159 protein-coding genes, 2 rRNA genes and 1 other RNA gene (2 of these 162 cut by a window edge) are annotated in these 173161 nt (G+C 59.2%); 93 read left to right on the forward strand and 69 right to left on the reverse strand.

The genetic code is table 11. From position 1 onward, the window contains the following. Positions 1-1181: the 5' portion of a TonB-dependent receptor gene (locus FGZ14_RS12060; protein ID WP_139924507.1), read on the reverse strand. It extends 1927 nt beyond the left edge of the window; 1181 of the gene's 3108 nt are visible here — the first part of the coding sequence; its start codon is at positions 1179-1181; its stop codon lies off the left edge, out of view. 461 nt (positions 1182-1642) lie between these two features. On the opposite strand from FGZ14_RS12060, the gene galK reads away from it, so the two are divergent. The 4 genes from galK (at position 1643) to FGZ14_RS12080 (ending at position 5297) form a co-directional block, all read left to right on the forward strand. Then, a complete protein-coding gene (gene galK, locus FGZ14_RS12065) occupies positions 1643-2809 on the forward strand; it encodes a galactokinase (RefSeq protein ID WP_139924508.1) in 1167 nt (388 codons plus the stop codon). Between the two features lie 161 nt (positions 2810-2970). Continuing rightward, positions 2971-4014, forward strand: a complete 1044-nt coding sequence (locus FGZ14_RS12070; protein WP_139924509.1) for a UDP-glucose--hexose-1-phosphate uridylyltransferase — start codon at positions 2971-2973, stop codon at positions 4012-4014. Positions 4015-4116: 102 nt separating this feature from the next. Further along, on the forward strand, positions 4117-4419 hold the full coding sequence (locus FGZ14_RS12075) for a transposase (RefSeq protein WP_139924510.1): 303 nt from the start codon (positions 4117-4119) through the stop codon (positions 4417-4419). Then, positions 4416-5297, forward strand: a complete 882-nt coding sequence (locus FGZ14_RS12080; protein ID WP_139924511.1) for an IS3 family transposase — start codon at positions 4416-4418, stop codon at positions 5295-5297. The genes FGZ14_RS12075 and FGZ14_RS12080 overlap by 4 nt, the downstream gene beginning before the upstream one ends. A 138-nt stretch (positions 5298-5435) precedes the next feature. Here the strand turns inward: FGZ14_RS12080 and FGZ14_RS12085 are convergent, their stop codons facing one another. Next, positions 5436-6530: a 1,4-beta-xylanase gene (locus FGZ14_RS12085; protein ID WP_139924512.1), complete on the reverse strand. Its 1095-nt coding sequence runs from the start codon at positions 6528-6530 to the stop codon at positions 5436-5438. A gap of 237 nt (positions 6531-6767) precedes the next feature. On the opposite strand from FGZ14_RS12085, the gene FGZ14_RS12090 reads away from it, so the two are divergent. Together FGZ14_RS12090 and FGZ14_RS12095 are read left to right on the forward strand one after the other, a co-directional pair. Beyond that, positions 6768-7838 (forward strand): glycoside hydrolase family 43 protein, encoded by a 1071-nt coding sequence (locus tag FGZ14_RS12090; protein WP_139924513.1) that lies wholly within the window; start codon positions 6768-6770, stop codon positions 7836-7838. A gap of 162 nt (positions 7839-8000) precedes the next feature. After that, the gene (locus FGZ14_RS12095; protein ID WP_139924514.1) at positions 8001-9023 is read left to right on the forward strand and encodes a LacI family DNA-binding transcriptional regulator; all 1023 of its coding nucleotides are present in this window, start codon (positions 8001-8003) and stop codon (positions 9021-9023) included. Between the two features lie 114 nt (positions 9024-9137). On the opposite strand, the gene ssrA is transcribed toward FGZ14_RS12095, so the two are convergent. Beyond that, positions 9138-9508: a transfer-messenger RNA gene (gene ssrA, locus FGZ14_RS12100) on the reverse strand. 217 nt (positions 9509-9725) lie between these two features. Then, the gene (locus FGZ14_RS12105; protein WP_139924515.1) at positions 9726-11900 is read right to left on the reverse strand and encodes a prolyl oligopeptidase family serine peptidase; all 2175 of its coding nucleotides are present in this window, start codon (positions 11898-11900) and stop codon (positions 9726-9728) included. Positions 11901-12088: 188 nt separating this feature from the next. Between FGZ14_RS12105 and FGZ14_RS12110 the strand changes: the two genes are divergently transcribed. The 5 genes from FGZ14_RS12110 to FGZ14_RS12130 all read left to right on the forward strand — a co-directional run bounded on the left by FGZ14_RS12110 (position 12089) and on the right by FGZ14_RS12130 (position 20434). Next, positions 12089-12847, forward strand: a complete 759-nt coding sequence (locus FGZ14_RS12110; RefSeq protein WP_139924516.1) for a LuxR C-terminal-related transcriptional regulator — start codon at positions 12089-12091, stop codon at positions 12845-12847. A gap of 59 nt (positions 12848-12906) precedes the next feature. Beyond that, positions 12907-15063, forward strand: coding sequence for a DNA polymerase III subunit gamma/tau (gene dnaX / locus FGZ14_RS12115; RefSeq protein ID WP_139924517.1), 2157 nt, complete (start codon positions 12907-12909; stop codon positions 15061-15063). 280 nt (positions 15064-15343) lie between these two features. Next, on the forward strand, positions 15344-18382 hold the full coding sequence (locus FGZ14_RS12120) for a pitrilysin family protein (protein WP_257883218.1): 3039 nt from the start codon (positions 15344-15346) through the stop codon (positions 18380-18382). Positions 18383-18551: 169 nt separating this feature from the next. Next, a complete protein-coding gene (gene icd / locus FGZ14_RS12125; RefSeq protein WP_139924518.1) occupies positions 18552-19814 on the forward strand; it encodes an NADP-dependent isocitrate dehydrogenase in 1263 nt (420 codons plus the stop codon). 143 nt (positions 19815-19957) lie between these two features. After that, positions 19958-20434 (forward strand): hypothetical protein, encoded by a 477-nt coding sequence (locus FGZ14_RS12130; RefSeq protein ID WP_139924519.1) that lies wholly within the window; start codon positions 19958-19960, stop codon positions 20432-20434. 294 nt (positions 20435-20728) lie between these two features. Here FGZ14_RS12130 and msrB read toward each other — a convergent pair whose 3' ends face one another. After that, positions 20729-21322 (reverse strand): peptide-methionine (R)-S-oxide reductase MsrB, encoded by a 594-nt coding sequence (gene msrB, locus FGZ14_RS12135; RefSeq protein ID WP_139924520.1) that lies wholly within the window; start codon positions 21320-21322, stop codon positions 20729-20731. A 146-nt stretch (positions 21323-21468) separates the two neighbouring features. Between msrB and FGZ14_RS12140 the strand changes: the two genes are divergently transcribed. After that, on the forward strand, positions 21469-21807 hold the full coding sequence (locus tag FGZ14_RS12140; RefSeq protein ID WP_139924521.1) for a hypothetical protein: 339 nt from the start codon (positions 21469-21471) through the stop codon (positions 21805-21807). Between the two features lie 163 nt (positions 21808-21970). On the opposite strand, the gene FGZ14_RS12145 is transcribed toward FGZ14_RS12140, so the two are convergent. Further along, positions 21971-23464, reverse strand: a complete 1494-nt coding sequence (locus FGZ14_RS12145) for a serine hydrolase (RefSeq protein ID WP_139924522.1) — start codon at positions 23462-23464, stop codon at positions 21971-21973. Between the two features lie 254 nt (positions 23465-23718). On the opposite strand from FGZ14_RS12145, the gene FGZ14_RS12150 reads away from it, so the two are divergent. Then, positions 23719-24018 carry a DUF3817 domain-containing protein gene (locus tag FGZ14_RS12150; protein ID WP_139924523.1) on the forward strand — a complete coding sequence of 100 codons (300 nt, stop codon included), beginning with the start codon at positions 23719-23721 and terminating at the stop codon, positions 24016-24018. A 159-nt stretch (positions 24019-24177) separates the two neighbouring features. Then, positions 24178-24522, forward strand: coding sequence for a hypothetical protein (locus tag FGZ14_RS12155; RefSeq protein WP_139924524.1), 345 nt, complete (start codon positions 24178-24180; stop codon positions 24520-24522). A gap of 74 nt (positions 24523-24596) precedes the next feature. Here the strand turns inward: FGZ14_RS12155 and FGZ14_RS12160 are convergent, their stop codons facing one another. Then, the gene (locus FGZ14_RS12160; RefSeq protein ID WP_139924525.1) at positions 24597-25460 is read right to left on the reverse strand and encodes an SDR family oxidoreductase; all 864 of its coding nucleotides are present in this window, start codon (positions 25458-25460) and stop codon (positions 24597-24599) included. A gap of 132 nt (positions 25461-25592) precedes the next feature. Beyond that, positions 25593-26123 (reverse strand): DinB family protein, encoded by a 531-nt coding sequence (locus FGZ14_RS12165; RefSeq protein ID WP_139924526.1) that lies wholly within the window; start codon positions 26121-26123, stop codon positions 25593-25595. A 169-nt stretch (positions 26124-26292) separates the two neighbouring features. On the opposite strand from FGZ14_RS12165, the gene FGZ14_RS12170 reads away from it, so the two are divergent. Both FGZ14_RS12170 and FGZ14_RS12175 read left to right on the forward strand, forming a co-directional pair. Then, the gene (locus FGZ14_RS12170; protein WP_139924527.1) at positions 26293-27489 is read left to right on the forward strand and encodes a pyridoxal phosphate-dependent aminotransferase; all 1197 of its coding nucleotides are present in this window, start codon (positions 26293-26295) and stop codon (positions 27487-27489) included. A gap of 198 nt (positions 27490-27687) precedes the next feature. After that, positions 27688-28179 (forward strand): hypothetical protein, encoded by a 492-nt coding sequence (locus FGZ14_RS12175; protein WP_139924528.1) that lies wholly within the window; start codon positions 27688-27690, stop codon positions 28177-28179. Between the two features lie 243 nt (positions 28180-28422). On the opposite strand, the gene FGZ14_RS12180 is transcribed toward FGZ14_RS12175, so the two are convergent. After that, positions 28423-29463 carry an NAD(P)-dependent alcohol dehydrogenase gene (locus FGZ14_RS12180; RefSeq protein ID WP_139924529.1) on the reverse strand — a complete coding sequence of 347 codons (1041 nt, stop codon included), beginning with the start codon at positions 29461-29463 and terminating at the stop codon, positions 28423-28425. 177 nt (positions 29464-29640) lie between these two features. Here FGZ14_RS12180 and FGZ14_RS12185 point away from each other — a divergent pair, with 177 nt between their 5' ends. Both FGZ14_RS12185 and FGZ14_RS12190 read left to right on the forward strand, forming a co-directional pair. Then, a complete protein-coding gene (locus tag FGZ14_RS12185) occupies positions 29641-30297 on the forward strand; it encodes a cytochrome b/b6 domain-containing protein (protein WP_139924530.1) in 657 nt (218 codons plus the stop codon). A 180-nt stretch (positions 30298-30477) separates the two neighbouring features. After that, positions 30478-31353: a multidrug resistance efflux transporter family protein gene (locus FGZ14_RS12190; RefSeq protein ID WP_180754339.1), complete on the forward strand. Its 876-nt coding sequence runs from the start codon at positions 30478-30480 to the stop codon at positions 31351-31353. 17 nt (positions 31354-31370) lie between these two features. Here the strand turns inward: FGZ14_RS12190 and FGZ14_RS12195 are convergent, their stop codons facing one another. Together FGZ14_RS12195 and FGZ14_RS12200 are read right to left on the reverse strand one after the other, a co-directional pair. After that, positions 31371-32093, reverse strand: coding sequence for a DUF1990 domain-containing protein (locus tag FGZ14_RS12195; protein WP_139924532.1), 723 nt, complete (start codon positions 32091-32093; stop codon positions 31371-31373). After that, the gene (locus FGZ14_RS12200; RefSeq protein WP_139924533.1) at positions 32086-32655 is read right to left on the reverse strand and encodes a hypothetical protein; all 570 of its coding nucleotides are present in this window, start codon (positions 32653-32655) and stop codon (positions 32086-32088) included. Before FGZ14_RS12200 ends, FGZ14_RS12195 begins: the two co-directional genes overlap by 8 nt. Before the next feature lie 137 nt (positions 32656-32792). Between FGZ14_RS12200 and nfi the strand changes: the two genes are divergently transcribed. From nfi to FGZ14_RS12215, 3 genes are all read left to right on the forward strand, one after another. Then, entirely contained in the window at positions 32793-33479 is a 687-nt protein-coding gene (nfi, locus tag FGZ14_RS12205; protein WP_139924534.1) for a deoxyribonuclease V, read from the forward strand. Positions 33480-33823: 344 nt separating this feature from the next. Further along, complete coding sequence (locus FGZ14_RS12210; RefSeq protein WP_139924535.1) at positions 33824-37051, forward strand: TonB-dependent receptor; 3228 nt, start codon at positions 33824-33826, stop codon at positions 37049-37051. 15 nt (positions 37052-37066) lie between these two features. Beyond that, positions 37067-38539 carry a RagB/SusD family nutrient uptake outer membrane protein gene (locus FGZ14_RS12215; RefSeq protein ID WP_139924536.1) on the forward strand — a complete coding sequence of 491 codons (1473 nt, stop codon included), beginning with the start codon at positions 37067-37069 and terminating at the stop codon, positions 38537-38539. A 51-nt stretch (positions 38540-38590) separates the two neighbouring features. Here FGZ14_RS12215 and FGZ14_RS12220 read toward each other — a convergent pair whose 3' ends face one another. After that, the gene (locus FGZ14_RS12220) at positions 38591-39505 is read right to left on the reverse strand and encodes a glutamate--tRNA ligase family protein (protein ID WP_139924537.1); all 915 of its coding nucleotides are present in this window, start codon (positions 39503-39505) and stop codon (positions 38591-38593) included. A gap of 434 nt (positions 39506-39939) precedes the next feature. Between FGZ14_RS12220 and FGZ14_RS12225 the strand changes: the two genes are divergently transcribed. The 7 genes from FGZ14_RS12225 to FGZ14_RS12255 all read left to right on the forward strand — a co-directional run bounded on the left by FGZ14_RS12225 (position 39940) and on the right by FGZ14_RS12255 (position 47095). Next, complete coding sequence (locus FGZ14_RS12225; RefSeq protein ID WP_139924538.1) at positions 39940-40653, forward strand: pirin family protein; 714 nt, start codon at positions 39940-39942, stop codon at positions 40651-40653. Between the two features lie 176 nt (positions 40654-40829). Continuing rightward, the gene (locus tag FGZ14_RS12230) at positions 40830-41408 is read left to right on the forward strand and encodes a nitroreductase family protein (protein ID WP_139924539.1); all 579 of its coding nucleotides are present in this window, start codon (positions 40830-40832) and stop codon (positions 41406-41408) included. Positions 41409-41411: 3 nt separating this feature from the next. After that, on the forward strand, positions 41412-42122 hold the full coding sequence (locus FGZ14_RS12235; RefSeq protein ID WP_139924540.1) for a pirin family protein: 711 nt from the start codon (positions 41412-41414) through the stop codon (positions 42120-42122). 185 nt (positions 42123-42307) lie between these two features. Next, positions 42308-44734 carry a prolyl oligopeptidase family serine peptidase gene (locus FGZ14_RS12240; protein WP_139924541.1) on the forward strand — a complete coding sequence of 809 codons (2427 nt, stop codon included), beginning with the start codon at positions 42308-42310 and terminating at the stop codon, positions 44732-44734. 207 nt (positions 44735-44941) lie between these two features. Next, the gene (locus FGZ14_RS12245; RefSeq protein ID WP_180754340.1) at positions 44942-45235 is read left to right on the forward strand and encodes a glycine zipper domain-containing protein; all 294 of its coding nucleotides are present in this window, start codon (positions 44942-44944) and stop codon (positions 45233-45235) included. A 267-nt stretch (positions 45236-45502) separates the two neighbouring features. Then, positions 45503-46444: a D-2-hydroxyacid dehydrogenase gene (locus FGZ14_RS12250; protein WP_308217145.1), complete on the forward strand. Its 942-nt coding sequence runs from the start codon at positions 45503-45505 to the stop codon at positions 46442-46444. A gap of 81 nt (positions 46445-46525) precedes the next feature. Then, complete coding sequence (locus FGZ14_RS12255; RefSeq protein ID WP_139924542.1) at positions 46526-47095, forward strand: hypothetical protein; 570 nt, start codon at positions 46526-46528, stop codon at positions 47093-47095. A 99-nt stretch (positions 47096-47194) separates the two neighbouring features. On the opposite strand, the gene FGZ14_RS21755 is transcribed toward FGZ14_RS12255, so the two are convergent. Next, a complete protein-coding gene (locus FGZ14_RS21755) occupies positions 47195-47335 on the reverse strand; it encodes a hypothetical protein (protein ID WP_180754341.1) in 141 nt (46 codons plus the stop codon). 175 nt (positions 47336-47510) lie between these two features. Here FGZ14_RS21755 and FGZ14_RS12260 point away from each other — a divergent pair, with 175 nt between their 5' ends. Beyond that, entirely contained in the window at positions 47511-48095 is a 585-nt protein-coding gene (locus FGZ14_RS12260) for an HPP family protein (protein WP_139924543.1), read from the forward strand. A 7-nt stretch (positions 48096-48102) separates the two neighbouring features. On the opposite strand, the gene FGZ14_RS12265 is transcribed toward FGZ14_RS12260, so the two are convergent. The 5 genes from FGZ14_RS12265 to FGZ14_RS12285 form a co-directional block, all read right to left on the reverse strand. Continuing rightward, positions 48103-48867 carry a DUF72 domain-containing protein gene (locus FGZ14_RS12265; RefSeq protein WP_139924544.1) on the reverse strand — a complete coding sequence of 255 codons (765 nt, stop codon included), beginning with the start codon at positions 48865-48867 and terminating at the stop codon, positions 48103-48105. A 3-nt stretch (positions 48868-48870) separates the two neighbouring features. Then, positions 48871-49374 (reverse strand): DUF2243 domain-containing protein, encoded by a 504-nt coding sequence (locus FGZ14_RS12270; RefSeq protein ID WP_139924545.1) that lies wholly within the window; start codon positions 49372-49374, stop codon positions 48871-48873. Further along, complete coding sequence (locus FGZ14_RS12275) at positions 49371-49604, reverse strand: hypothetical protein (protein ID WP_139924546.1); 234 nt, start codon at positions 49602-49604, stop codon at positions 49371-49373. Before FGZ14_RS12275 ends, FGZ14_RS12270 begins: the two co-directional genes overlap by 4 nt. 286 nt (positions 49605-49890) lie before the next feature. Beyond that, a complete protein-coding gene (locus tag FGZ14_RS12280; protein WP_139924547.1) occupies positions 49891-50634 on the reverse strand; it encodes a DUF72 domain-containing protein in 744 nt (247 codons plus the stop codon). Positions 50635-50806: 172 nt separating this feature from the next. Beyond that, positions 50807-51556, reverse strand: a complete 750-nt coding sequence (locus FGZ14_RS12285; protein WP_139924548.1) for a hypothetical protein — start codon at positions 51554-51556, stop codon at positions 50807-50809. 189 nt (positions 51557-51745) lie between these two features. On the opposite strand from FGZ14_RS12285, the gene FGZ14_RS12290 reads away from it, so the two are divergent. From FGZ14_RS12290 to FGZ14_RS22070, 6 genes are all read left to right on the forward strand, one after another. After that, entirely contained in the window at positions 51746-53875 is a 2130-nt protein-coding gene (locus FGZ14_RS12290) for a prolyl oligopeptidase family protein (protein WP_139924549.1), read from the forward strand. 291 nt (positions 53876-54166) lie between these two features. Then, positions 54167-54871, forward strand: a complete 705-nt coding sequence (locus tag FGZ14_RS12295) for a hypothetical protein (RefSeq protein ID WP_139924550.1) — start codon at positions 54167-54169, stop codon at positions 54869-54871. A gap of 6 nt (positions 54872-54877) precedes the next feature. Then, positions 54878-55348 (forward strand): hypothetical protein, encoded by a 471-nt coding sequence (locus tag FGZ14_RS12300; RefSeq protein WP_139924551.1) that lies wholly within the window; start codon positions 54878-54880, stop codon positions 55346-55348. Positions 55349-55902: 554 nt separating this feature from the next. Further along, a complete protein-coding gene (locus FGZ14_RS12305) occupies positions 55903-56340 on the forward strand; it encodes a hypothetical protein (RefSeq protein WP_139924552.1) in 438 nt (145 codons plus the stop codon). A gap of 53 nt (positions 56341-56393) precedes the next feature. Continuing rightward, entirely contained in the window at positions 56394-56624 is a 231-nt protein-coding gene (locus tag FGZ14_RS22065; RefSeq protein WP_257883219.1) for an NUDIX domain-containing protein, read from the forward strand. A gap of 15 nt (positions 56625-56639) precedes the next feature. After that, positions 56640-56795 carry a hypothetical protein gene (locus FGZ14_RS22070; RefSeq protein WP_257883220.1) on the forward strand — a complete coding sequence of 52 codons (156 nt, stop codon included), beginning with the start codon at positions 56640-56642 and terminating at the stop codon, positions 56793-56795. Positions 56796-56949: 154 nt separating this feature from the next. On the opposite strand, the gene FGZ14_RS12315 is transcribed toward FGZ14_RS22070, so the two are convergent. Together FGZ14_RS12315 and FGZ14_RS12320 are read right to left on the reverse strand one after the other, a co-directional pair. Further along, complete coding sequence (locus FGZ14_RS12315) at positions 56950-57336, reverse strand: DUF3037 domain-containing protein (protein WP_139924553.1); 387 nt, start codon at positions 57334-57336, stop codon at positions 56950-56952. After that, entirely contained in the window at positions 57314-58108 is a 795-nt protein-coding gene (locus FGZ14_RS12320) for a HipA family kinase (RefSeq protein WP_139924554.1), read from the reverse strand. The genes FGZ14_RS12315 and FGZ14_RS12320 overlap by 23 nt, the downstream gene beginning before the upstream one ends. A gap of 211 nt (positions 58109-58319) precedes the next feature. Between FGZ14_RS12320 and FGZ14_RS12325 the strand changes: the two genes are divergently transcribed. Beyond that, on the forward strand, positions 58320-59273 hold the full coding sequence (locus FGZ14_RS12325) for a 1-phosphofructokinase family hexose kinase (RefSeq protein WP_139924555.1): 954 nt from the start codon (positions 58320-58322) through the stop codon (positions 59271-59273). Between the two features lie 265 nt (positions 59274-59538). Here FGZ14_RS12325 and FGZ14_RS12330 read toward each other — a convergent pair whose 3' ends face one another. After that, positions 59539-60222, reverse strand: a complete 684-nt coding sequence (locus FGZ14_RS12330; RefSeq protein WP_139924556.1) for a hypothetical protein — start codon at positions 60220-60222, stop codon at positions 59539-59541. A gap of 412 nt (positions 60223-60634) precedes the next feature. Here FGZ14_RS12330 and FGZ14_RS12335 point away from each other — a divergent pair, with 412 nt between their 5' ends. The 7 genes from FGZ14_RS12335 (at position 60635) to clpB (ending at position 68298) form a co-directional block, all read left to right on the forward strand. Beyond that, positions 60635-62224 (forward strand): ABC-F family ATP-binding cassette domain-containing protein, encoded by a 1590-nt coding sequence (locus FGZ14_RS12335; RefSeq protein ID WP_139924557.1) that lies wholly within the window; start codon positions 60635-60637, stop codon positions 62222-62224. A gap of 281 nt (positions 62225-62505) precedes the next feature. Then, positions 62506-63081, forward strand: a complete 576-nt coding sequence (locus FGZ14_RS12340) for a hypothetical protein (protein ID WP_139924558.1) — start codon at positions 62506-62508, stop codon at positions 63079-63081. Between the two features lie 49 nt (positions 63082-63130). Beyond that, positions 63131-63595, forward strand: a complete 465-nt coding sequence (locus FGZ14_RS12345) for a hypothetical protein (protein WP_139924559.1) — start codon at positions 63131-63133, stop codon at positions 63593-63595. An 89-nt stretch (positions 63596-63684) separates the two neighbouring features. Then, positions 63685-63909 carry a hypothetical protein gene (locus FGZ14_RS12350; protein ID WP_139924560.1) on the forward strand — a complete coding sequence of 75 codons (225 nt, stop codon included), beginning with the start codon at positions 63685-63687 and terminating at the stop codon, positions 63907-63909. Further along, complete coding sequence (locus FGZ14_RS12355; protein ID WP_219601021.1) at positions 63902-64666, forward strand: zeta toxin family protein; 765 nt, start codon at positions 63902-63904, stop codon at positions 64664-64666. Before FGZ14_RS12350 ends, FGZ14_RS12355 begins: the two co-directional genes overlap by 8 nt. A gap of 370 nt (positions 64667-65036) precedes the next feature. Then, positions 65037-65492 carry a hypothetical protein gene (locus FGZ14_RS12360; protein WP_139924561.1) on the forward strand — a complete coding sequence of 152 codons (456 nt, stop codon included), beginning with the start codon at positions 65037-65039 and terminating at the stop codon, positions 65490-65492. A 184-nt stretch (positions 65493-65676) separates the two neighbouring features. Further along, positions 65677-68298 carry an ATP-dependent chaperone ClpB gene (gene clpB, locus FGZ14_RS12365; RefSeq protein WP_139924562.1) on the forward strand — a complete coding sequence of 874 codons (2622 nt, stop codon included), beginning with the start codon at positions 65677-65679 and terminating at the stop codon, positions 68296-68298. Positions 68299-68374: 76 nt separating this feature from the next. Here clpB and FGZ14_RS12370 read toward each other — a convergent pair whose 3' ends face one another. Next, positions 68375-68755 (reverse strand): hypothetical protein, encoded by a 381-nt coding sequence (locus FGZ14_RS12370; protein WP_139924563.1) that lies wholly within the window; start codon positions 68753-68755, stop codon positions 68375-68377. Between the two features lie 277 nt (positions 68756-69032). Here FGZ14_RS12370 and FGZ14_RS12375 point away from each other — a divergent pair, with 277 nt between their 5' ends. The 3 genes from FGZ14_RS12375 (at position 69033) to FGZ14_RS12385 (ending at position 73314) form a co-directional block, all read left to right on the forward strand. Then, positions 69033-70043 carry an SMP-30/gluconolactonase/LRE family protein gene (locus FGZ14_RS12375; protein WP_139924564.1) on the forward strand — a complete coding sequence of 337 codons (1011 nt, stop codon included), beginning with the start codon at positions 69033-69035 and terminating at the stop codon, positions 70041-70043. 98 nt (positions 70044-70141) lie between these two features. Next, positions 70142-70747 (forward strand): HupE/UreJ family protein, encoded by a 606-nt coding sequence (locus FGZ14_RS12380; RefSeq protein WP_139924565.1) that lies wholly within the window; start codon positions 70142-70144, stop codon positions 70745-70747. Between the two features lie 203 nt (positions 70748-70950). After that, positions 70951-73314, forward strand: a complete 2364-nt coding sequence (locus FGZ14_RS12385; RefSeq protein ID WP_139924566.1) for a M1 family metallopeptidase — start codon at positions 70951-70953, stop codon at positions 73312-73314. 405 nt (positions 73315-73719) lie between these two features. On the opposite strand, the gene FGZ14_RS12390 is transcribed toward FGZ14_RS12385, so the two are convergent. From FGZ14_RS12390 to FGZ14_RS12400, 3 genes are all read right to left on the reverse strand, one after another. Further along, a complete protein-coding gene (locus tag FGZ14_RS12390; protein WP_139920978.1) occupies positions 73720-74622 on the reverse strand; it encodes an IS3 family transposase in 903 nt (300 codons plus the stop codon). Beyond that, a complete protein-coding gene (locus FGZ14_RS12395) occupies positions 74619-74900 on the reverse strand; it encodes a transposase (RefSeq protein ID WP_139920976.1) in 282 nt (93 codons plus the stop codon). Before FGZ14_RS12395 ends, FGZ14_RS12390 begins: the two co-directional genes overlap by 4 nt. A 324-nt stretch (positions 74901-75224) precedes the next feature. After that, positions 75225-75476, reverse strand: coding sequence for a hypothetical protein (locus FGZ14_RS12400; RefSeq protein ID WP_139924567.1), 252 nt, complete (start codon positions 75474-75476; stop codon positions 75225-75227). 190 nt (positions 75477-75666) lie between these two features. Between FGZ14_RS12400 and FGZ14_RS12405 the strand changes: the two genes are divergently transcribed. Together FGZ14_RS12405 and FGZ14_RS12410 are read left to right on the forward strand one after the other, a co-directional pair. Then, positions 75667-76041 (forward strand): PH domain-containing protein, encoded by a 375-nt coding sequence (locus tag FGZ14_RS12405; protein WP_139924568.1) that lies wholly within the window; start codon positions 75667-75669, stop codon positions 76039-76041. 82 nt (positions 76042-76123) lie between these two features. Then, positions 76124-76507, forward strand: coding sequence for a hypothetical protein (locus FGZ14_RS12410; RefSeq protein ID WP_139924569.1), 384 nt, complete (start codon positions 76124-76126; stop codon positions 76505-76507). Between the two features lie 76 nt (positions 76508-76583). Here FGZ14_RS12410 and FGZ14_RS12415 read toward each other — a convergent pair whose 3' ends face one another. From FGZ14_RS12415 to FGZ14_RS12425, 3 genes are all read right to left on the reverse strand, one after another. Continuing rightward, positions 76584-78623, reverse strand: a complete 2040-nt coding sequence (locus tag FGZ14_RS12415) for a S9 family peptidase (protein WP_139924570.1) — start codon at positions 78621-78623, stop codon at positions 76584-76586. 252 nt (positions 78624-78875) lie between these two features. Continuing rightward, the gene (locus FGZ14_RS12420) at positions 78876-80258 is read right to left on the reverse strand and encodes an NAD(P)/FAD-dependent oxidoreductase (protein WP_139924571.1); all 1383 of its coding nucleotides are present in this window, start codon (positions 80256-80258) and stop codon (positions 78876-78878) included. A 332-nt stretch (positions 80259-80590) separates the two neighbouring features. Next, positions 80591-81283, reverse strand: a complete 693-nt coding sequence (locus tag FGZ14_RS12425; RefSeq protein ID WP_180754342.1) for a carboxypeptidase-like regulatory domain-containing protein — start codon at positions 81281-81283, stop codon at positions 80591-80593. Between the two features lie 116 nt (positions 81284-81399). On the opposite strand from FGZ14_RS12425, the gene FGZ14_RS12430 reads away from it, so the two are divergent. The 3 genes from FGZ14_RS12430 (at position 81400) to FGZ14_RS12440 (ending at position 83036) form a co-directional block, all read left to right on the forward strand. Further along, complete coding sequence (locus FGZ14_RS12430; RefSeq protein ID WP_139924573.1) at positions 81400-81798, forward strand: metalloregulator ArsR/SmtB family transcription factor; 399 nt, start codon at positions 81400-81402, stop codon at positions 81796-81798. 41 nt (positions 81799-81839) lie between these two features. Beyond that, positions 81840-82166 (forward strand): ferredoxin, encoded by a 327-nt coding sequence (locus FGZ14_RS12435; protein ID WP_139924574.1) that lies wholly within the window; start codon positions 81840-81842, stop codon positions 82164-82166. A 174-nt stretch (positions 82167-82340) separates the two neighbouring features. Continuing rightward, on the forward strand, positions 82341-83036 hold the full coding sequence (locus tag FGZ14_RS12440; protein ID WP_139924575.1) for a YjjG family noncanonical pyrimidine nucleotidase: 696 nt from the start codon (positions 82341-82343) through the stop codon (positions 83034-83036). 6 nt (positions 83037-83042) lie between these two features. On the opposite strand, the gene FGZ14_RS12445 is transcribed toward FGZ14_RS12440, so the two are convergent. Further along, the gene (locus tag FGZ14_RS12445; protein WP_139924576.1) at positions 83043-83753 is read right to left on the reverse strand and encodes an SIMPL domain-containing protein; all 711 of its coding nucleotides are present in this window, start codon (positions 83751-83753) and stop codon (positions 83043-83045) included. Positions 83754-83842: 89 nt separating this feature from the next. On the opposite strand from FGZ14_RS12445, the gene FGZ14_RS12450 reads away from it, so the two are divergent. Further along, on the forward strand, positions 83843-84391 hold the full coding sequence (locus FGZ14_RS12450; protein WP_139924577.1) for a hypothetical protein: 549 nt from the start codon (positions 83843-83845) through the stop codon (positions 84389-84391). A 26-nt stretch (positions 84392-84417) separates the two neighbouring features. Further along, the gene (locus tag FGZ14_RS12455; RefSeq protein WP_139924578.1) at positions 84418-84744 is read left to right on the forward strand and encodes a hypothetical protein; all 327 of its coding nucleotides are present in this window, start codon (positions 84418-84420) and stop codon (positions 84742-84744) included. A gap of 24 nt (positions 84745-84768) precedes the next feature. Here FGZ14_RS12455 and FGZ14_RS12460 read toward each other — a convergent pair whose 3' ends face one another. Then, the gene (locus tag FGZ14_RS12460; RefSeq protein WP_139924579.1) at positions 84769-85767 is read right to left on the reverse strand and encodes a glycoside hydrolase family 43 protein; all 999 of its coding nucleotides are present in this window, start codon (positions 85765-85767) and stop codon (positions 84769-84771) included. 294 nt (positions 85768-86061) lie between these two features. Here FGZ14_RS12460 and pruA point away from each other — a divergent pair, with 294 nt between their 5' ends. Continuing rightward, positions 86062-87732 (forward strand): L-glutamate gamma-semialdehyde dehydrogenase, encoded by a 1671-nt coding sequence (gene pruA, locus FGZ14_RS12465; RefSeq protein WP_139924580.1) that lies wholly within the window; start codon positions 86062-86064, stop codon positions 87730-87732. A gap of 63 nt (positions 87733-87795) precedes the next feature. Here the strand turns inward: pruA and FGZ14_RS12470 are convergent, their stop codons facing one another. Then, entirely contained in the window at positions 87796-88392 is a 597-nt protein-coding gene (locus FGZ14_RS12470; RefSeq protein WP_139924581.1) for a Uma2 family endonuclease, read from the reverse strand. A gap of 134 nt (positions 88393-88526) precedes the next feature. Between FGZ14_RS12470 and FGZ14_RS12475 the strand changes: the two genes are divergently transcribed. The 11 genes from FGZ14_RS12475 (at position 88527) to FGZ14_RS12525 (ending at position 99084) form a co-directional block, all read left to right on the forward strand. Beyond that, on the forward strand, positions 88527-88919 hold the full coding sequence (locus tag FGZ14_RS12475) for an NADH-quinone oxidoreductase subunit A (protein WP_139924582.1): 393 nt from the start codon (positions 88527-88529) through the stop codon (positions 88917-88919). Positions 88920-88988: 69 nt separating this feature from the next. Beyond that, entirely contained in the window at positions 88989-89543 is a 555-nt protein-coding gene (locus FGZ14_RS12480; RefSeq protein ID WP_110978641.1) for an NADH-quinone oxidoreductase subunit B, read from the forward strand. Between the two features lie 68 nt (positions 89544-89611). Beyond that, a complete protein-coding gene (locus FGZ14_RS12485; RefSeq protein WP_139924583.1) occupies positions 89612-90175 on the forward strand; it encodes an NADH-quinone oxidoreductase subunit C in 564 nt (187 codons plus the stop codon). Positions 90176-90193: 18 nt separating this feature from the next. Continuing rightward, a complete protein-coding gene (locus FGZ14_RS12490; protein ID WP_139924584.1) occupies positions 90194-91462 on the forward strand; it encodes an NADH-quinone oxidoreductase subunit D in 1269 nt (422 codons plus the stop codon). A gap of 22 nt (positions 91463-91484) precedes the next feature. Continuing rightward, positions 91485-92054, forward strand: a complete 570-nt coding sequence (gene nuoE / locus FGZ14_RS12495) for an NAD(P)H-dependent oxidoreductase subunit E (RefSeq protein WP_110978644.1) — start codon at positions 91485-91487, stop codon at positions 92052-92054. Positions 92055-92074: 20 nt separating this feature from the next. Continuing rightward, the gene (gene nuoF / locus FGZ14_RS12500; RefSeq protein WP_139924585.1) at positions 92075-93415 is read left to right on the forward strand and encodes an NADH-quinone oxidoreductase subunit NuoF; all 1341 of its coding nucleotides are present in this window, start codon (positions 92075-92077) and stop codon (positions 93413-93415) included. Between the two features lie 45 nt (positions 93416-93460). Beyond that, positions 93461-94462: a 2Fe-2S iron-sulfur cluster-binding protein gene (locus FGZ14_RS12505; RefSeq protein WP_139924586.1), complete on the forward strand. Its 1002-nt coding sequence runs from the start codon at positions 93461-93463 to the stop codon at positions 94460-94462. A 149-nt stretch (positions 94463-94611) separates the two neighbouring features. After that, complete coding sequence (gene nuoH / locus FGZ14_RS12510; RefSeq protein ID WP_139924587.1) at positions 94612-95694, forward strand: NADH-quinone oxidoreductase subunit NuoH; 1083 nt, start codon at positions 94612-94614, stop codon at positions 95692-95694. Between the two features lie 65 nt (positions 95695-95759). After that, on the forward strand, positions 95760-96335 hold the full coding sequence (locus tag FGZ14_RS12515; protein WP_139924588.1) for an NADH-quinone oxidoreductase subunit I: 576 nt from the start codon (positions 95760-95762) through the stop codon (positions 96333-96335). Positions 96336-96447: 112 nt separating this feature from the next. Continuing rightward, entirely contained in the window at positions 96448-96960 is a 513-nt protein-coding gene (locus FGZ14_RS12520; protein ID WP_139924589.1) for an NADH-quinone oxidoreductase subunit J, read from the forward strand. A 375-nt stretch (positions 96961-97335) separates the two neighbouring features. Continuing rightward, positions 97336-99084 (forward strand): serine hydrolase, encoded by a 1749-nt coding sequence (locus FGZ14_RS12525; RefSeq protein ID WP_139924590.1) that lies wholly within the window; start codon positions 97336-97338, stop codon positions 99082-99084. Positions 99085-99136: 52 nt separating this feature from the next. Here FGZ14_RS12525 and FGZ14_RS12530 read toward each other — a convergent pair whose 3' ends face one another. The 3 genes from FGZ14_RS12530 to FGZ14_RS12540 form a co-directional block, all read right to left on the reverse strand. Next, complete coding sequence (locus tag FGZ14_RS12530) at positions 99137-99511, reverse strand: hypothetical protein (protein WP_139924591.1); 375 nt, start codon at positions 99509-99511, stop codon at positions 99137-99139. Between the two features lie 76 nt (positions 99512-99587). Continuing rightward, positions 99588-100190, reverse strand: coding sequence for an RNA polymerase sigma factor (locus FGZ14_RS12535; protein WP_257883221.1), 603 nt, complete (start codon positions 100188-100190; stop codon positions 99588-99590). Between the two features lie 105 nt (positions 100191-100295). Beyond that, the gene (locus FGZ14_RS12540; protein WP_139924592.1) at positions 100296-100757 is read right to left on the reverse strand and encodes a MaoC family dehydratase; all 462 of its coding nucleotides are present in this window, start codon (positions 100755-100757) and stop codon (positions 100296-100298) included. Positions 100758-101048: 291 nt separating this feature from the next. Between FGZ14_RS12540 and nuoK the strand changes: the two genes are divergently transcribed. From nuoK to FGZ14_RS12565, 5 genes are all read left to right on the forward strand, one after another. Beyond that, positions 101049-101381, forward strand: coding sequence for an NADH-quinone oxidoreductase subunit NuoK (gene nuoK, locus FGZ14_RS12545; protein WP_139924593.1), 333 nt, complete (start codon positions 101049-101051; stop codon positions 101379-101381). A gap of 101 nt (positions 101382-101482) precedes the next feature. Then, entirely contained in the window at positions 101483-103438 is a 1956-nt protein-coding gene (nuoL, locus tag FGZ14_RS12550) for an NADH-quinone oxidoreductase subunit L (RefSeq protein ID WP_139924594.1), read from the forward strand. A gap of 4 nt (positions 103439-103442) precedes the next feature. Next, positions 103443-103712, forward strand: coding sequence for a superinfection immunity protein (locus FGZ14_RS12555; RefSeq protein ID WP_139924595.1), 270 nt, complete (start codon positions 103443-103445; stop codon positions 103710-103712). Then, on the forward strand, positions 103712-105181 hold the full coding sequence (locus FGZ14_RS12560) for a NuoM family protein (protein WP_139924596.1): 1470 nt from the start codon (positions 103712-103714) through the stop codon (positions 105179-105181). The genes FGZ14_RS12555 and FGZ14_RS12560 overlap by 1 nt, the downstream gene beginning before the upstream one ends. A gap of 126 nt (positions 105182-105307) precedes the next feature. Then, a complete protein-coding gene (locus FGZ14_RS12565; RefSeq protein ID WP_139924597.1) occupies positions 105308-106723 on the forward strand; it encodes an NADH-quinone oxidoreductase subunit N in 1416 nt (471 codons plus the stop codon). Between the two features lie 82 nt (positions 106724-106805). Here the strand turns inward: FGZ14_RS12565 and FGZ14_RS12570 are convergent, their stop codons facing one another. From FGZ14_RS12570 to aspS, 3 genes are all read right to left on the reverse strand, one after another. Then, positions 106806-108155 carry an OmpA family protein gene (locus FGZ14_RS12570; protein WP_139924598.1) on the reverse strand — a complete coding sequence of 450 codons (1350 nt, stop codon included), beginning with the start codon at positions 108153-108155 and terminating at the stop codon, positions 106806-106808. Between the two features lie 234 nt (positions 108156-108389). Continuing rightward, positions 108390-109178, reverse strand: a complete 789-nt coding sequence (locus FGZ14_RS12575; RefSeq protein ID WP_219601022.1) for a 3'-5' exonuclease — start codon at positions 109176-109178, stop codon at positions 108390-108392. 548 nt (positions 109179-109726) lie between these two features. Continuing rightward, positions 109727-111490: an aspartate--tRNA ligase gene (gene aspS, locus FGZ14_RS12580; protein ID WP_139924599.1), complete on the reverse strand. Its 1764-nt coding sequence runs from the start codon at positions 111488-111490 to the stop codon at positions 109727-109729. Between the two features lie 308 nt (positions 111491-111798). Between aspS and FGZ14_RS12585 the strand changes: the two genes are divergently transcribed. The 4 genes from FGZ14_RS12585 to FGZ14_RS12600 all read left to right on the forward strand — a co-directional run bounded on the left by FGZ14_RS12585 (position 111799) and on the right by FGZ14_RS12600 (position 114233). Next, positions 111799-112251, forward strand: coding sequence for a hypothetical protein (locus tag FGZ14_RS12585; protein WP_139924600.1), 453 nt, complete (start codon positions 111799-111801; stop codon positions 112249-112251). A gap of 160 nt (positions 112252-112411) precedes the next feature. After that, positions 112412-112975 carry a hypothetical protein gene (locus FGZ14_RS12590; RefSeq protein WP_219601023.1) on the forward strand — a complete coding sequence of 188 codons (564 nt, stop codon included), beginning with the start codon at positions 112412-112414 and terminating at the stop codon, positions 112973-112975. A gap of 94 nt (positions 112976-113069) precedes the next feature. Next, complete coding sequence (locus tag FGZ14_RS12595) at positions 113070-113516, forward strand: nucleoside deaminase (RefSeq protein ID WP_139924602.1); 447 nt, start codon at positions 113070-113072, stop codon at positions 113514-113516. Positions 113517-113624: 108 nt separating this feature from the next. Next, entirely contained in the window at positions 113625-114233 is a 609-nt protein-coding gene (locus FGZ14_RS12600; protein ID WP_139924603.1) for a superoxide dismutase, read from the forward strand. Between the two features lie 89 nt (positions 114234-114322). Here FGZ14_RS12600 and FGZ14_RS12605 read toward each other — a convergent pair whose 3' ends face one another. After that, entirely contained in the window at positions 114323-114535 is a 213-nt protein-coding gene (locus FGZ14_RS12605; RefSeq protein ID WP_139924604.1) for a hypothetical protein, read from the reverse strand. A 257-nt stretch (positions 114536-114792) separates the two neighbouring features. On the opposite strand from FGZ14_RS12605, the gene FGZ14_RS12610 reads away from it, so the two are divergent. Beyond that, on the forward strand, positions 114793-116082 hold the full coding sequence (locus FGZ14_RS12610; RefSeq protein ID WP_139924605.1) for a nucleoside permease: 1290 nt from the start codon (positions 114793-114795) through the stop codon (positions 116080-116082). A 171-nt stretch (positions 116083-116253) separates the two neighbouring features. On the opposite strand, the gene FGZ14_RS12615 is transcribed toward FGZ14_RS12610, so the two are convergent. Further along, positions 116254-116673 carry a nucleoside-diphosphate kinase gene (locus FGZ14_RS12615; protein ID WP_110978668.1) on the reverse strand — a complete coding sequence of 140 codons (420 nt, stop codon included), beginning with the start codon at positions 116671-116673 and terminating at the stop codon, positions 116254-116256. Between the two features lie 267 nt (positions 116674-116940). Here FGZ14_RS12615 and FGZ14_RS12620 point away from each other — a divergent pair, with 267 nt between their 5' ends. From FGZ14_RS12620 to FGZ14_RS12645, 6 genes are all read left to right on the forward strand, one after another. Further along, positions 116941-117984 (forward strand): bifunctional oligoribonuclease/PAP phosphatase NrnA, encoded by a 1044-nt coding sequence (locus FGZ14_RS12620; protein WP_139924606.1) that lies wholly within the window; start codon positions 116941-116943, stop codon positions 117982-117984. Positions 117985-118031: 47 nt separating this feature from the next. After that, on the forward strand, positions 118032-119087 hold the full coding sequence (locus FGZ14_RS12625; RefSeq protein WP_139924607.1) for an FKBP-type peptidyl-prolyl cis-trans isomerase: 1056 nt from the start codon (positions 118032-118034) through the stop codon (positions 119085-119087). Between the two features lie 96 nt (positions 119088-119183). Further along, positions 119184-120086, forward strand: a complete 903-nt coding sequence (locus FGZ14_RS12630; RefSeq protein ID WP_139924608.1) for an FKBP-type peptidyl-prolyl cis-trans isomerase — start codon at positions 119184-119186, stop codon at positions 120084-120086. A gap of 61 nt (positions 120087-120147) precedes the next feature. Continuing rightward, a complete protein-coding gene (locus FGZ14_RS12635; RefSeq protein WP_139924609.1) occupies positions 120148-120696 on the forward strand; it encodes an FKBP-type peptidyl-prolyl cis-trans isomerase in 549 nt (182 codons plus the stop codon). After that, the gene (locus FGZ14_RS12640) at positions 120686-121183 is read left to right on the forward strand and encodes an FKBP-type peptidyl-prolyl cis-trans isomerase (protein WP_139924610.1); all 498 of its coding nucleotides are present in this window, start codon (positions 120686-120688) and stop codon (positions 121181-121183) included. Before FGZ14_RS12635 ends, FGZ14_RS12640 begins: the two co-directional genes overlap by 11 nt. 139 nt (positions 121184-121322) lie before the next feature. Next, positions 121323-122294, forward strand: a complete 972-nt coding sequence (locus FGZ14_RS12645) for an FKBP-type peptidyl-prolyl cis-trans isomerase (RefSeq protein ID WP_139924611.1) — start codon at positions 121323-121325, stop codon at positions 122292-122294. A gap of 125 nt (positions 122295-122419) precedes the next feature. Here FGZ14_RS12645 and recO read toward each other — a convergent pair whose 3' ends face one another. The 4 genes from recO to FGZ14_RS12665 form a co-directional block, all read right to left on the reverse strand. Then, positions 122420-123142 carry a DNA repair protein RecO gene (recO, locus tag FGZ14_RS12650; protein WP_139924612.1) on the reverse strand — a complete coding sequence of 241 codons (723 nt, stop codon included), beginning with the start codon at positions 123140-123142 and terminating at the stop codon, positions 122420-122422. A gap of 160 nt (positions 123143-123302) precedes the next feature. Further along, positions 123303-125666, reverse strand: coding sequence for a two-component regulator propeller domain-containing protein (locus FGZ14_RS12655; RefSeq protein ID WP_139924613.1), 2364 nt, complete (start codon positions 125664-125666; stop codon positions 123303-123305). Positions 125667-125758: 92 nt separating this feature from the next. Beyond that, complete coding sequence (locus FGZ14_RS12660) at positions 125759-126382, reverse strand: thymidine kinase (protein WP_139924614.1); 624 nt, start codon at positions 126380-126382, stop codon at positions 125759-125761. Positions 126383-126610: 228 nt separating this feature from the next. Continuing rightward, the gene (locus FGZ14_RS12665; protein ID WP_139924615.1) at positions 126611-126934 is read right to left on the reverse strand and encodes a 2Fe-2S iron-sulfur cluster-binding protein; all 324 of its coding nucleotides are present in this window, start codon (positions 126932-126934) and stop codon (positions 126611-126613) included. A 34-nt stretch (positions 126935-126968) separates the two neighbouring features. Between FGZ14_RS12665 and FGZ14_RS21760 the strand changes: the two genes are divergently transcribed. Both FGZ14_RS21760 and FGZ14_RS12675 read left to right on the forward strand, forming a co-directional pair. After that, a complete protein-coding gene (locus tag FGZ14_RS21760; RefSeq protein WP_180754345.1) occupies positions 126969-128201 on the forward strand; it encodes a hypothetical protein in 1233 nt (410 codons plus the stop codon). Between the two features lie 178 nt (positions 128202-128379). Beyond that, positions 128380-129462 (forward strand): hypothetical protein, encoded by a 1083-nt coding sequence (locus FGZ14_RS12675; protein WP_139924616.1) that lies wholly within the window; start codon positions 128380-128382, stop codon positions 129460-129462. On the opposite strand, the gene FGZ14_RS12680 is transcribed toward FGZ14_RS12675, so the two are convergent. The 7 genes from FGZ14_RS12680 to FGZ14_RS12710 all read right to left on the reverse strand — a co-directional run bounded on the left by FGZ14_RS12680 (position 129371) and on the right by FGZ14_RS12710 (position 137217). Then, positions 129371-130780 (reverse strand): hypothetical protein, encoded by a 1410-nt coding sequence (locus FGZ14_RS12680; RefSeq protein WP_139924617.1) that lies wholly within the window; start codon positions 130778-130780, stop codon positions 129371-129373. The two genes, FGZ14_RS12675 and FGZ14_RS12680, sit on opposite strands and share 92 nt — an antisense overlap. A gap of 44 nt (positions 130781-130824) precedes the next feature. Further along, entirely contained in the window at positions 130825-132123 is a 1299-nt protein-coding gene (gene rodA, locus FGZ14_RS12685; protein ID WP_139924618.1) for a rod shape-determining protein RodA, read from the reverse strand. A 21-nt stretch (positions 132124-132144) separates the two neighbouring features. Beyond that, positions 132145-132525 carry a four helix bundle protein gene (locus FGZ14_RS12690; RefSeq protein ID WP_308217146.1) on the reverse strand — a complete coding sequence of 127 codons (381 nt, stop codon included), beginning with the start codon at positions 132523-132525 and terminating at the stop codon, positions 132145-132147. Between the two features lie 25 nt (positions 132526-132550). Beyond that, the gene (gene mrdA / locus FGZ14_RS12695; RefSeq protein ID WP_139924619.1) at positions 132551-134389 is read right to left on the reverse strand and encodes a penicillin-binding protein 2; all 1839 of its coding nucleotides are present in this window, start codon (positions 134387-134389) and stop codon (positions 132551-132553) included. A gap of 225 nt (positions 134390-134614) precedes the next feature. Next, positions 134615-135151, reverse strand: a complete 537-nt coding sequence (locus FGZ14_RS12700; protein ID WP_139924620.1) for a hypothetical protein — start codon at positions 135149-135151, stop codon at positions 134615-134617. Continuing rightward, positions 135148-136074 (reverse strand): rod shape-determining protein MreC, encoded by a 927-nt coding sequence (mreC, locus tag FGZ14_RS12705; RefSeq protein WP_139924621.1) that lies wholly within the window; start codon positions 136072-136074, stop codon positions 135148-135150. The genes FGZ14_RS12700 and mreC overlap by 4 nt, the downstream gene beginning before the upstream one ends. A gap of 117 nt (positions 136075-136191) precedes the next feature. Continuing rightward, positions 136192-137217: a rod shape-determining protein gene (locus FGZ14_RS12710; protein WP_139924622.1), complete on the reverse strand. Its 1026-nt coding sequence runs from the start codon at positions 137215-137217 to the stop codon at positions 136192-136194. 352 nt (positions 137218-137569) lie between these two features. On the opposite strand from FGZ14_RS12710, the gene FGZ14_RS12715 reads away from it, so the two are divergent. Then, on the forward strand, positions 137570-138829 hold the full coding sequence (locus FGZ14_RS12715) for a PAS domain S-box protein (RefSeq protein ID WP_139924623.1): 1260 nt from the start codon (positions 137570-137572) through the stop codon (positions 138827-138829). A gap of 110 nt (positions 138830-138939) precedes the next feature. On the opposite strand, the gene purH is transcribed toward FGZ14_RS12715, so the two are convergent. After that, on the reverse strand, positions 138940-140475 hold the full coding sequence (gene purH / locus FGZ14_RS12720) for a bifunctional phosphoribosylaminoimidazolecarboxamide formyltransferase/IMP cyclohydrolase (protein WP_139924624.1): 1536 nt from the start codon (positions 140473-140475) through the stop codon (positions 138940-138942). A 178-nt stretch (positions 140476-140653) separates the two neighbouring features. Between purH and FGZ14_RS12725 the strand changes: the two genes are divergently transcribed. From FGZ14_RS12725 to FGZ14_RS12735, 3 genes are read left to right on the forward strand one after another with little or no spacing between them, the layout of a single operon-like run. Beyond that, a complete protein-coding gene (locus FGZ14_RS12725) occupies positions 140654-141832 on the forward strand; it encodes an acyl-CoA dehydrogenase family protein (RefSeq protein ID WP_139924625.1) in 1179 nt (392 codons plus the stop codon). Between the two features lie 44 nt (positions 141833-141876). Beyond that, entirely contained in the window at positions 141877-142662 is a 786-nt protein-coding gene (locus FGZ14_RS12730) for a PIG-L deacetylase family protein (RefSeq protein WP_139924626.1), read from the forward strand. Next, positions 142646-143254, forward strand: a complete 609-nt coding sequence (locus FGZ14_RS12735; RefSeq protein ID WP_139924627.1) for a class I SAM-dependent methyltransferase — start codon at positions 142646-142648, stop codon at positions 143252-143254. The genes FGZ14_RS12730 and FGZ14_RS12735 overlap by 17 nt, the downstream gene beginning before the upstream one ends. Here the strand turns inward: FGZ14_RS12735 and FGZ14_RS12740 are convergent. The 8 genes from FGZ14_RS12740 to FGZ14_RS12775 all read right to left on the reverse strand — a co-directional run bounded on the left by FGZ14_RS12740 (position 143192) and on the right by FGZ14_RS12775 (position 149599). After that, a complete protein-coding gene (locus tag FGZ14_RS12740) occupies positions 143192-144484 on the reverse strand; it encodes a glycosyltransferase family 2 protein (protein WP_139924628.1) in 1293 nt (430 codons plus the stop codon). The genes FGZ14_RS12735 and FGZ14_RS12740 overlap by 63 nt on opposite strands. A gap of 181 nt (positions 144485-144665) precedes the next feature. Continuing rightward, entirely contained in the window at positions 144666-145934 is a 1269-nt protein-coding gene (locus tag FGZ14_RS12745) for a BamA/TamA family outer membrane protein (protein WP_139924629.1), read from the reverse strand. Positions 145935-146108: 174 nt separating this feature from the next. After that, a complete protein-coding gene (locus FGZ14_RS12750) occupies positions 146109-147035 on the reverse strand; it encodes a geranylgeranylglycerol-phosphate geranylgeranyltransferase (protein ID WP_139924630.1) in 927 nt (308 codons plus the stop codon). A gap of 127 nt (positions 147036-147162) precedes the next feature. Beyond that, a complete protein-coding gene (locus FGZ14_RS12755) occupies positions 147163-147357 on the reverse strand; it encodes a cold-shock protein (protein WP_110978692.1) in 195 nt (64 codons plus the stop codon). A gap of 151 nt (positions 147358-147508) precedes the next feature. Next, the gene (locus FGZ14_RS12760; RefSeq protein ID WP_139924631.1) at positions 147509-148012 is read right to left on the reverse strand and encodes an HAD family hydrolase; all 504 of its coding nucleotides are present in this window, start codon (positions 148010-148012) and stop codon (positions 147509-147511) included. A gap of 61 nt (positions 148013-148073) precedes the next feature. Beyond that, positions 148074-148310, reverse strand: a complete 237-nt coding sequence (gene iscX / locus FGZ14_RS12765; protein WP_110978694.1) for a Fe-S cluster assembly protein IscX — start codon at positions 148308-148310, stop codon at positions 148074-148076. Between the two features lie 80 nt (positions 148311-148390). Beyond that, positions 148391-148720: a 2Fe-2S iron-sulfur cluster-binding protein gene (locus FGZ14_RS12770; protein WP_139924632.1), complete on the reverse strand. Its 330-nt coding sequence runs from the start codon at positions 148718-148720 to the stop codon at positions 148391-148393. Between the two features lie 69 nt (positions 148721-148789). Then, a complete protein-coding gene (locus FGZ14_RS12775) occupies positions 148790-149599 on the reverse strand; it encodes a Rossmann-like and DUF2520 domain-containing protein (protein ID WP_180754346.1) in 810 nt (269 codons plus the stop codon). A gap of 374 nt (positions 149600-149973) precedes the next feature. Between FGZ14_RS12775 and FGZ14_RS12780 the strand changes: the two genes are divergently transcribed. After that, positions 149974-152721 carry a T9SS type A sorting domain-containing protein gene (locus FGZ14_RS12780; protein ID WP_139924634.1) on the forward strand — a complete coding sequence of 916 codons (2748 nt, stop codon included), beginning with the start codon at positions 149974-149976 and terminating at the stop codon, positions 152719-152721. A gap of 437 nt (positions 152722-153158) precedes the next feature. On the opposite strand, the gene ccsA is transcribed toward FGZ14_RS12780, so the two are convergent. The 8 genes from ccsA to FGZ14_RS12820 all read right to left on the reverse strand — a co-directional run bounded on the left by ccsA (position 153159) and on the right by FGZ14_RS12820 (position 163853). Further along, on the reverse strand, positions 153159-155762 hold the full coding sequence (gene ccsA / locus FGZ14_RS12785) for a cytochrome c biogenesis protein CcsA (protein WP_139924635.1): 2604 nt from the start codon (positions 155760-155762) through the stop codon (positions 153159-153161). Positions 155763-155834: 72 nt separating this feature from the next. After that, complete coding sequence (locus FGZ14_RS12790; RefSeq protein WP_139924636.1) at positions 155835-156743, reverse strand: hypothetical protein; 909 nt, start codon at positions 156741-156743, stop codon at positions 155835-155837. A gap of 90 nt (positions 156744-156833) precedes the next feature. After that, positions 156834-157262: a cytochrome c maturation protein CcmE gene (locus FGZ14_RS12795; RefSeq protein WP_139926109.1), complete on the reverse strand. Its 429-nt coding sequence runs from the start codon at positions 157260-157262 to the stop codon at positions 156834-156836. Positions 157263-157408: 146 nt separating this feature from the next. Continuing rightward, positions 157409-157654, reverse strand: coding sequence for a CcmD family protein (locus tag FGZ14_RS12800; protein ID WP_139924637.1), 246 nt, complete (start codon positions 157652-157654; stop codon positions 157409-157411). Further along, positions 157635-158309 carry a cytochrome c biogenesis protein gene (locus FGZ14_RS12805; protein WP_139924638.1) on the reverse strand — a complete coding sequence of 225 codons (675 nt, stop codon included), beginning with the start codon at positions 158307-158309 and terminating at the stop codon, positions 157635-157637. The genes FGZ14_RS12800 and FGZ14_RS12805 overlap by 20 nt, the downstream gene beginning before the upstream one ends. Before the next feature lie 157 nt (positions 158310-158466). After that, positions 158467-159108 carry a heme exporter protein CcmB gene (locus tag FGZ14_RS12810; protein ID WP_139926110.1) on the reverse strand — a complete coding sequence of 214 codons (642 nt, stop codon included), beginning with the start codon at positions 159106-159108 and terminating at the stop codon, positions 158467-158469. Positions 159109-159332: 224 nt separating this feature from the next. Beyond that, positions 159333-162731: a PD40 domain-containing protein gene (locus tag FGZ14_RS12815; protein ID WP_139924639.1), complete on the reverse strand. Its 3399-nt coding sequence runs from the start codon at positions 162729-162731 to the stop codon at positions 159333-159335. A gap of 9 nt (positions 162732-162740) precedes the next feature. After that, positions 162741-163853 carry an FAD-binding oxidoreductase gene (locus FGZ14_RS12820; RefSeq protein WP_139924640.1) on the reverse strand — a complete coding sequence of 371 codons (1113 nt, stop codon included), beginning with the start codon at positions 163851-163853 and terminating at the stop codon, positions 162741-162743. 176 nt (positions 163854-164029) lie between these two features. Between FGZ14_RS12820 and FGZ14_RS12825 the strand changes: the two genes are divergently transcribed. From FGZ14_RS12825 to FGZ14_RS12845, 5 genes are all read left to right on the forward strand, one after another. Further along, positions 164030-164665, forward strand: coding sequence for an MBL fold metallo-hydrolase (locus FGZ14_RS12825; RefSeq protein WP_139924641.1), 636 nt, complete (start codon positions 164030-164032; stop codon positions 164663-164665). 60 nt (positions 164666-164725) lie between these two features. Beyond that, positions 164726-165427 (forward strand): CDP-diacylglycerol--serine O-phosphatidyltransferase, encoded by a 702-nt coding sequence (gene pssA, locus FGZ14_RS12830; protein WP_139924642.1) that lies wholly within the window; start codon positions 164726-164728, stop codon positions 165425-165427. A gap of 185 nt (positions 165428-165612) precedes the next feature. Then, positions 165613-169524, forward strand: coding sequence for a type IX secretion system sortase PorU (porU, locus tag FGZ14_RS12835; RefSeq protein ID WP_180754347.1), 3912 nt, complete (start codon positions 165613-165615; stop codon positions 169522-169524). Between the two features lie 51 nt (positions 169525-169575). Then, on the forward strand, positions 169576-170775 hold the full coding sequence (gene porV / locus FGZ14_RS12840; RefSeq protein WP_139924644.1) for a type IX secretion system outer membrane channel protein PorV: 1200 nt from the start codon (positions 169576-169578) through the stop codon (positions 170773-170775). Between the two features lie 12 nt (positions 170776-170787). Further along, on the forward strand, positions 170788-172071 hold the full coding sequence (locus tag FGZ14_RS12845; RefSeq protein ID WP_180754348.1) for a pitrilysin family protein: 1284 nt from the start codon (positions 170788-170790) through the stop codon (positions 172069-172071). A gap of 456 nt (positions 172072-172527) precedes the next feature. Here the strand turns inward: FGZ14_RS12845 and rrf are convergent. Both rrf and FGZ14_RS12855 read right to left on the reverse strand, forming a co-directional pair. Next, a 5S ribosomal RNA gene (gene rrf / locus FGZ14_RS12850) occupies positions 172528-172639 on the reverse strand. Between the two features lie 89 nt (positions 172640-172728). After that, positions 172729-173161: ribosomal RNA gene (locus FGZ14_RS12855) — 23S ribosomal RNA — on the reverse strand (it continues 2473 nt past the right edge of the window).

Raw genomic sequence — 173161 nt, forward strand, 5'->3', positions numbered from 1 at the left:
CCGTTGAGGCGGGTTTGGTTGGCGCGCACCAGCTGCAGGTTCTGGCCCACGCGCAGGCGGCCCCGGTTGAAGCCTGTGTTTACCCGCACGCTGTAGCGCTCAAACTTAGGGCCCTGCACCGTACCGTTCTGCTTGAAATACCCGCCCGATACGTTGAAGTTCGAGTTGGGTCCGCCGCCCGAGAAGCCCAGGTTATAGTCCTGCACCGAGCCCTGCTTGAAAAACTCATCCTGCCAGTCGGTGTCAATGCCGGCGGGCGGGTTAGCGGCGAAGGGCAGCGGCGCGAGACCGGCGTTCTGGTAGGCTTGCCGGTTGATGGCGGCCCACTGCGAGGCACCGGCTAGGTCCAGACGGTTTACCAGATTCTGCACGCCCCCGTTGGCATTGAAGGTGATGGAGGGTATGCCCTGCTTGCCTTTCTTGGTGGTAATAATAATCACGCCGTTGGCGCCTGATACCCCGTAAGGAGCCAGCGCCGACGCGTCCTTCAGCACCTGCACCGACTCGATATCGGCCGGGTTGATGTCGCGCTGGGCGCTGCTGGTGGGCTCAATCCAGAGGCCATCCACAATATAGAGCGGCGAGCTGGCCGCCCCACCCAGCGTACCCAGGCCCCGGATGTTGACCACCGGCGCTTGTCCCGGAGCCCCAGAGTTGGCTACCTGCACCCCGGCCAGGCGGCCCTGAATGGCTTCGCCTACCGAGGCCACCGGCGCGCGGCGTACCTCCTGGGCGCCCACGCTGGCTACCGAGCCGGTTACGTTCTGGCGCTCCTGCGTGAGGTAGCCCACCACCACTACCTCGTTCAGGGCCTTGGAGTCGGGCGCCAGATTGATATCAACGGTAGTGCGCCCGCTCACTGCCACCTCCTGCGTGAGGTAGCCCACAAAGGAGAACGTGAGGGTGGCGTTGTCGGCTACGGTCAGGGTGTAGCGGCCATCGGAGTCGGTTGTTACCCCGTTGGAGGTGCCTTTTTCCAGCACCGTCACGCCGGGCAGGCCCTGGCCTTTTTCATCAACGACCCGGCCGCTGATGCTTTGCGCGGGTGCCGGCACCCGGACGTATTCCGGCGAGGCCATTTCGGCGGCTGCGGCTTCCGTGGCTGCCAGCGGCACCAGGGGTAGAAAGCAGAGCAGCGCCGGCACAGCAGGCCGTCGCAATCTGAGGTAGGAATGGTTCATGGGAATGTGGATGTGGGAATTAAAGAAAGGCTCCTTGCAATCGTTTGCATCACTAAAGCAAAATCAAGCGCTTGCAAGCAGGGAAAGTCAGGGAACAGAGGAGGTTAAAAGGAATAAGAACCACCCGAAGGGCACTCTCATCCGGGCCAAGGGTAAACAAAGCCATATTCGCTCAACAAGGCGAATGTTCGCAACTATAAGCACTATTTCAGGAATAGTCAAGAATTTACCGATGCTTGAGCTATATCATATGGCCATTAAGAACAAAATTATATCTGATTATTTATATAAATAGCCTACCAAACGATAGTACAGCGCAGATCACTCTCCTTTGCATACAATATTCAGTTACCAAGGAAATTTATTACAAGAACCTGCAAACGTTTGCACTGATTACACTAATTCTTCATCTTTAGCCCCCCGGGGCGCTTGCCCTCCTCGTTTCCCTTTGCTTTTTGCGTATGCTCTCTGCTTCTATTCTGGCTGCTTTTCAGCACCAATTCCACTACTCCCCCCTGCTGGTACGCGCACCGGGTCGCGTCAACCTGATTGGGGAGCACACCGACTATAACGAAGGCTTCGTGCTGCCGGCCGCCATCGACAAAGAAATCTGCTTTGCCGTGGGCCTGAACCAGACCGACACCATCCGGCTGTACTCCTTTGATAAGCAGGAGCTGTACACCACGGCGGCAGCCCAGGTACAGCGCGGCAATACCCTATGGGCCAACTACCTGTTGGGGGTAGTGGCGCAATTTCAGAAGCGGGGCATAACAGTACCGGGCTTCGACTGCGTGTTTGGGGGCAATGTACCCATGGGAGCGGGCCTGTCGTCGTCGGCGGCGGTGGAATGCGGATTGGCTTTTGCCCTAGACCACCTGCTGGGCACGCAGCTCGACCGCATGACCCTGGCCCACATGGCCCAGAAAGCCGAGCACGAGTTTGCCCTGGTACAGTGCGGCCTCATGGACCAGTTTGCCAGCCTCTTCGGCCGCCAAGGTCAGGTAGTGCGCCTGGATTGCCGCTCTTTGGAGTACGAGTACTTTCCCTTCGACACGAGCCGCTGCCACATTGTGCTCTGCAACTCCGGCGTGAAACACTCCCTGGCCAGCTCCGAGTACAACACCCGCCGCCAGGAGTGCGAGCAGGGCGTGGCCGTGCTGCGCCAGCACTACCCCCAGATCGGGAGCCTACGCGACGTAACCCTGGCCCAACTGCAGCAGCACGCGGCCGAGCTTGATGCGGTGGTACTACGCCGCTGCCGCTACGTGGTAGAAGAAAACCTGCGCGTAGAAGCCGCCTGCCAAGAACTGGCCGCGGGCAATCTGCCGGCCTTCGGGCAGCAAATGTATGCCTCCCACGCCGGCCTGCGCGACGATTACGAGGTAAGCTGCCCCGAGCTGGACACGCTGGTAGAGCTGGCCCGCCCCTTGCCGGGCGTGTACGGAGCCCGCATGATGGGCGGTGGCTTCGGGGGCTGCACCATTAACCTGGTGGAAGTGGACCACGTGGAAGAGTTTACGCGCCGCATGCAACAGCTGTACCAGCAGGCAACGGGCATTCCGCTGGAAACCTACCAGACCACCATCGTGGCCGGCGTTTCGGAGCTTCCAACGGTGGCCCTCACCTGACTGGCAGGTCAGCCGCCGTTAGGGCCGGTCATTTGAAGTACCCGCCCTAATAGTTTCTGACCTGCTTTGGCTAAAAACCGTTAGAGGGGGTAGGGGTCCCGCCTGGGGCGGGACCCCTACCCCATTTCGGCTTCCTGGTTTCTCACTTCTTACCTTCTCGCATGGCATCCTTCGACCTTGCCCAGCAACCTCACCGTCGTTTCAACCCGCTTACCGGCGAGTGGCTGCTCGTGTCGCCGCACCGGGCGCTGCGCCCCTGGCAGGGCCAGCAGGAAGCCCCCGACCGGAGCCAGCGCCCCGCCTACGACCCTACCTGCTACCTCTGCCCCGGCAACACCCGCGCCAACGGCGCCGTGAATCCCGCCTACGAAGGCACCTTTGTGTTTGATAACGACTTTGCCGCCCTCACGCCCGATGCTCCTACCGGCTCGGTGGAGGTAGGCGGGTTGCTGCGGGCCGAGGCTGAATCGGGCGTGGGCCGGGTTATCTGCTTTTCGCCCCGCCACGACCTGACCTTGCCCGAAATGGACGTTGCCGCCATCAGGGGGGTAGTGGATGTATGGGCCGCGGAGTTTGAGGCCCTTGGTAGCCGGCCCGATATCAACTACGTGCAGATTTTCGAGAACAAGGGTCAGGTAATGGGCTGCTCCAATCCCCACCCCCACGGTCAGATCTGGGCCCAGCGCACCGTGCCCGGCGACCCGGCCAAGGAAACCGTGCAGCAGCAGGCTTACTACCAGCAGCACGGCCGCACCCTGCTCACCGACTACCTCGAAATTGAGTTGAAAGAGCAGCAACGGGTAGTGCTGGAAAACGAGCACTTTGTGGTGCTGGTCCCCTTCTGGGCAGCCTGGCCCTTCGAGACGCTGGTGGTGCCGCGCCGCGCCGTACAGGATGTAACCCAGCTCAGCAGTGAGGAGCGCGACGCCTTCGCCGATGCTATCCGCCGCCTCACTATCCGTTACGACAACCTGTTCCAGACTTCCTTCCCCTACTCCGCCGGCCTGCACCAGCGCCCCACCGATGGGCAGGAGTACCCGGAGTGGCACCTGCACATGCACTTCTACCCCCCTCTGCTCCGCTCAGCCACGGTGCGCAAGTTCATGGTGGGCTACGAGCTGCTGGCTAACCCCCAGCGCGACATCACCCCGGAATACGCCGCCCAACGCCTGAGGGAGCTTTCGGAAGTGCATTATAAGGGGTAAGGGATTGATGGATGAGGGATTGATGGATTAATGGATTAACGGATAAGGGATTGAGGTGGTCTAAGCAAGGTGGACAGAAGAAGGACGTATCTTTCTTCTGTTATGGCAGCAAAACCCAGCGGGGCGTCGCCCGACAAACGGCGTAAATACGACGAGGCGTTTAAGGCCGAGGCGCTGCGTCTGGCCAGCGAAAGCCGCAGCACGCAGGCGGCGGCGCGGCAGCTGGGCATCAGTCCCAAACTGCTCTACCGCTGGCAGCAGGCGCAGCTCGTGGCCGAAGTGGGCAGTGAGGAAGTGGCCCGTGACCCGGAGGTCCGCGCCCTGCGCGCCCGGCTGAAGCGGGCGGAGCAGGAGCTCGACATTTTAAAAAAAGCCTTGGTCATCTTCGGCCAGCCGACCCGGTGAGCACCTACGAGCACATCGCCCAGCGTGCCGCCCACGTGCCCGTGCGCCAGCTCTGCCAGGTGCTGCACGTGGCCCCGGCCGCCTATTACGCCTGGCAGCGCCGCCGGCAGCAGCCAGTGGTCGAGCCGGCCTGGCAAGTGGCCGTGCGTGAAGCGTTTGCCTACCACAGCCAGCGCTACGGCACGCGTCGGCTGCGCGCCGAAGTGCAGGCCCAGGGCCATGCCGTCGGCCGCTGGCGCATCCGCCGCGTGCTCCACGCCCACGGCCTGCGGGCCCAGCAGCCGCGCTCGTTCGTGCCGCGCACCACCGACTCGGACCCGGCCGTGCGGGCCGCACCCAACCGCTTGCTCGGCCAGCCAGCCCCCACGGCCCCGAATCGGGTCTGGGTGGGCGACATCACGTATTTGCCCCGCCAGGGCGGGGGCTGGCTCTACCTGGCCGTGTGGCTCGACCGCTGCTCGCGCAAAATCGTCGGCTGGGACGTGCGCGACACCATGCCCGAAGACCTGGTCAGCGAAGCCCTGCGCCGGGCCCTGGTGGTGCGCCGCCCCCCGGCCGGGCTTATCGTGCACTCGGACCAGGGCAGCCAGTACACAGCCACCCGCTTCAAAAGCCTGGTCGCCAAACACGGCGCCCAGCAAAGCATGAGCCGGCGGGGCAACTGCTACGATAACGCCCACGCCGAATCGTTTTGGAGCCGCTTCAAGGCCGAACTGCTCGACGGCGGCAGCTTCCCCGGTCTGGCCGAAGCCAAGCTCGAAATCAGCCACCACATCGCCTATTACAATGCCGAACGACGACATTCCGCCCTCGGCTACCTCTCGCCCAACCACTTCGAAACCTATCTTCAAACAACGTCCCAATTGTGTCCGGCTTAGCTAGACCACCTCAGGATTGATGGATAAAGGACAACGTGGTGGCGGAGGCAGAGCTGCTTTATCCTACATCCTTGTCCTTTATCCATTAATCCATCATCCATCAATCCCTCATCCATTAATCCCTTATCCAACTACCTCCTACTTGCTGTTCAGCTTTTTAATCAGGTCGGCTTCATCCTGGTGGTAGGGCGTACCGTCGCGGCGGAACACTTCGTGAAACCATTCGGTTGGCTCGCCGCCGTCGGCAATGGGTACGTCCCACTGGTACTTGGTGTTGGTTTTGCCATCCACGAGACCCCAGTTGATGGCGCCCACATTGTACTTTTTGAGCAGGGGCAGAATATTCACGAAGCGTGAGTTGCGGGGGCGGGCCATATACTCGGTGCAGATGAGTGGACGGCCGTGGGTCGTGAGCAACTCAATAATGCGCTGGTGAAGCGGTGCCTCGTCGTAGCAGTGGTAGGTAATGACGTCGGAGTGAAGGGCCTGGTAGCGGTTCAGGGCTTCGAAGTCCCAGTTCCAGAGGCCTATGCTTAGCGGCTGCTCGGGATTTACCTCGCGGGCCCAGCTGAACACGTTGCGCACCAGCGGCAACGACGACGTGAGCTTGCCGCTGTTGCCGGGCTCGTTGTATAGGTCCCAGAGCAGGATGCGCTTATCGTGAGCGAAGTGACGCAGCACGTCCTGCACGTAAGGCTTGAGCTTCACGAAGGCCACCGAGTCGCGGGAGGTGGGCTCGCCGGGGTCCTGGAGCCAGCCCGAGTTGTGAATACCGGGCTTGGGGGCAGGCTGTAGCCCAATTTTGGCTTCTTTGTTCCAGCAGTCATCGAAAAACACCAGAATCGTCTGGATATGGTGCTTGTCGGCCAGGCCCAGGTAGGTGTTCACGCGCTGCTTAAAGCCCTGCGGATCTTGCTGCCAGGCCAGAGAGTGCAGGAACACGCGCATGGTATTGAACCCAATGCTTTCGGCCCAGCCTAGCTCCCGGTCGATGGTGGTGGGGTCGAAGGTGTCGGCCTGCCACATTTCCAGCTGGTTGATGGCCGTGCTGGGCGTAAAGTTGGCTCCCGTCATCCAGCGGTGCTCCTTATACCACGCGTTGGCTTTCTCAGCCGACCAGCGCCGGTCCTGCGCTACGGCTAAGGCGGCGGGGCCTTTTGTCTTGATCTTGGTTTTTTGGGCAAACGAGCCGGTAGAAACCAGCAGCAGCAAGAAGAAAAGCAGTTTTTCCATAGAAGCAGGCAAGGTGGGAATGGAAGGCGGAATGTGTTAAGTCGTCAAGATATGCAAACGATTGCATAATTATCTGCATATTGAATTGTGTTGTAGCTTTTCCATGAGCTTACCTCAGCGTGCCCAGCCTTCAAAGCGGCGTCCATCATCCCAGCTCTGTTAAGCCAGCTTCACCTCGCTACCTGCTTTCATTTCCTTTCACCTCTTCCGCTTACCGCCTACCCCAACCGTTTGCTTATGCCCTGCCGCCGTCACTTTTTACAGCAGGCTACTGCCGGCCTGGCTTCTTTGGCCCTGCTAAACCAAGCCACTGCCCGTGCCGCCCGCACCTACACCAACCCCGTGTATGCCGGCCAGTTTCCCGACCCCTTTGTGCTACGCCACCAGGGCCGCTACTACGCCTTCGGCACCACGGGCACCGGCCGCACGTCTGATGGCCGCATCTTCACCCTGCTGACTTCCACGAACCTTGTGGACTGGAAGCCGGCCGGCGGGGCCCTTACGCCCCCTGCCGGGGCTGAGGGCGCCGACTTCTGGGCTCCGGAAGTCATTTATCATAAGGGCACCTTCTATATGTATTACTCCATGGGCGGCGGAGCCATTGGCGCTACGGTGGGCCACCGCCTGCATGTGGCTACCAGCAAAACGCCTCAGGGCCCCTACCAGCAAGTAGCCTTACTGGATGTACCCGACAGCAAGTTCACCATCGATGCCCACCCCTTTCAGGATACCGACGGGCAGTGGTACCTGTTCTACGCCCGCGACTTCATTGACTCCGCGGATGGCTACCGCCCCGGCACGGGCCTGGTAGTGGACCGCCTGCTGGACATGACCCGCCTGGCCGGGGAGAGCCGCACCGTAATGCGCGCCCGCCACGACTGGACCGTGTTCGAGAAAAACCGCACCATGCCGCTCTACGGGGGCCAGACCTTTCCGGAGTGGCACACTCTGGAGGGCCCGTTTATGCGCAAGCAGGGCAACAAATACTATTGCTTTTACAGTGGCGCCAACTTCCTGACTTCCCGCTACGGAGTAGATTATTGCGTGGCCGACTCTATTATGGGCCCCTACTCCGATGCCGGGGCCGAGGGCGGCGCCCGGGTGCTGCATGCCGTGGAGGGCCACGTCCGCGGCCCGGGACACCACTCCCACGTTTTCGGGCCCGATGGCAAAACCGAATACCTGGTGTACCACGCCTGGAACGCGCAGATGACGGAGCGCCAGCTCTGCATTGATAAGCTGCTCTGGACTCCGCAGGGGCCGCGCTGCCAGGGACCAACCTACACCCCCCAGCCCTTACCCCGCTAACCGCCCCCAACCCATCGAGGTTCTTGCTACGGTTCTGCTTCCGGCAGTGGCTGTAATCTGGCAACGAAATACCTGAATGTGCTATGTTTGAGTAGTTTTTGCGCAATTCGTTGCGCAAAAACTACTCTGTTTTTCCTTGTTCATTTCAACCGCCCTACCCCCTTGGCCCGCGCAAAAGCTTCCATTTCAGATCTGGCAAAACAGCTGGGCATATCGGTTTCCACGGTTTCGCGGGCCCTAAGCAACCACCCGAGCATCAGCGACGCCACCAAGAAAAAGGTCTGGAAGCTGGCCAAGGAGTTGCACTACCAACCCAACCACCTGGCGGCCGGTTTGCGCAAAGGCCGCAGCAACCTGCTGGGCGTAATCGTGCCCCACATTGATGGGCACTTTTTCACGCTGGTAGTCAAAGGCATTGAAACGGTTGCCACTAAGGCGGGCTTCAACGTGCTCATCTGCCAGTCGAATGAGGACGTAGCGCACGAGCGTAAAAACATCGAAACCCTGCTCAGCGCCCAGGTAGAAGGCATTCTGGTGTCATTGGCCCGCACCACCCGCGACTTCCGGCACTTCGAGAAGGTAGAGAAGCAAGGCATTCCGCTGGTGTTCTTCGACCGGGTGCTGGATGGGCTGAACGTGAGTGCCGTGGTGCTCGACGACCGGGAGGGGGGCTACCAGTCCACCAAGCACCTCATTGCCCAGGGCTGCCGCCGCATTGCACACTTTGGGGGGCCGCTGCACCTGAACATCTACAAAAACCGCCGTCTGGGCTACCTCGACGCTCTGCACGAACACGGCCTGCCCGTAGAGGAAGAGCTGATTTTTCACTGCGACATGACCGTGGAAGATGGCGTGCGGGGCATGCAGCAGTTCCTGGCCCTGCCTCACCCCCCGGATGCTGTGTTTTCGGCCAGCGACTTTTCGGTGGTAGGGGCCCTGCAGGAGTTGAAGCGCCAGAAGCTGCGCGTACCCCAGGATGTAGCCCTGGCCGGCTTCAGCAACGAAACCTTCACCTCCCTCACCGAGCCCATGCTTACCTCCGTGGACCAGCACTGCGAGCAGATGGGGCAGTCGGCAGTGCGCCTGTTTCTGGAAATGCGCGAGGAGCGTGACCAGAACTTCGCGCCCCGCCGCATTGTGCTCCCACCGGATCTGCTGGTCCGTGATTCGTCGGTGCGGGGCTGAGTGGCTCCGGGCGCCGCGCTGTTGGCCGGCACAGCCGCCAAGTAGCCCCGAATGAGGGAATAAGACTGGCAGCAAAAAACAAAAAAGCCCTTCCTGTTGCCAGGAAGGGCTTTTCAGTGGAGCTGCAGGGATTCGAACCCTGGTCCAGACAAGGAAGCCGTCGAGCTTTCTACGTGTGTATCTATGCTTGAATTTTCGAGACATTCCAGGCGCACATCAGGCCCTTGGTTTGTCCTTATCTGCTGTGGTTTCGCCTTGGAGTCGCAGCGCCCCCAAGACTATCCTAATACTTACGACGCCCCGAACTCACCCGTGAAAAGGAAGACGGATGCGGGACGATGGCAATTACCTAATACCTAGATTAGGCAGCCATGGCGTAGCTATACTCGCCGGTTGTTGTTTGGACGACTTTTTAACGGGAGATTCATCCAACTCCCGACACGCTTACTCGCGACCTGCACAAGCTGTCAATTCCGGTCAGCCCCAATTTTAAAAGAACGAGCCCGCCACAAGTAGCGGGGTGCGAATGTACGCACATCAGCCAGAAAACGTTGCTGCAGGGCAAAATTGTTCCCGCCAAGCCTTGCTTTCCAGTGATAAGCAAGCGGTTCAAACGGCCTAAAACGGCACGAAGCAACAACACGAAAAAACGGTCATGTCTCGGCAAGCTCGACATGACCGTTTTGAGGTGCTACCTGTCGGCTACTTCACGGCTATTTTATTGGGCTGGAAGCCGGAGTGACCGGTTTGCCAGAGGCCGAAAGCCAGCAAATCAGCCATGGTTTCAAACTGCTTCTGCTTCGAGTCACCGATGCCGTGGCCGGCTTCGTAGTCGGTGAAGAGCAGGACAGGTTTGCCGGAGCTGGTGCTGGCTTGCAGACGGGCGGCAAACTTCGCGGGCTGCCAGGCAATGACGCGCGGGTCGTTCATGCCGGCCGTTACGAGGGTAGCGGGGTACTTGGTGCCAGGCACGAGGTGGTGGTAGGCATCCATTTCCAGAAGGGCCTTGCATTCGTCTTCCTTCTGCACGGTGCCAAACTCCGGCACGTTGGCGGGGCCGTTGGGCGAGTTTTCCATGCGCACGGCGTTCAGGCAGCCGACTTCCGGAATAGCAGCGGCAAACAAATCGGGTCGCTCCGTCATGGCCCTTCCAATGAGGATGCCGCCGGCACTCCCCCCATTGATGGCAATTTTGCCCAGACCGGTGTACTGCTGCTTCACCAGGTAGTCGGCGCAGGCAATGAGGTCCTTCCAGGTGTTGGGCTTGGTGGTTTTATGGCCGGCTTTGTGCCACTCTTCGCCCAACTCGCCCCCACCCCGCACGTGGGGCACGGCCAGCACGCCGCCTTGCTGGGTCCAGAGGAGGTAGGGCGGGTAAAAGAATGGGCCCGTGGACTTGGAGTAGGCACCATAGCCCACCATCAGGGCCGGGGCCGAGCCGTTGCGGGGCATTCCTTTCCGGTAAATCAACGACAAGGGTACCTGCACCCCATCGTGCGAGGGCACCATTACTTCCTCCACTGTGAGGTCGGCAAACTCCGGGTACTGTGCCTCCGACGACAAGGGCTCAGGGGTGAACTGCCGGGCAGCCGCCGAGTAGCGGTAGCGCGTGCGGTCGGTTATCCAGCCCACGGCATTGATCCACAGGTCCGGGGACTGCGCGTTTTTGTTCTGCAGACTAAGCGTACCCACCGGCTGCGGCAGCTTGATTTCCTGCACCGTTTTGCTACCCCTAGCCACGAAGTAAAGTTTAGCCTCTACGCCGTTGCGGGTGCGCACAAAGTACAGCCCGTCTTTGGTGGTCTTGAGCTCGTTGTCGTTGATGGCCTCGTTGGGGCTTTCGGGAACCAGCACCTCGGCCGTAGCCACGTTGGGGCGGGCGGCGGGCATGCGCATGATTTTCTCGCGCGGCGTATTCTTGGAGGTCGTGAAGTAGATGTACTGCTCGTCCGTCACGAAGTTGGTTACTTCCTGCTCGGGCTTGAAAAGGGGCTGCCAGGGAATGTTGGGCTTGGTCAGGGCCACGGCCGGCGCATAGTACACGTAGAGGTAGCGGTCCACGGTGTAGAGCAGACCGTAGGCCAGTTTCGTGTCCCTGTCGATGCCGGCGTAGGGATATTCGGCGGGCTTAATCTGCAGTTTAGGGTAGAGCCGGGCCGAAAAAACAGGCTGGTCTTGGCTTTGGGGCGTGCCCAGGCGGTGCAGATAGGCCTGGGTGTTGAGGCGGGCAGCAGGGTCCTTCTCGTCGGTGCTGTTCAGGGGCGTGTAGGTGAAGCTCTGGTTGTCGGGCAGCCACTGGATACCGCCCCAGGAGCGGTTCAAACGCTCGGGATAAAGCTTCTGCGCCTTCACCTCCAGAATGAGCTCCTGCCCTATCTCACTGCCCTTTTCACTAAGCGAGAAAGACACCTTGTTGCCGTCATAAGCGGGCGCAAACTCGTTGATGGTGTACACCTTGCCCGGCACGAAAGCCTCGGGGTCGAAGAGCAGCTTTTCGGAGCCCTGGTAGCCGTCGCGATAGTAGAGTTTGGGCTGTTCGTCCTGAGGGCGGGCTTTGAGGTAGAAATACCGGTCGTTATCAGCCACGAACACATTGCGGCCTACCACGGAGGCTTTGCGGGCGTCAAACTCCTTCATCTTATCAATCAACCCCTGCCGGCCCGGAATGGCATCCAGCGTCTGGCGGGCGTAGGCGGCCTGGGTTTTCATCCAGGTTTGCACGGCGGGGTCGGTGAGGTTTTCGAGGTTGCGGTAGGGGTCCGTCACCTTCACCCCGAAGTAGGTATCAGTCGCGGGCACTGAGGGGGCCGTAGGCTGGCCCAGCGCGGCCGTTGCCGCCAGCCCAAGCGCCGGCAGGAAGCAGAGAAGTTTAAGCATAAGGTTGTGGGAATAGTAAGTGGAACAAACCAGAGCCAGCCGCGGAGTAGCACCGCTGTTTACGGCCGGGGCCCACCAGATAAGCCCCGATTCCCCAAAGCTAAGCGCTGCTATCTTCCAGAAAATGAGTAATATTACCTATACCCTATTCTTTCTGAAATGTATCTGGCTGCCTTGTCCGCTTTGCCATGCTCCGTCTCCGCACCACCGATTTTTTGCGTCTGAACCGGGCCATTGCGCTCATCTACGCCGAGCTGGAACCCGACACGATTTTCGACCGGCTTTCGGAAGCGGCGGCGCTGGCTATCCGGGCCGAAACGGCGTGCTTCGATGGGCTGGACCCGAGTGGGCGCATCGGGCACCTGGGCGCCTACCCCGAGGCCATGTTTTCGGTGCTGAATTTTCCTGATCTGGCCGCCCACTTGCCGCTGCATCCGCTCTTTCCGGCCATTATAGAGCAAGGCTGGGCCCAGCCCCTGCGCACCTCCGATGTGGTGCCGCTCAGCCGGTTTCTGGCCACGGCCCTGCACGCTGAGTTTTACCGGCCGCTGGCCATTACGCACCAGCTGGTGGTGGGCCTGCACCTAGCGCCTTACGGCCAGGTTACCTGCGCCGTCAACCGCTCCCGCCGCGACTTTACCGCCGCCGATCAGGCCGTACTACAGCTGCTGGTGCCACACTTTCAGGCGGCGGTGCGCCTCAGCCAAACCGTGCGGGAGCTGCGGCAACAGGCGCCGCCGGCCGCCAAACCTGCCCCACGGGAGCTTACCCCGCGCGAAACCGTGATTCTGGGCCACCTCATGCGCGGCCTCCCCGATAAGGAAATCAGCCGGGTGTGCAACATCAGCCCGCGCACCGTGCAAAACCATTTGCAGAATATCTACGCCAAGCTGGAGGTGGATAACCGTACGGCGGCCCTGTGCCGGGCCCTGGGCGTAGCCGGATAACTAGCCGGGTTCTGGCTTCCAAACCCCGGCTTTTCGGGGTATCTTTGTAGCCACGACTTATGGAGAATTTCGTTGTTTCGGCCCGGAAATACCGTCCCGCTACGTTTCGCAGCGTAGTTGGGCAGCAGCACGTTACCACCACCCTGCAGAACGCCATTGCCTCCCAGCATTTGGCGCAGGCGTTCCTGTTCTGCGGACCGCGGGGGGTAGGCAAAACCACCTGCGCCCGCATTCTGGCCAAAACCATCAACTGCGAGTTCGTGGAGGAGCACGTGCGCAAGGGCCGGCCGGTTTCGGAGCTGCTGCAAGCGCAGCCCGACATCGTGCCCGACGCCCTGCAAACGGCCCCGGACCCCGACAACACACCCTTCGAGCTGGAAGCCTGCGGCAAGTGCTCCTCGTGCCGGGCTTTTCAGGAGAATGCCTCGTTCAACGTGCACGAGCTGGATGCGGCCTCAAATAACTCCGTAGAAGACATCCGGAGCCTGGTGGAGCAGGTGCGCTACGCTCCGCAGCAGGGCCGCTTCAAGGTGTACATCATCGACGAGGTGCACATGCTCTCGAATGCGGCCTTCAACGCCTTCCTGAAAACCCTGGAAGAGCCGCCGAGCTACGCCATCTTCATTCTGGCTACCACCGAGCGCCACAAGATTATCCCCACCATCCTCTCGCGCTGCCAGATCTTCGACTTCAACCGAATTCGGGTCGATGACATTCGGGGGCACTTGCGCTACGTGGCTAATCAGGAGCACATCAAGGCCGAGGACGACGCTCTGCACCTGCTGGCCCAGAAGGCTGATGGCGGCCTGCGCGACGCGCTGAGCATGTTCGACCAGATGGTGACCTTCTCGGGCCACGACCTGCGCTACAAGGACGTGGTGCAGAACCTGCACATTCTGGATTACGAGTACTATTTCCGGCTGGTAGATGCCCTGCTGGGCGAAAACCTCTCGCAGACCTTGCTGCTGCTGGAAGAGGTAGTGCAAAACGGCTTCGACCTGCACAACTTTGTGGTGGGCGCCGCCGAGCACCTGCGCGGCCTGCTGGTGTGCAAAGACCCCGTGACGGTGCAGCTGCTGGAAGTATCGGACAACATTCGGGCGCGCTACGTGCAGCAGGCCCAGGCCGCCGCGCTGCCTTTCCTGCTCTCAGCCCTGAACCTGGTAAGCCAGTGCGACCGGGAGTTCAAGCAGGCCAAAAACCAGCGCCTGCACGTAGAGCTGATGCTCATGAAGCTGGCCTACCTCAACAGCGCCGTGCAGTTTGCCCGCGACCTGAGCAGCGGAGCCGCCTCAGCCAGCAATGGCGAGGCGAAAAAAAAAAGTAGTGTAGCCCCTACCCCCGCCGCCCCGGTAAACGGCCAGCTGGTAGCTGATGGCACAGCCGAAGCGCCGGCCGCCTACACAAAAATGGACAGCGGCACGGTGGCCAGTTCGGCTCCACAGCCAGCAGCACCCGCGCCTACCTCTCTCCCACAGCCGAAATCGGCGCCGGCCGACCCGGAGCCGGTAGTGCCGGTGGAAAGCGGCGTGGAGGAGCTGCACGACACGCTTAGTATTGAGGACGAGGCCGCTACCCTGGTACCGCCCACCAGCCTCATCCGCGACACGGTGCCGCACGTGGAAATCGGTACGCCCAGCGTGGCCGGTCATGAGCCGGGCCAAACGCCGGTAACGGCTGCTCCCCTACCCCCTCCCCGCCCCGGAATGCCCACCGGTAAACCCCTCGGGTTGGCAAATAAGCTGCCGGGACTGGGGAGCCTTTCGGCCATGAAGGCCCAGCTGGAGCAGCAGGCTGCGGCCGGCAAAGCTGCCGTGGAGGCCGAGCCCAGTGGCCCCACCACCGGCCTGCCCACTATCAACGATGAAGTGCTGCAGCGGGTGTGGAAAGAGCTGACCGAGGAGCGCAAGGCCACCAGCATGATGCACTACAGCCTGCTCAACCGCCCCGTGCAGGCCAATGAGCAGCACCTGATTGTGTTGCGCGTTGATAACCCGGTGCAGGAGGACCAGTTCAACGAGTTTCGGGCCGAGTTCCTGGGCGAGCTGCGCCGCCGCACGGGCTACCCCCGCCTCAACGTGCAGGCCGAGGTAGTGGAGCGCGTGGAAACCGGCCGCAAGCTCTACACCTCCAATGATAAGCTGGAGTACCTGATGGAGAAGTACCCCATGCTCACGGCCATGAAGCAGAAGCTGGGCCTGGACGCGGATTTCTAAGCCTCACTGCCTACTGCCAGAACACGAATGAACCGTCCTTCCGAGCGGGAGCGAGGAATCTGAGTGGACCATCCAAAGGTTTCACTCAGATTCCTCGCTCCCGCTCGGAATGGCAGGTTTTGGCTGGCGGCATTGCCTGAGCTGGCAGCCCTGCAAATTCTCATACGCAAAATTTCGCACTTCGCGCCGGCCGGGCCTTTGTCAAGCTTTTTATTCCCGGGGGGGCGGCCTATCTTTGGCCCTTATCCTTTCCTGCTCTGCTTTCCGCGTCCGCCTTCTCGTGAAAAAACCCCTGCTGCTCATTATCCCGGCCCTGGCTTCGCTCGGCCTTACCCAGTGCCAGACGAGCAAGCCAACGGCTACTGCTGGGACTTCTTCCTCCACTCCCGTCGCCGCTACCCCGGCTGCGCAGCAGAAAGAGTACAAGTACCAGACCGTAGAAGGCGACCCGCTGAAAGCACGCATCTACACCCTGGACAACGGCCTGACCGTTTACCTCTCCGACTACGACGACGCCCCGCGCATCCAGACTTACCTGGCGGTGCGTGCCGGCTCCAAAAACGACCCCAGCACCGCTACCGGCCTGGCCCACTACCTGGAGCACATGGTGTTCAAGGGCACCTCCCGGCTGGGCACCCAGAACTGGGCTGCCGAGAAAGTGGAGCTGGATAAGATTGAGGCCCTCTACGAGCAGTACCGCGCTCAGCGCAACGACCCCGCCGCCCGCAAGCGTACCTACCACCAGATTGACTCAATTTCCAGCGTAGCGGCCAAGTACGCCGTGGCCAATGAGTACGACAAGGTGATGGGCGCCATCGGGGCCAAGGGCTCCAACGCCTATACCTCCGTGGAGCAGACGGTGTACCAGGAAGACATTCCGAGCAACCAGCTGGAAAAATGGGCCGCCATTCAGGCTGAGCGCATGGGGGAAATGGTGCCGCGCTTGTTTCACACCGAGCTAGAAGCCGTGTACGAGGAAAAGAACCGCGGCCTGGACTCTGACTTCCGCAAGGAGTTTGAGGCCATGAACGCCAGCCTGTTCCAGAAGCACGAGTACGGCACCCAGACCACCATCGGGACCATCGAGCACCTGCAGAACCCCTCCATTACCGAAATCAAGAAGTACTTCGGCCAGTACTACGTGCCCAACAACGTGGCCCTGTGCCTGAGCGGTGACCTGGACTACGACCAGACCATCCGCATCATCGACCAGTATTTCGGCAAGCTGCAAAGCAAGCCGGTACCGGCCTTCACACCGGCCCAGGAGGCGCCTATTACGGCCCCTATCGTGAAGGAAGTGCTGGGCCCCGACGCCGAAAATGTGATGGTTGGGTTCCGCTTTCCCGGCACCGCCACCCGCGACGCGCTGGTGCTGCGCATGATCGACAAGATTCTGAGCAATGGGCAGGCCGGCCTTATCGACCTGGACCTGAACCAGAAGCAGGCCGTGCTGAGCGCCGCTTCATTCACGGACCTCAACAACGATTATTCCACTCACATCCTGTACGCTACTCCCCGCCAAGGCCAGAGCCTGAACCAGGTGCGCGACCTGCTGCTAGGTGAACTGAACAAGGTGAAGAAGGGCGACTTCCCGGAGTGGCTGATTCCGGCCATCATCAACAACGAGCAGCTGCAGCGCACCAAGAGCTACGAGAGCAACGAGGCCCGGGCCGGCGCCTTCGTGGCGGCTTTCGTGGCCCGCGAGGACTGGAAAGACTACCTCAAGCAGTTCGACGACTTCGCGACCATCACCAAAGAGGAAGTAATGCGCGTGGCCCAGCAGTACTACGGCCCCGGCTACGCCCTGGTGTACAAGCGTACCGGCCAGGACCCCAACAAGGTGAAAGTGGTAAAGCCCGCCATTACGCCCGTGCCGGTGAACCGCGAAGCCGCCTCCGACTTCTACAAGCAGGTAACCAGCATGACCTCGCCGGAGCTGCAGCCGGTGTTCCTGGACTATAAGAAAGACATTCAGGAAACGAAGCTGGCCTCGGGCATTCCGGTGTACTACACCCACAACGCCGAGAACAACCTCTTCAACCTGTACTACGTGCTCGATCTGGGCACGAACCACGACCCCAAGCTGGGCCTCGCCACCGATTACCTGCAGTACCTGGGTACCGGTAAGTACAACGCCGCTCAACTCCAGCAGGAGTTCTACAAGCTGGGTTGCTCCTTCTCGGTGCAAAGCGGCCAAGACCGTACTTTCGTTAGCCTCTCCGGCCTCGACAGCAACTTTGAGCAGGCCCTGCAGCTGTTTGAAAGCCTGCTGGCCGCGCCTAAGCCCGATGCGGCGGCCCTCAAGAACATGGTAGCTGGGGTGCTCAAAGCCCGTCAGGATGCCAAGCTGAACAAAGGTGTTATCCTGAATCAGGCCCTTGTGAACTACGCCAAGTACGGCGCCAAGAACCCCTTCACCACGCAGCTGAGCGAGAAAGAGCTGAAGGCCCTGAAGCCCGAGCAACTCACCGCCCTCATCCAGAAGCTCCCGACCTACCAGCACCGCGTGCTTTACTACGGTCCGCGGCCGGTTTCAGAGGATGCTGTAAAAATTTCTCATTACGAGAATGGCACTAGCAAAAGTGAACATATAGTAGGCATTACCAATGTACTAGACCAACTCCACCGCGTTCCGGCCAAGCTCACGCCCGTACCAGCCAACAAGGACTTTGCGGAGCAGCCGCTGACGGACAGCAAGGTGTACTGGGTGGACTACAACATGGTGCAGGCCGAAATCCTGTTCCTGAGCAAAGGGCCCGTGTTTGACAAAGGTTTGCTGCCGACGACCAGCCTCTACAACGAGTATTTCGGGGGTAGCATGGGGAGCATTGTGTTCCAGGAGCTGCGCGAGTCGAAGGCCCTGGCGTACTCGGCTTCCTCGCGGTTTGCCTCGGCCGATAAGGTAGGGCGCAGCTCCTACAACCTCAGCTACATTGGCACCCAGAGCGACAAGCTGCCCGAGGCCATGGCCGGCATGAACACCCTGCTCAACGACATGCCCGTGGCCGAAGCCAATCTGCAGATTGCTAAGCAGAGCATCCGCAACAGCATTGCCACCGAGCGGATCACCAAGTCCGATATTCTGTTCAGCTACGAGCGCGCCAAGCGCCTTGGCCTCGACTACGATGTGCGCCGCGACGTGTACGAGCAGACCTCCAACATGAGCTTCCAGGATCTGCAGAAATTCCAGCAGGCCCGCGTGAAGGGTCAGCCCCAAACCATTCTGGTTATCGGTTCCAAAGACCGCCTCAACTTCAAGGAATTGGCCAAGTACGGCCAGGTCCAGCAACTCACGCTGAAAGAGATTTTCGGCTATTAACCCCGCCTGCCTGTCATGCTGAGCTTGTCGAAGCATCTCTAGCTCTGGCTAACTCCTAACGCTTGCTCAACGAAGCAGTAGAGATGCTTCGACAAGCTCAGCATGACAGGCGAGTGGTTTTTACCCCTCAACCACAACAACACTAAGTACCCAAAGTACCTTTTCAACAATGGCAGAGAAAATCACCATCAAGAACGGCAAGCTGAATGTGCCCGATCAACCCATCATCCCGTTCATCGAAGGCGACGGCACGGGTCCGGACATCTGGGCGGCTTCCGTCCGCGTGTTCGACGCGGCAGTAGAAAAAGCCTACGGCGGCTCGCGCAAGCTGGTGTGGAAAGAAGTAATGGCTGGCGAGAAGTCGTTCAAGCAGACTGGTAACTGGCTGCCCAACGAAACCCTGGATGCTTTCCGCGACTACCTGGTGGGCATCAAAGGCCCCCTGACTACCCCCGTAGGCGGTGGCATCCGTTCCCTGAACGTGGCCCTGCGCCAAGAGCTGGACCTGTACGCCTGCGTACGCCCGGTGCGGTGGTTTGAAGGCGTACCCTCGCCCGTGAAGCAGCCGAACCTAACCGACATGGTTATCTTCCGTGAGAACACCGAGGATATCTACGCCGGCATCGAGTACATGAACGGCACGCCCCAGGCTCAGAAAATGCTGGAATTCCTGCAGGATGAGATGGGTGTGAAGAAAATCCGCTTCCCCGAGTCGTCGTCGTTCGGCATTAAGCCCGTATCGAAAGAAGGCACCGAGCGTCTGGTGCGCGCTGCTATTCAGTACGCCATCGACAACAACAAGCCTTCAGTGACCATTGTGCACAAGGGCAACATCATGAAGTTCACCGAGGGTGCCTTCAAAACCTGGGGTTACGAGCTGGCTGAGCGTGAGTTCGGCGACAAAGTGTACACCTGGGCTCAGTACGACAAGGTAGCCGCCAAGCAAGGCCAGGAAGTAGCCGACGCCCAGCAGAAAGCTGCTCTGGAAAGCGGCAAGATTCTGGTGAAGGACAGCATTGCTGATGCCTTCCTGCAGCAGATCCTGCTCCGCCCCGCCGATTACTCGGTAGTGGCTACCCTGAACCTGAACGGCGACTATATCTCCGACGCTTTGGCCGCCATCGTGGGTGGTATCGGCATTGCGCCCGGTGCCAACATCAACTACGTAACCGGCCACGCCATTTTCGAAGCTACCCACGGCACCGCGCCCAAGTATGCTGGCCTCGATAAGGTGAACCCCGGTTCGGTTATTCTCTCGGGTGCCCTGATGCTGGAGCACCTGGGCTGGCAGGAAGCTGCCGACCTGATCTACAAAGGCCTGGAAGCCGCCATTGCCTCGAAGCGCGTAACCTACGACTTCGAGCGTCTGATGGACGGTGCTACCCTGCTGAAGTGCAGCGAGTTCGGCGACGAGATTATCAGCCGGATGTAGTAGCTTGGCACTAGCCAATTAAATCACGAAACCCCACGTTGGCTGCAAGGCCGGCGCGGGGTTTTATTTTACCAAAAAAATTGTTTTTTACTCTTGATCAATATGTTATTTATTTCAACTCTTCCTTTTCTAAACCTCTCAGCATGTTTTCTTTAACCATTATATTTTATTTGATGGGACTTCAATACATATTTTCTCATCAGGAATATTCTAGCACGAAAATAACCGATTCTAAAAATTGTTTTACTGTTATAAAAATTGATTCCATAACTTCCTACATCCTATCAGATTTATCTAGGTTGCAAAATGGCGGGTATAGGACTTACGATGGCATTTACATTATCTATGCTAAGAAGGGCAACAAAACATATAGAGTGATAACAGATAAGATTAGATATAATTATAGAAAGAACATATATACAGGAAATTGTTATGAATTTAATCTCAAAAGTTATTTTGATCAAGGTTCCAAAGAACCAGTTGATCTCGAGTTAGCTCAAGCCCAAGGAATCACAATAAATAACATTTATATCAAGCGCAGTGTCGATAACTTGAGCGACATTTTTTATGACCAAGATTTAGAAGGATTATATCTCAAAAAAATCAAAGACAAAAATTAACGCTATAGTTTAACCATTCGATATAGCTCCGGCAGAATGAAAAGCCTACCTTATCGGTACGATCCCGCTTCGCACGCTTACCCATAACTTACCAGGTTGAGGGTGTGCTAATCACCCACTTCCTGAAGCCCCGGCAGAGCCACCTGCCGGGGCTTCGTCTTTTCAGACGACGCGTTGGCGGGGTGACAACCGTGCGAATAGGGTAAAAGTAGCAACCTCCGGGGTAGCCCAACAACAAACAGAGCGCCCAAATGGGGCGCTCTGTGAGGTTTAAGCCAGTTATGGGGGTAGGCGCTAGTTGCCTAACACACCGAAGGCGGGGCTTTTGCCGGGCACGAAGTCGAGGGCGATGGAATTCATGCAGTAGCGCTGGCCGGTGGGCGGCGGGCCGTCGTTGAAGATGTGGCCGAGGTGGGCGTCGCAGCGGCCGCAGAGCACTTCGGTGCGCTCCATGCCGAGGGTGTTGTCGGCCTCGTAGCGCACGGCTTTGGTGCGCAGGGGCTCGAAGAAGCTGGGCCAGCCACAGTCGCTGGCAAACTTGGCCATGGAACGGAACAGGGCATTGCCGCAGGCGGCGCAGTAGTAGGTGCCTTTGGCCTCGGCGTTCCAGTATTTGCCGGTGAAGGGCCGCTCGGTGTCTTTGCCCCGAGCCACGCGGTACACATCAGGCGTGAGTACCTTCTGCCACTGGGCATCGGAGAGGCGCAGATGGGTGGTGTCGGTGCGGGAGTAGTAGGGGTTGCGGCCGGTGGCGGGGGTAGCAGGCTTGGCGGCCGTTTTGGCTGCGGCGGCCGGGGCTTTGGCTTTAGAAGGCGTGGTTTGGGCCTGGCCCTCGCAGGAGAAACAGCTGGTAGCCAGCAGCAACAGCCCAGCAATGCGAATCAGCATGAGGCAAGAAGTAAAGTGTATCTGCACATACGTAGTTGCTACCCCTATCGGTTCCTCTGAACCTGAACCGTTGCGGCCGCTGCCCGGACTTAGCACCATTCTTGCGCCCCTGAGCGGATACGTACCTCTGATTCCTCGCTTTATCTATGAAACGCTACTTACTTGCTACCCTCCTGGCGCTAGGCAGCCTGACTGCCGCGCACGCCCAGACCTCCGTGGTTGTCAACCCCGACGGAACCCACTCGATACTGGAGCAAACCGGCGGCTCGGCGGTGCTGATCAACCCTAACGGCACGCACACTGTGGTTCCGAATGTAGATAGCAACCCTACAGTTATCGTCAACCCGGATGGTACCCACTCCGTCCTCCACCGCCTTGGCGGCACCAACTTGCTGGTTACGCCCAGCGGTTCTCATCAAGTCCTCACTACCCCTGATACTACCCACTACCTGCGCTTGCTACGCATCAAGAAACGAAAGCAGTAATACATTGACCCTCCCTTCGTAATAAAAGGCCGTCATGTCGAGCTTGTCGAGACATCTCGCGTGCTGACGTAGGAATTACTACCCCAACCTCAGCACGCGAGATGTCTCGACAAGCTCAACATGACGTTCTTTTTGTTTTATATCCATGCCTCCAACACTCCTGCTAGTTCTGCAGCTTTTTGAGGTAGGCGGCAGCGGCGGTGTTTTTGGGATTGAGGGCCAGGGCGCGCTTGTAGTTTTTGGCGGCTAGCTCCTGGTTGCCCAGGTCGGCGTAGGTTTCGGCGAGGCTGTCGTAGGTGTTGGCGCTCTGGGGGTAAAGGCTGACGTTGAGCTTGAACACCTCCAGGGCCTCCTGGGCCATGTTCTGACGGAGCAGCATGTAGCCCCAGGCGTTTACTTCGTCTTCGGGCAGCTGATAGGCGGCGTTCTTCTTTTTCTCCTGCTTTACCAGCGCCGAGGCCTGTGCAAAACCACGTTTGCGCAGCTCAGTGTGCAGGCCCCGTATGGTGGGCGGCAGCCCGAACCCAGCTACGGCGCGCATATCGGGGAGGTAGTGGCCGGCTATTTCGTCCATGAACACGTCGGGGTTGGCCCCGATGAGGTTGGTTAGGACCACAATGGCCAGGTCATCATCGGGGTAAATGAACAGGGCGGAGCGGCCCCCGCCTACTGGCGCCACCGCGCGGTGCTCTGGGCGCGCCACGGTGGGCCAGCCCAGGGCGTAGCCGTTGAGCATGCGACTGAAACCGCGCTGAGTGCCGTTGTTGAGGTTACCAGGCGTCCAGAGGGTAGGAAGGCTGGCGGGTTTCAGGAGCTGGCCCTGTTGCAGGGCGATAATCCAGCGGGCTACTTCCTCGGCCGTGGAGCTCATGCCGGCCGCCGTGCGCAACATGGGCGGAAACGTTTCGAAGGTGTTGCGGAGCTGATGGCCCCGGCGCATGCGGCCGTTGCTGTTGTGGTAATAGGTGTAGCCCCGCGCCCCATGGGGCAGCACGTCGTGGGCGTCGCCGAAGGTGGTGCGCGGCATCCCGACCACGTTCAGCTGGCGCTCCTGAATAAACTGGATAAACGGCTGCCCGCTGAGCTTGTCAATGATTTTGCCCAGCAGCAGGTAGTTGGTCTGGTTGTAGGCAAACTTCTCGCCCGGCGCGAAATCCATGGGCTGGGTTTGCACCTTGGCCCAGGCGGCGCTTTCGTTTTCCTCGGTCACCATCTCATCGTCAGGCATAATATCGGGCAGGCCGGAGGTGTGAGTGAGCAGCTGCCGGACCGTAACGGGCTGCCAGGCCGCGGGCAGACCATCGAGGTAGCGGGAGACGGGCGCCGAGAGGTCGAGCTTGCCGGCTTCTACCAGCTGCATCACCGCTACCCCCACAAAGGCCTTGGTAATGGAGTTGATGGTAAACCGCGTCTGGCCGGTTACCGGCACCGAGTCCTGCACGTTAGCCAGCCCGTACTGCCCCGTCCGGATGATTTTGCCGTGTCGGATAACGGCCAGCTGCAGCCCGGGAATGCGGAGCTGGCGCATTTTGGCTTGCAGAAACAGGTCGAGGCTGTCGGGAGGGGTAGCGGCCTGCGCCTGCGAGGTAGCATCAAGGCTCAGGAACAGTACCAGCCAGACCAGCGGGGCCCAGGCAGATGTACGGGGCGTTTTCATGGGAGAGGAATTAAGGGAAAGAGACAGTAGCGGTGCGCGGCCGGGTTACGCAGGGACAGATGTAGCGCCATAATATAGGGTTGCCTCTATCTTAAATATTTCCCGGTAAGGCTGGTAATCCAGACCCGTCGGCTGACAAGACAAACCGGTGCCGCTCAGTAGGCGCCTGGCGGGGGTAGCCGACCTTTCGCCCAGAACCGGAGGGTAGGCTGGCGCGGCTGGCGTAACTTGCGGCTTCATTTAGTTGCTGCCGTATGCTTTCTTCTTTGTTGCGCACTTCGTTGGGCCGCCTGCGGGTGGTGGGGTTTCTGGAAGGTATTTCCTTCCTGGTGCTGTTGGGCATTGCCATGCCGCTGAAATACCTGCTGGGGCAGCCCGAGGCGGTGCGCGTGGTGGGCATGGCCCACGGGGTGCTGTTTGTGGCCTACGTACTGCTGGTGCTGCAAGTGAGTCTGGAGCGCAGCTGGTCGTGGCGGAAGGCCCTGCTGGCGCTGGCTGTGTCGCTGGTACCGCTCGGCACGTTCTGGGCCGATAAGAAGCTGTTTCGGGACTAGAGCCGCGCGCGCCGCGCCTGGGCTGCCCTCCGGCGGCGGGGCCCGCGCCGGGTACCACAACTTTTGGGCGTCCGTTAACTATCTCAGTCTGATTCGCGTACACGCTGTACTCCGGGTTACTACCCGGCAGCCTTCCTTTTCCACGTGATTCATCTGTCTATGAAAACCTCCTTGCTCCTAACCGCCCTGCTGGCTACCGGCCTGGCAACGGCCGCCCAAGCTCAAACCGGTACTACCTCCGGTACCCAGGTTCAAACCACCAACGGCCAGACCACCCCGGCCACTACTACTACCACGGAGGCCCCGAAAGGTGTAGTGCAGGGTGCTACCATCGAAACCCAGATCGGGACGGGCAACACCAGCCTGGCAGAGCCCAACCGCGTTTCGCCCACGGTACAGTCGCCGCAGGAGCGCACTATTCTTGATGGCGCCAACCCCAACGCCCGGGCCAACACCTCAAAAGGGACCAAAATGAAATCAACCAAAGTGAAGAGCAAGCCCTAACGGCTGCTTTTTAACTGCAACAAAAGGCCTCCCGGTACACCGGGAGGCCTTTTTGTTATCTGGCTACCAGGCGGCTAGGTATTCAGCACCTCACCGCCGTTGGGATGAATGGCCTGACCGGTAATGTACGAGGCGTCTTCGGAGGCCAGGAACACGTAGGCGGGGGCTACCTCCGAGGGCTGGCCGGGGCGCTTCATGGTGGTGTCCTTGCCGAAAGACGCCACTTTCTCGGCGGGGAAGGTGGCCGGAATCAGGGGCGTCCAGATGGGGCCGGGAGCTACGGAGTTCACCCGGATTTTCTTTTCGGCCAGCTGCTGGGCAATGGAGCGGGTGTAGGCCGTAATGGCGCCTTTGGTGGAGGTGTAATCCACGAGCTGCTCGTTGCCGCGGTAGGCGTTGATGGAGGACGTATTGATGATGGAGTCCCCTTCCTTGAGGTGAGCCAGGGCTGCCCGCGTCACGCGCACGAAGGAGAAGAAGTTCACCTGGAAGGTATCCAGCCACTGCTCATCCTCAATGTCGGCCACGTTCTTGTTCACGAACTGCTCGGCGGCGTTGTTCACCAGAATGTTCAGCTGGCCCAGCTCCTGCACCGTTTGGTCCACGATGGACTGGCAGAATTCCGGCTGGCGCAGGTCGCCGGACAGAGTGAGGCAGCGGCGGCCTTCGGCTTCCACCAGCTGGCGGGTTTCGTAGGCGTCCTGCTCTTCTTCGGGGAGGTAGGTGAAGGCCACGTCGGCGCCCTCGCGGGCGAAGTGCACGGCCACGGCCCGCCCAATGCCGGAGTCGCCGCCGGTAATGAGGGCCACTTTGCCCTGCAGTTTCTCACTACCCTTATAGCCGGGCCGGATGTACTCCGGCTGGGGCGTCATTTCCTGTTCAATACCCGGTTGCTGGTCCTGGGCTTGCGGTGGCAGGGTGGTTGGTTTGTTTTCCATAGCGTTAGTGAAGGTTAGAGCCTTTACCAACGGGCTACGGCGCCCCGGGTTACTGTGGAGCCGGGTCTTTCCCTGGCTTAGCGCGCCTCAGTTCCTACCCCCGCTTTCCAGCCAAAGGCGGCATTGGGTTAGCTACCGAAGGCCCGCCTGTGCTATGCGTGCCGTTACCAGCAGCTGTCCTACGTGCCGGGTGGTATGCTCGGTGGCGTGCACCAGCAGCCCCATCACGGTGCTGGGCAGCCCGGCCCGCCCCACCGACCGAAACTCGGGCAGCGTGGCTTCGGGAGTGGTGCGCAAAGTGGTGAGCATGGCCTCTACCTGGGCAGAGAATTGCCGGAGCAGGTTGGCGACGGTTTCGGGGGTAGCAGGGCCCTCTTTTTCCAAGGCCAGAAACTGGAATTGCGCTTCGCTGAGGGCTTCCTGACGGGCGTAGCTCTGCATCCGGTCGAGGACGCCGGCCAGGTGGCGCAGATGAAACCCAACGGAGGCTACCCCGGCGGTCCTTACCGGCAGCAGCTCATCGGGGAAATCGTGGAGCGCGGCTTCCAGCTCCTCACGGGCCTGGAGCAGGGCCATGGCCAGGGGCTGCATCAGGGGCGAGAATCCGGAGAGAGGGCCGCGCAGCCATACTTCGGGCAGAGAAGAAGCGGGAGGAGTTGTCATGGCAGCATAACCGGCGGGGCGGGCTGGGGTTTGGGGCAGGCGGCGGGGTAGGCGGATTTCTTTTCTTCCTGACCGGAAGCAATTTCCTACCCCCAGCTGGGCCCCAAAGCCTCCGGTTACTTTCAATAGGAAGTGCCTTATTCAGCCCGAATGGCCTATCTTTAAGCCCATGCTCCAGATTTCGCAGCGTGGCCTGGCCTTGCCACCCTCCCCTTACCGCCGCCTCACCCCGTACGCCGACGATGCCCGCCGGCGCGGCATTACGGTACACCCGCTCAACATCGGTCAGCCCGATATTGAAACGCCCCCTACCATGCTGGCGGCCGTGCAGCAGGCCGACATCCGGGTGCTGGAATACGGCCCCACGGCGGGCTACCCCAGCTACCGCCAGAAACTGGCCGAGTACTACCAGCGCTTGGGCCTGCCCGTGGCCGCCGACGACATTCTGGTGACGACGGGGGGTAGCGAATCGATTTCGTTTGCCCTGCTGGCTTGCCTCAACCCCGGCGACGAGTTCATCGTGCCTGAGCCTTTTTACGGCCCCTACAACGCCTTCGCCATTGCAACCGGCACGCACGTGGTGGCCGTGGCCTCTCACCTGGAAAATGACTTTGCGCTGCCGCCCATTGCGGAGTTTGAGCGTCGCATCACGCCGCGCACCAAGGCCATCCTCATCTGCAGTCCCAACAACCCCACCGGCTACGTGTATAGCCGCTCGGAGCTGGAGCAGCTGAAGGAGCTGTGCCTGCGCCACAACCTGTACCTGCTCGCCGATGAGGCCTACCGCGAGTTCTGCTACGATGACGCCTTCACCAGCGCCCTGAGTCTGGCAGGAGCCGATGAGCACGTGGTACTGCTCGATACCATCTCGAAGCGCTACAGTGCCTGCGGGGCTCGTATTGGGGCCTTGGTGACAAAGAACAAGGCGCTACGCGACGTTATTTTCAAGCTGGCTCAGCTGCGGGTGTGCCCGCCCGGCCTGGGGCAGCTGCTGGCAGAAGCCGCCGCCGACTTGCCCGAGGACTATTTCGACCACACCAAAGCCGAGTACCAGGCCCGCCGCGACCTGATGGTGAGCCGCCTGCGGGCCATGCCCGGCGTACGCTGCCCTTTGCCGCGCGGGGCGTTCTACGTGCTCTGCCACTTGCCTGTGGACGATGCCGAGCGGTTTGCCCGGTGGCTGCTGGAAGACTTCAGCTACCAGGGCCAGACGCTGATGGTGTCGCCGGCCGCAGGGTTCTACGCCACCGCCAGCCTGGGCCGCCAGCAGATGCGCCTGGCCTACGTGGTCAACCAGGAGGTCATCAACCAGGCCATGGACTGCCTGGAAGTGGCCCTGCAGCAGTACCCAGGTCGGCAGGAGTAAGGGAATTAAGCCGTGTTCCGGTGCCGGAAGTAAGCAGGCCGTTATCATTCGTAACGGGGTGAGGAATCTGAGTTATACACTCGAAATATGAACCCAGATGCCTCACCCCGTTCCGAATGACAGCTGGCTTTGCTGGTAGCACAACCGTACGAAGCTTTTCAGTATCTTCTGGGCTGATTCTTGCCTGTTCTTGCCCCGATGAAACGCTTTCTGCCTCTGCTACTCCTGCCGCTGCTGGGTTCCGTGCCCAAAGCCCTACCCCCTCTCCTGCCCGACTCTGCCCGCCTGCTTACCCTGCGCATCAACGGGCAGCCGGTGGAAGCGGATACGACCAGCTCCCGCTTCTTTCTGGGCACCGACCGCGCCCTGCGCCTGAACATTGTGAGGGCCGATGACCCCGACGGCGAGGGCCTGACCATTATCATCGACCGGTTCCCGATTCAGGCCGGTACCTACACGTTCCAGGAAATCCTGAGCGGCCGCAACCGCGACGCCTCTTACCGTTACGGCAGCACCGCCGCCTACTCCAAATCCTGCCCCGATAACCCCGGCTCCGTGACCATTACTGGCGTAAACGCCGCCCGGCACTGGCTGGCTGGGTCCTACCGCTGCCAGGTTTGCGAATCGGGCCGGGGCGGCAAGCGCCTCACCCTGGAAGGTACCTTCCGCTACCCCGTAGAGAAGGAGTAAGTGGTGAGGTTGTGAACTGGTGAGTGAGTGAATGAGTGAAGTGCAGTCCTGTCATGGCGAGCGGAGCGAAGCCATCCGTCCTGCGCAAAATCCCTACCCCCTGAAACGTGACAAGCCCTTACTTCCTGCGTGGAGGTAAGGGCTTGTCGCATTACTAGGCTTGTCACAAAGAGAGGACGGATGGCTTCGTCGTGCCTCCTCGCCATGACGACTCACCAATTCACTATCTCACCAGTTCACCACTTAAATAGTGGCCAGGTCCAGCACGAAGCGGTACTTCACGTCGGACTTGAGCATGCGCTCATAAGCTTCGTTGATGTAGTCCATCCGGATGATTTCCACGTCGCTCATTACGTTGTGCTCGGCGCAGAAGTCGAGCATTTCCTGCGTTTCCTTGATGCCCCCAATCAGCGAGCCGGCAATGCGGCGGCGCTTGGCAATGAGGTTGAAAGCGTGCAATTGCGGCGCTTCCGGCGGTACGCCCAGCAGTACCATGGTGCCATCGAGGCGCAGGGTGCTGATGTAGGGCGTCAGGTCCATGGTAGCCGATACGGTATTGATGATCAGGTCGAAGTAGTTCGACACCGATTTCATCGACTCCTGATCTTTGCTAACCACGAACTTATGAGCGCCCAGGGCTTTGGCGTCGGCTTCTTTGTTGGGCGAGGTGCTGAATACGGTTACCTCGCAGCCCAGGGCGGCGGCAAATTTCACGGCCATGTGACCCAGACCGCCCAGACCCATTACAGCCACCCGGTCACCGGCTTTGGCGTTCCACTGGCGCAGCGGCGACCAGGTGGTGATGCCGGCGCACAGCAACGGGGCTACGCGGGCCAGATCGAGCTTTTCCGATACGTGCAGCACGAATTTCTCCGTTACCACGATGTGGTTGGAGTAGCCGCCGTAGGTCACGGTGCCGTCGCGGTCCTGGGCGCCGTAGGTACCCACGAAGCCTTCGTCGCAGTACTGCTCCAGGCCTTCGTTACACTCGGGGCAGTGCTGGCAGGAGTTTACCATGCAGCCTACGCCGGCCAGGTCGCCTACCTTAAAGCCTTTTACGTGGGCGCCCACTTCGGTCACGCGGCCCACAATTTCGTGGCCGGGCACCATCGGGAATACGGAGCCGCCCCACTCGTCGCGCACCTGGTGCAAATCGGAGTGGCACACGCCGCAGAACAGAATTTCGATGCGTACATCGTGGGCGCCTACCTCGCGGCGCTGGAAATCGAAGGGTACGAGGGGCGCGTTTACCGCCGGAGCGGCATAGCCTTTTGCTTCTGACATGAGAAGGGTTGGTTGTAGAGTAGCAAAAAAATCAGTGCGAAGCCTCTAAACTGATTCAGGGACGGAAGGTTTGGCCGGAGCTGCAACACGGAGGGCCGACCGGTTGTGTTTGCTGCGCATAACTTGGCGTTGTGCTATATCTTACCCGGCTCTGCCACTCCCCTCAACCAGTAGTTTATGACTCCCCAAACTGAACAAGCGCCGCCTACAACCGGCCTGAAACGCAACTCCCTGGGCCTGCGCATCTGGCACTGGACCAACTCAGCCCTGGTTTCGGCGCAGCTGCTGACCATTCTATTTCTGTCGGTGATTGTCAAGACCAAAACGCTGGCCCCAGAGTTCAGCAAGGCACTGGCCGAAAAAGGCGTACAGATGAGCCCTACCGACTTGCGCGGCCTCTCGCGTATTGTTTCGCACCGCATCTGGGACTGGCACATCTGGCTGGGCCTGGCACTGGCGGTGGTGCTGGCCTACCGGGTGCTGGTGAGCTTCCGGCAGCGCGGCGGCCAACGCACCGCCGCCAAACTGGCCCGCCTGAAGGCCCGCACTGCCCAGGGCGACCCTACCGTGGGGCTGGGCGTATGGGTGCGATACTCCTACCGCGCCTTCTACCTAGTACTGGCCGTGATGGTAGTTACGGGCCTAATTCTCGTGTTCGAGGATTACTTCCGCAGCATCGAGCATACGGCCAAGGAAATTCATAATGCCTCCATGTACCTCGTCATTGCCTTCGTGGTGGCGCACATCCTGGGCGTGTTCCGCGCTGAAGTGACACACGAGCCCGGCATCACCTCCGACATGATACACGGCGGCCGACCCGTGGAAAACGCCTAGCCTCTATTGGCTTAGCGCCGGGCGCCAGCCCAGGGCCTGCCTCCGCGGGTGGCCGTGGGCTTCTTTCTTTTCCGTTGCTTTGCTAGGCCATTTCTTCTGGCCGCTAAGAATATCATGCCGTCATCTTCTTCAGCCGCCCCAAAACCGCTACGCCCTATTCTGCTGGCTACGTTGGGGGCCATGCTGTTTTCTTCCACCTTCCTGCTCAACCGCCTGATGGCTACCACCGGCGGCTCCTGGGTTTGGACGGCGGTGCTACGCTACGCCTACACCGCCCTGATTCTGACGGGCTGGCTGCTGCTGCGCGGCGAGTGGGCGGGGTTCTGGCGGTTCTGGCGCGGCTCGTGGCGGCTGTGGGTGCTGTGGGGCAGTGTGGGCATTGGTGTGTTCTACTCGCTGGTAGCCGTGGCAGCCGAGTTCAGCCCAGCCTGGCTGATAGCGGGCTCCTTCCAGTTGGTACTGCTCTCGGGCCTGCTGCTTACTCCCTTCATTTACCCCGACCACCGCGCTAAGCTCAATCTGCCGGCCCTGCGTATGGCGGGGGTGGTAGTGGTGGGCGTGCTCCTAATGCAGGTTGAAAACGTAACCCAGGGCTTTTCAGCGAAGGCACTGCTGGGCTTTGGCATGATCGTCGTGTCCACGTTTCTCTATCCCCTCGCCAACCGCAAAGTGCTGCTATATCTGGAAACGGCCCCGGTGCGGGTTTCGGCGGTACAGATGGTATTGGGCCTTACCCTGGGCAGCCTACCGTTCTGGGCGCTGGTGTCGGTGTGGGGCGGCCTTACAGGTCCGGGCCCTACCCCGCAGCAGTGGGGCTACACCTTTGTAGTGGCACTGCTCGCCGGCGTAGTAGCCACCGGGCTGTTCTACTACGCCCTGGCCCTGGCCGGCCCGAATGCTACCCTGCTCGGGGCCGTGGAAGCTACCCAGTCGGTGGAACTGCTGACCACCGTGGCTATTGAAGTGACGCTGCTGGGTGCCCCACTCCCCTCGCCCCTGAGCTGGGCGGGCATGACCCTGGTGGTACTGGGGATTGTGCTCTACAGTCGGCTGTAATAGGGTTACGCTTCGCCTCAGCGCGATTTATCAAGCTGCTCCTGGGCGCCGGGCTCGGCAGAAACGACCTGTACCGGCGGAGCATCCTGTGGGGCCGGGGCCTGCCAGCCCTTGCGCAGCATTTCGGCCACCTGCTCCTTCAGGCGCCGCATCGATTCGTGGGCGAACCTGCGCTGCAGCATGCGCCCGAACAGCCGGAAGCCGATCCAGTAAAACGGGTTGCTGATGCGGCCCGTCTGCGAAAACGCATGAATATGAAACCGCACCCGACCCGTGGTCAGGTTTTTATGGATGGTGAAGTCAATTTGCCCGCGCTCGAAGTGGCCTTCCAGGGTGCGGTAATTGTAACCCCACACCTGCTCCTGCTCGCCGGTGGGCAGCGTTTGCCGCTCGTCCGTCACGCCCCCGATGCGCACCCCAAACCAGAACGTGAACAGCAGGAAGCGGCCCCGCAGCACCATCACGCGCTGCTCCAGGGGCTGATCGGGCAGGAAGATGCCGGTAATCAGATCAGGAGGCGGGAAGGTGTAGTTGCGCAGCACCTCGCGGGCTGCCGCCCAGGAGCCGTGCGGGTCCGGGGGGCCGGGGGCTTCCAGGGGCAGCTCCGCTTCGTAGTCGTCCACGCGCCAGCCGTTTTCGGGCGTGTACTCACTGGTTTTGGTCAGGTCGAAGTTGTAGCCGGCCTTCGTGTAGGCCTCCAGGCGGGCCTTCTGGAGCTGATAAAGCGGCGGCTTAGGCATCGTGGGTTACTTCGGTTCCGGTGGTGTCCTGCTTTACGGTTTCTACCTGCACGGGGCATAGTTGAAGCCCGCCGCTGCGCTCGGCCACGCGCTGGCAAAACGTTTCCCAGGTTTGCTGCTGCACTTTGCGGCCCACACCCAGCGTGTCGTAGGTCAGGGCCACTAGCCCGTCGCGGGAGCGGGCCTTCGAGTGAATTTCGAAGCGCAGCGTATCGGGCAGGGAGGCGTGGGGGCGCAGCGTGAAGCAGATGCGACCAGCCTCGGGGTGGTTTTCGAGGGTAGCCAGCTCAAAGAAGTCGGGGCCTATTTCCGTCACGCGCACCTCCCCATTCCAGGGCCCCAGTATTTTGATATGAAACTCGTCGCCCACGTTCAGGCCAGTGCCGTGGCCTTGTTTCTTCTCGAAGTCGGCCAGGGAATCCGGGGCATATTCGGGCAGGTGGCTTTTGATGTGCTGCAGCAGTTCGGAGGCCGACTGGCGCGGGTGCTGCACATCTACCCAGTAGCGGCGCTCGAAAAATGGGCCGCTGCCGGTGTGGGCGGGTTGTTCAGCTTTAGACATGGCAGGGAAAGGTAGTTGACCAGAATAACGTAGGTGGCCGACCGGGGTTGTAGCCCAGCCAGGGGGTAGGCGCCCGATAACCCCGCTGCGGCCGGGGTAGTAGAAGTAGCATTCACTTGCCCTACCCCCCTCTGCCCATGGCCTACTACCGCCCGCCCGGCCTAGCCCCCGACCCCATCATCGTGCGTGACCTCACGCGCCAGCAAGACGAAATGCGCACTCTGGTCCGGCTGGAGCCCTTGCCCCATGAGCCCCAGCTTATTGCCGGCTGCGACTCCTCGTTCCCTACCCCCGAAACGGTGCTGTCGGTGTTTGTGGTGCTGCGTTTTCCCTCCCTCGAAGTGGTGGAGAGGGTGTACCATACCAGCCCCGTAACCCTGCCCTATATTCCGGGCCTGTTGTCTTTCCGCGAGGCCCCCAACCTGCTGCTGGCCTACGAAAAGCTCCGGCACCAGCCCGACGTGATTATGGTGGACGGCCACGGTATTGCCCACCCACGCCGCATGGGTATTGCCGCCCACCTGGGCGTCATGCTCGATGTGCCTACGTTTGGAGTAGCTAAGCAGAAGCTTACCGGCACCTATCAGGAGCCGGCCCTTACTAAAGGCAGCCTCTCGCCCCTTACCGACAAAAACGGGGAGCTATTAGGAGAGGTCATTCGCAGTAAAGACAAGGTGAACCCATTATTCGTGAGCCCCGGCCACCGCTGCGACCAGGCCACGGCTACCCGCCTCACGCTGGCTTGCCTGCGCGGGTATAAGCTGCCGGAGCCCACCCGCCTGGCCGACCACTGGGCCGAAGAGTTTAAAAAAGACCTGAAGTAAGATTACCGTCCTTTGTTCCCGGTTAACTCCTATAAATCAAACTCTTGTCCTTTCCCTCTGCCATATGCCTTAGGGTACCGGCTGTTTGTAGGCCGATGTGCTTGTTGAGCTTGTCTGGGGCATTATTTCCCTTTTGCACCCCGCTACTCATGAAAATGCAGTAGCGGGGTATTATTTTAATAAGACTATATTTTATGCAAAATACATGAATACATATACACAACTAATTATTGTGTCAAAACGCCTTGATTGTTGAAATAAGTTCATACATACTTTGTTTTGATTAATGATCTGGCGTTTATTCGTCCCGATACATGAGTTTTTTCATAATCAAATACGCAAGTATGAAGAAAGCTTTACTCTTGTGCCCTCTGGTAGCATTGGCACTTACTGGTCAGGAAGCCTGGGCTCAGACCCAGACTATTTCGGGCCGGGTCGTTGGAACGGATGGGGCAGGTCTGCCGGGCGTTACGGTTATCGTGAAGGGAGGCTCGCAGGGCACTTCCACGGACAGTGACGGCCGCTATTCTATTTCGGTGCCAGCGTCCACGTCCTCGCTGGTGTATTCGTTCATTGGCTACGCTCCTAAGGAAGTGGCTATTGGCGGGCAGTCTTCCATCAACGTTACCCTGAGTTCCAGTGCTACTGGCCTCGATGAGGTAGTGGTGGTAGGCTACGGCCTCACCCAGTCGCGCCGCGACCTGACGGGCTCGGTAGCCACGGTAAGCGCCGCCCAGATTGCCAACAAGCCGGTACAAAGCTTCGAGCAGGCCCTGCAGGGGCAGGCCGCGGGTGTCAACATCACTACCCCCAACGGGGTGCTGAACAACCCGCCGGTGATCCGCATCCGGGGCGTAAACTCTATCAGCCTGAACTCGGCCCCCCTGTTCGTTATCGATGGGATTCCGGCCTTTAGCGGCAACAGCTCGGCCGTGGGCAGCGTGCCCAACAACCCGCTCAGCAACATCAACCCCAACGACATTGAGAGCGTGGAGGTGCTGAAGGATGCTTCGGCCACGGCCATCTACGGCTCGCGGGCGGCAGGCGGCGTGATTCTGGTAACCACCAAGCGCGGCAAAAAAGGCCAGAGCAAAATCTCGCTCGACTCGTGGGTGGGCTGGTCGGAGCCGGTGCGCCTCTACGACATTCTGAACGCCTCGGACTACATCAGCATCAAGAACGAGGCCGTCCGGAACCTGAACGCCAACCGCGCCGCCATCGGGCAGCCGGCTACCAACGTGGAGGGCTTCAAGCCTACCCTCGATGGCAGCGGCAACCCCGTGGATACCAAGTGGTACGACTACATTTACCGCACGGGCTTCTCCAGCTCCAACAACCTGAACTTCAGCGGCGGTACCGACAAAACCACGTACTACACCTCCGTTGGGTACACCGATCAAAAGGGCATGCTGGAGGGCAACTCCTTTAAGCGGGCCTCGGCGCGCCTCAACATCGACCATAAGGTGTTTTCCCGCCTCAGCATTGGCGCCCGCATTGGCTACTCCAACACCCGCAACGCCTCGCCCAACTCGGGTTCCGTGGGGGATGGAGCCTTCGGGACAGCCGGCCTGGGCCGCCTGCCGCTGGTGCTGCCGCCCAACGTACCTGCCTTCAATCCGGATGGCAGCTACAACGTAGCCACGGCCTACGGCAACGGCGGTTTGGGCCCGGGGGCCAACATCAACCCCACCACCGGCACTCCCCTCATCGTCAGCTACTACAACCCGGTAGTGGACATCGAAAACAACTACTTCCGCTCGGAGGGCAGCGAAATTCAGGGTAGCGTAAACGCCACCCTGGAAGTACTGAAAGGCCTGCGCGTGCGCACCAACTTCGGTATCTATAACATTGCTTTCGAAGACCAGGCCTTCTACACCTCCCAGGGCGGCGACGGCTACGTACCCGGGGGCCAGGCCCTGAACTACTACCGCACCAACAAGCGCTGGAACTGGCAGAACACGGCCCAGTACGATGCCAGCCTGGGTGGCAAGCACAACATTTCGCTGCTGGCCGGCACCGAGCAGCAGCGCACCACCATTGACCGCTGGGGCGCCAGCCGCACGGGGGTAGCCGATATCTTCTTTAACACGTTCCAGGGCAACTTTACCAACGTGGCCGTGGATGGGAACTACCAGGGCGAAAACTACCTGCTCTCGTACTTCGGGCGAGCCGACTACAACTTCAACAAGAAGTACCTGGCCGCCATCAACTTCCGCCGCGACGGCTACTCGGCCTGGGCTCAGAAGTGGGGTAACTTCTACGGGGTATCGGTGGGCTATGCCATTTCGGAAGAGGATTTCTGGAAAAACTCCAGCTTGCTGAACAAGGTGAATTTCCTGAAGCTGACCGGCAGCTACGGCGAGGTGGGCAACAGCGCCATTGCCGATGACTTCCCCTCCCTGAACCTGTACTCCTCGGGCCTGTACGGGGCCTCCCCCACCCTGTTCTACAGCAACGCCGGCAACACCCGCTTGTCGTGGGAAACCAGCAAGAAAACCGACGTGGGAATGTCGTTCGCTATTCTGGATGAGCGCATTCAGGGCGACATAGGCTACTACAAAAACCTGGTGGACGGGCTGATTCTGGGCGTACCTCAGGCCCCCTCAAAGGGCATTCCGGGCAACCAGATTTTCGCTAACGTGGGCTCCATGCAGAACACGGGCATGGAAGTAAGCCTGCGCTTCAATGCCATCAGCAAGCCCAAGTTCAACTGGTCGGTGAGCGGCAACCTGACCACTCTGAAAAACAAGGTGCTGCGCCTGGCCACCGAAGGCCAGCGCCTGGCCACGGCTACCTCCCTAGAAACCGTAAACTTCACGCAGGTAGGCCGCTCAGTGGGCGAAATCCTGGCGGTGAAGTCGTTGGGCGTGAACCCGGCCAACGGGCAGCGCATGGTGGAAAAGCGGAATGCGGACGGCACTACCACCGTGGTGCAGTACAACCACTTAGGTACTACTGGTGTAGGCTCTACGGGCTGGACCACCATAGACGGCAAGAACACCACAGCGCCTTCGCAGTCGGTTGATGGGGTGCTGTTCGGGCCGGTGCTGCCTACCTGGTACGGCGGCTTCGACAACACCTTCCGCTACGGCGGCTTCGACCTGGGCATCTTTATCCAGTTCTCGGGCGGCAACTACATCTACAACGGCACTAAATCCGGCCTGCACGACCAGCGCTTCTGGAATAACGAGGTAGATATTAAGGACCGCTGGACGCCGGAAAACCCCGACAACGCCAAGTGGCCCCGCCTGGTGTACGGCGACAACGTCTCGAACGGCTCGGCCCTGATTCTGTCGTCGAACGTGGAGAAGGGCGATTTTGCCCGTCTGCGGAACGTGTCCCTGGGCTACACCCTCAACCAGGGGCTGCTTACCCGCCTGGGCGGCCTGAGCACGGCCCGCTTTTATGTGCAGGTGCAGAACGCGGCCCTGCTGACCAAGTACTCCGGCATCGACCCCGAAATTTCAACCAACACCGGGGCTGGTCAAAACGCCAACACCGGCGCCGGGGTTGACCGCAACTCGGTGGGTCAGGCGCGCACGTACACGGTAGGTTTCAACATTGGCTTCTAATTTCCTCTGTCTCTGATGAAGACATTCAAGCATAAAATTACAGTAGGCATTTGCACCGCTCTGCTGGGTCTGGGCACGGTTTCCTGCAACGAAGACCTGCTGGAGCCGGCCCCCAAAACCTCCCTGTTCAGCGGTGTGGCCTTTGATACGCCCGCCCGCATCAGCCTGCAGGTAAATAACCTGTACGACTACATGAAATCGGGCAGCTTTCTGGGGGGCCGCTACCAGGTGTACGGCGACATCCGGGCCAACGACTTTATCAACCAGGGCTCTAACCTGGTAACCGGCACGGCCGTGTGGCAGCACACGCTCACGGAAGCCTCGCAGAACGATGTCATTAACCTGTGGAACTCTGCCTACCAGGCCATCAACCAGATCAACGTGTTTCTGGACGGCATGGCGGCCAACAGCGGCAAGTTTGTAGCCCCAGCCTTCCCGGCCGACTTTGCCACCAAAACGTCGCTGGGCTACCAGGGCGAGGCGCGCCTGCTCCGGGCCCTGGCCTACTACTCGCTGCTGCAGTTTTACGCCCGGCCCTACGCCGACGGCAACGGCAGCAAGCTCGGCCTGCCCCTGCGCCTGAAAGGCGAAACCGGCCAGGATAATAACGAGCTGGCCCGCAGCACCGTGGCCCAGGTGTACGAGCAGATTCTGGCCGACCTGAACTTCGCGGAGCAAAACCTGCCCCTGACTCAAGGTACGCCGGCCCTGAACACCACCCGCGCCCACCGCAACACGGCCATTGCCCTCAAAACGCGGGTGTACCTGAGCATGGGCCGCTACACCGATGTAATAACGGAAGCCAACAAGATTGTATCCGCCACGGCACCCTTCACGGCTACTTCAGGGGTAGCCCATGCCCTGAGCCCGTCCGTGGCCGCCGTGTTTGCCCCGCCTCAGGAAACAGCCGAAACCATTCTGGGCTTCCCGGCCACGGCGCAGGATGCGCCGGGTACGCAGAACCAGCTGGGCTTCTACTTCTCCAGCGAGTACAGCCTCAATCCCAACGGCGTGTTGGGCGACGCCCGCTTTGCCGCCACGGATGCCCGTCGTACCTCCTTCGTGACGGTGGTAGGTACTACCCCCTTCCTGAACAAGAAGTACCCCACTGGCTCGCCCTACACGGATAAAGCCCCGGTTATTCGCTACGCCGAGGTGCTCCTGAACTTGGCCGAAGCCCGCGCCCGCGCCAACGCCTCCGACGCCCAGGCTCTGGCCCTGCTGAACGCGGTACGGGGCCGCTCCAACCCGGACGGCGTATATACGGCGGCCAGCTTCAGCAGCACCTTCAGCATCATTGACGCTATTCTGCTGGAGCGCCGGATTGAGTTCCTGGGTGAGGGCCTGCGCAACAACGACATTATGCGCCTGCTGGCTCCTATTCCGGGCAAAGCCACCATCAGCGCCGTGCAGCCCACCGATGGTAACTACATCTGGCCCATTCCTTCCACGGAGCGCCTCACCAACAAAGCCATTGTTCAGAACTAAGGCTGCGTAACTTTCCTAAAAAAAGCCCCTTTGGTTGCCAGAGGGGCTTTTTTATGCGCCGGGGTGTAGCTCGGCCAGCAAACCAGCCAACGACTGGCCGACCGCTGGGGCCAGTCCCAGCAGCCGTGCTACGGCCCCGTACACCACCTGTGGGGAGCCTGCTTCCTCCACAATGCCACGCTGCCCGCCCGCCTGCGTCGATTTCGACAGCTTCTGCCCGCTCTCATCAAGCACCAGCCCATGATGCAGAAACCGGGTACTCCTAAACGCTTCCTGCCCGGGCAGATACTGCGCCAGCCAGAGCTGGGCGGCCGTGCTAGGCAGCAAATCCTGTCCGCGCACCACCAACGTAACGCCCAGGCGTACATCGTCCACCACGGAGGCCACCTGGTAGGCGGCGGCTCCGTCCTTCTTGCGCACTACAAAGTCGCCCAGCGCTGTATCCAGATGACTTGTTACCGGCCCCTGAAGCAGGTCGGGGAAATGCACCGTGGTAGCTGGCGGCACGAGGGCGCGCCATGCGGTTTGAGGCGTAGCGAGGGGTAGGGAATAGTGGCGGCAGGTGCCGGGGTAGCAGCCATCGGGGCGGGCCAGGCGAGCCAGGTCGGTGCGGGAGCAGCGGCAGGCGTAAAACACGCCGGGGTGGGCCTGCTTTGCCGCCTGCAGCACGGCTTCGTAGGCAGACAGCAGATGCTGCTGGGAGAAGTAACGCTCGAAGTCCTCGGGGCCCGCGGGGCCGTGGTCATAGTCGAGGCCCAGCCACTCCAGGGTCCGGAAGATATTCTCGAGGTAGGCGGGCCGGAACCGGGCGCGGTCCAGATCATCAATGCGCAGGTGCAGCACCCCACCCGCCCGACGTGTAAGCAGCCAGGTCAGGGTGAAGTTGATGGCATTGCCCAGGTGCAGAAAACCGCTGGGGGTAGGAGCCAGCCGGGAGACAACAGGAAAATCAGGCCACTGGAGCATAACCCCGGCAAGGTACTACCCGCCCTGATACGGGCCATAGCATATCGGTCTTGCTGCGTTAGCCTACGGCTGCCCTTGCACGACGCGTCGCCCTTTGCCCCTAATAATAAGCTCATTATACGCTACCAGAACGCACGGCACTTAGCCCCTACTGGTACCAGTGACTTGCCCAGCAGAAAGCTTCCGTTGCGCGGGGCTTGTTCAGTCGGCACGCACTTATGTATAGGGCCCGGTGCATAGCTATCGGGCACAATATTTTATTTTACCCGCTCGTCCGCGCTACCTACTTGGCTATCAGATGAGTTTACTACTCCGCGACCTGCGTGCATGGGGGTCGCCGCTTGCAAATGTATAGCGAGAGGTGAATCTTTGGCCCACAATCTATGTATGTACATACGATTCCCACCAGGTACTCATTCCAAGTCGCTTCTTTTATGCAAACGCTTCTTCATACGGCCGCTTCGCGCGGGCACGCCAACCACGGCTGGCTCAACTCCTACCATACCTTCAGCTTTGCCGGCTACCACAATCCCGAGCGGGTACACTTCGGGGTGCTGCGGGTGTTGAACGACGATACCGTGGCGGGCGGCATGGGTTTCGGCACCCACCCCCACGACAATATGGAAATCATCAGCATTCCGCTTTCCGGCACGCTGGAGCACAAGGACAGCGCCGGCAACCACGGTATTATCCGCAGCGGCGACGTGCAGGTGATGAGTGCCGGCACGGGCATTGCCCACAGCGAGAAAAACCACAGTCCGCATGAAGAAGTGAAGTTTCTGCAGATCTGGGTGTTCCCGAACAAGCGCAACGTAACGCCCCGCTACGATCAGCAAACCTTCCAGGCTGCGGACCGCCGCAACCAGTTCCAGCAGGTTTTGTCGCCTGACCCCACCGACGCGGGCGTCTGGATTCATCAGGATGCGTGGTTCCATCTGGCCGATTTTGAAGCGGGCTTTGCCGCCGACTATCAGGTGAAGAAGCAGGGCAACGGCGTGTATGTGTTTGTGCTGGAAGGCGACGCCACGGTAGGCGGCCAAGCCCTGCACCGCCGCGACGGCCTGGGCCTCTGGGACACGGATGGCTTCACGATGCAGGCGACTTCCAACGCGCGCCTGCTGCTGATGGAAGTCCCCATGAGCTTGTAGTAGCCGGGGCCTTGCCGGTATCGGCGCCAACCTCCGGGCGTTTCAGGTGTTACTGGGTCTGCCGGGGGTAGGCGGCTGCTTTCCTCGAGGCCGGCTTTCTTACCAGCTTGCGGGTAGGGCCGGCAGCCACCTTTATTTTTTAGTCAGCGCAATTACTTGGCGCAATTCTGTCAGTTATGAAACACGCTCCCACCACGTTTCCCGTACTGGAAACCATTCGCAAGCGCTGGAGCCCCCGTGCTTTTGCCAGCTACCCCGTAGCACCCGAAACGCTGCAGCAGGTATTTGAGGCCGCTTCCTGGGCCGCCAGCGCCATGAACGAGCAGCCCTGGCGCTACATCTACGCCCACCACGCCGATGGGGAAACCTTTCAGAAAATGGTGGACTGCCTGCTGCCCGGCAACCAGCCCTGGGCTAAACACGCGCCCGTGCTGATTCTGGCCCTGGCCAAAACTCACTACGATAATGGCACGCCCAACGGCGCCGCCCTGCACGACCTGGGCCTGGCCAATGGCAACCTGATTCTGGAAGCTACGGCCCTGGGCCTGCACGGCCACTTTATGGGCGGCTTCGACGCGGCCAAGACCCGCGAGGTATTTCAGCTACCCGAAACCCTGCAGCCCGTAACCTTTATTGCCCTGGGCTACCTTGGCACCGCCGAACAATTGGAGGAGCCGTTCCTGAGCCGGGAAAAGACACCGCGCCAGCGTAAGGCCCTCCACGAAATTGCCTTTCACCACCAGCTACCTGCCTAACCCATGCCGTACCGCCACACCCCAGCCTCCGACCGCGGCCTGAAGGACATTGGCTGGCTGCAAAGCCACTTTTCTCTCAGCTTCGGCTCCTACGCCAACCCCGAGCGGGCCGGCTTCGGGCTGCTGCGCGTCTTCAACGATGACTTCGTGAAGCCCGGCCACGGGTTTGGCCTGCACGCCCACGCCAACATGGAAATTATTTCCGTGATGCTGGCCGGACACATGAACCACAAGGACTCGCTGGGCTACTCCGAGGAGGTAACCCAGGACTGGGTGCAGATTATGAGCGCCGGCTCGGGGCTGCGGCACGAAGAGCACAACATCGGGCAGGAGGAAGTCAATTTTCTGCAAATCTGGATTGAGCCCAAGCTCCAGAACGTAACGCCGCGCTACCAGCGCCGCCACTTCCCCCGGGCAAAGCGCCGCAACCAGCTCACCACCATCGTCAGCAATGAGGAAGGCACGGCGCACTGCTGGATCAACCAGAACGCCAAGCTCAGCCTGGGCCTGTTCGAGGCCGGCCAGACGGTGGAATACCGCCTGAACCCGCTCAACAAGTGCGTATTTCTTTTCCTGATGGAAGGCCAGCTAACGGCAAACGGGCAGGCCGTGGGGCCCCGCGAAAGTCTCGGCCTCTGGGAAACCGATGCCGTGGCTATTCAGGTGGAGGCCGAAAGTCACTTCCTTCTGATTGAGGTTCCTGTCAATCATTAGGGCGGCTTACAGGCCCGAGCCCAGCACTACACGCCGGATTTCTGCGCTCCGCAGAGGTTCGGCGTTTTTTTGGGCGCGTTAAGCCGGCAGCTACGGAATCTGGCGGAGTAGAGTTGCACATCCTTTAGAAAATCTGCCGGATTGTACCGTCCTTTGTGGTAATTTTCTGTTGCTTACCTCTTTCTATGAAGATACTTCGACTTACCCTGGCCCTCTGCGTGGGTACCATGGGCCTGGCAGCGGCGCAGGATCTGCCCTACCAGACTCCGCCCCGCGCCATTGCAGCGCTTGCCGAAGCCCCGCCTACCCCCCGCGTCAGCTTTGCCTCCAATGGTCAATGGATGCTGGTGATGGACGTACAGGATATGCCCACCATTGCTGAGCTCAGCCAACCCGAGCTACGTCTGGCCGGGCTGCGCATTAACCCGCGCACCAACGGCAGCAGCCGGGCTTCTTACGCCTCTTCCTTACGCCTGCGGCAGCTGCCCGACGGCAAAGACCTGCTGATTACCGGCCTGCCGGCCAATGCCCGCATCAGCGACGTGCAATGGTCGCCGGACAATACCAAAATTGCCTTTACCCACACCACCAACAACCACGTAGAGCTGTGGATTGCTGATGTGGCCTCGGCCTCGGCCCGGCTGGTGCCCAATCTGTTTTTGAACAGCGTATTTGGTACTCCTTTCGAGTGGGTTTCTGACAATAAAACCATTATTGCCCGCGCCGTAGTGGGCGGCCGTGGCGAAGCGCCCAGCGCCACCGAGGCCCCCAAAGGCCCGGCCATTCAGCAGAACATCGGCAAGACGGCCGGAGCCCGCACCTACCAGGACTTGCTGAAAAGCCCCATCGACGAGCGCCTGTTTGACTACTACGCCCTGGCGCAGGTAGTGAAAGTAGGCCTGGATGGGCGCATGGCCCCGCTGGGCCAGCCCGGTATTATTCAGCAGGCCCTGCCCGCTCCCAATGGCCGCTACGTGATGGTGCGCACCCGCCACCGTCCCTACTCCTACACCCTGCCCGTCAGCAGCTTCCCCCAGCGGGTAGATATTCTGAACCTGGAAGGGCTGGTGGTAAAGGAGCTGGCCGAAGTGCCGCTGGCCGACAACGTGCCCACCAGCTTTGACGCCGTGCCCACCGGTCCCCGTCAGTTTGGCTGGCGCGAGGATGCCCCCAACACCGCGTTCTGGGTAGAAGCCCAGGATGGCGGCAACCCTAAAACAGAGGCTGCCGTGCGCGACAAGCTGTACGGCCTGGCTGCCCCCTTCGATGGGCAACCCCAGGAGCTGGCGGCCCTACCCCTGCGCTTCCGCGACATCCACTGGGGCAACGATAAGCTGGCCCTGGTGGAAGGCTACCGCTGGGCTGACCGCAAGGAAACCACCTGGACCCTGGACCTGGCCACTAAAACGTCCCTGACGCCCCTGTTCGAGCGCTCCTCCCAGGATACCTACACGCACCCGGGCTCGCCCTACCTGCGCCGCAACGCCCAGGGCCGCTACGTGCTGCACACCGACGGTACCGGCGACGTGGTGTACCTGATCGGGGTTGGCGCTTCGCCGGAAGGGGACCGGCCCTTTATTGATGAGCTGAACGTACGCACCAAAAAGAGCCTGCGCTGGTGGCGCTCCGAGGCCCCGTACTACGAGATGCCGGTTACCATTCTCGACGCCAACAAGCGCGTATTTGTAACGCGCCGCGAGTCGCCGCAGGAATCGCCCAACTACTACCTGCGCGATGCTCCGAGCCTGAAGGTAACGCCCCTTACCAAGTTTCCGAACCCGTACGCCAGCCTAGGCAACCTGCAGAAGCAGGTGCTTAAGTACAAGCGTGCCGACGGCGTAGAGCTGACCGCCAATCTGTACCTGCCGCCCAACTACAAGAAGGAGGATGGTCCCCTGCCTACCCTAATGGAGGCCTACCCCGTGGAGTTCAAGGATAAGAAAGACGCCAGCCAGGTGAAGGGCTCTCCCTACACGTTTGCCCGCCTCAATTGGGGCTCGCCGGTATTCTGGGTGACGCAGGGCTACGCCGTACTGCAGGGCACCAGCATTCCGATTGTGGGTGAAGGCGCCAAGCAGCCCAACGACACGTACGTGGAGCAGTTGACGGCTTCGGCGAAGGCGGCCATTGACGAAGGCAAGCGCCTGGGAGTGGTGGACCCGAACCGGGTGGCTGTCATGGGCCATAGCTACGGCGCCTTTATGACGGCCAACCTGTTGGCTCACACCAACTTGTTCAAGGCCGGTATTGCTCGCAGCGGCGCCTATAACCGCACCCTCACGCCCTTCGGATTCCAGGGTGAGGAACGCACGTTCTGGGAAGCGCCGGAGGTGTACAACGCCATGTCTCCCTTCAACTTCGCCAACAAAATCAAAACCCCGATTCTGCTGATTCACGGCGAGGCCGACAACAACTCCGGCACCTTCCCCATCCAGAGTGAGCGGTTCTATAACGCCCTAAAAGGCCACGGCGCCACGGTGCGCTACGTGGTGCTGCCCGCAGAGTCGCACGGCTATGCCGCCCGCGAGTCTATCATGCACATGCTCTGGGAAATGAATACGTGGCTGGACACCTACGTGAAGAAAGCCAGCCCGGCCGAACCATTGAAGTAAGGCCAAGCACTGCTCGTTTGCCTGAGCTATAAAAATGCCCCCAGACTGCTAGTCTGGGGGCATTTTTATAGCTCAGCTTCTATATAGCATTTTGCTATAGCATGCAACAGAACTGCGTGCAAAATTATGACCAGTTTGAAACCTGCGTTTTAAGGCTTCGTTAAAAAAGCCAAACATCATCCTCTCAGGATTTTAATCATAGATTCCATGAAAACGCTCAAAATATATGCGGCTATGCTTTCGGCCTTGTTTGTGATGGAAAGCACGGTAGTAGTTTCGGATGCCGAAGCGCAAACCAAGCCCAAGAAAACCTGGAGTAAGAAAGCCAAAGGTGCCGCCATTGGTGGCGGGGCCGGTGCCGTTACCGGGGCCGTGGTAGGCGGTACCAAAGGAGCCATTATAGGTACGGCAGCCGGCGCTGCCGCCGGTGGCCTGCTGGGTCGCAAAAAGGACAAGAAGAAAGACCCGGTGCGCTACGAGCAGTATTCGCGCCGCGACTAATCAATAGAACCAACCAGTCAAAAGAGAAGGCCCCAGGCTATGTAGCTTGGGGCCTTCTCTTTTGCTTAGCTGATAGCCTACCCCAAAGCTTACAGGCCAACGCGGGTGCCATAGAGGCTGCTCTTGGCGGCAGGCCGGCCGAGGATATTTTCCCGCAGGAAGCAAAACCTGCTGTTGCTCTAATTGACCCACCCACGGCCACAGCCGTAGCTTCCGGCGCCCGCAAACTGAGCCCGGCTGTGCAACCCTGACAGCTAACCCCCGATTATGGATACCATGCACCTATTCGTTTACTCCAACCTGAACGCGGCGGCCCGTGCCTACTTGCTCCGGCAACTGCCGCCTGATGTGCGGGCAACCTTCCGTACCGGGCTGGCCCCCGCCGACCAGCGCCCAGCCCTGGATACAGCTGATATATTGCTGGGAAACCCGCCCCCCGAATGGCTGCAGTCCGTCCCGCCCCAGCTGCAGTTCTGGCAAATCGACTCGGCCGGGATTGACCAGTACCAGGGGGTAGCCCTGGCCTGCCCGGTGGCTAATATGGGTGACTTCTTTGCCTGGCCCTGCGCCGAAACCATGGTGGCAGGTGTGCTGGGCCTGCTGCGCTACATACCGGAGCTGGCGGTGCTGCAGGCCCAAAAACAGTGGGTAGGGGCGCCGTTGCGCCCTCAACTGGGGCTGTTGCGCGGCAAGCAGGTTATTATTCTGGGCCGCGGAACCATTGGACAGGCGGTAGCGCAGCAGCTGACAGGATTTGGCTGCACGGTGCAGTTCCTGGCCCGCACCGATTCGCAGGCTCAGCTGCACTCCGAGCAGGAGCTGCGGGCGACCCTCCCCTCCGCCGACATCGTGGTAAACTGCCTGCCCGGCAGCGCCAAAGGCTTTTTCTCGGGCGAGCTGATTGCGGCCATGCGCCCGGATGCGCTTTACGCCAGCGTGGGCCGCGGCACTACCACCGACGAGCCGGCCCTGATAGAGGCCCTGCGCACCGGCCGGCTGGGCGGAGCCGTGCTGGATGTAACGGCCCAGGAGCCCCTGCCGGTCGAAAGTCCGCTCTGGAGCCTGCCGCGCGTGCTGCTTACCCAGCACAGTGGGGGCGGGCAGCCCGGCGAGGATGAGGGCAAAGTAGATATCCTGCTGCGCAACCTGCGGCACCTGCGCCAGCACGAGGCCCTGGAAAACCAGGTGCAACTAGCACGGGGTTACTAGAGGGGCAGCGGCCTCTCAGCAACTTTCGGAGCTAGGGCTGAGTATGTTCCTTTAACTGTTTCTTCCCGTTTTCCGCTGCATATGAACCCTCCGCGCACATACTCCGCCGACACAGAAGTCCAGCTGTGGCAACAGGTAGCCGCCGACCTGGCTCAGGATGGAAACCAATACGAATATCAGGCCGAGCTTCTGCACGGTGGCTACCGCACGCAGTTTGGGCTGGATATAGACCTGGGCGGCGGGTTTGAGGGTGGCTACGAGCTAACTACGCTAACCACGGTGGTGCCCGGCCGCCCCACCCTGCACTTTGCCCTGCACGAGCAGGACTGGGTGCACGAGCTGGGCAAGCTCCTGGGCCTGACGGACGTGGAGCTGCACGACCCCGAGCTGGATGCGGCCTTCATCATCACTACCAACGATGCCGCTGCCCTCCGGACCCTGCTGACCGAGCCCAGCGTACGGGCCACGCTGCTTAAGTACCAGCCGCTGCGCCTGACGCTAGCCCCCGCCCACCACGAGCCCGAAGCGGAAATACTCCTCACGTTCACGAAGGAAGAAGGCATTACGGATACCGCGCAGCTCCAGGAAATCTACCACATGCTGTACTTGCTGCTACAGCACTTGGCGCCCCCGCCCGCCGGCAGCCGCTAGCGGCTGCCTACCCCTGCCGGCAGCACAAACCCGGTTTGGGGCAGCTCGCACGCTGGCCCAAACCGGGTTTGTGGTTGAGGTAGCTGAAGGCCACGCGGGTTAGTGCCCGGGAATAACTCCCGTCAGGCGCATTACCCAGCCCATCAGGTACACTCCCATAATCACGAGCACGTAGGCCCACCAGGGCATATGGGCCAGCCGGTAGCCCAGGCCCATGTATCTTCTTGGTCTTGTGTCCATAGCGAGCTGTGATTAAGTGTTTTGCATAAGTTTAAGATAAATTTTTAATCAGATAAATCCTAGAAGAGGGCGCGCCCTGGTAGCAGCCACAGCCTGCGGCTGAAGCCCGCCCACCGGGCCTGTGTGGTGCAAAACGGCCCGGCGGCCAGTACTTTTGCGCGCGTACAGATTTGCCATGCGAGAAAAGCTCAGACAACGCATGCGCCGGGCGCGCTACATCTTTTACCAGGAAACCCTTTTTGATTATCAGGAGCACCTCTGGACCTTCTTGGGCTCGTTTGTGGGTATTGGCTTGCTGGGATGGCTGAACAGCGCCTTCCTGCCCCCTTACGACAACCTGTTTCTGATTGCTTCCTTCGGAGCCTCCTCGGTTCTGATTTATGGTCACATCAACAGTCCTCTGGCCCAGCCCCGCAACCTTATAGGCGGGCACGTAGTCAGTGCATTGGTGGGCGTTACGGTGCAGCAACTGCTACCCGCCCCGCTGTGGTTAACGGCGGCCCTGGCCGTTTCGCTGGCTATTGTGCTTATGCAGATAACCCGCACCCTGCACCCGCCGGGTGGAGCCACAGCCCTAATGGCCGTGGTAGGTTCCGAGAAGCTTAAGGCCCTGGGCTACCTCTACGTGCTGAGTCCCGTGCTGTCGGGCGTGCTGATTTTGTTTGTGGTGGCTATGGTGTTCAACAACGCCACCTCGCACCGCAGCTACCCGGCCAACAAGCACTGGTTCAAGATCTGGCGGCGGCGCTACCCCCACTAGCGGCCCGCTAGCGTTGGGCGCCGGTTAGCGCCAGCATCTGTCGGGCATTACCGATGGCGGACGCATCAATGTCGTTATTGAAGTAGAGGTAGGCTTCCTGAACGTGACCAGCGGCTTCTATTTCCTGGTGCACTCGCCGCAGAAACTCCTCAGGGTAAGGCGACTTATACAGCTCCGGCGTGCCGTGAAAGCGGTAGTAAAGCAGTTGGGTGTTGGTGACTACCTCATCGGGCAGGGCCGGATGGCTCTGGCCCACAAAGGCAATGCGCCGCCGGGCCAGCTCCTGGTACACGTGGCCCAACCACCAGCTAGGATGCCGGAACTCCACCACGTTCCGGAAAGCCGGGTCAAGGCTGTCGGTGATGCGAGCCAGGCGCTCCTCGGAGTAAGTGAGGCGCGGGGGCAGCTGAAACAGCACCGGCCCCAGCTTCTCACGCAAGCCCTCCTGCACGGTGCCGTAGAAATCGGCCAGCAGCTGAGCGCAGTCGTGAAACTGCTTGTAGTGGGTAATTAGGCGCGGAGCCTTCACCGAAAACTGAAAATCGGGTGGGCTTTGCTGATACCAGCTTTCCAGGGCCGAAAGCTGGGGAAAGCGGTAGAACGTCACGTTCAGCTCCAGCGTCCGGAAGTGCTGCTGATAAAACTCGAACCACCTGCGCTGGGGCAATTTCTCGGGGTAGAATGCGCCCCGCCAGTGCCGGTAGTGAAAGCCCGAGCAGCCAATATGGTAGGTGGGAGCGGCGGGCTCTGGGTTCAGGAGCAGGGTAGCCATGGGTTAGGCGCCGTAGGCCGTTCGGGGGGCCGTATCGGCGCGCCCGGCCCGGACCAGGGCCCAGCCGGCCAGCAGCAGCAGGAGCCCAAACGCCAGGAAGGCCATATCCCAGGGCATTTTCTGTTCGGTGTACTCGTACACGTGGTGCAGCCCCAGAATGGTGTGGTCAATCAGGCCTTCTACCACATTAAACAAACCCCAGCCCAGCAGCAGCCCGCCCACCAGCGTCCGGCCCGACCATGGCACATCGGGGCGGCGGCTGGCGGCCCACAGCACCCGCAGCCCAATGGCCGTGAGTACCCACACAGCCGCATGGAACACCCCGTCCCAGTACATATTCACTTTCGCGGCCACCAGGTTATCGGGGGGGAGCTGGTTGGAAAGCATGTTGTGCCACTGCAGAATCTGGTGGAGCACAATGCCATCAACAAAGCCGCCCAGGCCAGCGCCCAGCAGCAGGCCAGCCGCAATCAGGGGAGTGCGGTGCAGGGGTTGAGGTTGGGTCATGGGCGGGGGGTAGAGGTAAGACGAGATTTGAGGGCCGGCGCGAAAAACAAGCCCAGCCCGATGAGCAGCACCAGCCCCACCGGCAACAGCAGCACCAGCAGGTTAGTGGTATAGTCGGGGGTATGAATCTGGGCCTGTACCCGCGGCCGGCATACCCGGCAGGCCTGAGCCAGGGGGCCGGTAAGCAGCAGGCAGCAGGTAAGCCAGGCGGCAACTACCACTTTCATCATGGCTGAAAAAGGACGGGATACCGGAAGGGTACGTAGCGGCCCGGCGCAAAAGTTATGTCGAGCTTGCCGCCGGCCACCACCCCGACGCCTTCAAAACCAGACAACCGGCGACATGAAGGGCGGCACCAGCCTGACGGACCTTTCCGATAAAGGCGGCAGCTGCTCCAGCTCTTCGCGGAGCAGCCAGCAGTAGCCCCGCTTAAAAGACGCAACGCCATGCTTACCGGCCCTCATTAGCGCGTTACTGGTGGGGTTGGCTTGCGTGAGGGCTCACGGCGCCTTCGCCTCAGGCCGGGCTGGTAAGCAACTCCTGCAGCTGCCGGGCGTTCAGGGCCCCTACCCCACCTATGCCGTTGTTGAAGAAGAGATACACCTCGCGCGCTTCGGGGGCGGCCTTCACCTCGGCCGCTACCCGGGCCAGAAACTCCGGGCTATACGGCGACTTATACAGCTCCGGCACGCCATGAAAGCGGTAGTACACGGCCGGCGTGTTGATGATTACCTCATCGGGGAGGGGTAGCGGATGGCTCTGGCCCACGAAGCTGACATTGTGCCGGGCCAGGCGGCGAAATACTTCCCCATCCCACCAGCTGGGGTGCCGAAACTCGATGACGTTCTGAAAACCAGAATCCAGCGCGGCCAGAATACGGTCCAGGTACTCTTCGGTGTACGCCGCTTTCGGGGGTAGCTGAAACAAGACGGGCCCCAGCTTTTCGCGCAGACCCTCCCACACGGTCCCGTAAAAATCGGCCAGAATAGGCTCGGCTTCGGGCCCGAACTTCTTGTAGTGCGTGACCTGCCGGGGCGCTTTCACGGCAAACCGGAAGTTGGCCGGACTTTGGTCGTACCACTGCTCGAAGGCCGCAAGGGCAGGCATCCGGTAAAAAGTGACGTTCAGCTCCAGGGTAGAAAATTGCGTGCAGTAGTAGGCAAACCACTTGCGCGGCGGCAGCTCCGGGGGATAAAATACGCCCTTCCAGTCGCGGTAGGAAAAGCCGGAGCAGCCAACGTAATAAAGGGGGGTAGGCATAAGCGGGAGGGGCCCAAAGCGGCCGGTAGCTCCGGGCAGTACGCAGCGGCGGCACGGAGTGGTTACGCTCGGAGCCGAGCCGCGGGCCGCCCGAAAAACCCAAAAGCGTCCTTCCGGCTGGCCGGAAGGACGCTTTTTCTACGGGACAGAAGGCCCTGACGTCAGCCCTGGGCTAGGGCGCTTTGTCCACGCTGGCCAGCAACGTCACGATGTCCAGCTCTGATTTGGCCAGCACCTGCTGGCGCGCCAGCTCGGCCTTGATGGCAGCGGCCAGATCGGGGGCGGCCGCGCTGATGGCTTTGGCATTGAGCTTCACCGGAACCACCGTGCCATCGGGCCGGCTCAGGAAGTAGGAGTTGTACTCCACCAGCTGGTCGTAGTGGCGGCCGCTGTTGAATACTTTGTCCTTATCAGAGCGCTGGAGTTGGCGGGAGTGGCGCTTGAGTAGCGTGTACTTGCCCTCGTGCAGCACTTCCACGTACTCCTGCTGCTGGTCGGGGCGCGGGGCATTATCGAAGCGGCGGAAGGTGTGCACGCGGTCAGCAAACAGCTCGTCCTGCACCACAAATCCTTGTATCTCGTTCTTGTTCAGCAGCAGCGTATCGGCCCGGTTCCGCTGCGGCACGGCCAGTAGCTGATAGCCGTAGGCATCGTACTGCAGCTGAATATTGCCGATGCGCTGCTTGGTATTCACCAGAATGATTTCGCCGGGCTGCCAGGTTCGCTGGAAGAAGGCCTGCCCTTGGGCTTCGCGCTGCGGAGCCTGGTAGGCATAGGCCATTTTGCCGTCGAGCAGGGCCCCCAGGTTTTCATTTGCCCACAGTCGGCCACCGGGGCTGGCAACCGGTGGGGTTATTTGCTGGGCCGTTGCCTGATAGGTTGATAAGCCTCCCAACAGCAGTGCTAGAGCGAGATATTTCATAAGCGGAAAGGTAAAGGGATATAAAGTGCTTGAAATATATAGCTTCGGAGGCAGTAAAATACCATGGCGGGGCGAGGCTGCTGCTACCCGGCCGCTGCTTCCGTCTTTCGGGCCCAGACTTTAGGCAGCTTTAGTACCTTGCTTCTCTGGTTGCTTTCCAGAAGCCTTTCTTTCCCTACCCCGTCTTCTATGAGAAACGTAGTCCTTCTCCCCACGCTGGCGGCGCTGCTGGCCGGCCCCGCGGCCCTGGCCCAGGCGCCCATCAAAACCCTACCCTACCCTCAAACCCGGAAGGTAGATACCGTTACCACCTACTTCGGTACCAAAGTGGCCGACCCGTACCGCTGGCTGGAAAACGACCAGGCCGCCGATACCAAGGGCTGGGTGCAGGAAGAAAACAAGGTAACGCAGGCCTACCTCAGCCAGATTCCCTACCGCGACGCCATCCGGAAACGGCTGGAAACCCTGTGGAACTACGAGAAGTACGGCGCCCCTTTCAAGGAAGGCAAGTACACCTACTTCAGCAAGAACACGGGTTTGCAGAGCCAGTCGGTGCTGTACCGGCAGGTAGGCAGCGGTGCGCCGGAGGTGTTCCTCGACCCCAACCAGTTTTCCAAGGACGGTACTACCTCCTTGGCGGGCATCAACTTCACCAAGGATGGCAGCCTGGCCGCTTATCAGATTTCAGAAGGCGGCTCCGACTGGCGCAAGGTCATCGTGCTGAAAACCGCCGATAAAAGCATTGTGGGCGATACGCTCAAGGACGTGAAGTTCTCGGGCCTGGCCTGGAAGGGCAACGACGGCTTCTACTACAGCTCCTACGACAAGCCCACCGCCGGCAGCCAGCTGGCCGGCAAAACCCAGATTCATAAGCTCTACTACCACAAGCTGGGCACCAAGCAAAGTACCGATAAGCTGGTGTTTGGGGGCGAGAAAACGCCGCGCCGCTACATCGGGGCTTCCCTGACCGAGGACGAGCGTTTCCTGGTTATCAGCGCCGCCAACACCACTACCGGCAACGAGCTCTACATTCAGGACCTGAGCAAGCCCGGCAGCGCCATCGTGCAGGTCATCGACCACGAGAAAAACGAGGTGGACGTGGTGGATAACATGGGCAGCAAGCTCTACATCTTCACCAACCTGAACGCGCCTAACAACCGCGTGGTAACCGTGGACGCGGCCAACCCTACCCCCGCCAACTGGAAAAACCTGATTCCGGAAACGCCGAACGTGCTGCGCGTAACCACGGGCGGCGGCAAGCTCTTCGCCAACTACCTCAAAGACGCTACTTCCCTCATTGAGCAGTACGACATGAGTGGCAAGAAGGAGCGCACCATCACGCTGCCCTCGGTAGGCACAGCCGGCGGTTTCGGCACCAAAAAGGAAGAAAAGGAAACCTACTACACCTTCACCTCCTACATCTACCCGCCCACCATTTTCAAGTACGATATTGCCACCGGCAAATCCACGGTGTATAAGAAGGCCGGCGTGCAGTTCGACCCCACCAAGTACGAGTCGAAGCAGGTGTTTTACACCTCCAAGGACGGCACCAAAGTGCCCATGATTATCACCTACAAGAAGGGGCTGGTGATGAATGGCAAGAATCCTACCCTGCTCTACGCCTACGGCGGCTTTAACTCCAGCGTAACGCCGGCCTTCAGCACCAGCAACATCATTCTGCTCGAAAACGGCGGCATCTATGCCGTGCCCAACATCCGGGGTGGCGGCGAGTACGGCGAAAAGTGGCACCTGGCCGGCACCAAGCTACAGAAGCAGAACGTGTTCGACGACTTCATTGCCGCCGCCGAGTACTTGACCAAGAACAACTACACCTCCAAAGACTACCTGGCTATTTCGGGCGCCTCGAACGGTGGCTTGCTGGTGGGCGCTACGATGGCCCAGCGCCCTGAGCTGTTCAAGGTGGCTTTCCCGGCCGTGGGGGTAATGGACATGCTGCGCTACAACCAGTTTACGGCCGGCGCTGGTTGGGCCTACGACTACGGCACGGCCCAGGACTCCAAAGAAATGTTCGAGTACCTCTACCGCTACTCACCCTACCACGCCCTGAAGCCCGCTTCCTACCCCGCTACCCTGGTGACTACCGCCGACCACGATGACCGGGTGGTGCCCGCGCACTCCTTCAAGTTTGCCTCTAAGCTGCAGGAAACTCAGAAGGGCAGCGCCCCGGTCCTGATTCGTATTGAAACCAAAGCCGGCCACGGCGCGGGCCGCTCCACGGCCCAGGTTATCAGCGAGCAGACCGACAAGTGGGCCTTCCTGTTCCAGAACATGGGAGTGCCCTATCAGGTGGTTAACTAACCTCGTCTCCCTACCCCCGCCAACCGGCCGAACCCTCGTGAGGGTTCGGCCGGTTTGGTTTTTGGGCTTGTGTGTCTGGTGTGTACGTATGCCCTACTAACTTTGCCGATACAATTACCTTTTCATTATTTAAAGTTTTTCCAGTGAAAAATACCAATTACCTTTTCTGGTATCCGGCACTACAGCCAACTTGTATTACCCTTATCCATCGGTTTGGCTAGTCTCCTCACAGGATGCGTTCCGGATGCGCCCGAACCCACTCAACCTTCTGCTGTTTCCCGTGGGCAGAATGTGTATGACTCCGATGAAAACAGCCCCGGCATGAATGGCGGAACTCTACCGAACGTGGACATCTATGGAAAGCCGTGGGAAGATGAGTCAGACCATGGCTTTCCTGGTGGTAACTGGAACGATGGCGGCTGGAATGGCAGCGGCGGTTGGCATGGCACCGGGGGCATGGAATACACCCCACCCGCTGAAACGAATGGAGGAAGCGAATACAGTACTAGTGCAAGTTTTGCAGGTTATTTTATAATGAATAACAATGACCAGCAACAATATCCCGCCTTCACAAGTTTGGTTCGAAACTTGTCCAGTTTTGCAAAATCAGATCCAAAAATAATGGAGGCGATACGTTATTATACCAAGTTGACTGATCAGCAAATTGCACAACACTTAAACTTTAACTCAGGCCCAACCCTTGTTATAGCAAAGGAACTACCAGCTGTTGCGTTATTCAGATCGAGCACTCCTAACACTCTATACGTGGCTGAGTCGGAAGTACGCGCTTTTGAAAACGCTTCCTTTAATATATCACACAGAAATGCTATGAGTTTTTTCTTAGCCGTTTCACTATTGCATGAATATGTACACTATGGCGACAACCTAAACGTTGTTAAATTCCTAGGCGAGGAGGGTACAGAATTTGAAAACCGTGCATGGGGAGTCACTGTTGATCAATTCAACTCTTACTACTTAAACAAATACTATCAATAAACAACCATGCTCAATAATTTCCTTATATTTTTTACCTTGAGTCAATTTTATGCACCAAGCTCGTGTGAGGAGGATGTGCGTAAAGCACTAGCCGTTGTTATAAATAGCCCTGAGGTCACCGCGTTCCTTTCTAATTATACAGGAAATAAAAAATTTATCTATATTAAGCAAAGCAATCAACCCATATGTAATGGGAAAAGCACTTCATTAGCTAGATTGAAACACCCCTACAAGGATGGCAGTATTATCATATACTCCCATGAACCTTTGGCAAAAGGAGAAAAGCTACAGGCATCAAAACAAGATTACTTCACTCTCCCAAAAAACAAAGTTGTTATCATAATTGACTACCTGAGCGTGACTAGCCCGCATGCGGAAATAAAACTTCGAATTCCTATTGAAGGGGTGCATGGCTCGTTTACTTTGACCAAGAACCCCACTTGGTCTGTTACTAAGTCAGATGTATATGAGCGATAGGCGTAAACATATAATAAGAACTTATTTCCAGCACCTTTAATGCGCCACAAATACTATAAAATAGTATGGCTATACTACTCGCACTACTCATGCTTGTTCCAGGTAAACGCCAGACCAGTCCTCAACCTAGCCAGAATGAACTGAATGATGTTATAAATTCAATAATCAATAACAAATAAATCACGAAATTTACAGATAATTATATAAACATAGGTGATACTATTTATTTTCGCCTTGGCCCATTTTCTGCGTACAACACACAGACACTTCAGGAGTTAAAATGTATTACTCTAAAAATTAAAAATAGCATTCCATTAGTATGCAATGAAAAACAAGATGAGACAAAAAACCCGTTATTACCATTCAAATTCTGGAGCTAACTAGAAATACCGCTACGATACGATTAGGATTCTCCATTGAAGGCATGGTAGGCAATTTTACTTTATAAAAGAAAGACACCTGGAATATTCAAAGCGCTGAAGTATATGAAATTTGATTTATAAATGCGTTTGACCACATTCAGCTTAACAAGTTCGCAAATATTTTATTTAACTATGAAATCAATACTAAGCGCAGTATTTCTCATCATCGTAGTATTGAGCTGTACTAAATCAGAGACCAAAAGAGAGGAAAACATACGCCAAGTAGTTCAGGCAACATTTTCCGATAACCAGCTATCCATATTCTTGAATAGACCAGGGCCTGGCATCTTTACTTTTCGCTATGAAGAGCTACCTGTAATTAACGACGAACAATTACCAAAACCCAAATTCAATATTACACTTAACAACAGGTGCGTGATAGAGTATAATATAAGAATGAGTGATGAGATAAATGCTATTCCGATCATTGTGGAACAAGTAATCATTGACTACGACTCTGCTAAAGTCAATTTGCGTATTCCAAAACAGGGCGTTATTGGTCAGTTCCGCCTGGGCAAAACGGCTGATGGTGCCTGGCTGGTAACCAAAGCCTTTGTGGTGGAAACCTGAGTGAACGGGCTATATTGCTTGAACCGCCAGAACCTTACGACCACACATCCACTTTGACCTTCATCGACAAAATAGCCTGGCTGCACCTGCAGGAAGGTCGCGTGCTGAGCACCCGCAGCCGGGGCAAAGACCGGTACTACTTCCCCGGCGGCAAGCGCGAAGTCGGCGAAACCGACGCCCAAACCCTGCTACGCGAAATTAAGGAAGAGCTGACCGTGAACCTCGACGCGGCTACCCTGGTGCACGCGGGCACCTTCCGGGCCCAGGCCCACGGTCACCCCTAGGGCCTGCTGGTACAAATGACCTGCTACTATGCCGCCTACGCTGGCCAGCTGCAGCCCGCCGCCGAAATCGAAGAAGTGGTCTGGCTGAGCTACCGCCACCGACCCGAAGTGTCGCCGGTGGACCAGCTGATTTTCGACTGGTTGAAGGAGCAGCAGCTACTGGCCGACTGATCTGCCCCGGTCCGACGGACTGCGCCCGTCCGACCGGTTGCCGCCCGCACCGCCAGAACAGCCTCCGCCTACCCCTTCGCAATGGCCAAACCATTCTGGTGGATATCAGCATAAAGCCAACCGGTCGGACGTCTCCGGCGTCGGACCGGGGTAACTACCCTACCAGCTGGGCGTAGAGGCGGTTCAGGGTGTCGGCGGGGTCTTGGCAGAGGCCAGGGTGCACGGGCGAGGTTTGCACGATGGTGCTGCGCGTGGCCGTAAGCCAGCGGAAGCGGGAGGCTAGCGGCAGCTGCCCAATGGGGCCGCCCTCCTTCCTACCCCCGCAAATCCGCTCGAAGGAGCGCAGCCGCTGGTGCAGCTCCGGCAGGTCGAGCTGGTCGCCGGCAAAGGCGCGCAGCCGGTCTTCGGGCACCTCGAAGCGGGCCTGCAGAAACCCCCGCGACGAGCAGTACAAAATCACACCGACGTTCAGAAACTCTTCGCGCTCCACGCGGGGCACTACGCGCAGCACGGCATACTCAAACAAGTGCTTTTCGGGCATTTTCGGCTTCCTGAACAAAGGTTTCTGATGCGGCGAGGCGGGCGGTAAGGAAACGCACGTAGTTTTCGCGCTGCTCCTCCGGATCCACCCCCGATTCGGCCAGCCACTCGGCCGGAACTAGGTCCACAATGGCCCGGATGCGCTCCGGGGTGAGGCGGGCACGGCCCTCGGCGTCGGCGGCAGTTAGCTCCGTGGCCTGGGGTAGCAGCACATGGTCTTTCACCTGCGGAAACGGGCGGGGCCGGGGCTCGGCCCAGCCAGGGCCGGCGTGGTGCACATAAAGGGCCGCGCCGTGGTCAATCAGCCACAGCTCCTTGTGCCACATCAGCAGGTTGGTGTTGCGGGCGGTGCGGTCCACGTTCAGGGTCAGGCAGTCGAGCCACACAATGCGCGAGGCCAGGGCCGGCTCAATGGTATTCACCAGGGGGTCGTAGGTGCTGGCGCCGGAGAGGTAGTGCAGGCCCAGGTTGAGGCCCGTGCTGAAGCGCAGCAAATCCTGAATTTCCTCGTCGGGCTCGGTACGGCCAAAGGCTTCATCGAGCTGGCAAAACACCAGCTCCGGCATGCGCAGACCCAGCGCGCGGGCCATTTCGCCCACAATCAGCTCGGCAATCAGGGCTTTCAGGCCCTGGCCGGCCCCCCGGAACTTCACCACGTACATAAACCCGTCGTCGGCTTCTACCAGGGCCGGCAGCGAGCCGCCTTCACGCAGGGGAGTGACGTAGCGCGTCACGTCAACGGTTCTCAGGGAAAGGGGAGCAGAGTCCTGCATAGAGCACGGGAAAGGTTGGAACAGGCTCCGCAAAGGACGAACAATTCCGGCAGTTTCGCGGCGGCAGCTGGGTAAGTGTGCCCCGTACCCTACCCCGGTAAATTTTCATTAGCGGCGCCCGCCCGGCAACCTAGTGGCCCGTAGCTAGTACACTCCTTTTGCCGGCCCCAGGCCTGGGAGCATGCCGGTTCACCTGCCACTGCGGTTTTCTATGAAGCCTATTGTCACCCTGACGCTCAACCCCACCGTGGACAAAAGCACCACGGCCGACCAGATCATTCCGGATCATAAACTCCGGTGCGCCCCGCCTAAGTTTGAGCCCGGCGGGGGCGGCATCAATGTTTCGCGGGCCCTCAGGCGCCTCGGTGCCGATTCCGTGGCGGTATTTCCAGTCGGCGGACCCAGTGGTATGCTGCTCCAGGAGTTGCTGGCGCAGGAACACATTCAGCAGAGGCCCGTGGAAACCGTGGGCCGCACCCGCGAGAATTTTATCGTGGTAGATGCCTCCAGCGGCCAGCAGTACCGCTTCGGCATGCCCGGCACCCCGCTTTCCCTGGAAGAGCAGCAGCAGATTCTGGCTACCCTTAAAAGTCTGGCCGAAGTGCCCGAGTATCTGGTTATCAGTGGAAGCCTGCCGCCGGGCGTGGAGCCCGAGTTTCTGGTGAAGATTGTGCGGGCCGCCAAGGGCATGGGCATTAAGGTAGTGGCCGATACATCGGGGCCGGCCCTGCACCAAATTCTACAGGAGGGCGTGTACCTGGCCAAGCCCAACGTGGGCGAGTTAAGCAAGATGGCCGGGGTTGATGAGCTTGACAGCGAAGCCGTGGCCCAGGCAGCCCACCAGCTGGTGCAGGAAGGCAAGTGCGCCATTGTGGTAACCTCCCTGGGGCCCCAGGGCGCCTGCGTGGTCAGCCAGGATTTGGTGGACCATGTGCCGGCGCCAGCCGTGAAAAAGCGCAGCACCGTTGGAGCCGGCGACAGTATGGTGGCCGGGCTGGTGTACGGATTGGCAACCGGCCTCTCGGTGCGCGAAACCGTGCGGCTGGGCGTGGCCTGCGGCACGGCAGCTACCATGAACCCCGGCACAGAGCTGTTCCGCAAGGAAGACGTGGACCGGCTCTACCAGTGGCTGCTGCAGCAAACCATGCCGGCCGCAGCGGCCTAACCGGCTTGCTTGCTCAGCTCTATGCCAGAACAATTAGCCTGCGCCCGCCTGGCACACCTCGTGCCGGGCGGGCGTTTTTGCACTATCCCACGCTCAGCCGGCGCCAAACTACTACTCTTACTCGCTCCGCGATGCGCTTGTGCCCCGTAAGGCGGGAGTTGAGCTTTAAGGCTTTCGGAGAAGTCGGCCCTTACCCATCCAGACTACCACCGAGCGGCGCGGCATGCCTCTTGGCTCAGCAGGCCGGCTTAACTGCCTTGGAAGCCTACTTCAACCCGAAATTGTAGCGCAGGCCTATGCTTGCTCCGGGCTGGGGAGCGTACGCCTCGGCGGAATAGATAGCTGCGGCTGACGAGCCCAGTACCGACCAGTTCAGACGGCTTTCGGCTACCAGCGTCAGGTGCCGGGTGGGGGTATAGGTAACGGCCGCGCCCAGGGTCAGGGGCACATCATTGGCCTCGCTGAAGCCGCCTATCTCGAAGGGCGGCTCCGGCTGACCGGCAGCTGTGGTGGAGCGCCGGCCTTCCACGCGGTAATGCAGCAGCGAGAAGCCCGCTACCCCTTCCACGTTCCAGCGGCGCGGCACCGCCACAAATGCGTAGCGGAACAGCACGGGCACCACTACGCTTCCGTACCGGTTGTAGTAGCGGTAACGGCTGCCATCCGGATAGTCGATGACCGTAAGCGGTCCGTTGGTGGTCCGGCGCCACATGGCCGATATTTCCAGGCTGGAGCGTTTACTGAAGCGAAAACCTACTACCGGCATCAGGCCCCGGTAAGAAAGCATCCGGCCGTTACTGTCGCGCTGCCCCAGCCCCGCGTAGCGGTAAGCTCCTGCCTGCACTCCAACGTAGAAGGGCGCAGGCCGCCCCTGAACTGAATCGGGAACAGCTTGTTTCGGTGCGTCGGGCGCCAAGACGAGGGTAGCAAGTAAGCAGGCAGCGTACATAAGTAAGTAGCGGATAAGAATTAGGCTAAAGGTGACGCCTCCCTGAGCTGCCTGGCAAACTACTTTTCGGCTTTATCAGACTTTCCGCTACTACCGCCCATGCCAAGTCATGGGCCCCTCCCCTGCATCCGCTGCCCCGAAAACGCGCTTTTGGTAACGCAGCGGCCCTTGCTCGCTCAGACTTCCGGCGGCGGGAAAGCGGCGGGCGCAGCTTCCCATGGCCGGGTACCGGGCCGGCAGTGGGGTAGTACTTTCAGGAATAAGTCGGGAACTGTTACTAGGCCAGAAACCGTAGCTTTGCGCTTCTACACCCATAACTCCGGTCTGTGTAATAGCTGATTTCTTTCAGGGAACCCCGTAGCCAACCCACCTCTGTGGGCGCTCTACCTCGTTGCTTTTTACGAAAGAAATCATGCTACTTCTCCAAGACCTGGGGTACCTCCACCCCAATAAGGAAGGCTTGTTTGACGGCCTCCACCTGGCTGTTGGCCCGCGCCAGAAGATTGCCCTGATCGGGAATAATGGGGTAGGAAAGTCCACCCTGCTGCAAATCATAGCCGGGGTTCTGCCTCCCTCCGGCGGCCTGGTGCAGACCAGTGCTACCCCCTACTACATTCCGCAGCACTTCGGGCAGTTCGACGACCTCACAATAGCTCAGGCCCTGCGCATTGAAGGCAAAACGGCGGCCCTGCAGGAAATTCTGGCGGGTGCGGTCACGGAAGCCAACCTAGCCACGCTGGCCGATGACTGGACCATAGAGGAACGCAGCCTGGAGGCACTACGGCGCTGGGCACTGGCTGAAGTGAGCCTTACGCAGCGCCTGGGCAGCCTCAGCGGGGGCCAGAAAACCAAGGTATTCTGGGCCGGCCTTGCCATTCACCAGCCCGCGCTGGTGCTGCTGGACGAGCCCAGCAACCACCTGGATACCGCCGGCCGGCAGCTACTCTACGACTTCATCCAGACCACGACCAGCACCCTACTGGTTGTTAGCCACGACCGGAAACTTCTCAGTCTGCTCGATACGGTGGCGGAACTGAGCAAGCGCGGCATTGCCCTGTACGGCGGCAACTACGCCTTTTACACCGAGCAGAAGCAGGTGGAAAGCAACGCCCTCAGCCAGGACGTGAAAAGCAGGGAGAGAGCCCTGCGCAAAGCCCGGGAAACGGAGCGCGAGGCTCTGGAGCGCAAGCAGAAACTGGACGCCCGCGGCAAGAAAAACCAGGCCAAAGCGGGCCTACCCACCATCATGCTCCATATGATGCGCAACAGTGCCGAGCAGAGCACTTCCCGCCTCAAGAGCATGCACGCCGAAAAGGTAAGCGCCCTTGCCCAGGAGCTGAGCGAGCGGCGCAAAGAGCTACCCGATACCGACAAGATGAAGTTCGGCTTCGACAACTCTACCCTGCACAAAGGCAAAATCCTGTTCACGGCAACGGGCCTCAACTACGGCTACGGCCCGCACCTGCTGTGGCCCGAGCCATTGAGCTTTCAGGTGCTGAGCGGCGAGCGGCTGGCACTGCAGGGCCTGAACGGCTCCGGCAAAAGCACCCTGCTTCGGCTCCTGCTGGGCGAGCTGGCGCCTACGCGGGGCACCCTGCACCGGGCCGTCAGCAGGGCCGTGTACATTGATCAGGAGTATTCCCTGCTGCACCAGCCGATGGCGGTGTACCAGCAGGCGCAGCACTTTAATACCGCAGGCCTGCAGGAGCACGAAGTGAAGGTCCGCCTGAACCGGTTTTTGTTTACCCAGGAGCACTGGGACAAGCCCTGCTCCGCTCTGAGCGGGGGCGAAAAAATGCGGCTCCTGCTGTGCTGCCTGATGATGCGCCACCAGGCTCCCGACCTCATCATCCTCGATGAGCCTACCAACAACCTGGATATTCAGAACCTGGACCTCCTGACGGTGGCCCTGCATGGGTACCAGGGCACCCTGGTCGTGGTATCGCACGATGAGGTTTTCCTGGAGCAGCTGGGCGTGACCCGTACCATCTGGCTCGGGTAGCACACCGGCTGTAAAGTGCTTTTCGTGAAGCTCTTGGCTCTTGAATAAAAATTTATGGAGCCATACTTTGAAATACAAAGTTCTTTCACATCCTTTGCATCACACTGTTTTTAGTTCCTGCTACCCAGGAGTGAGAGCCGCTCAGGGCCTGCCTGAAAACGCAGCCGCCGGAGCCACTTTCCTACCCCCTGGGTTTGCTCAAAGCCCACCTGACATCGGCTTCTACCCTGGTTACTCTCTGGTTTTTCTCTTACTCTTTGTCACCCAAGCATCTTACTGCCATGACACTCATCCAAAGCCTTGTTCGCCTCGCGCTGGTAACGGCGTTTTTGCTGCTCATCCCGCTGGTTGCCATGCAGTTTACCGCCGAAGTAAACTGGACCTTTTCTGACTTCGTCTTCGCCGGAGTTCTGCTGTTTGGGGCGGGCCTTACTTTTATTCTGGTGGCTCGCATGAGTACCAACGCCACGTACCGCGTAGCGGCCGGCGTAGGGGTTGCGGCCGGGTTGCTGCTGTTGTGGGCCAACGCGGCCGTGGGCCTGGTCGGCAGCGAAGACAACCCCGCCAACCTGCTTTACCTGGGGGTGCCGGCCGTGGCGCTTATCGGGGCTTTGGTGGCGCGTTTCCGCCCCCTGGGCATGTCGAATGCCATGTTTGCGGCGTCGCTTACCTATATCGTGGTTACGGCTATTGCCCTGTTCGTCTGGACGCCCACGGGTGTAGCGGCTGAGCCCCAGGTGAAGCTGCTGAATCTGCTGATTGCGAATGGTGTTTTTGCTGCCATCTGGGCGGTTTCGGGCTGGCTGTTCCGCCGGGCCAGCACTACGGGCTCTGACTTGACCCGACGACTGGCCTAGAGGCCCCACTTACCTAACAATTCCCCTTCACCTCTTACGTACTACTCCCATGGCCATATCTCACGTTGTGATGGCGGGCGTCCTGCTACTTGTGCTGGGGCTCCTGTATCTGCTGGTAGCCAGCCGGGGCCGCAGCGGCGCCTATAAACTGGCGGCGGGTGTGGCGGTAGCCGCCTCCCTCCTGCTGGTGTGGGGCAACCTGGCCGTCGGCTTCATCGGCAGCGAGGACAACCCGATGAACCTGCTCTACGGCGCGGTGCTGGCCGTGGGCTTCGTTGGGGCCGTCCTGGCGAAACTCCAGCCGCAGGGCATGGCAAAGGCCATGTTCGCAACGGCTCTTACGCAGTTTGCCGTGCCTTTCGTGGCGCTGCTCATCAAGCAGCCCGAGCTGACGATGGGCGTGCTGTGGGTGATTGTGCTGAACACCGTCTTTGCCGGGCTGTGGGTAGCGGCGGGGTTTCTGTTTCGGCGGGCGGGTCTGGCTGGTGCGGATTTGGGCCGGCAGGTGGCCTAAGATGCTTTGTGTCCTTTATAGCTACTAGGCGTACCTAATCGAACCAGCGAAATCGTATCTTCGTTATCCTAGCAACTACCTTCATCGCCATGGCACGCAAAAAACCGCTTGAATTATCAGAAACGGGACTGAAACGGGTGCTGAAGAATGCTTCGGGCCGTGTGGTCAGCGAAAACCTGGACCGTGGTATAGCCATTACCGTAATCGACCAGGGGCAGATTGTGCAGATTCACCCTGATGCTACACGCCGGGTAGTGCGCAAACAGGTAGCGCAGCCAGTGCATATCTCTGAAATGCAGCTGCACCTTGACTGAGTTTGTCCCTCGCCTTCGCGTGCTTGCCGGTCCCAATGGGTCCGGCAAGTCTTTTTTAGTCCCTTCCCTGGCCACAGAAGTTAACCTGGGTGTGATTGTAAATGCCGATGAAATTGAGGCCAGGCTCAAGGCTCAGCACCGGCGGCGCACCCGTGTACTCAATCTGCATGATTGGAAATTGATGTTGACGCAGCAGGATTTGGATGCGTTTCTTCAGGCAGAGGAGGCAACCAAACAAACCACGCTGGCACAACAGCAGATGCAGAAGCTTCGCATCGAAGAAAATGTGCTGCTCTTTACCGCTGTTAAGATAGATTCCTACTTGGCTTCTCGGGTGGCTGAGTTTCTGCGCTATTCCCTGCTGGCCGCCCGTCAATCTTTCACTTTTGAGACGGTAATGTCTCACCCGTCTAAGCTTGCCTTTCTGCGCGATGCGCAAGCGGCGGGGTTTCGCACGTATCTATACTTCGTCGCCACCGAAGACCCGGAAATCAACGTGGGCCGGGTGCGGGCCAGAGTACAGAAGAAGGGCCATGATGTAGCTCGCGACAAAATTATCTCCCGCTACGCCCGTACCCTGGATTATTTGTTCGATGCGGTTCGCTTAGTCAACCGCGCCTTTATCTTCGATAACTCGTACGCAGCACCTCAGCTTGTTGCCGAAGTAGAAGAAGGCAAGCGCGTGGAGTTCAAAACCGCTACCATTCCGGCTTGGGTGGACACCTACTTCCGCCAAAAGGCACTGCGTAAAGCTTAAGCCCCTTGCATGACGACCAATGCGTATCTTTTGCTCAACAAAGCTGCGCAAGACCGATACCCGGATTTCTCCAACGCCCTCAGCGACACGCTGCAGCCTGTGGTTCCGCAGATTCGGATTGGGTGCTTGCGAATCTTTTAATCTACTAGTGCTGCCTGAAGCTGCAGGAGCTTTTCCGAAACCAATGCACATGTACTGCGACTGTTCGCTACACTAGTCGCCTAGTCACTATAAACTTGACCTTTTCATCATTCCTTCTATGAACTGTTTATACCGGTTACTTTCTATAATCTGCTTTATATTGCCCCTTCGTTGTGTTGGGCAGATTAATTGGCCAACAACCCGCATAGACGACCAAGCCACTGTGCAGATGCCCTACGAGGGCACATTGGATGAAGACGCAAAAATCCCTGGTTCCCAACGATTTTGGACTTCTACTTCCGATAACGAATTTCAGATAGTGCGGACGGATCTGCGCTACATCCCAGGTTACAACCCGGATGCAGTAATATCTGATCCGTCATTGCGCCAGATTTACGAAAAAGCGGCTAAGTTATATAACCGACAGATTGTCAAAGGCAAGGTACTGTCTCAGGAGAATGTTGTTTTTTCCGGAAAGCTAGCTCTTGCTACCCTATACCGCGGTTTTGATGAATACCGCCAGCGTCCAATCAATATTGAAACTATTTGGCTTTACCACAGCCAAGCCCTTTACCTACTAACTTGTTCATATGCTGTTCCGGAAGAAACAGGAGCATCTGAGGATAAAAAGCGCTTTTTCTTGTCCTTTCGGATCGATGGTAGTCCGCTCACTAAAGAACTGTAATTGTCGGCAGCCAAGTACCCACAATATTCTATTGACACATGGTGACAATGACTTTATGTCTTATAATATTAGATATTTATTCATGAAATAAGACAAAACATCAGCAAAACTATCCTTGCACCCCGTTTGCTAGGCCTCTCGTAGAACTTCCTAACCCGAAGCACCTACCTAGACTTAGTGAGCCATGAACTTTAATAACTATACGATCAAGGCACAGGAGGCCGTGCAGAAGGCCACTGAAATTGCCGGGAGCAACCAGCAGCAGGCCATTGAAACCGGCCACCTGCTGAAAGGCCTCTTCCAGAGCGACGAGAATGTACTGTCGTTTCTGGCCAAGAAGCTGGGTGTGAACCTGAACATCCTCACGCCCCGCCTCGATGCCCTGGTAACGGGCTACCCCAAAGTAAGCGGGGGCTCGCCCTACCTCTCCAACGAAGCCGCCGCCGCTTTGCAGCGTGCTACCGGTTTCCTGAAGGAGTTTGACGATGAATATGTGTCGGTGGAGCACCTGCTGCTGGGGCTGCTGGGCGGTAAAGACGCCGTGGCTACCCTGATGAAGGACGCCGGCTTCAACGAGAAAGACTTGAAAGCGGCCATCAAGGAGTTGCGCGGGGGCCGCAAGGTTACCTCCCAGACCGCCGAAGATCAGTACCAGAGCCTCAACCGCTACGCCCGCAACCTCAACGAGCAGGTGCGTACCGGCAAGATGGACCCGGTTATCGGCCGCGACGAGGAAATCCGCCGCGTGCTGCAGATTCTGAGCCGCCGCACCAAAAACAACCCCGTCCTGCTCGGGGAGCCCGGCGTAGGTAAGACCGCCATTGTGGAGGGCCTGGCCCAGCGCATTGTGGCCGGCGACGTGCCCGAAAACCTCCAGGACAAAATCATCATGTCCCTGGACATGGGCCTGCTCATTGCGGGCGCCAAGTACAAGGGCGAGTTTGAGGAGCGCCTCAAGTCCGTCATTAAAGAAGTAACCGACTCCGAAGGCCAGATCATTCTGTTCATCGACGAGATGCACACCCTGATTGGCGCCGGCGGCGGTGGCGAAGGCGCTATGGACGCCGCCAACCTGCTCAAGCCCGCCCTGGCCCGCGGCGAGCTGCACTCCATTGGGGCTACTACCCTCAAAGAGTACCAGAAGTACATTGAGAAGGACAAGGCACTGGAGCGCCGTTTCCAGGCCGTGATGGTGGACGAGCCGAGCATGGAAGATGCCATCAGCATCATGCGCGGCATCAAGGAGAAATACGAGCTGCACCACGGCGTACGCATCACCGACGACGCCGTAATTGCCGCCGTAGAACTCAGTTCCCGCTACATCACCGACCGGTTCCTGCCCGACAAGGCCATCGACCTGATGGACGAGGCCGCCGCCAAGCTGCGCATCGAGCTGAACTCCATGCCCGTGGAGCTCGACGAGGTGCAGCGCCGCATCATGCAGCTGGAAATTGAGCGCGAAGCCATCCGGCGTGAGGAGAACCACGACCGGGAGAACGTGCTCAACAAAGAGCTAAGCGAGCTAACCGCCAAGCGCGACTCCCTGAAAGCACAGTGGGAAAACGAGAAATCGGCTCTCACCAGCATTCAGACCGAGAAAGAGAACATTGAGCGCTACAAGCTGGAAGCCGATCAGGCCGAACGCCAGGGCGACTACGGCCGCGTGGCGGAGCTGCGCTACGGCAAGATTCAGGAGGCCGAAGCCAAACTGAAGGAGCTGCAGGCCCAGGCTGAAGCCGACAAAGGCAAGGACGGCGGCTCGATGCTGCAGGAAGTAGTAACCTCTGAGGATATTGCCGAGGTGGTAGCCAAGTGGACCGGTATCCCAGTGAGCAAGATGCTGCAGTCGGACCGCGAGAAGCTGCTGAACCTGGAGCAAGAGTTAGGCAAGCGCGTAGCTGGTCAGAGTGAGGCCATTGCCGCTATTTCCGATGCCGTGCGCCGTTCGCGGGCTGGCCTCCAGGACCCCAAGCGGCCCATCGGTTCGTTCATCTTCCTCGGTACGACGGGGGTAGGGAAAACCGAGCTGGCGAAGGCCCTGGCCGAGTACTTGTTCAACGATGAGAACAGCATGGTTCGCATTGATATGAGCGAGTACCAGGAGCGCCACGCCGTGTCGCGCCTCATAGGGGCGCCTCCCGGCTACGTGGGCTACGATGAAGGCGGGCAGTTGACCGAGGCCGTGCGCCGCAAGCCGTACTCGGTGATTCTGCTCGACGAAATTGAGAAGGCCCACCCCGATGTGTTCAACATCCTGTTGCAGGTGCTCGATGATGGCCGCCTCACCGACAACAAAGGCCGGGTGGCGAACTTCAAGAACACCATCATCATCATGACTTCCAACACGGGTGCCGACATCATTCAGAAGAACTTCAAGGAGCTGAATGAGTACAACCACGAGGAAGTAGTGGACCGCACCCGCGAGGAAGTGGTAGAGCGCCTGAAGCAGCACATGCGCCCCGAGTTCCTGAACCGCATCGACGAGATTGTGATGTTCCAGCCGCTCAAGCGCCGCGAGATCCGCAAGATCGTGGACATTCAGTTCCGCCAGATTCAGCAGCGCCTGGAAGAAGCCGGTATCCGCCTGGAAGCCACCGACGAGGTGCTCGACTACCTGGGCGAGCAGGGCTTCGATCCGCAGTTTGGTGCCCGCCCCTTGAAGCGTGTGCTGCAGCGCCTGGTGCTGAATGAACTGTCGAAAGACATTCTCTCGGGCCGCGTGAGCAAGGACGCCGTAGTGGAAGCCGTGCTGGAAGACGAGCACATCCGCTTCGTGAATGTGGATGTGGAAATTCCGGGCATGTAAGCGCCTCAAACGAGTAAGCAAAAAGCCCCGCCAGCATAGTGCCGGCGGGGCTTTTTGCTTGCGTTGCCTTTGCTGACTACGCTTTGAAATGCTTGCGCTTCAAGCGGCGCCGAATGTTTTTCGGAATGGCCTTACCCTGCTGATAAGCCGTAACTATTTCCTCCTCCCGGTCCTTACTGAATCGTATGCCTTTAGAAATGGAAACCCCCGAAAGGATTACGCCCAATCCGAGCGTAACAGGGGCCCCATCCACGCCCCGAGCCGTGGCAACGGCCCCGTAACCGAAAAAGTAGCCTGCGGGCAGGCCAAGAATAGTGCTACCCGTGCGACGGCTGGCAAACAAACGCTGCACGGCCTTGGCGGAGTCGGCAGGAGCAACCGCCTGAGCAGAGGCAGAAATAGCGCTTAGCCCTAGTAAACCAGCAAATAAACCAACCCGAAGTACGTGTGAAGTCATGAAAAACAGATAAGCAGAAAATGGATTATTTCGCAATGTTACCCTGTTCCGCTCAGGAATAGAAACCTACTGTTCAGTATCTTAGATAAAGAATATCATTTCTGACCTAAACGTAATTCAGCCCGAATTACGGCCCATCAGTACCATGGCAGCGAGTCGCGCTTCTCGTTGGTAGCGTCCGGCTTTGGCTAGCGCGAAATATTGGCTTTGCACAGTCGGTTCCGGTTACGGTGCGTATGAGTAGCTACCTCATCCACTGACTTTTAACCCGGCTCTCATGCGTGCTTTCTCTGCTACCCTTACACCAGCCTCACTGCCTTTGTCACGGTATATTCGTCGGGCCACGTTGGCACTCGGCTTTGCGGTTTCGTTGGCAAGCTGCTCCAATGATGACGATGATGCCGCTGCCGAGCCGGCCCTGCCCGCTCGTATTACCGTGCCGCAGGCAGGCCTGTCGCCGGAGGGCATTCAGTATGACGAAGCCAATAGCCGGTTTTTCGTCAGCTCCCGCACTCAGGGGCGCATTGGCAGCGTGCGCGACGACAGTACTTACACCCAGTTTGCTGATGACGCGCGGTTGGTTTCCACGATTGGGCTGAACCTGGATGCCGGCCGGCAGCGCCTGTTAGTGGCCGTGTCCGACATTGGGGTGAACACCACCCGCTCCACTGCCGCTACCCTGCGCAAGCTCGCGGCCCTGGCCATTTACAACTCCTCTACCGGCAGCCTGATTTCCTACACTGACCTGGGCGCCCTGCGACCGGGCGCAAACCACTTCGCCAACGATATAGCCGTGGACGGGCAGGGTAATGCATATATCACCGACAGCCTTTCGCCCATCATTTACAAGGTAGATGCCCAAGGTGTGGCCTCCGTATTTCTGGAGAATGCCCAGCTCAGCGGGGGTACGGGCTTCGGGCTGAACGGCATCGTGTTTCATCCGGATGGGTATCTGCTGGTTGCCAAATCCAACGACGGCACGCTGTTTAAGGTACCGCTGAGCAACCCCGCTAGCTTTTCGCGCGTGACCAGCACCCAGAGCCTGGAAGGTGCCGATGGGCTGCTGCTGCTCGATCCTCAAACGTTGCTGCTGGTGGCAGGCAGCCAAAGCACCGTGTTCCGGCTCGCCAGCTCCGACGCCTGGGCCACGGCCACAACCACGGGCAGCTTTGCCACCGGAGCCGTGAGTCCTACTACCATCACGCGGCGCAACCAGAGCAGCGCCTACGTGCTGTACCCCTATCAGGCCACTTCGCCTCGCTTCGCTATTGTAAAAGCCACCTTTTAAGCTGCCTTGGCCGGCACTGGGCAAAGCATAGGTGGGCAGCTCGCAGGCAGGCAGAACGTGTGCTGATTCATCCGGCGCCTATCTGCTAGCTTTGCCTTATGTCGTCCTCCATTTTCACCACCTACCTCCAGCTCGGCTTTCACCACATTTTTAACCTGCAGGCCTACGACCACCTAGTGTTCCTGCTGGCTCTGTGTGCCCCCTACGTGCTGCAGGACTGGCGGCGGGTGGTGGCCCTGGTAACCAGCTTCACGGTGGGCCACTCCATCACGCTGGCCTTGGCTACCCTGAACGTGGTGGGCTACTCCCCTACCCTGATTGAAACCCTGATTCCGGTGACCATTGTGCTGACCTGCCTGCTGAACCTGGCGCGGGCCGGCAAGGCGGGCACCCGGCCGGTGGAGCGGCGCGAGGCTACCCCCATCGTCTTCACCCTACCCAACCTGCTGGCGGCAGTGTTCGGGCTGATTCATGGCCTGGGCTTTTCCAGCTACCTGCGCGAACTGCTGGGCCGCCACAGCCGCCCGGTGCTGGAGCTGCTCAGCTTTAACCTGGGCGTGGAGCTGGGCCAACTGCTGATTGTAGCGCTTATCCTGCTGCTTGGCTTCGTGTTGCTGCGTATCTTTAACGTGGCACGCCGCGACTGGCTCTTGGTCACGACGGGCGCCGCCCTGGGCATTGCCTTAACCCTGCTGGTGGGATAGGGAAATTGTGAGGTGGTGAAATAGCGAACTGGTGAGTTTTATGCTCCGGTGATGCACTAGCGCATATCGGGCCACCAGAACGCCCAACTCACCGCCTGCAACCCACGCCTGGGGGCTGTGTCTTTCGCCGCATGCGGCGGAGGCGGTTGCAGCCCCCTCTGTTTCATTCTGATAGCACGTCTTTTTCTCCCCTTCTACCTAGTATGCTGAAACCTACTCTGCTGGCCGCCGGGCTGGCGGCGCTGCTGGCCCTGCCGGCCGCGGCCCAGAACACCAACTCCGGCACCGATAAATTTGCCCAGCTGGAAACCCTGCTGCCCACGCCCAACACCTACCGCACCGCCTCGGGTGCGCCCGGCAACGAGTACTGGCAGCAACGCGCCGACTACAATATCCGGGTAAAACTGGACGACGCGAAACAGTCGATTTCCGGCGATGAGGACATTACCTACACCAACCTCTCGCCCGATGTGCTGACCTACCTGTGGGTGCAGCTCGACCAGAACATCCTCGATAAAAACTCCATTACCACCGCCACCGAGGTCGGCCAGATTCAGCCGCGCATGTCGTTTCAGGCTCTGGACTATCTGCAGCGCAGTGAGTTTGATGGGGGCTTTAAGATTGCGGAGGTGAAAATGAAGGGTGGCAAGGCCCTGCCCTACGTTATCAACCACACCATGATGCGCATTGACCTGCCCACGCCCCTGCGGCCCAAGCAGTCCGTGACGTTCAGCATCAAGTGGGCTTACAACATCAACGACCAAACCAAGATCAACCAGCGCTCGGGCTACGAGTATTTCCCGGAGGACAAAAACTACCTCTACGAAATTGCTCAGTTCTACCCCCGCATGGCGGTGTACTCCGATAACCAGGGCTGGCAGCACAAGCAGTTTCTGGGCAACGGCGAGTTTGCCCTGCCCTTCGGCGACTACCGCGTGAGCATTACGGCCCCCGCCGACCACGTAGTGGGCGCTACCGGCACGCTGCAGAATGCCTCGGAGGTCCTCACTTCGGCCCAGCGCCAGCGCCTGGAGCAAGCCAAAAACTCTCAGAAGCCCGTTCTGATTGTATCGCCGCTGGAGGCGGAGCAGGCCGAGCAGAAGCGCGCCAAAGGCACCAAAACCTGGACCTTCGCCGCCAAAAACGTGCGCGACTTTGCCTGGGCTTCCTCGCGCAAGTTCATCTGGGATGCCATGGGCATCAAGCAGAACGGTACGCCCGTGATGTGCATGAGCTACTACCCCAAGGAGGGTAACCCGCTCTGGGGCAAGTACTCTACGGAGGTGGTAGCGCATACCATCAAAACCTACTCCAAGTTCACGATTCCCTACCAGTATCCGGTGGCCATTTCGGTGCACGGGCCGGTGGGCGGCATGGAGTACCCCATGATTTGCTTTAACGGCGGCCGCCCCGAGAAGGACGGCACCTACTCGGCTGACCGGAAGTACGGCATGATTTCGGTGATTATTCACGAGGTAGGCCACAACTTCTTCCCGATGATTGTGAACTCCGATGAGCGCCAGTGGACCTGGATGGACGAGGGCCTGAACACCTTCGTGCAGTACCTCACGGAGCAGGAGTGGGAGCGGAACTACCCCTCCAAGCGCGGCGAACCCGCCAACATTGTGGCTTACATGCAGACGGATAAGAGCCTGCAGACGCCCATCATGACCAACTCAGAATCGGTGCTGCAGTTTGGCAACAACGCCTACGGGAAGCCCGCTACCGGCCTGAACATTCTGCGCGAGACCATCATGGGCCGGGAGCTGTTTGACTACGCTTTCAAAGAGTATGCTACCCGCTGGGCCTACAAGCACCCTACCCCCGCCGACTTCTTCCGGACCATGGAAGACGCCTCGGGCGTGGACCTCGACTGGTTCTGGCGCGGTTGGTTCTACACCACCGAGCACACCGACCTGGCCATTAACGGCGTGAAGTGGTACACGGTGGACTCCAAGAACCCCGAAATTGAGAATGCCCGCAAGCGTGAAATGATCAATAAAGCGCCCCAGAGCATTTCGCAGCAGCGCAACCTCCAGGATATCAAGAAAACCCTGGTGGACGACAAGCCGGAGCTGAAGGACTTCTACAACAGCTACGACCCGCTCTCGACCACTGAGGCCGATAAGCAGCGCTACCAGCAGCTGGTGAAAGGCCTGAGCCCCGAGCAGCAGCAGCGCCTGAGCCAGGGCCTGAACTTCTACGAAGTGAGCCTGACCAACAAGGGTGGCCTGACTATGCCGGTTATCGTGCAGATGACTTATGAGGATGGCAAGCAGGAAATCATGAACATTCCGGCCGAAATCTGGCGCAAGAACAACGCCGAGGTAACCAAGGTGTTCATCACCGAAAAGCCCGTCGTGAGCTTCGTGCTGGACCCCTTCCTGCAAACCGCCGACACGGACCTCTCAAACAACGCCTACCCCCAGCGCGCTCAGCCTTCGCGCTTCGAGCTGTTCGAGCAGCAGCAGCGCGCCCAGCCTAACCCCATGCAGCAGCAGTCGGCTCTGCAGCAGAAGGAGCAAAAGCCGGTGAACGGCGCTACCTCTACGGGCGGCACCAATTAAGCAGACTCCGTTTATCACCACACAAAACAGCCGGGCCTTATGGTCCGGCTGTTTTTTTATGTTTGCGCATCCTTCACAAGCAAGTGCTTCTCCTTACGGCCTTCTGTTGAGGGCGAATCCGGAAGCTCCATATTGCGCCTGGTTAATCCTGCCAGCCCCCCCTAAATACCGCTCCAGATGGTTCCTGATTCGATAGGCGTTTCTGATGAGGACAACAACCGAATGCACGGTGTACTATGGGCCATGTTAGGATGGGTTATTCTTTGCGTGGCCTTGATCTACACGCTGGATAAGGTGACGTCTTCCGGAGAAGAGGAAACGCACCTTAACCAGCGCGTGAGTACCGTAGTGGTATCCAAGTACAAGCCAGCCGATCCGGACAGTTATGTACTTGAGGTGGTCCAGTTAGAGCGTAGAGAATAGGGCGGTATTTTTAAGTTGTTGGAGGTAAAAGGTTTGCGGGGTCTGATACGCGAGTGCTGAATGCCGGCGCTCGTGGTTGTAGTAGTCGAAATAAGTGGCCACGCTGTGCTGCGCGTCGGCTAAGTCGCGGAACACGGGCCACTCGCGCGGCCCCAGCTCCTCAGTTTTGAGCCGCGACCACAGGCTCTCGGCCTGCGCGTTGTCCAGGCATTCGGCGCGGCGGCTCTGCGAGCGCTGACAGCCGTACTGGTCGAGCAGGGCGCGGTAGGTGTTGGCGCAGTACTGCCCGCCGCGGTCCGAGTGCACCACCAGGCCGGGGGCGGGCCGACGGGCCAGCAGGGCTTGGCGTAAGGCACTGGTGACCAGCTCTTCGGGCATCGTATCGAGCACCCGCCACCCGACCACCTGCCGGGTACAGGCGTCCTGAAAGGCGCACAGGTAGGCCCATTGCCCCGAGGCCAGCGGCAGGTAGGTGATATCGCTGACCCAGACCCGGTTAGGCGTGGTTGGCTTGGGCTGGTCGAGCAGCCGGTTGGGCGCGCAGCGCAGCCCGTGGGTCGAATCGGTGGTGCGCGGGGTGTAGGCGCGGGGCTGCAAGGCCCGCAGCCCATGCCGCCGCATGGCCGAGCGCAGGCGCTGGCGGCCCACGCAGTGGCCCTGGGCTTGCAGCTCGACCCGTAAGCGGCGGGTGCCGTAGCAACGTTTGTGCTGGCCGAAGGCTTCTTTCAGCGCCTCTTCCCAGTTCGCTGCCGTCGGCTGAGCCGGGGTGGGCTGCTGCTGCTTGCGCCAGGCATAGTAGCGGCTGGCGGACACCTGCAGCATCCGGCAGAGCAACTCAACCGCGTAGCTAGTACGCTCCTGGTCAATAAATTGCCAGCAGCTCATCGGGCAGGTGGGGTGGAGAAGATGGCGATGGCTTTTTTTAAAATTTCCAGCTCCTGCTCCAGCCGCCGGTTGGCGGCCCGCAGCTGGCGCACCTCGGCGGCCTCGGCCGGGTCGGCGGGCAGCGGCGGTTGGGCGGCTTTTTGCCACTCATAAATCAGCTTCGGGCGAATGTTGAGGGCGCGGGCCGCCGCCTGCGCCGAGCGGCTCTCACGGGCCACGCGCAGGGCTTCGGCTTTGAAGGCCTCGTCGTATTTGCGGCGCTTATCAGTCTTGTCCATGGGTCGGAAATTACCACCCAATTCTCTCTCCTCTAACTAGACCACCTCAACTTTACCTACAACGGGGTAAAAGCATCATGCCGTTTGCCGTATCGAAGGGTGCTTTCACCAGGTCGGAGGTTGGCGACAGTATTGTTAAGTTTCCGCGCTCTGCAACCTATTACCTGAAAAACAGGCGTACGGGCTCCTTGGGCAGGCTGAATCCTTTATCTGATAGCCTGCCAGAACCTGCTTTCGGGACTGATGGCCGGTTGAGCCACTGAAAAGCTGACGGGTGCGCACTACCGACACTGCACCAGGTGCCGCACCCCGGTCCGGAAAACGTTAGGCAGTGGGCCAGTAGTCGCGGAGCAGGCCCTGCAAATGACTGACGGTAAGCAGACTGGAACGGAAGTGCAGCAAGGGCGTATCCACGTCGCCCACAATCACTTCGATTTCCGAGGAATCGGAGTACCACAAAATGCTGATCAGGGCGTGGCCGAAGTCACGGCAAACTACGCGCCCTTTGTTTTGCCAGGCCTTGGGGCACTCAATAGAATCGCGGAAGCCTAACTCCAGTAGTTCAGCTAGTTTCATGAACAAAAATACTCTGCGGGGAGGCAAAATTAGGGAGCAACTCGGTGTATCGCAAAAAAGCCGGGGCAACCTGCTGGCAGCGCCGGGCGAGGGTAAGCCGAGCGGGGCTCATGAGGACGCTATTCGGGGTGGGCCGGAAGGCGTTTTCTTGTTAGCTTGAGGCATCTTCCACCTTAACCCTCCTCCCCCTATGGGACTTCTCGATGCCATTCTGGGCAACGCGGCCGAAACCGATGCCCAGGAAATTCAACTCGAACTAAGCCAGCTACTGGCTCCCGGCGAGGTAGTGCGCAATGCCTACGCCGTTATCCGCGACCTGCTGGTGTTTACCAGCAAGCGCCTGATTCTGGTGGACAAGCAGGGCGTAACGGGCAAGAAGCGCGAATACCTGAGCATTCCGTACCGCAGCATCGAGCGGTTTTCGATGGAAACTACCGGCCACTTCGACCTGGATGCGGAAATAAAAATCTGGGTGCGGGGCCAGACGGAGCCCATCAGCAAGAACTTCCGCAACGACAAGAACATCCACGACGTGTACCGGGCCCTGAGCGAGTTTGCGCTGTAAGGGAAGGTAGGCAGGTAGCGGTGCAGCATGCAACCATCTGGCCGGCAGGCAGCTCCTGATAGTAACTTTTACTTCCTACCCCATGATGCGTCCGTTACTCTCTATAACCTTGGGCAGCCTGCTGCTGCTAGGTCTGCTGGTTAGCTGTCAGATTGATGAAGAGGCCCAGGAGCCTGATCTGAGCTGTGTTTCGGTGCGCGTACTCGGGCTCAGCTGCAATGGCATGCTCCTGCAGCTAGACGAGAATGTGAACATCGGCAGCTCCATTATGTACCGCGACACGTTGCGCAGGCACGTAGTTGGCACCTACTCTGAGTTGCCGGTTGGGGCCGAGCCGGGCCGGAAGTTTACCCTTGCCCTGCGTACTCCCACGGCTCAGGAAGCTACTTCGCGCCCCTGCCTGGCTATTTATCAAAGCTTCGATGTACCCCAGATGGTAGCAGAATCTGCCCGCTGCAGCAAATAAACCCGCAGCTGACACAGATGCAAAAAGGCCCGTAGCGCTGTGCTACGGGCCTTTTTGCTGGTCACGCCGGTTACGCTTACTGACCGCCAGCGGTGGCAGCTCCTGCTTTCAGGTACTTATCATACCAGGCCAGGTACCGGTCGTAGCGGTCCTTGACGTAGCTGGGTTTGCTGATGCCGTGGAACTGGCCAGGGTAAATAATGAGCTGGGTAGGCACTTTGCGGCTTTGCAGGGCCTGGTACATCTGCTCGGTGTTGAGCAGAGGTACGTTGAAGTCCTTTTCCCCGCACAGAAACAACGTGGGCGTATTGATCTGGCCGGCGTGGAAGAAGGGGTAGGAAATGCGCATCCACACGTCGGGGTGCTCCCAGGGCGTACCCAGCTCGGTTTCGTAGTCGCGGATGTACTGGTCGGTGCCGTAGCCGGCCAGCACGTTGGCAATGCCGGCCCCGCTGGTAGCGGCCTTAAAGCGCGGGTCGCGGGCAATGAGGTGGTCGGTGAGGATGCCGCCGTAGCTCCAGCCGCCCACGCCCAGCCGGTTCGGATCGGCCAGGCCCTGCTGCACGGCGTAGTCCACCACGGCCAGGGCATCGTCGGAGTCCTTATTGCCCCAATCGGCATAAATGGCCCGGCAGTATTCCAGGCCGCGGCCCGAGCTGCCGCGGGGGTTGCCGGCCACTACCGCGTAGCCGTGGGCCGCCAGCACCTGCCACTCCGGCGCGAATCCGTAGGCAAACTGCGACACCGGCCCGCCATGAATCCGGAGCACCGTGGGGTACTTCTGGCCCGCCTGGTAGCCCACCGGCTTCACCATAAACCCGCTGACCAGGGTACCATCCTTGCTTTTGGCCTGCAGGGGCTCCACGGCGCCCAGCTGCACGGTTTTCAGCCAGGCATCATTCTGTTTAGAAAGTGGGCGCAGGCTCTTCTTCTCGAAGGCAAATACCTCATCGGGCAGCAGCGGCTCGCTGTTTACTACTACTACCTGCCCTTTCGGACCCAGCTCAAATTCCGTGATTTCGCGCTTCCCGTCCAGCACCCGCTCTACCTTACCGCCCGTAGCCGGCACCCGGGCCAGCACCTGGGCACGGTCGTCTTCAAGCAGGAAGTAAAGGTGCTTGCCATCTTTCGACCATTGTGGCTTAAGGGTGTTGCGGTCCAGGCCCTGGGTGAGCAGGCGGGGCATGCCACCGGTGGCCGGCACCACGGCCAGCTGGTGCAGGCCGTACACCAGCTGCTCCTTGGGAGCGCCCTCCACGAAGGCTATCCACTTGCCATCGGGGCTCCAGGCGGGGCGGCCGCTCCAGTTGCTGGGGGCGCTGTCGGCCACGTCGGTGGTGGTGAGCTGCCGCGGCTGGGCGCCGGGGGTAGCCTCTATGGCGTACAGGTCGAAGTTGTCGTGGCGGTCGGGGTCCTCGCCGCGCTTGCTCACGAACACCAGCTGGCGGCTATCGGGGCTCCAGGCGGGGGCGTGCTCGTCGTAGCGGCCGGGCGTGAGGTTGATCAGCTTGCGCGCGGCCACGTCGAAGACGTAGAGGTGCTGGCGCTGCTTGTTGAGGTAGCCGTCCACGTCCTGCTTAAACTGAAACCGGTCGATGACGATTACCGGCGGCGTTTTCTTTTTGGCTTTCTGCACCAGCGTGAGCGAGTCGGGGTCGGCGTCGCGGATAATGAGGGCGAGGCGCTTGCCGTCCGGGGCCCACACGTAGTCCTGCACGCTGCCTTTCAGCTTGGTTACTTTCTCGGCCTCGCCGCCGTTGCGGTTCAACAGCCAAAGCTGGGCCTTGCCTTCCTCCCCTTCGCCGCGGCTCGAGAGAAAGCTCAGGTAAGTACCATCGGGCGAGAAGCGCGGAGCGGTTTCGTTGTCGGGGCTGGTGGTTACGCGCAGGTTGCGCGAGCCGTCGTAGCGGGCCATCCACACATCGGCGTTGTTTTTGTCGGCGGCCGTATCGGCCTGGCTGACTACGTAGGTAACCCACTGCCCATCGGGCGAGAAGTGGGCATCTTTTACATCGCGCAGCTGCTGCAGGTCGCGGGCCGTGAGCGGGTGCGGGGCGGTTTGGGCCGCCAGCGCCGTAGGAGCCAGCACTCCGAGCATGAGGAACAGCTTTTTCATAGTGAAGAAGGGAAGAAAGGAATGCCACCAAGGACAAGACGCTCCCCATGAGGTTGCGCCCGGTATCCGGGCAAGATACCAGGTAGGCGGCGCCTACCCCATGGCCGAGGTGCAATAAAAAACCCCACCGGGTAGGTGGGGCGTTTTCTCAATTGTCATATCGGGCACAGCGAGGAACCTGGGTGCGTATTTCAATGAGTGAACCCCGATTCCTCGCTGCGCCCGGAATAGCACTTCTGCTTGTACGTTCGGCTACCCCCCTAACACGGCCGCGTTGGGCGCGGGCACTGGTGGGTTGTACTCGGGGGTGGAGGCGTTCTGCTGGGCGTTGGTTTTGCCTTTGTCGTCCTTGAAATCGTGGCGCTTGTAGGGCCGGATGATGAGGCGCAGAGCCTTATCGGAGCTGAAGTAGCTGATGGCCCAGCTCACCAGCGTAACGGCTTTGTTGCGGAAGCCCACCAGCGTCATCAGGTGCACAAACAGCCAGGTCAGCCAGCCCAGGAAGCCGCCGAAGTGCCGGTCGCCGGGCAGGTCCACCACAGCGCGGTTACGGCCCACAATGGCCATGCTGCCTTTATTGAAGTATTTGAAGGGCTGTAGGGCCTCGCCGGCCAGCAGGCGCTTGAAATTGGCTGCCAGCTGCTCGGCCTGCTGAATGGCTACCGGAGCCAGCATGGGGTAGCCGCGCGGCATTTCCTCGGTTACCAGGTTGGCCACGTCGCCGATGGCGTACACGTTCCGGCTGCCCATTACCCGGTTTATGGTATCCACGTTGATGCGCTTGTTTTTCGCGACTACTTCAGCGGGCAGGCCCTCCACGGCGGCCCCGTTCACGCCAGCGGCCCAAATCAGGTTTTCTGTGCGCAGAAACTCCGTGTCAGAATAGTAGAGCTTGCCGTCCTCGAAGCGGGCTGCCTTAGTGTTCAGGCGGATGTGGATGCCCATTTCCTCCAGATAGGCTTTGGCCTTGTCCTGGGCGTACTTCGACATGGGTCCCAATACCTCCCCGCCCGATTCCACCAGATAGATTTCCATCTGTTTGAGGTCCAGTTCGGGGTAGTCCTGGGGCAGCACGTCCTTGCGCATTTCGGCCAGAGAGCCGCAGATTTCCACACCCGTGGGGCCGCCGCCTACCACTACCACGTTCATCAGGGCCTGGCGCTGCACGGGGTTTTCGCAGAGCAGGGCTTTCTCGAAGTTCTGGAACAGGTAGCTGCGCAGGTTCAGGGCGTTGGGCACGCTCTTGATCTGCATGGCATTGCGCTCAATACTTTCCAGTCCGAAGTAATTAGTGAGGGAGCCGGTGGCAATAACCAGGTGGTCGTAGCGGATTTCGCCGATGTTGGTTACCACGGTGTTGCGCGCATGATCTACCTGCTGCACATCGGCCATGCGGAAAAAGAAATTCGGCTGGCCGGCAAAAATCTTGCGGATGGGGTAGGCAATGCTGTCGGCTTCCAGGGCCCCGGTAGCCACCTGATACAGCAGGGGCTGAAAGTTGTGGTAGTTGTTCCGGTCGATAACCACTACCTGCACGGGTGCATCGGCCAGGTCCTTGGCCAGCCGCAGCCCCGCGAAGCCGCAGCCGATAATGACGATGCGCGGCTGGGTGGTAACCGGAAGATTGGTATCCATATCTGATACAGAATATTGGCGGGGTAAGTACGCGCCGAACTCAGGCAAAAGCGCCAAAATCCTGTACCGAAAACGACCGGCTTAGGTTGTGAAGTAGTGAAGTAGTGCACGAGTGAAGTATCATGGCGAGCATGTGGCGCATCAAGCCAGTGTCAAAACCATCCTTCCTCTCTTTTGTGACAAGCCTGCTAAGCAGATAAGCCCCTGACGATAGTACAGTCGTCAAGGGCTTGTCACGCTTCGAGGGGGTAGTACGTTGGTCAGGACGGATGGCTTCGTGCCTCGCCATGACACCTCTTACCTGTCACCCCATCACCTCATCACTTCATTACCTAATAGTCCACCCCTTCTTTCTTTTTGAATTCCCCATCCTTGACCTGCTTAATGAGCTGCAGCCAGCTGAAGGGGTTCAGCAGGGGGTTATTGGTGGCGGGCGTGGGGCCCATGCCCATGCGGCGCTGCTGGTCGTACTGCTGGTTTTGCAGGGTCTGGCGGTAGTTACCCATGCTGGTCACGGGCAGGGTATTGAACATGCGGCGCATCACCTGCTCGTTGAGCTTTTCGGCGGCGGTTCGGTCACTTTCCGCTGGGGCCCTCATGGCCAGGAAGGCTTCCTTGAAAGCTTTTTCGGTGGCGTACGGAAACACCCGCACTTCAGGCAGCACAGTGGCGTCTTCCTTCAGCTGCACAATCACGGAGTAGCTCTGGCGGGGGTAGTTGGCCGGAATTACCACGTACTGGTTGCGGTAGCCCAGACTCCGAATCACGATACTGTCGCCGGCCAGCACTGGTATAGAAAAGTAGCCGTAGGGATTGGTGGTGGTACCGCGGCCGGCCTTGGGCACAAACACCGCCGCGCCGGGCACACCCAGCAGCGAGTCGCCGGAGGCTACAATGCCCGTGAACTGTACCACCGGGCGCTGGCCCTGCGCCCGGGCGCGGCCGGGCGCCAGCAGCAGGGCTACCAGCACGAACCCGAGCAGGGCGGGCAGAAAAGAAAGACGAATTCGGGCCACTAGGAGCATACAAGGCATTACAGGCGACAAAGATACGGCACTTTCGGGGGCCGCTGGCGGGTTTCAGGTAAATTCGGGCCCGCCGGTTTTGGTTCAGGGTTCTGTTTTCCTGCTTTTGTCTAAAGATGCGCCTCAAACACTTTACCGTTGCATTTGGCCAGCAACTATTCAAAGCCCTCGGCGACGACAGCCGGGTGCGCATTCTGCATTTGCTGTGGCGCAACCAGGAAATGTGCATCTCCGATCTGGAGCAGGTGCTGGATTTCACCCAGACCAAAACCTCTAGGCAACTAGCGTACCTGAAAAATGCGGGCCTCGTGAATTTCCGCCGCCTCGATAACTGGGTGTTTTATTTCATTAAGGACGAAGCCCAGGATTTCCTGCACCAGCTGCTGAGCTACATGGAGCGCGACCCGCAGCTGCTTCACGACCAGAAGATTTACCAGACCCTCTGGTCGAACCGGGAGCTGGCCGCGTATAAGCTGCAAAACCGCCGCTGGACCGGGGTTCCGGATGCGCGCTGAGCGCGGGTGGCGTTCTGTTTTCTTCTTACTTTCTGTTTTCCGTGAAATCATCCGCCGCTCTCACCCGCCTGTTTGTCTGTACTGCCCAGAAAAGTGAAGTGGGCAAGGATGTAGCCAAGGCACTCAAAGTGGAGCTGAAGAAGCAGGGCCTGAAAAACCTGTTTAGCGGCGGCGAAAAGCAGAAGACCCGGGTGCAAACCTGCAACTGCCTTGACTTGTGTAAGCATTGCAAGAAAGGCTCCGGCGCGGCTCTCATCATTTACCCTGAAGGCACGGTGTACGGCGACGTAAAACCCAAGGACGCTGCCGACATTGTGCGCGAACACCTGGGCGAAGGCCAGGTTATTAAACGGCTGCTGATTGAGTAGCCCCTACCCCTGCTCCGAGGCTGAAAGCCCCTACCTGGTTGACACGCGTGCTGTTCGCACCAAGTGGGCTACCCCCTCGCATGACTCCAAACGTCAGCGGGTGTCAACCGGAGCCTGAGCATCTTGCTAGTGCTTACTATTCCCTTCATCACCCCATTTCCTCATCACCTCATTTTGAAATACCGTCATCTTTTCTTCGACCTCGACCATACGCTGTGGGATTTTGAAGCCAATGCCGACGAAACCTTGCGCCACCTCTTTGAGCTGCACGAGCTGGGGCGCTACGGCACCTTCACGGCGGAGGAGTTTATCCGGGTGTACTCCGACATCAACCACGGTTTGTGGCGACTGTACCAGGGTGGCAAAATTACGCAGCAGCAGTTGCGGGCCACGCGCTTCCCGCGCACCTTCGTGAAGCTGGGCCTGACGGAGGCCGACGCGCCCGCCGAGATGTCGTCGCAGTTCACGGACCTCCTGCCTCATAAAACGGCAGTATTCCCTTACACTTACGAGGTGCTTGATTACCTGCGCGACAAGGGCTACACCTTGCACCTGATTACCAATGGCTTCAAGGAAATTCAGTATCTGAAGCTGAGCTCTGCCCGCCTGACGGACTACTTTCAGGAAATAGTTACCTCCGAGTGCTGCGGCCACCTCAAGCCCGATGCCCGCATCTTCCGGCATGCCCTGGAACGCAGCGGCGCTACCGCCCCGGAAAGCCTCATGATCGGCGACAACCTGGAGTGCGACGTGCTGGGCGCCTACAATGCCGGCATCGACCAGGTGTACTTCAACCCCGAAAAACGCCGCCACCTCGCCCAGACGACCTATGAAATCAGTTGCCTGAGTGAATTGAAGAGCATTTTGTAGCTGCTGCTATTCCAGCGCCACCACGGTTTGCACTGCCCCGGCGTACTCAATCAGCTCGGGGGTAAGGCGAAAGCTGCGGCCGCCCATGCCTTTGCCGTATAGCTCCATTTCCACGGGCGGCGTAGTACCCCAGCTGCCTTCTTCGCTGCCTACCTTCTCTTCCACTTGCAACACGGCACCTCGCTTCTGCCCCAGCCCGGCGCACAGCTTATCGGCCGCTTTCAGGGAGTTGCGCAGGGCAATGAGAGTAGCCTCCCGGTGCAGGCTGTCGGCCTGGGTATGGGAATAGCTCAGGTGCCGGATGCTGCTGATGCGGGTTTGCAGCAAAGCCTCCATGAACGGTTCTAAGCGCTTCAGATCGGCCAGCGTAATGGTTAACGACTGCGTGGCCTGGAAGCCGGTGAAAATTTCTTTTCCGTTGCGGTACTCATAGTCTTTGTTGGTTGATACGGTGCTGGTGCGCAGGTCCTGGGCCGTCCGGATAAAGGGTTTTACTACCCCGCTTACCTGCCCGATAACCGCCTGCACTTCCGCCGCTGCCTCTTTCAGCTTAGGCTTGGTGAAGGATACCTGTACCGTAATTTCTGCCTGATCAGGATACGCCGAAATCTTGCCGTAGCCCACCACCGTGATTTGTCGGTTCGGCACCGTGGTAGAGGAAGTGGGAGTGCAGCCGAATAGCAGCAGGGGCAGGCAACTGAGAATAATTCGCTTCATGTAGATTTAAGGCGTCTGGAGGAAGTTGGAGCAGTAGGCAAGTATAGCTCCTCAGAAGCCAACCGCAGCATCCTGGCTACCTTTGCCCCATGATCAGACTGATTGGCCTCTCCGGACGTCGCGGCAGCGGCAAAGACACCATTGCCCGCATGCTGCAGCAGCTGCAACCGGAGCGCAAGTGGCATATCCGCTCCGTGGGCGAGCCGATTAAGGCCGTGTGCGCGGCCCTGGCCGGCGAGGGTGTTTCGCCCTATTTCTCGCAGGCGGGCAAGGCCGAGCGCCTGCCAGCCTTTGGGCGCACCCGGGGCGAAATGCTCCAGCAGGTAGGGCTGGCCCTACGCCAATGGGAGCCTGACATCTGGGTGCAAGCCTTTTTCTCGCGCCTTCCTACCGACCAATGCACTCTTATCCCGGATGTGCGCTTCCCCAACGAGGCCAACCTGATCCGGAGCCGTGGCGGCCTGATGCTGCGCGTGGAAGGCGACCCGCTCCACCAGCGCGGCGACGGCACCCGCGACGACCTGCACCTCAGCGAAACCGCCCTCGACGCCTACCCCCACTTCGACCTCACCCTCCGCAACGAAGGCTCCGTGGCGGAGCTAGAGCAGCAGGTACGGGCGCTGATGGAGCGAGTGTAGAGGGTTCAATGTCAGCGTTATCTTCTATGGAATCAGTTGCCCTCCAAGTTTTCATGGATGCCATTAACGCAATGGCATCTCCTGCTTCCGCTCAGATTCAGCACGGTCAGGTATCTGCTGATGAGCTGGCTCTGGATTGGGAAAATGCCTGGCGCGTATCCGACGGACTACGTGAGGAGCAGGTGATTTCATCAGAAGTTTATGAAGCAGTGGCCCAGATTTATGCAGAATTAGCCGCCATCAAACCTTCTGACAGCTTCTGGTCTGATGAGGCACTTCGGCATGAAAGCCGCTGGGCAGATTTCCGCCTTAGGGTGCAGGCTATATTAACACAGCTTGCGCCTCTTAAATAAGCACCGGAAACGCGCCTTCAGGTTTTACCCCACCGGTCCTTCCTGCTCCTTCCAAGAGGGTGTACCACCTGAGACCAGTTGGGGCCAACCATCTACATACTCCAGCCGGTCTAGCAGCATCACGCGGCGTGAGAAGCCTTGTTCATCATCAATAGCATCGAAGGTGGGCTGCCGGGGGGCGATGGCGTGGTAGGCCAGCCAGTCCTGCCCGGCCGCGTCCGTAACGACGCAGTTGTGGCCGGGAGCGAGCCAGTGCTCATTTCCCTCCAGCAGCATGGCGTAGGGGTTGCCGGTGGCTTCGGCCAGGGTTTCGAAGGGGCCGGTAGCGGCGCGGGACCGGGCCACCAGCACGCCGTAGTGCGCATCGGGGCCGCAGCAGTTGTTGCCAGAGTAAAACAGGTAGTACCAGCCGTGGCGCAGCACTACCCAGCTACCTTCCAGCAGTTGGTCGTAGCGGCGCGGGTCGCCGGCTCCGGCAGGCTCCAACAGAGTTATTTCTTCACTGCCGGGCACGAAGGATAACCGGTCTTCGGCCAGTTCCCGCACCCGCAGCGCCCCGAAGCCGGAACCCCAGTATAGCAGCCGCTGGCCAGTAGCAGGGTCGTCAAACGCCATGGGGTCAATTTCCAGGAAACCTGTGCCGCATTGCAAGGGTGCGCCTATATCCCGGAATGGTCCGGCGGGGGTAGCGGAGGTAGCCACGGCCAGGCAAAGCCCGGCGCCCGAATCGGGTTTGGCCGAGTAATAGAGGTAGTAAATGCCGTTATGCTCGCTTACGTGCGGGGCCCAGAACTTCTGCGTAGTACTCGCCCAAATGGGTTTCTGCGGCAGTCCTTCGCCCAGGTATTCCCAGTCTACCAAATCCAGGGAGCGGCCTACCTGCAGGTTAATGATGAGGTTACCGGGCCGCTTCGTCTGGGTGCCATAGGCGTAATAATAGCCATCCGTCGCCCGGATGATGGTAGGGTCCGGAAAGTCGAAGTCCCAGATAGGGTTGCGGTAGGTAGCGGCGGGTTTGGGCATAACAGCGGGGGTAGGCAGATGTGCTTATGCAAACGGATTCCAACTGGCTTGGATGTCATGCCCTCTCTGAGCCATAGATGCTTCCGGGCTGAAGTGGGTGTGGCACAGACTTCAATGGGTAACCTTTTGCCCGGATGATTTGAATCTGGGGCTACGGGCATAAGTCCTTGCCACACCTGCCCCAGCCCGGAAGCCCACTTGTGGTTTCATGCGAAGCGGGGATTTCGCGCAGGTGGCTACCTTTGCCCCCTACCTCCCTCCACCATCCAAGCCCCCACAAAACCAGTACTTATTATGGCCAACGCCTTCTTTAACGTTCCCGCTCCGATTAACGAACCCGTTAAGGGGTATGCTCCCAACTCGCCTGAGCGCACCGAGCTGCTCAAGACCCTAAAGGAGCTTAAGCAGCAGGAGCGCGACATTCCCATGCACATCGGCGGCCAGGAAGTACGCACCGGCAACACCCAGCGCATCTTCCCGCCCCACGACCACCAGCACACCCTCGGCTACTTCCACGAGGGCGACGCCTCCCACGTACAGCAGGCCATTGACGCCGCCCTGGCTGCCCGCCCCCTGTGGGCCGAGTTGCCTTGGGAGCAGCGCGCGGCCATCTTCCTGAAAGCCGCCGAGCTGCTGGCCGGCCCCTACCGCGCCCGTCTCAACGCGGCCACCATGCTGGGCCAGAGCAAAAACGCCTTCCAAGCTGAAATCGACGCTGCCTGCGAGCTGATCGACTTCTTCCGGTTCAACGTGCACTTCATGCAGGAGCTGTACCACCAGCAGCCCCAGAGCCAGCCCGGCATGTGGAACCGCCTGGAGCACCGCCCCTTGGAAGGCTTCGTATTTGCCCTCACGCCTTTCAACTTCACTTCCATTGCCGGTAACCTGCCTACCTGCGTGGCCCTGATGGGCAACGTGGTGGTATGGAAGCCCGCCTACACCCAGATCTACTCGGCGCAAGTGCTGATGGAACTGTTTAAGGAGGCCGGCCTGCCCGATGGCGTTATCAACCTGATTTACGTGGACGGCCCCGTAGCCGGCGACGTTATTTTCCAGCACCGCGACTTCGCCGGTATCCACTTCACCGGCTCCACGGGCGTGTTCCAGAACATCTGGCAGACGATTGGCCAGAACATCAAGCGCTACAAGAGCTACCCCCGCATCGTGGGCGAAACTGGTGGTAAAGACTTCATTGTGGCGCACCCTTCGGCCCACGCCAAGGCCGTGGCTACGGCCATTACCCGCGGCGCTTTCGAGTACCAGGGCCAGAAGTGCTCGGCCGCCTCGCGTATCTACCTGCCCAGCAACCTCGCCGACGAAATTCTGGGCTACGTGAAGCAGGACCTCGCCTCGTTCAAGATGGGCGACGTGGAGGACTTCTCGAACTTCATCAACGCCGTTATCAGCGAAACGTCCTTCGACAAGCTGGCCAAGTACATTGATGGAGCCAAAGCCGACAGCAACGCCGAAATAGTGGCCGGCGGCGGCTACGATAAGTCGAAGGGTTACTTCATCGAGCCTACGGTTATCGTGACCAAGGACCCGAAGTACACCACCATGTGCGACGAGCTGTTCGGCCCCGTGGTAACCGTGTATATCTACGACGAAGCCGAGTTCGAGCAAACCCTGGAGGTAGTAGATTCCACCTCGCCCTACGCCCTCACCGGCGCTATCTTCTCCCAGGACCGCTACGCCATTGAGCTGGCCTCGAAGAAGCTGGTGCAGGCCGCCGGCAACTTCTACATCAACGACAAGCCCACCGGCGCCGTGGTGGGCCAGCAGCCCTTCGGCGGGGCCCGCGCTTCCGGCACCAACGACAAAGCCGGCTCCCTGCTGAACCTGCTGCGCTGGGTGTCGCCGCGCGCCATCAAGGAAACCTTCGTGCCCGTAACCGACTACCGCTACCCCTTCCTGGGCGTGGAAACCGGCGAAAACCTGAACGTAACCGGCCAGGGCGGTTTCTAAGCTAGTTTGATTGGGTTTTACAGAAAAGGCCGCTTCGGGATTCCGGAGCGGCCTTTTTGCTGCCTAGCTGGTGCGAGGCTTGTCCAGCTGAGGCTGAATATCTAATTCAACATATATGTCGGTTAGGGGCAGCGCAATACCCAGTTCCGGGATGGTTACGGCATCCTCCTGGCTGGCTAACGGCGTGAACGACCACACGCCCGAGGGCTCCCGCCGGTACCACTCCACCAGCCAGCTGTTCGCCGATACCAGCAGGTAGTGTTGCAGGGAAGGCAGCTGAGTGTACCGGCTAAATTTCCACACCCGGTCGTGACTTTCCGTGCCCGGCGACAGAACCTCGATGATGAGCACCGGATGCTGCATCACCACCTTGTCCGGCGAATCATCGGCGTGACAGGTCACCATCACGTCGGGGTAAGTGTATAGTTCACCCTGCAGCACGGCCAAGCGAATGTTCTCTGCATACACGCGGCATCCCCTGCCCCGAAGCGAATTACGTAAGCTCATGACACAATTCAACACCGTAAGATTGTGCGCGCCTACCCCGCCCGACATAGCAAACACTTCGCCGCGGTAAAACAGATGCCTTTCTTCTGAGGCCTCCTCCAGAGCGAAATATTCCTCCACGGTGTAGTGGCGGGTGGTAGCTAATTGTTCCATGCGGGGTAGGAAAGTGGTTTCTCACCAAAGATACACCTTTCCCCTACCTCCCGAATTCACCTTTGTTCCCAACTGCCCAAGCGCTACCTTTGCCTTCCATGCCGTTTCTGAGCGGCCTTACTCCGTCGATGTCTATGCTTCTCGCTGTTCCGGCCCAATACCAGCCCTCTGATTTTCTGCCGATTATCGTGCAGTTCGTCCTGGCCATTGCCTTCGTTGCTTTTTCCATGATAGCCTCGCACTTGCTAGGGCCGCGCCGGAAAAGCGTAGTAAAAGATGAAGCCTTCGAGTGCGGCATCGAATCGGTGGGCAACGCCCGCACCCCGATTTCGGTGAAGTACTTCCTCACGGCCATTCTGTTTGTACTTTTTGATGTGGAGGTAATCTTCATGTATCCCTGGGCCGTGAACTTCCGCGCCCTGGGCACTACCGGTTTCATCCAGATGATTGTGTTCTTGGCCCTGCTGATGACGGGCTTTGCCTACGTCATCAAAAAGGGTGTTTTACGCTGGAACGAGTCGCGCTAAAGCAACCTTTGGCCCTGGGCCTGTGTTGCCTGAATGAAGCCCCACGCTTCCTCAAACTGACTGACCCTCATGGAAAATAGAGCTCCTGAAATCAAAATGGTAGATGCACCGGAAGGCCTGGAAGGTGCCGGTTTCTTTGCTACCTCCCTGGAGAAAGTAGTGGGTATTGCCCGCGCCAACTCCCTCTGGCCCCTGCCCTTTGCTACCTCCTGCTGCGGCATCGAGTTCATGGCAACCATGGGCGCCCGCTACGACATTTCCCGCTTCGGCTCCGAGCGACCTTCTTTCTCGCCCCGGCAAGCCGACCTGCTGATGGTGATGGGTACCATTGCCAAGAAGATGGCCCCCATTGTAAAGCAGGTGTATGAGCAGATGGCTGAGCCCCGCTGGGTGCTGGCCATGGGTGCCTGCGCCTGCTCGGGTGGTATCTTCGATACGTACTCCGTGCTCCAGGGCATCGACCGCATCATTCCCGTGGACGTGTACATCCCCGGCTGCCCGCCCCGCCCCGAGCAGGTACTCGACGGCCTGATGCGCATTCAGGACCTGGCCAAAAACGAATCCCTCCGCCGCCGCAACTCGCCTGAGTACCAGGCCCTGCTGGCGTCTTACAATATCAAGTAGTTAGTAGTAGGTATTGGGAAGGTTCTGTGCTTTCCCAATATCTACTACCTGATACCCAATACCAAACAATGGCTGATCAGAACGAATCCCCGGCGGCCCAGGAAGCCGCCGCTGCCCAGGACCCGGCAACGCAGAAAAACGCGCAGCTGCTGGCCCTGCTGCACCGCTTGTTCGGCGCGGACACGTTCACCGACGTGGAAGAGCCTTACGGTCTGCTGACCGCTACGACCACGCGGGAACGGATTCACGATATCATTGCCGGCCTGCAGCAAGATCAGGAGCTTCAAGTGAACTTCCTGACCACTATGTGCGGCATGCACTTCCCCGATAAGGAAGGTCAGGAACTGGGCATGGTGTATCACCTGCACAGCCTGGTGCACAACGTGCGGCTGCGCCTGAAAATCTTCTTCCCTATCAATGACCCGGTAGTGCCCACCATGACGGACCTCTACTCCACTGCCAACTGGATGGAGCGTGAGGCTTACGACTTCTTTGGCATTCAGTTTCCGGGCCACCCTAACCTCATTCGCATCCTCAATGTGGAGGACATGGACTACCACCCCATGCGCAAGGAATACGCGCTGGAAGATGGTACCCGCGAAGACAAAACCGACCTTTTCTTCGGCCGCTAGGCCCCTGATACCTTTATCATGGCAGTAAACGATACGCTGGAAGGCACCCGCAAAATTGTGGAAGAGGCCGAAGTGCAGAGACCCAATCTGCACCCACTGGCGCCTTCCGTCAACGACTTCAACCAGGAGCTGACCACGCTCAACCTGGGCCCTACCCACCCCGCTACCCACGGCATCTTCCAGAACATTCTGCAGATGGACGGCGAGCGGATTGTTTCGGGTGTACCTACCATTGGCTACATCCACCGCGCCTTCGAGAAGATTGCGGAGCGCCGGCCTTTCTATCAGATTACGCCCCTGACGGACCGTATGAACTACTGTTCGTCGCCCATCAACAACATGGGCTGGCACATGACGGTAGAGAAGCTGCTGGGGGTAGAAGTACCCAAGCGCGCCCAGTACATGCGCGTGATTCTGATGGAGCTGGCCCGTATTTCGGACCACCTCATCTGCAACGGCATTCTGGGGGTAGATACCGGAGCCTTCACCGGTTTCCTCTACCTGATGGATGAGCGGGAGAAGATTTACGAAATCTACGAGGAAGTAAGCGGTGCCCGCCTGACCACCAACATGGGCCGCGTAGGCGGTATGGAGCGCGACTTCACCGATGTAGCCATCGAGAAGTTGCGGACTTGGCTGAAAACCTTCCCGGCCGTGATGAGCGAGTTCGAGAAGATGTTCAACCGCAACCGCATCTTCATGGACCGTGTGGTCGATGTAGGTGCTATTTCCGCCGAACGTGCGCTGAACTACGGCTTCACGGGTCCTAACCTGCGGGCCGCCGGTGTCGATTACGACGTGCGGGTGATGAACCCTTACTCCAGTTACCAGGATTTCGAGTTTGAAATTCCGGTAGGGACTAAGGGCGACACCTACGACCGGTTCATGGTGCGCAACGAGGAAATCTGGCAGAGCCTGCGCATCATCAATCAGGCGCTGGAAAACCTGCCCCAGGGCCCCTATCACGCCGACGCACCTCACTACTACCTGCCGCCCAAGCAGGCCGTGTACAAGAACATGGAAGCCCTCATTTATCACTTCAAGATTGTGATGGGCGAGATTGAGGCTCCGGTGGGCGAGGTGTACCACTCGGTAGAAGGTGGCAATGGGGAGTTAGGTTTCTACCTGGTTTCTGATGGAGGCCGCACGCCCTACCGCCTGCACTTCCGTCGGCCTTGCTTCATCTACTACCAGGCCTACACCGAGATGGTAACCGGCCAGACGCTCTCCGACGCCATCGTGACGCTGTCGTCGATGAACGTAATTGCCGGCGAGCTGGACGCGTAGTTTTTTGCTGAATTTGACTTTTATGGAGACGACTGCCGTCAAGCCGCAATTTTCCGAAGCCGCCCAGGCTGAAATCAAGCGTCTGCTCACCCACTACCCTGATGACCGCCGGAAGTCAGCCCTGCTGCCCGTTCTGCACATTGCACAGGCCGAGTTCGGTGGTTGGGTAAGCCCCGAGGTGCAAGACCTAGTGGCCGAGGTATTGGATATCAAGCCCATTGAGGTATATGAGGTTGCTACCTTCTATACGATGTTCAACCTCAAGCCAGTAGGCAAGCACGTACTGGAAATCTGTCGGACGGGCCCTTGCATGCTGCGCGGCTCCGATGAGCTGACAGCTCACCTGGAGCGCATCACCGGCGCCAAAGTGGGCGGGCCGGCTTCGGCTGACGGCTTGTTCACCCTAAAGGAAGTAGAGTGTCTGGCGGCTTGCGGCTTTGCCCCCATCGTGCAGGTGCGCGAGAAGTACTACGAGCAGCTCGACACTCCGGAAGCCGTGGATGCCATGCTTACTGAGCTACGCAACCAAGTGCACCGCCCCGCCTTGCCGTGGGAAGAAACCGGCTTGCCCAACGCGCTGGCCAACAACTAACGTCTTTCAGCTCTGAATCTATGGGACGCAAACTGCTGACCGAACATATTAACGTTGAAGGCATTAACACCTTTGAGGTGTACCGCAAACACGGCGGTTACCGCTCGGTGGAGAAGGCCCTCAAGACGATGACCCCCGACGAGGTGGTGGAAGAAGTGAAGAAGTCGGGCCTGCGGGGCCGCGGCGGCGCTGGCTTCCCTACCGGTATGAAGTGGAGCTTCCTGGCCAAGCCCGAAGGAGTGCCGCGCTACCTCGTTTGCAACGCCGACGAATCGGAGCCGGGTACCTTCAAGGACCGGCAGCTGATGTCGAAGCTACCCCACCTGCTCATCGAGGGCATGATTACGAGCTCGTACGCCCTGGGCGCCAACACCTCGTACATCTACATCCGCGGGGAGCTGTTGTACGTGCTGCGCATCCTGGAAAAAGCCATTGCCGAAGCTTACGCGGCAGGTTTCCTGGGCAAGAACATCCTGGGCTCGGGCTACGACCTGGACCTGCACGTGCATCCCGGCGGCGGTGCCTACATCTGCGGGGAGGAAACGGCTCTGCTGGAATCCTTGGAAGGCAAGCGCGGTAATCCGCGCAATAAGCCCCCGTTCCCGGCTGTGCAGGGTTTGTACGCCCGCCCCACGGTAGTAAATAACGTGGAATCTATTGCCGCGGTACCGGTTATCGTGAACGAGGGTGGCGACGAGTACGCCAAGATTGGTGTGGGCCGGAGCACCGGCACCAAGCTGATTTCAGCTTGCGGACACCTCAACAAGCCCGGCATCTATGAAATTGAATTAGGCCTGCCCGTTGAAGAGTTCATCTATTCCGATGAGTACTGCGGCGGCATTTGGAAAGGTCGCGACCTGAAAGCGGTGGTAGCCGGTGGTTCTTCGGTGCCGATTCTGCCCAAGGAGCTCATCCTGAAAACAGCCGCCGGCGAAAACCGCCTCATGACCTATGAGTCACTTTCGGATGGTGGTTTCGTGACGGGTACTATGCTGGGTTCCGGTGGCTTTATTGCCATGGACGAAACGACCTGCATCGTGCGCAATACCTGGAACTTCTCCCGCTTCTACCACCACGAGTCGTGCGGGCAATGCTCACCCTGCCGCGAGGGAACAGGCTGGATGGAAAAGGTGCTGCACCGCCTGGAGCACGGCCACGGCCACATGGAGGACATCGACCTGCTGGTAAGTGTTGCCAAGCAAATCGAGGGTAACACCATTTGCCCACTTGGTGAAGCTGCCGCTTGGCCCGTTGCCGCCGCTGTACGTCATTTCCGCCACGAGTTTGAGTGGCACGTGACCCACGCCAAGGAAGCGGCCCAGCCCGGCGCCGTGTACCGGGCTAATGCCGTGCTGGTTTAATTTCTAGTAACTGACTTTCTCTTCCCGATCAGGAAGCTTTGAATAATGGCTAAAATAACTTTCGACGGCGTTGAGGTAGAAGTTCCGGACGGAACCACTATCCTGAATGCTGCCCGCCAGATTGGGGGTAGCATTGTGCCCCCGGCCATGTGCTACTACACCCCGCTGAAAGGCTCGGGCGGTAAATGCCGTGCCTGCCTTGTGCGGGTAGCTGCCGGTTCGGCCAAGGACCCGCGCCCCATGCCCAAGCTGGTTGCCTCGTGCGTAACACCGGTGCAGGATGGCATGGTAGTGGAAAACACTACCTCCGAACAAGTGCTAAACGTGCGCAAGGGCATCGTGGAGATGCTGCTCATCAACCACCCGCTGGACTGCCCCGTGTGCGACCAGGCTGGGGAGTGCGACCTGCAGAACTTCGCCTTCGAGCACGGCGTGAGCACCACCCGCTACCAGGAAGAGCGTCGCACCTTCGAGAAAATCGACATTGGGCCGCTGATTCAGTTGCACATGACGCGCTGCATCCTGTGCTACCGCTGCGTGTACACGGCCAATCAGATTACCGATAACCGGGTGCATGGCGTGCTGGGCCGCGGCGACGCTGCCGAAATCGGCACGTACATAGAGAACATCATCGACAATGACTTCTCTGGCAACGTCATCGACGTATGCCCGGTAGGTGCCCTCACCGACAAGACGTTCCGCTTTAAGTCGCGCGTGTGGTTTACGAAGCCCGTGAATGCTCACCGTGACTGCCCTAAGTGCTCCGGTAATGTGGTCCTTTGGTACAAAGGCAAAGACGTGCTGCGCACGACGGCCCGCAAAGACCAGTACGGTGAAGTGAAAGAGTGGATCTGCAACGAGTGCCGCTTCGAGAAAAAGGAAACCTCGGACTGGACTATCGAAGGTCCCGCCCACATCGACCGTTCTTCGGTAATTTCGGCCAACCACTACGAGCTACCCGTCCTTAACCAGTCGGTAATAGCTGACCTGCCCGAAAGCACTCAGCGTGATTTGGAAAAGAATCCACCGCTTAAGCTGGGTAGCTAGCGCCAAAGGTCCTGTCCTCCTGAGCGGAGCGAAGGACCTCTACAGAAGGTAACCTCTTTTGATTAATTAGAAGTAGAGGTCCTTCGTCACTGGCTTGATTCGCCGCATGCTCAGGAGGACAGCATTTTTACCAGATTTCAACCTTTCCAATGATTGAACTACCCGCACTAGGCTGGCAATCCATTGTCATCTTCGTCGTATTTGCGCTTTCGCTGCTGATTGCGACTTATTGCACGTATGCTGAGCGCGTTATTGCCGCGTTTCTGCAGGACCGGGTAGGCCCGGACCGCGCCGGCCCCTACGGCTTGCTGCAGCCCTTGGCCGACGCCGTAAAGATGTTCACGAAGGAAGAGTTCTTCCCTGGTGGCGCTAACAAGGCACTGTTCATCTTCGGCCCCTGTCTGGCCATGATTACAGCCCTGATGTCGTCGGCGGTAATTCCGTTCGGCAACAACGTTAGCTTCGGCAACAACAACTTCTTCCTGCAGGGCATCGAGGTAAACATAGGAATGCTGTGGGTATTCGGCGTGGTGTCCTTGGGGGTGTACGGCGTGATGATTGGCGGCTGGGCTTCCAACAATAAGTTCTCCCTGCTCGGCGCGGTGCGCGCTGCTTCCCAAAACATCAGCTACGAGCTGGCTATGGGCATGTCCCTGATTGCCGTCTTGATGATGTCGGGTACGCTGAGCCTGCGCGAAATCACCCTGCAACAGTCAGTGCCCGGCGAATGGGTGATGTGGAACATCGTGAAGCAGCCCCTGGGCTTTATCATCTTCTGCGTGTGCGCCTTCGCCGAGACTAACCGTACACCCTTCGACTTGCCGGAGTGTGAAACGGAGCTGGTAGGTGGCTACCACACCGAATACTCCTCCATGAAACTGGGTCTGTACCTCTTCGCGGAGTACATCAACATCTTCGTGGCTTCGGCCGTGATGAGCGTGCTTTACTTCGGGGGCTTCAACTTCCCCTTCCAGTATGAGCTGCGCGACTGGTTGGTGAGCAGCCAGAGCTGGGAGCTGGCTTCGGCTCAGAACCTGATTACGATACTGGGTACGGTGGGCCTGTTCGCCAAAATCTTCGGCTTCATCTTCTTCTTTATGTGGGTGCGCTGGACTCTACCGCGCTTCCGCTACGACCAGCTGATGCGCCTGGGCTGGACCATCCTCATTCCCCTGGCCGTTGTCAATATCCTCATCACCGGCGGGCTCATCCTGTTCGGGGTGATTAAGTAACTTTCCATTCCTACCCCGCTGCGCCCGCCTAAACTTGGGCTGGATGCAACACGGTCTGACGATATATGCAACTCACTAACAGAGCCAAGAAATTAGAGAAGAAGCCCATGACCCTGGCCGAGCGGGCCTACCTACCTGCCATCTTCCAGGGTCTGAGCATCACGATGCGCCACTTCTTTATGAAGAAGGCCACCGTGCGCTACCCCGAGGAAGTGCGGCCCTTCTCCCCCGTATTCCGTGGTCTGCACGTGCTTAAGCGCGATGAGCAGGGTCGGGAGCGGTGCACGGCCTGCGGCCTCTGCGCCGTGGCCTGCCCGGCCGAAGCCATTACCATGGTAGCCGGTGAGCGGAAGAAGGGTGAAGAAGGCCTCTACCGCGAGGAGAAGTACGCCATCAGCTACGAAATCAACATGCTGCGCTGCATCTTCTGCGGCCTTTGCGAGGAGGCTTGCCCGAAAGCGGCCGTGTACCTGCAGCCCGACAAAATTGCTCCCCCACGCTACGAGCGGGATGAGTTTGTTTACGGTAAGGACCGCCTGGTAGAGCCGGTGTCGCCGGATGCGCGCTCGGTGCGCGGCATTCAGCTGACGCCGGAGCAGGCGAACGCGCTGCGTAATAAACTGGCGCAGCAACCGGCTTAAACGGTAGCGCGAAGCTCCAGCTTCGCGTTTCGGAGGATGGCGGCTACCCGTCGTCACAACGAAAATCGTTCAACGACACGCGAAGCTGGAGCTTCGCGCCACAGGTATCCCAATGTCTCCACTCTTTCTCTTCCTGACTTTTGTGGCGCTGCTGAGCGCGCTGGGGGTAGTATTTGCCAAAAACCCGGTACACAGCGTGCTGTTCCTTATCCTGACGTTCTTTGCCTTATCGGGTCATTACCTGCTGTTAAACGCGCAGTTTCTGGCGGCCGTGAACATTATCGTGTATGCAGGCGCTATCATGGTGCTGTTCCTGTTTGTGATTATGTTCCTGAACCTGAACGTGGACACGGAGCCTCACAAGCCGGCCCTGGCCAAGATTGCCGCCGCTGTTGCCGGCGGTTCTCTGCTGCTTATTCTGGTAGCAGCCCTCAAGGACGTACAGCCCACCGGTGTTCCTCTGGACGCCAGCTTCGACTCGCAGATTGGCATGGTGGACCGCCTCGGGCTGGTACTCTATCAGCAGTATCTACTGCCCTTTGAGCTAGCCTCGGTGCTGTTTCTGGTAGCCATGGTAGGGGCAGTAATGCTTGGTAAGCGAGAAGCCGGAGAGAGAAACTTCTAAGCAACGATAACATGTAGGAAAGGCCGCTGAAGATTCAGCGGCCTTTTTGTTTACCGGCAGTACGACCTAGCCCGAGAGGCATTAAGGATAAGCCTTTAGCGCATCTGTCAAGCAGTAATTTTGAGGTTCCTGCAGTCAGGATGACTACCCTGGCTTGAAAGCGAAGCGCTTTGCAATAGTACTATTTGACTTTCATTTCTTATGACTTACTCAGTCAAATAGCTACTTTACAATTGAAATTTATTATCAAAATCCTAGTTTTTCAGGCAATATACTATCATTTTTACCAGAATTATCTAATAAAATTGCAAGTCTGCATTCAGACTACGGCAGCTGGATTTAGCTGTGATAGAGGTTCTTTGTTTGGGTGGTATTGTGAAAAAGTTGCTTGCCCTGCTGCTGGGCTTGCTTGCCTTGCCAGCGTGGGCGCAAACCGGGGTATCGGCCGTTGAAACGGCGCCTGTGGATGCCGTAGTGCAGAAGTTTATGAGCCGCTGGAAGATTCCGGGTGCCTCTGTGGCCATCAGCCGCCAGGGCAAGCTGGTGTACGCTCGGGGCTTCGGCTACGCCGATTTAGCCAAGACCCAGCCAATGACACCCGCTACCCTGCTACGGGTAGCCAGCGTCTCGAAGCCGGTAACATCGGTGGCTGTTATGAAGCTAATGGAGGAAGGAAAGCTGAGCCTGCAGCACAAAGTATTCGGGCCGGAGGGCTACCTCAATGCCCCCTATTACACCGGCGTCATTACCGATCCGCGCATTTACGACATTACAGTGCGGCAGCTGCTGGAGCACACGGCGGGCTGGAACCGGGATGCGGGAGTAGATGGCTTCAACAGTTCCGACCCAATAGATTTCCCGCTGCACGTAGCGCAGGTAATGCAGGTACCCAACCCCGTGGGCGACTCTACCCTGGTGCGCTACCTCCTGAGTCGGGGCCTGAACTTCAGCCCAGGTACCCGCTTTGCCTATTCCAACATTGGCTACCTGGTACTGGGTAAGATTATCGAGAAGATAACCGGCCAGCGTTACGAGGCCTGGGTAAGAAGTAACATCCTGGCGCCTGCCGGCGTCCGGGAGGCCCACCTGGGCCGGAACCTGCGCACGGCCAAATTGGAGAATGAGGCAGAGTATTTCTGCCCGGCCATCGGCGAGTCGTGCTACGGCACGGGCAAGAAGGTTTCGTATGCTTACGGCGGGGCCAACCTGGAAGCCATGAACGCCCACGGTGGCTGGCTGTTCACGGCCCGCGACCTGGTGCGCCTGTTGCTGGCCGTGGATGGTTCGCCTACCCGCCCCGACATTCTGCTCCCCGCAACCCTGGACACGATGACGGCCCCGTCGGCCGAGGCCAAGCGCTACGCCAAGGGCTGGATGGTGAACCCCAAACGAGGCTTGTGGTGGCACACTGGCTGCCTCAACGGCTCTACCAGCCTGGTAGCACGCACCGACGACGGCTATACCTGGGCCATTCTGCTGAATGCCTGCCCTAATACCAACCGCTTCTGGAATGAGGTGGAAAACCTGGGGTGGGACTGCATCAACAGCACAAACGCCTGGCCGGCCTACGACCTGTTTCCGCCCGAACACAACGCTTCTCAGCTTCGGCTAGCCAACCAGGGTAGTAAATCGGCAACGCTGGCCTGGGCCAATGGCAATGGCACGCACCGCCTGGTAGTGGTGCGCGAGGGAGCCCCGATTGATGCCTTCCCTGTGGACGGGCGCACGTATGCTGGTGGCCGTACCCTGGGCCAGGGCGCCAGCCTGGGCAATGGAAACTACGTAGTAGCAGCCGGCCCCGACAGCAGCGTGCAGATCATGGGCCTGCAGCCTGGCCGCACCTACTACGCCCGAGTTATGGAGTATCGGCTAAACGCCCCGTCAGCTATGCAGCCCGTGTACACGTTTGATGGCAACCCGGTACTGCGGATTCAGCTTGCTCAGGCCCCACTGGCTAAATCAAAGCCCAAGCTCAACACTCCAGCCCGGACCATAGCCGGCAAAGTCCGGCCCCGGAAACCAGCGGCCTCCTCGGCAGGCACGGCCCTACCCCACCTACCAGCGCCCACTCATCCTGCCCACCTGAGCCGGTTGCGCACCCTGCTTAGCTGGCGCAAGAGTTAGCATGGGAATAGTCAAAAAAGAAACCCTGACATGATCTGTCAGGGTTTCTTTTTCAGGAGGGGGTAGGGGCATCTTCGGCGGCCCGGCGACGCATCCAGGCAGGTCCGCAGACACCCTGCATTTTCTGCCGGAATTTCTCCTGCTCCTCGGGAGTAAGGCCCGCCATTCGGGACTCCATTTTCTGCTTCCAGAGCTTGCGTCGCCGGGTCCAGGCGGCTCCTCGGCCGCCCCTACCCCACCCTCCGAACAGGATGCGGGTAAGTAGCAGTAGCCCTAGCGTTTGCCAGAAGCTGATAAACGGCCCTTGAAATAGGGTCGGCACCAGCCAGTTCCATAGGCTCATGGTAAGGTAGCCGGCGGCCGCTATAAACAAGGCCGCGAAAACTATGAATTTGAGGCCGCGGAGCAGCCAGAAGGAGCGGTTCATGGGGTAGCAGTAAAAATCGGAACGCAGGCCTATGGTGCAACACCGGGCGTGGCGGCGGGCCCTTGCTCTTTGTGAGTTAATCGGTAAACAACTCCTTGTAAAGCGTTTGCAGACGCTTGCGAAGGTGCTGTACGGCGTAGTGCTTGCGCGAAATCAGGGTTTTGAGTGGCACGCCCGTCTCCTCCTCCATTTCCCGGAACGTCTTGTCTTCCAGCTCGTGCCAGATAAATACCTGGCGCTGGGCGGCTGGTAGTTCAGCCAGCGCGTCGGTCAGGGCTTCCATCAGCGTTTCGCGCAGCAGGCGGTTTTCCGGCGCGTCGTCGGGGGCGGGCAGGATGTCGGCCAGCAGCAGGGAGTTTTCGTCCTCGTCGCGGCCCCGAATCAGCTCCTCTTCCAGGGAAGATGGCCGCTTACGCCGGTACAGGTCGGTGATGCGGTTGCGCGCCACCCGAAACAGCCAGGCCGCTGCCTGCTCCACCGGCTTCAGCATGCGGTAGCTTTCCACCAGCTCGGCAAACACATCCTGCAGCACGTCTTCAGCCTCGGCCTCATCAGGGATGCGGCGGCGGATAAAGGCCAGCAGCCGCCCGCGCTGGGTGCGCACGGCTTCCTGAATTTGCAGGTCCTGGTGGCCAGCCGTCATCAACGAAGCATCGAGGGGTAGTGCGATAGGTTCCATTCTACTCCGGCAGACGCGGCAGCAGATAAAATACTTTACGCAGACTGTAAATAACTCAAAAGCCCGCCTGCCGTGTCTGCTGAGGGTAGGCAGGCGGGCTGTATGCTAGCTAAAGTGATACAGAAACGTGATGACGCCGGTATAGGCGGGCTTACGGCTGCCCTCAATTTCCAGCGTTACTTCGATGCGGGCCTTGGCAATACCCCGCAGATCCTTCACTGACAGCAGCCGGGCCCGTAGGCGCACCTGGCTGCCTACCGTTACAGCCTGGTTAAAGCGCAGACTTTCAATTTCATAATTCACCTGCATCTTCAGATTCTCAATCGATACGATCTGATTCCAGAGGTAGGGCAGCAACGACAGCGTCAGGTAACCGTGGGCAATGGTGGCCCCGAAAGGCGACTCGGTTTGGGCGCGCTCGGCATCCAGATGAATCCACTGAAAATCGAGGGTAGCGGCCGCGAACTGGTTGATTTGCTCCTGGCTAATGGTGTGATAGTCGGAAATACCTAGCTCCTGTTCTTCGTATTGCCGAAGCTCGGCAAGGCTGCGGATGGTAATGCTCATGGGAAAAGAGGTTAGCTGTTCAGGAAGCGAATGTACAGGGGATAGCACGTTGAACCACAGAATGCGCCCCGCTACCCCCGGAATGCTGCCCAAGGAAACAAGCGGCATCGGGGCCAGGACTTCGTCGGGCTGAAGCAGCCGGGCCGTCATGAGTCGCTGACCTTCCCTTCCTGCCGCCAGAAACGCCCCGATTTAGGGGTGGCGTTTTCCGATTTTCAGGATACCTTTGCCGGCTAGTTGCCCTTACCTCATCCGTGAGTGAGGGCGTCCTTTCGCCGTCAGCCTTACCGCATGGACCAGAACATACCGCAGGTTATCCAAACGGTTCCTCTTCAGTACTACGTCTTTTTTGCCGCCGCTCTGTTTTCCATCGGCGTACTAGGCGTGCTCACCCGGCGTAACGCCATCATTATTTTTATGTGCGTGGAGCTGATGCTCAACGCCGTAAACGTGCTGCTGACGGCCTTTTCGGCCTATCGTGCTGATGCCAACGGGCAGGTATTCGTGTTCTTCATTATGGCGGTAGCGGCGGCTGAGGTAGCCGTTGGCCTGGCCATCATCGTGATGATCTACCGGAACCTCCAGAGTACGGACGTCAATCTGCTGAATCGACTCAAATTCTAGGCGAGGGGCTTGGAGGCTATGGGCTTCGGGACATAGTGTGGTTCAAGCAGAACCTCATTGGTCCAGGTCCTTTAGTCTCCAAGCCCTCAAGTCCCTGACTTATGCAAGAACAAGTAATACCCGCTGCCAGCGCCCCGTACTCGACCTTCCTGTACGTACTCATTCCGCTGTTGCCGTTTCTGGGCTTTCTCATCAACGGCCTGCTGAACCGGCGCCTGTCGGGTACGGTAGCCGGCCTGATCGGCTCGGCCGCGGTGCTGGGCTCGTTCCTGATTTCGGCTACCCTGTTTGCCACCTTCCAGTACCCGTACACCGTCACGCTGTTCGAGTGGATTCGGGTAGGCTCGCTGCAAATTCCGTTCTCCTACCAGATTGATCAGCTCAGCCTGATTATGCTGCTGCTGGTGACGGGCGTGGGCTTCCTGATTCACGTGTACAGCATCGGGTACATGCACCACGACGAGAACGTGGGCAAGTTTTTCTCCTTCCTGAACCTGTTCGTGTTCAGCATGCTGGTGCTGGTACTGGGCGCCAACTTCGTGATTCTGTTCATCGGCTGGGAAGGGGTAGGCCTTTGCTCCTACCTGCTTATCGGCTTCTGGAACAAGAACACCAGCTACAACAACGCCGCCAAGAAAGCTTTCATCATCAACCGCATCGGTGACCTGGGCTTCCTGCTGGGCATCTTCCTGATTTACCTGACTTTTAGCTCCGTACAGTACGCCGAGGTGTTCCAGAAGGCCTTCAACCAGGATTTTGGTCCCTACACGGTAGCCATTGTTGTTCCTATTACCCTACTGCTCTTCGTAGGGGCCACTGGTAAATCAGCGCAGCTGCCGCTCTACACCTGGCTGCCCGACGCTATGGCCGGCCCTACCCCGGTTTCGGCCCTGATTCACGCCGCCACCATGGTAACGGCAGGTATCTACATGATTATCCGTGCCAACGTGCTGTTCACGCTGGCTCCCGAAACCCTGGAGGTTATTGCCATCATCGGGGGTGCTACGGCCTTGTTCGCCGCTACCATTGGTCTGGCCCAAAACGATATCAAGAAGGTACTGGCTTACTCCACCGTTTCGCAGCTGGGCTACATGTTCCTGGCTCTGGGCGTGATGGGTTACAGCACCAGCCTGTTCCACGTCCTGACCCACGCTTTCTTCAAGGCACTGATGTTCCTGGGCGCCGGCTCCGTAATTCACGCCATGAGCAATGAGCAGGACATGCGCCGCATGGGCGGCCTGCGGAAATCTTTGCCCATTACGTTCATCACCTTCCTGATTGGCTGCCTGGCCATTGCCGGCATCCCACCCTTCTCGGGCTTCTTCTCCAAAGATGAAATCCTGCTGCACACCTACCAGCACAGCAAGGCGCTGTATGCGGTAGGCCTGTTCACGGCTTTCCTGACGGCTTTCTACATGTTCCGTCTGCTGTTCCTCACCTTCTTCGGCGAGTTCCGGGGCACGGAGGAGCAGAAGCACCACCTGCACGAGTCGCCCGCGTCCATGACCCTACCCCTCGTTGTGCTGGCAATCCTGGCGGCCGTGGGTGGTTTCATGAACGCACCGTTCTTCCTGGGTGAAGAAAACGCCTACCTCTCCAATTACCTCGCGCCCCTGTTTACTTACTCGCAAAAGCTGAATCCTGAAGCTTTTGGCCTGGAGGTTGAGCATGCTACCGAACTCATGCTCATCGGTCTCTCGGTCGGCGCGGGCGTGTTGGGCATTATCCTGGCCTATGTGCAGTACGTGAGCCGCGGCGTGCGCCCGGTGGAGGATGGCGAGTCGCGCGGTTTCCTCGAAAACCTGATCTACCACAAGTACTACATCGACGAGCTATACAACGCCCTGTTCGTGCGCCCCATTATGGGCCTCTCGCGCGGCCTCTACCGCTTCGTGGAAAATGGCATCATCGACCCCATCGTGAACGGCCTCGGCCGCCTGACCATGGGCGGCGGGCAGCTGCTGCGCTACGTGCAAACCGGCTCCGTGGAAACCTACCTAATTCTGATGGTAGTAGGCATTGTGCTGGTGCTGGCCCTGAACTTCGTGAAGTTTTAGGATTATGCTGGGCGCTTTGCTTTTAGCGGATGTATTTGAACCAGGTTTTTCCTTTGTGGGAATCCTGTTTATTCTGTCCGGCTATTTGATGCCCACCCTGTTTGCCCGTGACCAACAGAACGTCCGCACCATATTTCTACTGAATCTGCTCTTAGGCTGGACCATCATTGGATGGTTGTATGCTCTTCACCTTGCGCTCAAATTGTCGCCTGCTGATAAAGAAGTTGCTGCTTCGCATCAATTGTGGCGTCATCGGAATAACCTGATTAGCTAATGCTGACTGTCCTTCTCCTACTCTGGCCCGTGGCGGCCGCCCTGCTGCTGCACTTCTTCAAAGGCCGTGCGGCCCGGGTTCCGGCGCTGGGCGCAGCCCTCGTTGAATTTGTGCTGGCGGCTTACGCGGCGTTCACCTTCAATGCCAACCACACCGGGCAATTCTCCTACAACCTCAACTGGATTCCTTCGGCTGGCATTCAGTTCGCGGTAGGCATGGATGGTCTGAGCTTGCTGCTGGTACTGCTGACGGCGTTCCTGGTGCCCATTATTCTGCTGGCCGCTTTCCGCCGCAATTTCGAGAACGAAGGCGTGTTCTACGCTCTGGTACTGTTCATGCAAACCGGCCTGATTGGCGTATTCACTGCCCAGGACGCCTTCCTGTTCTACTTCATGTGGGAGGTAGCCCTGATTCCGATTTACTTCCTGGCCGGCGTTTGGGGCGGTGTGAACCGGGCGAAGGTCACCTTCAAGTTTTTCCTCTACACCATCGTTGGCTCCCTGTTCATGCTGGCCGGCTTTGTGTACCTCTACTTCCAGACCGGTGCTTCAGCCGACGGTCTGGCGGCACACAACGCCAGCCTGGCTTCATTCTATAGCCTGAACCTGCCGGCCGAAACGCAGCTGTGGCTGTTCTGGCTGATTTTTGCGGCCTTCGCCGTGAAGATGCCCATCTTCCCCTTCCATACCTGGCAGCCCGACACCTACACTGAGGCTCCGGCCCCGGCTACCATGCTGCTCTCGGGCATTATGCTGAAAATGGGTATCTACGGCTGCATGCGCTGGCTGCTGCCCGTAGTTCCGCTCGGGGTTGACTACTGGCAGAACCTGGTGCTGATTCTGGCTATTATCGGCATTATCTACGGTGCCATTATTGCCATCCGTCAGCAGGACGTGAAGCGCCTGATTGCCTACTCCTCCCTCTCGCACGTAGGCCTGATGATTGCCGGCGTGTTCTCCCTGACTCACATTGGCCTGCAGGGCGCCAGCATTCAGATGCTGGCCCACGGCGTGAACGTGGTGGGTATGTTCTTCATTGCTGATGCTATTGAGCGCCGCACCGGCACCCGCAACATTGCCGACCTGGGCGGCCTGACCCGCCAGGCTCCGGTGCTCACGGTATGCTTCCTGGTGCTGCTGCTGGGCACCGTGGCCCTACCCCTCACCAACGGCTTTGTGGGCGAGTTTCTGCTGCTGCAAGGCGTGTTTGAGTACAACGCCTGGATGGGCGCCGTGGCCGGCGTAACCATCATTCTGGGAGCCGTGTACCTGCTGCGTATGTTCCAGCGCGTGATGCTGGGCCCTGATTCGTCATTCACTGCCACCTTCACCGACCTGACCGGAGCTGAGTTGGCCCTGCTGGTGCCGCTCATCGTGTTGGTGTTCTGGATTGGTCTGTTCCCCGGCACCTTCCTGCACCTGTCGGACGGCAGCGTGATGAACATTCTGAACGAGGTAGTAAAACGGTAATCCTGCTTCCCAGGGCTAAAGCCCTGGGCTACGTAGCGTATTTGTGCATGTTACCCGGCTACTTCAGTCGGCTCCGTAAACGCTCCATAGCCCAGGGCTTCAGCCCTGGGAACTCCAGCTGACCATATGAATTCAATCATTCTGCTTTCCGTTCTGGGCCTCGGCAACCTGTTTTTAGGGTTCCGCCGCTCTAACCGGCTGCTGCTGCCGGCCGCCATGCTCATGCTGGCGGTGGTATTCGGCGTCAACTTCCTCGATTGGGGCGCTACACAGTCGTACTTCAACGACATGCTCGTAATTGATAATTTCTCGGTAGCCTTTACGGGTATCGTGGTACTGACGGCCCTGGTGCTGCTGCCCTTCTCTCAGAAATACGTGCACGACGGTGAGGCCAACCTGGCTGAATACTACTCACTGCTGCTGTTCTCGCTGGTAGGAGCCATTATGATGGTCGCCTACAATCATCTGCTGATGCTGTTTTTGGGCGTAGAAACCCTCAGCATTGCCATGTACGTGCTGGCCGGCTCCGATAAGCGCAATCTGCGCTCCAACGAAGCGGCTCTGAAGTACTTCCTGATGGGTTCCTTCACTACCGGCATTCTGCTGTTCGGGGTGGCCCTGGTGTACGGCGCTACCGGTACTTTCGTGCTGAGCGACATTAGCTTTGCCGTGCAGAACCCCAAGCCCGGCTTTGAGTCGCTGGTGCCCATGCTCTATATTGGCATGCTGCTGCTGCTCATTGGTATTGGCTTTAAGGTATCGGCCGCGCCGTTCCACTTCTGGACGCCCGACGTGTACGAAGGCACCCCTACCTTCTTCACGGCTTTCATGAGTACGGTGGTGAAAACCGCTGGCTTCGCGGCTTTCCTGAAGCTGCTCGTGCAAGCCTTTCCGGCGGCTTCCGCCCAGGGCGTATGGCTGCCCACACTCACGGCCATGTGCGTGCTCACGCTGCTGCTGGGTAACGTAGGTGCTGTAACCCAAACCAGCACTAAGCGCATGCTAGCTTACTCCAGCGTATCGCATGCCGGCTACCTCCTCATTGCGCTGGTAGCTTTTAATGGCAAGCTCGAAGGCGCATCGGCCTACGGCATCTTCTTCTACTCGCTGGCTTACTCAGTGGCTACCGTAGCTGCCTTTGGCGTACTGAAGCTGGTAGCCGATGCCCGCATGCGGGAAGACTACAATGGCCTCAACGGGCTGGCCAAAACTAACCCCCTGCTGGCTTTCGTGATGACGGTGGCCATGCTCTCGTTGGCTGGTATTCCGCTCACGGGTGGCTTCTTCGGCAAGTTCTTCATCTTCTCGGCTGCCGTTGAGAATGGCTACATCGGCCTAGTGGTATTTGCCGTGGTAATGTCCATGATCAGCATTTACTACTACCTACGCCCCGTTATTGCCATGTACATGCGCGAGGCCGATGACGAAACCACCGCTACCCCCGTCCCGGTGTCGGGCTTTCAGTCGGCGGCTCTGTTGCTGCTGGCCCTGCTGACGGTAGTACTAGGTGTGCTGCCCGGGCTCGTATCCGGTGTCCTTTAGCAGGTTCCTACCTCTCCAAAAAACAAAAAGAGCGGCTCCCCGGGGAGCCGCTCTTTTTGTTTAGACAAGGTGGAAGCCACCATTACTTTTTCACCACCCGAATGCTGATGCGCCGATTCAGAGCGCGCCCTTCAGGCGTAGTGTTTGGAGTGATGAAGTATTTGCCGCCGTACCCCTTTGCCTGAATCCGGTTGATATCAACTCCTGAGCTTGCCAGCACCAACATGGCCGTTTTGGCCCGCTCCTCGCTAAGCTGAAAGTTTTTCATAGCGTTGCCGGTGCTGTCGGTGTAGCCCCCAATCTTTACCTGAGAGTTGGGAAAAGTCTTCAGGATGCTAGCCACGTTGCGCAGCTGCTGAAACGACTCATCAGTAAGGGTGGTCTGGCCAGTTTCGAAGTACACCCGGTCAAAATTAATCCAGCCATTGGTTCGGTTTACCGAGTCAACCTGCATCCCTGGGTCGGCCAGGAACGTGTACAGGCGATTTTCTGTGGAGGTGGCGCCTACCTTTTGCGTGGTCCCATCGGCCAGGCGCAAAATCAGGGGCTGCCCCGTGTCGTAGATGTACTTGTCGTTGACGGGGTCGTAGCGGCCGGCGGCCGTAGCCTTCACGGGCGGAGGAGCGGCCGTGCTGGTGGTCACGAGTCCGGAACGGGGGCTGGAGCTGGGCGTACTCTCCTCGGTATCGTGGCCGAAAAAGTACCCCAGGCCTACTGCCGTCAGCAGTAGCACTCCCCACACCCAGGGCTGGCCGGCAACGGGCGCGACGCCAGGGGCAGGCGCGGCCGGAGCCGGGGTAAAGGTACGCCCCCCTCCTACCGGCAGCCAGGAGCCGTTGCCGTGCGGCGTTTCCGTGAGGGCAGTGCCGGGAGGAACTGCTTCCGGCACCGCCGCAAACTCACGAGGACTGGTTTCCGGCGCCTGGGAGCGCGGCGAGCCGGCCAGCAAGAGCCGCCGGATGGCATCTTCATCCTGCTGGAGCCATCGGGCCAGCGCCGCAGCATCAAAGCTGTGCTCCTGACTGTACTCGCCCGCTACGCCCAGCGCTGCTACGGCCGTTACGCTGAGCAGGTAGTTGACAGCGGCTGAGCTGACGCCCGCCGCGGCCGCTATCCGTAGGCCCGTGAAGTTGTAGCCCTCGCCCAGCAGGCCGCGCATGAGAGCTTCGCCGCGCTGCAGCCAGTTTTCCTGGCCTGGACCCAGCAAGTGTTCCAGCACACTAGCCCCGTAGGCCTCCCGGCTGAGCTTCCAGATGGCCTCTGGCCCGTCGGGGCCGCTGGCGCGCCCGGCTAACGAGTGGGCTACCAAGGGTACTACCTGCCCCAAGGCTCCCCAAATACCGGCTTGATTTTCTTGCGTCTCCTGCGCTAGCCGACTAACGACTTCACTAGTAAAGAATACCTGTGAGGTGTGTGATACGGTGTGTTCCATAACTCTGCGTTCCCTTTCTGTCCAACATACCACAAAGTACAATTATTTATTACAATAATTATTTTCTTTCAATGTTAATTTTCTTTCTCTGATGAGCGTTTTCTGACTGACTCAGCAATGAAGCCCCCTCTGTCCTGTTTTTTAGGCGCACTTCTACGTTCTGCTCTACCTGCTGGAGCAGGGGCAGAACGTATGGGAGTTGGGCTCCAAACGGATAGGTTGGATTTAATTGCCCTACACGCGCCGTAGTACGGTTTCCTGATCGGCGTACACAATGGCCTCGTCGCCGAAGGGCTCGTCGCCCCGGAACTTCTGCAGCAGGCGGGCGGTGGTTACAATGTCTTTCTGGCAGTAGCGCGCAATGCGGGGCAGGTCGTTTTCCTCGTAATACACCCGGGCTACGTCCTTGCCCTGGATGTCGTCTTTGGGGGTAGGGATGCTGAACATGGCCGCCAGCAAACTCAGAGAGGTAAACGATTTACGGTCGCCGAACTTCCAGAGCTCCATGGTATCCAGGTGGGGCACCTCCCAGGGCTTTTTGCCAGCCGTATCGAGGTGGGGCGGCAGAGGCAGCCCATTAATGAGCATGCGGCGCGAAAGGTAGGGCAGGTCGAACTCCTTGGCATTGTGCCCGCATAGCCGGAACTGCGGCCGGTGGCTGATGACGGCACTGAACTCCTGCAGCAGTTGCCGCTCATCATGCCCGTAAAACGATTTCACGCTGAAGCGCAACTCGCCATCAGTGTTGTACCGAAACCGCCCCAGCGAAATGCATACAACCCGGCCAAACTCGGCGTAAATCCCCGCCTGCTCAAACAGGGCGGCCGCATGCAGAGCATCGGGCAGGGGTGCAATGTGGTCGTGGTGAGAGATCCAGCCTTTTTCGCGCCGAAGGGCATGGCACTTATGCTCCCAGAGCTCTTTCAACATCTCCTCCAGATCATCGTGGCAGCCCACGCAGGGAACCGTTTCGATATCGAGCACAAATACCTCATCGAGTTTCAGGTCGCGGAGCAGGCGCATACGGGTTGGGGCAGGAAGCGGGAAGAGAAGAAGGAAAGATAGAAGAAACCGCCAGAATTGAACGGTGCTGGTTTGTTACTTCTTCAAGGCTGCGTGGTGTACAATCCACCTAGCAAGTTCATCTACTGTCACTATAAGGGTTGAAACTCTTGCGTAGAAGCGCGGTGTGGCTTCGGTAGGCTTATGATTTCCAGCGTGTGCCCGTTACGGTCAGCTTGCGAATTTACAATCAGCTTACCCCACTTTGTCCAGATGCGCTCTGGCGTGAGGCGCAGCAGCACGTCGCTCTCCCGTAAGCGCAAGCGGGCTATGTGAATCGTTACAGCTCCAGGCAATAGAAGCATTAATCCGGCAATTGTTAAGCCTAGAGTAATTGCTAAGCTCAGCATTATACCTACTCCTATTAATGCTACCCCGAATGACACCTGCCCTCAAGCACTCCACCGGTTATACCTTACTTCCACCATAGTGTGTACTCATAAAACAGGTCCCGTTGTTTGCAGTACTGCAAACAACGGGACCTGACGCATAAACCGAAAAAGCACCCTTTACTTCCCAACCACCGCCGTAGCAATGCTCAGCTCCTTCAGCTGCGCATCGGAAATGGGCGAGGGTGAGTCGATCATCACGTCGCGGCCGGAGTTGTTTTTGGGGAAGGCAATGAAGTCGCGGATGGAGTCGGCGCCGCCGAAGAGGCTGCAGAGGCGGTCGAAACCAAAGGCAATGCCACCGTGGGGCGGGGCGCCGTACTCGAAGGCGTCGAGCAGGAAGCCGAACTGGGCTTTGGCTTCTTCATCGGAGAAGCCCAGCAGGGAGAACATGCGGGCCTGCACCGCGCGGTCGTGGATGCGGATGGAGCCGCCCCCTACCTCTACCCCGTTAATTACCATGTCGTAGGCGTTGGCGCGCACCTCCCCGATGGTTTCGGGCGAGTCGAGCAGGGCCACGTCTTCGGGCTTGGGCGAGGTGAAGGGGTGGTGCATGGCGAAGTAGCGGCCTTCTTCCTCATTGTATTCGAGCAGGGGGAAATCAACCACCCATAGGGCCGAGAAGGTGTCCTTGTCGCGCAGGCCGAGGCGCTGGCCCATTTCCAGGCGCAGCTCCGAGAGGGCCTTGCGGGTTTTGTTCGGCTCGCCGGCCAAAATGAGCAGCAGGTCGCCGGGCTGGGCATTGAACGCGGCCTTCCACTGCTGGAGCACTTCCTGGGAGTAGAACTTATCTACCGACGACTTCACCGTGCCATCGGCTTCCACGCGGGCGTACACCAGGCCGGTAGCGCCAATCTGGGGGCGCTTCACGTACTCGGTCAGCTCGTCGAGCTGCTTGCGGGTGTAGGAGGCGGCGCCCGTGGCATTAATGCCTACTACCAGTCCGGCGGCTTCAAACACCGGGAAGCCATGTCCTTTGGCTACCTCGTTCAGCTCCACGAACTTCATTTCAAAGCGCGTATCGGGCTTGTCGTTGCCGTAGTAGCGCATGGCATCGGCGTAGGTCATGCGGGGTAGGGTCCCGATTTCCAGGTTTTTCACCTCGCGGAACAGGTATTGCACCAGCCCCTCGAAGGTGCTGAGAATGTCTTCCTGCTCCACAAACGACATTTCGCAGTCTATCTGAGTGAACTCCGGCTGGCGGTCAGCGCGCAGGTCTTCGTCGCGGAAGCACTTCACAATCTGAAAGTACCGATCAAAGCCCGACACCATTAGCAGCTGCTTGAACGTTTGGGGGCTCTGGGGCAGGGCGTAAAACTCGCCGGCGTTCATGCGGGAGGGCACCACAAAGTCGCGGGCACCTTCCGGAGTGCTCTTGATGAGGACCGGGGTTTCCACCTCAATGAACTGCTGCCCATCGAGGTAGCGGCGAGTGGCCTGGGCCACGCGGTGGCGCAGCATCAGGTTCTGGCGCACCGGGTTGCGGCGCAAATCCAGGTAGCGGTACTTCATCCGCAAGTCGTCGCCACCATCGGTTTCGTCCTCAATCAGGAAGGGTGGCAGCTTGGCCGGGTTCAGCACTTCCAGCTTTTCTACCCGGATTTCGATGCCGCCGGTGGGCATCTTGTCGTTTTTGGAGTGACGCTCCGAAACTTTGCCGGTTACACTCAGCACAAACTCGCGGCCCAGCTGCCGGGCCTGTTCGCGCACTTCGGCGGTTTCTACCCCTTCTTCTAGGGCCAGCTGTGTAATGCCGTACCGGTCGCGCAAGTCAACCCACAAAATGCCACCTTTGTCACGGGTGCGCTGTACCCAGCCGCAGAGCGTAACGGTTAAACCAATGTGTTCAGGGCGCAATTCGCCGCAGGTATGAGTCCGGAGCATTTCGTTAGAGCTGAGAAGTGAGACCTTAGCACTGAGATGAGAGAGGAAGCGCGGCTAGCCCGGCTTTTCTCACTTCCGACTTCTCAGCACTGAGTTCTATAATAGCAGCGAAGGTAGGCAGGAAATTCAGTCAAATGCTGAAAAAACGTCGGGCCGGGAACGGTACTTCACTGGTGTAGAGTTGAGGAAAACGGTGATTTCATTCTCGACGCCGCCTATTTTGTCTGCTACCCCCAAATCCGGCACGGAGTATGCAAACCCCATCTTTAGAATCAACCTTCAGGAGCCACAACCTCTTTTTTATCTATATGAAACGCCCCGTTCTGCTCGCCCTGGCTGCCACGCTGCTCTCTTTCTCAGCCGCCCAGGCCCAGACCAAGGTTAAAACCAAATCCAAGGCTGCTAACGGCACCGAAGTCAAAGCTAAGTCGGAGGTGGAGCCGGTAACGCTGAACGGCCCCATTAAGCGCGTGGAAACTCTCTCGGGCATCGACGTATTTCCGTCGTCGAGCGGCCAGAGCATCATGCTCAGCTTCACCCAGCAGTTTACCAAACCCGGTACGCTGGTGATGACCAATTACAAGAAGCAGGCCGTGTATACCACCGAGCTCGACCCACAGAACAACACCGGTGAGCCCGTGGACTTGGGCCGCATTCCGGCCGGCACTTACCTCATTGAGGCCAAAACCGGCAACTACGTGTACTGGAAGAAAGTGAGCATCAAATACCCCTCGACTCCGGTTTCCAAGAAGCGCCGCTAAATCACGGATTCGTTTTGTTGCCTGATATGCGTGCTTAGGCAGATTTTTTGCGCTCCGAAGTCGTTAGGGCTTCGGAGCTTTGCTTTTGCGGCGCGCCAGCCATGTGCTTCAGAACGGCTAGGTTGTGCTTCCCTACCCCCTCTTTTTCTTTGAACCCGATATGACCATGACCCGCTTTTTCCGTCTTACCTCCTTGCTATTGGTCTTGAGCGTGCTGGTGGCCTTCGACGGCCCCAAGCTGAAAAAGACGCCCATTGCTTCGAACATTTCCCTAGGGGTGCCTGAAGGCTTCGCTGCCCTGCCCGACGACGGCATTGCGGCCAAATATCCGGCGGCACGCAAGCCCCTGGCCGTGTTCAGCAACCCCAGCGGCCGCATCGACCTGAGCGTGGCCCAGAAGCTGACTACTTTCAGCAACCGCGACTATGCCTTACTGCTTAAGATTTACAAGGCCAGCATCCAGAACATGTATTCCAAGGTGCAGTTTCTGCAGGAAGATATCCGCACCGTGAACAAGCGCGACTACGTGGCCCTGGAGTTTGTTTCGACGGTAGCTGATAACCGCCGCGGTGGCAATCTGGCGCCCGTGCGCAAGTACCAGTTCGTGCAGTACGCCATTGAAGGCAACCAGCTCTACGTCTTCACCTTTGTGGCCCCCGCCGAGGAGCAGGCCCAATGGCAGCCCATTGCCCAGGCCGTAATGGGTAGCGTGATGATGAAGTAAAATGGTGAAATAGGGAGTTTGATGTTCTATTTGCACCCTTGAAGCCACCAAAGCATCAAACTCCCTATTTCACCATCTCACCATTTCGCCGCCCATGACCCTTTCGCTTTATTCCGATGAGCAGTATATGCGGGAGGCGCTGAAGCAGGCGCGCTACGCCTTTGAGGAAGAAGAAATTCCGATTGGCGCACTAGTGGTGCTGGATAAGCGCATTATTGCCCGGGCCTATAACCAGACGGAGAAGCTGCAGGACGTAACGGCTCACGCCGAAATGCTGGCCCTGACGGCGGCCGCCAACCACCTGGGCAACAAGTACCTCACCGACTGCACCCTGTACGTGACCGTAGAGCCCTGCGTGATGTGTGCCGGCGCCACGGCCTGGTCGCAGGTGCGGCGGGTAGTGTATGGCGCCCACGAGCCGAAATTTGGGTTTCGGCGGCATGGAAACCTGCTGCACCCCCGGGCTGAGCTGGTGAGCGGCATTCTGGGCCAGGAGTGCGAGGAGTTGATGCGGGCGTTCTTCGCACAAAAGCGGAAATAGCTACTTTTGGCCGCTTCTGTAACCCTGAAGCCGCCGCGGCGGTTATACCAGCAGGTTACCCGAAGCGGATGCCTCTCTCCTACTGTTCACCAATCAAAACTTTCTGTTATGGCTTTCGAACTGCCCCAACTGCCCTACGCCTACGATGCCCTGGAGCCGCACATTGATGCGCAAACCATGGAAATCCATCATACCAAGCACCACCAGGCCTACGTAACCAACCTCAACAACGCTATTGCCGGCACTGAGCTGGAAGGCAAGAGCCTGGAAGAGCTGATGCACAACATTGCCTCGGCCCCGGCAGCAGTGCGCAACAACGGCGGCGGCCACTGGAACCACTCCCTGTTCTGGACCATCCTGGGTCCGAACGGCGGTGGTGAGCCCACCGGTGCCATCGGCGAGGCCATTACCAAGGCATTCGGCAGCTACGAGAAGTTCAAGGAAGAATTCACCAAGGCCGCTACCACCCGCTTCGGCTCGGGCTGGGCGTGGCTCTGCAAGCAGCCCGATGGCTCGCTGCAAATCTGCTCCACCCCCAACCAGGACAACCCCCTGATGCCTGACACCGGCTGCAAAGGCACTCCGGTTCTGGGTCTCGACGTGTGGGAGCACGCCTACTACCTCAAGTATCAGAACAAGCGCCCCGACTACATCGCGGCCTTCTACAACCTCATCAACTGGGATGAAGTGAACCGCCGTTTCGCGGAACAGGCGTAGTTTAACTCACCTTCCAGCTAATAAAAAAGCCCTCCAGACCTTCTGGAGGGCTTTTTTATTAACCCAGAAACTGTCGGCATAACGACAGATCAAGCATTGACGAGGGCCTGGTAACGCGCCAGGGCTTCCAGACAATACCCGGTAGTCATTTCCTCTGAGCCCCAGCCTACGGCCAGCTTAGGGCCACCATAGTATAGCAACCAACGCGGCCACTCTCCGGTAGCGCCTTGGGCCTGCACGATGTACTGCACAGCGGCTTTCAGCTCAGGAGGCTGGCACCCCAGATTCAGTAAGCTGCACACAGCCCAGAGAGTATCAAACCTTAGCCCTTTAGCTGTTCCTTCCGGAAGTGCACTGGCTCGGTCGGTATAGTCTTAGCCTTTTTCAATTTTGCTGAGTGCTGGGCTGGTGAACGTAAGCGCAACGGGCTGCTCAGCCAAGCCCCTGCGTTGGCTTTCCGGGGCGGCAGTTTCAGTTTCCGGGCGAATTTTCACAGGATAGATTTCTTGTATCTTTAGGATCAAAATTGTGTTCCCCTCCTTTTCTCAACCGCATTTACATGAGTACCAAGCTGCGTCTCATTATTCTGAGCTTTTTACAGTTTTTTATCTGGGGTTCGTGGCTGATAACCATCGGGGCGTACTGGTTTCAGACGAAGCAATGGTCCGGAGCTCAGTTCGGAGCCATTTTCTCTACCATGGGCATTGCCTCTATCTTCATGCCTTCGCTCATGGGCATTGTAGCCGATAAATGGTTTAATGCCGAGAAGCTCTACGGACTACTGCATATTATGGGCGGGGCGGTGCTGTGCACGGTGCCACTCGTCACCGATCCTGGCATGTTCTTCTGGGTAATTCTGCTGAACATGGTGTTCTATATGCCTACGCTGGCGTTATCTATTGCCGTATCCTACTCGGTACTCAAGCGCCAGGGCCTAGATGTAGTGAAAGACTACCCCCCCATCCGGGTTTGGGGCACTGTTGGCTTTATTGCGGCCATGTGGACAGTAAGCGGCCTGGGCTTTGAGAAGTCAGCTAATCAGTTCTATGTAGCTGCTGCCGCGGCTTTTGCCCTTGGCTTGTATTCCTTTACACTGCCCGCCTGCCCGCCGCCCTCCAAGGGTACTCCTAGCCGCTCCTTAGTTGATGCGCTGGGTCTGAAGTCATTTGCTCTGCTGCGCGACACGAAGATGCTCACCTTCTTCCTGTTTGCCCTACTGCTGGGCGCTGCCCTGCAGCTTACCAATGCCTATGGCGACACCTTCCTGCACGACTTCGATAAGGTACCCGCCTACCAGGACACGTTTGCCGTAAAGTATCCGGCCATCATCATGTCCATCTCGCAGATTTCTGAGACGCTGTTTATTCTGGCTATTCCATTCTTCCTGCGTCGTTTTGGTATTAAGCAGGTAATGCTGTTCAGCATGATTGCCTGGGTGCTTCGCTTCGGCCTGCTGGCCTTCGGCACCCCGGATAACCCCGGCATCTGGCTGATCATCCTCTCGTGCATTGTGTACGGCATGGCCTTCGACTTTTTCAACATCTCCGGCTCGCTGTTCGTGGAAACCCAGACGGCTTCCTCCATCCGGGCCAGCGCTCAAGGTTTGTTCATGATGATGACCAACGGCTTCGGTGCCGTACTTGGCAGTTCAGTCAGTGGCATCGTGATTGAGAAATATTTCACCAACCCAGTTGACCAAACCAAGGACTGGCATAGCATCTGGCTGACGTTTGCGGCCTACGCCCTGGTTATTGCCGTGCTGTTCGTTATTCTGTTTAAGCACAAGCACAACCCGCAGGAAGTAGAGGAAACCGCCCACGAGCCGCTGCTGAGCGTGGAACAAGCCTAAATCACAGATTTAGACGGATTCATCGGATTACAACACGGTTTTTTTAACGGTCATAAAAACAGCATACTTCTCTTTTTATGGCTGGTTGGCCAAACACGAAAAAGGGCTGCTCCACAGAGCAGCCCTTTTGACTTAGAGAACGAATCCAACAAATCCGTCTAAATCCGTGATTTAGAATTGCTCGTCGGCGGTGAAGAAGAAGTTGCCTTCGATTTGAGCGTTTTCATCGGAGTCAGAGCCGTGTACAGCGTTAGCTTCAATGCTCTTGGCGTACTTCTTCCGGATGGTGCCTTCGGCGGCCTGAGCCGGGTTAGTAGCGCCAATCAGGGTGCGGAAATCGGCTACGGCGTTGTCCTTCTCCAGAATAGCAGCAACGATAGGACCCGACGACATGTACTTTACCAGGTCGCCGTAAAAGGGGCGCTCCTTGTGTACTTCGTAGAACTGGCCGGCGCGCTCGGGGGTCAGCAGTACTTTTTTTAGGCTTACGATGCGGAAACCGCCCTCCTCAATCATGCTCAGGATGCCACCGATGTGGTTTTCCTGGGTAGCGTCGGGCTTGATCATCGTGAACGTGCGGTTCGTGGCCATGGGGCTGTCGTATGGTTGGGGTTGAAATTGAAATACCGGTTAAAAAGCAACCAAAGGTTTGCGGGCGCAAAAGTAGCGGGTTTAGCCGGCATTGCACCGTGGAACTGAAGGATTCCCCAAAAGTGTCTTGCTATTCTAACCGGCACAACGAGCGCCTTAAACGCACCTTTCACCTGGGGGTTTTGTTGGAACCCAGAATATTTACGACTTTTGCCGCCTTTGTACGCGGCCTAATCGACCGAAATTCAGTCACCTACCCCGTAGGCAATGTCCACAATATCTGAGCTGAAGGAGCTGCTGGCGCACCCCCGACAGATTTTCATTACCACTCACCACAAGCCCGATGCTGACGCGCTGGGCTCGTCGCTGGGCTTGGCTGGCTACCTCCGCAAAAAGGGGCACTCGGTGACGGTAGTTACCCCCTCCGACTACCCTAACTTCCTGGCCTGGATGCCCGGCAACGAGGAAGTAGTGGTGTATGAGCCGCGCGAAAATGACGCGCAGGTCCGTGAAATCATCGGGACGGCGGAGGTGCTGTTCTGCCTTGATTTCTCCTGCCTCGGCCGCATCAATGAGTTGGGCGAGTACATCCGGCAGGCGCCCGGCACCAAGGTCCTCATCGACCACCACCAGGAGCCCGAGCAGTTTGCCGATCTTGACTACTCCAACTCCAGGGCCGCTGCTACCGCCGAGCTGGTGTTTGAGGTTATCCGCGACCTAGGCGACCAGGACCTGATTGATACGGGTATTGGCGAGTGCCTCTACGCCGGCATCATGACGGATACGGGCTCGTTCCGCCACCCCAGCACCTCGCGCAACGTGCACCTGATTATTGCCGAGCTGCTTAATGCCGGCATCAACCTCTCCGATGTGCACCGCCGCATCTACGACTCACACTCTGAGGAACGCCTGCGCTTTCTGGGGTTCGTGCTGAAAGACAAGCTGACGGTGCTGCGCGAGTACAACACGGCCTATATTGCCATTACGGCCGACGAGCTGCGCCAGTACCACTCCAAAACCGGCGACACGGAAGGCCTCGTCAACTTTGCCCTCAGCATCGAAGGCATTGTGTTTGCCGCCATTCTTATTGACCGCACCCAGGCCGTCAAGATTTCTTTCCGCTCGGTGGGTGACTTTTCGGTTAGCGAGTTTTCGCGCCGCCACTTCAGTGGAGGTGGGCACCACAACGCTGCCGGCGGCATCAGCCACGAGCCGCTGCAAGCTACCGTGGACCGCTTCCTGAGTCTGCTGCCCGAGTACCAGACCCAGTTAGTTACGGCCCCGCTGGCCGCCGCGCCACCATCGGCATAATTCGGTGTAACTTGGGCCCTCATTCCGTCATAACGCTAAACCCTTTCATGTTCCTTCAACGCAACTTCCTGAGCCTGGCCCTTGCTGCCGGCGTTCTGGGCCTCGCCTCCTGCAACAAAGGCGGTGATTTCAGCAAGACCAAATCGGGGATTGAATACCAGGTTTTCAAAAGCACTGGCAGCGGCAAGTATGACTCCCGCGAAGTTGGCGCCGACGGAGATGCCACGTACAAAGACCGGGTAGGCAAAATCATGGCCCTGCACGTAGAGTACCGCACGGCTAAGGACTCCATCCTGTTCAACTCGCGCAAGCAGCAGTTTGGCTACCCCGTGCGGGTGCCCCTGGACTCGGTGCGCAAGGAGCAGCGCGGCGGTCTGGAAGAAGCCATCAGCCTGCTGCAGCCCGGCGACTCGGCTGTGTTCCGCTTTAATGTGGACAGCATTTTCGCCAAGTCGTTCCGCCAGCCGGTGCCGCCCTTCATGAAGAAAGCCGGCAACACCATGACTATGTTCGTGAAAGTGGACAAGGTGCAGACCCGCGACGAGGCTATGGCCGACGTGCAGAAGATGCAGGCCGAGCTGCCCCAGAAAATGCAGGCCCGCGCCAAAGCTCAGATTAAAACCGATGATGTAGCCCTGCAGGCTTATATCAAGAAAAACAACCTGAAGGTAGAGAAAGACACCTCCGGCGTGTACTACTCCGTGACTACCCCCGGCTCGGGCGCCAAGCCCAAAGCGGGCCAGCTGGTATCGGTGCTCTATAAAGGCTCCCTGCTGGAAAATGGTAAAGTGTTCGACTCCTCGGAGAAGATGGGCAATAAGCCCTTCGACTTTGTGCTGGGTCAGGGCCAGGTAATCCCGGGCTGGGACGTGGGCATTGCCCAGTTCCCGAAAGGCGCAAAAGGCTTCCTGCTGGTGCCCTCGTCGCTGGCCTACGGCCAGCGCGGCGCCGGCGCCGACATTCCGGCTGATGCCATTCTGCGCTTTGATGTGGAGTTGGTGGACGTGAAAAATGCCCCGCCGGCCCCCGCCAGCCAGCAGCCCAACGCCGCTGACATTCAGCGCCAGTTGGAGGAGTTGCAGCGCCAGCAGCAGGGTAAGTAACCCGCGCCCGCGCATCCCAAGAAAAGCCCCCGGTCCGGTGCAACCGGGCCGGGGGCTTTTTGCTCTTATCCGTAAACTGCCTTTTATTTTTTGAGTATGCGCACATTTCTTCTCCGCCTCCGGGCAGCCGCCTGGCTTCCGGTGTTCCTGCTCGGCTTCCTGGCGGTGGCCTTGTCGGCCTGCGAGAAAACCGAGGAAGACAACACGGATTACGCCGCCCGCGACGAAGCCACCATTCAGACCTACATCACCGATAACAAGCTTACAGGCTTTCAGCGGCAGGCTTCCGGCCTGTACGTAGGCATCACGCAGCCGGGCAGTGGTGCCCAGGCCAAAACGGATCAGGTAGTACTGACCCGCTACAAAGCCACCCTGCTCGATGGTACCGTCTTCGATTCGAATATGACGACGCTGGGCAGCTTTGAGTTTGTGCTGGGCAAGGGAAAGAACGCCGGTTGGGATGAAGGCTTTGCCTTGCTGAACAAGGGCGCAAAAGCCACTTTCCTGGTGCCCTCGCCCCTGGCGTACGGCCCCCTGAGCAGCAACATAGTTCCCCCGCACTCCATCATCCGCTACGACGTGGAAGTGATGGACATTATTGACATCCCGGCCCGCGACGAAGCCAGCATTCAGGCCTACATTGCAGCCAACAACCTGACGGGCTTCCAGCGCCAGCCCTCCGGCCTGTACGTGGCTATTACCCAAGCCGGTACCGGCGACAATGCCAAGAAAAACCAGACGGTAGCGGCTCGCTACACGGGCACTACTCTCGATGGAAAAGTGTTCGACAGCAACGCCACCGCTGCTACCCCCTTCTCCTTCACGGTAGGGGCCGGCCAGGTAATTGCCGGTTGGGACGAAGGGTTCCTGCTGCTCAACAAGGGTAGCAAAGCCATTCTGCTGATTCCCTCGGGCCTGGCTTATGGCAGCAGAGCCGTTAGCACTATCCCGGCCAATTCCGTGCTACGCTTCGACGTAGAAGTGGCTGATATTAAATAAATTGCACCCATCCCGGCGGATTTGTCGTTGGCAGCCTCCGGTTACCTTTTGCGTTTACCCCATGAAGAAGTTCGCGCTGGCCCTTTCTTTTCTGGCTTTGCCGCTCGCTACCGTGCCGGCCCTGACCAGCTGCAACACAGAGCCGGACTACATTAAGCAGACCCGGAAGCTGGAGGAGCAGCAGAAAAAGAATGACGACGTTTTCATTCAGGATTACCTCACCCGCAACAGCATCACGAACTATACCCGCCTGACCTCGGGTATTTACCTGATACCCGTGCTGGAAGGCCCCACCAGCAACTCGCTTATTAAGGCAGGTAACAAGGTGACCACCAAGTACATTGGCAGCTTTATTGGCAAAGACAATGAAGGGTTGGTATTTGATGCCTCTACCAACAACCGCACTACTTGCGGCTGCTTTGGCTTTGTGAACGGCCAGGTAGGCCCAATTGCTACCTCGGGTTGGAGCACAGCCACCCTGCAAATGCGCAAGGGTGACCGGAAATTGGTAATTATCCCCTCCTACCTGGCGTACGGAGTTACCGGTTCAGCAGTCGTTCCGCCTAACACGTCGTTGCTCTTCGACATGGAAATCCTGGATGTTCAGTAAGCAGCACGGTGGGCGGTTGGCGGGCGCTGGGGCGCTGGCTTTGGTCTTGAGCGCCCTGCCGCTGGTAGCCCAGGCCCAACAGATTCTGCCGGTGGCAGTACCTACCGCCGACAGCTTACTGGCGCGGGCCGTTACTACCCCCTCGGGACTGCGCTACCTGATCCGGCAGCCGGGGGTAGGCCCGGTGCCCCGGCCCGGCGACAAAGTGCTGGTGCACTACACTGGCTTTCTGGCTAATGGGCAGATATTTGATGCCTCAGTTAAGCAAGGGGGCCCCGTGAAGGTACGGGTGGGCCAGGGGGAGGTAGTGAAGGGCTGGCACGAGGTGCTGCTCTTGCTGCCCCAGGGCAGCCGGGCCCGCGTCTGGGTTCCGGCCGCGCTGGGATACGGCCCGGAAGGCCGCCCCGACCCCGACGATGAGCGGCGCTACCTGATACCGCCTAACGCTGATCTGGTGTTTGAGCTGGAAGTAGTGAAAATAAAATAGCAAGCCGGCCCGATGGTTTCCCGCCATTGGGCCGGCTTGTTTTAGCGGCCCAATGGCGGCTGTCTGCTGGCTGCGGCCACCATTACTGGTCCGGCAAATCTGGGTTAACTTGGCCTTCTGAATTTTCTTCTTCCTTGCTATGCTCTTTTCGCCCCGCACTCGCTTTTTACTTCCGGCCTTGCTAGGCAGCACGCTCCTGATGGGCTTTCAGGGCGGTGACCCTACTCCTTTCAACAAGCTGCGCTCGGGGCTGGAGTACCGCATTTACCGGCGTGAAAACGGGCGCTACGTACTGCGGCCGGCCCTACCCACGGCCGGCGACCCTACCTATGCCGCTCGCGTGGGCCGCATCCTGAGTTTGCACCTGGAGTTCCGGACCGCCACTGACTCGGTGCTGATGCACTCGCGCCGCCAGGGCGACGGCCAGCCCGTGCGGGTGCCCCTGGACACGGTGCGACGGCAGCAGGGCGGCAGCGTAGAAGAGGCCCTGTCGTTGCTGCAGCCCGGCGACTCGGGCGTGTTTCGCCTGAACGTGGATACAGTGTTTGCCAAATCGTTCCGGCAGCCCGTGCCGCCGTTTATCCGCCGGGCCGGGCCTACCCTTACCGTACTGGCCAAGGCTGAAAAGGTACAGACGGAAGCCGAAGCTCTGCAGGAAGTGCAGCAGCAAGCCCTGCTGGCCCAGGAGCGAGCCAAAAAGCAGGCCGCCCAGCAGGCCCTAAAGGATGATGCCCGCATTCAGGCGTATCTGAAACAAAACAAGCTCAAGGCCCTGAAAACGCCCGGCGGAGTGTATTACGTAGTTACCAAAGCCAGCACCGGCCTCAAACCTAAAAAGGGCCAGACGGTTTCGGTGCTATACAAAGGCCTGCTGCTCAACGGTAAAGTATTCGATTCTTCAGAGCGAAACGGCAACCAGCCCATTTCCTTTGCGCTCGGCGCGGGCCAGGTAATTCCGGGGTGGGACCAAGGCATTGCCGCGCTCAATAAGGGTAGCAAGGCCATCCTGCTGATTCCTTCGGGCTTGGCTTACGGGCCGCGCGGAGCCGGCGCCGATATTCCCCCGAATGCCATCCTCCGCTTTAACGTGGAGCTGGTCGGGGTGAAATAAGGGCCTGCGTCCTGTGCCTTCCGCTCGGGCGGGTTCTGCCTGCCCGAGCGGTTGACATTGCGGGGGTTTGCGGCCGTGGAGAGGGTAGGGCGCTGAGGTTACCCCAGCACCAGTACCAATTGAGGCTATAACTCCGCCAGCACTTCGGACAGCACGGCCAGGGAGCGGATGTCGCCGAGGTGCTCCACGTGCAGTTGGTAGTAGCGAATCAGCACGTCCAGCAGTTCCCGGCGCACCCGCCCGTTGGGGATGGTGGCAGCGCTGGGGTCGCGCAGCAAGGCATCGAAGTGCTCTTCAAATTCCTGAAAGCGCAGAGCTACGGGTCCGGTGCTGCCGGGTCCAATAGTGGCCGCGGCGGCAAAAGCTACCTGCGAAGTAATCTGCTCCCCGGTTTCGGGTCCGAAGCCCAGGTACTGGCTCAGGCCCAGCAAAAACACCAGGGCAAAGTTTTCGAAGCCTTCCTCCTGGCGGTCGAAGGCCAGAATGGAATCGTGCAGAAACGCGAACAGAGGCTCGTTCTTTTCCTCTTCCTGCAATACGCGGCCGGTAATTTCGGACAAGAACAGCGCGACGCTGCTTTTGCGCACATCATAGGGCAGGGTCCGGAAGGGCTCGGCGCAGCGATATTCCGAGAGCCGCGTGAGGCCGCCGCTCCGGGAGGTGTAGGCCACCATATCGAGCAGGGTGAGCGGCTGAAACAAGGCAATGCGGCCCGGCGGCTTGGCTTTCCGAACCCCGTTCACCACGTAGCTCTGCAGCCCTAGCTGCTCGGTATAGATGCGCGCAATAATGCTGGTTTCGCGGTAGCGCATGTAGTTCAGCACAATGCCGCGGGTTTTGATTAGCATGAAGAAATGAGCTGGTAAAGAATAAAGGCGGAGCCACCGGGCTACCCCAGGCGCCGCCCGCAGACCGGATACTATACGCCCGACCCGGACAATAAGAACAATCCGGACCGATAAATTGGCTCCTTCCGTCGGGCTAAAAATTACGGGTCCGGGCTGGCAGCTAGCGCTCTACTACCGCTACTTTGCTGATGCAGCCATTCTTACCATCCGCATCCGACGACAGCACCAGGTACACCCCCGACTGCACCCGGCGGCCGTTGTAGTCGGCCAGATTCCAGGTGACGGTGCCCCCGTTGGCGCGGGTCTGGTACACGAGCTTGCCGGTTACATCCGTGATTTTGACCACGGCGTTGTTGGCTAGGCCTGCAATGCCTACCTGCCCGGTAAAATTGGTGCGCACGGGGTTCGGAAAGACGCTGGCGCAGCTTGGCTTGCCTTCCGTAACCGTAGCGCCGCCGCGGTAGGATACCACCCCCGCATCCGTCACCACGAATACCTCGCCGGTTTTATCGTTTACTTCCACATCCACAATCCGGTCGGAAGGCAGAGGGCTGTTTTCGGTGGTGAAGTGCTCCAGGGCCTCGTCGCCATCGGGGTTGAACAGCCATAGGCCGCGGTCAGTGGCAAACCATTTGCGGTTGCCCCCATCCACAGCAATGGCGCGCACGGCCTCGTTGAAGAGAGCCGCAAAGCCAGAGCCCGCCCCGCGCCGCACAATGGGGGTAGTAAAACCCAGGGGCTCGGTGGAGTTGAAGGTGCCACCCAGGTCAGTAAAGACGGCGGGCCCCTTTAGGGTGGCGGCCCAGATGTAGCCCTGCCGGTCCTTCACCAGGTCGTATATCTCGGCGCTGGGCAGCCCATCAGTTTCGCCGAAATAGCGGGTGCTGCCGGCGGCCGGATCGTGGGCAATAATGCCGAGGCTGCTACCCCCCGCCCGGGCCCGCGACACCCAGGCCACCCCGGCATCGTCCAGGGCAAGCCGGTCGAGGTTCTCGCTTCCTTCGAAGTACGGAATAATGGTCCAGGCCGTGGCCGCCGGCTCGAACACAAATAAGCCCGACTGCCCCGCTACCTGGTGCCGATTTACTACCCACACGCGGCCCGTGGCGTCGGTAGTTACATCGGTTACGCGCGTGTATTCGGGGTCAGCAATGGCGCTACGCAGAGGGTTGGGCAGGCCCGAGGTCGGGTTGAATAGCCGAAACTCGCCGGAGCCTTTCCACTCCAGCAACCCGTTGCCGTAGCTGGCCACGTACAGCGTGCCGTCGGGGGTGCGGGTGCCCCGGGCCAGGTCCTTGGGGTTGGGGTACTGCGCGGCCGAAGGCAGCGTGCCGCTGGTGATGTTGGTCCACTGCCCGTTTTTATACTCGAAAAAGCCCCGGCGAAAATCACGCTGCAGATATCGGTCGGTGTAGCCGCCGCTGAAAATATCCACGGTGTTGGTGCGGGCATCGGCCAGCACGCTGAAGGCCTGAGCCTGGGCCGGGGCGTTGGTAACAAACTGCTCGGCCTGCAGGCCATCCGCCGTTTTCAGGAGCCCATTGCCCAGATCGGCCAGAAAGAAGGCTCCTTCCCGAGACCTGAGCGCGGCCCGCGGATCTTGGAACTGCGCCGGGCGCAGGAGGTTACCTACCGCATTGGCGGCAGTGTTTAGCACGCTCAGGCCGGCACTGCTCACAACCAGCAGCCCAACGCGCGACGGTGTCAGGGCCCGAAACTCCACCCCTCGCAGGGTAGTGCCCACCGGCTGCCACCCCACGGCGGGCGTTGCCACGGGGTAGCGGTAGAGCTGGTCGCCGTTGTTGCCGGCCACTACGTAGGCCCCCTGCACGGCCAGGGTCCGGAACGAGTCGTTGCCGCGCGAAGGCAAGTCCGTAGTCCAAGCCCGGTAATCGAGCAGGTTGCCGGAGAGCGGGGCCCGCATCAGACCGTTGGAGGTAGCCGCAAACAGCTGATTGCCGGCCACAGCCGTAGCATACACCCGCACAACCGTGCCACCGGGCCCGATGTTGGTGTACGTATCCCGTATTTCCAGCCGGGCCAGATCCAGCGCCACAATTCCGAAGCTGCAGGCCAGGTAGGCCGTTCTGCCGCTGATATGAATGTGGTTGATGGCTTTAGTACCGCTGAGCTCCTTGCGCAGGATGTCATCCAGGTTCAGCACGGCCCCATCCCGCAGCCGCAGAATATCCAGGTTGGCATTGCGGTAAGCCACTACCACCTGCCGGCTCACCGAGTCGTAGGCCAGCGTGTTCACGCCCACATCGTGCAGCCCGTCGCGCCGCGAGAGCAGGCGGGTCGTGTTCAGGTTTTTATCGAAGTAAAAGAAAGCGTCCTCGGCCGCTACGTACACCCGGTCGCCTACCTCGGCCAGGGCCCGGGCCCGGTTGGTAGGCAAGTGCAGCTGCCAGTCGCCGTAGCCGGCCGCCGATTGAGCCCGGACGGTTGTCGTCGGCGCTGTTAGAGCAGACAGAAGGAAAGCCGCGAGGGTAGCCCCCCGGCGCAGGCGTAGCACTAGAGTCATCGGCAAAGGAAGTAGGGCGCACACGAGATGCAACGGCAAGATAACGCCCCAGGCCGGGCTTTCGTGCGGCGGTGGCTACGGGCCGCAGCTACTTACTTCAGTTCGGCCTGGCTAGTGGTTTCGGCGGCTTTTTCGCGCATGCCTTCCTGGAAGCAGTAGCGGCAGCGAGCCTCGTAGGCTTCCGTTTCGCCGAGCAGAATTTTGCTTTCCGCCGCCGTCACCCGGAACGAGTACGAGGCCAGCTCACCGCAGCACACGCAAATGGCGTGCACTTTGGTCACAAACTCGGCTACGGCCATCAGGGCCGGCATGGGGCCGAAGGGCTGGCCCATGTAGTCCATGTCGAGTCCGGCCACGATGACGCGGGTGCCACGGTTGGCCAGCTGCACGCACACATCCACCAGAGACTCGTCGAAGAACTGCGCTTCATCAACCCCCACCACGTCGCAACCGGCGGCCAGCAGCAGCATTTCCTGTGCCACAGGAATGGGTGTGGAGCGGATGCTGTTCTGGTTGTGCGACACTACGTCCTGGGCGTGGTAGCGGGTATCGAGGGCAGGCTTAAAGATTTCGACCCGCTGCCGGGCAATTTTGGCCCGGTTCAGGCGCCGGATCAGCTCTTCCGTTTTGCCCGAAAACATGGAGCCGCACACGACTTCAATCCAGCCCCGACGGGCACTATCACGACCGGTACCGACGCGGGGTTCGATAAACACAGGAGGAAAACGGTAGAAGGTGAGCAGATACGAGCAGCAGGGCAACAAGCCGGCACGTCAATTATCGAAATTACGAGTTTGCCGCCGGATACCAGCAACCGGCTGGCCGGCCCCCCACCCAGCTTCCGGGCTACCCAGGCGGCTTATCCGCTTATACTGTGTACCATAACACGGGCGGGCGGCTGCTTATTTTTCTGCCTTGCGAGGTGCTTGCCGCTACCCCTGGTTTTACCCGGTGTATGCCACGTGCGGCAGCTTGGTAGCCTCCGGCACCCGGCCCGCTACCTCGCCCGCAGGCAAGTAGCTCTGGCAGGTAAGGCGCTCGGTTGAGAGCAGGCGGCCCGCAGCCCGGTAGCGCAACTCCGGCCCGGTGGGCGGCGTTAGCAGCTCAAGGCCCCTGACCACCTGCACGCGGCAGGTAGTGCACCGGCCCCGGGCGCCGCAGGCGTGCAGCCAGTCGTGGCCGGCGGCCTGAATAGCGGCCAGCAGGGTAGCACCGGGCGGCACGGAAATGGCCCCGCCGGGCAGATTTTGCACAAGTAGAGTGGGCATCTTTCCCTAAATTGCCCGTTGAATCAGGCTTTTCATGAAGATCAAATATAGCCACGCCAAGCGTGAACAATACGGCCGCCTGCTGGCCTCGCTGCTCTGCGACCAGCACTTCGGAGCCCGCCCTACGGCTACGCTCGACGGACCGGCCGTGCTGCGCTTCACCCCTATCCGGCAGGTAAACCTGTTTGTGCTCCAGCAGCTGCTGGACAAATGGACGGCGGAGATGGCCAAGCTCCGCAGCTCCTACTTCGATTTCGAGGATGCCGATGTGCGGCAGGCCCTGACCCAGTTCATGAACATCCTGTCGCGGCGCATCAAGCTCAGCCGCCCCGTGTTCGAGCCCCTGCTGGCCCAGGCCATAGCCGATACGCTGGCCGGAGCCCTGGCCCCGTCCGAAACGTTCGCACAGAAGCTGCTGGGTGAGGCCACCACCTACACGCCGGAGCAGCTGCGGGAAGGCCTGCGCTACCTCGATCTGAACAAGCCCGTGTTCGAAGCCTTTCTGGATGCGCTGCCCACCGCCCAGGAACAGGAGCGCGACTACCTGCTGAGCCGTTTCCGCCTGCACGAAGAATCTGCTGCCGCTACGCTGCATCCGGTTTCGGAGGTGCTGGAGCAGTTTAACGTGCTGCTGCCGGTTTCAGAACAGGACTTGTACGAGGATGATACTCCGGTGCCCCCCGCGGTGGCCCCCGCTTCGCCGGCAGCCCCCGCTGCTCCGGTAGTCGCAGCTCCCGCTACGCCTGCTCCTACCCCGGCGCCGGCCCCCAAACCGTCACCCGCCCCGGCTCCAGCTTCAGCTCCGGTGGTTCCGACTCCGGCAGCTCCCGCGCCAACTGCCCCAGCGGTGGCGCCGAAGCCTACCCCGGAAGCATCCGGCGAAGCGCGGCGGCCGTTGGCGGAAGTACCTGGGGGTAGCGCTGTGCCCCTGCATGAGAAGTTAAGGGCCGAGCAGCCAGCCGCTCCTAGCCTGAGCGAAACGCTGCGCCAGGAGCGCGGCGCGGCCACGCTGGCCGATAAGGCGCCTAGGGTTGAATCATTGCGAGAGGCTATTTCCATCAATCAGCGCTTCAGCTTTATCAATGAGCTGTTCAATGGCGAGAATATGGAGTATCACACCGTTATTCAGCACCTGGACACGTTGCCTGACGCCAGCTCGGCCAAGCGCTACGTTACGGAAAACCTGCAAGCTCAATACGGCTGGGTGCGCAAGGAAGAGCACATCAACAAGCTGCTGAAGCTCATCGACCGGAAGTTTAGCTTATAGGTCCGGCGGCGGGCCTTTAGGCTGGGGCGCGTTCTAACACAGCGGCCGGCTGGCAGTACGTCAGTCGGCCGCTGCCGCTTTCAGGGGCGCTGTTCTGCCAGCCTGTTTTATCTTTCCTGGCTCGTCAGGGCGTGTTTTCCGCTGCTTTGCGCTTCGTATGGCCCCTTTTTCTTCTCCCGTGTCTTTCTGGCCTACATTACGCTGGCCGCGCTGGCTGCTGGTGTACTTGCTGGCGCTGGGGCTTGTGGCGGGCCCGGCGTACACCATGTACGTGCACTACGATTTCTCCCATTCCCTGGACACGCGCAGCTACCTGCGGGTGGCCCGGGGCGAGTTTGCGGGCGTCAGTATTACGCGGCGCTACCGGGTGTTAGTACCCTGGGCGGCCGCGGCCGTAGCCTGGCCGCTGGAAAAGGTGTACGCCCGCGTCTGGCCCCACCGCGCCACCTCCGATTGGCCGCTGCGGCTGGGATTTTACGCGGTAAACTGCCTGCTGATGGCTGGTTTTGGGTTGGTGCTGTTCCGCAGCTGCCAGCTGTATGGGGCCTCCCCTCCGGCCGCGGCGCTGGCTGTGGCCGCCGTGCTGGTAAGCCGCTGGGCCGTGTACACGGCCGGCCTACCCCTGGTAGATAGTTTGTATCTGCTGGTATTTGCCCTGGCTTTTTACGCGGTCCGCCAGGGTTCGGGCCCGGCGCTGGTGGCCGTACTGCTACTGGGGCCGCACGCGAAAGAATCGTTTGTATTCCTGGTGCCGTGGCTGCTGTGGTGGGGGCAGCGGGCCCTGCGCTGGCCGGCCCAGGCTGGCTGGCTGTTGCTAAGTGGAGCGACGGTGCTGGCCCTGCGACACTGGATTGATGCCCGTATTGGGGCGACCCCGACTGAGAGTGTGCACAATGCGCTGGCGCATACCGAAAACCTGCTGTACTCTTTGCAACGCCTGTTTTCCGTGAAAGGAGGCGGCGAAATCTTCAGCATCTTCGGGTTTTTCAGCTTGGCGCTGTTGGCCGGGCTACAGGACCGAGCTGCGCGGGCAGTGTGGGTCCGCCCATTGGGCTGGCCGGCCGCGGGGCTGCTAGTTGTGGTGGGCATTCATATGCTGCTCTCCGGCGACCTGGGCAGGATGGGCTACCTGGCGGCTCCCGTTTTTGCCGTGGCTTTTTCCCTGCTGCTCACCTACCATCCTCTGTTTCGGTGGCTGGGCGCTGGCCTTGCCGGGCCGGATTTGCCAGTAAGCGTAAGCGAAAGCCCGAACCGGCCCTGAGCCCGGCTCCGGCGGCGGCCAGCCATAGGGGCAGCACTGGCACCATAAAGCGCGAGGCTCCTAGCGGCCCCGTCAGGAAAGCAACGTACCCTACCAGCACCAATAGCAGCCACCGGGAAACCAGGCTATACCTGCCGTTTACCAGAAACCGAAGCGCCAGTACCAGCCGCGCCAGATTGGCTGCCAGTACTACCCCCAAGCCTGCCAGTAAGCCCAGCGGCAGGTGGCGCACGTACTCCCACAGGGCCGGGTAGCCCCGTTGGTTTAATTGGTGCAGCAAGCCCGGGCTGGTCGTTTCCCGCAGGCCCAGAAAGTACACCAGATCAAACCGGCCGGGGTCCAGAAAAAAGTTAAGCATTCCGCGCAAATGCTGACCCGCATAGGCCAGTGGGTGGCGCCATAGCACGGCCGTACCGGCTTGCTGAATGTAGTGCTGCTGAGCCTGAAAAGTAGGCAGACGCTCACTGTCCGCCAGGGTACTGCGCACAAAGCTTTCCGCCGCGGCCGGGCCTTCGGTGGCTTGCAGCACGCCCCGCACGTTGTAGCGCAACAGGTTTATTTCCGTGATGCTGGAGTAATGAAAATAGCCTGTGCGCGCTTCGTTTCGGCTCATCCAGAGCAGGGCTGCCACCATAGGCACTGCCCCCCACACCACCAGCACCGGCCGCTTCCGGTGCCAGCCGACAGCCAGGCCCAGCACCAACAGCAAGGCCGCCGCCGGGAAAAATACGGGCTTGATGAGCAGGGCAGCCGCGGCGGCCAGAGCAGCTACCGCAAAGGCCCGGGTAGGGCGGGCCGGCTGTCCGAAGGCTAACAGTGCCCGCCACAGCACCACCACCGACGTTTGCAGCAGCAGTTCGCTCATCAGCACGTTGGCATAGATAAACTGAGCCGGAGCCGTAGCGGCCAGTAGCAGCACTAGCCCCCACTGACGCTGGCGTAGCCTAGTTTCCGCCAGCCAGCGCAGCACCAGCCCCAGATTCAGCAGGCTTAGAGCATTCTGCAACAGCAAGGTAGCCAGCGGCAGCCTCCCCGCTGCATCACCACCCGTTAGCAGGAGCAGCAGGGGGTAGGCCGGGGGCCGAATGGTGAATTCCTGCGGCCTGAGGGCTGGCCCGGCCAATGATTCGGCGTATAGAGTGCCGTGCGTGCGCAGGTTGTGCGCGGCCTGCACGTAGCGGCCGGAATCAGGAAAATACGGTTGCTGCCGCCGCAGCTGCCACCCCAGCGCTGCCAGATGCAGCAGCACCAGTCCCGCCCACACCCACCTAGGTACGTGGGAAACAGGGACAGGCGGAGCCGCGGCGGGGTAGTTCATGGGTGCAAGTTGCTATAGCCCGCGCGGGGAAGCAACGCGGCGGCCTAATACCGCTCCAGATCCTGCTTGCGGTAGGCATCAATAGCCAGCAGAATGAACAGCAGCGTAGTAAACGACCAGAGTGAGGAGCCGCCGTAGCTGAAAAAGGGCAGCGGAATACCCACCACCGGCGCCAGCCCAATCGTCATGCCGATGTTCACGCAGAAGTGAAAGAAGATGATACTGGCTACGCAGTAGCCGTAGGTGCGCCCAAACACCGATTTCTGCCGCTCCGCCACGTACACAATGCGCATCAACAAGGCCATAAAAACCACTACCACCAGCGTGGTACCCAGCCAGCCCCACTCCTCGCCAATAGTACAGAAGATAAAGTCGGTGCTTTGGGCGGGCACGAAGTCGAACTTGGTTTGGGTGCCCTGCAAAAATCCTTTGCCGGCAAAGCCGCCCGAGCCGATGGCAATTTTCGACTGCGTGACGTTCCAGCCTACCCCCAACGGATCGGCGGAAGGGTTGATGAGCACTTCAATGCGCTTGCGCTGGTGGGCTTGCAGCACGTTGTTGAAAAAGAAATCAACCCCGAACACCATGCCAATCACCACAACCCATACGCTGAGCGACAAGGGCAGATGGTGCCGCCATAGCCTGGAGTTGAAGGCAAACAGCAGGCCCAGCACCAGGGTAAACGCGCCTACCAGCCACAGCTTGGGTACCAACAGGGCCAGAATAAGAATAATCCCGCCGGCCGCCAGAATCACCAGAATCAGCGGCGACATGCCTTCCCGGAAATACGCCAGCAAAAACGCGGCGAACACCAAGGCCTGCCCGGTTTCATTGGCCGCCAGGATAAGCAGCGGGGGCAACAAGGTGATGCCCGCTAGCACCAGCTGGTCGCGGAAGTTTTGCTGGCGCAGATTGATGCTGGCCATGTAGCGTGACGCCGCCAGGGCCGTCACGAACTTAGCAAACTCCGCCGGCTGCAGGCGCATGGGCCCCAGCTCCAGCCACGACCGGGAACCCCCAATGGGCCGGGCAATAAATGGGGTGATGACGAGCAGCAGAATCATGCCCCCGTAGAGCACGAACGCAAACGTGTCGTAGGCCTTATAATCAACCACCAGCAGAATAACGATTAGCACTACGGCGGTGGCTACCCACAAAATCTGCTTAAACCAGTCGTAGGCCATTAATTCCTGAAAACCCAGGGAGCTGAGCGGGTTGGCCGGCGCATCGGGCGAGTAGCTGGCCGCGTACACGTTCAGCCAGCCCAGGCCTACCATCAACAGGTAAAGCAGGACCGTTGGCCAGTCGATGCTGCGGCTGTAGCGAGCGGGAGAGGAATTCAATTAAAAATTGAGAATTAAAAATTAAAAATTATTTCTGCTCTGGTTTAGCATTTTGGCGGGAAAAGAGAATGATGCTAGCAGCTTTTTCAACTCTTCGGCTTCTTCCAGCAGGGAATCAGCCAGCCGCGCTTCCGAACACTCCGTGTCGCGCAGCAGGCGCAGCCAAACGTGAGTTTCTCGTGCCTCCTTGTATGCAACGCTGCACTTCGCTATGAAATCGCGCCGCGAAAAACCACCTATTGCCTCTTCCACATTGGCTCCCACTGAGGTTCCGCTGCGCAATAGCTGCGCGGCCAACGGAGGTGCCTCGCCTTGCCGCCGCAGATGTTTATACAACCGCACACTCCGCACCGCAAACGCATAACTTTTCGCAAGAACTATATTATCCTGCTTCATCCACATTTTTAATTCTCAGTTTTTAATTAACCTAACGGCGTCTTACAAACTTTTCGGCGGGGCCTTGCAGCCAGTACTCCCAGCGCTTGCGCCAGGGGGCAATGTTGCCGCGCAGGTACTTCTCCATCATCAGGGCCGCCATTGGTGCGGCGGAGGTTCCGCCGAAGCCGGCATTTTCGATGAAGACGGCAATGGCAATTTTGGGGTCTTCGGCCGGGGCAAAGGCAGCAAACGTGGCGTGGTCGTCGCCGTGAGGATTTTGTACCGTGCCGGTTTTGCCGGCTACTGAAATACCAAACTCGGCCAACGAAGCCAGGTTACCCGTGCCACCGCGCCCATCCACTACCGCCTGCATGCCCGGAATCAGCGCCTCGAAGTGCGGCGCATCCACGCCTACCGTGTGCCGCTCCCGGAACTGCGGCAGCGGCCCGCCCTGGCCCACGCTTTTTACGAAGTGAGGCGTGTAGTAATAGCCCCGGTTGGCAATGGTAGCCAGCACGTTAGCCATCTGCAGGCCGGTAATCCCGATTTCGCCCTGCCCAATGCTGAGCGAGTACACCGTGCGGTAGTTCCAGCGGTGAAAGCCATTGCGCTTGTCGTAGAACTCGGGCGAGGGAATCAGCCCTTTTTTTTCCTGCGACATATCTACCCCCAGCTTCTCGCCCAGGCCAAACTTCATGACCTGCCGACGCCACTCTCCCAGGCCCAGGCGGGCGTCCTCGAAGCGGTTGGTGGAGCGGCCGCGCAGCACGGCGGCCCGCATTACCTGGTAGAAATAGGGGTTACAGCTCTGCTTAATGGCAATGCCCACGTTGCTGGGGTACTCGTGGTTGTGGGTGCAGCGCACCAAGCGTTGGTTGCAGGGAAAACCCGTACTGGCCGTTACCACTCCCATTTGCATGGCCACCAGCTCATTCACCAGCTTAAACACCGAGCCGGGGGGGTAGGTGGCCATCAGGGGGCGGTTGAACAGGGGCCGCTCGGGGTTGTTGAGCAGCTCCATGTAGCGGTTGCCCATGCCCTTGCCCGACAGCGTGGCCGGGTCAAACATCGGGGCCGATACGAAGGCCAGAATTTCGCCGGTTTTGGGGTCAATGGCCACAATGGAACCCCGCTTGCCCTGCATGAGCAGCTCCCCGTAGGCCTGCAGCTCCGAGTCGATGCTCAGGTGCAGGTCCTGGCCCGCTACCGACAGCGTATCGAACTCCCCGCCCCGAAACGCGCCCTTCTCGATGCCGCGTACGTTTACCATGCGGTACTGCACGCCGCGGCGGCCCATCAGCTGCTGCTCGTAGTATGATTCCAGCCCGGTAATACCCAGAAAGTCGCCGGCCTGGTACTTCGAATACTTGGGCTTTTCCAGGAAGGCCGGCGGGATAGAGCCCACGTAGCCTAGGGCGTGCGCCAGGGTGTGCGTGTTGTAGGAGCGGGCCATTCGGGCCTTGATGCTGAAGCCCGGAAAGTCGATGAGGTTGTCTTGGATGGCGGCCAGCTCGGGGGTGCTCAGGTTCTGAACCAGCGGCGAGGCTTTCACCCGGCTGAAAGCCCGGGCTGCTTTGAGGGCGGCGCGCACTTCCTCCGGGGGTAGCTGCAGCAGCTGGCAGAACCGCACGGTATCGAGCTGTTTCACTTCCCGGGGCGTCACCATCAGGTCGTACACGGGCGTGTTCTGCACCAGAATCTGGCCCTTCCGGTCATAGATAAGGCCCCGGTAGGGGGTTTGCACAATGCGCTGGAGGGTGTTGCGGTCGGCGGCCAGCTTGTAGCTGCCATCCAGCACCTGGATGTAAAAGAGGCGCGTCGCAAACACCAGCGCGACGGCCAGGAAAATCGCCTGGACTACGTACTTGCGGCCTTCGAGGTATTGCAAAGCAGAAAAAACTGGGGAGTAACGAGTTCCGGCTTCCGCGCCGGATTCGCAAAGATACTAGCTGCCACCCTCACACGGTAGCACGCCACTGTTTAAACCTTTACTGAGCAGCCGGGGGTAGGAACCAGGAACCGCCCGTTACCAGGCTACGCAGTGTTTTTCACAACGCTTCTTTTTGCCAACTCATTCCGCTACCCTGCTACTGAGCAGCTAACTAGCAGCAGACTAGCGGCTTCTTCTTCGGGTCGGGAAGAAAATCAGCTGAATAATCAGCAGAGTAAGCCCCGTGTAGAGGGTGCTGACCACAATTTTGGCCAATGTGATGCCCGGCACCTGGAAAGAGCCCAGCTCCAGTAGGAAGAAGGCCGCATGATGAATAGCCGTCAGCATAGCTAGGTACACCACCATCCATTGCCAGCCCATCTGGTGAATATTGACGGAGTCCTGGGTGTCGTAGCCGTCACGCGGGGTAAGCAGGCGCAGTACCCAGGGCCGCAGGTACATCAGCAGCACGGTAGCGGCGGCGTGCACACCGCCGGTATCAAAAAATATATCGAGGGTAATGCCCGTCAAAAAGCCCAGCAGCAGCTGTACCACAATGGGGGTAGCAATGGGCAGAAACAGCAGGAAGCCCAGGTAGATAAAGCACCAGCCCAGGTTAAAGAGCACAAAATCGGTGCCGCTGATAAGCAGCACGTAGAGGGCCAGGTAGCCCACCCCGCGCAGTAGCTGCCACAAAATGCCTAGTACGCCGCCTCTCATGGCTTGCCCTCCCCTTCCGGCTGTACGCCGGCCCGCGCTTCCAGCGTGTCGCGCTCGGCCTTGGGCCGGCTGGTAACCAGATACACGTACACCAGGCGCGAAAAATCCACGGCCAGCTTTACCCGCACGGTCCAGAAATTCTTGTCCGGCTCGCGCACAAACGAGTCAACGGTGCCAATGAGCACCCCTTCCGGAAACACGGCATTGTAGCCCGAGGTTACCACGGTGTCGCCGCGCAGCAGCTGATTTTGGCGGGGCACCTCATCGAGCAACACATGGGTAGGATCTTCACCCAGCCACCGGATGGTGCCAATGGTACCGTCGCGCTGAATACGAGCCGAAATACGGGTTTTAGAGTGCAGCACGGAGGTAATAGTGGTATAGTGCTCAGAAGCCACTTTCACGCGGCCTACCACTCCGGCTGCCGATACTACCCCCATTCCTTCCTTTACCCCGTCGGCAGTGCCCACGTTCAGAGTAAGGTAGTTATCCACGCGGCGCAGGGTACTGCTTACCACCCGAGCCGGAATCAGGGGGTAGTCGGGGTCACGGGCGGGTAGCTGGCGCAAACCCAGCAGCAGCGAGTCGGGGCGGCCGAGGCGGGCCAGGCGCACCTGGGTCAGGCTGTCTTGGCTGACAGGCAGTGAATCGGCTTGGCGCCCGCTCAGGTCAGATCGGTACAACTGCTGGCGGAGCAGGGCATTTTCCCGCATCAGCCCTTTGTTTACATCAATCAGCCGGAAATAATCCTGCACCTGGTTGCGCCAGTCCAGTACCTGCCCCACGTAGGCATTTGAGGAGTTGAAGAACGCTGCCCGCTGGTAAGTGCTGTTCCGAATCAGCAGATATAAGCTCAACACCTCCAGCAACGCAAACACGAGGATACCCCGGTAGCGAAACAGAAAGGCGAGGAGGTTATTCATCTTCAATTAGAAATTAAAAATTAAGAAGTAAGAATGAGGGGCTATTCTGCGTAATGCCCTAGTGGACAATTCCACAGAACAGCCCCTCATTCTTACTTCTTAATTTTTAATCGACAACTAGGTCAGCAGAACACTGCGGAAAGCGGGAATATTCTTGATGGCGGCACCGGTACCGCGCACCACGGCGCGCAGCGGGTCTTCGGCAATGTGGATGGGCAGCTTGGTTTTAGCAGCCAGGCGCTTATCAAGGCCACGCAGCAGGGCCCCGCCCCCGGTCAGATGAATGCCGTTCTCGTAAATGTCGGCCGACAGCTCGGGCGGGCTGATTTCCAGGGCTTTCAGCACGGCCTCCTCGATTTTGGCTACCGACTTATCGAGGGCAATGGCAATTTCTGAGGAAGTCACCTTGATAACCTTCGGAATGCCAGTCATCAGGTCACGGCCGCGCACCTCAAAGTCGGCGGGAGTTTGCTCCAGCTCAGTCAGAGCCGCGCCTACCTCAATCTTGATGCGCTCAGCGCTCCGCTCCCCGATCAGCAGGTTATGCTGGCGGCGCATGTAGTCCAGAATATCCTGGTTGAACACGTCTCCGGCAGTTTTAATCGACTGGTCGCAGACGATACCCGAGAGGGCAATTACCGCAATTTCAGTGGTACCGCCTCCGATGTCAATAATCATAGAGCCTACGGGCTGCTCCACGTCGATGCCGATACCGATGGCAGCGGCCATGGGCTCCTGAATCATCCAGACCTCCTTGGCCCCGGCGTGCTCGGCGGAGTCGCGCACGGCGCGCTTCTCTACCTCCGTAATGCCTGAGGGAATGCAGATAACCATCCGGTGCGAGGGCTGAAACAGCCGCGTCCGGGTGTCAATCATCTTGATCATGCCCTTAATCATTTCCTCGGCGGCGTGGAAATCGGCAATAACCCCATCCTTGAGCGGACGAATGGTTTTGATGTTGTCGTGGGTTTTTTCGTGCATTTGCTGTGCCTGCCGCCCCACGGCAATTACCTTATTAGTAGTGCGGTCTTTCGCAATGATGCTCGGCTCATCCACCACGATTTTATCGTTGTGAATGATGAGGGTGTTGGCCGTGCCCAGGTCAATGGCAATATCGCTGGTCAAAAAATTGAAGAAACCCATCGAGTAACGGCAAGTGAATGAGAACGGGCAGGTTGGCCCGTCAAAAGTGGGGGCAAAAGTAAGCAAGTTTCGGTGAAGCCCGATGCCCGTTGCGACTGCTGCGCTAAAAGACACGACTAAGCTTCAGCCCCGCACGTTGGCGGAAACGTTCTGCAAGGTCGAGTTCGTACGCATAGGGGCTGAAATCAGGCGCTGAGCTTAAGACTTATTATATACCTGTTTGTTTATATGCTTACTAAGCTGTCTATTGTCTATCGCGCGTGTAACAGCGTAGTAGCTAGCACAGTCTTTTTTGGGTGCTACCCTACCACTTGCCGGGGCAACTCTTCTGTTCTATCGACTCCTTATTTCTATGCCTCGCCCTACCCCGCCTGCTAACTCCTCCCCTCCCGACCTCGATACGTACACTAGGCTGCAGGAAAGATACGAACACCTGCAGCGGGCCTACGTTGCCGCCGAAACCAGCCAGGCTTACTACCAAAGCCTGCATGAACACGCCCCCATCGCCTATTGTACCCTCAGTTCCGACGGGGCCGTGGTGCACCTGAACCAGCAGGCCGAGCACCTGCTGAACCATAGTACCGAGCAGCTGCGGGGCGGCGCCTTCGCCGCGCTCGTGGACCCGCTGCAGCGGTGGGACTTTCTTTACTTCTTCGAACAACTCATGACGAGCCTGCTTCCTCAGAGTGGGGAGGTAATGCTGCGGACTGGCAACGGCCGCACGCTCACGGTGCAGTTGGAGGGCACTACGGCCGTAACGCCCGGGGGAGAGCGGCAGTGCCTGCTGGCCCTGCTCGACATTACGGAGGCCCGGCAGGTGGCCGAGGTGCTGGCGGCCAGCGAACAAAAATTCCGGCGCCTGTTTGAGCAGAGCACGGATGCCATAGCCCTGATGCAGAACGAACAGTTTATTGATTGCAACGCGGCGGTTCTGGAGTTGCTTGGGGCTACGGACAAGCAGCAGATTGTAGGCCACTACCCCTGGGACCTGGCTCCGTACGAGCAGCGGCCCGGCGTGCGCTCCATTTCCTACTTCCGCGAGTCGGTGGCAGAAGCGCTGAGGTCGGGCTCGAAGCGGTGCGAAGGCATTTTGTGCCGGCTCTCAGGCGAGTTTATGTGGGTAGAGGCCGTGCTGACGCCGGTTAAGACGGATGGGGAGCTTCTGCTGCACGTGCTCTGGCGCAACATTACGGCCCAGAAGCAAGAGCAGCGCCGCCGCCAGGAGTGCGAAGAGCAGCTACAGCTGGCTCTGGAAGCTACCGGTACCGGAGTATGGGCCTGGGACGTGGCCACCAACCAGGTACACTGCAACGCGCAGGCCCGGAGCTACTTTGGGTGGCCAGCCGGGGAAACTACGTCCGTTTCGCTGGACCTGCTGCAGGCCGCCATATCCCCCTCCGATACCACTCTTCTACAGGAAGCTCTGGACCATGCCTGTCAGCACGGTGCTATGCTTACCTGCACCGTGCGCGTTCTGAGGCCCGATGGCTCAGCACACCCGCTCGTGCTGCGAGGCATCCGGGTCAGCAACGAGTTCGGCCATCAGCAACGCATTCAAGGCATTGTGTACCAGCCGCGCGTACTGCCGCCGGGTGACAGCAACGAAGCATAACAGCGCTGCCGCCAGCTGCTACCCTGAATGTGGGGTAGCAGCCGACGGCAGCAAACTTCTAGACAGCCAGCGAGAGCAGAGCGAAGGCCCTATCCTCGTTGGCCGTTTCTTTAGTGCTTGAAGTGACGCACTCCCGTCAGGACCATGGCCATGCCCAGGCGGTTAGCGGTGGCAATGCTGTCCTGATCTTTAATAGAGCCACCGGGCTGCACTACGGCGCGGATGCCCGTTTCGCCGGCAATTTCTACGCAGTCGGGGAAGGGAAAAAAGGCATCGGAGGCCATAACAGCACCCTGCAAATCGAAGCCGAAGCTGCGGGCCTTTTCAATGGCCTGGCGCAGGGCATCGACCCGGGAGGTCTGGCCTACCCCAGACGCCAGCAGCTGCCCGGCCCGGGCCAGCACGATGGTGTTACTCTTGGTGTGCTTGCAGATTTTGAGGGCAAACTCCAGGGCAGCCACTTCTTCCGCTGTTGGGGCCGACTCCGTTACCGTGCGGAACTCGTTGGCGCCTTCCACTACGCGGTCGAAATCCTGCTCAATGATGCCATTGAGGAGCGTTTTCACCTGCTTGGTCGGGAACTGCACGGGCTTCTGGCGCAGCAGAATACGGTTTTTCTTGCTCTGCAGAACGGGCAGGGCATCGGCGGCAAACTCCGGGGCAATCAGTACCTCAAAGAACAGCTTGTTCAGCTCTTCAGCGGTAGCCGCGTCCACCTCTTTGTTCACGATAATTACGCCACCAAACGCCGATACCGGGTCGCAGGCCAGGGCCTGGAGGTAGGCTTCGTGCAAGGTGTCGGCTTGGGCTACCCCGCAGGCATTGGTGTGCTTGAGAATGGCGCAGGCAGCCTGCTCATCGGCGGCAAACTCCTGCATGAGCAGCACGGCGGCATCTACGTCCACGAGGTTGTTGTAGCTGAGCTGCTTGCCGTGAAGCTGGTCGAAGAGGGCTGTCAGGTCGCCGTAGAAGGTGCCGGCCTGGTGAGGGTTTTCGCCATAGCGCAGGGGGGTAGCAGGCTTTTCGCTGAGCTTGAGGGAAGTACCGCTGAGCTCCGTACCCTGGGCCATGTAGCGGAAAATCTGGGTGTCGTAGTGCGAGGTAGCCTCGAACGCGGCGGCGGCGTAGTGGCGACGGTCTTCGAGGTCAGTAGCGCAGCCTTTGGCCTGCAGCAGCTCCGTTACGGCCGCGTACTGGTCGCGGCTGCTGACCACCAGCACGTCACGGAAGTTTTTGGCGGCGGCCCGCAGTAGGGAAATACCGCCGATGTCAATCTTCTCAATTACCTCCTGCTCAGCCGCGCCGGAGGCTACTGTCTCCTCAAAGGGGTAGAGGTCCACGATAACCAGGTCGATCGGCGGAATCTGGTGCTGCTCGGCTTCCTGCAGGTCGCCGGCCTCATGGCGGCGATGCAGAATACCACCAAATACCTTCGGGTGCAGGGTTTTTACGCGGCCACCAAACACAGCCGGAAAGCCGGTCAGGGTTTCGACGGCAGTTACCGGAGCGCCCTGCTCCTCAATAAACTGCTGGGTGCCGCCCGTAGAATAAATAGCTACGCCGTGCTCTTTCAGCAACGCCACCAGCGGCTCCAGACGATCTTTGTAATAGACGGAAACAAGGGCGGAACGAATGGGCTGCGACATAGCAAGCGGGGTTTGATGGGAGGTTGAAACGCGCCGCGAAGGTAGGCAGCCCCCGTCAGAGCGGTGTTACGAAATTATTAACAGCCACCGGGCGCCGGGGTTGGCTACGGCCGGGCTTTCGTCCGTTACGGTTGGGTTTGCCGTATAGCCAAGCTTGACTATTTACTGGCGTACTTGTATGACCGTTTCCGCTGCCCCTACCCTATCCGCCAACTTACTGACTACCCCCCAGGCGGCCGAAGAAGCCGCCGCAACTTTGGCTCCGCGCCTTTTTGCCCAGGCGCCTCACTCCGACCAGGAAGGCAGCTTCCCGGCGGAAGAGTTTAATTGGCTGCGCGAGGCCGGTCTGTTGGCCGCTACTTTGCCCACTAGGCTGGGCGGCTGCGGCTTATCCGAAGCCGCTTGCACCGAATATTTGCTTAGCACCTTGCGCCACATTGGGCGCGGCAACCTGGCAGTAGGGCGGGTTTATGAAGGTCACGTAAACGCTCTGCAGCTAATTGCCCGTTTCGGGCGGCCTGATCAGCAGGCGCGGTGGGCCGCCGATGCGCGGGCAGGCCACCTGTTTGGGGTGTGGAATACCGAAGCTCAGGACGGAGTGAAGCTGGAGCCGCTGCCCACTGGCCGCTACCGCCTGCTCGGCAGCAAAACGTTCGGGTCGGGGGCGGGCCACCTGACGCGCCCCCTGCTAACGGGCGCTTTGCCCGACGGTGGGTGGCAAATGCTGGTGCTCCCCGCCGACGCCCTACCCCCCGAATACAATAAAACGTTCTGGCGCCCCCTGGGCATGCGGGCCTCAGCCAGCTTCCGGGTTGATTTTACGGGCCTGGAAATAGAAGCGCAGGATTTGCTGGGTTCCCCCGGCAACTATTACCAGCAGCCTTGGTTTAGCGGGGGGGCCATCCGGTTTGCGGCCGTGCAGTTGGGTGGGGCAGAAGCCATTTTCGATGAAACCCGCCGCTTCCTGCGCGAGCTGGGCCGCACCGACGACCCCTACCAGCGCCAGCGCCTGGGCGAGATGAGCCTGTTGATAGCCAGCGGCCAGCACTGGCTGCGCGCCGCCGCCGATTTTGTGGCATCGTCCCCAGTCGGGCTTTCCGGGCCCGAAACGGCGGAAGCTACCGTAGCCCACGCCAACCTGGTGCGCTCGGCCATTGAGGAGCTTTGCCTGCGCCTGATGCCCCTGGCCGAGCGGTGCGTGGGCGCCAGGGGCCTGCTGCGCCCCGAGCCCTTCGAGCGTCTCCACCGCGACCTGACCCACTACCTCCGCCAGCCCGCCCCGGATGCCGCCCTGGCCGACGTGGGCCGCTACGCCCTGCAGCAGGAGCAACCTGCCTACCTGATCTGGGAGCGGTAACCCCTGGCTTTCTTCCTCTGCTCCGCCCGTCGCACATCTGCCACATGGTATCTTCTCTTTTCGCCTCCTACCCCTCCCTACCCCCTGAACAGGTAGCAACCTTCGGCCCTACCACCGTGGTAGCCCCGCACCCCGATGATGAGTCGCTGGGGTGCGGGGGGCTGCTGGCGCTACTGCGGCAGGCAGGCGTGCCGGTGTGGTGCGTGCTGATAACGGATGGCACCATGTCGCACCCCAACTCCCAAAAATTCCCGGCCCCGGCCCGCCAGGCCCTGCGCGAGCAGGAGCTCCGGACGGCCCTATCAATTCTGGGGGTAGCGGCCCAGCACCTGCTGCCGCTTCACCTTCCCGATGGGGCCGTACCACCCCCCGATACCGCAGCCGGCGCGGCCGCCGTGCAGCGCCTCGTGGCCTTCTGGCAGCAGCACCCACCGGCTACCGTGCTGGTGCCCTGGCGCCGCGACCCCCACCCCGACCACCGCGCCACCAGCCTGCTGGTAGGCGCTGCCCTGGCTCAGCTGCCTACCCTGCCCCGGGTGCTGGAATATGTGGTGTGGGCCTGGGAGCGGGCTACCCCCACCGATGTGCCTCAACCCGAAGAAGTGCGGGGCTGGCAGGTCGATGTCACGCCGGTGCTGGAGCAGAAGCAGCAGGCCATCGGGGCGCACCACTCCCAGCTGCCGGGCTCCCCAATTGATGATGACCCCGGTGGGTTCACCCTCTCCACGGCCATGCTGGCCCATTTTACCCAGCCCACGGAAATCTATCTGGAAGCCACCGACGGGTATTTCTCCTCTTTAGCGCCTGCTACCCATGCAACCCAACCCTAACCAACCCGATACCCTGGGCCCGGACTATTTCGCGGCAGTATACGAAGCTAATGCCGATCCGTGGGGGTTCGAAACCAGCCCTTACGAGCATGACAAGTACCGGACCACCTTGCGGGCCCTACCCCGGCCGCAGTACACCAATGCCCTGGAAATAGGCTGTTCCCTGGGCGTACTCACGGAGCAGCTGGCCGCCCGGTGTGGGCATTTGCTGGCCGTAGATGTAGCCGAAGCCGCCTTAGCGCGGGCCCGGCAGCGCTGCGCCCACCTGCCCCAGGTAGAGCTGCGGCAGCTGCGCATCCCGGAAGAATTTCCGCCCCGGCAGCAGCAATTCGATTTAATTCTGGTTTCAGAGGTAGGCTACTATTGGAGCCCGGCTGACTTAGCCCGATCTTCTGATTTGATGCTACAAGCTCTGCCCGCCGGCGGTCACCTGCTGCTGGTGCACTGGACCCCACCCGTGCACGACTACCCCCTGACCGGCGACGCGGTGCACGAATTTTTTCTGACCCAGGCCCGCGCCAATGGCCCGCTACGTCACCTGCACGGGGAGCGGCACCCCACCTATCGTCTCGATCTGCTGGAAAGATGCTAAATCTGCGCCCGATAGGCCAGGGGTAATATTCACCAGCTTTCGGCTACTCCGCTCCCGGCACGCCAGCTCCTGCCGCAGCTGCAGCAGGGCTACGGACAGAGGTACCGGTGGCCACCGCCGCAGCGCGTGGTACAGGAACCGGGTCCGCATCTTTTCCCAAAACTGTCCGAACGTAGCAGACCGAGCCATTTCTTGCTGCAGGCAGGAGGCGCCTACCCCCTCAGGCGCCATCAACCCTATGTTTTCGTTTAGCAGCTGCTCGCCAGCGTGGCAGTGCCATAAATGCCGTAGATGAGCCCGCAGGCGCCACTCCGCCATCAAACGAACCGGGTTATCAACGGTGGGTTCCTGCCGGACCGCCTGCTGAGCGGCCCACTGACGCAGCTGCCACGAAAGGCCTACCGGCACCCGGCCTTGCCGCCGGCTGGAAGTAAACACCTGCACGGCCGGGCTGTGGCGCAGGCGCTGGTCGTGGCGAAGCAGGGCTTGATATAAAGCTTCGTCTTCCAGGTACGGTACCACGGGCAAACCACCCACGCGCCGGTAGGCGGCGGCCGTCAGGGCCAGGCTAGCGCCGAAATGCTGATGGTGGCGGGGCCAGGGGTCGTGGGCAATGGGGTCCAGGAGCTGCTCCAGGCGAGCCCGAAGAAGGTAGTACGCCGCATCCCGGAGCTGATGCCGCCGCAGCGGATTTCGGGAGTCGGCATCATAGGTCAGAATGCGGCCCCCTACGGCATCGGCTCCCTGGGCTAGCTCGGTGGCAATGGCCGACAGCCAGGTAGGAGATACCCGGGTATCGGCGTCGGTACTGGCAATGAAAGCCCCAGCCCGCCCTATCCGCTCCAGCCGCTGGCAGGCCTCATCCATCAGCAGGCGCCGGGCCTTGCCTATATGCGCATCGGCGGCCGACAAAGTCACTTCCGCCACATGCACCACCAGCCCCGGGTATTGTGCCGCGCAGGCCCGCGCCACCTGGGCGGTACGGTCGCGGCAATTGTTGGCCAGCACCAGCACTTCAAACCAGCCGTTGGGTAGCAGCTGATCTTGCATATCCACCTGAGCGGCCAGAGCCGCTAATGCGGCCGGGATACTCGTAGCTTCGTTTTTGGCCGGAATAATGACAATTGCTCTCAGACTTGCGGCGGGTGGTGGAGCCAGGTGCCACGGAGAAATGCTACCACCAGTTTCGGCAGGGGCAGCATGAAAACGCAGGGGTGGGGCTTGCTTCATTACCCCCTTCTACGGTTGAACTAAGCACAACGGTAACGCTGCCCCAAGAAGTTGTTCATTTAGCCTGATGGAGGCATGCTGAGTTTAGCATAGCCCACGCCCTACCCATCAGAAAACAGCAAGTGCCGGGCTCCTGCTGTTGCAGCCTGAGCCCGGCACTTGCTATAGTAATGCGGCAGGTTTAGAAGGCCTCGCCCACGGCGAAGATAATACCAGAGTTGCCCCCGGAGCCTACCCCATAATCGAGGCGGACGTTCACCCGGTCGCGGCGGTTGAGGCGGAAGCGGGCCCCTACCCCACCGGCATACTTCATCTCATCCAGCTTGTAGTCCCCGAGGCGGGGAGCTACCTGCCCCACGGCCCCGAACACTACCCCATCAAAACGCCAGAACAGCTTCTGACGGATTTCGCCCTGAAACGTGGAGAACTGACGGTCGCGGAAACGGGCCTCGTAGATGCCGCGCATCAGGTAGGCGTTGTTGTAGAGAGAGCCGCCCAGCGTGGCTCCCATACCGCCCAGCTCGCGGAAGGGCACGCTGCCGGTATGATACTGCCCCAGAAACTGCAGGGCCAGGATGGTGTTATTGGAGCCGAAAAGCGGGTTGAAATGGCGGGCATCTACCATGTAGCGCGTAAACTTATAGTCGCTGCCCAGGGCGCCGCCATTGAAGAGAATGTGTGCGTCCACGAAGTTGCCGCGGTAAGTAGCCAGCACGTTGTCGCGCCCATCGTAGAGCAGGGCGGGTCCCACGCCGGAAGTCAGGTAGCCGTTGCGCTCCTTCGATGACAGCAGATTGTAGGGCGCCGGATTGCCCTGGTCTTCATCATTCAGCTCTACCTTGCCCAGGTTGGTGAAGCGGTAGCGCACCCCTACAAACAGGTTGGGCACTACTTTGGTCAGCACCTTCTCATCGAACACCCACAGCGGGTACTGAATGTGGGCTTCGTTGCTCTTGCGGGTATTGTTGCCGATGCCGTAGTAGTTGAAAGCCAGATCGTAGTAGCTCAGCTCACCCTGAAAAAAGAACTTTTCTCCCTTGGTAAACAGGGTATGCGTGAGCTGAACGGTGGTTTGCTTTTCCTGAGAAAACCAGGCAATCAGGCGGGCATTGGATTTCCGCACGGTGGTATCCTGCCCGAAGCGCCACACCGGCAGAATAGCCGCCCCTACCGCAAAGCCGGTTTCCTGCTGATAAAAAGCAATAGGAACCGGCAGGAAAATGGGCTTGTCGGGGTCGTCGGGGATGAGCTTGAAGCTTGATTTGGCGCTCAACGCCCGGTTCAGGCCTACGGGAGCCCCCTCAGAAAGAGCTTCAGCAGCAGGTGTTGAGGGCAAGGGAGCGGCCGAGGCCGAGGCAACCAGCGCGGCGGCAGAGTCGGGGGCAGACTGCGCCAGGGCAGCCGGAGCAGCCAGCGCGCCAAGCGCCAGCAGCGGGTAGAGGAAGCGCATACGTAGATGGCTGGGGTCAGAAATGAGGTTGGCAGCTGACGGCGCCACGTCCTTCGGCCAGCAGGCCCAGCACGTTGCAATGCCACCGTCGTGAACCTGCTAACGCAACTGTAGCTCCTGCGGTTGTCAAGAGCCCGGCGCGGATCCTCAAGCCTCCTACCCCATAGCTATACTTCAGTAGCGTATCACTAGCATAGAGAGCACACCAGCCAGCATAATCCACTTGCACCAGGCACTCAGAGCGGTAAAGTCGCGCTTACGGTCAGCGCGCCGCAGCCGGTAGCCCAACCCAGCCAGCGGAAGCAGCACCAGACCCAGCAGCCAACCACCCAGCACCCATCGGTGCGTTGCCAGGGCATTGTAGCTGGCCCCTGCTACCAGCAGCCCCAAGCAAAGCAAAAAGAATCCAACCGTCCACTTAGTGCGGGCTACCCCCCATACTATGGGCAAGGTCCGGCAGTCGTGCTGGGCATCACCGCGCATGTCCTCTACATCTTTCACAATCTCCCGCACCATGGTCAGCAGAAAAGCGGCCAGGGCGTAACCCCATACGGCGCTGTTGCCGGTGCGGGCCTGCAATTCGGGCAGCAGTACCAGGGCAGCCGTAAGCGTGGCTATGCTCACGTTGCCCACCAAAGCCACCCGCTTAAACCGCACTGAGTAGCCCCATAGCAGCAGCGCAGAGCCCAGGTTTACTACCCCCAGCAGCGGCGCCAAGTACCCACTCAGCAGCACGCCCAGCCCTGAGAGCAGCAAATGGGCCAGCATAGCATGCCGCCGATTTACGGCCCGCCCCACCACTAGCCGGCCGGGCCGGTTGATGGCGTCAATCTTCACATCGTAATAATCATTGATAATGTAGCCGGCGGCGCCTACGCTCAGCGCAGCCAGGGTCAGCACGCCAAAAGCGGGCGCCAACACCTGCTGCCACGGCGCTTCGGGCAGCAGCAGACAGGCCCGTACCAGCAGCAGGCACAGGGCCATAATCAGCAGGTTGGGCATCCGTACCAGGCGGGCGAGCTGCTGCCAGCTACCCGGCTCCAGGGCCGAGAGTGTGCCCTCCGGGGCGCGAGGCGTGGTATATAAAAGAGCAGCAGACATAAGAATAAGACAACAGCACCAGGCCAGCACAAAGATGCACCACCGCTACCAGACCGGCACAAGAAAGCCCCTCCCGAATTCGGAAGAGGCTTGTCCGGTATGCTAAAAACCTAAGTAAGCGCCGAGCTTACAGTTTCTTCACATTCACCGCGTTAACGCCTTTACGGCCTTCCTGAGTGTCAAACTCCACGCGGTCATTCTGTTGGATCTGGCCCCCGTTAAGGCCGGTAATGTGGACGAAGAAGTCTTCCTTCGTACCGTCTTCCGTAATGAAGCCGTAGCCCTTCGACTCATTAAAGAATTTTACGGTTCCTGTTTTCATGTAAAAAGAAAAAGAATAAGGTGAATGATGGTTGGGGTAAATATAGAGGGATTTTAGAAAAGCGCAACCTGGGTTTCAGCAAGCGCCAGTGCGCCCGCGCAACCTGTAAATGCAATATGGTATAGGTAAGGTACTAGCAATTAAATGCCAGCTACCACTTTCCCTGGGCTTTGAGCACGGCTTCAATCAGCTCGCGCACGGCTCCGCGGCCGCCCGGTAGCGCGGCGGTGTAATTGCTGATAGCCGCCACATCGGAGGCCGCGTCGGCGGGGCAGGCGGCAATGGCACAGCGGCGCATTACCTCAATATCGGGCATATCGTCGCCCATGTAGGCAATGTGGGCGGGGTCGAGGCGGTAGGTGTTGATGTAATTGTTAAAGATTTTCATCTTGTCATCAACCCCCAGGAAAATGTCGCGCACGTCCAGGGACTCCAGGCGTTTGCGTACGCCCTCTTCCTCCCGGCCCGAGATAATGGCAAGCCGGTAGCCCTGGCGCAGCGCATGCCGGACGGCATACCCGTCGCGGATGTGGAAGGCCCGGGCCTGCTCGCCGGAGTTGAGGGCCAGCAGGGTTCCGTCCGTCAGTACCCCATCCACATCCAAAATGAATGCCTGAATGGCTGATAAATCGGGCGGGGTATGGGGTGAAGTCATACGGGGAACTACTGAGAAACGTATGGCCGCCAGGGCAGCGACCGGAATTCGCGCCCTAACCTTACTGGTTGTCGCGCCACTCGTACACCCACTTGGCCTGAATCTGCTCCAGATGGCCTTCGTTGGCCTGTTCGCGCGTGCCCTCGAAGTTAGGCAGCGTCAGAATCCACTCCAGCAGATCCGTGAAGCGGATACGGTAGATTTTGGCCTCGTTAAAGTCGTCGCCAAACTTTTCGTAGAGCGCCATGGCAATATCCTCATGGTCGCTCCACTGCATGGGGGGCTCGAAATGGTTCATTCGTTCAGTTATCAGTTGTCAGTCATCAGCTGCCAGCAAATGCTACCCAAGAGCGGGCAGCTGGCATCCGGCAACTATAATTAATGGCCCAGAAAATTCTGCGGCGGAATGAGAACTTCAATATCCTGATTGCCCTGCACCACGCATTGGCAGCCCAGGCGGGAATTGATGCGCGGGTCCACGGCACGGTCAATGAAATCTTCCTCTTTATCGGAAATTTCGGGCAGGTCGTCTTCGCCCTTCAGAATATATACGTGGCAGGTGCTGCAGCCACAAACGCCCCCGCAGTTGTGCTGGAGCTGAATGTCGTTGTTTAAGGCCACATCCAGCACCGATTCGCCCTGAGCGGCCACATGGGTCTGGTCGGGCTGGCCGTCCTGAAACTTAAAGGTGATGTTTACGGCTTTCACGGCGTAACGCTAGGAGAACGATGCAAAAATGCGGGTGCGAAGGTACGCATACCGCTACCCGAATCAAAGCTACACGGCCCCCTCATTGTTTGAAGCAGCTGCCCCGACAGCCTGTTGAATACTCACTGTCAGATCTTTGTACAAAGCCTGCCATGCCGGTTTACCTACCAGCGCGGCTTCATGCCGGGCCAGCGTGGCGTCGTCATGGCGCACTGCCGGCCCGGTTTGCACCGCAAAGGGCAGCTCGGACAAGGCTTTATCGATGGTTTCCCGGATTAGCGGGTGCAACAGTGACCAGGGCAGATTGGCCTCGGCCAGCAGCGCCCGGCTGATGCCCAGCAGATGATTGGGAAAGTTGCAGGCCCATACCGCCGCTACGTGCAGCTGCAGGCGCTGAGCCGAGTTTACCAACCGTACATCGGAGCTTAGGGAGGCAGCTACCGCGCGCAGCAGTGCCAAAGCGGGCGCGTCGGCTGCCTCTAAGCACAACGGCACCGTTTGCCATTCAATAGCCCGGCCCGGGCTAAACGTCTGGAGAGGATACAGCACACCGCCGCGTACCTGCTCATGGGCAGCAAACACGCTCAGCGGCAGCGCCCCGGCAGTATGGGCTACCACCGCGCCTGCCGCAAACTCTGCTGCCGCCAGCACCTGCGGCACGGCCCCGTCGGGCACGGCCAGCACGTACAAGTCGGCGGGGGGTAGGCGGCGCGGGTCGGTGCCGGCGGTAGCACCCGGAATGGTGGCCGCTACCGCCTCGGCGGAGGCCTGCGTCCGGCTCCAGACGTGCAGTACCTTGTGGCCAGCCTGGGCCAGCGCCGGCCCCAGGTGTTGGGCTACCCGGCCGGCTCCCAGCAAAACAATTGTATAATAAGCCATAGAGAAATGAAGCCTATTCTCTCCGGCACCGGCTACTGCTGTTGGGCGTCGCGGCCGAAGGAATGCGGCGGTTACTACTGGATCAGGCCGGCCAGCGGCCATCGTGCCGGGCATTTACTTCCGTAACCCTGCTCTTGCCACCCTTGCCGGGGTAGGCGCCCTGGCGTAAAGCTAGCTATTCGGGCTATTGGCAGGGGCCACTACTGACTAACACAATTACATCTAAAGCCCCTCTAAGGCTTGTTTTTAGCATTTAATCGACAAAAAATAAATCAATATTACATTATATGTCCCCAAAAATGGCTTTACTTTGAAAAGAGGATATCATGTCCTTCTTCTGTTGATTTCCTACTTCCACTCTTCACGTTTTTTTCATGTCAAAAATTTACCCGGATCTGCTCACTCCCAAGCGGCTAGCCCTAGCCACCTTGCTGAGTGTGGGCACTTTATCGGCGCAAGCGCAGGCGCAGGGGCAGTTTGCTTACACTCCTTTAGCCAGCCTGGCCGGCACCATTACCTACACTGATCTAGCGAGCACCGGTACCGTAATTGCTACGCCCAACACCGACGACGCTAACTCAGCGGCTACTCCCATCGGCTTCTCTTTTCAGTACAATGGCCAGACTTTCACGGACTTTGTACTGAATACCAACGGATTCCTGAAGCTGGGAACTACTGCCCCAGCTGCCCCTTACTTCTACGAAGGCCCCCAGAGCCCGTTTAAGGGCCCTCTGGATAATAACGCCGAAACCAACCTTATTCTGCCATTCAACCTTGATCTGGAAGGTTCAGCTACCACTGAATACCGGGTGGCTACCACCGGTACGGCCCCGAACCGGGTGTGCACCATTCAGTGGAAGAACGTGAGCGATAAGGCTTCCGGCAACGTTACCAAGCAATATTCCACGGCCAGCTTCCAGGTGAAGCTCTACGAAACCCTGAACCGGGTAGATTTCGTGTACGGCACGTTTACGGCTAACACCGGCACCACCGACGCACTGCGTACGGCGGCGGTAGGGTTGAAGGGCTCGGGCCCTGCAGCCAACCAGACCCTGACCGTTCAGAAAACGTCCACGGCGGCCTGGACCGCGCCTGTCTTCCTAGCGGGCAACTACATCGGCGACGTGTTCAACGTGCGCAGCACCTCCCGCCCGACTGCCGGCTTGGTGTATCGTTTTAATGCCGCACAGCCCAAGGATGTTTCCGTACAGGTCATCCATTCGATGGGGAAAATTGCTACCCCCTACTCTCTGCCCCATACGGTAGCGGCCGCCGTGCAGAACCGTGGCCTAGAGGCATTGACCAATGTGCCCGTTACCCTGACGGTAAGCGGAGCTAACACCTTCACCAGCACCAAAACGGTTCCAATTCTGTCGCCTGGTGCCGTTGCTACCGTTACGTTTGACGCTTACCCCGCCACGATGGCCGTAGGTACCAACAACCTGACGGTATCGGTGGCCGCCGACGACAATAACGACAACAATAGTCTGCCTTACACCCAGGTGGTAACCGCCGGCCCCGTAGCCTACATTGACGACACGCGCGCCTTTAATACTACCGGCGTAGGCGTGGGAGCTGCTGGCGGCATGCTGGCCGCCAAATACACGGTTAGCCAGGCTACTTACGTAAACGAAGTGAAGGCCACTTTCGCGGCTTCGGCCGGTAACACGGCGTCTTATCAGCTGGTAGTGCTGGATGCTTCCGGCGCTGGCAGCACCCCAGGCACGGTTCTGTATGCCTCGCCTGCCCGCACCCGCACGGGAGCCGCCAGCACCGTAACCCTTCCCGTACCCAGCGTGCGTGTAACCGGAGCCTTCTACGTAGCAGTTCGCGAACTGAGCACGAACGTGGCCCTAGCTTATCAGGTAGAAGATCCGCTGCGCGCGACTACCTTCTACTTCCAGTCGCCAGGCGCAGCCTGGACGCCCATCAACTCTACCACCCTGCGCACCCGCCTCGCGCTGGATGCTACCGTAGGTCCTCAGTTGAGCTGCCCCATCGTGGGCGGTGCTACCATTTCTGCTATCACGCCTACTTCGGCTACCATCACCCTGTCGGGCGCACCCACGAGCGGTACGGGCTACTCAGTTATTTACGGCCCGGCCGGTTTTGATCCTGCCACCGCCGGCACCACGGTAACGGGTACCGGCCCGGCGTTTACCCTCAGCAATCTTGCCAGCAGCACGGCTTTTGACGTGTACATCCGCAGCAACTGCGGTGCCACCGACCAAAGCACCCTGACCGGCCCCTTCAAGTTCACCACGGCCTCGGCCTGCCCAACTTCTACGCTGGTAAGCACCTTCCCCTACCGGGAGGGCTTTGAGGGCAACGGCGCCGGCATTCTGCCCTGCGGAGTTACTGTGGCTAACGCCAACAACGACGCTCAGACCTGGCAGGTAGCATCTTCTTACCAGGAAGGAACCAATACCCTACCCCTGGGCGATGCCTCAACCAACGCCATGCTCTACCGCTTCAGCTCCAGCGCGGGCGCCGACGATTGGTTCTTCACTCCTGGTCTGGCACTGCAGGCTGGCACCCGCTACCAACTTTCCTTCCGCTACGGCATGTACAACATTTTCTCAGGCGCGGTGTACCCCGAGCGTATGGAAGTGAAGTATGGCACCAGCGCTACCGTTGCCGGCCAGACTACTCTGCTCTGGAACAACGAGAACATTGTGAGCCCCGCCGGCGGGGCTGCTCCTTACCAGACGGCTAACGCCTCAAGCACGCCCGCCGTAGCCTCCATCACGCCTACCACCTCGGGCACCTACTACATTGGCTTCCACGCCAAGAGCGTAGCCGATCAGTACCTGCTGCTGGTTGACAACATCGAGGTAACCGCAACGGCCGTAACGGCTTCGTCGGATGAGCTGCTGCGCGCCATCACACTGTACCCCAACCCCACGGCTGGTGAGCTGAAAATTGATGTGCGGGGCGCCAACACCAAGGGCGGCCTGCAAGTGGAAGTGCTGAACATGCTGGGTCAGCGCGTAAGCACAGCCTCCATCCGCAACAACTTCGAAAACAAAGTAGATCTGTCGAACCTCGCGAACGGTATGTACATGGTGAAAATCATGACCGGCAACGAGTACATGGTGCGCAACATCACCATCCAGAAATAACTACTCCCCTCGCGGGTCAAGAAAAGGGCAGCCACATGGCTGCCCTTTTTTATGCTTGACGCTTCCGGCAAAGGGTTCGGCAAAACCCACCAACGGAGCCACCGCATGACCGCAAGGCCAGCACGGCTTACAAGCAAAGCTGTTCTTATGTCGGTTTGAAGAACGGTGTAGAAACGCCTGCTTGCGTCTCATCGCCTGCGCTCTTCGAGGATTACCATTCAGGGGCTACCGTTCAAGGAGGAAACTTAAGCAGGGGTCTCTACACCGTTCTTCAAACCGACATACTTGGGTACGGCGTCGTTTGAGCGGAAACCTTAGAACCCCACCCGGACTTTTCCAGTGCAACGCGCCGCTCCAAGCAACCGCCAACTTCTCCTAACAAAAAGCCCCAACTGGTATCTAGTCGGGGCTTTTTGTTAGGAGAAGGGTAGTGATAACTAAGCTACCTGGCGCGCCTTGGGCTGCAGAGCTGTTTTGGGCAGTATCTCGCCGTCGGCGGGCTCTACCAGGGCCTCCGTTTCGCGACGACGCTTGTAGATTGCCATACCAAAGCCAACGGCCATGAGCAGCGTACCACTCCAAAGCAGGTTTATGAAGGGCTTCTCTACGGCCTTCAGAATGATGTAGTCTTTCTGGGTGGTGCTTACGCCGAACGTAAACTTGCCTTTCTCCGGATCGACGTTCAGGAAGCTCAGGCGCAGGCCCAGGTCTTCTACCTCGTCGGGCACACGACCAATCAGGCGGTTGCGCACCACAAATACCGGGTGAACGTGGTACTGCTTCTTCTCACCCATCACCAGGAAGTCGCCCTGAATTGCCAGGTCGCCTTTGGTCAGGCCCAGGCCGGCGGTCTGGTGGGCTGGCTCTACCCCCCGGAACACCGCGAAGTAGTCGTTGAGGAAGATGGTGTCGCCCACACTCAGGATATGCTCTTTCACCTCACTCCAATCCTTCTCCTTATCGGGTGGCGGCACGGCACTTACGTGGGAGTAGATATCGTGGCTGAGGAACTGCTTGATGTCAGGGGAGGCCAGCAGACCATCACCCATTTCTTCGTTGATTTGAGCGCGGGGGTAAAGCGTGAAGGCTTCGCCGGTTTTGCGGTCCTTGTACTCGACGCGGTAGTAGGTGTTTTCCGGCAGAATCTCTACGGTGTCGCCGGCTTTGTAGTACAGCTTGTCGCCACGTTTGATGTCGGCGCGGGCCAGGGCTTTGTACTCGTCGGCGGTGCGGAAAAGCAGTTGCTTATCTACGTAGCCAGGTACACCGGGCACATCGAAGTACTGACCGGTGTAGCTGACATCGTACTTGCCCATGGGGGCTTTATCGTTGCGCCACAGCAGCACGTTGTCGCGGTTGGTAGTCTCATCAAACTCCCGTGAGTGCAGCAGACCCGACACGTTCTGGCTGATGATGTTGGAGTAACCCGCCGAAGCCAGAATACCCAGCAGCATCAGGGCAATACCAATGTGAGCGACGCCGCCACCAGAAAGGCTGACTTTACGCTTCATCAGGGTAAATACCATACCCAAGTTGGCCAGCACCCCAAACAGGGCAGCCGTCAGGAGCACGATGTAGGTAGCCTCCATTTTCAGGCCGTAGTACTGCACCAGCAGAATCACCAGCGCAGCACCGAGCAGCGTCAGAATGGCGGGCACCGTCAAGGAGCTGGTCAGGGACTCTTTGTTGTTTTTCTGCCACCACATTACCTGAGCCAGGCCCGAGAAGAAGGCCACGCCTACCCCCATCCAGAGCTGCGCCTTGGTGTAGTGCTGAATCTGGTCGGCGGGCAGGGCAACATTTGTGGTAATTCCGATGAAGCCCATAAAGGCTTTATACACCGGAATGCTGGTGGTCCAGAGTACCTGGAAAGCGCCTAGGCACAGTACGGTAGCGCCCACAAATACCCACAACTCAGCGTTATAGGTGGTCAGTTCTTTCGGGGAAACCGGAATCTGCTTCCAGCGCCATACCAGCAGGGCAATGGCCAGCACCACGAAGGCCATCAGATAGATAATCAGCTGACCGGAAAGGCCCAGGTCGGTGAAGGAGTGCACGGAGGCATTACCCAGTACGCCGCTACGGGTCAGGAAGGTGGCATAGAGCACCAATAGAAAGGTGGCAATAACCAGCACGAAGGATGTGCGCAGCGCCGTACGGCTCCGCTGCCACAGCACCAAGCCGTGCAAGGAAGCCACCAGCACCAGCCAGGGAATGTACACGGCATTTTCTACCGGGTCCCAGTTCCAATAGCCTCCAAAGTTTAGGGTTTCATAGGCCCAGTAAGCACCCATCATAATCCCTACACCCAGCACCAAGCCACCCCACAGCGTCCAGCGCATAGCCGGGCGCACCCACTTGGTAAACTCGCCCTTCCAGAGGCCGGCTACGGCGTAGGCAAACGGCACCAGCGTAAGCGCAAAGCCCAGGAACAGCGTAGGCGGGTGAATCACCATCCAGTAGTTCTGGAGCAGGGCATTCAGACCGGTACCATCCTTGGGCACGAAATTCGGATTGAGCTTGAATACCGGCAGATCCGGCATAAAGTCGCGCAGCAGAATAAAGGGCGAGGAGCCAATTTTCAGGTCGCCCAGCACAACCCCCAGAATCATGGACGTCAGGAAGAGCTGTACGCCGGCAAACACCACCATCACGGGGGCCTCCCAGCGGCGGCTGTAGCGCATCAGCACAAAGCCAATTAGTACGTGCCAGAAAATCCAGAGCAGGAAGCTACCCTCCTGCCCTTCCCAGAAGCAGGAAATCATGTAGTGCACGGGCAGGTGGTTGCTGCTGTGGCTCCAGGCGTAGTAGTACTCGTAGCGGTGGCCATGGATGATGCCGAACAAAGCAGCAATAACCACAAACACGGCTACGCCATGAAGCGCGAATGCGCCCCGACCCAGCCGCAGCCATGCCGCGTCCGTGTCGCCGAGGGCGCGGCCTTGCGAGGCCTTGTAGTAAGAGTACGCCGCTACGATGGCCGCTACAAACGCCACAATGACTCCGAGGTGTCCTACGTCGCCGATTAGTGTATTCAACATGTGCTACTGCGTTGAAGGAGAAATGTTAGCCCGACGGTATAGTACCCGGCCAGCATGAACTTGTTTTTAGAATTAGTGCCGTTGTCCGGCCAATCGTTTCATTCGGGCCCGGTGGCTGCGCCTCTCCCAGCTTTGCTGGGTTTTGGTCGCGCGCCTGGCCGCTTCAGCAGCGGCCTGCACCCGGGCTTTATCGGATGGCAGCAGAGGCAGGCTATACGCGTACCATTGCTGGTGCACGATGGCCGGGGCCCTACCCTCCACTTCCTCCGTAACTACCTGGTAGAGGTAGCGGCCGGGGGCCGTGAGCGTATCAGTCCAGGTGTATTCCGGGCTGGTGGCGCCGTACGTAGTGCGTTGCACCGGTACCGCTGCCACCGCTGCTGCCCGAAACTCAGCCGCTTCGCGCCGCAGCACTCGAAACTCACGCGGAGCCCCCAACGAATCGGGCAGCGTCCAGCGTAAAGAAACTACCCGGCTCGTGGAGGGCGCCACCGACGCTACCTGGGGCGGCGTCAGGGCAGGCAGCCCACGGGGTTTGTCGCTGACGGTTATGGTAAACTGGCAGAAGTCCTTGAGGTAGCCATCCACATTCAGCAGGTAGGGCTGGCCGGCTCGCAGCGAGTCCAGTGTTACAAACACATCATCCTGGCTACCCAACGAGGTGCAGGATAGCACCCGGTACGTAGCCGGCTCGCAGGGTTGGCCCGTCAGGACCACCAGCTGCACGCCGCGGGTGTCGCGGCACTTCTGGCCTTCGATGTTGACGAAGTAGCGGCCCGAAGTACGAGGAGTAAACTCAAACCACTGGTCGTTGTGGTATTCGATGCATTTTCCGGTGAGCGTCTCATCCACGCACGACCACTGCACAGTGCAGTCGGTGGTAGCAGAGGTAGCCGCTTCGTTTTGCCGCAGCACCCGCCGCTGCTCTATGTTGTCGTTTGGTACCTGAGCCGCTACCGGCAGCAGAAAGCAGGTACTCATCAGCCAGTGCACAACCCATAAACACCACCGCAGCGCGGTAGGCTGCTTCCCAGGTTGCTTTCGGCACCGGCCATTGCGCATGGCGGCCGCTTAGTTAACCGAGGCAGTAGCGCCCTTAATATCTTTCTCCACGTATTTGGAGGGGCACTTCAGCAGGATTTTGTCGGCCACGAACAGGTCGTTGCGCATGGCGCCGGTAATTACTACCTGCTCCGACTTGTCGAAGTCCTGGGGCTTAGGGTTGAAGTACACTACGCGCTGGGCAATGCGGTTGGTATCTACCAGCGTGAAAGCAAAGTAGTTGGGGTCCAGAGTAGGATTGTACTCCAGGCCCATGATGTTCTGCTGCACGTCGCGGGGTAGGCGGCCCACTACGTGCACTTTGGTCAGGTTTCCCTCGGCGGCCCGCTCCCGGGCTTCCTTGAATGATACATACACGCTGGCATCACCGGCGGCGCTCATGATGATACCAATAGCCACGGCAATAACGGCAATGGCAAGGATGTGGGCTTTTTTCATGTCGGGGTACAACAGGTTGGCTCCACCCGGAGCCGAGGACATTCAGAACAACAAAAGCAACTGCAAAGGTCCGCCGAAATGGTGAAATAGCGTGATTATCAACGGATGATTTTGCTTAGCTCACCGAGCAGCAGGCACCTGCCGGCTTATTCCTTGACTTCCTTTTCCAGCCGGCTCAGCTTGCGGTCCAGCGAAATCAGAAAGAACAGCAGCCCGGCCAGCACAACTGTGATGACGGCCACTACCACGTAAATTTTACCATTCTGACGAAGGGTGTCCGCCATTTCAGGTTCGTTGGGCGCGGTGGCCTGGGCAACCACCCGTAGGGCCGGCAGCAGCAGCGCTACCAGCAGCAAAAGCCCGGCGCGCAGCTTAGACAAGCTGTTTTTCATACACTTTTTGTTTAAGCAGGGAAACGCGGCTGGCTAGCTGGGCCAACCAAAAAGCCAAAAGCGTCCAGCCGATAACGGCCGGGTAGAACACCAGCCGCATGTCGCTGTCGAGGTCATATTTGGCGAAGGCCGGATTGCCGCCCGCGCCCGGGTGCAGCGAGTCGGTGAGGCGGGGCAGGATGTAGAACAACGGCATGGCCGTGGCAAAGGCGAAGATGTTGTAGATAGCCGAAATACGGGCCCGCTGCTGCTCATCGGTAAAGGAAGAGCGCAGCACCAGGTAGGCGCCATAAATCAGCATGGCAATGGCCGCCCCGTTCAGCTTAGGGTCGTTGGTCCACCAGGCTCCCCAGGTAAAGCGGGCCCAGATGCTACCCGTAGCCAGCCCGACCAACCCCATCAGAATACCCGTACGGGCCGCCTCGTGCGCCCGGATGTCGAGTTCGGGCGTAGGAGTGCGCAGGTACCGCACCGAGTAGTACACTGAGGCCAGCAGAATGGCCGTCATCCCGAACCACATCGGCACGTGGAAGTACAGGTTGCGGATGCTTTCGTTGAGAATAGCCAGCCGGGGCACCGGCATCAGCAGCCCCGCAACGGCCACGTACAGCAGCAGCACCACGCTCAGGGCTTTCCACCAGTTTCTTCTAGACATGGGAACAGAGAGGTGAGAAGTGAAACGCCGCCGGAACCCGGCTCAAGCGGCCGGGCATCTGGCTAGGGTTGGCAATGCTCCAACAAGCCAGATGCTTATTTTGTGCAGGAATCGGAAGCTGTTTCTTACTGGTCATAGCACATACCACGGCGCTCTATCAGGAGCGCCACAGAAAGGGGAACAACAGGTAAGAAACTGCCCCCACAATCATGTTCAGGGCCAGCAGCGTCAGCAAAGAAGTTTGGCTGGCATCGAATTCCAGCCCGTCCAGCGCGTTTTTGGAAACCTTAATCAGCAGCAGCAGCATGGGTACCATCAGCGGAAAGCCCAGCACGGCCATCAGGGTGCTGCTGTTGGTAGCTTTGGCCGCAATGCCCGAAACCAGAGTGAGGGTGCTGGCAAAGCCCACGGCCCCGAGTACCACGTTGCCCACAAACAACGGCACGTTCTGCACCGGATTGCCCAGCACCGTGGCGTACAGCCCGAAGGCTACCAGCGCCAGCCCCAGCAGCAGCAGGGCGTTGTAGCCAATTTTGGCCAGAATAACGGCCTGGGGCCGCACCACGGTGTAGTAGTAGAGCATACGTCCCCGGCTTTCCTGCAGAAAGCCCTTGGCTACGGCATTCACGGCCGAGAACAGCAGCACAATCCAGAAAAGGGCGTTCCAGGCGGGAGCCGGCAGTTGCCCGCCGCGCAGCGAAAAGCTGAGGTAGCATACGAACACCGTGCTGCCGACGTAGAGGAGCATCCCGTTCAGGGCGGCCCGCTGGCGCCATTCCAGACGAAAGTCCTTCTGCATCAACACCCAAATTTCGCTTAGTAGCGTCACGGCAACACGGCTGGTAAAAGGACCGCAAAGATACAACCCAACTCCCGGATTCCCCCGCATCAGGTCCCGAATAGCGCAACCCGGCTGACCGTAGCCGCGTTTAGGGGCGGCTAACGCGAAAAAGCCGGCCTCCCCCGGTAGTTGGGGAAGGCCGGCTTTTGCACTGGCGCTGGCTGCTGGACCCAGGGCTGAGGTTAAAAATCGTAGCCCAGGGTTACGTACACCTTGGGTCCTTTCTCGGTGTACTGCTCCCGGCCCCAGGCCACATCGCCTTTCACATAGAAGCCCAGCATCGTGGTCCGGATGCCCGCTCCGTAGCCGTAGAGCATAGGGTCGGCGAAGTTGATAACCGTGCCGGTAAAGCTGTTGCCGTTGCCCAGATTGCCCGGGTTAATCTGGGTGTTATTGGAGTTATTAACGCTGAATGGATTAGCCCCCGAATACGTAGTGCCCATGTCCCCGAAAGCCGTTAGCTGCAGGTTGCGGAAAAAGCCCGACTCAATGGGGTTGCGCGAAAAGTACTGGATGATGGGCAGGCGCAGCTCGGTGTTGAGCAGCACGTACTTCTGGCCTACCCGCTTGCTGTAGTCGAACCCTCGCAGGTTGGTCACGAACTGCTGGTAGAACATCTGCGTCGGGGGAAGCTCGGAGATGTCCGGCGTCTCTGCATCAGCCGAAATAATCTGATTATCCTCGTAGCTGGCATTCAACCAGTTGTCCATACCACCCAGACGGAAGAAGGGCTGCGACGAGCCTCCGTCAATGTACTGCCCGAAGCTGATGCGGTTGGCCCAGATCAGCTGGCGGTGAATTTTCTGGTAGTGACGCAGGTCCACGTAAATTTTGGTGAAGTCCTGGTTGCCCCCATTTATATCATAGAGGCGGGTCATCCCTACCTTCATGCGCGTGCCCTGTAGCATGTTTACCCCGGTAACAATGGAGTTGTCGAACACAATTTCGCCGGCCCCACCCAGGTAGTTGGTGTTGCTGTCCTTGTTGCCCGACAAGTCCCGGAAGGAGCGGCGGCTCACATTCACGAAACGAGGCCCCCCGCGTACACTTAGGTTATGCGTGAGGGGGTAGGCTATGGTAGGCGCTATTTCGTGGCGCCCGAACCGGATTCGGTCGCCCTGCTCAGTGTCAAAGAAATAGGCCTGCTTTTGGTAGCGCACGCTCCAGTCGTAGCGGTGCTTCAGGTTGGTGTACTCCGCGAAGATGTTGCTGGTGCGCAGGTCCGTGAGGGCGAAAATTCCGGCCCGGATGCGGTGGTCTTCCATCAGGTCCGACATGTTCACCTCCCCTATCAGCCCCAGGCCCAGCAGCGGATCGGCGTACAACGACGACACTACGTTATCGATGCTGAAGCGCGTATCGTACCGGAACGGGCCTACGGGCGCTATCGACTCGGCGGGGGCAGCCTGGGGCAGCGCCACTATCGGAGCAGCACGCCGCTTGGCGGCCGGCGTGGGGGTAGCCCGCGAGGCCGGAATGTCTTCGTCAAACTCGTAGTCGCTGGTGTTGATGCGGCCAGTTGACTTGGGGGCCGGAACCGGAACCGGAGCCGAAGCAGCCGGTGCCGCCGCAATCGAGTCGGGCGTGGCCGTGGGGGTAGGCGCTGCCGGTGTTTCAGGAGCGGTGGTAGCCGGCTGGCCCTGGCTTTGCTGGGCAGCATTGGCTACGGTTGGGCCCGGACGGTTGGCGGCCGGAACGGCGGCCTTCGCCGGTTTCGAGCGGTCTTCCAGGGTTTCCTGGCGCGCCGTTTTATACAGCGTCAGGTTTTCCGGAAGCTGGTAGTTCTGATACAGATACACATAGTCGCGGGCTTCTTCGGCGGCTACCAGCCCCATCGTGCCCGTGGTGGCATTATAGTCGTAGTCCTCGATGTTGGCCAGAAAGCTTGTGACGGGGTGATACTGCTTGGTAGCCAATGAAAGGCGGTACAGGCTTCGCACACCGCTTTCCTCACTGGCAAACAGAATTTCGGAATCAGAAATAGCCCGCGGGCGCCCTTCGTTGGAAATGGTGTTGGCCAGCACTTCTACTGGTTGCTGACGACCATCGAGGTGGTAGAGGTAGAGGTCGTAGTTGTTGACGACCGTGCCGAAGCTGCCCTTAGCCGTTCCGGCCGAATCGAGCCAGCGGTTAGAACTGAACACGATGCCACCACCCCCAGGCAGGAAGGCTGGCTCCACATCGTCAAACACATCATTGGTCAACTTTTCTGGCGTCCGGCTACCCGCCCGCAGCAGGTATAAGTCGGCCTGCCCGTTACGCACCCCGCTAAACACCAACGATTTGCCATCGGGCGAGTAGCTAAGGTCGGTAATCTGGGAGAACTGCGCGAACAAAGACGTACTCCGGCTAAAAGAGGGCAGCAGGCTTTTCAGGCGCGCTGCCATGTTGGAGATGCCCCCATCGGCGTCCCGGAGTTGCAGGGTCAGGTAGCCTTTGTCCATTTCGGCCACGGCCAGCTGCCCGTTGCTGCGCCAGGCCAGCACCGGCAGCCGGGTTTCCACCTCCTGATCGGGGGTTTTGTAACCGCCCCGGTGAATGACGTCGCGGCCCCGGCCGTTCTTATTGACGACTACCACCCGGTAGCGGCCCATGTCGTTTTGCACGTAAGCCAGGCGCTGGCCGTTCGGGCTAAAAACGGGCTGGCTGTAAACAGTGCCCTTGCGGTTGTTGCGTACAATTCGCCGGTCCTGGCTCAGCTCCAGGTACGGGGTCTGGGGTTGGGCATTAAGCTGGCGGTAGTAGCCCAGCCAGTCCTTCAGAAACACTTTGTACGGTACGTTCAGCGAAGAGCTGATGCCTACTTCCACGTCGCGGGTGATGCGCGTCAGGTTCAGGATGTTCTGAACGGAGGTGTAGCCGTAGCGCTCCGCAATGTAGTTCCAGATGCTCTGGCCAGCCAGCTCCGGGTCGCGCAGAAAGAACGGAGCCGTGCGGTTCCCTTCGTGCTCCTTGGTCATGGTGCGCATGTAGTCGTCCATTTCTACGCTCCAGCCCTGGGAAGCATAGGCCGAGGCTCCGCTGATAAACCAGTTCGGCAGCTGCAGCAGGTAGGTGCTCTGGATGACTTCCTTCAGTGAGCCGCCGTACATCATGTCGTTGAGCAGCACCCGGGTGATGCGGTTGCTCAGCTCCTGCTTAAAGCGGGTTTGCTGTCCCTGAAAGGCTATTTGCACTTTGGTGGAGCGCACCAGGGAGGTTTCGCCGCCGGTAGCGTACTTATCAGCATCCAGCCCTACGTTGCTCTGCCGCAGGTCGCCGACGGAGTTGAAGAGCATGATGGTGGTTTTGGAGTACGGGTAGTACCCAATCAGCCCAGTAATGCGCTGCAGCTCCTTTTCAGCGTACTCGGCCGCGTGGCGGGCATTGGCCTCGCCGCCGGCGTAAAAGTAGATGTTGAAGTTTTGGGTGCTGAGCTGCTGCCAGTTGAAGTCTTTGTACTGGATACGCACCCGCCCAAATGGCTCCTGAGCCGTTTGGGCCACCGCCGTAGAGCCAGAAAAAGCCAGCCCCAGCAGCAGAGCCGCCAGGCCGGCCGGCCGACGTACATCGGGCCGGCAAAGAAAGAATATGTGCCTCATAGAAGAATGCTAGGAGCGGGATGCAGGAGAAGCCAGCCCGGTAGCAGCCGGGCCCGGAGAATATAACGTAAAATACCGCCGAATATTGACCTCCGGCCAGGGCGCAAGGTCTTTTTCCAGCCAGTCGGCCATTACCTGAGCCAGCCGGGGGGCCATCATCACCCCTTTCGAGCCCAAGCCATTGAAAATATGTACGTTCGGCAGGGCCGGATGGGTTCCCAGCAGCGGCTTCCGGTCGCGCACGGCGGGGCGTACCCCGGCCCGCTGCCCCGTCACCTGAAAGGCTTGGTCGGTCATGTCGTGCAGGCGCTGGCTCAGCTCCTGGCGGGCTTCCGGGGTAGTGCCCACCGCGAAGGGCGGCCACCGGTAGGTAGCCCCCACCCGAAACCGACCCTCGCCCAGGGGTACCACGTAGGCGCCTTTATTAAGAACCTCCGTTTCGGGCAGGCTGGTGCTGGTTACGTCCAGCACTTCCCCTTGGTTAGGCGTAACCGGCAGCCACTGAAAGTACGGATTCTGCGCTACTGCCGCACCTTCGCAGCACACTACGTGCCGGGCATGCACGCAGCCAGCGTAGAGGTAGCCACCGTCCGGCTGGGCAACCAGCTGGGCCCAGTCGAAAGTTTCGGGGTGGAGCCAGCCTTCCTGCCGGCCTTCGGCGGCCAGAGCGGTCAGCAACTCTTCTACCCGTACGTAGCCGCCGCGCCGGATGCGGAGGCCGCCCAGCTCCTGCCGAACGCCGGGCCGGACCGGTAGCGCAGCACTGGGGTCTTCCACGAAATCCTGCCAAGGCTGATCGGCGCTGCGGGCTATTATGGTGTTCTGCTCCCCCACCGACGAGAATAACTTCAGAATTGGTAGCTCAAAGAAAAACCGCTGCCCCAGGCGCTGCTCCTGCGCCTGGTAAAACGCGGCGGCGGCTGGCAGCAGCTCCGCGGCCCGCCAGGCCAGCGCAAACCGCTTGCCCGCCACCGGATTCATCAGGCCCGCCGCCACCCGGGAGGCCGAGTCCGGCTGGGGTGTATCGAGCACCAGCACCGACCGGCCTCTTCTCCGCAGCTCGGCGGCCAGGGTAGCACCAGCAATACCATATCCTATGATGAGATAATCAACGCTTGTCATTGGGGCAAGGTACAGAGAGATATGAGGAACTGGGTAGCGTCCTAACCGCGCAACAAGCCGGAAGAGTTTCGTGGTGGTAGTGGCTGCCGGCCCGGTGGGCTCCGCTAGTCTATTTACTCCTTCGTAACTTACCCTCCTAAATCTGCCTGGCACTATGCCGGGCCTTTTTCTACCGCATGACTGTCTCTGGCTTTACCTTCAACGCCTTTTCCGAGAACACCTACCTGCTGCACGATGCCACGGGCCAGTGCGTGGTCATTGACCCCGGCTGCTACGAGCGAGCCGAGCAGGAAGCCTTGCGCACCTTTATTGAGCAGCAGGGCCTACGGGTGGTACTGCTCCTGAACACGCACTGCCATATCGACCATGTACTTGGCAATCAGTTTATCCTGGACACTTACCAGGTGCCTTTCCTGATTCATGAAGCGGACCTGGCAACGCTGCGGGCCGTGCCGGCCTACGCGCCCAGCTATGGCTTTGCCCGCTACACACCCGCTGAACCCACGGGCTTTCTGACGCCCGACGAGCCAGTGCGCTTCGGCGACTCGGAGCTGGAGGTGCGGTTCGCGCCGGGCCACGCGCCGGGTCACGTAGTGTTTTACCATGCCTCTACCAGCACTGTTATCGGGGGCGACGTGCTGTTTCAGGGCAGCATTGGCCGCACCGATCTGCCCGGTGGCGACTATACTACCCTCATTTCCAGCATCAAGTCCGAATTACTCACCCTCCCCGACGACACGGTGGTGTACCCCGGCCACGGCCCTGCTACTACAGTAGGCCAGGAACGCCGTACCAATCCGTTTCTGCAGTAGATACCAGCCCCTCTGGCGCGGCGTTGCTTGCTCTATTCGTAGGCCATTACTTTCTCCCCCTTGAAAAAACACCTCCCCAACGCGGTTACTTGTCTGAACCTGTTTTCGGGCTGCCTGGCTCTGTGCTACATCTTTGCCGGTGAACTGGAAACGGCAGCCTATTTCGTGGGTCTGTCGGCGCTATTCGACTTTTTCGACGGCCTGCTGGCCCGGGCCCTGCACGTTTCCTCCCCCATTGGTAAAGACCTGGACTCCCTGGCCGATGTCGTATCGTTTGGGGTAGTGCCCGGTGCTTTCCTGTTCGATCTGCTGCGCCAGGCCGGCGCCGATTTGCCGACCTGGCTACCCTACGCGGGGTTTGTGGTAACCGTATTTTCGGCCCTGCGCCTGGCTAAGTTCAACAACGACACCCGCCAATCCGACTCGTTCATTGGGCTTCCTACCCCAGCCTGTACGCTGGTAGTGGCTTCGCTGCCGCTTATCCTAGCCTATGATACCTTCGGCGTAACCCGCTTCATCCTGAATCCGTGGGTGTTGCTGGTATTGGCCGTGGTGCTTTCGGGCCTGCTGGTGGCCGAGCTGCCTTTGTTCGCGCTTAAGTTCAAGTCGTTCCGCTGGCAGGGCAACCAGGTCCGGTTTGTGTTCCTGCTGATGAGCCTAGCGCTGCTGATCGGGCTAGGCGCGGTTGCTATTCCGCTGATTATCCTGCTCTACGTACTGCTCTCGGTACTAACCCGGCCCAAACCGGTGGCGGCCGCGTAGGCTGCGCCCCCAATACGAGCCGGCGGGCAACTATTTTTTCAGCTCCGGGTTGCAATATTTCCCAGGCTGGGCAGTTAATAACTGTGCGCTGAACTGTGTTACTTCCCAACCTGTTGCCCCCCGAAAGCTGCCGCTTTATTTTGTTCTGATTTCTGCGCCTGTCTATGCGGTATTTTACTTTCTGGTTGCTCACTCTTCTGGGAATAAGCCTGGGCGCGGGGTATTCGGCGCAGGCACAGGGCCCGGAGCAGCTGGTGCGCGCCCGTATTACGTGGGCCGGGCCAGTGCCAGCGCTTATCCGGGGTCAGCCGCGGCAGGTGCCTTCGTTTCGGGGGGCACTCTTTCAGCCCAACGAGCAGGTAGGAACTTATCAGCTTAAACTGTCCGGCACGATGAGCACCGGCAGCCTGCGCGAAACCACCTATGAGCCCGTATCGGCTGCCGAGGCCCGCCAGCTCGATGTGGCCGCGCTACCCACAGTTACCACCGTCCGCCTGACGCCGGGCATGGAGCGGCGCCAGCCGGTTACGCTGCTGGCTGTGCAGCCCCTGCGCCGTAACCCTCAAACCGGGCAAGCCGAAAAGCTGATTTCCTTTGCGTATGCCTATAGCAGCGCGGCCCGGCGGGCCTCGGCCACTACCCGGCCTTATGCCCAGGCCTCGGTGCTAAGCCAGGGCAGCTGGTACAAGATTGGGGTACCTACCAGCGGCATCTATAAGCTCGATAAAAAAGCCTTGGCTGACTTGGGCCTGCCAGTGCAGACCCTGGACCCCACCCGCCTACGCCTATATGGCAATGCCATGGGCACCCTACCCCAGGCCAGCCAGACCTACCGCCCCGATGACCTGGCCGAAAACGCCATTCGCTTCGTGGGCGATGCCAACGCTACCCTCGACGACAACGAGTGCTTTCTTTTCTACGCCCGCGGGCCCCACACCTGGACGCGCGCGGGCAGCGCGGCCCGCTTTCAGCATCAGCTCAACCCGTACACCGATACCGCTTACTACTTCTTGACGGTAGGTACTGCGCCCGGCCGGCGGGTAGCCCCGGCGCCTACCGTTTCGGGTGCGGCCTCGGCGCGCATCACGGCTTTTACCGAGCGTCAGTTTTATGAGCTCGACTTGGTTAATCTGGCCAAGTCGGGCCGCACCTGGTTAGGTGAACAGTTTGCCACCACGGATCAGAAAACGTTTTCTTTCCCGGTGCCCGACCTGGTACCCGGCACGGCGGTGCAGGTGACCTCGGCCGTGGCGGCAGCCTCATCGTCGGCTACGTTCTTTCAAGCCTCGGTTAATGGTCAGACGGCCGCCAGCCAGGTAGTACCCGGCTATAACTGCACAAGCGGCGCTTGGTGCTACCCCGAGGTTGCCAACACCAGCCTGACCACGTTCACTTACTCCGTACCCGCAGCCGCTCCAGCCGAACTTAAGGTTGCGCTTAGCTATAGCGGCGGCAACGACCCGGCCGCCAAGGGCTACCTCGATTACCTGGAGCTAAATGCCCGCCGCCAGCTGCGCTTCCCCGGCACTCTGCTGGAATTTCGCTCCCTCGAAAACATTGCTCCGGCCGCCATTAGTCAGTTTGAGCTGGGAAATGCGGCCGGTGCAACTATCTGGGAGGTAACCAACCCGCGCCGCCCGGCCGAGGTAGCAGCTACCAATGGCGTGTTTCTGGCCCGCACCGATACACTGCGTGAGTTCGTGGCATTCAGCGGCAGCAGCTTCCCTACCCCCCGTAGCTTCGGGCGGGTGGTCAACCAGAATCTGCACGCGCTTAACCTTGATGGTAAGCTAGAGCTGGTAGTTCTCACCCATCCGGCCTTTCTTACCGAAGCCAACCGCCTGGCCGCCCACCGCGCCGCCCACGACGGCTTGGCCACGCAGGTAGTCACCACAACTCAGGTGTACAATGAGTTCGGCTCAGGCGGGCAGGATGTAACCGCCATCCGCGACTTTATGAAGATGGTGTATGACCGTGCCCCGGCCGGCAAGCGCCAGTACCTGCTGCTCTTCGGCGATGCTTCTTACGACTACAAAGCCGACCCCACTAATGCCGCCGACCAGTTGCCAGGCTGGTGGAAAGACCGGCTGCCGGCCAACGCTAACAAGATCAACCAGAACTTTGTACCGGTATATGAGTCGGTGGAAAGCTTTGACCTGATTATGGGTGCCCGCCCCGGCGGTCAGGGCATCACCTACTCCTCCGACGATTACTACGGCCTGCTGGATGACAATGAGGGTGCCTGGCTCCCGAACTACAGTGATGAGCTGATGGATATTGGCATCGGCCGCCTCCCGGTTCGTACGGCGGAGCAGGCCCGCTTGGTCACCGACAAGCTGATTGCCTACGACTCGCCGGCCAGCTTTGGCAAGTGGCGCAACCGCCTGTCCTTCGTAACCGACGATGGTGATCGGAACCTGTTTACCTCATATACTGAGGAACTGACGGCCCCACTGGACACGGCCGCTACGGCCCGCTCTTACAATGTGTACAAGCACTACCTTGATCTGTACCCGCAAGTGATTGTAGCAGCCGGGCAACGCTCGCCCGCCGCTGAGCGCTCCATCGACGAGGCTTTCGAGCAAGGTTCATTGCTGATTAACTACATCGGGCACGGTGGCCCCAAGGGCTGGGCCGACGAGCAGATTCTTACCAACGCCTCCGTACTGCGTCTTCAGAACACCAACCGGCTGGCTTTCCTGTTTACCGGCACCTGCGACTTCAGCACCTACGATAACCCAGAGTTTACCTCCGCCGGCGAACAATCCCTCACGGATATCAGCGGAGGTGCCATAGGCCTGTTCACGACAACGCGCGTGGTGTACGCCGACCGTAACCAGGGTATGGCCATTGAGTTTTTCCGCGACCTGTTCACGCCGCTCCCCGATGGCACCATGCCCCGCATCGGCGACATCTGCCGGGCTACTAAGAATGCGGCCGTATTCGGCGACAATAACCGCAACTATGCCCTGCTCGGCGACCCGTCCATGCGCCTGGCTTACCCTCAGCAGGAAGCTGCCGTTACGGCCATCAATGGCAAATCAGCTTTTGCAGCCCAATCAGACACCCTGAAAGCGCTGAAGCAGGTAGAAATTCAAGGCGAGATTCGGCAGGCCGGGCAGCGCAATAGTCGTTTCAACGGCACGGCTCAGGTGCAGGTCTTCGAGAAGAAGTCCGTAGCCACTACCCTGGGCAATGAGTCCGGCGATACGCCCACTCCCGTAGCCCTGCGCGAAAACGTTCTTTACGACGGCCCAGCCACCATCACCAATGGTGAGTTTAAGGTTCGGTTTGTGGTTCCCAAGGACATCAACTACCAGATTGGGCTGGGCAAAATCAGCCTGTATGCCGCCGACCTTGCCGCGCGTACTGATGCTCATGGCCAGCTACTGGTTCCGGTAGGCGATGCCGCTCAAGTAGCCTTCCGGGATACCATTCCGCCCCGGATCCGGTTGTTTATGGACAATGAAAATGGTTTCGTTTTCGGCGGCACCACCGGCACTACCACCACCCTGATCGGCAACCTGCGCGACGAGAGCGGCATTAATGCCGCCGGTACAGGCATCGGCCACAACCTGACGGCAACCCTCGACGGTGACCCATCCCAGATAACCATCCTGAACAAGTTTTATACAGCCAAAGTCGATAGCTTTCAGGCGGGCCAGGTAAGGTACCAGTTTGAAAGTCTAAGCCCTGGTCCGCATGAGTTGCGCGTGAAAGCCTGGGACACCTGGAATAACTCGGCGGAGGAAACGATTGAGTTTATTGCGGCACCTACCCAGAAGCTGGCGCTTCAGCATGTACTGAACTACCCGAATCCGTTTGCTACTTCCACTACCTTCCATTTCGACCACAATCGGCAGGGCGATGATCTGGACGTGCAGGTGCAGATTTTCACGGTTTCCGGCAAGCTGGTTCGTACACTGCAGGCCCCGGTTATTGGCAGCACGCCGCACGTTTCATCTATAAGCTGGGACGGCCGCGACGAGTACCAAGATCAGCTGGCCCGTGGGGTGTACATCTACCGGGTCAGCGTCCGGTCGGCCCGCGACAAATCCACAACTTCCAAATTTGAAAAGCTGGTATTGCTGAACTAGCCAAAAGCTTCTGTATTTCGCCTACCTTCCGTCTCTATTTTTCCTCTCTCTATGACACTGACAAAACTGACCTTGCGCTCCATGTTGCTGCCGGGTCTGCTGGGCCTGGCCGCTACTGCTCACGCTCAGAGCCGGGTAAATGCCATTACGACTGCCGTTCCCATCCTAACCATCAGCCCCGATGCGCGTTCTGCGGCTTTAGGCGAGGCCGGCGTCGCCATCAGCCCCGATGCTAACGCAGGGTATTACAACCCGGGTAAGTTGGGTTTTGTACGCTACCAGCACAGTGCGTCTTTGTCTTACACTCCCTGGCTGGCAAGCATTGCCAATGATATGGGACTTGCATACGCTAGTGGCACCAGCAAAATTGGTGAGCGGGCTACCCTCTCGGCCAACCTGATGTATTTTAACCTGGGCGAAATTCAGTACCGTGACCGAAACGGCATTGCGACTGGTACCTTCAACCCCAAGGAGTATGCCCTTAGTGTAGGCTATGGCCAGAAGCTGAGCGACCAGTTTGGTGTGGGCCTGAACGTTCGTTACATCCGGTCTAACCTCACCGGCGGCACTGTTACTGACACCAAGCCCGGTAACGCCGTAGCGGTGGATCTGGGTGCGTATTACAATACGGATCTGTCTATTGGAGCAGGAGAGTATAATCTGGCTTTTGGGGCCGCAGTTGCCAACATTGGCAATAAGATTTCCTACACCGACGCTTCTCAGCCCGATTTCCTACCCACTACCTTCCGGTTAGGCACTGCCATCACTAAAGAGCTGGATGCGTACAACAAAATCACGCTTACCGTCGATGCCAACAAGCTGCTGGTACCTACCCCCTATTATGAGGAAGGCAACCAGACGGATCCGGCCCTGGTAGCCCGCGTGCAGGCCGAAAACGAGCGTCGGGCCAATTATGGCATCGTCCGGGGCATTACCAGCTCGTTCAGTGACGCACCGGGCGGGTTTAGCGAGGAGCTGAAAGAAATTAACCTTTCTGGTGGCCTGGAGTACACCTACAACGACCTGCTGATGGCACGGGTAGGTTACTTCTACGAAAACCCCATGAAAGGCGACCGGCAGTACCTGAGCTTCGGTGCCGGTGTGCGGTACCAGGTCTTTGGAGTGGATGGAACGTACTTGGTGCCTAACTCAAAAGCGAATCCGCTGGCGCAAACATTACGCGTGTCTCTACACTTTAACTTCAATGAGCTGAGCGAGGCCTTCGGCAGCTCTGGTGATGCTACCAACTAATATTTCTCTTTGATGCTCGACCGCAAAGTCGCTCCTCCTGTTCAGCCGCTGGCCCGCGTAACGCTGCCCGCGGCTGACGTGTTTTTGCTCCCTAACGGAGCTCGTCTTCATATCATGCGCAACAGCGCCCAGCCGGTGGTACGGCTGCAGGTAGTATTTAAAGCTGGCAAATGGTATGAGCCTGCCCCAGGCGTATCTCTGCTCACTGCCCGTATGCTACTGGAAGGTACCCGGACCCGCACCGCCCGCCAGATTGCTGATGAAGTAGCTTTTTACGGTGCCTCTTTAGAGTGTGAGCAAGGTTTCGATCGGGCTACGCTGACGCTATACTGTTTGGCTCGTCACCTGCAGAAGCTACTGCCTCTGGTGCTTGATGTTCTGACTGAGCCTACATTTCCCGAGTCAGAGCTTGCGCTTCTAAAAACCCGCACTATCCAGAATGTCCGCGTCGAGCGGCAGAAAACAAGTTACCTAGCTGCTGAACAATTCTCCAGCAACTTGTTCGGCGCTCAAAATCCCTATGGTAGCAAGTTCGATGAGGCCGCTTTCCAGCTTGTCAGTTCCACCCAGGTTCGCGAGTTTCACCAACAGGCATACAACTTAGCCCAAAGCGAAATATTCCTGTGCGGTGACATTACAGCCGAGCACGATACTCTTGTAAAGAGTACTCTCGGCACCCACAGTACAAACAGCGCGCCTGCCCTACTTCAGGGGCCTCCTGCTGTTCCTACCTCTCCTCCCACGCACGACTACGTCACAGTCAAAGACAGCCTACAGGCTTCGCTGCGTATCGGCCGCCTATGGCCCGCTTTAAGTTACCCACAAACCTACGAGCTACAGGTGCTGGTAAAAGTACTAGGGGGTTATTTCGGCTCGCGCCTCATGAAGAACATTCGTGAGGATAAAGGCTTTACCTACGGCATCTATTCCAGCATCAGTCCGCGCGAACATGCTACTAGCTTTGTTATAGGTTCTGATGTTAATGCAGATAATGCCGCTGCCGCTATCAAGGAAGTACACGCAGAACTGCTGCAGCTACAAGCTGAACTAATCCCAGCCGATGAGCTGCAGACTGTCAAAAACTATATGACAGGAAAGTTCGCTAATGAGCTAAGCACCGTCTTCGAACAGTGCGATAAGTACAAGACTATAGTATTCCATCAGTTGCCCGAGAACTACTACAATCATTTTGTAGAACGTGTTCAGGCCGTTGAAGCAAGTACACTATTAATGCTAGCGCAGCAATACCTATCACCTAATATCATGCACGAGGTGGTAGCAGGGCCTAACGCTTAGCTAACCGCACTTATATAAAAAAAGAGGTTGCTAATGATAGCAGCCTCTTTTTTTATATAAGTGCGGGTGCGGTGGAAAGTCAAGTCTTATGATAAACGTCTTTTGCTAATAGTTAGCTTCTTAAGCAATTAAAATATTGAGGTGTTATGATCTGCTCAATGTACCCTAATACATTGGTATCACGCGCCTGACCTCTTCCATTATCGGGAGGCCAATGGGCTCCCCCCTGCTGCCAAGCAAAGCCATTTGGAGTAGCAAACTAAACGGCAGTTGGTGTAGGCGCGGGCAGCATTGCTCTGGGTTAGCTCCAGCACGGCGCTGCCCATCTACCTCCCCATCTTCCCCGCCATCCGGCCCATTTGCCTGTGCGCGCAGGCGGCCTCGTCCGCGTAGGGACTGGGTATAAATGCCGACTGCCCCCCGCAGCACGAGGTCGCGGGGGGCAGGGCAAGATAAGGTTGGCGGCGACCGACTCTCCCGCCGGTGAAGGCAGTACCATAGGCGCTCCGGGGCTTAACGACTCTGTTCGGAATGGGAAGAGGTGAACACCCGGGCTAAAGCCACCATTATCATAAGGTCTCTTCTGCTTGCGCAGACGAGCCCAGTATCTTAACATAGAGGCAGAGTAGGAAAAAGAAAGGGTTAGAGCTGGTATGCTACAGAAGTGTTCGAGTCCTTAGTACCCCTCGGCTGTGCGATTTCGCGCTCTACACCTAGGGCCTATCAACGTCGTGGTCTCCGACGACTCTTATATATCGGATATCTCATCTTCAGGTGAGTTTCGCACTTAGATGCTTTCAGCGCTTATCTCATCCCAGCGTCGCTACCCGGCGCTGCAACTGGCGTCACAACCGGTGCACGAGCGGCTGGTCCAACTCGGTCCTCTCGTACTAAAGTCAGGTCCTGTCAAATATCCTACGCCCACCACAGATAGGGACCGAACTGTCTCACGACGTTCTGAACCCAGCTCGCGTGCCACTTTAATCGGCGAACAGCCGAACCCTTGGGACCTTCTCCAGCCCCAGGACGTGACGAGCCGACATCGAGGTGCCAAACCTCCCCGTCGATATGAGCTCTTGGGGGAGATCAG

The sequence above is a fragment of the Hymenobacter sp. DG01 genome, assembly GCF_006352025.1.
Lineage (GTDB): Bacteria > Bacteroidota > Bacteroidia > Cytophagales > Hymenobacteraceae > Hymenobacter.

What these genes read in the sequence shown, in the direction of transcription:
- FGZ14_RS12290 (WP_139924549.1), top strand. Translation starts at nt 51,746, where the DNA reads ATGAGAAACGTAGTCCTTCTCCCCACGCTGGCGGCGCTGCTGGCCGGC.
- nfi (WP_139924534.1), top strand. Translation starts at nt 32,793, where the DNA reads ATGGCCTACTACCGCCCGCCCGGCCTAGCCCCCGACCCCATCATCGTG.
- FGZ14_RS12155 (WP_139924524.1), top strand. Translation starts at nt 24,178, where the DNA reads ATGAAAACCTCCTTGCTCCTAACCGCCCTGCTGGCTACCGGCCTGGCA.
- FGZ14_RS12340 (WP_139924558.1), top strand. Translation starts at nt 62,506, where the DNA reads ATGACACTCATCCAAAGCCTTGTTCGCCTCGCGCTGGTAACGGCGTTT.
- FGZ14_RS12240 (WP_139924541.1), top strand. Translation starts at nt 42,308, where the DNA reads ATGAAGATACTTCGACTTACCCTGGCCCTCTGCGTGGGTACCATGGGC.
- FGZ14_RS12395 (WP_139920976.1), bottom strand. Translation starts at nt 74,900, where the DNA reads ATGGACAAGACTGATAAGCGCCGCAAATACGACGAGGCCTTCAAAGCC.
- FGZ14_RS12625 (WP_139924607.1), top strand. Translation starts at nt 118,032, where the DNA reads ATGTTCCTTCAACGCAACTTCCTGAGCCTGGCCCTTGCTGCCGGCGTT.
- FGZ14_RS12425 (WP_180754342.1), bottom strand. Translation starts at nt 81,283, where the DNA reads ATGCTCCTAGTGGCCCGAATTCGTCTTTCTTTTCTGCCCGCCCTGCTC.
- FGZ14_RS12335 (WP_139924557.1), top strand. Translation starts at nt 60,635, where the DNA reads ATGCTACTTCTCCAAGACCTGGGGTACCTCCACCCCAATAAGGAAGGC.
- FGZ14_RS12760 (WP_139924631.1), bottom strand. Translation starts at nt 148,012, where the DNA reads ATGACTTCACCCCATACCCCGCCCGATTTATCAGCCATTCAGGCATTC.
- aspS (WP_139924599.1), bottom strand. Translation starts at nt 111,490, where the DNA reads ATGCTCCGGACTCATACCTGCGGCGAATTGCGCCCTGAACACATTGGT.
- FGZ14_RS12600 (WP_139924603.1), top strand. Translation starts at nt 113,625, where the DNA reads ATGGCTTTCGAACTGCCCCAACTGCCCTACGCCTACGATGCCCTGGAG.
- FGZ14_RS12410 (WP_139924569.1), top strand. Translation starts at nt 76,124, where the DNA reads ATGATGCGTCCGTTACTCTCTATAACCTTGGGCAGCCTGCTGCTGCTA.
- FGZ14_RS12665 (WP_139924615.1), bottom strand. Translation starts at nt 126,934, where the DNA reads ATGCCCACTCTACTTGTGCAAAATCTGCCCGGCGGGGCCATTTCCGTG.
- pruA (WP_139924580.1), top strand. Translation starts at nt 86,062, where the DNA reads ATGGCCAACGCCTTCTTTAACGTTCCCGCTCCGATTAACGAACCCGTT.
- FGZ14_RS12370 (WP_139924563.1), bottom strand. Translation starts at nt 68,755, where the DNA reads ATGACTTCACACGTACTTCGGGTTGGTTTATTTGCTGGTTTACTAGGG.
- FGZ14_RS12805 (WP_139924638.1), bottom strand. Translation starts at nt 158,309, where the DNA reads ATGTCTAGAAGAAACTGGTGGAAAGCCCTGAGCGTGGTGCTGCTGCTG.
- FGZ14_RS12270 (WP_139924545.1), bottom strand. Translation starts at nt 49,374, where the DNA reads ATGACCCAACCTCAACCCCTGCACCGCACTCCCCTGATTGCGGCTGGC.
- FGZ14_RS12485 (WP_139924583.1), top strand. Translation starts at nt 89,612, where the DNA reads ATGGCTGATCAGAACGAATCCCCGGCGGCCCAGGAAGCCGCCGCTGCC.
- FGZ14_RS12740 (WP_139924628.1), bottom strand. Translation starts at nt 144,484, where the DNA reads ATGAAGCAAGCCCCACCCCTGCGTTTTCATGCTGCCCCTGCCGAAACT.
- FGZ14_RS12380 (WP_139924565.1), top strand. Translation starts at nt 70,142, where the DNA reads ATGTCGTCCTCCATTTTCACCACCTACCTCCAGCTCGGCTTTCACCAC.
- FGZ14_RS12700 (WP_139924620.1), bottom strand. Translation starts at nt 135,151, where the DNA reads ATGAGAGGCGGCGTACTAGGCATTTTGTGGCAGCTACTGCGCGGGGTG.
- FGZ14_RS12105 (WP_139924515.1), bottom strand. Translation starts at nt 11,900, where the DNA reads ATGCTTAAACTTCTCTGCTTCCTGCCGGCGCTTGGGCTGGCGGCAACG.
- FGZ14_RS12330 (WP_139924556.1), bottom strand. Translation starts at nt 60,222, where the DNA reads ATGTACGCTGCCTGCTTACTTGCTACCCTCGTCTTGGCGCCCGACGCA.
- dnaX (WP_139924517.1), top strand. Translation starts at nt 12,907, where the DNA reads ATGGAGAATTTCGTTGTTTCGGCCCGGAAATACCGTCCCGCTACGTTT.
- FGZ14_RS12790 (WP_139924636.1), bottom strand. Translation starts at nt 156,743, where the DNA reads ATGAGTACCTGCTTTCTGCTGCCGGTAGCGGCTCAGGTACCAAACGAC.
- nuoH (WP_139924587.1), top strand. Translation starts at nt 94,612, where the DNA reads ATGATTGAACTACCCGCACTAGGCTGGCAATCCATTGTCATCTTCGTC.
- FGZ14_RS12180 (WP_139924529.1), bottom strand. Translation starts at nt 29,463, where the DNA reads ATGTCAGAAGCAAAAGGCTATGCCGCTCCGGCGGTAAACGCGCCCCTC.
- FGZ14_RS12390 (WP_139920978.1), bottom strand. Translation starts at nt 74,622, where the DNA reads ATGAGCTGCTGGCAATTTATTGACCAGGAGCGTACTAGCTACGCGGTT.
- FGZ14_RS12555 (WP_139924595.1), top strand. Translation starts at nt 103,443, where the DNA reads ATGCTGGGCGCTTTGCTTTTAGCGGATGTATTTGAACCAGGTTTTTCC.
- FGZ14_RS12775 (WP_180754346.1), bottom strand. Translation starts at nt 149,599, where the DNA reads ATGGCTTATTATACAATTGTTTTGCTGGGAGCCGGCCGGGTAGCCCAA.
- FGZ14_RS12070 (WP_139924509.1), top strand. Translation starts at nt 2,971, where the DNA reads ATGGCATCCTTCGACCTTGCCCAGCAACCTCACCGTCGTTTCAACCCG.
- FGZ14_RS12405 (WP_139924568.1), top strand. Translation starts at nt 75,667, where the DNA reads ATGGGACTTCTCGATGCCATTCTGGGCAACGCGGCCGAAACCGATGCC.
- ccsA (WP_139924635.1), bottom strand. Translation starts at nt 155,762, where the DNA reads ATGTTGAATACACTAATCGGCGACGTAGGACACCTCGGAGTCATTGTG.
- FGZ14_RS12560 (WP_139924596.1), top strand. Translation starts at nt 103,712, where the DNA reads ATGCTGACTGTCCTTCTCCTACTCTGGCCCGTGGCGGCCGCCCTGCTG.
- FGZ14_RS12255 (WP_139924542.1), top strand. Translation starts at nt 46,526, where the DNA reads ATGAACCCTCCGCGCACATACTCCGCCGACACAGAAGTCCAGCTGTGG.
- FGZ14_RS12745 (WP_139924629.1), bottom strand. Translation starts at nt 145,934, where the DNA reads ATGCGCTTCCTCTACCCGCTGCTGGCGCTTGGCGCGCTGGCTGCTCCG.
- FGZ14_RS12210 (WP_139924535.1), top strand. Translation starts at nt 33,824, where the DNA reads ATGAAGAAAGCTTTACTCTTGTGCCCTCTGGTAGCATTGGCACTTACT.
- FGZ14_RS12635 (WP_139924609.1), top strand. Translation starts at nt 120,148, where the DNA reads ATGAAGAAGTTCGCGCTGGCCCTTTCTTTTCTGGCTTTGCCGCTCGCT.
- FGZ14_RS12175 (WP_139924528.1), top strand. Translation starts at nt 27,688, where the DNA reads ATGAAACGCTTTCTGCCTCTGCTACTCCTGCCGCTGCTGGGTTCCGTG.
- FGZ14_RS12165 (WP_139924526.1), bottom strand. Translation starts at nt 26,123, where the DNA reads ATGACAACTCCTCCCGCTTCTTCTCTGCCCGAAGTATGGCTGCGCGGC.
- nuoF (WP_139924585.1), top strand. Translation starts at nt 92,075, where the DNA reads ATGGGACGCAAACTGCTGACCGAACATATTAACGTTGAAGGCATTAAC.
- mreC (WP_139924621.1), bottom strand. Translation starts at nt 136,074, where the DNA reads ATGAATAACCTCCTCGCCTTTCTGTTTCGCTACCGGGGTATCCTCGTG.
- recO (WP_139924612.1), bottom strand. Translation starts at nt 123,142, where the DNA reads ATGCTAATCAAAACCCGCGGCATTGTGCTGAACTACATGCGCTACCGC.
- icd (WP_139924518.1), top strand. Translation starts at nt 18,552, where the DNA reads ATGGCAGAGAAAATCACCATCAAGAACGGCAAGCTGAATGTGCCCGAT.
- FGZ14_RS12460 (WP_139924579.1), bottom strand. Translation starts at nt 85,767, where the DNA reads ATGCCCAAACCCGCCGCTACCTACCGCAACCCTATCTGGGACTTCGAC.
- FGZ14_RS12150 (WP_139924523.1), top strand. Translation starts at nt 23,719, where the DNA reads ATGCTTTCTTCTTTGTTGCGCACTTCGTTGGGCCGCCTGCGGGTGGTG.
- FGZ14_RS21760 (WP_180754345.1), top strand. Translation starts at nt 126,969, where the DNA reads ATGAAGATCAAATATAGCCACGCCAAGCGTGAACAATACGGCCGCCTG.
- FGZ14_RS12715 (WP_139924623.1), top strand. Translation starts at nt 137,570, where the DNA reads ATGCCTCGCCCTACCCCGCCTGCTAACTCCTCCCCTCCCGACCTCGAT.
- FGZ14_RS12540 (WP_139924592.1), bottom strand. Translation starts at nt 100,757, where the DNA reads ATGAGCATTACCATCCGCAGCCTTGCCGAGCTTCGGCAATACGAAGAA.
- FGZ14_RS12450 (WP_139924577.1), top strand. Translation starts at nt 83,843, where the DNA reads ATGATCAGACTGATTGGCCTCTCCGGACGTCGCGGCAGCGGCAAAGAC.
- FGZ14_RS12735 (WP_139924627.1), top strand. Translation starts at nt 142,646, where the DNA reads ATGCAACCCAACCCTAACCAACCCGATACCCTGGGCCCGGACTATTTC.
- porV (WP_139924644.1), top strand. Translation starts at nt 169,576, where the DNA reads ATGACACTGACAAAACTGACCTTGCGCTCCATGTTGCTGCCGGGTCTG.
- FGZ14_RS12575 (WP_219601022.1), bottom strand. Translation starts at nt 109,178, where the DNA reads ATGCGCCTGCTCCGCGACCTGAAACTCGATGAGGTATTTGTGCTCGAT.
- FGZ14_RS12235 (WP_139924540.1), top strand. Translation starts at nt 41,412, where the DNA reads ATGCCGTACCGCCACACCCCAGCCTCCGACCGCGGCCTGAAGGACATT.
- FGZ14_RS12170 (WP_139924527.1), top strand. Translation starts at nt 26,293, where the DNA reads ATGCTCCAGATTTCGCAGCGTGGCCTGGCCTTGCCACCCTCCCCTTAC.
- FGZ14_RS12800 (WP_139924637.1), bottom strand. Translation starts at nt 157,654, where the DNA reads ATGAAAAACAGCTTGTCTAAGCTGCGCGCCGGGCTTTTGCTGCTGGTA.
- FGZ14_RS12795 (WP_139926109.1), bottom strand. Translation starts at nt 157,262, where the DNA reads ATGAAAAAAGCCCACATCCTTGCCATTGCCGTTATTGCCGTGGCTATT.
- nuoK (WP_139924593.1), top strand. Translation starts at nt 101,049, where the DNA reads ATGGACCAGAACATACCGCAGGTTATCCAAACGGTTCCTCTTCAGTAC.
- FGZ14_RS12690 (WP_308217146.1), bottom strand. Translation starts at nt 132,525, where the DNA reads ATGTGGATGAAGCAGGATAATATAGTTCTTGCGAAAAGTTATGCGTTT.
- FGZ14_RS12280 (WP_139924547.1), bottom strand. Translation starts at nt 50,634, where the DNA reads ATGCCTACCCCCCTTTATTACGTTGGCTGCTCCGGCTTTTCCTACCGC.
- msrB (WP_139924520.1), bottom strand. Translation starts at nt 21,322, where the DNA reads ATGCTGATTCGCATTGCTGGGCTGTTGCTGCTGGCTACCAGCTGTTTC.
- FGZ14_RS12145 (WP_139924522.1), bottom strand. Translation starts at nt 23,464, where the DNA reads ATGAAAACGCCCCGTACATCTGCCTGGGCCCCGCTGGTCTGGCTGGTA.
- FGZ14_RS12570 (WP_139924598.1), bottom strand. Translation starts at nt 108,155, where the DNA reads ATGGAACACACCGTATCACACACCTCACAGGTATTCTTTACTAGTGAA.
- nuoL (WP_139924594.1), top strand. Translation starts at nt 101,483, where the DNA reads ATGCAAGAACAAGTAATACCCGCTGCCAGCGCCCCGTACTCGACCTTC.
- FGZ14_RS12825 (WP_139924641.1), top strand. Translation starts at nt 164,030, where the DNA reads ATGACTGTCTCTGGCTTTACCTTCAACGCCTTTTCCGAGAACACCTAC.
- FGZ14_RS12110 (WP_139924516.1), top strand. Translation starts at nt 12,089, where the DNA reads ATGCTCCGTCTCCGCACCACCGATTTTTTGCGTCTGAACCGGGCCATT.
- FGZ14_RS12185 (WP_139924530.1), top strand. Translation starts at nt 29,641, where the DNA reads ATGACTCCCCAAACTGAACAAGCGCCGCCTACAACCGGCCTGAAACGC.
- FGZ14_RS12420 (WP_139924571.1), bottom strand. Translation starts at nt 80,258, where the DNA reads ATGGATACCAATCTTCCGGTTACCACCCAGCCGCGCATCGTCATTATC.
- FGZ14_RS12220 (WP_139924537.1), bottom strand. Translation starts at nt 39,505, where the DNA reads ATGCTCCAGTGGCCTGATTTTCCTGTTGTCTCCCGGCTGGCTCCTACC.
- FGZ14_RS12130 (WP_139924519.1), top strand. Translation starts at nt 19,958, where the DNA reads ATGTTTTCTTTAACCATTATATTTTATTTGATGGGACTTCAATACATA.
- FGZ14_RS12590 (WP_219601023.1), top strand. Translation starts at nt 112,412, where the DNA reads ATGACCATGACCCGCTTTTTCCGTCTTACCTCCTTGCTATTGGTCTTG.
- FGZ14_RS12810 (WP_139926110.1), bottom strand. Translation starts at nt 159,108, where the DNA reads ATGCAGAAGGACTTTCGTCTGGAATGGCGCCAGCGGGCCGCCCTGAAC.
- FGZ14_RS12645 (WP_139924611.1), top strand. Translation starts at nt 121,323, where the DNA reads ATGCTCTTTTCGCCCCGCACTCGCTTTTTACTTCCGGCCTTGCTAGGC.
- FGZ14_RS12275 (WP_139924546.1), bottom strand. Translation starts at nt 49,604, where the DNA reads ATGATGAAAGTGGTAGTTGCCGCCTGGCTTACCTGCTGCCTGCTGCTT.
- FGZ14_RS12585 (WP_139924600.1), top strand. Translation starts at nt 111,799, where the DNA reads ATGAAACGCCCCGTTCTGCTCGCCCTGGCTGCCACGCTGCTCTCTTTC.
- FGZ14_RS12470 (WP_139924581.1), bottom strand. Translation starts at nt 88,392, where the DNA reads ATGGAACAATTAGCTACCACCCGCCACTACACCGTGGAGGAATATTTC.
- FGZ14_RS12505 (WP_139924586.1), top strand. Translation starts at nt 93,461, where the DNA reads ATGGCTAAAATAACTTTCGACGGCGTTGAGGTAGAAGTTCCGGACGGA.
- FGZ14_RS12160 (WP_139924525.1), bottom strand. Translation starts at nt 25,460, where the DNA reads ATGGAAAACAAACCAACCACCCTGCCACCGCAAGCCCAGGACCAGCAA.
- FGZ14_RS12640 (WP_139924610.1), top strand. Translation starts at nt 120,686, where the DNA reads ATGTTCAGTAAGCAGCACGGTGGGCGGTTGGCGGGCGCTGGGGCGCTG.
- FGZ14_RS12400 (WP_139924567.1), bottom strand. Translation starts at nt 75,476, where the DNA reads ATGAAACTAGCTGAACTACTGGAGTTAGGCTTCCGCGATTCTATTGAG.
- FGZ14_RS12845 (WP_180754348.1), top strand. Translation starts at nt 170,788, where the DNA reads ATGCTCGACCGCAAAGTCGCTCCTCCTGTTCAGCCGCTGGCCCGCGTA.
- FGZ14_RS12595 (WP_139924602.1), top strand. Translation starts at nt 113,070, where the DNA reads ATGACCCTTTCGCTTTATTCCGATGAGCAGTATATGCGGGAGGCGCTG.
- FGZ14_RS12680 (WP_139924617.1), bottom strand. Translation starts at nt 130,780, where the DNA reads ATGAACTACCCCGCCGCGGCTCCGCCTGTCCCTGTTTCCCACGTACCT.
- FGZ14_RS12265 (WP_139924544.1), bottom strand. Translation starts at nt 48,867, where the DNA reads ATGGCTACCCTGCTCCTGAACCCAGAGCCCGCCGCTCCCACCTACCAT.
- FGZ14_RS12530 (WP_139924591.1), bottom strand. Translation starts at nt 99,511, where the DNA reads ATGAACCGCTCCTTCTGGCTGCTCCGCGGCCTCAAATTCATAGTTTTC.
- FGZ14_RS12445 (WP_139924576.1), bottom strand. Translation starts at nt 83,753, where the DNA reads ATGAAGCGAATTATTCTCAGTTGCCTGCCCCTGCTGCTATTCGGCTGC.
- FGZ14_RS12750 (WP_139924630.1), bottom strand. Translation starts at nt 147,035, where the DNA reads ATGTCTGCTGCTCTTTTATATACCACGCCTCGCGCCCCGGAGGGCACA.
- FGZ14_RS12360 (WP_139924561.1), top strand. Translation starts at nt 65,037, where the DNA reads ATGCCCTACGAGGGCACATTGGATGAAGACGCAAAAATCCCTGGTTCC.
- FGZ14_RS12655 (WP_139924613.1), bottom strand. Translation starts at nt 125,666, where the DNA reads ATGACTCTAGTGCTACGCCTGCGCCGGGGGGCTACCCTCGCGGCTTTC.
- FGZ14_RS12315 (WP_139924553.1), bottom strand. Translation starts at nt 57,336, where the DNA reads ATGCCCGAAAAGCACTTGTTTGAGTATGCCGTGCTGCGCGTAGTGCCC.
- FGZ14_RS12615 (WP_110978668.1), bottom strand. Translation starts at nt 116,673, where the DNA reads ATGGCCACGAACCGCACGTTCACGATGATCAAGCCCGACGCTACCCAG.
- FGZ14_RS12475 (WP_139924582.1), top strand. Translation starts at nt 88,527, where the DNA reads ATGCTTCTCGCTGTTCCGGCCCAATACCAGCCCTCTGATTTTCTGCCG.
- FGZ14_RS12190 (WP_180754339.1), top strand. Translation starts at nt 30,478, where the DNA reads ATGCTGTTTTCTTCCACCTTCCTGCTCAACCGCCTGATGGCTACCACC.
- FGZ14_RS12305 (WP_139924552.1), top strand. Translation starts at nt 55,903, where the DNA reads ATGAAATCAATACTAAGCGCAGTATTTCTCATCATCGTAGTATTGAGC.
- FGZ14_RS12630 (WP_139924608.1), top strand. Translation starts at nt 119,184, where the DNA reads ATGCGCACATTTCTTCTCCGCCTCCGGGCAGCCGCCTGGCTTCCGGTG.
- FGZ14_RS12215 (WP_139924536.1), top strand. Translation starts at nt 37,067, where the DNA reads ATGAAGACATTCAAGCATAAAATTACAGTAGGCATTTGCACCGCTCTG.
- FGZ14_RS12610 (WP_139924605.1), top strand. Translation starts at nt 114,793, where the DNA reads ATGAGTACCAAGCTGCGTCTCATTATTCTGAGCTTTTTACAGTTTTTT.
- FGZ14_RS12730 (WP_139924626.1), top strand. Translation starts at nt 141,877, where the DNA reads ATGGTATCTTCTCTTTTCGCCTCCTACCCCTCCCTACCCCCTGAACAG.
- FGZ14_RS12430 (WP_139924573.1), top strand. Translation starts at nt 81,400, where the DNA reads ATGCGCCTCAAACACTTTACCGTTGCATTTGGCCAGCAACTATTCAAA.
- FGZ14_RS12090 (WP_139924513.1), top strand. Translation starts at nt 6,768, where the DNA reads ATGCCCTGCCGCCGTCACTTTTTACAGCAGGCTACTGCCGGCCTGGCT.
- FGZ14_RS12225 (WP_139924538.1), top strand. Translation starts at nt 39,940, where the DNA reads ATGCAAACGCTTCTTCATACGGCCGCTTCGCGCGGGCACGCCAACCAC.
- FGZ14_RS12535 (WP_257883221.1), bottom strand. Translation starts at nt 100,190, where the DNA reads ATGGAACCTATCGCACTACCCCTCGATGCTTCGTTGATGACGGCTGGC.
- FGZ14_RS12320 (WP_139924554.1), bottom strand. Translation starts at nt 58,108, where the DNA reads ATGCAGGACTCTGCTCCCCTTTCCCTGAGAACCGTTGACGTGACGCGC.
- FGZ14_RS22070 (WP_257883220.1), top strand. Translation starts at nt 56,640, where the DNA reads ATGACCTGCTACTATGCCGCCTACGCTGGCCAGCTGCAGCCCGCCGCC.
- FGZ14_RS12815 (WP_139924639.1), bottom strand. Translation starts at nt 162,731, where the DNA reads ATGAGGCACATATTCTTTCTTTGCCGGCCCGATGTACGTCGGCCGGCC.
- FGZ14_RS12285 (WP_139924548.1), bottom strand. Translation starts at nt 51,556, where the DNA reads ATGAAATATCTCGCTCTAGCACTGCTGTTGGGAGGCTTATCAACCTAT.
- FGZ14_RS12075 (WP_139924510.1), top strand. Translation starts at nt 4,117, where the DNA reads ATGGCAGCAAAACCCAGCGGGGCGTCGCCCGACAAACGGCGTAAATAC.
- FGZ14_RS12455 (WP_139924578.1), top strand. Translation starts at nt 84,418, where the DNA reads ATGGAATCAGTTGCCCTCCAAGTTTTCATGGATGCCATTAACGCAATG.
- FGZ14_RS12140 (WP_139924521.1), top strand. Translation starts at nt 21,469, where the DNA reads ATGAAACGCTACTTACTTGCTACCCTCCTGGCGCTAGGCAGCCTGACT.
- FGZ14_RS12200 (WP_139924533.1), bottom strand. Translation starts at nt 32,655, where the DNA reads ATGTCTAAAGCTGAACAACCCGCCCACACCGGCAGCGGCCCATTTTTC.
- FGZ14_RS12350 (WP_139924560.1), top strand. Translation starts at nt 63,685, where the DNA reads ATGGCACGCAAAAAACCGCTTGAATTATCAGAAACGGGACTGAAACGG.
- FGZ14_RS12375 (WP_139924564.1), top strand. Translation starts at nt 69,033, where the DNA reads ATGCGTGCTTTCTCTGCTACCCTTACACCAGCCTCACTGCCTTTGTCA.
- FGZ14_RS12195 (WP_139924532.1), bottom strand. Translation starts at nt 32,093, where the DNA reads ATGCCTAAGCCGCCGCTTTATCAGCTCCAGAAGGCCCGCCTGGAGGCC.
- FGZ14_RS12325 (WP_139924555.1), top strand. Translation starts at nt 58,320, where the DNA reads ATGAAGCCTATTGTCACCCTGACGCTCAACCCCACCGTGGACAAAAGC.
- FGZ14_RS12230 (WP_139924539.1), top strand. Translation starts at nt 40,830, where the DNA reads ATGAAACACGCTCCCACCACGTTTCCCGTACTGGAAACCATTCGCAAG.
- FGZ14_RS12725 (WP_139924625.1), top strand. Translation starts at nt 140,654, where the DNA reads ATGACCGTTTCCGCTGCCCCTACCCTATCCGCCAACTTACTGACTACC.
- galK (WP_139924508.1), top strand. Translation starts at nt 1,643, where the DNA reads ATGCTCTCTGCTTCTATTCTGGCTGCTTTTCAGCACCAATTCCACTAC.
- FGZ14_RS12520 (WP_139924589.1), top strand. Translation starts at nt 96,448, where the DNA reads ATGTCTCCACTCTTTCTCTTCCTGACTTTTGTGGCGCTGCTGAGCGCG.
- FGZ14_RS12085 (WP_139924512.1), bottom strand. Translation starts at nt 6,530, where the DNA reads ATGGAAAAACTGCTTTTCTTCTTGCTGCTGCTGGTTTCTACCGGCTCG.
- FGZ14_RS12480 (WP_110978641.1), top strand. Translation starts at nt 88,989, where the DNA reads ATGGAAAATAGAGCTCCTGAAATCAAAATGGTAGATGCACCGGAAGGC.
- FGZ14_RS12780 (WP_139924634.1), top strand. Translation starts at nt 149,974, where the DNA reads ATGTCAAAAATTTACCCGGATCTGCTCACTCCCAAGCGGCTAGCCCTA.
- FGZ14_RS12250 (WP_308217145.1), top strand. Translation starts at nt 45,503, where the DNA reads ATGGATACCATGCACCTATTCGTTTACTCCAACCTGAACGCGGCGGCC.
- FGZ14_RS12385 (WP_139924566.1), top strand. Translation starts at nt 70,951, where the DNA reads ATGCTGAAACCTACTCTGCTGGCCGCCGGGCTGGCGGCGCTGCTGGCC.
- FGZ14_RS12245 (WP_180754340.1), top strand. Translation starts at nt 44,942, where the DNA reads ATGAAAACGCTCAAAATATATGCGGCTATGCTTTCGGCCTTGTTTGTG.
- clpB (WP_139924562.1), top strand. Translation starts at nt 65,677, where the DNA reads ATGAACTTTAATAACTATACGATCAAGGCACAGGAGGCCGTGCAGAAG.
- iscX (WP_110978694.1), bottom strand. Translation starts at nt 148,310, where the DNA reads ATGAACCATTTCGAGCCCCCCATGCAGTGGAGCGACCATGAGGATATT.
- FGZ14_RS12820 (WP_139924640.1), bottom strand. Translation starts at nt 163,853, where the DNA reads ATGACAAGCGTTGATTATCTCATCATAGGATATGGTATTGCTGGTGCT.
- FGZ14_RS12515 (WP_139924588.1), top strand. Translation starts at nt 95,760, where the DNA reads ATGCAACTCACTAACAGAGCCAAGAAATTAGAGAAGAAGCCCATGACC.
- purH (WP_139924624.1), bottom strand. Translation starts at nt 140,475, where the DNA reads ATGTCGCAGCCCATTCGTTCCGCCCTTGTTTCCGTCTATTACAAAGAT.
- FGZ14_RS12300 (WP_139924551.1), top strand. Translation starts at nt 54,878, where the DNA reads ATGCTCAATAATTTCCTTATATTTTTTACCTTGAGTCAATTTTATGCA.
- FGZ14_RS12620 (WP_139924606.1), top strand. Translation starts at nt 116,941, where the DNA reads ATGTCCACAATATCTGAGCTGAAGGAGCTGCTGGCGCACCCCCGACAG.
- FGZ14_RS12565 (WP_139924597.1), top strand. Translation starts at nt 105,308, where the DNA reads ATGAATTCAATCATTCTGCTTTCCGTTCTGGGCCTCGGCAACCTGTTT.
- FGZ14_RS12755 (WP_110978692.1), bottom strand. Translation starts at nt 147,357, where the DNA reads ATGAAAACAGGAACCGTAAAATTCTTTAATGAGTCGAAGGGCTACGGC.
- FGZ14_RS21755 (WP_180754341.1), bottom strand. Translation starts at nt 47,335, where the DNA reads ATGGACACAAGACCAAGAAGATACATGGGCCTGGGCTACCGGCTGGCC.
- FGZ14_RS12490 (WP_139924584.1), top strand. Translation starts at nt 90,194, where the DNA reads ATGGCAGTAAACGATACGCTGGAAGGCACCCGCAAAATTGTGGAAGAG.
- FGZ14_RS12345 (WP_139924559.1), top strand. Translation starts at nt 63,131, where the DNA reads ATGGCCATATCTCACGTTGTGATGGCGGGCGTCCTGCTACTTGTGCTG.
- FGZ14_RS12260 (WP_139924543.1), top strand. Translation starts at nt 47,511, where the DNA reads ATGCGAGAAAAGCTCAGACAACGCATGCGCCGGGCGCGCTACATCTTT.
- FGZ14_RS12415 (WP_139924570.1), bottom strand. Translation starts at nt 78,623, where the DNA reads ATGAAAAAGCTGTTCCTCATGCTCGGAGTGCTGGCTCCTACGGCGCTG.
- FGZ14_RS12710 (WP_139924622.1), bottom strand. Translation starts at nt 137,217, where the DNA reads ATGGGTTTCTTCAATTTTTTGACCAGCGATATTGCCATTGACCTGGGC.
- nuoE (WP_110978644.1), top strand. Translation starts at nt 91,485, where the DNA reads ATGGAGACGACTGCCGTCAAGCCGCAATTTTCCGAAGCCGCCCAGGCT.